The organism is Pseudomonas sp. MUP55 (assembly GCF_034043515.1).
GTDB lineage: Bacteria > Pseudomonadota > Gammaproteobacteria > Pseudomonadales > Pseudomonadaceae > Aquipseudomonas.
On the sequence record NZ_CP138214.1, the window covers coordinates 1 to 230,686 of the forward strand.

General features: G+C 59.0%; 179 protein-coding genes, 2 tRNA genes, 4 rRNA genes and 1 pseudogene (1 of these 186 cut by a window edge). 105 read left to right on the forward strand and 81 right to left on the reverse strand.

Annotated features, from left to right (window positions below; genetic code table 11):
* The first annotated feature begins 11 nt into the window (after positions 1–11).
* From dnaA to SC318_RS00050, 10 genes are all read left to right on the forward strand, one after another.
* Positions 12–1,514, forward strand: a complete 1,503-nt coding sequence (gene dnaA / locus SC318_RS00005) for a chromosomal replication initiator protein DnaA (protein WP_320429131.1) — start codon at positions 12–14, stop codon at positions 1,512–1,514.
* A 38-nt stretch (positions 1,515–1,552) separates the two neighbouring features.
* Entirely contained in the window at positions 1,553–2,656 is a 1,104-nt protein-coding gene (gene dnaN / locus SC318_RS00010; protein ID WP_306490985.1) for a DNA polymerase III subunit beta, read from the forward strand.
* Between the two features lie 20 nt (positions 2,657–2,676).
* Entirely contained in the window at positions 2,677–3,780 is a 1,104-nt protein-coding gene (recF, locus tag SC318_RS00015) for a DNA replication/repair protein RecF (protein ID WP_101265038.1), read from the forward strand.
* 4 nt (positions 3,781–3,784) lie between these two features.
* Positions 3,785–6,202 carry a DNA topoisomerase (ATP-hydrolyzing) subunit B gene (gene gyrB, locus SC318_RS00020; RefSeq protein ID WP_320429132.1) on the forward strand — a complete coding sequence of 806 codons (2,418 nt, stop codon included), beginning with the start codon at positions 3,785–3,787 and terminating at the stop codon, positions 6,200–6,202.
* A 658-nt stretch (positions 6,203–6,860) separates the two neighbouring features.
* The gene (locus SC318_RS00025) at positions 6,861–7,499 is read left to right on the forward strand and encodes a transposase (RefSeq protein WP_320429133.1); all 639 of its coding nucleotides are present in this window, start codon (positions 6,861–6,863) and stop codon (positions 7,497–7,499) included.
* Positions 7,480–9,441 (forward strand): TnsB C-terminal domain-containing protein, encoded by a 1,962-nt coding sequence (locus SC318_RS00030; RefSeq protein WP_320429134.1) that lies wholly within the window; start codon positions 7,480–7,482, stop codon positions 9,439–9,441. The genes SC318_RS00025 and SC318_RS00030 overlap by 20 nt, the downstream gene beginning before the upstream one ends.
* The gene (locus SC318_RS00035) at positions 9,438–10,373 is read left to right on the forward strand and encodes a TniB family NTP-binding protein (protein ID WP_106111383.1); all 936 of its coding nucleotides are present in this window, start codon (positions 9,438–9,440) and stop codon (positions 10,371–10,373) included. The genes SC318_RS00030 and SC318_RS00035 overlap by 4 nt, the downstream gene beginning before the upstream one ends.
* Before the next feature lie 36 nt (positions 10,374–10,409).
* Positions 10,410–11,507, forward strand: coding sequence for a TniQ family protein (locus SC318_RS00040; protein ID WP_320429136.1), 1,098 nt, complete (start codon positions 10,410–10,412; stop codon positions 11,505–11,507).
* Entirely contained in the window at positions 11,507–13,267 is a 1,761-nt protein-coding gene (locus SC318_RS00045) for a TniQ family protein (RefSeq protein WP_106111381.1), read from the forward strand. The genes SC318_RS00040 and SC318_RS00045 overlap by 1 nt, the downstream gene beginning before the upstream one ends.
* A 1,077-nt stretch (positions 13,268–14,344) precedes the next feature.
* Entirely contained in the window at positions 14,345–14,596 is a 252-nt protein-coding gene (locus tag SC318_RS00050) for a hypothetical protein (protein WP_320429137.1), read from the forward strand.
* A gap of 347 nt (positions 14,597–14,943) precedes the next feature.
* Here SC318_RS00050 and SC318_RS00055 read toward each other — a convergent pair whose 3' ends face one another.
* Positions 14,944–15,210 (reverse strand): hypothetical protein, encoded by a 267-nt coding sequence (locus SC318_RS00055; RefSeq protein WP_320429138.1) that lies wholly within the window; start codon positions 15,208–15,210, stop codon positions 14,944–14,946.
* 400 nt (positions 15,211–15,610) lie between these two features.
* Between SC318_RS00055 and SC318_RS00060 the strand changes: the two genes are divergently transcribed.
* The 10 genes from SC318_RS00060 to SC318_RS00105 all read left to right on the forward strand — a co-directional run bounded on the left by SC318_RS00060 (position 15,611) and on the right by SC318_RS00105 (position 29,269).
* A complete protein-coding gene (locus SC318_RS00060) occupies positions 15,611–16,276 on the forward strand; it encodes a hypothetical protein (RefSeq protein ID WP_320429139.1) in 666 nt (221 codons plus the stop codon).
* Between the two features lie 246 nt (positions 16,277–16,522).
* Positions 16,523–16,858 carry a hypothetical protein gene (locus SC318_RS00065; RefSeq protein ID WP_320429140.1) on the forward strand — a complete coding sequence of 112 codons (336 nt, stop codon included), beginning with the start codon at positions 16,523–16,525 and terminating at the stop codon, positions 16,856–16,858.
* A gap of 531 nt (positions 16,859–17,389) precedes the next feature.
* Positions 17,390–17,719, forward strand: coding sequence for a hypothetical protein (locus SC318_RS00070; protein WP_320429141.1), 330 nt, complete (start codon positions 17,390–17,392; stop codon positions 17,717–17,719).
* A gap of 17 nt (positions 17,720–17,736) precedes the next feature.
* Positions 17,737–18,069 (forward strand): hypothetical protein, encoded by a 333-nt coding sequence (locus SC318_RS00075; RefSeq protein ID WP_320429142.1) that lies wholly within the window; start codon positions 17,737–17,739, stop codon positions 18,067–18,069.
* A gap of 237 nt (positions 18,070–18,306) precedes the next feature.
* Positions 18,307–22,164 carry an alpha/beta fold hydrolase gene (locus tag SC318_RS00080; RefSeq protein ID WP_320429143.1) on the forward strand — a complete coding sequence of 1,286 codons (3,858 nt, stop codon included), beginning with the start codon at positions 18,307–18,309 and terminating at the stop codon, positions 22,162–22,164.
* 227 nt (positions 22,165–22,391) lie between these two features.
* Positions 22,392–23,114 carry a hypothetical protein gene (locus SC318_RS00085; protein WP_320429144.1) on the forward strand — a complete coding sequence of 241 codons (723 nt, stop codon included), beginning with the start codon at positions 22,392–22,394 and terminating at the stop codon, positions 23,112–23,114.
* A 242-nt stretch (positions 23,115–23,356) separates the two neighbouring features.
* On the forward strand, positions 23,357–23,698 hold the full coding sequence (locus SC318_RS00090; RefSeq protein WP_320429145.1) for a GapS6a family protein: 342 nt from the start codon (positions 23,357–23,359) through the stop codon (positions 23,696–23,698).
* A 16-nt stretch (positions 23,699–23,714) separates the two neighbouring features.
* The gene (locus SC318_RS00095; RefSeq protein WP_320429146.1) at positions 23,715–27,047 is read left to right on the forward strand and encodes a GapS6b family protein; all 3,333 of its coding nucleotides are present in this window, start codon (positions 23,715–23,717) and stop codon (positions 27,045–27,047) included.
* A 204-nt stretch (positions 27,048–27,251) separates the two neighbouring features.
* The gene (locus SC318_RS00100) at positions 27,252–28,187 is read left to right on the forward strand and encodes a hypothetical protein (protein WP_320429148.1); all 936 of its coding nucleotides are present in this window, start codon (positions 27,252–27,254) and stop codon (positions 28,185–28,187) included.
* Between the two features lie 140 nt (positions 28,188–28,327).
* The gene (locus SC318_RS00105) at positions 28,328–29,269 is read left to right on the forward strand and encodes a hypothetical protein (protein ID WP_320429149.1); all 942 of its coding nucleotides are present in this window, start codon (positions 28,328–28,330) and stop codon (positions 29,267–29,269) included.
* 401 nt (positions 29,270–29,670) lie between these two features.
* Here SC318_RS00105 and SC318_RS00110 read toward each other — a convergent pair whose 3' ends face one another.
* From SC318_RS00110 to SC318_RS00120, 3 genes are read right to left on the reverse strand one after another with little or no spacing between them, the layout of a single operon-like run.
* On the reverse strand, positions 29,671–30,624 hold the full coding sequence (locus SC318_RS00110; protein ID WP_320429150.1) for a plasmid partitioning protein RepB C-terminal domain-containing protein: 954 nt from the start codon (positions 30,622–30,624) through the stop codon (positions 29,671–29,673).
* Positions 30,624–31,529, reverse strand: a complete 906-nt coding sequence (locus tag SC318_RS00115) for a plasmid partitioning protein RepB C-terminal domain-containing protein (protein ID WP_320429151.1) — start codon at positions 31,527–31,529, stop codon at positions 30,624–30,626. The genes SC318_RS00110 and SC318_RS00115 overlap by 1 nt, the downstream gene beginning before the upstream one ends.
* Complete coding sequence (locus SC318_RS00120) at positions 31,526–33,082, reverse strand: recombinase family protein (RefSeq protein WP_320431302.1); 1,557 nt, start codon at positions 33,080–33,082, stop codon at positions 31,526–31,528. The genes SC318_RS00115 and SC318_RS00120 overlap by 4 nt, the downstream gene beginning before the upstream one ends.
* Before the next feature lie 468 nt (positions 33,083–33,550).
* Between SC318_RS00120 and SC318_RS00125 the strand changes: the two genes are divergently transcribed.
* The gene (locus SC318_RS00125) at positions 33,551–33,790 is read left to right on the forward strand and encodes a hypothetical protein (RefSeq protein WP_284403798.1); all 240 of its coding nucleotides are present in this window, start codon (positions 33,551–33,553) and stop codon (positions 33,788–33,790) included.
* Positions 33,791–34,717: 927 nt separating this feature from the next.
* On the opposite strand, the gene SC318_RS00130 is transcribed toward SC318_RS00125, so the two are convergent.
* From SC318_RS00130 to SC318_RS00175, 10 genes are all read right to left on the reverse strand, one after another.
* The gene (locus SC318_RS00130) at positions 34,718–35,800 is read right to left on the reverse strand and encodes a protein-glutamate methylesterase/protein-glutamine glutaminase (protein WP_320429152.1); all 1,083 of its coding nucleotides are present in this window, start codon (positions 35,798–35,800) and stop codon (positions 34,718–34,720) included.
* Positions 35,763–36,296 carry a chemoreceptor glutamine deamidase CheD gene (gene cheD, locus SC318_RS00135; RefSeq protein WP_320429153.1) on the reverse strand — a complete coding sequence of 178 codons (534 nt, stop codon included), beginning with the start codon at positions 36,294–36,296 and terminating at the stop codon, positions 35,763–35,765. The genes SC318_RS00130 and cheD overlap by 38 nt, the downstream gene beginning before the upstream one ends.
* Entirely contained in the window at positions 36,293–37,102 is an 810-nt protein-coding gene (locus tag SC318_RS00140) for a CheR family methyltransferase (protein ID WP_320429154.1), read from the reverse strand. The genes cheD and SC318_RS00140 overlap by 4 nt, the downstream gene beginning before the upstream one ends.
* Before the next feature lie 9 nt (positions 37,103–37,111).
* On the reverse strand, positions 37,112–37,651 hold the full coding sequence (locus SC318_RS00145; protein WP_320429155.1) for a chemotaxis protein CheW: 540 nt from the start codon (positions 37,649–37,651) through the stop codon (positions 37,112–37,114).
* A 37-nt stretch (positions 37,652–37,688) separates the two neighbouring features.
* Positions 37,689–39,347 carry a methyl-accepting chemotaxis protein gene (locus SC318_RS00150; RefSeq protein WP_320429156.1) on the reverse strand — a complete coding sequence of 553 codons (1,659 nt, stop codon included), beginning with the start codon at positions 39,345–39,347 and terminating at the stop codon, positions 37,689–37,691.
* A 29-nt stretch (positions 39,348–39,376) separates the two neighbouring features.
* The gene (locus SC318_RS00155) at positions 39,377–41,413 is read right to left on the reverse strand and encodes a chemotaxis protein CheA (protein ID WP_320429157.1); all 2,037 of its coding nucleotides are present in this window, start codon (positions 41,411–41,413) and stop codon (positions 39,377–39,379) included.
* A 40-nt stretch (positions 41,414–41,453) separates the two neighbouring features.
* Entirely contained in the window at positions 41,454–41,741 is a 288-nt protein-coding gene (locus tag SC318_RS00160; protein WP_320429158.1) for an STAS domain-containing protein, read from the reverse strand.
* A gap of 23 nt (positions 41,742–41,764) precedes the next feature.
* Positions 41,765–42,133, reverse strand: coding sequence for a response regulator (locus tag SC318_RS00165; RefSeq protein ID WP_320429159.1), 369 nt, complete (start codon positions 42,131–42,133; stop codon positions 41,765–41,767).
* A gap of 10 nt (positions 42,134–42,143) precedes the next feature.
* Positions 42,144–43,358 carry a methyl-accepting chemotaxis protein gene (locus SC318_RS00170; RefSeq protein WP_320429160.1) on the reverse strand — a complete coding sequence of 405 codons (1,215 nt, stop codon included), beginning with the start codon at positions 43,356–43,358 and terminating at the stop codon, positions 42,144–42,146.
* A 350-nt stretch (positions 43,359–43,708) separates the two neighbouring features.
* Positions 43,709–44,431 (reverse strand): response regulator transcription factor, encoded by a 723-nt coding sequence (locus SC318_RS00175; RefSeq protein WP_320429161.1) that lies wholly within the window; start codon positions 44,429–44,431, stop codon positions 43,709–43,711.
* A gap of 374 nt (positions 44,432–44,805) precedes the next feature.
* Between SC318_RS00175 and SC318_RS00180 the strand changes: the two genes are divergently transcribed.
* On the forward strand, positions 44,806–47,082 hold the full coding sequence (locus tag SC318_RS00180) for a CHASE2 domain-containing protein (protein ID WP_320429162.1): 2,277 nt from the start codon (positions 44,806–44,808) through the stop codon (positions 47,080–47,082).
* 180 nt (positions 47,083–47,262) lie between these two features.
* Here the strand turns inward: SC318_RS00180 and SC318_RS00185 are convergent, their stop codons facing one another.
* From SC318_RS00185 to glyQ, 4 genes are all read right to left on the reverse strand, one after another.
* Entirely contained in the window at positions 47,263–48,033 is a 771-nt protein-coding gene (locus tag SC318_RS00185) for a lysophospholipid acyltransferase family protein (protein ID WP_320429163.1), read from the reverse strand.
* 82 nt (positions 48,034–48,115) lie between these two features.
* Positions 48,116–48,655 (reverse strand): D-glycero-beta-D-manno-heptose 1,7-bisphosphate 7-phosphatase, encoded by a 540-nt coding sequence (gene gmhB, locus SC318_RS00190; protein WP_178116801.1) that lies wholly within the window; start codon positions 48,653–48,655, stop codon positions 48,116–48,118.
* Positions 48,655–50,709, reverse strand: coding sequence for a glycine--tRNA ligase subunit beta (glyS, locus tag SC318_RS00195; protein ID WP_320429164.1), 2,055 nt, complete (start codon positions 50,707–50,709; stop codon positions 48,655–48,657). Before glyS ends, gmhB begins: the two co-directional genes overlap by 1 nt.
* Positions 50,706–51,659, reverse strand: coding sequence for a glycine--tRNA ligase subunit alpha (glyQ, locus tag SC318_RS00200; protein ID WP_003187265.1), 954 nt, complete (start codon positions 51,657–51,659; stop codon positions 50,706–50,708). Before glyQ ends, glyS begins: the two co-directional genes overlap by 4 nt.
* An 81-nt stretch (positions 51,660–51,740) precedes the next feature.
* Between glyQ and SC318_RS00205 the strand changes: the two genes are divergently transcribed.
* Complete coding sequence (locus tag SC318_RS00205; RefSeq protein ID WP_320429166.1) at positions 51,741–52,298, forward strand: DNA-3-methyladenine glycosylase I; 558 nt, start codon at positions 51,741–51,743, stop codon at positions 52,296–52,298.
* 40 nt (positions 52,299–52,338) lie between these two features.
* The gene (locus SC318_RS00210; RefSeq protein ID WP_320429167.1) at positions 52,339–53,226 is read left to right on the forward strand and encodes a lysophospholipid acyltransferase; all 888 of its coding nucleotides are present in this window, start codon (positions 52,339–52,341) and stop codon (positions 53,224–53,226) included.
* A gap of 135 nt (positions 53,227–53,361) precedes the next feature.
* On the opposite strand, the gene SC318_RS00215 is transcribed toward SC318_RS00210, so the two are convergent.
* The 5 genes from SC318_RS00215 to def form a co-directional block, all read right to left on the reverse strand.
* The gene (locus SC318_RS00215) at positions 53,362–53,673 is read right to left on the reverse strand and encodes a tetratricopeptide repeat protein (protein WP_320429168.1); all 312 of its coding nucleotides are present in this window, start codon (positions 53,671–53,673) and stop codon (positions 53,362–53,364) included.
* Positions 53,674–53,688: 15 nt separating this feature from the next.
* Positions 53,689–55,062: a Trk system potassium transporter TrkA gene (gene trkA / locus SC318_RS00220; protein ID WP_320429169.1), complete on the reverse strand. Its 1,374-nt coding sequence runs from the start codon at positions 55,060–55,062 to the stop codon at positions 53,689–53,691.
* Between the two features lie 22 nt (positions 55,063–55,084).
* Entirely contained in the window at positions 55,085–56,395 is a 1,311-nt protein-coding gene (gene rsmB / locus SC318_RS00225; protein WP_320429170.1) for a 16S rRNA (cytosine(967)-C(5))-methyltransferase RsmB, read from the reverse strand.
* Positions 56,392–57,345, reverse strand: a complete 954-nt coding sequence (fmt, locus tag SC318_RS00230) for a methionyl-tRNA formyltransferase (RefSeq protein WP_320429171.1) — start codon at positions 57,343–57,345, stop codon at positions 56,392–56,394. The genes rsmB and fmt overlap by 4 nt, the downstream gene beginning before the upstream one ends.
* A 69-nt stretch (positions 57,346–57,414) precedes the next feature.
* Positions 57,415–57,921, reverse strand: a complete 507-nt coding sequence (gene def / locus SC318_RS00235) for a peptide deformylase (protein ID WP_005783383.1) — start codon at positions 57,919–57,921, stop codon at positions 57,415–57,417.
* Between the two features lie 135 nt (positions 57,922–58,056).
* Here def and SC318_RS00240 point away from each other — a divergent pair, with 135 nt between their 5' ends.
* The 3 genes from SC318_RS00240 to SC318_RS00250 all read left to right on the forward strand — a co-directional run bounded on the left by SC318_RS00240 (position 58,057) and on the right by SC318_RS00250 (position 60,623).
* Complete coding sequence (locus SC318_RS00240; RefSeq protein WP_320429172.1) at positions 58,057–58,827, forward strand: peptidoglycan-binding protein; 771 nt, start codon at positions 58,057–58,059, stop codon at positions 58,825–58,827.
* Positions 58,828–58,890: 63 nt separating this feature from the next.
* Positions 58,891–59,994: a DNA-processing protein DprA gene (dprA, locus tag SC318_RS00245; protein ID WP_320429173.1), complete on the forward strand. Its 1,104-nt coding sequence runs from the start codon at positions 58,891–58,893 to the stop codon at positions 59,992–59,994.
* A gap of 71 nt (positions 59,995–60,065) precedes the next feature.
* The gene (locus SC318_RS00250; RefSeq protein WP_320429174.1) at positions 60,066–60,623 is read left to right on the forward strand and encodes an L-threonylcarbamoyladenylate synthase type 1 TsaC; all 558 of its coding nucleotides are present in this window, start codon (positions 60,066–60,068) and stop codon (positions 60,621–60,623) included.
* A 103-nt stretch (positions 60,624–60,726) separates the two neighbouring features.
* On the opposite strand, the gene SC318_RS00255 is transcribed toward SC318_RS00250, so the two are convergent.
* Positions 60,727–61,704, reverse strand: a complete 978-nt coding sequence (locus SC318_RS00255; protein WP_320429175.1) for an NADPH:quinone reductase — start codon at positions 61,702–61,704, stop codon at positions 60,727–60,729.
* Between the two features lie 159 nt (positions 61,705–61,863).
* Between SC318_RS00255 and hemF the strand changes: the two genes are divergently transcribed.
* A complete protein-coding gene (hemF, locus tag SC318_RS00260) occupies positions 61,864–62,796 on the forward strand; it encodes an oxygen-dependent coproporphyrinogen oxidase (RefSeq protein WP_320429176.1) in 933 nt (310 codons plus the stop codon).
* The gene (gene aroE / locus SC318_RS00265) at positions 62,796–63,614 is read left to right on the forward strand and encodes a shikimate dehydrogenase (RefSeq protein WP_320429177.1); all 819 of its coding nucleotides are present in this window, start codon (positions 62,796–62,798) and stop codon (positions 63,612–63,614) included. Before hemF ends, aroE begins: the two co-directional genes overlap by 1 nt.
* A gap of 112 nt (positions 63,615–63,726) precedes the next feature.
* Here aroE and SC318_RS00270 read toward each other — a convergent pair whose 3' ends face one another.
* The 3 genes from SC318_RS00270 to betC form a co-directional block, all read right to left on the reverse strand.
* Positions 63,727–65,295 (reverse strand): SulP family inorganic anion transporter, encoded by a 1,569-nt coding sequence (locus SC318_RS00270; RefSeq protein WP_320429178.1) that lies wholly within the window; start codon positions 65,293–65,295, stop codon positions 63,727–63,729.
* A 159-nt stretch (positions 65,296–65,454) separates the two neighbouring features.
* Positions 65,455–66,369 (reverse strand): choline ABC transporter substrate-binding protein, encoded by a 915-nt coding sequence (gene choX / locus SC318_RS00275; RefSeq protein ID WP_320429179.1) that lies wholly within the window; start codon positions 66,367–66,369, stop codon positions 65,455–65,457.
* Between the two features lie 16 nt (positions 66,370–66,385).
* Complete coding sequence (gene betC, locus SC318_RS00280; protein WP_320429180.1) at positions 66,386–67,900, reverse strand: choline-sulfatase; 1,515 nt, start codon at positions 67,898–67,900, stop codon at positions 66,386–66,388.
* 103 nt (positions 67,901–68,003) lie between these two features.
* Here betC and SC318_RS00285 point away from each other — a divergent pair, with 103 nt between their 5' ends.
* The 6 genes from SC318_RS00285 (at position 68,004) to SC318_RS00310 (ending at position 73,680) form a co-directional block, all read left to right on the forward strand.
* Entirely contained in the window at positions 68,004–68,954 is a 951-nt protein-coding gene (locus tag SC318_RS00285) for a choline sulfate utilization transcriptional regulator (protein WP_320429181.1), read from the forward strand.
* A gap of 29 nt (positions 68,955–68,983) precedes the next feature.
* Positions 68,984–69,310, forward strand: coding sequence for a DOPA 4,5-dioxygenase family protein (locus SC318_RS00290; protein WP_320429182.1), 327 nt, complete (start codon positions 68,984–68,986; stop codon positions 69,308–69,310).
* A 164-nt stretch (positions 69,311–69,474) separates the two neighbouring features.
* The gene (locus SC318_RS00295; RefSeq protein WP_320429183.1) at positions 69,475–70,434 is read left to right on the forward strand and encodes a 2-dehydro-3-deoxygalactonokinase; all 960 of its coding nucleotides are present in this window, start codon (positions 69,475–69,477) and stop codon (positions 70,432–70,434) included.
* A gap of 1 nt (position 70,435) precedes the next feature.
* Positions 70,436–71,056 carry a 2-dehydro-3-deoxy-6-phosphogalactonate aldolase gene (locus tag SC318_RS00300; protein ID WP_124384455.1) on the forward strand — a complete coding sequence of 207 codons (621 nt, stop codon included), beginning with the start codon at positions 70,436–70,438 and terminating at the stop codon, positions 71,054–71,056.
* Positions 71,057–71,104: 48 nt separating this feature from the next.
* A complete protein-coding gene (gene dgoD, locus SC318_RS00305) occupies positions 71,105–72,253 on the forward strand; it encodes a galactonate dehydratase (protein ID WP_003170741.1) in 1,149 nt (382 codons plus the stop codon).
* 122 nt (positions 72,254–72,375) lie between these two features.
* Complete coding sequence (locus SC318_RS00310) at positions 72,376–73,680, forward strand: MFS transporter (RefSeq protein WP_320429184.1); 1,305 nt, start codon at positions 72,376–72,378, stop codon at positions 73,678–73,680.
* A 37-nt stretch (positions 73,681–73,717) separates the two neighbouring features.
* On the opposite strand, the gene SC318_RS00315 is transcribed toward SC318_RS00310, so the two are convergent.
* The 3 genes from SC318_RS00315 to trpB form a co-directional block, all read right to left on the reverse strand.
* Positions 73,718–75,379, reverse strand: coding sequence for an FAD-binding oxidoreductase (locus SC318_RS00315; RefSeq protein ID WP_320429185.1), 1,662 nt, complete (start codon positions 75,377–75,379; stop codon positions 73,718–73,720).
* 168 nt (positions 75,380–75,547) lie between these two features.
* Positions 75,548–76,357: a tryptophan synthase subunit alpha gene (gene trpA, locus SC318_RS00320; protein ID WP_320429186.1), complete on the reverse strand. Its 810-nt coding sequence runs from the start codon at positions 76,355–76,357 to the stop codon at positions 75,548–75,550.
* Entirely contained in the window at positions 76,357–77,583 is a 1,227-nt protein-coding gene (gene trpB / locus SC318_RS00325) for a tryptophan synthase subunit beta (RefSeq protein WP_320429187.1), read from the reverse strand. The genes trpA and trpB overlap by 1 nt, the downstream gene beginning before the upstream one ends.
* 110 nt (positions 77,584–77,693) lie before the next feature.
* Here trpB and SC318_RS00330 point away from each other — a divergent pair, with 110 nt between their 5' ends.
* Positions 77,694–78,590: a LysR family transcriptional regulator gene (locus SC318_RS00330; protein ID WP_320429188.1), complete on the forward strand. Its 897-nt coding sequence runs from the start codon at positions 77,694–77,696 to the stop codon at positions 78,588–78,590.
* Here the strand turns inward: SC318_RS00330 and SC318_RS00335 are convergent.
* A complete protein-coding gene (locus SC318_RS00335) occupies positions 78,587–78,913 on the reverse strand; it encodes an ElaB/YgaM/YqjD family protein (protein ID WP_320429189.1) in 327 nt (108 codons plus the stop codon). The two genes, SC318_RS00330 and SC318_RS00335, sit on opposite strands and share 4 nt — an antisense overlap.
* A gap of 157 nt (positions 78,914–79,070) precedes the next feature.
* Between SC318_RS00335 and SC318_RS00340 the strand changes: the two genes are divergently transcribed.
* Complete coding sequence (locus SC318_RS00340) at positions 79,071–79,286, forward strand: dodecin (RefSeq protein ID WP_005783406.1); 216 nt, start codon at positions 79,071–79,073, stop codon at positions 79,284–79,286.
* A gap of 116 nt (positions 79,287–79,402) precedes the next feature.
* Entirely contained in the window at positions 79,403–79,627 is a 225-nt protein-coding gene (locus SC318_RS00345) for a DUF1161 domain-containing protein (RefSeq protein ID WP_320429190.1), read from the forward strand.
* A gap of 149 nt (positions 79,628–79,776) precedes the next feature.
* Here the strand turns inward: SC318_RS00345 and SC318_RS00350 are convergent, their stop codons facing one another.
* Positions 79,777–80,778 carry an LLM class flavin-dependent oxidoreductase gene (locus tag SC318_RS00350; RefSeq protein ID WP_320429191.1) on the reverse strand — a complete coding sequence of 334 codons (1,002 nt, stop codon included), beginning with the start codon at positions 80,776–80,778 and terminating at the stop codon, positions 79,777–79,779.
* A 214-nt stretch (positions 80,779–80,992) separates the two neighbouring features.
* Here SC318_RS00350 and SC318_RS00355 point away from each other — a divergent pair, with 214 nt between their 5' ends.
* Both SC318_RS00355 and SC318_RS00360 read left to right on the forward strand, forming a co-directional pair.
* Entirely contained in the window at positions 80,993–81,424 is a 432-nt protein-coding gene (locus SC318_RS00355) for an OsmC family protein (protein WP_320429192.1), read from the forward strand.
* A gap of 203 nt (positions 81,425–81,627) precedes the next feature.
* Positions 81,628–81,867, forward strand: coding sequence for a DUF1161 domain-containing protein (locus SC318_RS00360; protein WP_320429193.1), 240 nt, complete (start codon positions 81,628–81,630; stop codon positions 81,865–81,867).
* On the opposite strand, the gene SC318_RS00365 is transcribed toward SC318_RS00360, so the two are convergent.
* Complete coding sequence (locus tag SC318_RS00365; protein WP_320429194.1) at positions 81,868–82,290, reverse strand: PA0061/PA0062 family lipoprotein; 423 nt, start codon at positions 82,288–82,290, stop codon at positions 81,868–81,870.
* 116 nt (positions 82,291–82,406) lie between these two features.
* On the opposite strand from SC318_RS00365, the gene SC318_RS00370 reads away from it, so the two are divergent.
* Both SC318_RS00370 and SC318_RS00375 read left to right on the forward strand, forming a co-directional pair.
* Positions 82,407–83,480, forward strand: a complete 1,074-nt coding sequence (locus SC318_RS00370) for an aminopeptidase (RefSeq protein WP_320429195.1) — start codon at positions 82,407–82,409, stop codon at positions 83,478–83,480.
* 72 nt (positions 83,481–83,552) lie between these two features.
* On the forward strand, positions 83,553–86,438 hold the full coding sequence (locus SC318_RS00375; RefSeq protein ID WP_320429196.1) for an RHS repeat domain-containing protein: 2,886 nt from the start codon (positions 83,553–83,555) through the stop codon (positions 86,436–86,438).
* A 16-nt stretch (positions 86,439–86,454) separates the two neighbouring features.
* Here SC318_RS00375 and SC318_RS00380 read toward each other — a convergent pair whose 3' ends face one another.
* Together SC318_RS00380 and SC318_RS00385 are read right to left on the reverse strand one after the other, a co-directional pair.
* Positions 86,455–87,114: an HAD family hydrolase gene (locus SC318_RS00380; protein ID WP_320429197.1), complete on the reverse strand. Its 660-nt coding sequence runs from the start codon at positions 87,112–87,114 to the stop codon at positions 86,455–86,457.
* Entirely contained in the window at positions 87,111–87,653 is a 543-nt protein-coding gene (locus SC318_RS00385; RefSeq protein WP_124384469.1) for a gamma carbonic anhydrase family protein, read from the reverse strand. The genes SC318_RS00380 and SC318_RS00385 overlap by 4 nt, the downstream gene beginning before the upstream one ends.
* A 101-nt stretch (positions 87,654–87,754) precedes the next feature.
* On the opposite strand from SC318_RS00385, the gene prlC reads away from it, so the two are divergent.
* On the forward strand, positions 87,755–89,806 hold the full coding sequence (gene prlC / locus SC318_RS00390; protein ID WP_320429198.1) for an oligopeptidase A: 2,052 nt from the start codon (positions 87,755–87,757) through the stop codon (positions 89,804–89,806).
* Positions 89,803–90,078: a YheV family putative zinc ribbon protein gene (locus SC318_RS00395; RefSeq protein WP_012721494.1), complete on the forward strand. Its 276-nt coding sequence runs from the start codon at positions 89,803–89,805 to the stop codon at positions 90,076–90,078. Before prlC ends, SC318_RS00395 begins: the two co-directional genes overlap by 4 nt.
* A 40-nt stretch (positions 90,079–90,118) precedes the next feature.
* On the opposite strand, the gene SC318_RS00400 is transcribed toward SC318_RS00395, so the two are convergent.
* The gene (locus SC318_RS00400) at positions 90,119–90,769 is read right to left on the reverse strand and encodes a dual specificity protein phosphatase family protein (RefSeq protein ID WP_320429199.1); all 651 of its coding nucleotides are present in this window, start codon (positions 90,767–90,769) and stop codon (positions 90,119–90,121) included.
* A gap of 270 nt (positions 90,770–91,039) precedes the next feature.
* Here SC318_RS00400 and SC318_RS00405 point away from each other — a divergent pair, with 270 nt between their 5' ends.
* From SC318_RS00405 to SC318_RS00430, 6 genes are all read left to right on the forward strand, one after another.
* The gene (locus SC318_RS00405; RefSeq protein WP_320429200.1) at positions 91,040–91,792 is read left to right on the forward strand and encodes a gluconate 2-dehydrogenase subunit 3 family protein; all 753 of its coding nucleotides are present in this window, start codon (positions 91,040–91,042) and stop codon (positions 91,790–91,792) included.
* Positions 91,793–91,794: 2 nt separating this feature from the next.
* Positions 91,795–93,579 carry a GMC family oxidoreductase gene (locus SC318_RS00410; protein ID WP_320429201.1) on the forward strand — a complete coding sequence of 595 codons (1,785 nt, stop codon included), beginning with the start codon at positions 91,795–91,797 and terminating at the stop codon, positions 93,577–93,579.
* Positions 93,580–93,591: 12 nt separating this feature from the next.
* Positions 93,592–94,890, forward strand: coding sequence for a c-type cytochrome (locus tag SC318_RS00415; protein WP_320429202.1), 1,299 nt, complete (start codon positions 93,592–93,594; stop codon positions 94,888–94,890).
* 70 nt (positions 94,891–94,960) lie between these two features.
* Complete coding sequence (locus SC318_RS00420) at positions 94,961–96,019, forward strand: PA0069 family radical SAM protein (RefSeq protein ID WP_320429203.1); 1,059 nt, start codon at positions 94,961–94,963, stop codon at positions 96,017–96,019.
* A gap of 229 nt (positions 96,020–96,248) precedes the next feature.
* Positions 96,249–96,980, forward strand: a complete 732-nt coding sequence (locus SC318_RS00425) for a carbonic anhydrase (RefSeq protein ID WP_065886757.1) — start codon at positions 96,249–96,251, stop codon at positions 96,978–96,980.
* 86 nt (positions 96,981–97,066) lie between these two features.
* Positions 97,067–98,611: a SulP family inorganic anion transporter gene (locus SC318_RS00430; protein ID WP_320429204.1), complete on the forward strand. Its 1,545-nt coding sequence runs from the start codon at positions 97,067–97,069 to the stop codon at positions 98,609–98,611.
* Positions 98,612–98,740: 129 nt separating this feature from the next.
* Here SC318_RS00430 and SC318_RS00435 read toward each other — a convergent pair whose 3' ends face one another.
* On the reverse strand, positions 98,741–99,388 hold the full coding sequence (locus SC318_RS00435) for a hypothetical protein (RefSeq protein ID WP_320429205.1): 648 nt from the start codon (positions 99,386–99,388) through the stop codon (positions 98,741–98,743).
* A gap of 369 nt (positions 99,389–99,757) precedes the next feature.
* Here SC318_RS00435 and coxB point away from each other — a divergent pair, with 369 nt between their 5' ends.
* The 4 genes from coxB (at position 99,758) to SC318_RS00455 (ending at position 104,152) form a co-directional block, all read left to right on the forward strand.
* Positions 99,758–100,885 carry a cytochrome c oxidase subunit II gene (gene coxB, locus SC318_RS00440; protein WP_320429206.1) on the forward strand — a complete coding sequence of 376 codons (1,128 nt, stop codon included), beginning with the start codon at positions 99,758–99,760 and terminating at the stop codon, positions 100,883–100,885.
* A 58-nt stretch (positions 100,886–100,943) separates the two neighbouring features.
* On the forward strand, positions 100,944–102,530 hold the full coding sequence (ctaD, locus tag SC318_RS00445) for a cytochrome c oxidase subunit I (protein ID WP_124384481.1): 1,587 nt from the start codon (positions 100,944–100,946) through the stop codon (positions 102,528–102,530).
* A 147-nt stretch (positions 102,531–102,677) separates the two neighbouring features.
* Entirely contained in the window at positions 102,678–103,229 is a 552-nt protein-coding gene (locus tag SC318_RS00450) for a cytochrome c oxidase assembly protein (protein WP_306491033.1), read from the forward strand.
* Between the two features lie 35 nt (positions 103,230–103,264).
* Entirely contained in the window at positions 103,265–104,152 is an 888-nt protein-coding gene (locus tag SC318_RS00455) for a cytochrome c oxidase subunit 3 (RefSeq protein ID WP_320429207.1), read from the forward strand.
* A 6-nt stretch (positions 104,153–104,158) separates the two neighbouring features.
* On the opposite strand, the gene SC318_RS00460 is transcribed toward SC318_RS00455, so the two are convergent.
* On the reverse strand, positions 104,159–104,362 hold the full coding sequence (locus SC318_RS00460; RefSeq protein WP_320429208.1) for a twin transmembrane helix small protein: 204 nt from the start codon (positions 104,360–104,362) through the stop codon (positions 104,159–104,161).
* Between the two features lie 32 nt (positions 104,363–104,394).
* On the opposite strand from SC318_RS00460, the gene SC318_RS00465 reads away from it, so the two are divergent.
* Genes SC318_RS00465 through SC318_RS00485 form a run of 5 tightly spaced genes read left to right on the forward strand, consistent with a single transcriptional unit; the run spans position 104,395 to position 108,318 of the window.
* Positions 104,395–105,159, forward strand: a complete 765-nt coding sequence (locus SC318_RS00465) for an SURF1 family protein (protein WP_320429209.1) — start codon at positions 104,395–104,397, stop codon at positions 105,157–105,159.
* Complete coding sequence (locus SC318_RS00470; RefSeq protein WP_320429210.1) at positions 105,125–105,709, forward strand: PA_0111/PP_0108 family redox-active disulfide protein; 585 nt, start codon at positions 105,125–105,127, stop codon at positions 105,707–105,709. The genes SC318_RS00465 and SC318_RS00470 overlap by 35 nt, the downstream gene beginning before the upstream one ends.
* A gap of 10 nt (positions 105,710–105,719) precedes the next feature.
* On the forward strand, positions 105,720–106,799 hold the full coding sequence (locus tag SC318_RS00475) for a COX15/CtaA family protein (protein ID WP_320429211.1): 1,080 nt from the start codon (positions 105,720–105,722) through the stop codon (positions 106,797–106,799).
* On the forward strand, positions 106,787–107,686 hold the full coding sequence (cyoE, locus tag SC318_RS00480; RefSeq protein WP_320429212.1) for a heme o synthase: 900 nt from the start codon (positions 106,787–106,789) through the stop codon (positions 107,684–107,686). Before SC318_RS00475 ends, cyoE begins: the two co-directional genes overlap by 13 nt.
* On the forward strand, positions 107,683–108,318 hold the full coding sequence (locus tag SC318_RS00485) for an SCO family protein (RefSeq protein ID WP_124384489.1): 636 nt from the start codon (positions 107,683–107,685) through the stop codon (positions 108,316–108,318). The genes cyoE and SC318_RS00485 overlap by 4 nt, the downstream gene beginning before the upstream one ends.
* Before the next feature lie 143 nt (positions 108,319–108,461).
* Here the strand turns inward: SC318_RS00485 and SC318_RS00490 are convergent, their stop codons facing one another.
* Genes SC318_RS00490 through SC318_RS00500 form a run of 3 tightly spaced genes read right to left on the reverse strand, consistent with a single transcriptional unit; the run spans position 108,462 to position 110,965 of the window.
* Positions 108,462–109,232: a MetQ/NlpA family ABC transporter substrate-binding protein gene (locus SC318_RS00490; protein ID WP_320429213.1), complete on the reverse strand. Its 771-nt coding sequence runs from the start codon at positions 109,230–109,232 to the stop codon at positions 108,462–108,464.
* 51 nt (positions 109,233–109,283) lie between these two features.
* Positions 109,284–109,958, reverse strand: a complete 675-nt coding sequence (locus SC318_RS00495) for a methionine ABC transporter permease (RefSeq protein WP_306491041.1) — start codon at positions 109,956–109,958, stop codon at positions 109,284–109,286.
* Positions 109,958–110,965 carry a methionine ABC transporter ATP-binding protein gene (locus SC318_RS00500; protein WP_320429214.1) on the reverse strand — a complete coding sequence of 336 codons (1,008 nt, stop codon included), beginning with the start codon at positions 110,963–110,965 and terminating at the stop codon, positions 109,958–109,960. The genes SC318_RS00495 and SC318_RS00500 overlap by 1 nt, the downstream gene beginning before the upstream one ends.
* Positions 110,966–111,229: 264 nt before the next feature.
* On the opposite strand from SC318_RS00500, the gene katE reads away from it, so the two are divergent.
* Positions 111,230–113,371 (forward strand): catalase HPII, encoded by a 2,142-nt coding sequence (gene katE / locus SC318_RS00505; protein WP_320429215.1) that lies wholly within the window; start codon positions 111,230–111,232, stop codon positions 113,369–113,371.
* Positions 113,372–113,470: 99 nt separating this feature from the next.
* Here katE and SC318_RS00510 read toward each other — a convergent pair whose 3' ends face one another.
* The 4 genes from SC318_RS00510 to zur are packed head-to-tail and all read right to left on the reverse strand — an operon-like array spanning position 113,471 to position 116,276.
* Positions 113,471–114,190 carry a PA5502 family lipoprotein gene (locus SC318_RS00510; protein WP_320429216.1) on the reverse strand — a complete coding sequence of 240 codons (720 nt, stop codon included), beginning with the start codon at positions 114,188–114,190 and terminating at the stop codon, positions 113,471–113,473.
* A gap of 37 nt (positions 114,191–114,227) precedes the next feature.
* The gene (gene znuB, locus SC318_RS00515) at positions 114,228–115,016 is read right to left on the reverse strand and encodes a zinc ABC transporter permease subunit ZnuB (RefSeq protein ID WP_306491045.1); all 789 of its coding nucleotides are present in this window, start codon (positions 115,014–115,016) and stop codon (positions 114,228–114,230) included.
* Entirely contained in the window at positions 115,009–115,794 is a 786-nt protein-coding gene (gene znuC / locus SC318_RS00520) for a zinc ABC transporter ATP-binding protein ZnuC (protein WP_124384496.1), read from the reverse strand. The genes znuB and znuC overlap by 8 nt, the downstream gene beginning before the upstream one ends.
* Entirely contained in the window at positions 115,794–116,276 is a 483-nt protein-coding gene (gene zur, locus SC318_RS00525; protein ID WP_306491047.1) for a zinc uptake transcriptional repressor Zur, read from the reverse strand. Before zur ends, znuC begins: the two co-directional genes overlap by 1 nt.
* A 58-nt stretch (positions 116,277–116,334) precedes the next feature.
* Here zur and SC318_RS00530 point away from each other — a divergent pair, with 58 nt between their 5' ends.
* The gene (locus SC318_RS00530) at positions 116,335–117,264 is read left to right on the forward strand and encodes a zinc ABC transporter substrate-binding protein (RefSeq protein WP_320429217.1); all 930 of its coding nucleotides are present in this window, start codon (positions 116,335–116,337) and stop codon (positions 117,262–117,264) included.
* Between the two features lie 126 nt (positions 117,265–117,390).
* Here the strand turns inward: SC318_RS00530 and SC318_RS00535 are convergent, their stop codons facing one another.
* Both SC318_RS00535 and SC318_RS00540 read right to left on the reverse strand, forming a co-directional pair.
* Positions 117,391–118,344, reverse strand: a complete 954-nt coding sequence (locus tag SC318_RS00535; RefSeq protein ID WP_320429218.1) for a homoserine kinase — start codon at positions 118,342–118,344, stop codon at positions 117,391–117,393.
* Positions 118,345–118,401: 57 nt separating this feature from the next.
* The gene (locus SC318_RS00540; protein WP_320429219.1) at positions 118,402–118,692 is read right to left on the reverse strand and encodes a DUF2782 domain-containing protein; all 291 of its coding nucleotides are present in this window, start codon (positions 118,690–118,692) and stop codon (positions 118,402–118,404) included.
* A gap of 74 nt (positions 118,693–118,766) precedes the next feature.
* On the opposite strand from SC318_RS00540, the gene polA reads away from it, so the two are divergent.
* Entirely contained in the window at positions 118,767–121,562 is a 2,796-nt protein-coding gene (polA, locus tag SC318_RS00545) for a DNA polymerase I (RefSeq protein ID WP_320429220.1), read from the forward strand.
* Between the two features lie 269 nt (positions 121,563–121,831).
* Here polA and yihA read toward each other — a convergent pair whose 3' ends face one another.
* Positions 121,832–122,473, reverse strand: coding sequence for a ribosome biogenesis GTP-binding protein YihA/YsxC (yihA, locus tag SC318_RS00550; RefSeq protein ID WP_042943980.1), 642 nt, complete (start codon positions 122,471–122,473; stop codon positions 121,832–121,834).
* Positions 122,474–122,661: 188 nt separating this feature from the next.
* Here yihA and SC318_RS00555 point away from each other — a divergent pair.
* The 6 genes and pseudogenes from SC318_RS00555 to SC318_RS00580 all read left to right on the forward strand — a co-directional run bounded on the left by SC318_RS00555 (position 122,662) and on the right by SC318_RS00580 (position 128,135).
* Positions 122,662–122,886 (forward strand): annotated as a pseudogene (locus tag SC318_RS00555) (cytochrome).
* Between the two features lie 33 nt (positions 122,887–122,919).
* Positions 122,920–123,531 (forward strand): c-type cytochrome, encoded by a 612-nt coding sequence (locus SC318_RS00560; protein WP_320429222.1) that lies wholly within the window; start codon positions 122,920–122,922, stop codon positions 123,529–123,531.
* Positions 123,532–123,698: 167 nt separating this feature from the next.
* Positions 123,699–124,334, forward strand: coding sequence for a thiol:disulfide interchange protein DsbA (gene dsbA / locus SC318_RS00565; RefSeq protein WP_320429224.1), 636 nt, complete (start codon positions 123,699–123,701; stop codon positions 124,332–124,334).
* A gap of 10 nt (positions 124,335–124,344) precedes the next feature.
* Positions 124,345–125,223, forward strand: a complete 879-nt coding sequence (locus SC318_RS00570) for an endonuclease/exonuclease/phosphatase family protein (protein WP_320429225.1) — start codon at positions 124,345–124,347, stop codon at positions 125,221–125,223.
* Positions 125,220–127,271 (forward strand): GGDEF domain-containing protein, encoded by a 2,052-nt coding sequence (locus SC318_RS00575; RefSeq protein WP_320429226.1) that lies wholly within the window; start codon positions 125,220–125,222, stop codon positions 127,269–127,271. The genes SC318_RS00570 and SC318_RS00575 overlap by 4 nt, the downstream gene beginning before the upstream one ends.
* A gap of 87 nt (positions 127,272–127,358) precedes the next feature.
* On the forward strand, positions 127,359–128,135 hold the full coding sequence (locus SC318_RS00580; RefSeq protein WP_320429227.1) for an N-acetylmuramoyl-L-alanine amidase: 777 nt from the start codon (positions 127,359–127,361) through the stop codon (positions 128,133–128,135).
* Between the two features lie 57 nt (positions 128,136–128,192).
* Here the strand turns inward: SC318_RS00580 and SC318_RS00585 are convergent, their stop codons facing one another.
* From SC318_RS00585 to SC318_RS00595, 3 genes are read right to left on the reverse strand one after another with little or no spacing between them, the layout of a single operon-like run.
* The gene (locus tag SC318_RS00585; protein ID WP_320429228.1) at positions 128,193–129,980 is read right to left on the reverse strand and encodes an ATP-binding protein; all 1,788 of its coding nucleotides are present in this window, start codon (positions 129,978–129,980) and stop codon (positions 128,193–128,195) included.
* Positions 129,981–129,990: 10 nt separating this feature from the next.
* Positions 129,991–131,337 carry a sigma-54-dependent response regulator transcription factor AlgB gene (gene algB / locus SC318_RS00590; protein ID WP_124384508.1) on the reverse strand — a complete coding sequence of 449 codons (1,347 nt, stop codon included), beginning with the start codon at positions 131,335–131,337 and terminating at the stop codon, positions 129,991–129,993.
* Positions 131,338–131,355: 18 nt separating this feature from the next.
* On the reverse strand, positions 131,356–131,706 hold the full coding sequence (locus SC318_RS00595) for a hypothetical protein (protein WP_320429229.1): 351 nt from the start codon (positions 131,704–131,706) through the stop codon (positions 131,356–131,358).
* Positions 131,707–131,738: 32 nt separating this feature from the next.
* Between SC318_RS00595 and SC318_RS00600 the strand changes: the two genes are divergently transcribed.
* The 5 genes from SC318_RS00600 (at position 131,739) to SC318_RS00620 (ending at position 136,110) form a co-directional block, all read left to right on the forward strand.
* Positions 131,739–132,023 carry a hypothetical protein gene (locus SC318_RS00600; protein ID WP_320429230.1) on the forward strand — a complete coding sequence of 95 codons (285 nt, stop codon included), beginning with the start codon at positions 131,739–131,741 and terminating at the stop codon, positions 132,021–132,023.
* A 78-nt stretch (positions 132,024–132,101) separates the two neighbouring features.
* Positions 132,102–132,266: a DUF1328 domain-containing protein gene (locus SC318_RS00605; protein WP_003170804.1), complete on the forward strand. Its 165-nt coding sequence runs from the start codon at positions 132,102–132,104 to the stop codon at positions 132,264–132,266.
* 2 nt (positions 132,267–132,268) lie between these two features.
* Entirely contained in the window at positions 132,269–132,736 is a 468-nt protein-coding gene (locus tag SC318_RS00610; protein WP_320429232.1) for an inhibitor of vertebrate lysozyme family protein, read from the forward strand.
* Positions 132,737–133,450: 714 nt separating this feature from the next.
* Positions 133,451–134,782: a glutamate/aspartate:proton symporter GltP gene (gene gltP, locus SC318_RS00615; protein ID WP_320429233.1), complete on the forward strand. Its 1,332-nt coding sequence runs from the start codon at positions 133,451–133,453 to the stop codon at positions 134,780–134,782.
* 98 nt (positions 134,783–134,880) lie between these two features.
* Positions 134,881–136,110 carry a spore maturation protein gene (locus SC318_RS00620; RefSeq protein WP_320429234.1) on the forward strand — a complete coding sequence of 410 codons (1,230 nt, stop codon included), beginning with the start codon at positions 134,881–134,883 and terminating at the stop codon, positions 136,108–136,110.
* A 95-nt stretch (positions 136,111–136,205) separates the two neighbouring features.
* On the opposite strand, the gene lptE is transcribed toward SC318_RS00620, so the two are convergent.
* The 19 genes from lptE to SC318_RS00715 form a co-directional block, all read right to left on the reverse strand.
* Positions 136,206–136,817, reverse strand: a complete 612-nt coding sequence (gene lptE / locus SC318_RS00625) for an ABC-type transport auxiliary lipoprotein family protein (protein ID WP_320429235.1) — start codon at positions 136,815–136,817, stop codon at positions 136,206–136,208.
* Positions 136,814–137,752, reverse strand: a complete 939-nt coding sequence (locus SC318_RS00630) for an MlaD family protein (protein ID WP_320429236.1) — start codon at positions 137,750–137,752, stop codon at positions 136,814–136,816. Before SC318_RS00630 ends, lptE begins: the two co-directional genes overlap by 4 nt.
* Before the next feature lies 1 nt (position 137,753).
* On the reverse strand, positions 137,754–138,557 hold the full coding sequence (locus SC318_RS00635; protein WP_413817585.1) for an ABC transporter ATP-binding protein: 804 nt from the start codon (positions 138,555–138,557) through the stop codon (positions 137,754–137,756).
* Positions 138,554–139,702, reverse strand: a complete 1,149-nt coding sequence (locus SC318_RS00640; protein WP_320429237.1) for an MlaE family ABC transporter permease — start codon at positions 139,700–139,702, stop codon at positions 138,554–138,556. The genes SC318_RS00635 and SC318_RS00640 overlap by 4 nt, the downstream gene beginning before the upstream one ends.
* Before the next feature lie 54 nt (positions 139,703–139,756).
* On the reverse strand, positions 139,757–140,788 hold the full coding sequence (locus SC318_RS00645) for a DUF5924 family protein (protein ID WP_306491063.1): 1,032 nt from the start codon (positions 140,786–140,788) through the stop codon (positions 139,757–139,759).
* A gap of 70 nt (positions 140,789–140,858) precedes the next feature.
* A complete protein-coding gene (locus SC318_RS00650; protein ID WP_320429238.1) occupies positions 140,859–142,241 on the reverse strand; it encodes a M16 family metallopeptidase in 1,383 nt (460 codons plus the stop codon).
* Between the two features lie 58 nt (positions 142,242–142,299).
* Positions 142,300–143,958: a Na/Pi cotransporter family protein gene (locus SC318_RS00655; RefSeq protein WP_306491065.1), complete on the reverse strand. Its 1,659-nt coding sequence runs from the start codon at positions 143,956–143,958 to the stop codon at positions 142,300–142,302.
* Positions 143,959–144,227: 269 nt separating this feature from the next.
* Entirely contained in the window at positions 144,228–144,977 is a 750-nt protein-coding gene (locus tag SC318_RS00660) for a TerC family protein (protein ID WP_320429240.1), read from the reverse strand.
* Positions 144,978–145,045: 68 nt separating this feature from the next.
* A complete protein-coding gene (locus tag SC318_RS00665) occupies positions 145,046–146,353 on the reverse strand; it encodes a CitMHS family transporter (protein ID WP_320429241.1) in 1,308 nt (435 codons plus the stop codon).
* 425 nt (positions 146,354–146,778) lie between these two features.
* A complete protein-coding gene (locus SC318_RS00670; RefSeq protein ID WP_320429242.1) occupies positions 146,779–148,740 on the reverse strand; it encodes a DUF7844 domain-containing protein in 1,962 nt (653 codons plus the stop codon).
* A complete protein-coding gene (locus SC318_RS00675; RefSeq protein ID WP_057701772.1) occupies positions 148,737–149,057 on the reverse strand; it encodes a DUF2388 domain-containing protein in 321 nt (106 codons plus the stop codon). Before SC318_RS00675 ends, SC318_RS00670 begins: the two co-directional genes overlap by 4 nt.
* Before the next feature lie 37 nt (positions 149,058–149,094).
* On the reverse strand, positions 149,095–149,403 hold the full coding sequence (locus tag SC318_RS00680) for a DUF2388 domain-containing protein (protein ID WP_320429243.1): 309 nt from the start codon (positions 149,401–149,403) through the stop codon (positions 149,095–149,097).
* Positions 149,404–149,495: 92 nt separating this feature from the next.
* Positions 149,496–149,816, reverse strand: a complete 321-nt coding sequence (locus SC318_RS00685) for a DUF2388 domain-containing protein (RefSeq protein WP_320429244.1) — start codon at positions 149,814–149,816, stop codon at positions 149,496–149,498.
* A 331-nt stretch (positions 149,817–150,147) separates the two neighbouring features.
* The gene (locus SC318_RS00690; protein WP_003187413.1) at positions 150,148–150,363 is read right to left on the reverse strand and encodes a DUF1127 domain-containing protein; all 216 of its coding nucleotides are present in this window, start codon (positions 150,361–150,363) and stop codon (positions 150,148–150,150) included.
* Positions 150,364–150,681: 318 nt separating this feature from the next.
* Positions 150,682–152,175 carry a succinyl-CoA:acetate CoA-transferase ScpC gene (locus SC318_RS00695; RefSeq protein ID WP_320429246.1) on the reverse strand — a complete coding sequence of 498 codons (1,494 nt, stop codon included), beginning with the start codon at positions 152,173–152,175 and terminating at the stop codon, positions 150,682–150,684.
* A 179-nt stretch (positions 152,176–152,354) separates the two neighbouring features.
* On the reverse strand, positions 152,355–153,791 hold the full coding sequence (locus SC318_RS00700) for an NAD(P)(+) transhydrogenase (Re/Si-specific) subunit beta (RefSeq protein ID WP_320429247.1): 1,437 nt from the start codon (positions 153,789–153,791) through the stop codon (positions 152,355–152,357).
* On the reverse strand, positions 153,791–154,111 hold the full coding sequence (locus SC318_RS00705) for an NAD(P) transhydrogenase subunit alpha part 2 (RefSeq protein ID WP_003187417.1): 321 nt from the start codon (positions 154,109–154,111) through the stop codon (positions 153,791–153,793). The genes SC318_RS00700 and SC318_RS00705 overlap by 1 nt, the downstream gene beginning before the upstream one ends.
* 15 nt (positions 154,112–154,126) lie before the next feature.
* A complete protein-coding gene (locus SC318_RS00710) occupies positions 154,127–155,248 on the reverse strand; it encodes a Re/Si-specific NAD(P)(+) transhydrogenase subunit alpha (RefSeq protein ID WP_320429249.1) in 1,122 nt (373 codons plus the stop codon).
* Between the two features lie 453 nt (positions 155,249–155,701).
* On the reverse strand, positions 155,702–156,601 hold the full coding sequence (locus tag SC318_RS00715; protein WP_320429250.1) for a LysR family transcriptional regulator: 900 nt from the start codon (positions 156,599–156,601) through the stop codon (positions 155,702–155,704).
* 158 nt (positions 156,602–156,759) lie between these two features.
* Here SC318_RS00715 and SC318_RS00720 point away from each other — a divergent pair, with 158 nt between their 5' ends.
* The 9 genes from SC318_RS00720 (at position 156,760) to SC318_RS00760 (ending at position 167,343) form a co-directional block, all read left to right on the forward strand.
* Positions 156,760–157,941, forward strand: coding sequence for an acyl-CoA dehydrogenase (locus SC318_RS00720; protein ID WP_122486511.1), 1,182 nt, complete (start codon positions 156,760–156,762; stop codon positions 157,939–157,941).
* 13 nt (positions 157,942–157,954) lie between these two features.
* Positions 157,955–159,175 carry a CaiB/BaiF CoA transferase family protein gene (locus tag SC318_RS00725; protein ID WP_320429251.1) on the forward strand — a complete coding sequence of 407 codons (1,221 nt, stop codon included), beginning with the start codon at positions 157,955–157,957 and terminating at the stop codon, positions 159,173–159,175.
* A gap of 563 nt (positions 159,176–159,738) precedes the next feature.
* Positions 159,739–161,275 (forward strand): 16S ribosomal RNA (locus SC318_RS00730).
* Positions 161,276–161,398: 123 nt separating this feature from the next.
* Positions 161,399–161,475, forward strand: a tRNA-Ile gene (locus tag SC318_RS00735).
* 10 nt (positions 161,476–161,485) lie between these two features.
* A tRNA-Ala gene (locus SC318_RS00740) sits at positions 161,486–161,561 on the forward strand.
* 239 nt (positions 161,562–161,800) lie between these two features.
* Positions 161,801–164,692: ribosomal RNA gene (locus tag SC318_RS00745) — 23S ribosomal RNA — on the forward strand.
* Positions 164,693–164,847: 155 nt separating this feature from the next.
* Positions 164,848–164,963 (forward strand): 5S ribosomal RNA (gene rrf / locus SC318_RS00750).
* Between the two features lie 109 nt (positions 164,964–165,072).
* Positions 165,073–165,188, forward strand: a 5S ribosomal RNA gene (gene rrf / locus SC318_RS00755).
* The 16S, 23S and 5S rRNA genes sit together here with 2 tRNA genes alongside, the layout of an rRNA operon.
* Before the next feature lie 274 nt (positions 165,189–165,462).
* Entirely contained in the window at positions 165,463–167,343 is a 1,881-nt protein-coding gene (locus SC318_RS00760) for a methyl-accepting chemotaxis protein (protein WP_320429252.1), read from the forward strand.
* A gap of 84 nt (positions 167,344–167,427) precedes the next feature.
* Here the strand turns inward: SC318_RS00760 and SC318_RS00765 are convergent, their stop codons facing one another.
* From SC318_RS00765 to SC318_RS00780, 4 genes are all read right to left on the reverse strand, one after another.
* Positions 167,428–170,805, reverse strand: a complete 3,378-nt coding sequence (locus SC318_RS00765; RefSeq protein ID WP_320429253.1) for an amino acid adenylation domain-containing protein — start codon at positions 170,803–170,805, stop codon at positions 167,428–167,430.
* Positions 170,802–171,749 carry a diiron oxygenase gene (locus tag SC318_RS00770; RefSeq protein WP_320429254.1) on the reverse strand — a complete coding sequence of 316 codons (948 nt, stop codon included), beginning with the start codon at positions 171,747–171,749 and terminating at the stop codon, positions 170,802–170,804. The genes SC318_RS00765 and SC318_RS00770 overlap by 4 nt, the downstream gene beginning before the upstream one ends.
* Entirely contained in the window at positions 171,746–172,504 is a 759-nt protein-coding gene (locus SC318_RS00775) for a DUF3050 domain-containing protein (protein ID WP_320429255.1), read from the reverse strand. The genes SC318_RS00770 and SC318_RS00775 overlap by 4 nt, the downstream gene beginning before the upstream one ends.
* Positions 172,505–172,879: 375 nt before the next feature.
* Positions 172,880–173,590 carry a GntR family transcriptional regulator gene (locus SC318_RS00780; protein ID WP_320429256.1) on the reverse strand — a complete coding sequence of 237 codons (711 nt, stop codon included), beginning with the start codon at positions 173,588–173,590 and terminating at the stop codon, positions 172,880–172,882.
* A 251-nt stretch (positions 173,591–173,841) separates the two neighbouring features.
* On the opposite strand from SC318_RS00780, the gene lapG reads away from it, so the two are divergent.
* A complete protein-coding gene (gene lapG, locus SC318_RS00785; RefSeq protein WP_413817586.1) occupies positions 173,842–174,534 on the forward strand; it encodes a cysteine protease LapG in 693 nt (230 codons plus the stop codon).
* A 14-nt stretch (positions 174,535–174,548) separates the two neighbouring features.
* Positions 174,549–176,495 (forward strand): cyclic di-GMP receptor LapD, encoded by a 1,947-nt coding sequence (lapD, locus tag SC318_RS00790; protein ID WP_320429258.1) that lies wholly within the window; start codon positions 174,549–174,551, stop codon positions 176,493–176,495.
* A 126-nt stretch (positions 176,496–176,621) separates the two neighbouring features.
* Here lapD and SC318_RS00795 read toward each other — a convergent pair whose 3' ends face one another.
* Together SC318_RS00795 and SC318_RS00800 are read right to left on the reverse strand one after the other, a co-directional pair.
* On the reverse strand, positions 176,622–176,960 hold the full coding sequence (locus tag SC318_RS00795; protein ID WP_057725300.1) for a hypothetical protein: 339 nt from the start codon (positions 176,958–176,960) through the stop codon (positions 176,622–176,624).
* A 149-nt stretch (positions 176,961–177,109) separates the two neighbouring features.
* Positions 177,110–197,506: a retention module-containing protein gene (locus tag SC318_RS00800; protein ID WP_320429259.1), complete on the reverse strand. Its 20,397-nt coding sequence runs from the start codon at positions 197,504–197,506 to the stop codon at positions 177,110–177,112.
* 339 nt (positions 197,507–197,845) lie between these two features.
* Between SC318_RS00800 and SC318_RS00805 the strand changes: the two genes are divergently transcribed.
* The 8 genes from SC318_RS00805 (at position 197,846) to SC318_RS00840 (ending at position 209,131) form a co-directional block, all read left to right on the forward strand.
* Positions 197,846–199,204 (forward strand): TolC family outer membrane protein, encoded by a 1,359-nt coding sequence (locus SC318_RS00805; RefSeq protein ID WP_320429260.1) that lies wholly within the window; start codon positions 197,846–197,848, stop codon positions 199,202–199,204.
* A 39-nt stretch (positions 199,205–199,243) separates the two neighbouring features.
* Positions 199,244–201,400, forward strand: a complete 2,157-nt coding sequence (locus tag SC318_RS00810; RefSeq protein ID WP_320429261.1) for a type I secretion system permease/ATPase — start codon at positions 199,244–199,246, stop codon at positions 201,398–201,400.
* The gene (locus SC318_RS00815) at positions 201,390–202,754 is read left to right on the forward strand and encodes an HlyD family type I secretion periplasmic adaptor subunit (RefSeq protein ID WP_320429262.1); all 1,365 of its coding nucleotides are present in this window, start codon (positions 201,390–201,392) and stop codon (positions 202,752–202,754) included. The genes SC318_RS00810 and SC318_RS00815 overlap by 11 nt, the downstream gene beginning before the upstream one ends.
* Before the next feature lie 220 nt (positions 202,755–202,974).
* A complete protein-coding gene (locus SC318_RS00820) occupies positions 202,975–203,859 on the forward strand; it encodes a TauD/TfdA dioxygenase family protein (protein WP_320429263.1) in 885 nt (294 codons plus the stop codon).
* Positions 203,860–203,919: 60 nt separating this feature from the next.
* Positions 203,920–204,843 carry a LysR family transcriptional regulator gene (locus SC318_RS00825; protein WP_320429264.1) on the forward strand — a complete coding sequence of 308 codons (924 nt, stop codon included), beginning with the start codon at positions 203,920–203,922 and terminating at the stop codon, positions 204,841–204,843.
* 236 nt (positions 204,844–205,079) lie between these two features.
* A complete protein-coding gene (locus tag SC318_RS00830) occupies positions 205,080–206,615 on the forward strand; it encodes an MFS transporter (protein WP_320429265.1) in 1,536 nt (511 codons plus the stop codon).
* A 15-nt stretch (positions 206,616–206,630) separates the two neighbouring features.
* Entirely contained in the window at positions 206,631–207,686 is a 1,056-nt protein-coding gene (locus SC318_RS00835; protein ID WP_320429266.1) for an HlyD family secretion protein, read from the forward strand.
* Positions 207,683–209,131: an efflux transporter outer membrane subunit gene (locus tag SC318_RS00840; RefSeq protein WP_320429267.1), complete on the forward strand. Its 1,449-nt coding sequence runs from the start codon at positions 207,683–207,685 to the stop codon at positions 209,129–209,131. Before SC318_RS00835 ends, SC318_RS00840 begins: the two co-directional genes overlap by 4 nt.
* A 36-nt stretch (positions 209,132–209,167) precedes the next feature.
* On the opposite strand, the gene SC318_RS00845 is transcribed toward SC318_RS00840, so the two are convergent.
* From SC318_RS00845 to SC318_RS00860, 4 genes are all read right to left on the reverse strand, one after another.
* Positions 209,168–210,391 carry a type II toxin-antitoxin system HipA family toxin gene (locus SC318_RS00845; RefSeq protein WP_320429268.1) on the reverse strand — a complete coding sequence of 408 codons (1,224 nt, stop codon included), beginning with the start codon at positions 210,389–210,391 and terminating at the stop codon, positions 209,168–209,170.
* Complete coding sequence (locus tag SC318_RS00850; protein WP_320429269.1) at positions 210,369–210,728, reverse strand: helix-turn-helix domain-containing protein; 360 nt, start codon at positions 210,726–210,728, stop codon at positions 210,369–210,371. Before SC318_RS00850 ends, SC318_RS00845 begins: the two co-directional genes overlap by 23 nt.
* A 219-nt stretch (positions 210,729–210,947) precedes the next feature.
* Positions 210,948–211,652, reverse strand: a complete 705-nt coding sequence (locus SC318_RS00855) for a DUF3142 domain-containing protein (protein WP_320429270.1) — start codon at positions 211,650–211,652, stop codon at positions 210,948–210,950.
* Positions 211,649–213,811, reverse strand: a complete 2,163-nt coding sequence (locus SC318_RS00860; protein WP_320429271.1) for a PA5441 family protein — start codon at positions 213,809–213,811, stop codon at positions 211,649–211,651. Before SC318_RS00860 ends, SC318_RS00855 begins: the two co-directional genes overlap by 4 nt.
* Positions 213,812–213,989: 178 nt before the next feature.
* Between SC318_RS00860 and SC318_RS00865 the strand changes: the two genes are divergently transcribed.
* From SC318_RS00865 to pgaD, 13 genes are all read left to right on the forward strand, one after another.
* Complete coding sequence (locus tag SC318_RS00865) at positions 213,990–215,570, forward strand: glycosyltransferase family 39 protein (RefSeq protein ID WP_320429272.1); 1,581 nt, start codon at positions 213,990–213,992, stop codon at positions 215,568–215,570.
* 32 nt (positions 215,571–215,602) lie between these two features.
* Positions 215,603–215,848, forward strand: coding sequence for a DUF2789 domain-containing protein (locus SC318_RS00870; RefSeq protein ID WP_320429273.1), 246 nt, complete (start codon positions 215,603–215,605; stop codon positions 215,846–215,848).
* 240 nt (positions 215,849–216,088) lie between these two features.
* A complete protein-coding gene (locus tag SC318_RS00875) occupies positions 216,089–216,508 on the forward strand; it encodes a MarR family winged helix-turn-helix transcriptional regulator (RefSeq protein ID WP_320431173.1) in 420 nt (139 codons plus the stop codon).
* Positions 216,505–218,583: an FUSC family protein gene (locus SC318_RS00880; RefSeq protein ID WP_320429274.1), complete on the forward strand. Its 2,079-nt coding sequence runs from the start codon at positions 216,505–216,507 to the stop codon at positions 218,581–218,583. Before SC318_RS00875 ends, SC318_RS00880 begins: the two co-directional genes overlap by 4 nt.
* Positions 218,580–218,789 (forward strand): DUF1656 domain-containing protein, encoded by a 210-nt coding sequence (locus tag SC318_RS00885; protein WP_003187469.1) that lies wholly within the window; start codon positions 218,580–218,582, stop codon positions 218,787–218,789. The genes SC318_RS00880 and SC318_RS00885 overlap by 4 nt, the downstream gene beginning before the upstream one ends.
* Complete coding sequence (locus tag SC318_RS00890) at positions 218,786–219,676, forward strand: efflux RND transporter periplasmic adaptor subunit (protein WP_124384553.1); 891 nt, start codon at positions 218,786–218,788, stop codon at positions 219,674–219,676. Before SC318_RS00885 ends, SC318_RS00890 begins: the two co-directional genes overlap by 4 nt.
* Positions 219,673–221,115, forward strand: a complete 1,443-nt coding sequence (locus SC318_RS00895) for an efflux transporter outer membrane subunit (protein ID WP_320429275.1) — start codon at positions 219,673–219,675, stop codon at positions 221,113–221,115. The genes SC318_RS00890 and SC318_RS00895 overlap by 4 nt, the downstream gene beginning before the upstream one ends.
* Before the next feature lie 82 nt (positions 221,116–221,197).
* The gene (locus SC318_RS00900) at positions 221,198–221,830 is read left to right on the forward strand and encodes an NADH:ubiquinone oxidoreductase subunit N (RefSeq protein ID WP_320429276.1); all 633 of its coding nucleotides are present in this window, start codon (positions 221,198–221,200) and stop codon (positions 221,828–221,830) included.
* A 239-nt stretch (positions 221,831–222,069) separates the two neighbouring features.
* A complete protein-coding gene (locus SC318_RS00905; protein ID WP_320429277.1) occupies positions 222,070–223,566 on the forward strand; it encodes a YdgA family protein in 1,497 nt (498 codons plus the stop codon).
* A 304-nt stretch (positions 223,567–223,870) separates the two neighbouring features.
* The gene (gene pgaA / locus SC318_RS00910) at positions 223,871–226,351 is read left to right on the forward strand and encodes a poly-beta-1,6 N-acetyl-D-glucosamine export porin PgaA (protein WP_320429278.1); all 2,481 of its coding nucleotides are present in this window, start codon (positions 223,871–223,873) and stop codon (positions 226,349–226,351) included.
* Between the two features lie 12 nt (positions 226,352–226,363).
* On the forward strand, positions 226,364–228,361 hold the full coding sequence (gene pgaB / locus SC318_RS00915) for a poly-beta-1,6-N-acetyl-D-glucosamine N-deacetylase PgaB (RefSeq protein ID WP_320429279.1): 1,998 nt from the start codon (positions 226,364–226,366) through the stop codon (positions 228,359–228,361).
* A 2-nt stretch (positions 228,362–228,363) separates the two neighbouring features.
* Positions 228,364–229,704: a poly-beta-1,6-N-acetyl-D-glucosamine synthase gene (pgaC, locus tag SC318_RS00920; protein WP_320429280.1), complete on the forward strand. Its 1,341-nt coding sequence runs from the start codon at positions 228,364–228,366 to the stop codon at positions 229,702–229,704.
* Between the two features lie 2 nt (positions 229,705–229,706).
* Positions 229,707–230,189: a poly-beta-1,6-N-acetyl-D-glucosamine biosynthesis protein PgaD gene (pgaD, locus tag SC318_RS00925; protein WP_306491101.1), complete on the forward strand. Its 483-nt coding sequence runs from the start codon at positions 229,707–229,709 to the stop codon at positions 230,187–230,189.
* 132 nt (positions 230,190–230,321) lie between these two features.
* Here pgaD and SC318_RS00930 read toward each other — a convergent pair whose 3' ends face one another.
* On the reverse strand, positions 230,322–230,686 hold the 3' portion of the coding sequence (locus tag SC318_RS00930; protein WP_320427212.1) for an IS110 family transposase. It continues 568 nt past the right edge of the window; 365 of the gene's 933 nt are visible here — the last part of the coding sequence; its start codon lies beyond the right edge, outside the window; the stop codon is at positions 230,322–230,324.

Sequence of the window (230,686 nt, forward strand, 5' to 3'; positions counted from 1 at the left end):
AGGGGATATCCGTGTCAGTGGAACTTTGGCAGCAGTGCGTGGAGCTTTTGCGCGATGAGCTGCCTGCCCAGCAATTCAACACCTGGATCCGTCCGCTACAGGTCGAAGCCGAAGGCGACGAGTTGCGTGTCTACGCGCCCAATCGTTTTGTTCTGGACTGGGTCAACGAGAAGTACCTGAGCCGCGTTCTCGAATTGCTCGACGAACATGGCAACGGCATCGCGCCCGTGCTTTCCTTATTAATAGGCAGCAAACGCAGCTCCGCGCCTCGCGCCGCTCCGAATGCGCCATTGGCTGCCGCTGCGTCGCAGGCCCAGCCAGCGCCGGTTGTCGCTGCGGCACCGACGCCCGCCAAATCCTCCGCGCAAAAAAATGCACTGGAGAACGAAGAACCGTCCCGCGACAGCTTCGACCCGATGGCCGGTGCGAGTTCTCAGCAGGCGCCCGTGCGTGCCGAACAGCGTACGGTGCAGGTCGAAGGTGCGCTCAAGCACACCAGCTACCTGAACCGCACCTTTACCTTCGAGAATTTCGTGGAAGGTAAGTCCAACCAGCTGGCCCGTGCGGCGGCCTGGCAAGTGGCCGACAACCCCAAGCACGGTTACAACCCGCTCTTCCTTTATGGCGGGGTTGGCCTGGGTAAAACTCACTTGATGCACGCTGTGGGTAACCACCTGTTAAAGAAGAACCCGAATGCCAAGGTGGTCTACCTGCACTCGGAGCGCTTCGTCGCCGACATGGTCAAGGCCCTGCAACTCAACGCGATCAACGAGTTCAAGCGGTTCTATCGCTCCGTTGATGCGTTGCTGATCGATGACATCCAATTTTTTGCGCGCAAGGAACGTTCCCAGGAAGAGTTTTTCCACACGTTCAACGCCCTGCTCGAAGGCGGCCAGCAGGTCATCTTGACCAGTGACCGTTATCCAAAGGAAATCGAAGGCCTTGAAGAGCGCTTGAAGTCGCGATTCGGCTGGGGTTTGACCGTTGCCGTCGAGCCGCCTGAGCTGGAGACCCGCGTCGCGATCCTGATGAAAAAGGCCGACCAAGCCAAGGTCGATCTGCCCCACGATGCCGCATTCTTTATCGCTCAACGTATCCGCTCCAACGTGCGTGAGCTGGAAGGCGCGCTGAAGCGAGTCATCGCCCACTCGCACTTCATGGGTCGCGACATCACCATCGAGCTGATTCGCGAATCCCTGAAAGACTTGCTGGCACTGCAGGACAAGCTGGTGAGTGTGGATAACATCCAGCGCACCGTTGCCGAGTACTACAAGATCAAGATTTCCGACCTGCTGTCCAAGCGCCGTTCGCGTTCGGTAGCGCGTCCGCGGCAAGTGGCCATGGCCCTCTCCAAGGAGTTGACCAACCACAGCCTGCCGGAAATCGGCGATGTGTTTGGTGGTCGCGACCACACCACGGTTTTGCACGCGTGCCGCAAGATCAACGAACTTAAGGAATCCGACGCGGATATTCGCGAGGACTACAAGAACCTGCTGCGTACACTGACTACGTGATGACACCAGCGCAGCTTATTAAGGCAAGGGACTAGACCATGCATTTCACCATTCAACGCGAAGCCCTGTTGAAACCCCTGCAACTGGTCGCAGGCGTCGTCGAGCGCCGACAGACCTTGCCGGTGCTTTCCAACGTATTACTGGTGGTCGAAGGCCAGCAGTTGTCTTTGACCGGTACCGACCTGGAAGTCGAGCTGGTTGGCCGCGTGCAGCTCGAAGAGCCCGCCGAACCCGGCGAGATCACCGTGCCGGCGCGCAAGCTGATGGATATCTGCAAAAGCTTGCCGAACGACGCGCTGATCGACATCAAGGTCGATGAATCGAAACTGGTGGTCAAAGCCGGTCGCAGCCGCTTCACCCTGTCCACGTTGCCAGCCAACGATTTCCCAACGGTGGAAGAAGGCCCGGGTTCGCTGACCTGCAGCCTGGAGCAAAGCAAGCTGCGTCGTTTGATCGAGCGCACCAGCTTCGCCATGGCTCAGCAGGACGTACGTTACTACCTTAACGGCATGTTGCTGGAAGTGTCCGAAGGCATCATCCGTGCTGTCGCCACCGACGGCCACCGTTTGGCGATGTGTTCGATGCGCGCCGATATAGGCCAGCCGGACCGTCACCAGGTCATCGTGCCACGTAAAGGCATCCTTGAACTGGCGCGTTTGCTTACCGAGCCGGATGGCAACGTCAGCATCGTTCTGGGCCAACACCACATCCGCGCGACGACCGGCGAATTCACCTTCACGTCCAAGCTGGTCGACGGCAAGTTCCCGGACTACGAGCGTGTGCTGCCTAAAGGCGGTGACAAGCTGGTGCTTGGCGATCGTCAGGCCCTGCGTGAAGCGTTCAGCCGTACTGCCATTCTCTCCAACGAGAAGTACCGGGGTATTCGCCTGCAACTGGCCAATGGTCAGTTGAAGATCCAGGCCAACAACCCGGAACAGGAAGAAGCGGAAGAGGAAGTGGGCGTTGACTACAACGGCGGTTCGCTGGAAATCGGCTTCAACGTGAGCTACCTGCTGGACGTGCTGGGTGTGATGACCACCGAACAGGTTCGCCTGATTCTGTCGGACTCCAACAGCAGCGCGCTGGTACAAGAATCCGATAACGACGACTCGGCTTACGTTGTTATGCCGATGCGCCTGTAATCATGCTCAGCAGAAGCTAGATGTCCCTCAGTCGCGTCTCGGTCACCGCGGTGCGCAATCTGCACCCGGTGACCTTCTCCCCTTCCCCTCGTATCAACATTCTCCATGGCGCCAATGGCAGTGGCAAAACCAGCGTGCTGGAAGCCATCCATCTGCTGGGGCTTGCCCGTTCCTTTCGCAGTGCCCGCCTGTTACCGGTAATTCAGTACGAGCAACTGGCGTGCACGGTGTTTGGCCAAGTCGAACTGGCCGAAGGTGGGCATAGCGCGCTGGGCATTTCCCGTGATCGTGGCGGAGAGTTTCAGATTCGCATTGATGGGCAGAATGCTCGCAGTGCGGCGCAGTTGGCCGAAATCCTGCCGTTGCAGTTGATCAACCCCGACAGCTTTCGCCTGTTGGAAGGCGCTCCCAAGATCCGCAGGCAATTCCTCGACTGGGGAGTGTTCCACGTGGAACCGCGTTTTATGGCCACTTGGCAGCGCCTACAGAAGGCCCTGCGGCAGCGGAACTCGTGGCTGCGGCATGGTACACTTGATGCCGCTTCACAAGCGGCTTGGGACCGGGAACTGTGCCTGGCCAGCGACGAAATAGATGAATACCGCCGTGCCTATATCAAAGCCTTGAAACCAGTCTTTGAGCAGACCTTGAGCGAGTTGTTGGACCTCGAGGGGCTGACGCTGAGTTATTACCGTGGTTGGGACAAAGAACGTGAGCTCAGTGCAGTGCTCGCGACGTCCCTGCAGCGTGATCAGCAAATTGGCCATACCCAGGCCGGACCCCAACGCGCTGATTTGCGCCTTAGATTAGGCGCTCACAATGCTGCGGATATCCTGTCCCGCGGCCAGCAGAAGTTGGTGGTGTGTGCATTGCGTATTGCGCAAGGGCACTTGGTTAGCCAAGCGCGACGCGGCCAATGTATTTATCTGGTGGATGATTTGCCGTCCGAACTCGACGAGCAACACCGCCGCGCGCTATGCCGCTTATTGGAAGACTTACGCTGCCAAGTGTTTATCACCTGTGTAGACCACGAATTATTGAGGGAAGGCTGGCAGACGGAAACGCCAGTCGCTTTGTTCCACGTGGAACAAGGCCGTATCACCCAGACCCACGACCATCGGGAGTGAAGGCATGAGCGAAGAAAACACGTACGACTCAACCAGCATTAAAGTGCTGAAAGGTTTGGATGCCGTACGCAAACGTCCCGGTATGTACATCGGCGACACCGATGATGGTAGCGGTCTGCACCACATGGTGTTCGAGGTGGTCGATAACTCCATCGACGAGGCTCTGGCCGGTCACTGCGACGACATCAGCATCATCATCCACCCGGACGAATCCATTACCGTGCGCGACAACGGCCGCGGTATTCCGGTCGATGTGCACAAAGAAGAAGGCGTTTCGGCGGCAGAGGTCATCATGACCGTGCTCCACGCCGGCGGTAAGTTCGACGATAACTCCTATAAAGTTTCCGGCGGTTTGCACGGCGTAGGTGTCTCGGTAGTGAACGCTCTGTCCGAGGAGCTGGTACTGACCGTACGCCGCAGCGGCAAAATCTGGGAACAGACTTACGTTCATGGTGTGCCACAGGAACCGATGAAGATCGTCGGTGAGAGCGAAACCACCGGTACCCAGATCCACTTCAAGCCTTCGGCTGAGACCTTCAAGAACATCCATTTCAGCTGGGACATTCTGGCCAAGCGGATTCGTGAACTGTCGTTCCTTAACTCTGGCGTCGGCATCGTCCTGAAGGATGAGCGCAGCGCCAAGGAAGAGCTGTTCAAGTACGAAGGCGGCCTGCGCGCGTTCGTTGAATACCTGAACACCAACAAGACTGCGGTCAACCAGGTGTTCCACTTCAACATTCAGCGTGAAGACGGCATCGGCGTGGAAATCGCCCTGCAGTGGAACGACAGCTTCAACGAGAACCTGTTGTGCTTCACCAACAACATCCCGCAGCGCGATGGCGGTACTCACTTGGTGGGTTTCCGTTCGGCGCTGACGCGTAACCTGAACACCTACATCGAAGCAGAAGGCCTGGCGAAGAAGCACAAGGTTGCCACCACCGGTGATGATGCCCGTGAAGGTCTGACTGCGATTATTTCGGTCAAGGTTCCGGATCCCAAGTTCAGCTCGCAGACCAAAGACAAGCTGGTGTCTTCCGAAGTGAAGACCGCGGTGGAACAGGAGATGGGCAAATACTTCTCCGACTTCCTGCTGGAGAACCCGAACGAAGCCAAGCTGGTCGTCGGCAAGATGATCGATGCCGCACGTGCCCGAGAAGCCGCGCGTAAAGCCCGTGAGATGACTCGCCGTAAAGGCGCGCTGGACATCGCAGGCTTGCCAGGCAAATTGGCTGACTGCCAGGAGAAGGACCCTGCCCTCTCCGAACTGTACCTGGTGGAAGGTGACTCTGCTGGCGGTTCCGCCAAGCAGGGTCGCAACCGTCGTACCCAGGCTATCCTGCCGTTGAAGGGCAAGATCCTCAACGTCGAGAAAGCGCGCTTCGACAAGATGATTTCCTCCCAGGAAGTCGGCACCTTGATCACAGCGTTAGGCTGCGGTATTGGCCGTGACGAGTACAACATCGACAAGCTGCGCTACCACAACATCATCATCATGACCGATGCTGACGTCGACGGTTCGCACATCCGTACCCTGCTGCTGACCTTCTTCTTCCGTCAGTTGCCTGAGCTGATCGAGCGCGGCTACATCTACATCGCCCAGCCACCGTTGTACAAAGTGAAAAAAGGCAAGCAAGAGCAATACATCAAAGACGACGACGCCATGGAAGAGTACATGACGCAGTCGGCCCTGGAAGATGCCAGCCTGCACTTGAACGACGAAGCCCCAGGTATCTCTGGGGAGGCGCTGGAGCGCTTGGTTAACGACTTCCGCATGGTCATGAAGACGCTCAAGCGTTTGTCGCGCCTGTACCCTCAGGAGCTGACCGAGCACTTCATCTACCTGCCGGCCGTGAGCCTGGAGCAATTGGGCGATCACGCCGCCATGCAGGATTGGCTGGCCCAGTACGAAGTGCGTCTGCGTACCGTCGAGAAGTCTGGCCTGGTGTACAAAGCCAGCCTGCGCGAAGACCGTGAACGTAACGTATGGCTGCCGGAGGTTGAACTGATCTCCCACGGCTTGTCGAACTACGTCACTTTCAACCGCGACTTCTTCGGTAGCAATGACTACAAGACAGTTGTCACCCTCGGCGCGCAATTGAGCACGCTGCTGGACGACGGCGCTTACATTCAGCGTGGCGAACGCAAGAAGCAGGTCAAGGAGTTCAAGGAAGCCCTGGACTGGTTGATGGCGGAAAGCACCAAGCGTCACACCATTCAGCGATACAAAGGCCTGGGCGAAATGAACCCGGATCAGCTGTGGGAAACCACGATGGACCCGTCCCAACGCCGCATGCTGCGGGTGACTATCGAAGACGCCATTGGCGCAGACCAGATCTTCAACACCCTGATGGGTGATGCGGTCGAGCCTCGTCGCGACTTCATCGAGAGCAATGCGCTGGCAGTGTCCAACCTGGACTTCTGATCTGTTGTAGGTTCTCAAAATAAATGAGAATTTTCACAAATAGTTGAACTGTGCAACACAAAAAAGCCAACGCTGTAGCGTTGGCTTTTTTGTGTCTCTTGGTTAAAAATTTCGGATAAGCGATTCGGTGTTATAAAGAATGCATATTTTTATAATAAAAATAGAGAAATAGCTTTATTGAAAACGTTATTCGCTAACTCGATGTAAATTAAATTTTATAGAAGGTTTTCACATATAACACGGAACTATAAGATTCAACTTTATTTGCTCATATGGCTATAAAGGAATTGTCAGTAGTCAATGCCTGGCTTAATATCATTAGTCCAAAATTAGCTTTGAATGCATGAGGTAGGGCTAATTTACTGTTTGACGTGATGCGCGCCAGAGCTGGCGTATGAGGATTCTAAATGCAGAAAGAGGAAGCCAGAATGTAAAAACGCGATCAACCTTGGGAGGATGACCGCGCCTAGATGAAGCAGGAATTACTAGTGTGGTGCTCGTAATTTCTGCCTTTTTTCGGCGCATGTCAACTCTCCCCAATTTTTCGACCTTATCGAGGCGTCTCGAGGGCACAGTGTTGCCTGTTGAATAGCCTCCATGAGTCCGCTGGCGCATGCATTTTTCCGCGTCAAGGACTCGTTCGACCTGGAGAAATGTCATGGCCGCAAGAAATGTTGTAACCCGCAGATCCTGCCACTTCCGGGGCTTTTTCCCCTCACTGAAAAATGGCAAATCCATTCCTTGGGAATCCCAGCTTGAGGGGTATTTTTTGAGTCTTCTTGAGCTGTCGCCTCAGGTGTTTCGATACGAAGTTCAGCCCAGCAAAGAAACCTTCGAAATGGGTGGGCACACCGCCATCTATTACCCTGACGTCCGGGCGGTGCTACACGACGGAACGGAGCAATGGTTTGAGGTTAAGCCCGCTGCAAGGCTCCTAACCCGGCATACAAGCTCGCGCATGGAGGCTATTAAAGACCATTTCAGGCAGACCAATCGGGTGTTCACGGTTGTTAGTGACGAACATCTCTTGGCTGAGCCGTTCTCCAACAATCTCCGTGATTTAATGTATTACCGGCGGAGCATGATGCTCATTGATTGCGACCCGAAAACTTCTGTTGCGCTTTTAAAGACCTATCAACCCGACACGATTAAGGAACTCTGTGAATTGTTAGGTTGTAAAAAAACATGGCAACTGCTTGGACTAGGTTACGTCGGGGTGAACCTCGAAAAGCCTATAGCACCTTTTGCTCCGATCTATATCCAAGGAGGCCACCGTCATGGAAACTTTTTCGCTTAAGCTGAAATTGGTGGTGATATTTAACGGTGCCAAGTTAACACTTGTAAAACGGCTCAAAAATCGTCAGTTGCTTTGGGTAGATGAGCTTGGCGAGCCCGCCAAAATGACGGAGGCAGAGTTTTATAAACTTTATGACACCAGAGCGTTGTTCGTGGATGAGGAGCAACCTTATCTCGGCGTGATTCCTATAGTTCGAAACGCAGCACCTGACATCACTTGCTTCCCCGAGAAGCACTCTGCCGCGGCATACCGGCGGCGATCCTATCTAACACGTCTCATTGATTGCATTAGTCATAAGCTACCCCCTAACAACGATCTGAACGGGCTGATTCAAAAAACAGCCATTGAGATGGGTGATCCGATTACACCGCCGTCAGTGTCGACAGTTAGGCGATGGATCCTTCTATTCCGAACTGGCAGTGTCGTTAAATTGGTCCCCCGTCACAGAGATAAAGGCCGATCGCGAATCATTATCGGGGAGTTAGAGGAGGTGGTGTCGGATCTAGTCGATACCGACTATCTGACTTTGGAGCGCCCGCTCCTATCTACCGTGTATGCGGAGCTGAAGGCACGTATCGACAACATAAATGCGGGACGGCTGCCCTCTCAAAGGCTAGTGGTCCCGTCTGAAATGACTTTTAGGCGATACGTTGACAGTCTAGACCCGTGTGAGGTCGACAAAGGTCGTTTGGGCAAACATGCGGCAAACCAACTCCATCGGACTGCGATAGGCAAACTGGTTGTCAGGAAAATTCTCGATCGTTGGGAAATTGATCACACTCCGCTAGACATTTTGGTGGTGGACGAAGAAACAGGGAAGCACATCGGCAGACCATTTCTGACGATAGTGCTTGATCGCCATTCTCGAATGGTCATGGCATACCTTATCCATTTTTCAGCTCCAAATACCGAAAGCGTGCTCCGGGTAATTGAGCGCGCGATTCGGCCGAAAGCGGATTGGTTGTCTCGATTTTCTGCAGTGCTTAACGAATGGAGAGCCCATGGGCTTCCTTCACGTATTGTTCCTGACAATGCGGCGGAGTTCCACGCAGGTGACCTAGTTAGCGCATTTAACGAGCTTGGCATTGAAATTATGTATCCCGCCTCCCGCGCACCTCAAAAGAAAGGCGCAGTAGAGCGTTTTTTTCGTACTTTGAATGACGGTCTGATCCATCGACTTCCAGGTACGACTTTCTCAAACACCAGAGAGCGCGGCAATTACCCGGCTGAGGCACTCGCCTGCATAACCCTTGTTGAGCTTGAATCCAAACTGGTCAAGTGGATCGTGGACGTTTATCACCAACGGCCACACCGTGGCCTCCCGTCTCAACTAAGTCCCGCACAAGCTTGGCTTGCTGGAGAGGCAGAGCGTCATATCTGCCTGCCAACTGATCTGGATGCGTTGGAATCAGTACTGGCCAAACGCAAGGACAGCCCCGTTCACCATTATGGTGTTGAAGTTGGGACACATATCTATCACTCGCCAGAGCTTGCAGAGTTAAAAATGAAGCTCGCGGAGGGTGAGAAAATACAAGTCCGATACCGCGACGAGCTCGGACATGTATGGGTTCATGACCGTTTCAGAAACCTCTTTATCCTGGTACCAGCTAAAGACAAACGGCTCATTGGTATGAGTCGGGAAACCTTTGATCTTGCACGTGCGCAGTTGCGTCAATCAGGAAAGTCGTCACCTACCTTTGACGCGATTCATCAAGCGTACCGAGCCATCATGGCTGATGTTGCAGATCTGAAACGATCTCAGAAGGCTCGTAAACGCCGTGAAGCGGCAAAAGTGAAACTTGATCGCAGCGGTGTTCAAAAGGCTCCACTCCCGGTAGGCATGCCAGACTCCGTGGACTTTCTTGACGCCGAGGTAGTCCTGGAGTCCATTTCTGCATACCCAGTTGTCTCGCGCGCTCCCTACATGAGGGGGAAAAAATGAACGCCAATACACGACAAGAGAGTGCATTTTCTCTACGCCACCATTTTATTCGTAGCCCGCAAAGTGATCACGCGATCATGCGCTTGGAAGAGGTCCACCAGGACACTGTCAGAACTCAAAATAGCAAAGGCCTTGTTATCCAAGGGCCGAGTGGTGTCGGCAAGAGCTCGCTGGTTAGGGAGTACATACGCAATGAAACAGCTGGAGATTCGGCTCAGATTCGGTCGGTTCTGGTTGTGGAAATGCCCTCCTCCCCATCAAAAAAGAACCTCGCGACGGCTGTGTTGGTCGCAATGAAGGACCCGTTTGCCACTGCTCGCGGCCATTCTGCCGAGCATAAATTCACTCGGATAGTTACGTTGCTGAAGAATCAGGGGACCGCAATGATCATCCTGGATGAAGCACAGCATCTTGTGGATTACAAAAAGGTTGGTGCTTACGAGGCAGCAGATTGGATCAAAAGTTTGATGAACGAAACCGACATCACTGTAGTGCTGGTCGGTCTGAAACGGACAGAGGGGCTGCTTTGGGCTAATGAACAGCTTCGCCGAAGGTTCTCAGCCAGCATCGATTATGGAAGGTATGAGTTCACTGAGGAAAAATGGAAGCAATTCGCATCTTTGTTGAAGGCCATTCAAGGCTTGTTGCCTGTTCAGAGCATTAACTTCCTTTCTAAAGACATGCTGCAGCGTTTCCATTTGGCGTCCTTTGGACTGATTGATTATTTGATCAAAGTTCTGGATCGCGCCGTGTGGCTGGTTCAGCACAACGACACAGAAGGTATCGATCTTGAAGTACTTTCCCAGGCGTTCAAGGATGAGGTGTGGAGTCAGGTCCCAATTGAAAGGAATCCATTCAGTACGTCTTTCGATTTCCGGCCGCTAATAGGCGGTCGCGAGCCTTTCGAGAACTTTGACCATCTTTCTGCTTGAGAGGCTGCCGGGGGTAACCCCGGCATTTATAACAATATGCAAAACGATATTTACGCCGATCTTTTAGCCTTGGAAGCATCTGTAATGGAGGCTCGTGCAGCTGAGTCGCGGATCAAAGCTAAGTCACGGATGCAGCGTGCGTTTGATCAACTGGCTGTGCCGCAGGTGGATTTACTATTGAAGAGCAATCTTCAGCCTTGGGAGGGGCTAGATAGCCTTTTGTTCCGCGTCGCAAATCTCAATCACTTACTAGGTATATCGCAACTTAAAATCGCATTGGATATGCCTAACGGTTCGTTCTATGGGCAGATAGAAAACAGAAATAGCCAGCTACAAAAGTGCACCGGCAGCACTGCCGAAGCTCTTCTTGAGTCGATGCCGGTTCAAGATGATGCTGGCATGGTGAGACTCGGAGGCCATGAATTCACAGCACGCACCGTATCGCTCAAAACTCAACGTATTTGCCCCTTGTGTATAAGGGCGTATGGATATGCACGTGTTTATTGGGCATTTGCTCCGCTAGCAGTGTGTGAAGAGCATGGCTGCTATTTGTGGGATCAGTGTCCAACATGCTATGCCTCGCTTGGCGACAACAGACCCGAGTTGGGCAGGTGTCGCTGTGGTGCTCGCTTTGACGATTTTCCATCTATGGCTGCGAGTGCCCTGGCTACCGCTCTTGCTTCCCTTATTGCCAGCTTGTATAAGCGCCACGAGAGCCTTTCAGTGCGATCTGACGGTGGGCTTGATATTGATCGCTTAGCCTCTCTCGGGCTCAATGACCTGCTGAAGTTGATTATGTTTCTGGGGGCGATTTCCAGTGATCGAAAGGGCATGACTCTGAGTTTGAATCGCCGTGTCGTTTCGATGGGACTGGTGCGTCAACAATTTGAGCGGGCAGCTACTGCATTATCTGACTGGCCAAACGGAATGTTCGCAATTCTGCGACGGGCCAGGGTTTTTACCTCATGGCAAGAGACGCCTAATTCGGTCTACGGCAGTTTGGTTCACGTGCACGACCTAGCTATGGACAAGCTGGACCATTGCTCATTCAAACTGATCTCTGAGGGATTCAGCTCATTCCTCAGTACTCCCCAGGCATGGCGCGAATATGAGTTTGAGGAGCCGCAGCGATAATGTTTGGACTGCTGGTTACTCCCAAGCCGTTAATGGATGAAAGTTTTTACGGTTATCTGTATCGATTAGCTCATGCCAATGGTTTGGCCGGCCTAGAGGTAGTCGCCATGCATCGATCTTGCATGGCGGCGGGCCAGAAAGAATGGGTAAAAATCCATTCTTCTTTGAGTTGGCTTTTATCGGTTAAGGAGCTTTTGCATCCAGCTACCGAAGCCATCAAAGCATGGTCCCCGCAGAACAGGAAATGCTGCTCACAATGCTTGGAGGAGTCGCAGCATTGGCGTGATTTATGGGACCTCACCTTGGTGACGTGTTGCCCGGTCCACAAAAACAGCCTTCAGGATCATTGCTCCGTGTGTGGAGCGCAATTCAAGTCCGGGGTCATGGCGTCGTTTGAGTGTACCGAGTGCGGCACATCGCTTTCGTTTGGTGCCAGATCCATCAGAGCAGATCCCATGGCCTTGTGGGTAACTTGCGAATTTGAACGCCGCTTAAGACACGGGCCGACAAATTCAGATCCTCTGTCACATCTGACGATTGACGAATTTCACGAGCTTGCTAAGCGTTTTGGGGTTCGTGAATCTCATTCGGTATTAGATAAACCATTGAAACTGGCTGGAGCCGGCGCTTTGGCGGTTGCCATTCCCCTGGCGACCGCTGCCGGCCAGATTCTAAAAGACTTTCCACATGGTTTCTGGGCTTTTCTGGATAAGCTCGCTATCACCCGGCAAGCAGTGCCAGCCTGGAAGCTTGGAAGTGTATTTGGGCAAACGTATAAAGATATTCACAGCGGCTTGAAGGGGGCCGCTTTTCAATTCGTCCGAGATGCGTTTGGACGCTACGTCGAACGTCGGTGGGAGGGCCCGTTGGCGCGGCGAAATCGCTATCTTTGCTTGGACACCATCACGAGTCATCGCTGGGTTTCAAGTCAGGCGGCTGCCAAAAAGGTAAATGTCCCATCCGCTTTACTACATCGCATGGTTGCCAATGGTGAACTACCTCATCGTGAAATGAAGTATCCATCCGGTCGCACCGGCTTGGTGGTGGATTATTTAGAACTTACGGTGCGTGTGGAACAGCTCAAACATGCGGTAAGCCTAGAGGAAGCTGCTAGTTGTTTAAGTATCACCAAGCCACGTGTCCGTCAGTTGCTAGGTGCGGGCTTGCTGCGACCTTTAGGCGGAAAACCATCGCCGGGGGAGCGATGGTGGATAGACGGCTCGTCGCTGAGTCACTTGGGAACGGCCATTCCTTGCCCTCCCATAAAAGATGGGCTGATCTCAATCACGCAGCTTGCTAAGCTTGAACTGCCGACCAAAGGAAGTTTCGTCGAACTTATCGCTTCTATTCAGAGAGGTGAGATTCCTGCATACATAGTAAATCCTGATGACGATATTGCGCTTGGAAAATGGCTTGTTCCTCGGTGCCGCATTACCTCGATACATCGCAGTGGCCCGAACCTCAGCGTCGTGGAGGCTGCTTTTTTGCTCGGGGTCAAACAGGAGGTCGCCTACGCCCTTATTCGCAGCGGGCTACTTACGAGTTGCCCGATTCGGACTGGTCGTAGAACAGCACATTGTGTTCCTCAAGAAGCGATTAAGGCGTTCAACCAATCGTTTGTTCTCAGTCCTGAGTTGGCGAAAATCAATAAGACATCCTTGAAATTGATCCCCTCCCTTATGCGTGAGCAAGGAGTTATGCCCGTTGCTGGTCCGGGAGTTGTGGGAGCCAACTGCCGGCAATATGTTTGGCGTAGGTAAGCTGATGCAAATGGGCCAACGTCGTCTCAGCGGCCAGACTGTCAGGCAGCGCATTGCAGGGCTGGCATTTGGAAGCAAGATTTAGAAGGGAATGTAAACTGCTTTTTTGATCTGTAAGTTAACGAAGTTAACAGAGAGAAAAAGTGGCTTACAGCAAACCGGGAATCACGCGTACGGCGTTTGTCCGCAGTGGAAAAACATTTTCACAGCCAGATATACGTTGTCACACCTGCTATCTCTTCCCTGCGTCGGGGAAGCGAACCAGTGCTGCGGCTGGTGAGCGTGGGATCTCCCTTCCCTTATCACCAATGCTTTTCGGGGGGCGGGAGACGCTGCCAATCTAGATAGTCCGGATAGCTTAATGAGCCAGCTTCAATCGTCACCTCGCAAGCCAGTGATCTCGAAGGTCGCTTCACAGGCCCCCAAAAAAAAGGTCTTGCGATCTTTATTGTTTGCAGAGGTACCTTTTTTGGAGATCTTGAGTTTTGTGACAATCTTTATTTTTTATGGAGCCAGCTTCGTAATGACTCACGGGGCCCGGACTACGCTGGGCACTGTGAAAATCTTTTTCTTAGATCACAAATTCCGCTGCTTGCACTAAATAACGGTTATCACAACGGCGACGTCCCTCCCAGCATGGCAGCCGCTGCACCGAAAATGTTTGAAAATGCATGCAGTTCGAGTGCATTCGTAAATGCGGCTCTGTATCGTAATTGGATCGCCCTCCACAACGGTAGGCGTGATCAATCAAATAGGGATATTGCAAATATGCAGAAGGCTTTTCGTTTCGCTGCGGTCTTGGCTTTCGCCGCAGTAGCTGGTTGTGCAAGTCAACACACTGCACCGAAGGACTCTGTGTTAGTGAGTGTGTCGGCATTTGGGCCTGATAATTCTGGCCAACATAAGCACGGGGTCGGGGCACGGTTCGATGTCCGTGAAGGCGGAGGTGAGACACCGCTGGCCTACCCTCCGATGGATCTCCGAGAGTGTAACTCTTCCAACACCGCGTGTGCACTCGGGTATGGGGCTATCAATGGCACTGCTGAGGTCGTCTCCACGAGTGAAACAGGCGCGGTTGTGGCGCTCAACCTCAAGTACCAAGTGGGGCGCAGCTACTCATTCAGCGCGAACGGCCAGCAGTTAAAGCGTGAGCTCTCACCAGACGTTAAGGCATTGCAGGACAGCCAGGTCATCTCGAAGCATATCGAGTTGGCTTATGGAAAGGTTGTACGTGTGCCGCTTCACTACGGTGTGGAAGTGGCTTTGTGCGCCCAAAAACTGGCTCCTGGTGAAATCCTCCCAGACCGGAGCGTCTGCCAACAGGATTAAGGCGATTTAGCCTTCTTCAAAGTTGCATCGGTAAAGCGTTCAAGACTGTCTCTGTCAGCCTCCTCGGGCATGAACGCTTTCCGTCGCAGCTTTTTGGCAGCTCAGGCTTTTGGGGGACATCCACGGCTTTGAGGATGTCTTTAGTGGTTTGGATGAACATGCTCTAGAATTAGGCATGACCAGTGGTAAGAATTCGAAGCAAAAAAGCCCTGTAAGCGATGAGCTTAACGGGCTTTTTCTACATCAGTGAGGATCGGATGGTACGCTGTCTTCCTCAAGGTCGAGCGTACCTTGCTCACCGGCCCCTTCAGGTGGCTTCGCCTTGTTGCGTGTAACGGCTACTCGACTTAAGCGCGCGCATCAAACGGTATGCCGTCTTTAGTCAGCGTGACAAACACCGGCATGCTGGACTCATTGGTGATGTCCCACACCCAAAAATGCCTACCCGGCACGGCCATGATCTGCGAGTTATCAATCACGCGGTAGCGTGATGCTTCATCAGCCGCTGATACCTCAAAACCGTACTTTGGCGTATTGGTATGCAAGTCGTACGGCCCGGCTTGCAGGCGGAACTTTGCCCCGGCATCGATCGTGACAGTTGATTTCGAACTCATAGTGACTGTGTCCTTTATAGAGCGTGGGTTGCGCAGATGATTTGTAGCGTCGGGGTGACAGCAGTCACCAAGCTAAAACCAGCGGTAGCTGGAATTTTCCAAATTCAGTTGACTGACCACGGCTGAAACTCCCAGCCCGCTTACATCAATAGCACCATCACCCAATCCAAAATCTCAACGGTTAGCTTCGTTCAACAACATCGATAAGGCGTAAATAGCGCGAGTCTGACGTGAGGTTAGGTTCCGTTTCCGAGATCAGAGCTAGCACCTTCGGTAACTCGTACGGCTGACGTGAGAGCACCTGTGGTGTAACTCTGTTCATCAAATCCAGCGTTTTTTCAAGGAATAGAACGGTAATCGGCTTTCCATCGTTCAATTCCCCAGTGAAACGGTAGAACGGGTGGTCATTTGTCTCCACCGCCACCAGGAATTTCTTTACCGCTTCATAGACGACGGGGAAGCTATACGGGATAGCTCCTGGTTTGAATCCCACTCGCCGGGCGTGATGCTTGCGGAGCACCAAGGTGATTGGGCTGTTGCAACAATGCGCGATGCCGCCCATACCATTTGGGAGGAATACGCTGCCTGTCGGTTAAGTGCGCGATTTAGCCACGGCGAGATGGCGACATTGAGTTACGCCGAAGGCTTCGAGACCTCATTATCAGGAACAGTGACTCGGGCGCATGAAAGCATCATTTCGTTCCGTACGCATGGGAACTGCTCGCAGCTTCTGATTGAAACCGCTCGTGCTATCGCCATGCCCTTGAAAATGTCGGCCTACCTGATGGGCCATCTCGATGGTCTGGATGAGGAACTGAATCTGATGGAACGCTGCCCATCAGTTAACAACAGTGGTATGGGCGATCATTTCATCACTCTACAGCGCGAATTACGGGTGGCATGGGAGACGAGAAAATCTTGGGAAGGGCTTTCTGGAGTGGACGGAATTGTAAATGTAATTCTTGCCGCGTTACTGACAGCTGGAGTAGAGGTCACTTTGAGCCAGGCTCCTCCAGGTTCGAGGGTATATGCGCCTTTCACTGTTGAAACGATGCCCAACGGATAGGCGGATATGGCAATAATTCGAATGCGCCGCATGCTGGGGTTGGATCCTGCCTAATAGGTCAAGATTGTAGGCGGACTTTGTGGTTCTGAGTTGTCGACATGCCGGCGAAGGAAGGTTACGGCTCTAGATAGGGTGTGCCATTCTGGCGGGAGGTGGTAATGAACGGCTGCTTACGTTAGTTATGTGCCACAGAAATCGTTGGATGAAGATAGTTTGTTACTGATTGCATCTGAGAGGAATAGTCGTATGAAGTATCTTTTTGAGAACCTGGCGCTCGCTCCTGAGCTGAAGGACGGAGAGATCTGGTGCAGTACCTACCTATCAAGTCACGACGATAACTTGCTCCCCCTAGGATGTGCCTTAGCCAACTCGTGCTCCAGTGGAACACATAACCAAGTCGTCGAAATAGAGGTTCATTTTGCGCTCAAGAACATCGTGACCGAGCGCATTGAAAGCTTCCAGTACGGCTGCAGCCAGCCGCCGATGATCAGTCTTAGCAATCGTCCATTGCTGGAAGCATTGCGCAAGGAGCTCACTGAGATGGTGGCGCTACTCGACTCTATCGAGTATGTCGAAGAGTGAGAGTTGTTTCTTGTGGACCCGTCGGCTTTTCGTTTACCTATCGAGCCTGTGCTTTTCCATGTGCCGTAGAACCTCGAATCTATCGCGGTGTGTCAAGGAGCACACTTGGTAATCACCCTCCCAAACAGCCGTTGCATGTTCGCCTCCAAGCCCCTGACTCCAGAATGCGGCCCATAAGCCGTTTGGAAGCTCCAGCAAAAGCCACTCAGGAAAAGGACACTCTCTCGCCAAGCTTAAAACGAATTCATCATGATGAGTTTCACTACTTTTGCCCATAAACTTTTCCTTTGTACGTTACATCTGCTGCCAATTGTGACTGGCTGAGTGTCCCCTCGTCCTATCAACGAGCGGTGGGGCAGCAATTTTCATCAACCGTTGAAGTAGAGGGAGCCAGGCTTTGTTCTTGCTAGCGGCTATGGGGTGTTCAGAGTGCAGGCATGTCGGTTCCACCCCCGTCGAGCAACCCCACCATATCAGTGGCCCCGGCTATAATAGGTTAGGTTATATACAACGCCTTTTCTGAGAAATGTTATGAATACGGAACTGATGGAAGAAGAGATGCGTCGGGCGCTATTCGGTAGATCTGAGCCACCTGCCCCTGAAACTAACACGCACACGCAAGCCGCCCCGGATGTCGTGATGCCGCAACCGAGAAAAGCAGCGGAAAAAAAGCAGGTCTCGAAAGGCTTCACTCCCAGGCTGAGAGTTACGCTGCACGTTGGAAATGAATTCGAAGGCAAGATGCATGAGATGGTACATGATGCCGATACGCTGAGCTCTCTGGTGGCGGAGCAAGAAGCTACTAAGATGGCCAGAAAGAAATTCAGGTTTGTAGAAGTGGTGTCGATCAAGTCTATGTAGGTTGGTAGGGGGTGGTGATGAAGATTACTGGTAAGGTAGAAATCGAATCCGTGATCGACGTCCTGTGCGACGTCTGCCAGCTCTCCACCCGGGTGACAAGTGGCCAGCTTCAATTCGCCACGCTGCAAGCGCATTGGGGCTATGGCTCGAAACATGATGGCGAGCGCTATGAGCTACACCTATGTGAAGGTTGCTTCTTTCAGGCAGTTGCTAATCTCAAGCAGAAACGGCGTACCCAGGCTCTCTTCAGCGATGACGGTCGTGCTGACAGAGCTTTTGTCGGCGAGGATTTTGGTCTGATCGCTAGGGATGACTTTTTTAACGACTCCTTTACGATCGAAAAGCGTTGATCGGCAAGCTGACATCTTCAACTCAGATTTCGAGTGGTCCCGCGACTGGCAGTTATCGATTGAGGCTATGTGAAAACTCAACGTCGTGTCCCGGATTTTTGACCACTACAAAAACGCCCCCCATTTTGCAAACAAGCCTTAAGCAGCGTGTGATTGCACGATCCTGTCGCTCCCATGGTGGCTGGAGCTGAATCAGCACCAAACCCGCAAGCCACTTAATGTGTCGATGAGATTGCAATGGCAGAATTAACCCGAGTACACGTGACAGAATCGTTAGACGCGGTACATGTAGTGTTCGTCCACGGCCTAGGTGGTGACGTGCGTGAGACGTGGATGTCCAATCCTCTTGATCACACGACGCTGTGGCCTAAATGGGTTGGGGAAGACGCGCTATGCAATGTATGGCTACTCAAGTACGGTGCCGCACTCTCGGGGTGGACTGCCAGTGCGATGCATCTTACGGATCTGGGCACAGCATTCATGTCCGCGTTGCTGTATGAAAAGGCACTTTCCGGACGACGCATAATCTTGGTCGGCCACAGTCTTGGTGGGTTGGTCATTAAGGCAGGACTGGTGCACGCATCTACTTTGCAAGACCAAAAATTCCTGCAAGTCCTTCAGTGTATATCAGCAATTGTTTTTGTGGGCACACCTCATCAAGGCTCCGCCTTAGCGACCGTGGCAGCAGCAGTGTCAGGTGCGCTACGTATTAACCAACAAGTGCATAACATGAGAGAGGACGATGCCTGGTTGAAGATCCTCAATGGCCAGTTCCAAAAGCTGCAGGATGATTTGAAATTTCAGGTAAAGGTTTTTTTCGAGACCCAGGGTGTTTTTCTAGGTCGAAAGTTTTGCGGTTTTGCGTTCGGCCCCCGCATCATGATCGTCGACCGTAACAGCAGTGATCCTCAAATTGCTGGCGTTACACCTATACCGCTCGACGACGACCACATCCAGATTGCCAAGCCAAGAAGCCGCGAAGCGCTCATCTACAAAGCGATGCTCGCGACAATCGAAGGTATCCCGGCGATCACCTCAACATTTCCAGCAGGTGCTCAAACATCTGATGCGCAACTCTCTGTTTTGACGACAAAGCCTGCTGCTGAGGAGCGCGAGGATCTGAGCTGCGTCGCCAAACATTCCTCGCTGGAAGAGAAAACCTCTGCCTCGCCCCCACATCTAACGCAACTGCGCCAGTTAGCACGCGAACTGCTTGATGGAGGACTGCCCCCTTCCATTACATCGCTGTTCCCGGACGCGCCAGTTGCTGCATCCCAAGCCCTGATTGCGTTGACATCGTTTGACCGCGTTGTAGTCGAAGTTAGTGATTTAGGTGAGGATTCGTTAATCAGATGGCCCATTGGGAAACTGACAACTTTGGCGGAACCCAAGCACCTTGTTGTCGCAACCCCCGGTTCTGGCAAGACTCACGCGCTTTGGCAAATGGCAGATCGACTGCTAGAACGCTCAGATGTCGTTCCTTTGTTCCTTCCACTCGGGGGGCTGACTACTTGGGATCAGGTTAAGGGAATCATCACCGATCTGTCCTCAGTCGTTTCACCGGATATGGTGTTGCGCGATCCGAGAGTCTGCATCTGCATCGACGGGTGGTCAGAGTTCGCAATAGGGGAAAACATTGGAGAAAAGTTTAAAGCACTTAGAGTGCTGCAGGGTGCACGCGTAATAGCCAATGCCCGGCATTCCGATGTCGGCGACACGGTCTTTAAAGTCTGGGCGCTTGAGCCATTCCCTTCGCAGTTGGTCGCGCAAACCGTGGCCAAGGCAAGGCCAGGTCAATCCGATATTCCTGGTGACCTACTCGACCTCTTGCGTCTACCTCTGTTGTTGTCTCTATACGTACTATCAGGGAACACAGGTTCGGCAAGTGGAGCCCTTCTTAACGATTTTCATAATCGCTTAGCCCGCAATATGCCCGAGCAATTTAGCAATGCATTGAGTCGTGCGGTAGCGGTGGTAAGCATTTCAGGCGATCGATCTTATAGCCGCTTGGTTTCACAACTTCGCATAGAAGCCACACAGCTTGGCATTGCTGAGCCCGTACGTCTTCTCGAATCGTTGGGTTCCATCACAAATCGCAGCGGGCTAGCGGTGCCAGTGCATGACCTTTATTGGAGCTGGCTCTGTGGATGCGGGCTCCTGCAAGGAATTGGAAGGTGTGAGGCCATCAATCAATTATCGACTCGGGAAAGCTACAGCCTCGCGATTCAATCGGGCCAACCTGCTGATCCGTCGCTCATCGCGCAGACAGTAGCGAACGACCTATTACTTGCAGCCGAGCTTGATGCGAGCATCGGATTGCAGCAACCACACCCGGTCTTGGTATCTGATCTGGAGCGAGCATTTTCGGATCCTCGCCTGGCGGTGAGAGGACGGGCTGCGCTTGCGAGTTTGCTAAGCCGGAGGCCTCAGTATCTGCGTCAAGCTTTGTCGACGCTAAGCGAGTTGTATAGGCAGAAAGCGGTCCTGCCAATATGGGCACACATTTTGGATACAACAGACCTTTTTGCCCAGAGAGGTATCGTCTCCGAATGGTTAGGTTCATCAGGGACGGAGTATCTACTTGACGCTCTTGCCAGGAAAGGGGGGGAGCAATGGGTTGGTTGGCTGGAGCAGATGGCGGCGGCTGGTAAAATCACTTGGGAAGAAGCGCTGGCGACCGCACTTGCCTGCAGCCCTGAAGTGCCACGATGGGGTACTGAGCGCTTGGACGAGTTGCTCAAAAATTATCCCTGGAAGCTTCGGCTAACCGCCAAACGACGTTCCAACACTGCACTGGCTATCCTGATCGCGCGAAACTATGGCCGCATAGTTGACGAAGTTATTTCTCGAGGCTCAAGCGGCTGGCTCGACATTAATCAGGTGATCTTGGATTGTGGCGATGATCGGACATTAAACGTTCTGCTGGCAGAATTTGACAATATGAGTCCGGACGCTCAAAAGCTGCTGGCGTACATGATCGTAGAGCTTGGGGACAAATGGGTCGCGGAATTCCAAAAAGTCGCCTTTGCCCTGCCCGGCAATACCCACCACCACAAATTGGAAGAAGTCGTATCGCTCGATATTGATGATGAAACAGCAAGACAATGGATCGCAGCAGGCCATCACTACATCGGTTGGCGAGTTCTCATTGCACGCCACGGGGTAACAATGTTGCCGACCTTGATCGCCGACTTACCGCCCACCTTCGACAATCTTCACGTGATTCCTGCTCTTGAGTACATGGCATTTCTAGACTGTGTGCCCGATACGATAATCCCTGAAATTTGGAGCCGTTTTAAAGGGCAGATGCAGCCTAAGGCAGTCCAAGACGCTATAGCCGCAGTCGCCAAAGCAAAACCAGGTGGAATGCGCAGCATCGTTGAGTTTTTAAGCCGCATGTCCTTTTCACTTCCACATGTTCACTTAGAGCAAGTGCTTAAGCTCTATACGTCCTGGCAAAGAGAAACACAGTCGCAAATCCAAATCGAGATCAACAGTAAGTCATTTCCTTTTGATGTTTATGTCGTGTCCTATGTTGCGTATCGAGATTGGGATAGTCATTTTTCTCCCGTTATGCTGGCAAGGATTCCTGAGCTAGCTATCCATTTCGTTCTTAACCATTGCTCAGCCGAGGAGGTTAGAAAGGAAGAGGTTTTAAGTGCCATGAAAAGCGTCAAACTCTACCACCCTGAACTTTTTGAGAAGATGCTTGCGACGCCAAAGTTAGCTGCGCTGATTCCGCGTGTGTTCAGTGATTGCTTTGAGTTTTTTCCTGAGTCGGCTTTGATCAGAGCTATATATTGCGAAGACATTAATCAAGAACAATTACTTTATCAATTGAGTAAATCGAGCAACCCGCTACACCGTCGCGCGCACGCCGTGTTGATTGAGCGAGTGCTTGAGAATGAAATGAACCTGCACCATTATCGCTATGTCGGTAACTGCCTCAGAGCGCATCCACGTTACGATTTGATCAATCTACTCAAAGGTATGGTGCAACTGAAGAATGAAAACGCCGTATGGTTCATCCGGCAGGTAGAAGCTGCGCGAGGCGAGCTATTCGTCGATGAGTCAGCGCAATTTTTTGCGTCATGAACTACCCTGCGAGGACTCGGCGGTGCCTTCATCTAGGGGGAAAGCTATTGTGATCAGGACCATCGGGTAGGTGTTTCTGTTACCTAAACTGAACAGGTAAATGTTAGTGTTTTGTTAACGTCGGAAGGTTCTTTGGTTAAGTCGGCCCGATAGAGAGTTGGCTGAAAAACCATAAACATTTTACTCGTCATCCCTATGAATTTAAATTTTTTGCGACCCAATCAGCCATGCTTAAGATCATATTAAACTGCATCATGTATCTCTGCGCTACCTATTGCATAGGTGACAAGATTCGCCGCAACCCTAAAATCGACGCGTTTCTGACCACTATTGAAGGCAGCTACACACGCATCAACGAGCACTTGGAGAACGCAACAGTACGCTCGGGGCTTGAGCTCCTGCGTAAGATTTATGGCTGGGCTTGTCTAGCTATGTTCGGCCTCTTCTTGGTTGTTATACGTCTTTTTCCGGAAAAATCGGGCGCCGTGTTATCTTTCTCGCAGTTATTCATGCTGACATTCTTGTTCTGGTTTTCGATTAAGTGGGCCGTCGATCACAAGGCTACCCTTACGCAGCACTGGAAAACCCATTCACTGATGGTATCCGGTCCCATACTCATGGGACTGCTCGACACTCTGCTTGATACGCCATTTACGCAGGCTTTGGTATTGCCCCTGAAACAGCTTCCAGGTACTTGGTACTCAACTGTGGCCTCGTTTCACCCGTTGATCATCGGCGCCCTTTATTCTTCGTTGTGTTTTGCTTCCTTTCTGGTTTACTACATGATGACTTGGATTATTACTACGCCCATGCTCATTCTTTCAGTAGTGACCATTATCATCCCTATCCAGTTCGCCCGACTGCTGGCGATTATTGATCGGGAGAATACGTTCCTTTGGCTTGCCGTATTCACTGGCGCTGTGTGCATGATCTGGCTGACGCAGCTCTAGGCGACGCGACCAGCATCACAGCGTTCCAGAAGGGTATCGGGTATGGAGGGACCATAGGAATAAAATTTCATGAGCTCAACATTATCAATGTTGTTCATAAATTCTACTTTATAGTGGTGGCCAGATGCCCCTTCCAGCTACGAAGGAAGTTCATCTCTTTTGTCAAGGGCGGCACTACCCAGTCCAAGCTCGTTTGGTGACCCCGTCCAGAACCTTTTCGCTATGCATTAGGAGTTGCCGGAATGGACTTTATTACTACCGGAGTTATCGCAAGCACCGTCTATGACGTTCTGAAGCATGGTCTGAAGCTGAGTGCAGGTGTTCTCAAAGAGCGCCTCGGCCAGTGGATCAAGGAGGATATTGTTGCCGAAGCCGTCGCTACTGAGCTAACGAAACTTGGTATCGACGACGAGTTAAGCGAGGTGGCCATCTACCGTCGTCTCGAGCAATCACCGGGCATTACCGCCCTGATTCACGACATCAATGCAAATGCCGTGGTGGTTGCGCCATCCACAATCTCTAGCGTTACGCAGACCCATAGCGGTAGCGGTGACAACATAGCTGGGAACAAAATAGTCCAGTGACCTTCAAGGATTGCGCGTGAGTACATTTGAGCAGCATCACAGCGGTACCGGGGACAATGTTGGGCGTGACAAGATCATAAATGAGATCAAATCGCTTGCCCCAGCCGATCTCATAGCTCCCATGGAAATGGTATTTGAGAGCCTGCGGCAAAAGGACAGTGTTACTGCCAAGACTCAGATGGTCATGCTCAAAGCGATCGCTCAACGAGATCCTGAAGCCGCAGCTTTGATGGAGGTAATTTCCATTTATGGTGGGCTCGTTGAAACTAAAGATCACGATGCCGCTTGGAAGACTGTGGCAAGGATCATTTCGACGGCTACGAATCCAATTGTTAGGGACGTTTGCTTGGCTGCTCTGTTGCGGCTGTCCCACAGTACCGAGCGTGAGTCGGCGGCGAAGGAGCTCTACTCGACCGAACCATCTCCTGGTGTTTATACCAAAGAAGCCTATCTGCGCTACTACGCGGATGAGGAGCAATTGCAAGCTTCTAGTAAAGGTTTTCCGGCGGAGGAGGTGCTCACTGGTGTCGTTGAAGGGGCCCTTCGACTGCAACTGATAGATCTGTCAATTCGAATGGCCGAGCAGCTTGATCTGAACTTTGGCTCATACAATTCCAGGGTGCTTTTGGCGATCGCCACTGGCGTTGCACTCAATCCTGACCTCGTCGAGCGACATTTCTGGCTAACCCAGCCGGCGGTGAAGGAGCGACTGGACGAGCTCACTGAGCGGGTAATCAAGCTACTTGCGGAGTCGGGGACTGATGTCCGCGTCCATGAATTGGGTTGCTCGATATTCAGGATTTACCATGGTTATCAATCTGCGAGATTATTCGATGCGTTAAAAAAATGCCTTCAGCATCTTGATCCAATGCGATCAGAGGAAATTTCTAGGTTTAAGGCTTTGGCAGGGGATGACGCTCATCTTCCTCAGTCGCAGAAGGATCTGAAGGAGACCTCTAGAAACCCTCAAAAGAGGCACGAATGGTGCCAGCGGTTTCTCGAAGCGGGCGCGCATCAACTTGAAGAGGTCGGTCCATTCATTGAGCTTGCCAAACCGGTTGAGCTTGAGAAGTGGCTGGCTCGTGAGCGCATTCTGACTGATGCCTCTGAAATGGAGGAAGCCTACATAAGGCTTGTCGCGGGCACCTTCCAGCATGCAGGACAGTGTGATGACCCAATGCAGCGGCAAGAACTGGGTGAACAAGTCGATCGATTCGTGGCCGAGTGGAATGCCGTGTTGCCTTCAATCACGCCAGAAGGACTGTTTGAGCTTGCGGAGAAACTTTACGCCCTGAAGCTTCCGCACAAGGCGCTCAACATTACCACTCCTCTGATACCAGAAGATGCACTATGGCCTTCTCCTTATGTTGTGACGTACTTGAAATGCTTGCTTGAAACAGGGCAATACAAATCTTTTGACGGCCTAATTTCGAGAGTCAAAGGAGCGGAACAATCCGTGATGCTTTTGAATTTTCAGTCACTGAAGGCCGAACAAGCAGGTGATATTGAATCAGCTATTAAGTTTGGCGAGTCGATGATTGAGCTCGAACCCGAGATGCCATGGGCTTGGTATCGAACCTGCTATTTGCTTGATCGCTATCGGAGCCTGGGCGAGCAGCAAGAATTTCAGCAGCGGATCCCTGGATCAGTGCTACTAAAGCCATCACGGGAAGTTAAAGGGATTCTTTACTTTCTCAGTAGAGCGGGAAATTTCAAACGTGCAGAAGCCCGCTGGGTTGAATGGTTTATTCAAGATCCGCGTGGCCATTCTGTAGATTTCGTCAATTTCCATTTTGGGCTCGGTACACAGCCCAGGCCAGAATTTGACGTTTCTCCCTCACTTGGTGACTGTATTGGAGCTGTTCAATATGAGCAGGAAGGGAACAGCCTGATTCGCCTCATCGTCAACGATGAACGGGAGCCCGGTGAGTGCACACTGAAAGCGTCTAGTCAGTTGGGACAGTTGCTACAGAGTCTGGCGGTTGGAGAAAGCGCCAATCTAAACATGACGGCCTACAAGGTCGAAGAGCGATTTCCTCCTTATGTGGCGTGCTTACGTCTCGCGCTCAGGTTACGGCAGATCCACAACGATGGCAGTGATTGCTTCACAATGATGCAGATGCCCTCCGACCCGAGTGAATTCGTCCCTTTGCTGGAAGAGAAAATGGCGCAAGGCTCCGATAGGCGTCAGCATCTCGAAACGGTGGACGGTGTTCCGTTGTATATCCGAGGTCACGCTTTATATCCGTCTGACCCTTTCAAAGGGGCCCTGAATTGTTGGACTGACGCTCAAATACCCAAATCACCACTTTGGGATGCAGGGATTGCAGAGCCGAATGCGGTTGTACTTGATGCTTACAGTATTGGCTACCTAGCGGTAACGGATCTTGCACAGCGCTTTTGGGATATTGGTATTTCGTTTGTCATACCCGCAGCGACCAAAGAGGCACTTCAGCGATTCGTTGACGAGATATCCCACGAGAAGTTCATGCTCTTGGGCGTCACTGACGGTGGCAGGCTCTTTCGAACGACAGCGGCAGATTTGCGCGAACGCGATGCTCATATCCTCAAAGCCTTAAGGCTGATCCTCGATAAGGGGACCGTAGTTCATCCAGCCGCGCATGACGTAGAACTTGAGGTCTACACCATCAAAGACGGCATCGACTTCACGGTCTACGATGCTATGCAGCTCTCCTTAGCCAACGATATTCCTTGGTTATGCCTGGATGGTGCCTTTGCCGCACTCCACAATGCGAATAAGCACCCCATCGTCAATGTGCAAGCTGTCGTGCTTCGAGCTATGGCCAGCACATCGTTTGACTTTGAGCAAATGCGCCACGGTCTTATACGATATGCGCTTGGGACCCTTCCTTTGCCGCTCACGTTCGGGGACATCATGTCTCTTGCATCAACTCCAAATACGTTGGCTGGATTCATTCTGTACAAAATCATACAGAATCATGGTCGTCAGATTTTTACGGGCGAGGGACGACCAAAGCTCCTCCTCGATACTATTCATTCACATCTTGGCAGCCGTTTTCTGTTCGGTAGGGACTTTAGTTCTGTATCGCCGAGGTATACGCCTTGTATGACTTATACGTTTCATGTTTTCAATCACGGATTGGATCTATACCTCGACTTGTCTGATAAAGGAAGTGCCGAGTCGCGACTGGCTATGGCGATGGCCCAAATGATGCTTAGGAGCGACTGGTACCAACCTTTCCTTGAATACTTGTCCCGTAATTTCGTGGACTTCGCTCGGGGGCATTTCATGGATCTCCACGTGATTACGCAAAACCTACAGACTATTTTGGATACGATGCGATTTGAGTCTGATAGAGCTGGCTAAGGAATCTGACCTACGGAATAGTGAGGGTTTTAGTACAAAAAGCAGGACATTAGGATTGGTTCAGTGCGTAGAAGGCGAGCCCGCGCAGTTCCAATTTCATTCGTATTTGGTTCAACAGTTACTCAATGCTTAGTCTAATAGGCTCCTTTAGTGCTGATGCATTGTTTTGATAGCTATCCCTCTAATTGCTTCAATGGTAAAAATATGTTCGCACACCTTCAAGCTCTGCCTGGCTCACTACTTATCCTACTTGGATCTATCTTGGGGTTGCACCGCGTTTTTGTCCTCGTTGAGGAGACGTTCTCAGAAGCTAGTCGCGCAAAGATGGGAAATCGTTTGCTGACGGGAGATTTTCGTAAGGGGACGCGTAAGGTGCTCGAGCTCTATTTGAGTCTGAACAACACCCTATTTGGGAAAAAGATTTTTTCCCTTCGTTCATTTGTCGTCAGCGTCAGCCTGACTTCGATATGGGGAGTATGCTTTACCCTGAACTACGCGTATACCTTTCCAGCGTTTAAGAATGCGCTATTCATGATGACCGATACGTCAAATCTGAGGGATCTTGCAATCATTGCGTTTTTTGTGGTTTTGATAGTTGACTACCTATCGATCAGTATGACGAGGAAAATCTACAGAACGACTGTAGCAAAAGGAAAGAGGTCATTTTTCGCTGCATTGATCTTTGATTTAATAGGTTCAATAACGTTGTATTACATAGGTATCTCACTTTTCAGATTAATCATATCGAGTGATTTTTTATTAAGTCCATTCGACTCAGTCAAGATATGGTCCAATCCGACGCAGATTTCGATGGGTATGAAAGTTGTCAGAGATTTCGACTTTTCGGCAGGGCACCAAACGAGTGCTAACACTTTTCAATTTGATCAGCCATTGGAGACTGTAGTCACATACATGTTTCCTGAAGGTGTCTTTTTTATCTCAAGCCTCATGACGTCTATTTGGTTATGGGCATACTTGTTAGCTTATGCCGCAGCATGGTTGATGGTTAGGGTAAACAAAATAAAAAGAACAGTACTGCCTCATTTGAATATCGATAAGAAACCGTTGACCGCGTTGACGGGCATTGCTACTGCTATCCTAATGCTGGGCATTATCGGAAGCGCGCTGCTAAAGCTTTAGTGATTTGTACACTTAAGTTTCGGTAAGCTTGTATATGTATGAATACGGAATTGTTCGTGGTGTGATAATTTTTTATAAGCTGTTAAGATATTATTGAGTGTGGCGTAAACTTTGACTTGTAAAAATTAAAGAGTGATCCAATGCAAAAACAAGAAATTACACAAACTGAACTGGATGCAGGAAATGGAAATTTCGATAATTATATGAAATATGTCATCCAGAGAGTGGCTGCAAAAGGCTCCGATCCAGCGGTAGCGATATTCATAGCTGCAGATATTATTTGTTCAGACGGCCATGCGTTAATTATTGGTTCTACGTGTGATTCTGCTGGTACTAACGTAATCAACTGGATAGATGGATTTTATTCTAAAAGAGCTCATATCTCATACTGCCTACCATCAATTGCTTATACTGTACATGGTGCGCCTTTTTTGTTGAGGATGCCGGCGCTACGGGAGGAAAAAATGCCGGTAACTGAAGCGGTAGTTGAGTTGTCCGATCGAGCTGCTTCTGCAATATCTTCAAGTAAGTTCTCTTTGCTAGAGAGCGAATATAATGAATTTTATGACGCTTTGGAGTTAATATGTCGTATAGATACATCTATAGTTGCTCACCTGGAGAGCGCTGCGCGATGCATTTATGATGGTGCTGCACATTATGCCATGGCGAGATGGGAGTCTTTACATTTTATCGAAAAGGCTATGAAGGAAGTGCTTTTCCCTTTAGGCGTGAAAATAGAAGGCTCGGCGGGGCATGATTTAAGAGGGGCATTACATACAGCTTGGAAAGACGCGGGGAAGCCATCTCTGCCTGCTCAGTTAATAGACGATGTAATGTGTTCGTCCTCAATGCGGTACGAGAGAACCGAGCAACCATACTCAGCAACCATTCGAGCTCATCATTCTTCGATTAGGTTGGGAGCATTAATTAGTCGTGAGCTAGCAGCGGCACCTACGATGACCGAAACGCTCTCCATTTCTCTCAAGAGCGTTTCCCGGGATCCGTTGCTTGCTATTACCCGGGTTATATCGGCTTTAGACCAGGCGCAAGTCTCATCCCAATTTGTGGAGTTGACTAGGTAGTCAGTTAAGTCCGCCCCCCGAATTATAGGTCGGATCACCGAGGTTCGTATTAGGAATACGAGTGCATATGTGTGGCTCGCCTGCTATCAAAGCACAGTCATCAGATCATTTGGCCTCAATTTTCACACGGACGGAGGAAATTTACCGATCGGCGATAATTGCGTGCAGGTAAGTGGGCAAGCCATACGGGCTCACAGGAGCAATGAGGTGCTTCTTTCAGGCAGTTGCTAATCTCAAGCAGGAGCGGCTACCCAGGCTCTCATCAACGATGATGGTCGAGTTGACAGAGCTTTTGTCGGCGTGGATTTCGGTCTGGTCACTAGGAATGACTTTTTAAACGACTGCTTTAGGAGCGAAAAGCGTTGATCGTATATCTGAAAGTTTCAACTGAACTAGCTAAATTAACCTTTTACGGCAGAGTTTGATTCATCACTTTCCCAAGGGAGCTCCTTCAGCTCGGCGATAGATTGAAATTCTTTCAGGTACTCAGGTTGATGCCTGGCCAGCCACCGAACGACCGCTGCGTTGGCGAGAAGCTTAGCTAGGTAGCCTTTGATGACCGTGAGATGAAGTACGTCAGGTCCGTAGCTCTCCTCCACTGTTTTGATTTGCATCTGTAGGGCGGCGAGCTCACGCTCTAGCCGAGCAATTGACTCTGCAGATATCTGCTGATCAGGTTGGGGGCTTCTAGGTACTACTAACAGGTCTGATGGAGTGGCAGCCAAAAGTGCTTTAGCGAGCAGGACAGAAAGATTTTTATTTCCAATCATCAATTCAGCCGCTTCGATTTGCCTCAATGGTTTCATCTGTCGCAGAAGATGGAATACGTTTGCGGGGCAGTCTGTGTCGCCCAGGAGCGAAATAGCTTCTGCGCAAATGCCATTTAACAGGCGAAATTTTTGCTTGATTGTCTCCGGTGCCAATCCAAGCGCTTTGCCAAGCCGCTCCGCAGAGACCCCACGCTCCATCGCCCGCACTATCATTTTGTTACTTTGGACGGCAGATAATCTGTTGGTGCGCTTGTTATATGAGTAGGTGTCATCGTCCGTTGCTACGAGGCAATCGACTTCCAATTCACCTAGATCCTTGAGCGCTTCAATACGCAGGTGCCCATCAACCAAAAAGTAATGTCCGGCGCGGCCAGGTACTGGTGTTACAGCGGGTGGTTCCACCAGTCCGACGTCCTGGATCGACGCGAGGATTTGCTGATATTTCAGGCTTTCTTTTACCGCGGACCGTGACATTTTAAGCGGCAGGATATTGGCTATTTTGACTCGAACGCACTCATCTAAAAAAGCATTTTTTAGAGTGTGAGTCGACTGAGGGGCCGCGGTTTCGAGCCATTTCTCAGACATCACAGTCCCCCATTGCGAAGCCGAGCCTGTATCAGCTTGGGCATCGAACTCAGTTGCTCTGTAGAAAGAAGCTTTTCGAAATCACTAACCGCCAAGAGTTCTTTAATCGCCTGAATGGAGAAAATGACCCGTTCATGGGTAAAAGCAGCCTTTTTAACCATCAGGCGCTGCCGCTCGGCTTCTCGTTCGAATAGTTTTCTCAAGTCTGCGGACGTCAGCCTTTTCTTCTTATTCTGGCTATCACGACCCAGTGGGCTTCCCCGCACCAGTTTGTCTTTCTTGGCACGTAGCTCTAAAAGGTGACGCAGCTTGGTAATCTTCTTTCCTTTTATTCCGCGCTCGTAGGCGTCAGTAAGTAGGTTTTGAATGTCGCTTTCACTGCTACGGGCGATATCGGCTGCCATGCTTAGAGGTATTAGCCCTGTCTCAACTGCTGATAGGAGTCTTTCTTCACCGCGTTCAAATAGACCAACAATCATGCTGACCCAAGAGGCCGTGCTGCCAATTATTACTGCGATCGCCTCATCGGTTTTGCCCCGTTGTTTCAGGCGCCCGACCTCGTTCATAAGGTCTATCGGACGATGCTGCCTTCGAGCTACGTTCTCCACCAGGCTCATGACCAAGCAGTCCTCTTCTGCGGCATCAATCACAAACGCAGGAATTTCTGTGGCTTCTAGCGCGAGAAATGCTTCAAGACGGCCTTGCCCACACACGAGGTCGTAGCTGATCTGCCCCAGAGGCGTTGCTCTAAGACTTACGGTAATGGGGCGCTTGAGTCCTACAGTTTTTATGTTTTCTATAAGCTCGCGGTGAACCTTCTTGTTCCTCGTGCGAGGATTGAGGATGTGGATATGTGATATCGGAATCAGTGCGACGCGATCACGCGAGGATGATGGGACAGTCATTGACGTGCCTCCTTCAGCGAGCAACGCGCAGCAAGTCCATCAAGTACGTCCAGCGTTGCAAAACGGTAACTGTCTATTAAGGGGCTGTTTTCTTCGGACATTTTTCGCGGCCACGCCCCCATATCCATACTGGGGATGAGGTAATAGTCCCGCACTTGTAGATTTTCGTGCTCCATGCGTACCGCGATGGTGATGTCGGGTGTCAGGCTGTTTTCAAACCGGAGCTTCCAGCGAAGAGTACCTGCCAGTGTGGATTGGCAGCGCGCGATGACCACAGACGCTGTCCATTCATCGTTAATTGTCAGTAGGTCACTCTGAATATTGAGCTCGACTCCGGCACCCACATGCTTGAAGTGTTTTACAACATCTTCAAGAACCTGCGGATGCAGCTGCCGCAGGGAGCGATTGACCTCCAAATACCGATAGTCTCGGTCTGGTGTGTAGCCGATAAGCGTGTAGGCACGTAAGAGGCCGCCGAAGCGATTTATATAGGTCGTGCTGGAGGGCATGTGGTCTTGGTCATCGATGAGCATCCCGGACAAAGAGCCCGCCCGCCGTAACAGGGTGCGAAGCAGTTCTAGCAGTTGTGCATCGTCCAAGCGGCGTGAGCGTTGCAAGATGATTTCGCGAACGGCTGCAAACACCTCCACTGAGACAATTCCCTGGAATGCCCCATCACATCGAACCCACTTTTCGGGTGGGTTGCGGCTGATACGTTTACGTAGTTTGGAGGATGTTTTGTTGTAGACGTTGTTACCTATGTATTTCTCGTTGGTCAGCACTTGGTGCACGCTACCTCTACTCCAGGGGCGCTCGAAATCGGTGACCAGCCCCTCGGCGTTCAGTGCATCGGCAATATCGTGCTCACTCATCCCGTTGTGGATGAACTGGTGATAGATGTGTTGAACCACCTCGATTTCGGTTTCGGGTCCCGGAATTAAGATAACCCTGTCTGTCTGGAGACTTTTCTGTTGGCCCCGCGACAGTTCTGCCTTGAATTCGCTTTTCTCATCGATCAAAGCGCGGCGCAATCCATATCCCGCCGGGCCGCCTTGATGAAAACCTTTTTCAACGAGGCGGCACTGACCAGCGAAGACTTTTTGGGAAAGCTCTCGGCTGTACTCACCAGCCATGGATCGTTTGATGCCTTTGTAAATGGTTGCTAGAGGCGAGCCGTCGTTTTCAAAAGGCTCTGCGCAATACACCACATTGATACCGGAGCTGGTGCAAAGGTATTCATAGTGGGCACTTTCGTCCGTGTTCTGAAAGCGTCCCCAACGACTGACGTCATAGACAAGAATCACCTGATACTGGGTATGTCCGGCCTGGACGTCGTCAAGCAATCTACGCAGAGCATCACGGCCGCCGATATCTAGGCCACTTTTCCCATCGTCTTGGTAAGTTTTGACGATTTTCATGCCGTGGCTCATGGCGTAAGCATGGATGGCTGCTGATTGGTTTTCCGTGGAGTAGCGTTGGTGATCAGTAGACATGCGAACGTACTCCGCAGCTGGCACCAAGCTGTCAGAGCAGTCAGTTGAATCTGTTCGCATGGACGGAGAGGGCAAGTAGGCCTCCTCTAGGCCAGAGAAGGCTGGCCCATTCGATTCAGCTTAGCGATGCGTTGTGACGAGATGGTGACGAGTCTTGGGGTCTGGCTGATGCGCGGGTATCTCTACTGGCCGTGCACCGTTTCAGTGAGCCGAGTAGGCTTTTCTCATCTATTTTGTGAGCCAACATCGACTGAAGGCTTTGGTAAAAATATTGATTTATAAAATCTATCGATATTAATAATTTAATAGCTGTTTGTATCTAGCTCTTAAGTGTTTGATTTTATTAATTACTTTAATAATAAACTAAGGTCGTATTAACTATTGCCAATATTTCGCTTGTAACCCAAAAAAAAATGGGTAAGGTTTGAAGCGTTCCCTCCGACAGCCAGCCTGCATTCCAGCAAGAACCTAGGCCGACTCTAGAGGGGAGCTACAAACCCACCCATCCTCAAACGAAGTGATCATATCATGGGCGATAATGTAACCAACCACCGAGTGCGTGAATTGGAGCGAAAGGTAGCTGGCCTGCAAACACAGGTTCAGATTCTGCACTCCCTCCGAGACACTGATAACAAAAAGCGCGATCGTCAAATTCGCGATCTGGAAATCAACGCCGCTGTTAGCCGCGGTCTTCCCAAAAAAGAAGTGGCAAAAATCTTCAAGCTTTCTCCAGGCCGAGTCAGCCAGCTGACTAGCCGTTCAGCCTAACGAAAGGCTAAGCCTGCGTCCTTAAGCGAACGGCGAGGATCCCCTCGCCGTTTCGTTTCTCAAGCGATACGTTCTACCTGCCTTCCGCTTTCTTCATGAGGCTGAGAAAGCTAGCACTGTGCCTTAGAGGAACGCCTTGAAAAAAGTCCTTGGGAAGTGACTTTAACCTAGGCATGCTTGAGTCTCATCCTCAGTATCAAATCATGAATTTCGAAAATCTTCCCTCCAACTTATCCTCACAACTTCAAAATCTCACCAGCGGTACCATTCTCCTCACTCCAGATAGGCTGAAATCCCGGCACTTCTCGATTTTAGGTTATCGAGCCGACGCTCTGTATGTCGAGACCCAGGGTGGGACTGAAATGAGGCTTCCTTTGCAGGCGTTCGTGAGGACGCTGCGTCACATGTACGAATCGGGCTCCAGTGCATATCGTCCTTCGCTCATACGCTCAAGCAATCTTGAGCCTCCGCTAGGTGGCCTCTGCGACATATCCCGAGGTGCGAATGGCGAGACGCGCTGGATCACATACATTTTACCGGTTCTCCAGCACTTGCGCTGGGTCCACGTCAATGGCGCCCAACGACCAAACACTGCATGGCTAGCATCGCCAGCCTGAGTCTTACTCGAGGGCAAAAACCACCGTTGATGAAAACCATGCTCGAAAAACTACGTCTGTTCGGAGAGCGCATTTATTCTGTGACTCCAGTAGGTTTTTCTCATCTTTTCTGTGAATCCCAGGCTCGGTGCTCACAGATAAGATGATTTTTCACCCGCGTTTACTGAGCATCACGAATCATCTATTTTGTGAACCTACATCTGTGATGTTCCCACCATAACCGGGAACATCCAGAACTAACGCATCACGTCCCACAAAAAAGCCAACGCCTTCGCGCGTTGGCTTTTTTGCATCTGGCGATAACGCGCCTTCATTTATACAAGATGGCCTGATGAATCTCCTGCAAGGCCATGATGCGCTGGGCGGCATTGAGCTTGATGGCTTCTTTTGGCATGCCGAACACCACGCACGTTGCCTCGTCCTGAGCCACAGTAGACGCGCCCGCGTCGAGCATTTCCTTGAGGCCGCGAGCGCCGTCATCGCCCATGCCGGTCATGATGATGCCGGTTGCGTTCTTGCCGGCAAACCTGGCCACTGATCGAAACAGCACATCCACCGAGGGGCGATGGCGGTTGACCAGCGGCCCATCGATGACCTGGGCATGATAGTAAGCGCCGCTGCGGGTCACCATCAGGTGCTTGCCGCCGGGTGCGATCAACGCCAGGCCCGGCAGGATACGGTCATTGTTGCGTGCTTCACGCACTTCGATCTGGCACACACTGTTCAGGCGCTCGGCGAAGGATGCGGTGAATTTTTCCGGCATGTGCTGCACGATCACCATCCCTGGACACACCCTTGGCAAGGCCGTCAGCACGGCCTCCAGCGCCTGGGTACCGCCGGTGGAAGTGCCAATGGCAACGATGCGTTCGGTGGTCTGGGCCATGGCCTGACCATTGGCTGCAGGCAGGATCGCATCTGCGCTGAGCTTGCCGGCCGGAGCCGATGGCGGGCTTGGCTTGGCGACGCGTTTACCCAGGTTTTTAACATTGGAGTTCGCTGCGGCACGGATCGCCGCCACCAGCTCGGCAGCCGACTCGATCAGGAAGTTTTTCAGCCCGGTGGTGGGTTTGGTGATGATTTCCACGGCGCCGGCCGACATTGCCTGCATCGAAGTTTCCGCGCCCTTCTGAGTCAATGAAGAACAGATCACCACAGGTGTTGGTCGCTCGCTCATGATTTTTTTCAAAAAGGTAATGCCGTCCATGCGCGGCATCTCGACATCCAGCACGATGACGTCCGGCCATTCCCGAGCAAGCTTATCCATGGCAAACAGGGGGTCGGAGGCTGCTCCCATGACGTGGATATCCGGGGTGTCATTTAGAATCGCCAGCAGTACCTGGCGCACCACGGCCGAGTCATCGACCAACAGCACGCTGATTTTTTTGGTAGGCATCTTTTTCGAGTGTTCCCATTGGTTGGTGCCGGACCCAAACGTTGCCGTTCCACAGGTCGAACAAAACAGTGCGATAGCCGGTACTGCCCATGTCCTGAGCCGTCAGGTGTAGATGATGACGCTCGGCCAAAGCCAGTGCGGCACGGATATTCAGGCTGGCAACATCCCGCGCCGGTAGTTGGCGGTGATGTTCGGGAAACATCTCGCCGCCGCCGAATAATTTGACCTGATAGTCCTGCGGCTTTGTGCCGTTGGCGCGTGCATGACGCAGCAGGAGCTCGAGCGCTTCATCACCATATTTGCCATCCAGCGGCTGATCCCCGCGATTACGCGCAGGCAGCATGAAGTGGCACATGCCGCCGATACGCCGTTGCGGATGCCAGAAGGTGATTGCCACACAGGACCCCAGCAAGGTGCGCAAGCGCGTCGGGCACGTCGCGAAGCTGACTTCCCCAGGCGCCAGCACCACTTCGGCGGCATCGGCAGGCTTTTTCATGGCTTGCGGTAAATCGACGGTGCCACCAGCTTCAGCGTGTCATTCACGCCGTTGAGGCTTTCGGAGTGGCTGATGATGAAGTAGCCGCCCGATTTAAGCTGCGGTAACAGTCGCGCGACCACTTGGCTCTTGGTCTGCTGGTCGAAATAGATCATTACATTGCGCAAGAAGATTACGTCGAATTCACCCAGGCCGGGCAAGGGTTCGTTCAGGTTAACCTGGACAAAATTGACCCGGTTGCGCAGGGTTTTGTCGATGAGGAAGGTGCCGTGCTGACGCCCTACCCCCTTGAGGCAGTATTTGACCAACAGCGGCTGGGGCAGATTGCTGGCGCGCTCCATGGGGTAATGACCGTTGCGTGCCTTGGCAAGTACCTGGGTGCTGATGTCGGAACCGATGATTTCCCAGGGCGTGGTGCCCAGGCCTTCGGCGAGCGTCATGGCCAGGCTGTAAGGTTCTTCGCCCGAGGAACTGGCCGCGCTCCACAACCGGAAGAGCTTGCCGGGTGCCGCGTTGGGCAGAACATGCTGACGCAGGAAGTCGAAGTGCTTGGGCTCGCGAAAAAAATAGGTTTCGTTGGTGGTCAACAGGTCCAACGCCACTTGCAGCTCGCCTTTGCGCTGATCGCTCATGATCAGCTTGAAGTAATCGCCGTAACTTTTGAGCTCATAGTGCTTGAGTCGTTTGGACAGCCGCCCGGCCACAAGCGCCTTCTTGGCCGGCGACAGGTTGATGCCTGCCGCACGGTATAACCAGGACTGAAACTGACCGAATTCGCGATCATCCAATGGTGAGGTATCTGGCATGATCAGGCCTCACCGCGGGTCGAGGTCGAGTGTCGGCGCTTGGCCAGCTTCGGCGAGACTGGACATCTCATCAATGGACAGCACCTTGTCCACCTCAAGCACGATGACGAATTTGCCCTCGACCTTGGCCATGCCGCTGATGAAATCCGCGCGGATCCGCGCTCCGAAGCTGGGCGGCGGCTCGATCTGTGCGGCAGGGATCTCCTGCACGGCGGACACGGTGTCGACCAGCAGCCCGATATCCTGCGGCTGACCATCTTCGCTGCTGGCTTCGATGATAATGACGCACGAGCGTCGCGTGATCTCGGAGTTCGGCCGGCCGAAACGCGCCGACAGGTCCACCACCGGCACCACCGCGCCGCGCAGGTTGATCACGCCGCGCACGAAGGCGGGCATCATCGGCACCACGGTCAGGCTGCCGTATTCGATAATCTCCTTGATCCCCAGAATGCCGATGGCGAACATTTCGCCACCGAGCATGAAGGTCAGGTACTGCGCGTCCTCGTCGACCGCGATGGCGGTCTGGCGGGTAGTCATCACTGCGCCCATCTCTCTACTCCCTGTGAGCCCGGATCAGTTCTGGCGATCAGAAACGGGTGAATTCCGATTCGTCCGGGGCACCTGCCGTGCTGTAGGCGAAAGCCTTGCGAGGGGCTTGTTGTACAGGACGTGGTGGCTGGCGGGTTGGCTTGCTGCCGGCGCCGTCCGCTGGGCTGCTTTGAATCGCGGCTTTGGTTGTTGAATCGAGTACGAAGAAGCTCATGGCCTGTTGCAGTTGCTCGGCCTGGCCGCTCATCTCTTCGGCGGTGGCGGCCAATTCTTCACTGCTCGATGCGTTCTGCTGAGTCACCTGATTGAGCTGAGTCATCGCGGTGTTGATCTGCGCGACGCCCGCGGCCTGTTCTTCGGACGCTGCACTGATTTCCTGCACCAGATCGGATGTCTTGTTGATTGAGGGCACCATTTCGTCGAGCAACTTGCCGGCTTTCTCGGCCATGTCCACGCTGCTGGAAGACAATTCACCGATTTCCTGGGCAGCCACCTGACTGCGTTCGGCCAGCTTGCGCACTTCGGCGGCGACCACGGCAAACCCCTTGCCGTGCTCACCCGCCCTGGCCGCCTCAATGGCCGCATTGAGCGCAAGCAGATTGGTCTGATAGGCGATGTCATCGATGATACTGATGCGCTGGGCGATTTTCTTCATCGCCACCACCGTTTGCTGGACCGATTCGCCACCCTCGGTGGCTTCCTTGGCGGCCTTGCTGGCCATGCCATCGGTGACCTTGGCGTTTTCGGTGTTCTGGTTGATGCTCGCGCTCATCTGCTCTACCGACGCGCTGGTTTCCTCGACGCTGGCGGCCTGTTCACTGGTCGCTTGACTCATCGATTGCGCGGTGGCGCTGACTTGCTCGGAGGCGCTGGCGAGGTTGTCTGCCGCATTGCGCACTTCGCCGATGATAGTTGCCAGCTTGCCGACCATGTTGCGCATGGCATTGAGCACCATGCCGGTTTCGTCCTTCGCGCCCTGCTCGATGCGAGCACTGAGATTGCCTTCGGCCAGTTGCTCGGCTGCCAGAGCTGCTTGTTTCAAGGGGCGGGAGATGATCCGCGCGATGAACAGCGCCAGGCCCAGACCGATCAACAAGGAGGCGACCAGCGCCACAATGATCGACAACCGTGAGCTTTCGAACAGCGCCGAGCCCTTGTCACCCGCAACTGTAGCGCCACCCTCATTGAGCTCGATCATTTTTTGCAGGCGGTCGGTCACTTCATCGAAATGCACCTTGGACTCACCTCTGAGCAACCCACGGGCTTCGCTTTCGCGGTTCTCACGGGAAAATTCGAGTAGTTGCTTGCTGGTTGCCAGGTAGGAGGACCAAGCCGTTTTGACGCTGGCCAGGAGCTGACGATCTTCCTCGTTCGAAAGCAATTGCTCGTAGGTCCCCATACGTGTTTCGAACTGCTGGCGAGCTTCGGCGGCTTCACGTTCGGCCAGCGCTTTGTCCGCGGCCACTTCAGAGGCGAGGTGGCGGTTTTCTTTCAAGCGGTAGTTCGCTGCGTAGAAACGCATGCCTGCCGCGGCACGCATCGATGGCATCCAGTTGCCCCTGATGTCTTGAGCCGCCTGATTGACCGCTCCGAGCTGAAGTACGGCGAAACCGCCCATCGCCCCACTGAGGGCCAGGACCACCAGGAATGAGCTGACCAACTTGGTGGAAATTTTAAGATCGTAAAACCATTTCATCGGGGAACCTCCATGGAACTGCAGATACTTCAGCGAACGACGACCAGTGGCGATTGAGCGGACTGAGCCGTGCGGGCTTCCATTTGTACGAGTTGGTTGAGCAAAGCCGGCACATCCAGGATCAGGGCTACCGCCCCGCTGCCCAATATGGTCGAGCCGCTGATGCCGCGCAGTGCGCCAAACAGCTTGCCCAAGGGTTTGATTACGGTCTGAAACTCACCGAGCAGGTCATCCACCACCAAGCCCGCCTTGTGCTCCGCGTAGCGAACCACTACGACGTTCTGACGGCGGGCCGCGGGACCCTCGTGGCTGAAATGGTCACGCAGGTCCACCAGCGGCAACACTTCACCGCGCAGGTCCAGGTAACCCTGTTCGCGGCTGGATTGGCGCTGAGGCTCATCCAGTTCGATGCATTCCTGCACCATGTCCAGCGGAATCACGTAAGTGGCGTGGTCGATCCCCACCAGGAAGCCATTGATGATCGCCAGTGTCAGCGGCAAGCGAATACGTACCACGGTGCCCTGCCCGGGACGGCTGTCCAGGTCGACCGTCCCGCGCAACAAGGTAATGTTGCGCTTGACCACGTCCATGCCCACGCCACGCCCGGAAAGGCTGGTAACGGCTTCGGCGGTGGAGAAGCCCGCTTCGAAGATCAGGTTGTAGATTTCCTGGTCGGTGAGCACCGCGCCGCTGGGGACGAGCCCGCGCTCTTGAGCCTTTTCAAGGATACGTTCGCGGTTCAGGCCAGCCCCATCGTCGGCGATCTCAATCACGATGCTGCCCGAGTCGTGATACGCGTTAAGGCTCAGGTGGCCCTTGGCCGATTTGCCGGCGGCACGGCGGGCGTCGGCGCTTTCGATTCCGTGGTCCATGGCGTTGCGCAGCAGGTGCATCAGCGGATCGCCGATCTTCTCGACGACGGTCTTGTCCAGCTCGGTCTCGGCGCCGCTGATGAGCAGGTCGATGTCCTTGCCCAATTCCTGGCTGACGTCGCGCACCACGCGGCGAAACCGGTTGAACGTGTCGCCAATCGGGATCATGCGCAGGTGCAGCGCACCATCAAGGATCTCTTCCACCAGCCCGGATACTGTCGAGGTGGCTTCCTGCAAGGGATCGTTTTGACAGGAACGGGCCAGTAGACTCGCGCCGGCGCTGGCGATCACCAGCTCACCCACCAGGTTGATCAACTCGTCGAGCTTGTCGGCGTTGACCCGCACATAACTGCCATCTCGTGTTTTTGGTTCGGTGGCCACCGGCAAGCGTTGCGGTGATGCGCTCAGAGTGCCCTGCTCCGGCTGCGCGGGCATTTCGGTGCGCACAGCCATAGGGCTGTCACGCATTTCGTCGATGGCACTGATGTGCACTTCGCAGTCATCGCGCACAAAGTCGAACACTTCGTTGAGGGCGGCGTGGCTGGCGGTTGAGCGCAGCTCAATTTCAAAGCCCAGATAACAGCTTTCCGGGTCCCAGCTGTCCATCGCCGGAATGCGGTCGGTCAGCGTAACTACCTGCGTGATCTGCCCCAAGGTTTCGAGATAGCGCAGGAACGATAGCGGGTCCATGCCATTGCGAAATACATCCGCGCCAAAGCGCAGGGACAGATGCCATAGCGTTTCGGTAGCCGCGTCTGTGTCGGCTGCGGTCGTTTCGATGATTTCGCTCGGCGTGTCAGGTGTTTGATAGGCACTCAGCGTCGCACGCAGTGTGGCTTCCCGCTCCAGCGCGGATGGGTCGAGTACCTCGCCCCGGTTGGCGACGACCTCGATCAGCTCGAGCATATGGTCACCGCACTTGAGCAGTACGGCGATCAGCCCCGCGTCCACAGCCACTTCGCCATCGCGAATACGGTCAAGTACATCCTCGACGATGTGCGTAAAGCTCACAATGGGCGACAGACCGAACAGGCCGGCGGAGCCTTTGATGGTATGTGCGGCGCGAAAAATCGCGCCGATGGCATCCTGGTCGCCGGGCTCGTTTTCCAGTTGCAGCAAGGATTGCTCCATGGCTTGCAACAGCTCACGCGCCTCCACGATGAATGTCTGCAGTGCCTGATCGAGATTGATCACTTGGACTTTCCTTGTCGACAATGAACGCTGGCGGCGCTGGCTAAGAGGCGGCGCTGCCACATAGTTGAAACGTTTGCATGACCGCTTGGCTCTTGCCGACCACGCTCAATGCGGTGCCGTTGATGCCTGCTTCACGCTGCAGCACTGCGAGCAGCTGCAGGCCGGCGCCGTCCATTTCCGTGACCTCTGACAGGTCCAGCTCAAGACGCGACGCCGCGCCCACTTGCGGCAACAGGGCGGCCGCCAGCTCGGCGACGGTGTAGATCGTCAGTTCGCCTTCAATGCCCACCCGGGCCGTGTCGTCGGCGGTTTCGCAGGTAATCGCCATAGAAGCCTCCTGGATGCCGAATATCAGGGCAGGATCAATTTAGAGACCGCCGACAGCATCTGCGCCGGCTGGAATGGCTTGACCACCCATGCCTTGGCGCCCGCTGCCTGGCCTTCAGCTTTCTTGGATTCCTGCGACTCGGTGGTCAGCATGATGATGGGCGTGAATTTATAGTTGGCCATTTTCTTGACCTCTTTCACGAACGTGATGCCGTCCATATTGGGCATGTTCACGTCGCTGATGATCAGGTGCACCTTCTGCCCGTTGAGCTTGCTCAGTGCATCCTTGCCGTCGCTCGCCTCGATCACGTCGTAACCGGCGCTCTTCAAGGCAATGCCCACCACTTGGCGCACGCTGCTGGAGTCGTCGACCACTAATACATTCTTCGCCATTTTGTGCTCCCTAAAAGAAGGTTATGTCCTGTGAGTCCTTTTGCGCGGCCGCTGTGCCATGGTGCGTGCGCCGCTGTTCGTCCGTGGCGTAGGTCGACTCCATGCTCGCCAGCCACTGACGGGCGTCTACGGTCACTGGCTGATCCGGCGATTGGTTGGCCTGGAGCAGGTGATCGTGCAGGGCGTTCATGTTGTCGCGCACGTGGCTTAGAATTTGGCTGACGCGGTCCTGGAATTGCAGATTCACCAGTACATCGGTCATCTCGTCACGAATGCCGTAGCTTTCCTGCTTGAGCAGATCTGCCGACTCGGCCAGACGCCCGGTGATGTTCTGAAAACGGGCGAGTACGTTCTGGATGCTCTGCTCGGACGCGCCGACGGAATGGCTGTCCTGATCCGCGCTGCTCGATGCAGCCTGTACCAATTGGGTGATCGCATTGTTGATAATGTCGACCTTGGCTGACATCTGCTGGCCGGTCTCGCTCGACTTGCTCGACAAGCTGCGTACGGCATCGGCGACCACGGCGAAGCCACGCCCTGCTTCGCCGGCGCGGGCGGCTTCGATGGCAGCATTGAGCGCCAGCAGGTTTGTTTGCGCGGCGATAGCGGCGACGTCGGCGGCCATGGTCCGCAGCTCGCCGGTGTAGGCGGTAAGGCTGCGCACTTGGGTCAGCGTCTGGTCGCGGCTGGTTTGAGTGGCCTTGAGCGAGTTGATCACTTGGCTCAGCTCGCTGTCGCTGCTCGCCAGCACCTTGAGTGCACCGTCGGCGGCTTGCCCGTCCAATTCGCCAGCAGCCTGTTGCGAGGCCTGCACAGTTTCCTGCAACCGCGCCGCGATCCCGGTGAAGCGGTTGGCCAGGCTCACGATCGCTTCTTCAGTCTGCTGGCGCGAGCTCTCAACCTGTTTGGCCCAAATCGGCATGGCGCCCAGCAATACTTCGTCCAGCTTCGCCCGCGAGGCCGTGCCGAGGTTCGCTGCGTGCGAGTCCGCCTGGTTCATCAAGGTGTCTGATACAGCGCGCATCACGGCATCCCGGTGCGAACGCGTGCTCCAGACGCATGCGCCGAGGCCGATCAGCAAGAGTGCCGCGCAGGCGGCCAGGTCAGCTTGGGACGTTGATTGCAGCAATACCCAGATGACGGCGGGTACCACAGGGATGAGAGCGAACCAACGAAAGCGCGGTTGAGCGGGATGGTGAATACGACTGGATGGGCGCGAGGTCATGAGTTCGATCCTTGAACATTGTTGCGGATATAAACAACATAGGAGTTATCTGCCTTGTGCGCCGCATCTTTAGGCCTGTACGGGCGCCTTCCGTCTGGTTTGTGACAGGCATATTTACGGGCAGATTGGATCAAGTGAGAAGAGGCAGGACTCGCGTGGTCGATGCTTCAGCCACTCGACTTCTGAAACGTCGTTCATGAGTATGGGCAAGTCGCTTTTGGCTGATTACGGCCCTATTTTGAGCTCAACCCTTCGGGACACCGACCATAAAAAAGGCCGACGCAAAGCGTGGCCTTTTTTTACTCGATGCTTGATGAGTTTTTAAATGCTCCACGTGGAACACTGTCGGTTCAACCCGTGGCGGTCGACGCGACGCTTTCCAGTCGATATCCGTACCCGTAGATCGTCAGCAGCTGCCAACCCCTGTCGGCTGTCAGCCCCAGTTTGTTGCGCAGTCGGTAGATATGCGTGTCCAACGGCCGCGATGACAGCATCTCTTCATGCGTCCAAAACCGTTCATATAGGTATTCGCGAGAAAGCGGCCGGGCCAAGTTAGCGAATAGACAGCTGGCCAGCCTGTACTCCCGCTCGGTCAGGTTGATGGGTTTGCCTGCGCGGGTGACGGTCAGCTCCGCGTCATCGAAGGTCAGGTCGTTAAAGCTCTGTAGTTCGCTGGTAGAAGATTTTTGCAGGCCATGACGCCGCAGAACCGCGCTGACACGCGCTTTGAGTTCGTTAGGACGAAAGGGTTTGCTGACGTAGTCATCCGCCCCACTGTTGAGTGCCATGACGATATCGCTCTCGGCATCGCGGCTGGTGAGCATGATCACGGCAGGCGGTGATTCCATGTGCTCACGGGTCCAGCGCAACAACGCAATTCCGGTGATATCCGGAAGTTGCCAGTCGAGGATCAACAGGTCGAAAGTTTCACGGCGCAGTTGGCGCAGCAGGTCTTCTCCGCGCTCGAAGCAATGCAGGGACCAGGGCTGATCCGGGGTGCTGGGGATTTGTCGCAGTGTCTGTTCCACCCGCCTCAATTCAGCGGGCTCGTCATCCAGTATTGCGACACGCATGAGTGGGTCCTTCCTGAAAAAAACGGCAGCTTAATCAGAGGCACACCGTGCAAGCACTAATAACAGCCTCTGAATCTGAATAATTATGCTGGGATACAACGAGGTTCGAATCTCTCGGTACGCTGATGTCAAAGGCCAGTAACCTGTCGATACTGCTCGGTCCCCTAGGGTAAAGATACCGGCTCCCGCCTATGAGGAAAAGGATCAAGGTACGGTATTGTGGACCGCTTGGACCTGCAGTAAGACCCAAATAAGCTTCACGGGTTGCAACACCTCTGATGCGTTTCATCGTGGCCACCTGGAGGGAGACCGGGGCTTATGACACTTTCATCTGACGATCATTGCGGCTATTTCAGGCCTGTGGCGGTGGCGCTGTGAAACTATGGGGCGAGGCTGAAAAGCGCCAGCCCACCCGCGCGCAGCTGCTGTTTCACGGGCTGGTACGGGAATGGCTGTTGATCGGCCTGGTTTTGTTGCCCTTCACTGCGTACTTGTCCTTGAGCCCAGGCCTGGCCCTGAATAACCCGCTCTACGACAGCCTGCGTCAGTTGGCACCGTTACCCGTAGATCCACGCATCGTGCTGGTGACTATTGACGCGCCAAGCCTGGAAGAACTCGGCCCATGGCCTTGGCCGCGCAGTGTGCATGCAGACTTGATCGAACGCCTGAGCGCCGCCCAGCCTGCTGGCATTTTGTTCGATGTGCTCTTCAGTGAGCCCGGCGACGGCGTAGGTGATCAACGCTTGGCCGATGCGGTGTGCAAGGCAGGCAATGTAGTGCTGCCCATCGTGACTGATAGCAGAGAACGGTTCAGGCAGACTGGGGAGCCATTGTCGCCCTTGCTCAGGTGCGCCAGGGGCATTGGGCATATCAACGTCGAATCGGATGACGATGGTGTCGTGCGCAGCCTCTATCTGCGTGAAGGCCCACCGGGAAGCACACTGCCGCAATTGGCCTGGCTGGCGTTCACGTTGAACGGGCAAACGTCGGGAATGCCGGGAATGCCTCAAGAGCCCCGAAGTCAGCAATGGCATCAGGAGCATGAAATTCGCGTCCCGTTCACCTCTGCGGATGAACGCTTCCCCAGCGTGTCCTACGCCAGCGTACTGCGTGGCGAGGTGTCTCCCGAATGGCTGCGCGGTCGCCTGATTCTGGTCGGCGCCACGGCCTACGGAATGGGCGAAAGTTTCGTTACGCCGCTCTCCTCTACCGGCTCGACGGCGGGTGTGGAGATCCAGGCCAATGTGCTTAATGGCCTGCTGCAGGGGCGCAGCATTGTCGACCTGCCGGGTTGGCTGGCGGCGCTGATGGCGACGTCCCTGGTGGCAGTGCTGCTGGGCCTGCTGCTGTATCGCCCGCGTTATGCGTTATGGATGACGCTTGGCGGCATGGCTGCATCGTTACTGATTTCATGGGTGCTGCTGAACCTTGGGCACTGGTGGTCACCGGCGGCGTGTCTGATTGGGCTATTGCTCAGCTATCTGATATGGAACTGGCGGCGCTTGAGTGTGATCCTCGCCTACTTCGGCTGGGAACTGGCTCGGCTGGATAACGAACCCAAAGTCTTGCCAGAGCGCCGCCGTGCACCGGCAAGCAAAGGTGATGTGCTCCAAGGGCGCATCTTCGCCCTGGAGCAAGCAGTCAGCCGCACGCGCGATACCCGGCGCTTTATGGCCGATGGCTTGGAATGCCTGCCGGTAGCGACGCTGATCACAGATCCACAGGGCAGCATCCTGTTGGCCAATCGCGTTGCACGTGACGTTTTCGGTAATGACCTGGTCAGTGAAAACCTCATCGAACAACTCGCCGACCTGGGTTATCCGCCGCTCAATGACGGCGTTCGCCCCGCCCTTTCGGAGATGGAATTAGTCGAGTTCCGTGACATACACCAGCGCAGCCTGCGGATGGAGCTGGCGCCCTTGCTGCCGGCGGAAGGTGATTTCGCGCTCGGTTGGCTGCTGAGCCTCACCGATTTGAGCAAGGAACGTGAAGCCCAGCAGCATCGCGAGACCATGCTGCGGTTCCTGTCTCATGACTTGCGTGCGCCGCACTCGGCAATCCTTGCACTGTTGGATGTGCATGGCAGCGAATCACCGGTCTTTGCTCAGATCGAGCAACAGGTCCGCCGTGCCTTGGGCCTCACCGAGTCCTTCGTGCAACTGGCCAAAGCCGAGGCTGACGGCTACCAATTCCAGCCCACCTTGTTCGCCATGCTCGTGATGGATGCTTTCGATCAAGTGGCGGTCATCGCCCAGCTCAAGGGCATCCATCTGGTTCACGACCTGGATGAGGCAGACGAAGGCATGGTCTACGCCGATCAATCGTTGCTCACCCGTGCGCTGTTCAACGTGCTGGAAAACGCGATCAAATATTCTCCGTCCCACACAACCGTCACGTTAAGCCACGGCAGTGCACAGGGTTGGTTGGAGTGCCGCATCAGCGACCAGGGGCCGGGGATTGCGCCCGCCGATTTGCCGGAGCTGTTCAACCAATATCGGCGCTTCGATTCGGCCCAAGGCAGTGACGGACTAGGGTTGGGCCTGACGATGGTGAAGGCCGTTGTGGAACGCCACGGCGGGCATATCACGTGTGAAAGCCAGCTGGCTGTGGGCTCGACATTCATCCTGCAGCTGCCACAACTGGAAGACTGACAAGCGAGCTTTTCGCTGTGCATAAAAAACCGGTCACAAGGACCGGTTTTTTAACGAAAGAAAAACTTATGCACGTTTTTCCTGATTTTATCAGCTTCAGAAATATGTAGGTAAATCAGCAATTTATAAGCGTAAAGTGCTGATTCGCCAACAAACCGCACACAGGTTATCCACAGATGATCAAACCGCTGGTGTTTCGACCACTACAGGCTCTGGCGGCAAGGAACCCATGGCCCGTTGCTGCGCTTCATTCCATGCAGCGGCGCGGTCATTCAATGCGGCAATGGCACGTGGGCCTTCGCCTTCTGCATACATCGGCTCGCCGATCACCACGGTAATGGTGCCTGCACGTTTGGCCCAGCCGGTCTTGGGCCAGAACTTGCCGGCGTTATGGGCAATCGGCAACACCGGCAGGTTGGCGTTGACCGCCAATGCAGTACCACCGCGCGAGAACTTGCCTACGGTGCCGAAAGGTACGCGGGTACCTTCCGGGAAGATCAGCACCCAAACGCCATCCTTGAGCAGCTCGTCGCCCTTCTTTGCCACATGCTTGAGCGCCGCCTTGGGGTTGTCACGGTCGATCGCAATCGGACGCAGCATAGCCATCGCCCAGCCAAAGAACGGCACGTACAGCAGCTCACGCTTGAGCACCTGGCTCAGGGGCGAGAAGTACGCCGAAAGAAAGAACGTTTCCCAGGTGCTCTGGTGGTTCGACAGAATCACACAGGGCTGGTCCGGGACGTTTTCGGCGCCCTTGATCTCGAAACGGATGTTCAGGAATACCTTGGACAGCCACAACGCGCAGCGGCACCAATACACATTGATGAAGCGATAGCGCGCCTTGAACGGCAGGAAAGGTGCAATAAAAAAGCTCAGGGTGCACCAGAGAAACGAACTGGTGCCCAGCAGCAGGTAAAAGAAAAAGGTTCTGATGGCCTGCAAGATCGACATGGCGGCATTTACCGTTGCGGGACACGGCCCGCCTGTTAAAAGCGCACTCCCGAACAATCCTTGGTCAGGAAGTCGAGGGCGGCTAGTTGTTGATAAGTTCTGCGGCAACCGCCGCCAGATCGTCAAAAATCAAAGTGCCTACCGGCAGGTTTTTCGCCTGGGTCTTTTCGCCTTTCCCGGTCTTTACCAAAACTGGCTGAGAGTCGACGGCCTTGGCCGCCTCCAGGTCACCGAGACTGTCCCCGACGAACCATATCCCAGCCAAGGGCACCTTGTAATGTTCTGCAATAGTTTTCAACATGCCGGGCTTGGGTTTGCGGCAATCGCAGCCCTCATCCGGCCCGTGGGGGCAGTAAACCACCAGCCCCACCTCGCCGCCCTGCTCCGCCACCAGCGTGCGCAAGCGCGCGTGCATGGCGTCCAGGGTAGCGATGTCGTAATAACCGCGGGCGATGCCGGACTGGTTAGTGGCAATTGCCACGGTCCAGCCGGCTTTGCTCAACTGCGCGATGGCCTCGATCGATCCGGGCAATGGAATCCATTCCGCCACCGACTTGATGTAAGCGTCGGAGTCGTAATTGATCACCCCGTCCCGATCGAGAATCAGCAGTTTCAACATGATCAGCCCAGTACGGAAATGTCAGCGATATTGATGAACAACCCACGCAGACGCGCCAGCATGGCGTAGCGGTTTTTCCGCACGCCGGCATCCTCGGCATTGATCATTACCGCTTCGAAGAACGCATCCACCGGCTCACGCAGCGACGCCAGGCGCGCCAACGCTTGCGCGTAGTCACGCTCGGCGATCAGCGGCTTAACGGCGTTTTCGGCCTTGGCGATGGCCGAGTTCAGCGAGAACTCCTTGGCGTCGGCAAACAGGCCTGGATCGACTTCGACAGTGCCGAGGTTGTCGGCCTTGCTCAGCAGGTTCGATACGCGCTTGTTCACGGCGGCCAATGCATCGGCTTCCGGCAGTTTGCGGAAGGCCTGTACGGCTTGTACGCGTTGGTCGAAATCCAGCGCCGAACCCGGTTGCAGCGCACGAACCGACAGGTAGACGGAAACGTCCACGCCTTCGTCTTCGTAACGCGCACGCAGGCGGTCGAACACGAACTCCAGCACTTGCTCGGGCAGGCCGGCTTGCTTGACCTTGCTGCCGAACTGGCCGACCGCGAACACCACGGCCTGGGTCAGGTCGAGGTCCAGCTTCTTGTCGATCAGGATGCGCAGCACGCCCAAGGCCGCACGGCGCAGGGCATACGGGTCTTTGCTGCCGGTGGGCAGCATGCCGATACCGAAGATACCTACCAGCGTGTCCAGCTTGTCGGCGATGGCGACGGCCGCACCGGTCAGGGTGCCTGGCAGTTCGGCACCGGCGCCACGTGGCATGTACTGCTCGTTCAGCGCCAGGGCCACATCGTTCGGCTCGCCGTCGTTGAGGGCGTAGTAGTAACCGGCCACGCCTTGCATCTCAGGGAACTCGCCAACCATCTCGGTGGCCAGGTCGCACTTGGACAGCAGGCCCGCACGGGCAGCCCAGGCAGCGTCGCCGCCAATGCGTGGCGCAATGTAGGCCGCCAGCTTGGAAACGCGCACGGCCTTGTCGTAGACGCTGCCGAGTTTTTCCTGGAACACCACGTTTTGCAGGCGCAGGTTGAAGTCTTCGAGCTTCTGCTTCTTGTCTTGCTTGAAGAAGAACTCGGCGTCGGTCAGGCGCGGACGCACGACTTTCTCGTTACCCGCGATGATCTGCTGCGGGTCCTTGCTTTCGATGTTGGCCACGGTGATAAAGCGCGGCAGCAGCTTGCCGTCCACGTCCAGCAGGCAGAAGTACTTCTGGTTGTCCTGCATGGTGGTGATCAGCGCTTCCTGCGGCACATCCAGGAAGCGCTCTTCGAACGAGCACACCAGCGGCACAGGCCATTCAACCAGGGCAGTCACTTCGTCAAGCAGGCTTGGCGGCACGATGGCGGTGCCTTCCTGCAGGCGGGCCAGCTCTTCGGTGCGCTTGCTGATCAGCTCGCGACGCTCATTGGCATCGGCCAGAACATAGGCGGCGCGCAGGTCATTGAGGTAGTTGGCCGGCGAGGTGATGCGCACGCTCTCTGGATGGTGGAAGCGGTGACCACGGGAATCGCGGCCGGCCTTTTGAGCGAGGATGGTGCAATCGATGACTTGGTCACCGAGCAGCATCACCAGCCATTGGGTCGGACGTACGAACTCTTCCTTGCGTGCACCCCAGCGCATGCGCTTGGGGATCGGCAGGTCGTTCAGGGAATCTTCGACGATGGTCGGCAGCAGGCTGGCCGTTGGCTTGCCGGGAATGACCTGGCTGAAACGCAGTTTCGGGCCGCTCTGGTCAATTTCGCTCAGCTCGACGCCGCACTTCTTGGCGAAGCCCAGTGCCGCTTGAGTGGGATTGCCTTCGGCGTCGAACGCGGCCTGACGCGGCGGGCCGTCGAGGTTGATGTTGCGGTCCGGCTGCTGGGTTTCCAGCGCGGTGAGCAATACCGCCAGGCGGCGCGGCGCGGCGTAGACCTTCTTCGCGGCGAACTTCAGGCCGGCGCTCTGCAGGCCTTTTTCGATACCGGCCAGGAAGGCATCGGCCAGGGTGTTCAGTGCCTTGGGTGGCAGCTCTTCGGTGCCCAGTTCAACCAGGAAATCTTGAGCACTCATTGTGCAGCCTCCAGCTTAGCCAACACTTCATCACGCAAATCCGGGGTTGCCATCGGGAAGCCCAGCTTGGCGCGAGCCAGCAGGTAGGCTTGGGCGACGGAACGCGCCAAGGTGCGTACACGCAGGATGTATTGCTGGCGCGCGGTCACCGAGATAGCACGGCGCGCATCCAGCAGGTTGAAGGTATGGGAGGCCTTCAACACCATTTCATAGCTCGGCAACGGCAGCGGCTGGTCGAGTTCGATCAGGCGCTTGGCTTCGCTTTCATAGAAGTCGAACAGTTCGAACAGCTTGTCGACGTTGGCGTGTTCGAAGTTGTAGGTCGACTGCTCCACTTCGTTCTGGTGGAACACGTCGCCGTAGGTGACTTTGCCGAACGGGCCGTCAGCCCACACCAGGTCGTAGACCGAGTCCACGCCCTGCAGGTACATGGCCAGGCGCTCCAGGCCGTAGGTGATTTCGCCGGTCACCGGGTAGCATTCGATGCCGCCCGCTTGCTGGAAGTAAGTGAACTGCGTCACTTCCATGCCATTGAGCCAGACTTCCCAGCCCAGGCCCCAGGCGCCAAGGGTCGGCGATTCCCAGTTGTCTTCGACGAAACGGATGTCGTGGACCAGCGGGTCCAGGCCGACATGTTTCAACGAGCCCAGGTACAGTTCCTGGAAGTTGTCCGGGTTGGGCTTCAATACCACCTGGAACTGGTAGTAGTGCTGCAGACGGTTCGGGTTCTCGCCGTAGCGGCCGTCAGTCGGGCGACGACTGGGCTGCACATAAGCGGCGTTCCAGGTCTCCGGGCCGATGGCCCGCAGGAATGTAGCGGTGTGGAAAGTGCCGGCGCCTACTTCCATATCGTAGGGCTGAAGTACCACACAACCTTGCTCGGCCCAGTATTGCTGGAGGGCGAGGATCAAGTCTTGGAAGGTACGCACGGCTGGCGTAGGCTGGCTCACGAAATTCACCTGTTACTTGGGCTGCGATTTAAAGAGCGGGAGTATACCCGATTCGGCCCCGCCACCACTCCCTGGAGCCTTATGCCACGCTGCTTTTGGTGTTCTGAAGATCCGCTGTACATGGCTTATCACGATCAGGAGTGGGGAACGCCGCTGCGCGATGCGCAGGGTTTGTTCGAGTTGCTTTTGCTCGAAGGGTTCCAGGCGGGCTTGTCCTGGATCACCGTTTTACGCAAACGCGAGTATTATCGAAAGGTCCTGTTCGGCTTTGATGCGCAGCGCCTGGCGAAGCTGACCGACGCTGAAATCGAAGCGCTGATGCAGGACCCAGGCATTGTGCGAAACCGCCTGAAGCTCAACGCCACACGCCGCAATGCCGCAGCCTGGCTGGCGCTGGAGGACCCTGTGGCTCTGCTCTGGTCGTTTGTCGGCGGCGTGCCCAAGGTCAATCACTTCAAGGATCGCAGCGAAGTGCCGGCGATTACCCCCGAGGCGCAGGCCATGAGCAAGGCCTTGAAAAAGGCCGGCTTCACCTTTGTCGGGCCGACCATCTGCTACGCGTTCATGCAGGCTTCGGGCATGGTCATGGACCACACTCAGGACTGCGACCGTTACGCGGACTTGGTCAACGCCGGTTAGAATGCGCGCTTTGCGCACCACACACGATCAGGAGTGACCTGTGGAAAAGTTTAAAGGCGCCTTGCTGGTAGGCGCTCTTCGGTTGTTTGCCCTGCTGCCCTGGCGCGCCGTACAAGCCGTCGGCACGGCCATCGGCTGGATCATGTGGAAAACCCCCAACCGCTCCCGTGACACGGTACGGATCAACCTTTCCAAATGCTTCCCGGACATGGACCCGACCGAGCGCGAGCGCCTGGTGGGACGCAGTCTGATGGACATCGGCAAGTCATTGACCGAAAGCGCCTGCGCGTGGATCTGGCCGGCCCAGCGCTCCATCGACCTGGTGCGTGAAGTCGAGGGCCTGGAAGTGCTGCACGAGGCCTTGGCGTCGGGCAAAGGCGTGGTGGGCATCACCAGCCATCTGGGCAACTGGGAAGTGCTGAACCACTTCTATTGCAGCCAGTGCAAACCGATCATTTTCTACCGCCCGCCCAAGCTCAAGGCGGTCGATGAATTGCTGCGCAAGCAACGCGTGCAACTGGGTAACCGCGTGGCGGCTTCCACCAAGGAAGGCATTCTCAGCGTGATCAAGGAAGTGCGCAAAGGCGGCCAGGTGGGCATCCCTGCCGACCCGGAGCCGGCTGAGTCCGCCGGGATTTTCGTGCCGTTCTTCGCCACGCAGGCACTGACCAGCAAGTTCGTGCCGAACATGCTTGCGGGCCACAAGGCAGTGGGCGTTTTCCTGCACGCCCTGCGATTGCCGGATGGCTCGGGCTACAAAGTGATCCTGGAAGCGGCCCCCGAAGACATGTACAGCACCGATACCGCCACGTCCTGCGCGGCGATGAGCAAGGTGGTGGAGCGCTATGTCGGCGCCTACCCGAGCCAGTACATGTGGAGCATGAAGCGCTTCAAGAAGCGCCCGCCGGGTGAAGAGCGCTGGTACTGATTCACACCTGACTCAAGACCACCACAAAACCAATGTGGGAGGGGGCTTGCCCCCGATGGCGGTAGCTCAGTCAACCATGCATTGACTGATCCACCGCTATCGGGAGCAAGCCCCCTCCCACATTTAAGTCCCGCATTAAGCCTGGCGATCGAGTTTCTTCAAGAACACCGTCATCTCTTTTTCGGCCTGTTTGTCGCCATGAGCCCGGGCCGCTTCAATGCCCTTTTCCCACGCCTGGCGCGCTGCTGCGGCATCTCCCAGCCCTTGCTGCGCCTTACCCAACAACTTCCAAGCCGCCGAATACTTCGGATCGAACTCGACACACTTGCGCAAATGCTCCGCCGCCCTGGCGTGGTCGTTCAGGTCCAGATAACCCTTGCCCAACCCGAAGCGCAGCAGCGAGTTGTCCACACCCTTGGCCAGCATTTTTTCCAGGGACTCCAGCATCGCGTCGCTCCTTGATCAGAAAAAGCTCAACCCCACGTGGAACAGCTTCTCCACATCGCGGATATGTTTCTTGTCCACCAGGAACAGGATCACATGGTCACCGGTGGCGATCACCGTGTCGTCGTGGGCAATGATCACTTCCTCATCGCGAATGATCGCGCCAATGGTGGTACCAGGTGGCAAGCCGATATCGCGGATGGCCTTGCCGATCACCTTGCTCGACTTCGAGTCGCCATGGGCGATCGCCTCGATGGCCTCCGCCGCGCCACGGCGCAGGGAGTGCACACTGACGATATCGCCACGGCGTACGTGTGCCAGCAACGTACCGATGGTCGCCAGTTGCGGGCTGATGGCGATGTCGATATCGCCGCCCTGGATCAAATCGACGTAGGCCGGGTTGTTGATGATGGTCATCACCTTCTTCGCCCCCAGCCGCTTGGCCAGCAGCGAGGACATGATGTTGGCCTCGTCATCGTTGGTCAGCGCCAGGAAGATGTCCGCGTCGGCGATGTTTTCTTCCATCAGCAGGTCGCGGTCCGAGGCGCTGCCCTGCAGCACCACGGTGCTGTCGAGCGTGTCTGAAAGATGCCGGCAGCGTGTGGGGCTCATCTCGATGATCTTCACCTGGTAGCGGCTTTCGATCGCCTCCGCCAGACGCTCGCCAATCTGCCCGCCGCCGGCGATGACGATGCGCTTATACGTCTCGTCGAGCCGGCGCATTTCGCTCATCACGGCACGAATATTCGCCTTGGCCGCGATGAAAAACACTTCGTCATCGGCTTCGATCACGGTGTCGCCCTGGGGCAGGATCGGCCGGTCACGCCGGAAAATCGCCGCGACGCGGGTTTCCACATTCGGCATGTGTTCGCGCAGTTGGCGCAATTGCTGGCCCACCAGCGGCCCGCCGTAGTAGGCCTTTACCGCGACCAGTTGCGCCTTGCCTTCGGCAAAGTCGATTACCTGCAAGGCACCCGGGATTTCGATCAGGCGCTTGATGTAGTGAGTGACCACCTGTTCCGGGCTGATCAGCACGTCCACCGGAATCGCGTCATTGTCGAACAGGCCGGCGCGGGTCAGGTAGGCCGCTTCGCGGACGCGGGCGATCTTGGTCGGAGTGTGGAACAGCGTGTGGGCGACCTGGCAGGCGACCATATTGGTCTCGTCGCTGTTGGTGACCGCGACGAGCATGTCGGCATCGTCGGCGCCGGCTTGACGCAGCACGGTCGGGAACGACGCACGACCTTGCACCGTGCGGATGTCCAGGCGGTCGCCCAGGTTGCGCAGGCGCTCGCTGTCGGTGTCGACCACGGTGATGTCGTTGGCTTCACTGGCCAAATGCTCGGCCAGCGTGCCACCGACCTGCCCTGCCCCGAGGATGATGATTTTCATCCGGTCACTCCCTTAAAACCATTCAGCCGCGTGCGGCGGCGATCTTGATCAGTTTGGCGTAGTAGAAGCCGTCGTGCCCGCCTTCCTGCGCGAGCAATTGGCGGCCGTGGGGCTGCTTGAGGCCGGCGGTGGTCGCAAGGTCCAGTTCCCGAGCGCCGCTGGTGCGGGCAAGGAAGGCTTCGATGACCTCGGTGTTCTCGGTGGGCAAGGTGGAACAGGTGGCGTACAGCAGCACGCCACCGACTTCCAGGGTTGGCCACAGCGCGTCGAGCAGTTCGCCTTGCAGCACGGCCAGGGCGGCGATGTCGTCGGCTTGGCGGGTCAGTTTGATATCCGGATGGCGACGGATCACGCCGGTTGCCGAGCACGGCGCGTCCAGCAGGATGCGCTGGAACGGTTTGCCGTCCCACCAAGTGGCGGTGTCACGGCCGTCGGCGGCGATCAGGTCGGCGCTCAATCCCAGGCGTGCGAGGTTTTCCCGCACGCGCACCAGGCGTTTGGCTTCCAGGTCGACGGCCACTACACCTGCCAGGTCTTTTTCGACTTCCAGGATGTGACAGGTCTTACCGCCAGGGGCGCAGCAGGCGTCCAATACGCGTTGACCGGGCGCCAGGTCGAGCAGGTCGGCGGCCAATTGCGCGGCTTCGTCCTGCACGCTGATCCAGCCGTCGGCAAAGCCCGGCAGGCTGCGCACGTCGGCGGCGGCTTCGAGCACGATGCCGTCGATGCTGTACACGCACGGCGTGGCATTGATGCCGGCCTCGCTGAGCAAGTGCAGGTAAGCGTCGCGGCTGTGATGGCGACGGTTGACCCGCAGGATCATCGGCGGATGCGCATTGTTCGCCGCGCAAATCGCTTCCCATTGCTGCGGCCAGAAGGCCTTCAGGGATTTTTGCAGCCAGCGCGGGTGGGCGGTGCGCACCACCGGGTCGTGTTCCAGTTCGGCCAACAGCGCTTCGCTTTCACGCTGGGCGCGGCGCAGCACGGCATTGAGCAAGGCCTTGGCCCAGGGTTTTTTCAGCTTGTCGGCGCAACCAACCGTCTCACCGATGGCGGCGTGAGCCGGCACACGGGTGTAGAGCAATTGATAAAGGCCGACCAGCAGCAGCGCTTCAACATCGGCATCGGCCGCCTTGAAGGGTTTTTGCAGCAGCTTGGCCGCCAGCGCCGACAACCGTGGCTGCCAACGCGCGGTGCCGAAGGCCAGGTCCTGAGTGAAACCGCGATCACGGTCCTCGACCTTATCCAGCTGGACAGGCAATGAACTGTTCAACGAAGCCTTGCCGTTGAGTACGGCAGCGAGCGCCTTGGCGGCGGCCAGACGCGGGTTCATTGAGCGGCCACTCCAAGGAGGGTGCCGGGGGTGAATTTCTCACGGCGGCTGTTGAACAGATCGCTGAAATTCAGCGCCTTGCCACCGGGCAACTGCAGGCGGGTCAGGCACAGCGCCTGTTCACCGCAGGCGACCAACAGGCCGTCCTTGCTGGCACCGATGATTTCTCCGGGCGCGCCTTTGCCATCGGCCAGGCTCGCAGCCAGCACTTTCAAGGTTTCGCCGTTGAGCGTGCTGTGGCAGATCGGCCAAGGGTTGAATGCACGCACCAGGCGCTCCAGCTCGACGGCGGGGCGGCTCCAGTCGATACGAGCTTCGTCTTTGTTCAGTTTGTGAGCGTAGGTGGCCAGGCTGTCGTCCTGCACTTCCCCTTCGAGGGTGCCGGCAGCGAGACCTGCGATGGCCTGGATGACGGCGGGCGGGCCCATTTCAGCCAGACGGTCATGCAGGCTGCCGCCAGTGTCCTGAGCGGTGATCGGGGTGGTGACTTTGAGCAGCATCGGGCCGGTGTCCAAGCCTGCTTCCATGCGCATCACGGTCACGCCGCTTTCGCTGTCGCCCGCTTCTACCGCGCGCTGGATCGGCGCCGCTCCGCGCCAGCGTGGCAAGAGCGACGCGTGGCTGTTGATGCAGCCCAGGCGTGGGATGTCGAGCACGGCCTGGGGCAGGATCAAGCCGTAGGCGACGACTACCAAAAGGTCCGGCTTCAATGCGGCCAGCTCAGCCTGGGCCTCGGCGTTGCGCAAGGTGGGCGGCTGCAGCACGGGGATAGCGTGCTCCAGCGCCAGTTGCTTGACCGGGCTTGGCATCAGTTTTTGCCCGCGCCCGGCCGGGCGATCCGGCTGGGTGTATACCGCAACGATTTCATAAGGGCTGGCAAGCAGCGCCTTGAGGTGTTCGGCGGCAAATTCGGGGGTACCGGCAAAAACAATGCGCAGTGGCTCGGTCATCGGAGTTCTCGGTTAAAAGCAGTCACAAAAGAAAAAGGCTTGCCGCAGCAAGCCTTTGGAAGGTGGGCATCAAGCTTGCTGGCGATGCTTTTTTTCCAGCTTCTTCTTGATCCGGTCACGTTTGAGCGTGGACAGGTAATCGACAAACAGCTTGCCGTTGAGGTGGTCGCACTCGTGCTGGATACACACCGCCAGCAGGCCTTCGGCAATCAGCTCGAACGGCTTGCCGTCGCGGTCCAGGGCCTTGATCTTCACGCGCAACGGGCGTTCGACGTTCTCGTAGAACTCCGGCACCGACAGGCAGCCTTCCTGGTATTCGCCCATCTCGTCGGTCAGCGGTTCGAACTCGGGGTTGATGTACACCCGTGGTTCGCTGCGATCTTCGGACAGGTCCATGACCACGACGCGCAGGTGCACGTTGACCTGGGTCGCGGCGAGGCCGATGCCCGGGGCTTCATACATTGTTTCAAACATGTCATCGACCAACTGACGAACCTTGTCGTCCACTACGGCCACCGGCTTGGCGATCGTGCGCAGGCGCGAGTCGGGAAATTCGAGGATGTTCAAAATAGCCATAAGCGTAATTGCTGCACATGTGAGGTAGAGGCAAATCGGCGGTGGGATGGACCCAGGCAGCCGGTGTGAAACGTTCGAAAGCCGCGAAGGCCTTGGCGTTTCACGCGAACGCACATAATAAAGGAGATTGACCCCATGAGGAAATCGCTACTCGTCTTGCTGCTGTGGGCCCCGTTCGCCATGGCGCTGATTCCATCGTCCGACCCACGCCTGGACGCCACCACGCAAAAGGCTATCCAGGCTTTTCTGGTGCACAACCGCATATTCGATTCGCCCAAGGATCTGGACAACGCTCCCTACATTGTCGCCGCCGATGCCGGGCGCGTGCTGGGCGCCAATGGTGAGCGCATCTATGCCAGAGGCGATCTGGACCCGACCCAGCCTAACTATGGAATTTTCCGCCGGGGCAAGGCCTACACCGACCCCGACACCCAAGAACTGCTCGGGATCAATGCCGACGACATCGGCACTGCGCGCTTCCTGCGGGCCGATGATCTCACCACCCTGGCCGTGCAAAGGGTTACGCAGGAAATTCGTCCCGGCGACCGTTTGCTTCGCGCCGAACCTGGCATCAGCCTGGCCAGCCCGACAACAGCCGCGCCCTTCGTTGAAGGGCACATCATCGACGTCCCCAGAGGCCTATCGCAGGCCGGCCTGCTGGATGCGGTGACCCTGAACAGGGGGCGCCGGGATGGACTGGTCGAGGGCCAGTTGCTCAGCGTGATCAGGGCCGGCGCTTCGGTGCGCGATGCACTGACGGGCGCTCCGACGAGCCTGCCGGATGTTCGAGCCGGCACCCTGCTGGTGTTTCGCACCTATGAAAAGCTCAGCTATGCCCTGGTTCTCAGCGCCTCACGCTCCCTGGCGGTGATGGACCGTTTCGAGACGGCCGATCAAGCGCAATAAATAGCCTGCTAAATAAGTTACCAACAGAGTTATCCACAGCTTGTTCCGGTCAAGGATGATCAGATGTTTCCGATAAACAGCAATGAAGTTTCCCCGGCAGAGCTGGAAGCCCGACTACGCTTGCACAGGCTGCCGGAACTGGGGCCCCAGCGCTTTCGCGTGTTGATCGAGGCGTTCGGCTCTGCTTCCAAAGCCATCAGTGCCCCTGCCAGTGCCTGGCGTTCTCTCGGGTTGCCGGCCGTCAGTGCCGACGCCCGGCGCAGCCCGCAGATCCGTGATGGGGCCAGTGCGGCGCTGGCCTGGCTCGACCGTCCGGCCCAGCATTTACTGATGTGGGACCAGCCTGAGTACCCGGCGCTGCTCGGCCAGATCGATGGCGCACCGCCGCTGTTATTCGTGGCTGGCGACCCGACCCTGCTGGAAAAGCCGCAGCTGGCCATGGTGGGTAGCCGTCGGGCTTCGCGCCCTGGCATGGACACCGCAGCCGCCTTTTCCCGCAGCCTGGCAAGCGCCGGTTTTGTCATCACCAGCGGCCTTGCGCTGGGTATCGATGGTGCGGCCCATCAGGCGGCATTGGATGTCGGCGGTCACACCATCGGTGTGCTCGGCACGGGCCTGCAAAATTTTTATCCACAGCGCCACAAGAAGCTCGCCGACGCGATGATCGCCCAAGGCAGCGCGGTCGTTTCCGAGTTTCCGTTGGATGCCCCGCCCCAGGCCGGCAACTTCCCACGGCGCAATCGCATCATCAGCGGTTTGTCCCTGGGGGTTCTGGTTGTGGAAGCCAGCACGGCCAGCGGTTCGCTGATCACCGCACGGCTGGCTGCCGAGCAAGGGCGTGAGGTTTATGCCATTCCAGGTTCCATTCATCACCCGGGAGCCAAAGGCTGTCATCAGTTGATCCGCGATGGCGCGGTGCTGGTGGAAACCATCGAGCACATCCTTGAAGGCTTGCGCGGTTGGCAGGCGTTGTCACGGCCTTCACCGGTGCCGGTGGTTCATCCGCTGGTGGCCTTGCTGCGCGCGGCTCCGCACACCAGCGAAGCCCTGGCGATTGCCAGCGGCCGGCCGCTGTCCCAGGTGTTGGCGACCCTGACCGAGCTGGAACTCGAAGGCCAGGTAATTTGTGAAAGCGGGCGCTGGCTAGCGCGGGGCGCACTGCTGTAGGGAGCTTTTCTAGCTGGGTTTTGTAACGAAGATCGGTAAACTGCCCAGAGCTTTAGTTCGGAGAGTAAACAATGGTCAACAGGTGGCGTGTGCTGGAAGCCGCACGAGAAATTCGCGCAGGTGCGGTGATTGCCTATCCGACCGAAGCGGTCTGGGGCCTGGGCTGCGATCCGTGGAACGAAGAAGCGGTGGACCGTCTGCTGGCGATCAAGAATCGCTCGGTGGATAAGGGCCTGATCCTGGTAGCCGATAACATTCGCCAGTTCGACTTCCTGTTCGAGGATTTCCCTGACACCTGGATCGAGCGCATGGCCAGCACCTGGCCTGGGCCGAATACCTGGCTGGTGCCCCATCAGGACCTGCTGCCGGCATGGGTCACGGGTGTGCATGACACCGTGGCGCTGCGGGTCAGTGACCACCCATTGGTGCGGGATTTGTGCGCCCAGGTCGGGCCGTTGATTTCCACCTCGGCCAACCCCCAGGGCCGCCCGGCGGCGCGTACGCGGATCCGGGTGGAGCAGTATTTCCGTGGGCAAGTGGACCTTGTGCTGGGTGGCGCCCTGGGTGGGCGCAAGAACCCGAGCCTGATTCGTGACCTGGTGACGGGAGATGTGGTGCGACCGTCTTGAGACCCGTCGCGCCCATCGGGGGCAAGCCCCCTCCTACATTTGATCGGTGTTTGTCATGACAACTCGGTCAAGGGTGGGAGGGGGCTTGCCCGCGACGACTTGCTCAAGGCAGCAGAATGGTTGAGCCGGTCGTGCGCCGCGCCGACAACTCGGTCTGCGCTTTGGCCGCGTCCGCCAGTGCATAACGCTGGTTGATGTCGATGCGCACCTTGCCGCTTTTGATCATCGAGAACAGATCATCGGCCATCACCTGCAAGTCCTTCGGATTGCTCGCGTAGGTCGCCAGCGTCGGGCGGGTGACATACAACGAACCCTTGGCCGACAGAATCCCCAGGTTCACCCCGTCCACTGCGCCGGAGGCGTTACCAAAGCTCACCACCAACCCACGCGGTGCCACGCTGTCCAGCGAGGTCAGCCAGGTGTCCTTGCCGACACCGTCATACACCACTGGCACCTTTTTGCCGTCGGTCAATTCCAGCACGCGCTGTGCGACATTTTCTTTGCTGTAGTCGATGGTTTCCCAGGCGCCCAGGGATTTGGCCAGGGCGGCTTTCTCCGGGGAGCTCACCGTACCGATCAACTTGACGCCCAACGCCTTGGCCCATTGGCAGGCCAGGGAGCCCACACCGCCGGCAGCAGCGTGGAACAGAATGGTTTCGCCGCCCTTCAACTCATAGGTCTGGCGCAACAGGTACTGCACGGTCAGGCCTTTGAGCATGGCGCCAGCAGCCTGTTCGAAGCTGATGTCGTCGGGCAGGTGCACCAGGTTGGCGGCGGGCAATACGTGCAATTGGCTGTAGGCGCCCAGCGGGCCGCTGCCATAGGCGACGCGGTCGCCGACCTTGAACTGGCTGACTTCACTGCCCACGGCGTCGACCACACCGGCGCCCTCGGCGCCCAGCCCCGATGGCAGGGCCGGTGGTGCGTAAAGACCGCTGCGAAAGTAAGTGTCGATGAAGTTCAGGCCAATGGCTTCGTTACGCACCCGAACCTGCTGTGGGCCAGGCTCCGCTGGCGTGTAGTCCACATACTCGAGCACTTCGGGGCCGCCATGGGCGCTGAACTGGATACGTTTGGCCATTTACCTTCTCCTTGGGTCGACTGTACAAAGGTCCCTATCGGACTCCTAAGCTTGATCTTCGTCAACTGCGACGGCACCGGGTGCGGTGGTATCCTGTGCGCCCATTTGCCGCCGACGCCCGATGGCCTCGCGTAGCTTTGCTCGATTCAAGGTGATGCCATGACTACCCGCACCGAGGCTGTTAAAGCCTACCTGCTTGACCTGCAAGACCGTATTTGCAGCGCCCTGGAAACCTTCGAGACGGACACGCGCTTTATCGAAGACGCCTGGACCCGGCCTGCCGGTGGCGGCGGTCGCACCCGTGTGATTGAAAACGGATCGGTCATCGAAAAAGGCGGCGTTAACTTTTCCCACGTGTTCGGCAGCGGCCTGCCACCGTCCGCCAGTGCGCACCGCCCGGAACTGGCCGGTCGCGGTTTCGAGGCGTTGGGTGTGTCCCTGGTGATCCATCCTCACAACCCCCATGTGCCGACTTCCCACGCCAATGTGCGCTTTTTCATCGCTGAAAAAGAAGGCGAAGAGCCGGTGTGGTGGTTCGGTGGCGGCTTTGACCTCACGCCGTATTACGCCAACGAAGAGGACTGCATCCACTGGCATCGCGTTGCCGAGCAGGCCTGTGCGCCGTTTGGCCCGGACGTCTACTCGCGCTACAAAGCCTGGTGCGATACCTATTTCCACATCAAGCACCGTAACGAGCCGCGTGGCATTGGCGGCCTGTTTTTCGATGATTTGAACGAGTGGGGCTTCGACACTTGCTTCGCGTTCATTCGCGCCATCGGTGATGCCTACATCGACGCCTACCTGCCGATCGTGCAACGCCGCCAGGCGATGGCCTACACCGAACAGCAGCGCCAGTTCCAGGAATTCCGCCGGGGTCGCTACGTGGAGTTCAACCTGGTCTATGACCGTGGCACCCTGTTCGGCCTGCAATCGGGCGGGCGTACCGAGTCGATCCTGATGTCGCTGCCGCCCCAGGTGCGCTGGAGCTACGACTGGAAAGCCGAAGCCGGCAGCGAGGAAGCACGCCTTACCGACTATTTTCTGCAGGACCGGGACTGGCTCGGCCTTGCTGCGCCCAAGGCGGCGGTGTGATGGATCGTTATGTTGTCTTCGGCAACCCCATCGGCCACAGCAAGTCGCCGTTGATTCACCGCATGTTCGCCGAGCAGACCGGTGAGCAACTGGACTACAGCACACTGCTCGCGCCGCTGGAGGATTTCACCGGCTGCGCCCGTGAGTTCTTTCAACACGGCCGGGGTGCGAATGTCACGGTGCCGTTCAAGGAAGACGCTTTCCGGCTGGCCGACACCCTCACCGAGCGTGCCCGGCGCGCCGGTGCGGTGAATACACTGAGCAAGCTGGCCGACGGCACGTTGCTGGGCGACAACACTGACGGTGCCGGCCTGGTGCGCGACCTGACGGTGAACGCGGGGCTGGACCTGCAGGGCAAACGCATCCTGCTGCTGGGCGCCGGTGGCGCGGTGCGCGGTGTATTGGAGCCGTTGCTGGCGCAGCAACCCTCCTCTTTGATCATCGCCAACCGTACGGTGGAAAAGGCCGAGTTGCTCGCTGAGCTGTTCGACGATCTGGGCCCGGTGTCTGCCAGTGGTTTCGATTGGCTGCGTGAGCCGGTAGACGTGATTATCAATGCCACCTCCGCCAGCCTGACGGGTGATGTACCGCCGATTGCTGCCAGCCTGATCGAGCCGGGCAAGACGGTCTGCTACGACATGATGTACGCCAAGGAACCCACCGCGTTCTGCCGCTGGGCTGAGAAACAGGGTGCTGCGGTAGCGATGGATGGCCTGGGCATGCTGGTGGAACAAGCGGCGCAAGCCTTCTTCCTGTGGCGCGGCGTGCGCCCGGATTCGGCGCCGGTACTGGCCGAACTGCGCCGTCAGTTGGTCTGATGCAAATCAAATGTGGGAGGGGGCTTGCCCCCGATTGCGGTCTGTCAGCTACCCCTATGTTGGCTGAAACACCGCTATCGGGGGCAAGCCCCCTCCCACAGTTTGATCGCGTTCAGTCTTCGAAATAGATGGGGCACTTGTCAGGCCCTTCCAGTTTCTTCAGTTCTTCAACCACTTGTGGCCTGGCCCCGCGCAACGTCAGGCTGCGCCCCGACCCCGCCAACCGTCGGGCTTCCTGGTGCAGCATCTCTACCCCGGAGTAGTCGATGAAGTTGATCTGCTGCGACTCGATCACCACCCGCTCGCCCTGCAAACGTTGCAGGCGTACTTGCAGGTAATGGCTGGCGCCAAAAAAGATTGAGCCGCCTACCCTCAATACATCCTCGTCACCGTCGCGCCAGTGCTGAACCCGTGGTTGCGAGGTGCGCTTGAGGTAGAAAAACAGCGACGCGAGTACCCCCGCATAAATCGCCGTCTGCAGTTCCAGCAATAACGTGGCGACGCACGTCAGGCCCATCACCACGAACTCGGCGCGGCTCACGCGGAATAACGCACGGATGGCTCGGTGGTCCACCAGGCCCCAGCAGATCAGCAGGATACTCGCCGCCATGCTGGGGATCGGAATGTGGGCGATCAACCCCGCGCCAAACAGCGCGAACAGCGCCACCCAGAGCGCCGAAAACACGCCGGCCAGTGGTGAGCGGGCGCCCGCTTCATAACTGAGGCCGGAGCGGGTGAAGGAACCTGCCGACAGATACCCGCAGAAAAACCCGCCGATGATGTTGGATAAACCTTGGGCGCGAACCTCCTGATTCGCGTCGAGCACTTGCTGTGACCGCGCCGACAGTGAGCGTGCAATCGACAGGCTGGTCACCAGGCCCAACATGCCCACTGCCACGGCACTGGGTAGCAAGCGCAGGATCGTCTCCAGGTCCATCGGCAGCGCGCGCAAGGGCGGCAGCTTGCCGACAAACGAGCTGACCAGCGCCACATGCCCCAATAGCGACGGCCACAGCCACGCGGCCAGGCTGCCCAGGGCCAGGGCGATCAACAAAGTCGGCCAGCGTGGCATCAGGTATTTGAGCAGCGCCCCGACAAGCAACGTGCCCAAGCCCAGGGCGAGCGAGGCATGGTCCCATTCGCCGGCATGCTCGATCAGCGCCAGCAGGCTGTCGATGGCGGTGGCCTGGCTCGGAACGTCCAGCCCCAGCAGGTTGGGCACCTGCCCGAGCGCGATTACCACGGCGGCACCGAGGGTAAAACCGAGCACCACGGAATGGGAGACAAAATTCACCAGCGCGCCGAAGCGCAGCAGGCCCAGTAACCACTGAAACACGCCAGCGAGAAAGGTCAGCAGCAGGATCAATGTGATGTAGTCCTGGGACCCCGGCACCGCCAGCGGGCTGACACTGGCATAGAGCACGATGGAGATCGCCGCGGTAGGGCCGCAGATCAGGTGCCATGACGAGCCCCACAGACAAGCGATCATTACCGGAACGATGGCAGCGTAGAGCCCGTATTCAGGTGGGAGCCCTGCGATCAGTGCGTAGGCAATCGACTGCGGCAGTGCGAGCACTGCGCCACTCAGACCCACGATGGCATCGCGGCCGACGCTGGCGCGGGTTTGGCGTGGCAGCCAGCTGAGGAAGGGCAACAGTGTGTGGCGGTTGGGCCGGGACATCGCAGGCTCGAATTTGAAGATTGGGCTAGGTTATCAGTACACACAGGCCTCTGTGGGAGGGGGCTTGCTCCCGATAGCGGTGTGCCAGTCACCAGATGTATCGACTGAAACACCGCTATCGGGAGCAAGCCCCCTCCCACATTTGGATCGTGGTGTGTCTTAGAGTTTGGCTTTTACAGCGGCCAAGGCATCCTGGCCGTCCAGGGTTTTAACGCCTTCCAGCCACTTATCCAACACCGCAGGATTGGCCTTGATCCAGGCCTTCGCGGCATCGGCATTGCTGACCTTCTTATTCGCCACTTCAGCCATGATGCTGTTCTCCATGTCTTGAGTGAAACTCAGGTTGGTCAGCAGTTTCCCCACATTCGGGCAGGCTTGCGCATAGCCCTTGCGGGTCAGGGTGTAGACGCTGCCGGTGTCGCCAAAATACTTCTCGCCGCCTTTGAGGTAATGCATGTTCAACTGCACGTTCATCGGGTGCGGCGTCCAGCCGAGGAAGGTGACGAAGCGCTGTTTCTTCACCGCCCGCGAGACTTCGGCGAGCATCGCCTGTTCACTCGACTCGATCAACTTCCACTGGCCAAGCTCGAAGTCGTTTTTCTTGATGATCTCCTGCAGAGAAATATTGGCCGGTGCGCCGGAGCCGATGCCGTAGATCTTCTTGTCGAACTTGTCGGCGAATTTATTCAGATCGGCAAAATCATGCACGCCGGCATCCCACACATAGTCCGGCACAGCGAGGGTGAACTCGGTGCCGTCGAGGTTTTTGGCCAGTTGCACCACATCGCCATTGGCCACGAACTTGTCATAAAAGCCTTGCTGCGCCGGCATCCAGTTGCCCATGAACACATCAACCTGGCCGTCCTTGAGACCGCCGAAAGTAATCGGCACCGCCAGCGTGTCGACCTTGGCCTTGTAGCCCATGCCGGTCAGCAGGAAGCCGGTGATGGCGTTGGTCGCCGCAATGTCGCTCCAGCCGGGATCGGCCATTTTCACCGTTTCACAACTGGCGTCGGCGTAGGCGTTGGCGCTGCTCAACGCCAGAATGCCCAGCACTACCGTTAACTTTTGCATGGCCTTCCCTCTGTATTTATTGGTGTTGGCAGGGTTGTGGGTAACGTGCCTTGCGCTCCAGGTCGTCGAGGTCGATATGGTTGCGCATGTACTGCTGGCTGGCGTCTACCAGCGGCTGGTGGTCCCAGCTCTTGAGCTTGCCCTGGGTCAGTGCTTCGAACACCAGGCGACGGCGGCGTTGGCTGGCGAGTGCCTGTTGGTGGATCGCCGGGATGTCCCATTTGGCCCGCGCCTCGTTCAAAAACGCCTCGAACAGTGCCCGGTGTTCCGGTGACTGGCTGAGGTTCTCCCGTTCATGCGGGTCGTTGTGCACATCGAACAGTAGACAAGGGTCGTCTTCGCTGTAGATGAATTTGTAGGCGCCGCGGCGAATCATCATCAGCGGGCTGATGGTGCCTTCGGCCATGTATTCGCCAAAGACTTCGTCGTGCCCGCCCTGGCCTTGCAAGTGCGGCAGCAGCGAACGGCCGTCCAGTGGCAGGCGCGGGTCCAGCTCGCCGCCGGCCAATTCCACCAGGGTGGGCAGCAGATCGGCGGTCGAGACGGCCTGGGTCACACGGCGCGCCGCGAATTGCCCCGGCGCGCTGATCAGCAGCGGCACGCGGGCGGCCATTTCGAACCAGTGCATTTTGTACCAGAGCCCACGTTCGCCCAGCATGTCGCCGTGGTCACCCGAGAAGATGATCAGGGTGTCATCGGCCAGCCCGGTGTCTTCCAGGGTTTGCAGCAGCTTGCCGACGTTGCTGTCGATGTAGCTGCAGGCGCCGAAATAGGCACGGCGGGCATCGCGGATCTTATCCACCGGCAGCGGTTTGCCCCACAGGTCGTAGACCTTGAGCAAACGCTGGGAATGCGGGTCGAGATCACCCTGCGCAGGCGTTTCAGGCAAGGGGATGTCGTGGTCGTCGTACAGGTCCCAGAACGGCTTGGGAATGGTGTACGGATCATGCGGATGGGTCATCGACACCGTCAGGCAGAACGGTTGGTCGCCGTCCTCGCGAATATGGTCGAACAGGTATTGCTGGGCCTTGAACACCACCTCTTCGTCAAAATCCAGCTGATTGGTACGCACGCACGGCCCGGCTTGCAGCACCGAGGACATGTTGTGATACCAGGTGGGGCGCACATCCGGTTCATCCCAGTTCACCGCCCAGCCGTAGTCGGCCGGGTAGATGTCGCTGGTCAGGCGCTCTTCATAGCCATGCAACTGGTCGGGCCCGCAGAAATGCATCTTGCCCGACAGCGCGGTGCGGTAGCCGAGGCGACGCAGGTAGTGGGCGTAGGTGGGCACATCGGCCGGGAAGTCCGCCGCGTTGTCATAAGCGCCAATCTTGCTCGGCAGCTGGCCGCTGACCAGGGTAAAGCGCGACGGCGCGCACAGTGGGCTGTTGCAATAGGCGGCGTCGAACACCACAGCGTTTTCGGCGAGGCGGCTCAGGTTCGGCAACTTGATCGGGGAAGGTCCGTAGAACGGTAGCATCGGCGCGGCCATTTGATCGGCCATGATGAAAAGAATGTTCTTGCGCTTCATGGTTTCTCGGCATTCCATAGGCGGTGTTTATGCGAACCAGCATGGAGTCCTCTGAAAACCGGGTAAAGCCCATGAATCACAATGCCTAGGATAAGCACAGCTTATGTATGAAGCGCTCGGTGACCTCTCCCTCGATCTGCTGCGTGCGTTTGAAGCGGCTGCGCGCCAGCGCAGTTTCACGGGCGCCGCGATGGAGCTGGGCACCACCCAACCGGCCATCAGCCAGCAGATCAAACGTCTGGAAGAGCAGTTGGCGATCCGCTTGTTCGACCGTATCTACCGTGGCATCGAATTGACCGATGCGGGTGCCCTGCTGTTCGAACAGGTTCAAGCCGGCCTGCAAACCATCAACCTGGGCCTGAGCACGGTCACCCAGCAGGACCAGCACGAAGTGCTGCAAGTGGCCACCGACTTTGCCTTCGCCGCCTACTGGCTGATGCCGCGCCTGCATCGCTTCCATGAGGCCAACCCGCAGGTCGACGTCAGCCTGGTGACCAGCGAGCGCAACCACGCCAGCCTGCGCAGTGACATCGACGTGGCTGTGCTGTTTGGCGATGGGCGCTTCAAGCAGGGCGACAGCCTGTGGCTGTTCAACGAAGAAGTCTTCCCGGTGTGCAGCCCGCAGTGGCTGAAGAACCAGACCGCCCCGCTGACGGTGCAAACCCTGCCGGACTATCCCTTGCTGCACCTGCGCCAGGAAAACAACAGCCAGTGGTTCGACTGGGCTGGTGTATTCCGCGAGCTGGGTATCAGCGCCGCGCCCACGCCTGGGCAATTGCGTTTCGACAATTACACCCTGCTGATCCAGGCGGCGATTGCCGGCCAGGGCGTCGCCATCGGCTGGCGCCATCTGGTGGACAATCTGCTGGAGCAGAACTGGCTGTGCAGGCCGATCAGCGACACGGTGATCTCGCGTTTCGGCTATTACGTGGTGCAACCCCAGCGCAAGCGTCGCGGGCAGTTGGTCGAACGCTTCGTCGATTGGCTGGTGGCGGAGCAGGCCAGCAGCGCGCAGTCATTGACCGGGCTGGCCCTGCCGTCGATTGCGGTCTAGGATCGGCGCACAGGGATCGGGAGTCCGTCATGCAACGTATCAAGGGCTATCACGCCCATATCTACTTCGACGCCAGTACGATCGACCAGGCGCGCACCTTGTGCGAAGACGCGGCGGCGCTCTTCCCGCTGCGCATGGGCCGCGTGCATGAGCGCCCGGTGGGCCCGCACCCGGACTGGAGCTGCCAGTTGGCGTTCGAGCCGGAATACATCGGGGTGGTGCTGCCGTGGCTGGCGCTGCATCGCAAGGGCCTGGTGGTCTTCCTGCATCCCGAGACCGGCGATGACCTGAAGGATCACACTGATTACGCGATCTGGATGGGTGCGATGCGCGAGCTGGATTTGTCTATTTTTTAACCTCTGTCTACCGACGCCATCGTCATCTTCTTAACAAGGTGTAGGATTTTGCATTGCCATATCTCAATATATGGGACTGTTATTTATATATTGAGATTTAAACAGGCATAGGTTTATATTCGCCCATCTGCTTATTTCAGCACCCACTCATTTCAGGTGAAGCGATGCAGGCGCAATTGATCGCGCTCGATTGGGGAACAAGCTCCCTTCGTGCTTACAAACTCGGCCCCGCAGGCGTGGTGCTGGAACAACGCTCACTGGCGTCGGGCATCATGCATTTGCCCAGCGAACCGCGTGACATCGCCGGTGTTCACTGCAGCAACGGTTTTGAATTGGCCTTTGATACCGCCTGTGGCGATTGGCTCGACGCCCAGCCCGAACTGCCGGTGATCGCCTGCGGCATGGTCGGCAGTGCACAGGGTTGGAGCGAAGCGGCTTATCGCAACACCCCGGTCGATGTCGCCCGCCTGGGCCAGGCGTTGCACAAGGTGCGCAGCGTGCGTGGCGTGGATGTGCATATCGTGCCGGGCGTGATCGAACAGGTCGGACTGCCCAATGTGATGCGCGGCGAAGAAACCCAGGTGCTCGGCGTGCTGCACGGGCTTGCGAGCGACGTGCTGATCGGCCTGCCGGGCAGCCATTCCAAGTGGGTCGAGGTGGTCGAGGGCTGTATCACGCACTTCGACACATTCATGACCGGTGAGCTGTTCGCAGTATTGAGCAGCCACAGCATCCTGGGGCGTACCCAGAAACCATCGGAACATTTCCAGACCGAGGCATTCGACCGGGGCGTGCATGTCGCGCTGTCGTCAGACGGCCAACGCGGCGTGCTCTCGACCCTCTTCAGCGCCCGCACCCTCGGGCTCACCGCCGAACTCACCCCAGAGCAGCAGCCCGACTACCTGTCCGGCCTGCTCATCGGCCATGAGCTCGCCGGGTTACCCGACAGCGCAAAGCACAAGCCGATCATCCTGGTCGGCGCCGCCGCGCTCTGCGCCCGCTATCAACGCGCCCTCGCCCTTTGCGGCTTTGCCCACGTCAGCCTGGCGCAGGAAGCCAGCGAGCGCGGCTTGTGGCAACTGGCCGTGGCGGCCGGGCTCACTCAACCTGTAACGGAGGCCTGACATGCTCAAGACAGCACTCGCACAAAACGGTTTGATCGCGATCCTGCGCGGTGTGCGCCCGGACGAAGCCGAAGCCGTCGGCCAGGTGTTGTACCAGGCCGGCTTTCGCGTGATCGAAGTGCCGCTGAACTCGCCCGATCCCTACACCAGCATCCGTACCCTGCGCGACAGCCTGCCCGCCGATTGCCTGATCGGTGCCGGCACGGTGCTGACGCCCGAGCAGGTCGAGCAGGTCAAGGCCGCTGGCGGGCAAGTGATTGTCATGCCCCACAGTGATGCCAAGGTCTTGCGTGCGGCCAAAGCGGCGGGCTTGTACCTGTCGCCGGGCGTCGCCACGCCGACCGAAGCGTTTGCCGCACTGGCCGAAGGGGCCGACGTATTGAAGCTGTTCCCGGCCGAGCAAATGGGCCCGGCGGTGATCAAGGCGTGGCTGGCGGTATTGCCGGCGGGCACGTTGTTGCTGCCGGTCGGCGGTATTACCCCGGACAACATGCAGGTGTTCACCGACGCCGGTGCCAAAGGCTTCGGCCTGGGCTCGGGCCTGTTCAAACCGGGCATGAGCGTGGAGCAGGTTGCGAGCCGCGCCCAGGCGTATGTCGCGGCCTGGAAAGCCCTCGGCTGATTTCAAGTTTCGCGCCTGCTGGCGCCGCATCTACAAGAGAGATAACAGATGAAAATCACCAAACTGACGACCTTCATCGTCCCGCCGCGCTGGTGCTTCCTCAAGGTCGAAACCGACCAGGGCGTCACCGGCTGGGGTGAGCCTGTGGTTGAAGGTCGCGCCCACACCGTGGCCGCTGCTGTCGAAGAATTGTCCGACTACCTGATCGGTAAAGACCCACGCAATATCGAAGACATCTGGACCGTGCTCTACCGCGGCGGTTTCTACCGTGGTGGCGCGGTGCACATGAGCGCCCTCGCCGGTATCGACCAGGCACTGTGGGACATCAAGGGCAAGGCCCTGGGCGTTTCGGTCAGTGACCTGCTGGGCGGCCAGGTGCGTGACAAGATCCGCGTGTATTCGTGGATCGGTGGCGACCGCCCGGCCGACACCGCCCGCGCCGCCAAAGAAGCCGTGGCGCGAGGTTTCACTGCGGTGAAAATGAACGGCACCGAGGAGCTGCAGTTTGTCGACAGCTTCGAAAAAGTCGACCTGGCCCTGGCCAACGTCGCTGCCGTGCGCGATGCGGTCGGGCCTAACGTGGGCATCGGCGTCGACTTCCATGGCCGGGTACACAAGCCCATGGCCAAGGTCCTGATGAAGGAGCTTGACCCGTACAAGCTGATGTTCATCGAAGAGCCGGTGCTCAGCGAGAACTACGAGGCCCTCAAGGAACTGGCACCGCTGACCAGCACCCCGATCGCCCTGGGCGAGCGCCTGTTCTCGCGCTGGGACTTCAAGCGCGTGCTCAGCGAAGGCTATGTCGACATCATCCAGCCGGATGCTTCCCACGCCGGCGGCATCACCGAGACCCGCAAGATCGCCAACATGGCCGAAGCCTACGACGTGGCGCTGGCCCTGCACTGCCCGCTGGGCCCGATTGCCCTCGCCGCCTGCCTGCAACTGGATGCCGTTTGCTACAACGCGTTCATCCAGGAGCAAAGCCTGGGCATTCACTACAACGAGAGCAACGACCTGCTCGACTACGTGCGTGACCCGGGTGTGTTCGATTATGACCAGGGCTTCGTGAAGATCCCCAACGGGCCGGGCCTGGGCATTGAGATCAATGAGGAATACGTGATCGAACGTGCGGCCATCGGCCACCGCTGGCGCAACCCGATCTGGCGCCATGCCGACGGCAGTTTCGCCGAGTGGTGATTTCCAACTGAGATAACAGGGTCAAAAGATGTGGGAGGGGGCAAGCCCCCTCCCACATTTGATTCGGTTTCTTCAGTCAGTCCTGTTCCAGACCTCAATAAACATAAAAAGAGGCACCTCCCATGCAACCTGAATCCTTCACCGGGCAGGCTTCTTTAGTCACGCCTAGCCGAAAGCGCTTTTTCATCATGGTGCTGCTGTTCATCACCGTGGTGATCAACTACCTCGACCGCAGCAACCTGTCGATTGCCGCCCCTGCGTTGACCAGCGAGCTGGGCATCGACCCGGTCCACGTCGGCCTGATTTTCTCCGCATTCGGCTGGACCTACGCGGCAATGCAGATTCCTGGCGGCTGGCTGGTGGACCGTGTTCCGCCGCGCATTCTCTACACCGCCGCTCTGCTGCTGTGGTCCATCGCCACCGTGATGCTGGGCTTTGCCGCCAGCTTCATCGCGTTGTTCGTGTTGCGCATGGCCGTCGGCGCGCTGGAAGCCCCGGCCTACCCGATCAACAGCCGGGTTGTGACCACCTGGTTCCCCGAGCGCGAGCGCGCCACCGCGATTGGCGTCTATACCTCCGGGCAGTTTGTCGGGCTGGCGTTTCTCACGCCCGTGCTGGCCTGGCTGCAGCATGCGTTCGGCTGGCATATGGTGTTCGTCGCCACCGGTGGCGTGGGCATTCTGTGGGCGGTGATCTGGTATGCGGTGTACCGCGAGCCGAAAGATTTCAAAGGCGCCAACGCCGCCGAAATCGAGCTGATCCGCGAAGGTGGCGGCCTGGTGGACATGCAGGAAAAAGCCGCCAAGGCGCCGTTCAGTTGGGTCGACCTCGGCATTGTGCTGAGCAAGCGCAAACTCTGGGGCATCTACCTGGGCCAGTTCTGCCTGAATTCCACGCTGTGGTTTTTCCTGACCTGGTTCCCCACCTACCTGGTGAAGTATCGCGGCATGGATTTCATCAAGTCCGGCCTGCTGGCCTCGCTGCCCTTCCTGGCGGCGTTCGTCGGTGTCCTGTGTTCCGGGATTTTTTCCGACTGGCTGATTCGCCGAGGCGCCTCGGTGGGCTTTGCGCGCAAGTTGCCGATCATTGGCGGGCTGCTGATTTCCACCGCGATCATTGGCGCCAACTACGTGGAGTCGACAGCCTGGGTCATTGCATTCCTGGCGGTGGCGTTCTTCGGCAATGGCCTGGCGTCAATCACCTGGTCGCTGGTGTCCACCCTTGCACCCGCACGTTTGCTGGGGCTGACCGGTGGCGTGTTCAACTTCATCGGTAACCTGTCGGCCATTGCCACGCCAATCGTGATTGGTTTTCTCGCCAGCGGTGATTCGTTTGCGCCAGCGATTACCTATATCGCGGTGCTGGCGTTGCTTGGCGCGCTTTCCTACGTGCTGCTGGTGGGCAAGGTCGAGCGGATCGAGCTGTGAAATCGGGCGACCTTGAGGTCGCCCTTTTTTTGCCTGCTTACGGCACCGACATCTCGTTACGGAACACGTTGTGCGGGTCCCAATGCCGCTTGGTGCGCCGCAGGCGGCTTTCTATCGGCGTCTCGGGGCAGAAAATCTTGTACCAAAGGGGGTTTTTAGCGTTTGCCGGGTCACCGCCGATGTGGGTCATGTCCAGATCCGGGTAGTTGATATAGCACCCTTCGAACTGGTCATTCAGGGGAACGCCCTGGTCATTGGCGAAGGCTTGGAAAAACAGCCCTTGAATCCAGCGGGCATGGGCCTGGTCCGCTGCCTCGCCAGCATCTTGCCAATAACATTGCGGTTGCCACTTCAGATAGGACGAACGCTGTGAAACCGACGACTCTTTGCGGACCGCTGGTGTGGGCTCGTTGATGCGCCCGCCGAACGACTGGATTTGTATCAGGCTCTGGGTCAAGTGTTCATCGGGGTCGTCCAAGTGCAACGTGTCCCAGATCGCCTGGAGTACCGCAGGCGTGAATTCACCCTTTTGGTACGCTGACTTGTAGCGCCCGCGCAGGTTGTCGCCCGAGCCATTCAGGGTTTGCTGGCACACCAGCCAATCCAGGCGTCGTGCGGCCGCCAACGCGTCCGGCAACGCCTGGATGCTACGTCCGCGGGCGCCGCCGCTTGGCATATGCACGACGTGAAACGGCACCAGGCATTCGGTCGCAGGCAGGCCGATGGCACCGAGCATGTTTGCGACGAAATCTTCGAAGGGTGCCTGGTCCGCCAGCCCTCCGTCCCGATCAACATAATGGATGCCCAGGGTCACATTCCCGGTGTGCTGATGGCGCATCTCCAGTTTGGTGGCCAAGCCCCAGGTGTCGGGATTGCCCTGGTTGCGGGCGAACCAGTCCTGGTACGCGACAAGCAGGTCGTCAAGCCTGGATTTTTCAGTCAGCAGCGACCAATCCCATTCCAGTGCCAGCCAGAGCACTTCCTTCGGCGCGTCGGGCAATGCCTTGAAGTAGTAACTGGTGATGATGCCGAATTGACCGCCTCCTGCGCCGCAACACGCCGCGAAGAGGTCGAGCTCGTCAGGGTCTGTGCTGTCTCGGGACACATGCACCGGTTCCAGGCCTTTGCCCTCTGCGTTCGGCACCAACATATCCACACCGTGCAGCCAATCGCACACCAGGCCGTGTTTGCGTGACAGCAGCCCATAGCCGCCCCCGCAGATGTGCCCGCCCAGGCCCACCGAATAGCACGAGCCGCCCGGCAGCGTTTTATTGGCGAGTTTGTACAGGCTGACATAGGCATCCCAATTCTGCCCTCCGGCCTCCAGGCGGAAGCTGTAGCGCTCGGGCCGTTCGTTTACCAACTGCGAAGGAATATTCCCGTCGGCATCGTAGACCACTTGGTTCAACGCACTGATATCCAGGATCGACAGCACCTCGCTGGCGTCACCGGGCATTCTGTTGGAGACAAAGCCTTCGTAGCAATGGCCGCCGCTGCGCACCGTAATGCGGCCAGAGTCGAGCGACAGCGCCTGGGCAGCCGCCGCCATGATGTCGTCCGAACTGTGGCAGATATAGATGAAGTCAGCGCCATTGGGCGAAGACTCGCCCTGCACATTGCCCAATGGCCAGCGCAGGTTGAAGCCTTTTTGCAGGGTGGAATGACGGGGGTCCGAAGACGTGATCAGATCAAATGCCATGATGTACTCCTGAGAGCCAAAGATGACTTCTGATGCAGCTAACTTAACGACCGGGAGGCAAGAACGGCGCAAGGCTTGCAGAGGCGGTTAGACGGCAATAGGCATGAAGTGCTTGTGGGTGACGAAATGTCACCCACAAGCCTAGCGCAGGAATAGAAACCGACGCGTTTACCGGCGAGCGTTACGCACGCCTTCGGCCAACGCCGCGCAATGGCTCAATACGCCATCGATGGCTTGCTGGTCATTGCTGGCGTTGGCGATGTGATCGATCAGCGCAGAACCCACCACTACACCTTCCGCCAGGCGCGCGATGGCTGCCGCTTGTTCGGGTGTACGGATACCGAAGCCGATGCTGATCGGCAGGTCGGTGTGGCGACGCAGGCGGGTCACGGCTTCTTCGACGTGTTCCAGGGTGGCGGCACCGGCACCGGTCACGCCGGCCACCGACACGTAGTACACAAAGCCAGAGCTGCCATTGAGTACCGTCGGCAGGCGGGCGTCGTCCGTGGTCGGCGTGGTCAGGCGGATAAAGTCGATGCCGGCGGCCTGGGCCGGGTCGCACAGCTCGCCGTTATGCTCGGGCGGCATGTCCACCACGATCAGGCCGTCTACGCCGGCTTCCCTGGCATCGGTGATGAACTGCGGCACGCCGTATTTGTGGATCGGGTTGAAGTAACCCATCAGCACCAGCGGCGTGTCGTTGTTGTCCTTGCGGAACTCGCGGACCATCTGCAGGGTTTTCGCCAGGTTCTGCTTGGCTTCAAGTGCACGGATGTTGGCCAGCTGGATCGCCGGGCCGTCGGCCATCGGGTCGGTGAAGGGCATGCCCAGCTCGATCACATCGGCGCCGGCGGCGGGCAGGCCCTTGAGGATGGCCAGCGAAGCGTCATAACCCGGGTCGCCGGCGGTGACGAAGGTCACCAGGGCGGCGCGGTTTTGTTCTTTCAGCTGCGCAAAGCGGGTTTGCAGGCGGCTCATCAGTGTTTCTCCTGCTGGCTGGTTTCCATATGGTGCATCACGGTCTGCATGTCTTTGTCACCACGGCCGGACAGGTTGATCACCATCAGATGATCCTTGGGCAGGGTCGGTGCACGCTTGAACACTTCGGCCAGGGCGTGGGCGCTTTCCAGGGCCGGAATAATCCCTTCCAGACGGCAGCATTTGTGGAATGCCTCCAAGGCTTCATCGTCCGTCACCGAGGTGTACTGGACGCGGCCGATGTCGTGCAACCAGGCGTGTTCGGGGCCGATGCCGGGGTAGTCCAGGCCTGCGGAAATCGAGTGGGCGTCGATGATCTGGCCATCGTCGTCCTGCAGCAGGAAGGTGCGGTTGCCGTGCAATACACCAGGCACCCCGCCGTTGAGGCTGGCGGCGTGCTTGCCGGTTTCGATGCCATGGCCGGCCGCTTCAACGCCGATGATCTCGACGCTGGTGTCATCCAGGAACGGGTGGAACAAGCCCATGGCGTTGGAGCCGCCACCGATGCACGCCACCAGGCTGTCCGGCAGGCGGCCTTCCTGGGCTTGCAGCTGGTCGCGGGTTTCCTTGCCGATCACGGCCTGGAAATCGCGCACCATGGCCGGGTACGGGTGCGGGCCGGCCACGGTGCCGATCAGGTAGAAGGTGCTGTCGACGTTGGTCACCCAGTCACGCAGGGCCTCGTTCATCGCGTCTTTGAGGGTGCCGGTGCCAGCGACCACCGGGATCACTTCGGCGCCCAGCAGCTTCATGCGAAATACGTTGGCTTGCTGGCGCTCGATGTCGGTGGTGCCCATGTAGATCACGCATTGCAGGCCAAAGCGCGCGGCGACGGTGGCGGTGGCCACGCCGTGCATGCCGGCGCCGGTCTCGGCGATGATGCGTTTCTTGCCCATGCGCCGCGCCAGCAGGATCTGGCCGATGCAATTGTTGATCTTGTGCGCGCCGGTATGGTTGAGCTCTTCGCGCTTGAGGTAGATCTTGGCGCCGCCGCAGAACTCAGTCAGGCGTTCAGCGAAGTACAGCGGGCTTGGGCGCCCGACGTAATCGCGCTGGAAGTAGGCCAATTCTTCGTTGAACGACGGATCGATTTTGGCCGCTTCGTATTCACGGGCCAGTTCAAGGATCAACGGCATCAGGGTTTCAGCGACGTAGCGGCCGCCAAACGCGCCAAACAGGCCGTTGGTGTCGGGGCCGTTGCGCAGATCGGACTGGGACTGAGTCATGGGACGCTCCAGGAAAGAATGGATGCAGAAAACAATGAGGGCCACTCTACCCCTGCCGCCCCCGGCTGAAAACCGATAAGATCGCCGCAACCTGTCAGGAAAACTCACAGATGAGTCGAGACCTTCCACCCCTCAATGCGCTGCGCGCATTTGAAGCCACCGCCCGACTTGGTAGCGTAAGCCAGGCTGCCGAGCAACTGCACGTCACCCATGGCGCCGTCAGTCGCCAGTTGAAGGTGCTGGAAGAACACTTGGGCGTCAGCCTCTTCGTCAAGGAAGGTCGCGGCCTTAAACTCACAGATGCAGGCACCAGGTTGCGCGACGCCAGTGCCGAGGCGTTTGAGCGGCTGCGGGACGTGTGCGCAGAGCTGGCCCAACACAGCGCCGACGCACCTTTTGTATTGGGTTGCTCAGGCAGTTTGCTGGCGCGCTGGTTTATTCCACGCCTGGGACGCTTGAATGCTGACCTGCCTGACTTGCGTCTGCACCTGTCGGCGGGCGAAGGCGATCTGGACCCGCGTCGCCCAGGGCTGGACGCGCTGCTGGTGTTCGCCGAACCACCGTGGCCGGCGGATATGCAGGTGTACGAGCTGGCCAGCGAGCGTATCGGCCCGGTGATGAGTCCGCGATTTGCCGGCTACGCAAGCATGCGCCACGCGCCTGCTGCTGCACTGTGTGGCGAAGCACTGTTACACACCACTTCACGCCCGCAAGCCTGGCCCAGCTGGGCGCAGCAACACGGGATCGAGCCCGACGCGCTGAAGCTCGGCCAGGGTTTTGAGCATTTGTATTATTTGCTGGAAGCGGCGGTGGCAGGGTTGGGAGTGGCCATCGCGCCTGAACCGCTGGTGGCAGAGGACCTGCGAGCGGGCCGCCTGGTGGCGCCGTGGGGCTTCAGTGAAACCCCGGCGCACCTGGCGTTGTGGCTACCCAAGCGCGCCGCGGATGGGCGCGCAGGGCAATTGGCGCAATGGCTCAAGGCTGAGCTGGCGCGCCAACCGGCTTAGTCACCGCGTTTGAACAGCAGGTAAGCGGCCAGCAGGCCCAGTGCGCCTACAGCCACGCCCGCTGTGGTCCATGGGTGCTCTTGTGCGTAGTCGCGAGTGGCAACACCGGTTTCGCGAATTTTCACTTTGCTTTCTTCATAGGCGTCGCTGATCAGGTGACGGGAGTGCTTGAGGGCATTCTCGGCATTGCTTTTCAGGGCCTTCAGCGTTTTGCGCGACTCATCGGATGCGTCGTCCTTAAGGCTCTCGAGGGACTTGAGCAGGCTCGAAATCTCGGCTTCCATGCTTTCCAGCGACGCTTTGCGTAAAGAAGTGTTGGCCATGTGGACATCTCCTGAAGTGATTGAGTGGCGTGTGTAGATACCGACTGCGGCCGTTTCAGAAAGTGCATTAAATCTGAACTTTCACAGCCAAGCGGTCGCCTCAAGCAGTACGAATATTCACTGCTAGTCTTGATTGACGACCCACAGGAGAAACGCCATGAGTGATCATCACACCTACAAGAAAGTCGAACTGGTAGGTTCATCCACCACCAGCATCGAAGATGCGATCAATAACGCCCTGGCTGAAGCCAACAAAAGCATCAAGCATCTGGAGTGGTTCGAAGTGACCGAAACCCGGGGTCACATCAAGGATGGCAAGGCCGCGCATTTCCAGGTCACGCTGAAGGTGGGATTCCGAATCGCCAGTAGTTGATCGGGCGCGTGGAACTTTGACCGCTGGCCGATTGCCATAACCTGCGCTACACACAACACGTGCCGACGTCTCAAGCGTCGGCACGCTCTTTTCAACCAGCGCAAGGAAAGTATCGGATGAAGCAGTTTCTGTTAGCGGCAGGTTTGTTGAGCATCGCAGGCACGGCCCTGGCGGCCGGCAAGCCTTGCGAAGACCTCAAAAGCGAAATTGCAGCGAAAATCGACGCCAAGGGCGCTTCGGGTTATTCGCTGGAAGTGGTGGACAAAGGCGCAGCGGCCGATGGCAAGGTAGTCGGTAGCTGTGAAGGCGACACCAAGGAAATCGTCTACAAGCGCGGATAACCCGTGCTGCAGACATTCACCGACGCACTTGTGGCGAGGGAGCTTGCTCCCGCTGGAGTGCGTAGCGCTCCCTTTTTTGGGGCCGCTGCGCAGCCCAGCGGGAGCAAGCTCCCTCGCCACAGGCGCGTCGGTGTTTTTTTATCTGGAATTTAGCCCTTCATCACCTGCGCCAGCAGTTCGTAGGAATGAATCCGGTCGGCATGTTCGTACAGGTCACAGGTAAAGATCAGCTCATCGGCGCCGGTCTGTTCAATCAGCACCTGCAGTTTGGCGCGGATTTTCTCCGGGCTGCCGACCATCGCCAAGCCGAGGAAACTGCCCACCGCCTCTTTTTCGTGGGGCAGCCACAGGCCGTCCATGGTGTTCACCGGTGGGCGCTGCACCAGGCTTTGCCCACGCATCAGCGCGAGAATGCGCTGGTACACGGAGGTGGCCAGGTAGTCGGCTTGTTCATCGGTGTCAGCGGCGACCAGCGGAATGCCGAGCATGACGTAGGGCTTGTCCAGCACGGCCGAAGGCTTGAAGTGATTGCGGTACACGCGAATCGCTTCATGCATCAGGCGCGGTGCGAAATGCGAGGCGAAGGCGTAGGGCAAGCCACGTTCGCCGGCCAGTTGCGCGCTGAACAGGCTCGAACCCAGCAGCCATACCGGTACGTTGGTGCCGGTGCCCGGTACCGCGATCACGCGTTGATCGGGCGTGCGTGGGCCGAGGTAGGCCATCAGCTCGGCCACGTCTTCGGGAAAGTCATCCGCGCTGCCGGAGCGTTCACGGCGCAGGGCGCGGGCAGTCATCTGGTCGGCGCCGGGCGCACGGCCCAGGCCCAGATCGATACGGCCGGGGTACAAGCTTTCCAGGGTGCCGAACTGCTCGGCGATCACCAGCGGCGCATGGTTGGGCAGCATCACCCCACCGGAGCCGACACGGATGGTCGAGGTGCCACCTGCCAGGTAGCCGAGCAGTACCGACGTGGCCGAGCTGGCGATACCGTCCATGTTGTGGTGTTCAGCCACCCAGAAACGGTTATAGCCGAGCCTTTCCACGTGCTGGGCAAGGTCCAGGGAATTATGCAGTGACTGGGCCGCACTGCCATTGGCGCGTACGGGCACCAGGTCGAGTGCCGAGAATTTTACGTCGGACAGTGATTTCATAGCCTGCTTCTCCAATAGGGGCGCAGGCTTCTTAGACGAACCAAAACCTGCCGCTTCATGTGCATATACCAAGCAATAAGGGCATATACCCGAGATTCAATAGCAGTCGTGAAATTTCCTACTTAATTGGTAGGTTTTTCCGACAAGTGAACTTTGCCGCTGCGTCTATCCTCAGAAGCTTACTGACGCAAAACCACCGTTCGAGGAGAAAGCTATGAGTATCGTTAAAAAGGCATCCGCGCATTGGGAAGGCGATCTGAAGACCGGCCTGGGCTCCATTTCCACCGAGACTGGCGTGCTGCGCGAAGCGCCTTACGGTTTCAAGGCCCGTTTCGAAGGCGGCAAGGGTACCAACCCTGAAGAATTGATCGGTGCGGCCCACGCCGGCTGTTTCTCCATGGCGTTTTCCATGATCCTCGGCGATGCTGGCCTCAAGGCCGACAGCATCGACACCCAGGCCGAAGTGACCCTCGACCAGGTCGAGGGCGGGTTTGCGATTACCGCGGTGCATCTGATTCTCAAAGCCAAGATCCCTGGGACCAGCCAGGCGCAGTTTGACGAACTGAGCAAAAAGGCCAAGGAAGGGTGCCCGGTGTCCAAGGTGTTGAATGCAACCATCACCCTGGATGCCACGCTGGTTAACTGACACACCTTCCATGTAGGAGGGGGCTTGCTCCCGATAGCGGTATATCAGCCCCCAAGCACTGGCTGACTACTCGTTATCGGGAGCAAGCCCCCTTCCACATTTAGTTCTGCGTTAAATCAGAACTCGTGTTTCATAGATGTGGTCCTATAGCCTATGCAGCCTTAGCCGCACATCCGTGCGAATGCATTCAGGGAGCTACACACATGAAACGTTTTGCCTTGGCAATCATCTGCGGTGTATTGGCCACTTCGGCCGTGGCCGCGCCAAAAGATTGTGAAGAGCTTAGGAAGGAAGTTGAGGTAAAGATCCAGGCCAAGGCGATCCCGTCCTACACCCTGGAAATCATCACTGCCGAAGAAGCCAAGAACCACGACAGCGCCATGATTGTCGGCTCGTGCGAAAACGGAACCAAGCGCATCCTCTACCAGAAAAACAACGACTGATCAGATGCAGTTCACACTGCGCTCTTCGGCCAGCAACTGACGCGCCGAGTCATACAGGCGGATGTTGGGCGTGAAGGCCAGTGAGCGCCCTTCCAGTACGTAGCGTTGCCCGGCCTGGAAGCGGTCGTACTGCAAGGTCATGAAGCAGGTTCGATACATCATCTGGCTGAGTCCTCCCAACCCACCGCCGGCGGGCACTTCGAAGTCGAAGCGCACCATCAGTTCGTGGGGCCCGGGTGGCATCTGGAAATAACGCCCGTCGTCGAGGTTTTTCCCGTCCAGCCGTTGCGCCATGAGCAATTTGGCGCCCGGTGTTGGCGTGGTGAAGTCGACCCAGGCCTGCTGCGGGTCGACGGCTGGGATGGGTGTCGATGTACAGGCGCTGAGGAACAGCGCGGCTACCGGAAACAGAAACTGGCGCATGGCAGGTACTCAATGCGAGAAGGTATTTTGAGTATAAACACGCCATCACGTGGAAAATTCAAATTCATTTCAAGCGCATCAGCCTGGCGGATACGCCACTTGGGAGCAGTCGCGGCATGATCAGACGTTTTCTTGCAGGGCTGACGGCTGTGCTGCTTGGCGGCTGCTCCAGCGTCAGTTATTACGGCCAATTGGCGAGTGGCCAGTGGCACCTGCTGCGGGCGCGAGAACCGGTGGCCGAGGTTGTCGCCGACCCCGCCCGTCCTCAACGGTTGCGCGAGCATCTTGCTCAATCCCAGAAAGCTCGCACGTTCGCCAGCCAACAATTGCACTTGCCAGACAATCAGAGTTACCGGCTCTACGCCGATATTGGCCGGCCCTATGTGGTGTGGAATGTCTTCGCCACGCAGGAGTTTTCTCTGTCGCCTGAAAACCATTGCTTCCCCATCGCCGGTTGCGTCGCCTACCGCGGCTATTACAGCCAGGGCGCAGCGCGCGGCGAGGCGGCGTTGCTGCGCCAACAAGGCATGGACGTGTCGATTGGCGGCGTCGAGGCCTATTCCACGTTGGGCTGGTTCAACGACCCGATCATCAGTTCGATGATGAACTGGGGCGACGAGCGCCTGGCGACATTGATCTTTCACGAACTGGCCCACCAGCGTTTCTATGTGAAAGACGATACTGAATTCAATGAATCATTCGCCTCCTTCGTCGAGCAGGAAGGTACGCGTCAATGGCGGGCGGCCCGTGGCCTGGCGCCCGTCGGTGATGCAGCGTTGCAGCAGCGTGACCAGTTTGTCCGGCTGATTCTCGATACCCGCAAGCGGTTGGAAAACCTCTACGCCCAGCCTCTGCCCGCCGCGGCAATGCGCCAGGGCAAGGCGGCAGAGTTCGAGCGTTTGCGCAACGACTACCAGCAACTGCGCGACAGCCAATGGGGCGGTGACAAGCGCTATGACGCCTGGATCAACCAGCCGATGAACAACGCACGACTGCTGCCTTTCGGACTGTATGACCAATGGGTGCCGGCGTTTGCCGCATTGTTTCGGCAGGAAGGCGCAGATTGGGTCAGGTTCTATGGGGCGGTGCAGGCGTTGGGCGCGTTGGCTGCGCCAGAGCGCAAGGCCCATCTGCGGCAGTTGATGGACGAGCACCAGGGGATCGCCGCTGAGGCGCCTGGAGACAAGTGATATTTACGTATCGCACGGCTCTGAGACGCGGTCATTAAAGTTTCCTGACCTCCACCGTCTCAGGTTTACCTCATGTCTCTGCCCCTGCATCAGAACACCCCAACGTTAACGGCGATCGATCCTCGCGGGTTGGCTGTGCGCACGGTCGCTTATTACCGACCGACTGCCCAGGTCGAGCTTGAGGCGCGTATCAGTCGTCAGGTGTTTAGCGCTTCGGGTTTCGTCGTGCAGCAGTACGGGCCACGTCAGCGGGCAGATGAGGCCAAAGGGATGAAAAAAGCCTGTCACGTGACGGTCTACAGCCTTGGCGGCCAACCAATCTCCAGCGATAGCACGGATGCAGGCTGGCGCTTGACGTTACTGGGGGGCGCGGGTCAGTGGCTGCACAGGTGGGACGCTCGCGGCGCCCACCGTCAGTGCAGTTATGACGCTTCGCTGCGGCCCGTGGCGGTGTATGAGCAAGCGGCCAATGATTCATCTGAGCGCTGCGTAGAAAGGCTGGAATATGCAGGATATTCAACGGCTGAGGCGGTGAATAATCGCTGTGGCCGGCTGGTGTTGCATGACGGCCAGTGCCTCAGAACGCGCTTTGAGGTGTATGGGCTGCAGGGTCAGGTATCAAAGCAGGGGCAGCGTTTTCTTCGGCAGAGTGCGGCGGTCAACTGGCCGTTGGAAGCCACACAGCGAGAAGCTTTATTGCAGGAAGAAGACTTCGTGACGTCTTGGTGCTTCAGTGCGCTGGGGGAAGAGCTTGAGCAGGTAGATGCGAAAAACAACCTAAAAGACAGTCGTTATGGACGCATGGGTGAGCTGCTGGAAGTGGGTATTACCCTGGCGGGTGGTGCTCGTCAGGTCATCGCGACGGGGGCCGACTACAACGCCAGTGGTCATTTGATAACGCAACGCGCTGGCAGCGGCGTGGTAAGCGAGTGGCGCTACGACGCACGCAGTCAGCGGCTGCAGCGCTTATTGACCTATCGCAGCGGGGCAAGGAAAGAGCTGCTGCAAGATTTGACCTACACCTACGACCACGTCGGCAATGCAGTCGAAATCGTCGACGCAGCCCAACCAGTCCAATGGTCGAGCAACGCCCAGGTCAGGGCTGTCAGCCGCTATGAATATGACACGTTGTATCAGCTGATCCGCGCCAGTGGACGAGAGAATGCGCACAATAGCGCCGGACCGGGTCTGCCAAGGCGGGTGACTTTCGGCGCCGCAGATGATAGCCAATGGCGCAACTACACCCGGACCTATACCTATGACGCCAATGGCAACCTGCAAAGGCTGCAGCACGTGCCTAGCAGTGGCAGCGGCTACACGCGGACGATGAAGGTTGCGACGCTCGGCAACCGAAGCCTGCCGAGTACAGGCCCCTTGATCGAGTCGCCCGGATTGGACGAGGGCTTTGACCTTAATGGCAACCAGCAGCAACTTGAGCGTGGGCAGACCCTGAACTGGGATGTCTCCAACCGATTGGCCAGTGTTGCCTTGGTGGTCCGTGAGAATGCGGCCAACGATGAAGAGCTGTACGGCTACGATGCCTTCGGTCGACGGGTGATAAAAAGTTGCTTATCCCGGGCGCGTGCCCTCACTCATCGTGCGCAGGTGTTTTATCTGCCGGGGCTGGAAGTACGGCGCGACAGTGCCAGTGGCGAATGGCTGAATGTCTTGAATATTGAAGTCGGTCGTTACAGCGTGCGGATACTTCAATGGGAAAAAGGTCGCCCTGCCGAACTTGCGAACCATTCCATTCGTTGCAACCTGTCGGATCACTTGGGCAGCAGCACCCTGGAATTGGATGAAAAGGCCCTGCTGATCAGTCAGGAAAGTTACTACCCATTTGGCGGCACCGCAGGGTGGGCAGCGAGAGGTGCCATTGAGGCAAGCTATAAAACGCGCCGTTACAGCGGCCAGGAGCTCGATGCTACTGGGCTGTATTACTACGGGTTGCGTTACTACGCCCCCTGGTTGCAGCGTTGGATCAGCCCGGATCCGGCAGGCACAATTGACGGGTTGAATCGATACCGGATGGTGCATAACAACCCGATGAACAGGGTTGATCGCCAAGGAATGATTACGTCCTTGCCCACCGACTGGAGTTCGGCAGGTCGAGGCAGGTTGCCGAGCCTTGGGCACAACGTGGCCCAGGGCGCTGCACAGGGCTTGGTACTGGGCGGGGTTGCTGCGCTAGGGGCCAAGCTGACGGGCGTCGTGGGGGCGTCGGTCGCCTTTGGCGCGGTCGTTGCGGGTGGCGTAGGTTTAGCCGCGGCACGCAACGTTTCGGATGAAATCCGTCATTCATTGTGGGTAGGGTCACCCAGTTATCAAAAGCTCGTAGCGGGTGCGGAGTCGGCTTCTGTGCTGCTGAATGCAGCGTATGCGGCGATCAATGATCCTGCTAACGCAACTGAGCTGAATCAGTTGAACGCATTGTTTTTTGGGGCGACGCAGGGCGCGAGCAATCTAAGGGAAACGATGTCTGCCGTTAGTTATTACCATGACAACTTACACCGCATAAGTGTCATGGAGCACCATGAAGGCCGGACGACGGTAGAGGCTATTTCAGCCAGAGGCACCCTGGAGTCCGGCAGGCTGACGATGCCAGGCTTGAAGCGACTGATGTATTTTCAGCGCGACTTTCTGGAACGCTCTTGCGTCGAGGCAATCGCTCATACCTTCATTCATGAAGTCACCCACAGCGCACTCGCTACCCACGATGAAGGCGGTAGTTCGGCCACCGAGGAGACGTTGTCGTCCTACTTGAGTCGACTACGCAGTGAGAGGATTTCACTGGCCACCAGTGCAGAGGCCAACACCCATTATTTTTCCTTGCTGGCCGCCTTGCACCTCAACAAAGCCGACTATCTGCGCAGAAAAAACAGGCTGACCAGTGAAATATCCGCTCACCGTGCAAGCTCACCGACGGCAAGTGCTGCGGTGCGCAGACGCAGGCCTTGAAAGACAACGTGGCCGGTTAACGGTGGCGCATGAACGCCTGGTGCAACTCGGCCACTGTTTCAAAGTGGCAGGTCGGCGCCTCGGCATGCAGCTCTTCAAAGCTGCCAAACCCATACCCTACCGCCACCGAATCCAGCCCGTTGCTGCGCGCGCCGATCAGGTCATGCTTGCGATCACCAATCATCAAGGTGCTGGACGGGTCCAGCCCTTCTTCACGCACCAAGTGGGCGATCAGCTCAACCTTGTTGGTGCGTGTGCCATCCAGCTCGCTGCCGTAAATCACCTTGAAGTGCTTGGCGAAGTCGAAATGCCGCGCGATCTCGCGGGCGAATTCCCACGGCTTGGAGGTGGCCACATACAGCTGGCGGCCCTGGCTGTTCAGTTCTTCCAGCAAGGGCATTACGCCGTTGAACACCTGGTTTTCATACAGTCCGGTGACCCTGAAGCGCTCGCGATAGAAATTCACCGCTTCCCACGCCTTGGCCTCGTCGAAGCTGTAGAACTGCATGAACGCTTGCAGCAGCGGCGGGCCGATGAAGTGTTCGAGTCTGGTCAGGTCCGGCTCATCGATGCCCAGTTTGCCCAGGGCGTACTGGATCGAACGGGTGATGCCCTCGCGCGGGTCGGTGAGGGTGCCGTCGAGGTCGAACAGGACGGTGGGGTGGTGCAAGGTCATTGGTCGAATCCTTGCGCGATGTGCAGGTCTTTGAGCTTCACGTAGTTCGCCGCGCTGTAGGTGAAAAAGGCACGCTCCTTGTCGGTGAGTGGGCGGACCTGTTTAACCGGGCTGCCAACGTACAAAAAGCCGCTGGCGAGTGTCTTGCCCGGCGGCACCAGGCTGCCGGCCCCAATGATCACGTCATCCTCCACCACGGCACCGTCCATCACGATGCTGCCCATGCCGATCAGGATGCGGCTGCCCACGGTGCAGCCGTGCAGCATGACTTTATGGGCGATGGTCACGTCGTCGCCGATCAACAGCGGGAAACCGTCCGGGTTGAACGGGCCGGCGTGGGTAATGTGCAGCACACAGCCGTCCTGCACGCTGGTGCGTGCGCCGATGCGGATGCGGTGCATGTCGCCGCGAATCACCGTCAACGGCCAGACTGAGCTGTCGGCGCCGATTTCAACATCGCCGATCACCACCGCCGAAATATCGACAAAAGCCCCGGAGCCCAGGGTGGGCGTGTGGTTCTGATAGGTGCGAAGGGTCACGATAGCCTCTCTCTCTTGTACTGATAGCTGCGGTGGGTGTTGATTGTAATTAAGATGCCCCCATCTTTGTCTCATCTGTTTCTTCAGCCAAGGTGCCAACCGTGAGCGCGAACAATCCTCTTCTGCAGCCCTACGACCTGCCGCCGTTCTCGGCGATCCGTGCCGAGCATGTCCAGCCGGCCATCGAACAGATTCTTGCCGATAACCGTGCGGCTATCGCAGACATCCTGCAAAGCCAGGGAAAAAATCCGACATGGGCGGGCCTGATTCTGGCCATGGACGAGCTGAACGACCGCCTGGGCGCCGCCTGGAGCCCGGTCAGCCACCTCAACGCCGTGTGCAACAGCGCCGAGCTGCGCGAAGCCTATGAGGCGTGCCTGCCGGCATTGAGCGCCTATTCCACCGAGATGGGGCAGAACCGTGAACTGTTCCAGGCCTTCGAAGCCCTGGCCAACAGCCCCGAGGCCGCCGGGTTCGATGTGGCGCAGAAAACCATCCTCGAACACTCGCTGCGCGACTTCCGCCTGTCGGGCATTGATTTGCCGCCAGAGCAGCAAAAGCGCTACGCCGAAGTGCAAAGCAAGCTTTCGGAGCTGGGCAGCAAATTCTCCAACCAGTTGCTGGACGCCACCCAGGCCTGGACCAAGCACGTCACCGACCAAGCCTCCCTTGCCGGCCTGACCGATTCGGCCAAGGCGCAAATGGCTGCCGCCGCCCAGGCCAAAGGCCTCGATGGCTGGCTGATCACCCTGGAATTTCCAAGCTATTACGCGGTAATGACCTACGCCCAGGACCGTGCGCTGCGTGAGGAAGTCTACGCGGCCTACTGCACGCGCGCGTCGGACCAAGGCCCGAATGCCGGCCAGAACGACAACGGCCCGGTGATGGAGCAGATCCTCGACCTGCGCCAGGAACTGGCACAGCTGCTGGGCTACGCATCGTTCGCCGAATTGAGCCTGGCCACCAAAATGGCCGAGTCCAGCGACCAAGTGCTGAGTTTCCTGCGCGACCTGGCCCAGCGCAGCAAACCGTTCGCGACCCAGGACCTGCAACAGCTCAAGGCCTACGCCGCCGAGCAAGGGTGCGCCGACCTGCAAAGCTGGGACAGCGGCTTCTACGGTGAAAAACTGCGCGAGCAGCGCTACAGCGTGTCCCAGGAAGCCCTGCGCGCCTACTTCCCGATCGACAAGGTACTGAGCGGCTTGTTCGCCATCGTCCAGCGCCTGTACGGCATCGAAATCGCCGAGCAGAAAGGCTTCGACGCCTGGCATCCGGACGTGCGCCTGTTCGAGATCAAGGAAAACGGCCAGCACGTCGGCCGCTTCTTCTTCGACCTGTACGCCCGCGCCAACAAGCGTGGCGGTGCCTGGATGGACGGCGCCCGCGACCGTCGCCGCAAGATCGACGGTGTGCTGCAGAGCCCGGTGGCTAACCTGGTGTGCAACTTCACCCCGGCCGACAGTGGCAAGCCTGCCCTGCTGACCCACGATGAAGTGACCACCCTGTTCCACGAGTTCGGCCATGGCCTGCACCACCTGCTGACCCGCGTCGAACATGCCGGCGTGTCCGGTATCAACGGCGTGGCCTGGGATGCGGTGGAGTTGCCGAGCCAGTTCATGGAGAACTGGTGCTGGGAGCCTGAAGGCCTGGCGCTGATTTCCGGCCACTACGAAACCGGTGAGCCGCTGCCGCAGGACCTGCTGGAAAAAATGCTCGCGGCGAAAAACTTCCAGTCCGGCCTGATGATGGTGCGCCAGCTGGAATTCTCGCTGTTCGACTTCGAATTGCACGCCACCCACGGCGACGGTCGCAGTGTGGCGCAGGTGCTTGAAGGCGTGCGCGATGAGGTCTCTGTGATGCGGCCACCGGCCTACAACCGCTTCCCGAACAGCTTCGCGCACATCTTCGCTGGCGGTTATGCCGCGGGTTATTACAGCTACAAGTGGGCCGAAGTGCTGTCAGCGGATGCCTTCTCCAAGTTCGAAGAAGACGGCGTGCTCAATGCCCAAACTGGTCGTGCCTTCCGTGAAGCGATCCTCGCACGGGGCGGTTCTCAGGAGCCGATGGTGTTGTTCGTCGATTTCCGCGGACGTGCACCGTCAATTGACGCACTCTTGCGCCACAGCGGCCTGAGTGAGGACGCGGCAGCATGAGTGAAGGGCCTGTGATTACCAAAAAGCAATTTATCGCCGGGGCGGTCTGCCCGGCGTGCAGCGAGCCGGACAAGCTCAAGATGTGGACCGAAGACAACGTGCCGCACCGCGAATGTGTGGCCTGTGGTTATACCGATACGCTCAACGACCAGGGGCTGTCGGTGCCCAAGGAGTTGGGCACGCGGGTCAATACGTCGGCACTGAAAGCACCGGCGGACCCGAAGGTCCAAGCGGTGCAGTTCTTCCCCAATCCCAAGCTCAAGAAAGAGTGAGTGGCAGCGGGAGCGAGTACGCTCGCTCCCGCCGTTGCAGTCACTTGCTGTCCTTGACCGTTGTAGTGATCCAGCTTTTCATCGAGCACAGCGCAAACGCGCTGGTGCTGCAGTCGCCGTTCGCCAGGGCTGCGCGCAACTTGTCGACATCGGCCCCCATCATGTAGCGAACACCGTCCTTGAAGCCGTTGCTGCTGCCAAAGCCGCCCAGGGTCATTTCGTTCAGCGCCTCTTCCTTGCTCCATCCTTGAATCACCACGCGGTACATCGCGGCCATCAACCCTGTGCGGTCAGAGCCATGCTTGCAGTGCATCAACACCGGGCCGCTGGCCTGAGCCTGTTGAATCGCCCGCAGCGCCGCCAGCACGTCGGAATCTTCGACATGGTTGGTGCGATAAGTGATCTGCACCTCTTTGATACCCGATGACTTCAGCCAGGGCGAATCAGGCTCCGGCAGAAAGTTGATCACCGTACCAATCTTCAATTTCTCCAGCACCGGCACGGCGTCACCGTCGAGCAAAGCGCTGCGGTAGAGCGTGGGCGTCATCTGGTGCAGGTTGTATTGATCGCTTACCGGCTGCGCCCACTCAGGCGAGCGAATCGAGGAGGCGCTTTGCGCGTGGGCGTCGACACTGGTCAACAGGGTCATCAATGCCAAACCAAGGGCCGGCAGCAAGCGAATCTTGAACATGGGGACGTGACCGATCAGGGCAATGTTGATGGCGCACAGAGTCGTCCCCGGGGGGTGAATGAGGTGTGAGGTGCTCGTCAAAGAATCGTGAACCCTTGGGTCTGATCCGGTGTTTTTGTCACCGAGGCCAGCCTCTCAATGCTTAGCCTGCTATCATTTGTAACTATTGTTTGCCACAGTGCCGTAACTTTGGATCCCATTGCTTGGCAAATCATCACGCTGCTCCCAGAAGCGGCTGATCAATCCGTGACCACATGATGAGGTGCACCCATGTCTGATCAAGATCAAGACAACCCCCGGCGTGACTTTCTACGCAAATCCTTGACCTTGATCCCGGTGGTCACGGTTGCCAGCACCGGCCTTGGCGGTTCGATGCTGATGGCGACACCCGAGCCTGCCCAAGCGGCGCCCGCCAAGCCCGCGGTCAGTGACAAGGCGTATGAGCCAACCTACTTCACCGCCGAGGAGTGGGCGTTCATCAACGCTGCCGTCGAGCGTTTGATCCCCGCCGATGCCCAGGGCCCAGGTGCTCTGGAAGCCGGCGCTGCGGAGTACATCGACCGTCAGATGAACACGCCGTACGCCAGTGGCGCGCTGTGGTTCATGCAAGGCCCGTTCAACGCCGATGCCGCGCCGGAAATGGGCTGGCAGAGCAAATTGGTGCCTAAAGAGATCTATCGCCTGGGTATCGCCGCGACGGATGCGTGGTCGAAGGCGTTCAACGGTAAGGCTTTTGCTGCGCAAGACAGCGCTACCCGAGACGATATGTTGCGCCGCCTGGAGGCGGGAGGCAGTGAAGTGAGCGCGCACTTCGAGGCGGTGCCGGCCAAGATGTTCTTCAACCTGTTGTTGCAGAACACCAAGGAAGGCTTCTTCTGCGACCCGATTCACGGTGGCAATAAAGGCATGGTCGGCTGGACCATGATCGGTTTCCCTGGCGCTCGCGCCGATTTCATGGACTGGGTGGAGCGCAACGAGCAATACCCCTTTCCGGCTGTTTCCATTCGCGGCGAGAGGGCATAACCGTGGCGACCATCATGAAGAAAGTAGACGCGGTGATCGTGGGCTTCGGCTGGACGGGCGCGATCATGGCCAAGGAACTGACCGAAGCCGGCCTCAACGTGGTCGCGCTCGAGCGCGGCCCGATGCAGGACACCTACCCGGACGGCAGCTATCCCCAGGTCATCGACGAATTGACCTACAGCGTGCGTAAAAAACTCTTCCAGGACATCTCCAAGGAGACGGTGACCATTCGCCACAGCGTGAATGACGTCGCCCTGCCCAACCGTCAGCTTGGCGCCTTCTTGCCGGGCAATGGTGTTGGCGGTGCCGGCCTGCACTGGTCGGGCGTGCATTTTCGCGTCGATCCCATCGAGCTGCGCATGCGCAGCCACTACGAGGAACGCTACGGGAAGCATTTCATTCCCAAGGACATGACCATCCAGGACTTCGGGGTCAGCTACGAAGAGCTGGAGCCGTTTTTCGACTACGCGGAAAAAGTCTTTGGCACGTCCGGCCAGGCCTGGACCGTCAAAGGCCAGTTGGTGGGTGAAGGTCGTGGCGGTAACCCGTATGCACCGGATCGCTCGAACCCGTTCCCTCTGGAGTCGCAGAAGAACACCGTCTCCGCACAGCTGTTTCAGAAAGCGGCGGCAGACGTAGGTTACAAACCCTACAACCTGCCGTCAGCCAACACCTCGGGGCCCTACACCAACCCTTATGGTGCGCAGATGGGGCCGTGCAACTTCTGCGGTTTTTGCAGTGGCTACGTGTGCTACATGTACTCCAAGGCGTCGCCGAACGTGAACATCCTGCCGGCGCTGCGCCAGGTGCCGAATTTCGAGTTGCGGCCCAATTCCCATGTGCTCAAGGTCAACCTCGACAGCACCCAGAAGAAAGCCACCGGTGTGACCTATGTCGACGGCCAGGGCCGCGAGTGCGAGCAGCCGGCGGACCTGGTGATCCTCGGCGCGTTCCAGTTCCACAACGTGCGCCTGATGCTGCTGTCGGGCATCGGCAAGCCTTACGACCCGATTACCAACGAAGGTGTGGTGGGCCGCAACTTTGCCTACCAGAACATGGGCACCATCAAGGTGTTTTTCGACAAGGACACCCACACCAACAACTTCATCGGCGCTGGTGGCAATGGCGTGGCCATCGATGACTTCAACGCCGACAACTTTGATCACGGCCCCCACGGCTTCGTGGGCGGTTCGCCGATGTGGGTCAACCAGGCGGGCAGCCGGCCGATTGCCGGCACTTCCAACCCGCCGGGCACGCCGGCCTGGGGCAGCGCGTGGAAGCGCGCTACCGCCGACTACTACACCCACCAGGTGTCGATGGACGCCCACGGTGCCCATCAGTCCTACCGGGGCAATTACCTCGATCTGGACCCGGTTTACCGCGATGCCCACGGCCTGCCGCTATTGCGAATGACCTTCGACTGGCAGGAAAACGACATCAAGATGAACCGCTTCATGATGGAAAAAATGGGCAAGGTCGCCCAGGCCATGAACCCCAAGGCCATTGCGGTGCTGGGCAAGAAAGTCGGTGAGCATTTCAATACCGCGGCGTACCAGACGACCCACCTCAACGGGGGCGCGATCATGGGCACCGATCCGAAAACCAGCGCGCTGAACCGTTACCTGCAGAGCTGGGATGTGCACAACGTGTTCGTCCCGGGGGCGTCCGCTTTCCCACAAGGACTGGGCTACAACCCTACCGGTCTGGTGGCGGCGCTGACCTACTGGTCGGCCCGTGCGATCCGCGAGCAATACCTGAAAAACCCCGGCCCGCTGGTTCAGGCATAAGGAGCGATGACCATGAAAGCACTCGTTATCGCCTCTCTGGCGCTGTTCAGCAGTTGCTCGGTGAGCGCGGCTGAAGCCGAGCTGATCAAGCAAGGTGAATACCTGGCCCGCGCCGGTGACTGTGTGGCCTGCCACACCGCCAAGGGCGGCAAGCCATTCGCCGGCGGCCTGCCGATGGAAACCCCCATTGGGGTGATTTATTCCACCAACATCACGCCGGACAAGACCGGCCTTGGCGACTACAGCTTCGAAGACTTCGACAAGGCCGTGCGCCATGGCGTCGCCAAGAACGGCAGTACGCTTTACCCGGCGATGCCCTACCCGTCTTACGCGCGTGTCAGCGACAGCGACATGCAGGCGTTGTATGTCTACTTCATGAAAGGCGTCGAGCCGGTGGCCCAGGAGAACAAGGACAGCGATATTGCGTGGCCGTTAAGCATGCGCTGGCCCCTGGCGGCGTGGCGCTGGATGTTTGCGCCGGCTGTTGAAGAGCATCCGGCACAAGCCGCCGCCGACCCTGTGGTCAGCCGTGGCGCTTACCTGGTGGAAGGCCTCGGCCACTGCGGTGCGTGCCACACCCCGCGCGCCCTGACCATGCAGGAAAAAGCCCTGAGCGCCACTGACGGCGAGGCATTTCTGTCCGGCAGCGCGCCGTTGGAGGGCTGGATTGCGAAAAGCCTGCGCGGCGATCACAAGGACGGCCTCGGCGGTTGGAGCGAAGAGCAGTTGGTGCAATTCCTCAAGACCGGGCGCAGTGATCGCAGTGCGGTGTTTGGCGGCATGAGCGATGTGGTGGTGCATAGCATGCAGTACATGTCCCAAGACGACCTGACCGCTATCGCCCGCTACCTCAAAAGCCTGCCGGCGGTGGACCCCAAGGATCAGCCGCACCAGTACGACAAGCAAGTGGCCCAGGCGCTGTGGAAGGGCGATGACAGCAAGCCGGGCGCCTCGGTGTACATCGACAACTGCGCGGCCTGCCACCGGACCGATGGGCAAGGTTACACGCGGGTGTTCCCGGCGCTGGCGGGCAACCCGGTGCTGCAGACGGCGGATGCCACGTCGATGATCAACATCGTGTTGAACGGCGGCACCTTGCCGGCAACCCACGCCGCGCCGTCGACCTTCACCATGCCGGCATTTGCCTGGCGCCTGTCGGACCAGGAAGTGGCGGACGTGGTCAGTTTCATCCGCGGCAGCTGGGGCAACCAGGGCGCGCCCGTGAGTGCCAGTGACGTGGCGGACCTGCGCAAGAGCGACATGCGCACCACCTCGGGTGACGACTTGGGGCAGGTCACGCAAAAGCACTGACCGCCAAACGGCACTGGTCATAAACCTCGCGCCTCGATACTGTATATAAAAACAGTATCGAGGCGCTTTCATGACCACCGCACTGCCACCCCGTGGCCGGGGCACGGCCACCAACCTGCATAACCGTTTCGCGCCTACCGTCAGCGTGGCCGAAGACGACGGCTGGTTTCAGGAAGTACCGCCCACCCAGGGCACCGAAGTGCGTATCGAAACGGCCAAGACCATCATCACCCGCAATAACTCGCCGGACCTGCCCTTCGATCGCTCGATCAACCCGTATCGTGGCTGCGAGCATGGCTGCATCTACTGCTATGCACGGCCCAGCCACGCCTATTGGGACATGTCGCCGGGGCTGGATTTCGAAACCAGGCTGATCGCCAAGAGCAACGCCGCCGACGTGCTGGAGCAACAGTTGTCCAAGCCGGGGTACGTGTGCGCGCCGATCAACCTGGGCTCCAATACCGACCCGTACCAGCCCATCGAGCGCGAATACAGGATCACCCGGCAAACCCTGGAAGTGCTGCTGCGCTATCGGCACCCGGTGACCATCATCACCAAGGGCTCCCTGATTCTGCGCGACCTGGACCTGCTCGCCGAGCTGGCCAGGCAACGCCTCGTCGCCGTGATGATCAGCCTCACCAGCCTGGACGATGAACTCAAGCGCATCCTGGAGCCGCGCACGGCGGCGCCCAAGGCGCGCTTGCGGGCGATACGGGTGATGCGCGAAGCGGGTATTCCGGTCGGCGTGCTGTGCTCACCGATGATTCCAATGATCAACGACAGCGAACTGGAAAGCCTGCTCGCCGAGGCTCATGCCGCAGGTGCGCAGAGTGCCGCGTACATGATGCTGCGTCTGCCGCTGGAGGTGGCGCCGCTGTTCGAAGAGTGGCTGGCGGCGCATTACCCGCAGCGCGCGGCCCATGTGATGAGCCTGGTACGCCAGGTGCGTGGTGGTGCGGTGTATGACAGCCGCTTCGGCGTGCGCATGCGCGGCGAAGGGCCTTTTGCCGATTTGCTCGCGCAGCGTTTCAGCAAGGCGATCAAGCGTCTGGGGCTCAATCGCCGTGAAGGCTTCGATCTGGATTGCACGGCGTTTTGTCCACCGGGCAGGCAAATGGCATTGTTGTAGACTGAACAGGATAAATGCGAAATGCCTGTAGGAATAGTCGCGTTTTGACATCACTGAAACCCGCGATCTAGAGCGGTTCATTCAGTTTGAGTTAAGTTTCGATGGGTACCTTGTTCAACGAGTGACCAATGAGTCGGCGCCCTGGCCGGTGGAGCTTTTCCAACTATTCCACTACCCAGGCGTCGAACTGACCTGAACACTTCCCCTGCATTGATCAAGAGGATGAATCATGAGTGATAAGGATAAACAGCCGTTGGCTGCGTCGGCTTCAGCCCCTCAGGTGGCGGAAACCGCCGATGCAGCGCTGCAGCACATCGTAGACGGCTTTTTGCATTTTCATCACGACGTCTTCCCCCAGCAGGAAGAGCTTTTCAAGAAACTGGCCACGGCCCAGAGCCCGCGCGCGATGTTCATCACCTGCGCCGACTCGCGCATCGTGCCTGAGCTGATCACCCAAAGCTCGCCTGGGGATCTGTTCGTGACCCGTAACGTGGGTAACGTGGTGCCACCCTATGGCCAGATGAACGGCGGTGTGTCCACGGCCATCGAGTACGCGGTACTGGCACTGGGCGTGCAGCACATCATCGTGTGCGGGCATTCCGATTGCGGCGCCATGCGTGCGGTCCTCAATCCCGACAGCCTTGAGAAGATGCCTACGGTCAAGGCCTGGTTGCGTCATGCCGAAGTGGCCAAGACCATGGTCCACGACAACTGCGACTGCGCCAGTGAAGGCGAGAGCATGAAGGTGCTGACCGAAGAGAACGTCATCGCCCAGTTGCAGCACTTGCGCACCCACCCTTCCGTGGCATCGCGCATGGCCAACGGCCAATTGTTTATCCACGGCTGGATCTACAACATCGAAACCAGCGAGATCCGAGCCTACGACGCGGACCAGTCGGCGTTCCGACCGTTGGGCGGCGAAGGTCCGATTCCATCCGCGACGCCTAAAGCGCGCTTCTAAACACACTTCCCTGCCGGGTAAAGCGGTGGCTGCCATGGACGCAGCCAGGCTTTACCGCGCCCGGCGAATGCCTCGGGAGAGTCATCATGCGTGCTGCTCAATTGAAAGCTGTTTTGCCTCGGGAGCTGCTCGCCTCCGTGGTGGTGTTTCTGGTCGCCCTGCCCTTGTGCATGGGCATCGCGATCGCGTCCGGCATGCCGCCGGCCAAGGGCTTGATCACTGGGATCATCGGCGGTCTGGTGGTGGGCTGGCTGGCGGGTTCTCCGCTGCAGGTCAGTGGCCCTGCCGCCGGGTTGGCGGTGTTGGTATTCGAGCTGGTGCGCCAGCATGGCATGCTGATGCTGGGGCCTATCCTGTTGCTGGCGGGTTTCCTGCAGTTGGTGGCCGGGCGCCTGCGCCTGGGCTGCTGGTTCCGTGTGACGGCGCCAGCGGTGGTGTACGGGATGCTGGCGGGGATCGGCGTACTGATTGTGCTGTCCCAGGTGCATGTGATGCTCGACGGTGCGCCCAAGCCTTCGGGGCTGGATAACCTGGCGGGCTTCCCGGCAGCCTTGATCGAAGCGATTCCCACCCTTGGCGGCGGGCTTGGCTGGCAGGCGGGCTTGCTCGGTTTATCCACGATGCTGGTGATGTACCTGTGGGATAAATTGCGCCCGCAAAAATTGCGCTTCGTGCCAGGGGCTTTGCTGGGCGTGGGCCTGGCGACGGTGACCAGCCTGGTGCTGGCATTGCAGGTCAAGCGTGTGCAAGTGCCGGAAAACCTGTCCGATGCCATCGATTGGCTGCGCCCCAGCGACCTGCTCAACCTGGCTGACCCGCAGTTGCTGATCGCCGCATTCGCCGTCGCGTTCATCGCCAGCGCTGAAACGCTGCTGTCCGCCGCAGCGGTTGACCGCATGCACAGCGGGCAGCGTTCGGATTTCGACAAGGAACTGTCCGCTCAAGGCGTGGGCAACATGCTCTGCGGGTTGGTGGGTGCGTTGCCGATGACCGGCGTGATTGTGCGCAGTTCGGCCAACGTCCAGGCAGGCGCTACCACGCGCTTGTCAGCGATGTTCCATGGCCTGTGGCTGCTGGGCTTCGTGCTGCTGCTGTCGAGCGTGCTGCAGAGCATTCCGGTGGCGAGCCTGGCGGGTGTGCTGGTGTATACCGGGATCAAGCTGGTGGACGTGAAGGCGTTCAAGGCCTTGGGGCGTTATGGCCGGATGCCGATGTTCACTTACGCGGCCACCGCGTTGGCGATCATCTTCACCGACCTGCTGACCGGTGTGCTGGTGGGCTTTGGGCTGACGCTGGTCAAGCTGGCGTTCAAGGCATCGCGGCTGAAAGTCAGCCTGATCGATCTGCCCCGGGACGGCGAGATGGAGTTGCGACTGATCGGTGCGGCGACCTTCCTGAAAGTGCCGGCGTTGACCCAGGTGCTGTCGACGGTGCCGGCGGGAACCACCGTGCATGTGCCGCTCAATAACCTGAGTTATATCGACCACTCCTGCCTGGAGTTACTGGAAGAATGGGGAAGGGCCAATGCGGCCAAGGGCTCGAACCTGGTGATCGAGGCGCGTGGGTTGAAGCGACGGTTGGAAGGTCGGATAAGGACCACTACGGGGATAGGCTCCGCACCCTCCACCTGACCAAACCGGATAAAAATGTGGGAAGGGGCTTGCCCCCGATAGCGGTGGATCAGTCGAAATCTCTTTGGCTGATACACCGTAATCGGGGGCAAGCCCCCTCCCACATTGGTTCTACGTTTGATTCGAGATTTAAACGGGCTGATCCAGCGCCAGTTCAACCCCAAGCTGGCGCGACAGGCACGGCCAGCGCTTCCACGCGGCTTCCGTCTGCGGGCTTTTCAGCTGTTCGCGATAGGTCTCGACCGACTCCAGGGCAAAGCTCTCCTCGTTAAGCATCTCATCCACCGCCAGGTGCACGGCCTCATCCAGTTGATTGGCAAAGTTCTCACCGATCAATTGGTGGGCAATCAGGTTGGCGACGGTGGTATCCGCCGGAATCAGCGGCTGGCCGAAATGCTTGATGTACAGGTCGTTGACCTCCTCCACCAGACGGTGGGCCAGGTAGGCCTCGTCCAACAGGCCATCCAGGCCTTCGTGGCCCGCCAGAATCGCCGGCGGTTGCAGGAAGAAATGCTCGGCAATTTTCAGCACTGGCTTGATCTGGCTTTCGATTCCGGCTTCGCGAGCCACATCGTTGGCGGCTTCGAGCAAATCGGGGACGAGGTCGATGTACGCGGTGACAAAGCGGGTCATGACAATGTTGCGATCACCCTCGGCCAGGGAAATGGCCGAATGCAGGTGCGGCAATTGTTTTTCCAGTTGCTGGGCCAGTTGGCCGGTCGTGGCTTCGTGTTGATGGGCACGGGAAATCTGCTCGCGCAATGCGGCGGTGTTCATGAAGGCTCCAGTCATGCAGGCGTAGGAAAAGGGAGAGGATAAGGTAGCTCGTTTATACGAGCGCTTAAGACGCATTTGTCATAATTATTTCATGGTTATACGGAGACGTTATATCGGATTGCCATCGTTCGTCGGATAAACGATTCCGCAACCGATTTTATTGGGCCCATCCGTCTGTTTTCACTCATTCGCCCCTACACATTGCGGGGTCGCTACGGCTGTCTATACTCGGATTTGTACGCAATTAGCTGATGACGCCCAACTGCATGAAGCAGGCAAGGCTTGGCGGTTGTAAGCAGTATGGAAGCCGCTCCCTTCGCCGCAGGTGCAAACCGGCGGGATAACAAGAAACATAAAGGGGAACCCGCAATGACGCGACATCCACACGTTTGGATGGGCTTACTGTTGTGGTCAGTATTCGGCCAGGCCCACGCGGCCTGGACAACGAATATGGCGCCAGGGGCTACTGAAGTCAGTCACGCCGTGTTTGACCTGCACATGACCATTTTCTGGATCTGTGTGGTGATCGGCATCGTGGTGTTTGGCGCGATGTTCTGGTCGATGATCCTGCATCGTCGGTCAACCGGTCAGGTAGCGGCCAAGTTCCACGAGAGCACCACAGTGGAAATTCTCTGGACCGTCGTGCCGCTGCTGATTCTGATAGCCATGGCCATTCCAGCCACCAAGACGCTGATCAACATCTACGACAGCAGTGAGTCGGATATCGATATCCAGGTCACCGGCTATCAGTGGAAGTGGCACTACAAATACCTGGGCCAGGACGTGGAGTTCTTCAGCAACCTCGCCACACCCGCCGAGCAAATCCATAACCAGGCCACCAAGGGCGAGCACTATCTGCTGGAGGTCGACCAGCCGCTGGTGCTGCCGGTGGGCGCGAAGGTGCGCTTTTTGGTGACCGCCGCTGATGTGATTCACTCCTGGTGGGTGCCGGCCTTCGCGGTCAAGCGCGACGCCATTCCCGGTTTCGTCAACGAGGCCTGGACCCGTATCGAGAAGCCCGGCATCTATCGCGGACAGTGCGCCGAGCTATGCGGCAAGGACCACGGTTTCATGCCCATCGTGGTCGAGGTCAAGTCCAGGGCCGACTACGACACCTGGCTCGGCGAGCGCAAGCAAGAGGCGGCCAAGCTCAAGGAGCTGACCTCCAAGGAATGGACGCTGGACGAACTGGTGGCCCGCGGCGACAAGGTTTACCACACCACCTGCGTGGCCTGTCACCAGGCTGAAGGCCAGGGCCTGCCGCCGATGTTTCCGGCGCTCAAGGGCTCGAAGATCGCCACCGGCCCTGCCGCTGATCACCTGAACCTGGTGTATCACGGCAAGCCGGGTACCGCGATGGCCGCGTTCGGCAAACAACTCTCGGAGGTCGACATCGCCGCTGTCGTGACCTACGAACGCAATGCCTGGGGCAACAACAAAGGCGACATGGTCACGCCCAAAGACGTGCTGGCCATCAAACAGGCAGAAAGCAAATGACAGCCATCCTTGCCTGCGTCCAGACCCGCCCCGCCCACTCGTTTGCAGGAGAACGGTCATGAGCACTGTGATCGATGACCATGGCCACGCCGACCACGCCCACGGCCCCGCGAAAGGCTTGATGCGCTGGGTGCTGACCACCAACCATAAAGACATTGGCACGATGTACCTGTGGTTTGCCTTCACCATGTTTCTGCTGGGCGGTTCGTTCGCCATGGTGATTCGCGCCGAACTGTTCCAGCCCGGCCTGCAGATTGTGCAGCCAGCGTTCTTCAACCAGATGACCACCATGCATGGCCTGATCATGGTGTTTGGCGCGGTGATGCCGGCCTTTGTCGGCCTGGCCAACTGGATGATTCCGCTGATGATCGGCGCGCCGGACATGGCCCTGCCGCGCATGAACAACTTCAGCTTCTGGCTACTGCCGGCGGCGTTCCTGCTGCTGGTCTCGACCCTGTTCACGCCGGGTGGCGGGCCGAATTTCGGCTGGACGTTCTATGCCCCGCTCTCTACCACCTATGCGCCGGAAAGCGTGACCTTCTTCATCTTTGCCATCCACCTGATGGGCATCAGTTCGATCATGGGCGCGATCAACGTGGTCGCGACCATCCTCAACTTGCGCGCACCGGGCATGACCCTGATGAAGATGCCGCTGTTCGTGTGGACCTGGCTGATCACCGCGTTCCTGCTGATTGCGGTGATGCCGGTGCTGGCCGGTTGCGTGACCATGATGCTGATGGATATCCACTTTGGCACCAGCTTTTTCAGCGCGTCGGGCGGTGGTGATCCGGTGCTGTTCCAGCACGTGTTCTGGTTCTTTGGCCACCCTGAGGTGTACATCATGATCCTGCCGGCATTCGGCGCCGTCAGCTCGATCATTCCGACCTTTTCGCGCAAGCCGTTGTTCGGCTACACCTCGATGGTCTACGCCACGGCCAGCATCGCGTTCCTGTCGTTCATCGTGTGGGCGCACCATATGTTCGTGGTCGGCATTCCGCTGGTGGGCGAACTGTTCTTCATGTACGCCACCCTGCTGATTGCGGTGCCTACCGGGGTCAAGGTGTTCAACTGGGTCAGCACCATGTGGCAAGGCTCGCTGACCTTCGAGACGCCGATGCTGTTTGCGGTGGCCTTCGTGATCCTGTTCACCATCGGCGGTTTCTCGGGGCTGATGCTGGCCATCGCGCCGGCGGACTTTCAGTACCATGACACCTATTTCGTGGTGGCGCATTTCCATTACGTACTGGTGCCCGGCGCGATCTTCGGCATCTTCGCCTCGGCCTACTACTGGCTGCCGAAATGGACCGGCCATATGTATGACGAAACCCTGGGCAAGCTGCACTTCTGGCTGTCCTTCGTGGGCATGAACATGGCGTTCTTCCCGATGCACTTCGTGGGCCTGGCCGGCATGCCGCGCCGGGTGCCGGACTACAACCTGCAGTTCGCCGACTTCAACATGGTCTCGTCCATTGGCGCCTTCATGTTCGGCGCTACCCAGATCTTCTTCCTGTTTATCGTGATCAAGTGCATCCGCGGCGGCCCGCCCGCACCGGCCAAGCCGTGGGATGGCGCCGAAGGCCTGGAGTGGAGCGTGCCCTCGCCTGCGCCGTACCACACCTTCACCACGCCGCCGGAGGTGAAATGAATACCTTTCGGCGCTGCGAATGCAGGCAATGTGGGAGGGGGCTTGCCCCCGATAGCGGTGTGTCAGCCACCGCCATCATGGGTTGTAAAACCGCCATCGGGGGCAAGCCCCCTCCCACATTGATTTCATTCACCTGGGGTGGGCGTCATGGCTGACTCCGTGCCCCTCAAGCGCCTGGTCACCCGCCTGCTGATCCTGGTGCTGGCAATGTTCGCCTTCGGTTTTGCCCTGGTGCCGATCTACGACGTGATGTGCAAGGCCTTCGGCATCAACGGCAAGACGGGTGGGCAGTACGAGGGCGAGCAGGTCGTCGACCCGTCGCGCCAGGTAAGGGTGCAGTTTCTGTCCACCAATGCCATCGATATGGTCTGGGATTTCTATGCCAAGGCTGACGAGGTGGTGGTCAACCCGGGTGCGGTGACCGAGATGCTGTTCGTCGCTTACAACCCGACCGACAAACCGATGACTGCCCAGGCGGTGCCGAGCATTTCTCCCGCTGAAGCGGCGATGTATTTCCACAAGACCGAGTGCTTTTGCTTCACCCAGCAAGTGCTGCAGCCAGGCGAACGTATCGAAATGCCGGTGCGCTTCATCGTCGATCGCGCCATGCCCAAGGATGTGAAGCATTTGACCCTGGCGTACACGCTGTTTGATATCACCGCGCGCCAGCCGCCAGGGGCGGCCCGCAGCGGCGGCTAGCTACTGTTTGCCCGCTCAATCAGGAGAGCGAATACATGTCGACTCATGATACGTATTACGTACCAGCGCAAAGCAAATGGCCGATAATTGCCACGATTGGTCTGTTGGTCACCGTGTATGGACTGGCCGTCTGGTTCAACGACCTTAAGGCCTTGCGCCCGGAATCCCACGGCCCTTGGATCTTTTTCGTCGGCGGCCTGTTGCTGGCCTACATGCTGTTCGGCTGGTTCGGTGCGGTGATCAAGGAAAGTCGCGCCGGTTTGTACAGTGCGCAAATGGACCGCTCGTTCCGCTGGGGCATGACCTGGTTCATCTTTTCCGAAGTGATGTTCTTCATCGCGTTCTTCGGCGCGCTGTTTTATGTGCGCACCTGGGCGGGGCCATGGCTGGCGGGTGAGGGCCCCAAGGGCATCGCGCACATGTTGTGGCCCAACTTCGAGTTCGCCTGGCCCTTGCTGAACAACCCGGACCCCAAGCTGTACCCGGCGCCCAAAGGCACCATCAGCCCGTGGGGCCTGCCCTTGGTGAACACCATCTTGCTGGTGAGCTCCAGCGTGACCATCACCATTGCTCACCATGCCCTGCGCAAAGGCCATCGCGGCGCGCTGAAGATCTGGCTGGCGGTCACCGTGCTATTGGGCCTGGCGTTTCTCGGCTTCCAGGCCGAGGAGTACATCCACGCCTATAAAGAGTTGGGCCTGACGCTGGGTTCGGGCGTGTACGGGGCGACGTTCTTCATGCTCACCGGGTTTCACGGCGCCCATGTGACCATCGGCACGATCATTCTGTTTGTGATGCTGATGCGCATCGTGAAGGGGCATTTCAATGCCGAGCACCAATTCGGTTTCGAGGCGGCCAGCTGGTATTGGCACTTCGTGGATGTGGTGTGGATCGGGCTGTTTTTCTTTGTGTATGTGCTGTGAGCCGTTCTACCACGGCACGTGCGAGACCAGTTGGCCACTGAAAAAGCCCCAGGCGATCAGCCCCACGGTGATGACGGCCAGTACGACACGCACGGTCAGGGCGGTGACGAGGCGGTTGGAGTGGCCCTCGTCCTTGACCAAAAAGAATAAGCCACTGAACAGGCTCGCGACGGTCGCGATCAGCATCAGGGCAATGACGGCTTTGAGCATGGTCGGGCTCCGGGCTTTAGTGGGAGGGGGCAATGAAATTCAGTATAGCCACTGCCTGGCAGCGCTTCCGGCCCGGCATCGCGCCCACGTTGGTGGTGATGATGCTGTTGCCGTTGATGATCGGCCTGGGGTTCTGGCAACTGTCGCGCGGCCAGGAAAAACAGCAATTGGTCGACACCTACGCAGAGCGGCGCGCCGCCGAGCCCATGGGCAGCGAGCAGCTTGAGGCGAGTGCCGATCCCGCGTTTCGCCGGGTGCATCTGCGCGGCAGCTTCGATGCCGACCACAGCGTGTGGCTCGACAACCGCATGCGCGACGGCAGGGCCGGTGTCGAGTTGCTGCAGCCCTTCCATGACCAGGCCAGCGGCCTGTGGTTGTTGCTCAATCGCGGTTGGCTGCCCTGGCCTGACCGCCGCACGCCCCCGGCCTTCACCACCCCGGATCAGCCGGTGAATCTGGTTGCCTGGGTGTACGTCGCCCCCGGCGAAACCTTCCAGTTGCATGTCGACCCGGCCACCGCCCAGTGGCCACGCCTGTTGACCGCGCTGCACCCCGCCGCTCTGTGGACGGAATTGGGCCGCAACGGGTTCGCCTACGAGCTGCGCGCCGAAGCGGGCCCCGGCACGTACGACACCACCTGGCCTGTGGTCGCCATGGGGCCGGAAAAACACCTGGGGTATGCGGTGCAGTGGTTTGCCATGTCATTGGCGCTGCTGGCGCTTTACCTCTACCTCGGATGGCACAACGCAAAGGAGAAGCCGCATGGGAGCCGCCATGAATCCACTCAACCTGTCTGAGGCGCCAGACCGGCGTAAAGGCCGCTGGCAGTTGATCCTGATCCTGCTGATGGTGGTCGGCCCGATGGTGCTGGCGACCTTTATGTACAAGCTGCAGTTCTGGGTGCCGGACAGCCGCAGTTATCACGGTGAAATGATCGGTAACGGCCAGACCCGCGCCGATATCGGCGTGCAGGCCGATGAGGACCGTTGGCAATTGCTGGTCACTGCGCCCGGCGCCTGCGCCGCCGAATGCCAGCAACTGGTGTACTTGGCGCGCCAGCTGCAGATCGGCCTGGGCCGCGATGCCTCCCGTGCCAGCCACGCGCTGGCCAGTGCGCAGCCGGTCGGCGCCGACTACGACGCCAAGCTCAAGGCCGAGTACCCGCAATTGCAGCGCTACTCACTGGACCTGTCGACCTTCAACCGCAATGCCGCCGCGCCTGGCGATGCGCACCTGTGGATCGTCGACCCCCACGGCAACCTGGTGCTGCGCTACGACGCCAAGACCAGCGGCAAGGATTTGCTCAACGACCTGCGTTTGCTGCTGAAACTGTCGAACATCGGATAAGGGCATCGTCATGGCCAAGCCTGGATTTCGCCTCGCGTTGTTTGCCACCTTGCTGGCGCTGATCGTCGTGTTGCTCGGCGCCTATACCCGCCTGACCCATGCTGGCCTGGGATGCCCGGACTGGCCAGGTTGCTACGGCTTTATCAGCGTGCCGCAGAGCGCTGCCCAGCTGGCCCATGCCGAGCTGCATTTTCCGGATGCCCCGGTGGAAGCCGACAAGGGCTGGGCCGAAATGACTCACCGCTACTTTGCCGGCACCCTCGCCGTGCTGATCGCGCTGCTGGCGGCGCGTGCGTGGAGCCACCGGCGTGATCCCGGCCAGCCGGTGAAATTGCCGCTGTTTGTGCTGGCGGTGGTGTGCGCCCAGGCCGCGTTTGGCATGTGGACGGTGACGCTCAAACTGTGGCCGCAAGTCGTGACGGGGCACCTGTTGGGCGGCTTTGCCACCTTGAGCCTGCTGTTTCTATTGACGCTGCGCCTGTCCGGTGTGCTGCCCGCGCTGGTGGTGCCCAAGCGCCTGCAGTACTGGGCAACGGCGGGGTTGGTGCTGGTGATCGGGCAGATTGCGCTGGGCGGCTGGGTCAGTTCCAACTATGCGGCGGTGGCCTGTGTCGATCTGCCGACGTGTCACGGTCAGTGGTGGCCGGCAGCGGACTTTGCCAATGGCTTCCACCTGACCCAGCATATCGGCCCTAATTACCTGGGCGGCCAGTTGGACAGCGATGCGCGCACGGCCATTCACCTCACCCATCGGGTGGGCGCGGTGCTGGTCACGCTGGTGCTGCTGGGCCTGGCCTGGCAATTGCGCGCCGTGGGCATGACGCGCCTGGCGGGCTTGCTGCTGATCGCTCTGACGGCGCAAATCAGCCTGGGCCTGAGCAATGTGGCCTTCGGCTTGCCGTTGCCGGTGGCGGTGGCTCACAACGCCGGGGGCGCGGCGTTATTGTTGACCCTGGTACTGGTCAACTACCACGCGCGCACCAGCCTGGTACGGGTGCGCTACCTGCAGCCAATCGCCTGGCGTTTTATTCCGCGCAAGCCGGCGGCGGGCCTGATCACCCTTAAAGGAGAAATGCCATGGCGTCCTTGATCAGCGCACGCCACGGCCAGGCCATCTGGCGTGACTATCTGGAACTGACCAAGCCGAAAGTGGTGGTGCTGATGCTGATCACCTCGCTGGTGGGCATGTTTCTCGCCACTCGCGCCGGCGTGCCGTGGGTGGTGCTGGTTTTCGGCAACCTGGGCATCGCCTTGTGTGCGGGTGCGGCGGCGGCAGTCAACCATGTGGTGGATCGGCGCATCGACGCGGTGATGGCGCGCACGCACAAACGGCCGTTGGCCGAGGGGCGTGTTTCGCCGGCTGCGGCACTGGCGTTTGCGTTGGTCCTGGCGGTGGCGGGCCTGGCGCTGTTGCTGGCCTTCACCAATCCGCTGGCGGCATGGCTGACGCTGGCATCGTTGCTTGGCTATGCAGTGATCTACACCGGTTTCCTCAAGCGTGCGACGCCGCAGAACATCGTCATCGGCGGCCTGGCCGGGGCCGCGCCGCCGCTGTTGGGTTGGGTGGCCGTGACCGGGCATGTCAGCGCCGAGCCGCTGCTGCTGGTGCTGATCATCTTCGCCTGGACGCCGCCGCACTTCTGGGCGCTGGCCATCCATCGCAAGGAGGAGTACGCCAAGGCCGATATCCCGATGCTGCCGGTCACCCACGGCGAGCACTACACCAAGGTGCATATTCTGCTCTACACCTTCGCCCTGCTGGCGGTGAGCCTGATGCCCTATGTCATCCACATGAGCGGGCTGCTGTACCTGGGCTGTGCGCTGGTATTGGGCGGACGCTTTCTGCAATGGGCCTGGGTGCTGTACCGTGGCAGCAAGCCGCACGCGGCGATCAACACCTTCAAGTACTCTATCTGGTACCTGCTGTTGCTGTTTGTCGCCCTGCTCGTAGACCACTACCTACTGTTGAACCTATGACTCGAACTCAAAAAACCGTCTTCATTCTTGTGGCCCTGGTGGCATTGATCATGGGCCTGACCGTCAACAAGGTGCTTTCAGGCAAAGGCCAGGGCGACCCGACCGCGCTGATCGACGCCGGCATTATCCTGCTGCCGCAAAGTCGCCAGTTGCCGGCGGTGAGCATGACCAACCAGGACGGCCAGCCGGTGTTGGTCAATGAGCTGAAGGACAAGTGGAGCCTGCTGTTCTTCGGCTACACCTTCTGCCCGGATATCTGCCCGACCACCCTCGCCCAACTGCGCCAGATCAAGAGCGAACTGCCCAAGGAGGCGGTGGACAAGCTGCAAGTGATCCTGGTCAGCGTCGACCCGAACCGGGACACCCCGACCCAGCTCAAGCAGTACCTGGGCTATTTCGATCCGCAGTTCCAGGGTTTGACCGGCGCCAACGTGCAGGACGTGCAAAAGGTCTCGAATGCCGTGAGCATCCCTTTCATTCCGGCCGATACCAGCAAGCCCAACTACACCGTCGATCACAGCGGCAACCTGGCGCTGATCGGGCCGGACGGTACGCAGCGCGGTTTCATCCGCGCGCCGTTGAACAACCAGAAGCTGGTGGCGCAGTTGCCGGGGCTGTTGCAGCGTAAATAAAGGCAACACAAAACAAATGTGGGAGGGGGCTTGCCCCCGATAGCGCCAGGTCAGTCAACCTCTTCATCGACTGACACTGAGCTATCGGGGGCAAGCCCCCTCCCACATTGTTTGATCTCCAGCGTTTTGGAGACCGGGTTGGATCAGAACGCCGGCTTGATCGCGCCTTTGTACTTCTCTTCGATGAATTGCTTCACTTCAGGTGTGTGCAGGGCCGCTACCAGCTTCTTCACCGCGTCCGAATCCTTGTTGTCTTCACGGGTCACCAGGATGTTCACGTAAGGCGAGTCGCTGCCTTCGATTACCAGGGCGTCCTTGGAAGGGTCCAGCTTGGCTTCCAGCGCGTAGTTGGTGTTGATCAGCGCCAGGTCGACCTGGGTCAGCACGCGCGGCAGGGTGGCGGCTTCCAGCTCACGGAACTTCAGGTGCTTGGTGTTATCGGTGATGTCCTTGATGGTCGACAGGATGTTGGTCGGGTCCTTCAGGGTAATCAGGCCGTTCTTGGCCAGCAGCAGGAGGGCGCGGCCGCCGTTGGTGGCGTCGTTCGGGATCACTACGTTGGCGCCGTCTGGCAGCTCGTCCAGCTTCTTGTACTTGCTCGAATACGCGCCCAGGGGTTCCAGGTGCACGGCGCCGACGCTCACCAGGTGAGTGCCCTTGGCCTTGTTGAATTCATCCAGGTACGGTTGGTGCTGGAAGAAGTTGGCGTCCAGGCGCTTTTCAGCCACTTGGACGTTGGGCTGCACATAGTCGGTGAAGACTTTGACCTGCAGGTCCACGCCTTCTTTAGCCAGCGCAGGCTTCACGAATTCGAGGATTTCCGCGTGCGGCACCGGCGAAGCAGCGACCTTGAGGGTCTCGGCATGGGCGGAAAACGCGGCAACGGCGGCGAAAGCAACCAGTAGTTTTTTCATCCAGCAAGCTCCTTGTTCGGACATCTGCCGGCACCAGGCCGGCCATGGCCATTATTTTCGAGAAAAATGCACCACCAGCCGGTCGCCGACGGTTTGCAGAATTTGCACCAGGATCAACAGCATCACCACGGTGACCACCATCACATCGGTCTGGAAGCGCTGGTAACCGAAACGGATCGCCAGGTCGCCCAGGCCACCGGCACCGACCACGCCGGCCATCGCCGTGTAGGACACCAGTGTAATCGCCGTCACGGTAATGGCCGCGAAGATGCCGGGACGTGCTTCGGGCAGCAGGGCGTTGGTGATGATCTGGCGCGTCGTGGCGCCCATCGACTGAGTGGCCTCGATGATGCCGCGGTCCACTTCACGCAGGGCGGTTTCCACCAGGCGCGCAAAGAATGGCGTGGCGCCGACGACCAGCGGCGGAATCGCACCGGCTACACCCAGCGAGGTGCCAGTGATGAGTACGGTGAATGGAATCATCACGATCAGCAGGATGATGAACGGCAGCGAACGCAGGATGTTCACGATCAGCGACAGCAAGGCGTACAAGCCTTTTTGCTCGAACAACTGACGTGGACTGGTCAGGAACAGCAGCACGCCCAGGGGCAGGCCCAGCACGACCGTGAAGAACAGCGAGCCGAACAGCATGATCATGGTATCGCCGGTGGCGAGCCAGATTTCGGACCAGTCGATGTTGGCGAAAAAACTCAGGAACAGGTCCATCAGCGCAGCACCTCCATATGAACGTCTGCGGCGGTGAAGCGCGCAAAGGCGGCGTCCATGTCACCGCCCGTGACTGCGAGGGTCAATTGCCCGTAGGGGATGTCTTTGATGCGGTCGATACGACCGGCCAGGATGCTGTAGTCCACCCCCGTTTCACGGGCGACGGTACCCAGCAGTGGCGCGTAGGTCGCTTCGCCCTGGAAAGTCAGACGCACGATACGACCCGGTACGTGGGCGAAGTCATCGCGCTGCTCGCCTTCATCGACCTGTTCGGCCTCCTGGACAAAGCGCTTGGTGGTCGGATGCTTGGGGTGCAGGAACACGTCGGCCACCGAGCCTTGCTCGACGATCACGCCGGCGTCCATCACGGCGACCTGGTCGCATACGCGGCGAATCACATCCATCTCGTGGGTGATCAACACGATGGTCAGCTTCAGTTCGCGGTTGATTTCGGCCAGCAGTTGCAGCACCGACGCGGTGGTTTGCGGGTCGAGGGCGCTGGTGGCTTCGTCGCACAGCAGAATCTTTGGCTTGGTTGCCAGGGCGCGGGCGATGCCGACGCGCTGCTTCTGACCGCCAGACAGTTGCGCCGGGTACTTCCTGGCGTGGTCCGACAGGCCGACGCGGGCGAGCAGCTCGGCCACGCGCAGGTCGATTTCCTTGCGTGACAATTCGCCGGCCAATGTCAGCGGCAGCGCCACGTTGTCTGCAACGGTCTTGGACGCCAGCAGATTGAAGTGCTGGAAGATCATGCCGACCTGCTGACGGAAGCGGCGCAGACCGTAGGCATTCAGCGCGGTAACTTCCTCACCGTCGACGCTGATCTGCCCGCCGCTCGGCTCTTCAAGGCGATTGATCAGGCGCAGCAGGGTGCTTTTTCCCGCACCCGAGTGGCCAATCAGGCCAAACACCTGGCCGTTCTCGACGCGCAGGCTGGTGGGGTGCAGGGCGGGAATATCCTTACCGGCGACGCGGTAGGTTTTATGGACGTTTTGAAACTCGATCACGTAGCGAACCTTGTGGGGCGCATGGAAAAGGGATCAGCGGTTAGCCGGGCGCGCATTTTAGCCTGTCCAACCAGCGTTTCTTAGCATTTATTTCGTATCCGTCCAGCGATTTGGCAATAACGAGACCGAAGGTCATAAAAAGGGAACGGCTCATAACCCTGTCAGTCACTACTTGAGCAATACGATGTCTCGGGTGCCGTGCCCGGGGCTTCATTCAAAAGAGCCGGGGACCGCCTGGCCACTTTGACTAAGGAGTTTTGACTGATGAGTACCAAGAAGCCAGGCACCCCGCCGAAGAGTGAACTCGCGGGCACCGATACCCTGGACCGAGGCAATACCAACGTCAAATTGCAGGCGTTGGAAGAATTCCGCTCCGATGCAACCGGCCAGGCCCTGCGCACCAACCAGGGCGTGAAAATCTCTGACAACCAGAACACCCTAAAGGTCGGCGCCCGTGGCCCGTCGCTGCTGGAAGACTTCATCATGCGTGAGAAGATCACGCACTTTGACCATGAGCGCATCCCGGAGCGCATCGTGCATGCCCGCGGTACCGGCGCCCATGGCTATTTCCAGAGCTACGGTGACCATTCGGCGCTGACCAAGGCAGGTTTCCTGCGCACTCCAGAACATAAAACGCCGGTGTTCGCGCGTTTTTCCACGGTGCAGGGTCCGCGTGGTTCCGGTGACACCGTGCGTGATGTGCGCGGCTTTGCCGTGAAGTTTTTCACCGACGAAGGCAACTTCGACCTGGTGGGCAACAACATGCCGGTGTTCTTCATTCAGGACGCGATCAAGTTTCCTGACTTTGTACACGCGGTAAAACCTGAGCCGCACAACGAGATTCCTACCGGCGGCTCAGCGCACGATACGTTCTGGGATTTTGTTTCGTTGCAGCCGGAATCGGCGCACATGGTGATCTGGGCCATGTCTGACCGCGCGATTCCAAAAAGCCTGCGCGCGATGCAGGGTTTTGGTGTGCACACCTTCCGCCTGATCAATACTGAGGGTAAGTCGAGCTTCGTCAAATTCCACTGGCGGCCGAAGGTCGGCACCTGCTCCCTGGTGTGGGACGAAGCGCAAAAGCTTGCCGGTAAAGATACCGATTACCACCGTCGCGACCTGTGGGAATCGATCGAAAGCGGCGACTATCCCGAGTGGGAACTGGGCGTGCAGATCGTCGCCGAAGAAGACGAACACAAGTTTGACTTCGACCTGCTCGACCCGACCAAAATCATCCCCGAAGAGCTGGTACCGATCACCCCGCTGGGCAAGATGGTGCTCAACCGCAACCCGGATAACTTCTTCGCTGAAGTCGAGCAGGTCGCGTTCTGCCCAGGCCACATTGTGCCGGGTATCGACTTCACCAATGACCCGCTGCTGCAGGGCCGTCTGTTTTCCTACACGGATACCCAGATCAGCCGACTGGGCGGGCCGAACTTTCATGAAATCCCGATCAACCGTCCGGTGGTGCCGTTCCACAACGGCCAGCGCGACGCGCAGCATCGCACTGTTATCGACAAGGGGCGCGCGGCCTACGAGCCCAACTCCATAGACGGCGGCTGGCCGAAGGAAACCCCTGCCGGCCCGACTGATGGTGGCTTTGAGTCCTACTACGAGCGCGTCGATGCCAACAAAGTGCGGGAGCGCAGTGAGTCCTTCGGCGACCATTTCTCCCAGGCCACGCTGTTTTTCAACAGCATGAGCCACCACGAGAAAGAGCACATCATCGCGGCTTACAGCTTTGAGCTGGGCAAGGTGGAGCGTGAGTTTATCCGCGCGCGTCAGGTCAACGAGATCCTGGCTAACATCGACCTCGAACTGGCCAAGCGCGTGGCGCAGAACCTGGGCCTGCCGGCGCCGACCAACGGCAGCGTGCCTGCGCGAGAAACGTCGCTGAAGGTGTCGCCGGCGTTGAGCCAGGTGAATCTGCTGTCCGGCGATATCAAGACCCGCAAAGTCGCGATTCTGGCGGCTAACGGCGTGGACGGCGCGGCGATCGATGCACTCAAGGCCGCGCTTGAGTCTGAAGGCGCACACGCCAAGTTGCTGGGGCCGACTTCGGCGCCTGTGACTACTGCCGATGGCAAGACCCTGCCGGTGGATGCGTCGATGGAAGGCATGCCGTCCATTGCGTTTGACGCGGTGTTTATCCCGGGCGGCAAGGACTCGGTGAAGGCGCTGAGCGGCGACGGCGTGGCCTTGCATTACGTGCTGGAAGCGTACAAGCACCTGAAGGCGATTGCGGTTGCCAGTGACGTGAAGCCCTTGTTGGATCTGCTGAAGCTGGAGGCGGATGCGGGGTTGATCGTGGGCGCGGATGCCAAGGCGTTCAAGGCGTTCTTTGCGGCGATTGCCCAGCATCGGGTCTGGGATCGGGAGCCTAAGGCCAAGGCGATTCCGGCTTAATTCTTGGTTGCCTGTTAGGACGCTATCGGGGGCAAGCCCCCTCCCACACTTGAATGCATTCACAATTCAAATGTGGGAGGGGGCTTGCCCCCGATGCTTTTAGTCTGCCTTGCGCGGAATCAGCACAACCTGCGCCGGAATGTGTTTCAAAATCTGCCGGTGGATTTTCAGGTCATATCCCGCATCGATGCGCTTCACCCGTTTGGTCAGCAACGTGGCCAGCCACGGGTAATCCTGGGTGCGTGGCACCTGGATGCTCACGTCGCACTGGTAATTCACCACGTCGGTGGCAATGGCGTCCAACTGATGGCGCATGTCTTCGACATCTGCCAGGTTCAACGCCACGGTGGTGCTCGGCGCCGCCGGGTCGATGACTTTGGCTGCCGGCTTGGCTTCGGCGGCTTTCAGGGCGGCTTCGGCCTGATCCAGCTCGGCTTTGCGCGCATGGCTGATGGCGCTGTTGACGCCACCGGTCAGGGCTGGTGCCTTGGGCATCAATGCACGGGCACGGCTCAAGGCTGTGGCGGCGGCGTTGACGTCACCCTTTTGCAGCACGATCTGGCTGCGCTGCAGGTAGGCTTCGGCCAACTGCCGCTGGTACGCCTCAAGCGCCGGATCGTTGGGCGATTGGGCTTGCAGCGAGGCGAGTTGGTCTTCGGCCGTGGCCAATTCGCTGCTGGCCAGGTTTTGTTCCAGCTGTGCGATGGCCGCAGCGCGCGGGTCCGACGCTTGGGGAGCGGCGGGCGGTGTGCTTTGACAAGCGCCCAGCAGCAGGGAAAATGCGGCAAGGAGCAGATAACGGAAGGTGAACGGCTTCATTCCTGCGACTCTCTATTTGCGCAAAAAGCGAGCAAGTCTACACCCCTCGACGGGGCAGGACAAAACTCAGCAGAAACAGGGCGGCCGCCGATACCACAATCGACGGCCCGGCCGGCGTGTCCTTGAACCACGACAACGCCAGGCCTCCACACACTGCCAGCATGCCCAACAGGCTGGCGCCGATTGCCATCTGCTCCGGCGAGCGAGCGTGGCGCTGAGCGGCGGCTGCGGGAATGATCAACAGCGACGTGATCAACAATACGCCGACTATCTTCATCGCGACAGCGATCACCACTGCGATCAACAGCATCAGCGCCAGGCGCAGGGCGGGCACGGGCAGGCCTTCAACCGTGGCGAGCTCTTCGTGCACGGTGATCGCCAGCAGCGGACGCCACAGGCTCACCAGCAGCACCAGCACGGCCGCGCTGCCGCCGAGGATCCACCCAAGATCGGCAGGGCTGATCGCCAGCAGGTCGCCAAACAGGTAGGCCATCAGGTCGATGCGCACTTCATGCATGAAGCTCAGCACCACCAGGCCCAGGGACAAGGTGCTCGGCGCGAGGATGCCGAGCAGCGTGTCGGAGGCCAACGGCTGGCGCTGTTGCAGCGTCACCAGCAACACCGCCAGCAGCAGGCAGCCGACGGTGACGGCGATGGTCGGGCTCACGTCCAGCAGAAAGCCCATGGCCACGCCGAGCAGCGCGGCATGGGACAAGGTATCGCCAAAGTACGCCATGCGCCGCCAGACCACGAACGAGCCCAACGGGCCCGCCACCAACGCCAGAGCCAAGCCTGCCAGCAGGGCGTAGAGCAGAAAATCAGCCATGCTTGCAGCTATCTCCATGAACATGAGGGTGGGGGGCGGCGGGGTCGTCAACCACGGCGCCATGCAAATCATGGGCGTGGTCGTGATGGTGATGGTAGATCGCCAGGCTTTGCGCGTTCTTACCGAACAGTTCGACAAACGCCGGGTCGCCGCTGACCTGTTCCGGGTGGCCGGAACAGCACACGTGACGGTTGAGGCAGACCACCTGGTCAGTGGTGCTCATCACCAGGTGCAGATCGTGGGAGACCATCAACACACCGCAGCCGTGACGGTCGCGCAGACGGGTGATCAGGCTGTACAGCTCGGCTTGGCCGGCGACGTCGACGCCTTGCACGGGCTCATCGAGCACCAGCAGTTCCGGTTCGCGCAACAGGGCGCGGGCCAGCAGCACACGCTGCATTTCGCCGCCGGAGATGCTCTGCACCGGGCTGTCGATCACTTGTTCGGCGCCGACTTCCTTGAGTGCCGCCTGCGCACGCGCACGGTCGACCCCAGGCACCAGGCGCAGGAAGCGCAAGACTGAAAGCGGAAGTGTCGGGTCCACATGCAGCTTTTGCGGCATATAGCCCACGCGCAGTTTGGGCTTGCGCCATACGCTGCCGCGGTCGGGCTTGAGCAGGCCCAGAACGGCGCGCACCAGGGTGGTCTTGCCCGCGCCATTGGGGCCGATCAGCGTAACGATCTGGCCCGGCTCCACGCTCAGGGCAATATTATCCAGCACGTTTTGCCCGGCGAACGTGACCCCGACCTGCTCCAGGCGGATTAACGCATTGCTCATCAAGCCCCCTGACAGCCCGAGCACAGGCCGACCACTTCGACCGTTTGCCCTTCGACACTGAAACCCACCTCGGCGGCGCTTTTAACGATCGCGTCACTGATGCTTTTTTGTTCAAGCTCGATGGCGGCGTGGCACTGGCGGCAAATCAGGAACTGGCCCTGATGCGCATGTTCCGGGTGGTTGCAGCCGACAAAGGCATTGAGCGAGGCGATGCGGTGCACCAGGCCGTTTTCCAGCAGGAAGTCCAGCGCACGGTAAACCGTGGGTGGCGCGGCGCGGCGGCCGTCCTGTTCGCTGAGCACACCGAGGATGTCGTAAGCGCCCAGCGGCTTGTGGCTTTGCCACACCAGCTCCAGCACGCGTCGACGCAGCGCAGTCAGGCGCAAACCCTTCTGCGCACACAGGGTGTCAGCCTCCGACAGCGCGGTGTGAACGCAGTGAGAGTGATCGTGGGGACGACTGGCAAGCGGTGTTATAGGCATGAGCGGCGACAGATATTTGATAGAGACGTTATTATGTTACCCGTTCCTACGCCATTGAGTGGTCATCGTGTCCCGACTTTTTCCCGTTTTTGTCGTATTTGTCACCAGTTTGTTCATGGCTGGCGCCGCTCAGGCCGAGGTGAAGGTGCTCACCAGCATCAAGCCGCTGCAGCTGATCGCCGCTGCTGTGCAGGACGGTGTGGCGGTTCCCGAGGTGTTGCTGCCGCCGGGAGCGTCCCCGCATAACTTCGCGTTGCGCCCATCCGACGTACGGCGGGTGCAGTCGGTAGACCTGCTCTACTGGATCGGGCCGGATATGGAAACATTCCTGCCGCGCGTGCTCAAAGGTCGTACGGCGGCAACGGTGGCCGTGCAGGACCTGCCAGGCATGAAACTGCGCCGTTTCGGCGAAGATAGCCACTCGCATGCCGACGAAGCGGACGAACATGATCACGATCATCGCCCAGGCAGTGTGGATGCGCATTTGTGGTTGTCGACGGTGAACGCACGGGTGATTGCGGCGCGCATGGCGGCTGACCTCAGTGCTGCCGACCCGGCCAACGCCGAGCGTTATCAGAGCAACGCGAAGGCCTTCGAGGGTCGCCTGGATGCCCTGGATGCGCGCCTGAAGAAACGTCTGGCGGGCGTTGAAGGCAAACCCTACTTTGTATTTCACGAAGCCTTTGATTACTTCGAAGACGCTTACGGCCTGAAGCACGCCGGCGTGTTTGCCGTTGCGGCCGAGGTGCAGCCGGGGGCGCAGCATGTGGCCGCGATGCGTGCGCGCTTGCAGGAAGTGGGTAAGACCTGTGTATTCAGCGAGCCGCCGTTGCGACCGCGCCTGGCTGAAACGCTGGTGGCTGGCTTGCCGGTGAAGCTGGCGGAACTGGACGCGCTGGGTGGCTACACCCCGGCGACTGCGCAAGGTTATGAGCAGGTGCTGGAAAAGCTGGGCAATGACCTGGCTGGATGCCTGGAATCTCTCTAACAGCCACCTCAGTTCAATGTGGGAGGGGGCTTGCCCCCGATAGCGGTGGGTCAGCCAGCAGATGTATCAGCTGATCCAAAGCCATCGGGGGCAAGCCCCCTCCCACATTTTTAACCCTGTGTATCTTTAGAGCGCGAACGGCAGGTGGACGCTGACTTGCTGACGCTGCACCAGCCGATGCTCGAACTCTGCCGGGTCATGAATCAATACATCCTGCCCGGCAAACGCCTGCGCGGCGATCAGGCGTGACAGCCAGAACCGCACGCAGGCCACTCGCAGCAGGGTCGGCCACAGCTCGGCTTCCTTCGCGGTAAACGGCCGCAGCCCCGCATAAGCGCCCAGCAACGCACGGGCGCGCTGCCCGTCAATCACGCCGTCGGCATCCGAACACCAGTCGTTCAGAGCGATGGCCACGTCGTACAGCATCGGCCCCGAGCAGGCGTTGTAGAAGTCGATCAGGCCCGTCAGGTGCGTGCCTTCGAACATCGCGTTATCGCGAAACAGGTCGCCGTGCACGTTAGCGCGTGGCAGTGCCAGGATCTGCGCCTTGTGGGCTTCGATCTCGCCCAAGGCATCCTGCAGAAGGCGCTGTTGCGCGTCGTTCAAGTGTGAAATCAGCTGCGCACCTTCACTGAGCATCCATTCCAGCCCGCGATCGGTCTTGCGCTCCAGTACCTTTTCACCCTGGGTCGCCAGGTGCAGGTGACCGAGCAGCTCACCAACCTGGGCGCAATGCTGGGCGTTGGCCTCCTTAATGTGCTTGCCGGCCAGGCGTGGCTGCAGCAGCGCCGGTTTGCCGGCCAGCGTGCGCAGGGCGATGCCGTCGGTGGTGCGCAGGGCGTAGGGCACGGGCAGGTCGGCGTCGTGGAGCACGTCGAGCAGCTCGATAAAGAACGGCATTTCAGCGACGGGGCCGCGCTCAACCAGGGTCAGGACGAACTCGCCCTGTTCCAGGCTGATGAAGAAATTGGTGTTTTCGCTACCGGCGGCAATCCCCTGGAAATCAAGCAGGCGGCCGAGCCCGTAAGGGGCAAGAAAGGTTTCCAGCTCGGGCCGAGCCAGGGGGGTGAACACAGACATGGTTAAAAACTGCCGTTACGGGCGCCGCTCAGGACGGCGCCGGTTGAAGTTAGGACATCATTTCCATTCGAAGATCTTCCATGACGGGATCAGCATATCCGGCTGGTCAGAGCGGATGAAGTTCGCGTCGGTCCCGTCCGCGCGTACCAGGAAATACGGTGGAGCACCTTTGGGCGTTACCTTGATGGCGTACAGGAAGCCGTTTTGGCGGTACTCCTGGATTGTCTTGTCGCCTTCCGTGCGAATGGTCACTTCCGGGTCCGCCGAAGGGGCATCGTCTGCCGCCATGGCAGCCATCGGAGCGAGTGCAATCAAGCCAGTGAACAGCAGGCGTTTGAATGTACGCATGATAACCTTGTCCCTTTGTTTTCATTGGTCCGGCTATTCTAGCGCCTGACCCGCCGAAAAGGTTGATCCTGCTCATGAGCCAAGCGCCCCTCGTCCTGGTGGACGGTTCTTCTTATCTGTACCGCGCCTTTCACGCGCTGCCACCGCTGACCACCTCCAAAGGCCTGCCGACCGGTGCGGTCAAGGGCGTGCTGAACATGCTCAAGAGCCTGCGCAAGCAATATCCGGACAGCCCGTTCGCCGTGGTGTTCGACGCCAAGGGCGGGACCTTTCGCGATGAGATGTTCGCCGACTACAAGGCCAATCGCCCAAGCATGCCCGACGACATGCGCCTGCAGATCGAGCCTCTGCACCAGAGCGTGATTGCCCTGGGCTTCCCGTTGCTGTGTGTCGAAGGCGTGGAGGCCGATGACGTGATCGGCACCCTGGCCCGCAGCAGCGCCGCCGCTGACCGTCCGGTGGTGATCTCCACCGGCGACAAGGACATGGCGCAGCTGGTGGACGGGCACATTACCTTGGTCAACACCATGACCGGCAGTTCGATGGACATCGAGGGCGTAAAGGAGAAATTCGGTGTCGCTCCGGAGCAGATCATCGATTATCTGGCGTTGATGGGCGATTCGTCCGACAACATCCCTGGCGTTCCAGGCATTGGCCCGAAAACCGCGTCCGGTTTGCTGGTGGGGGTGAATGGCGGCCTCAAAGAGCTGTATGAGCAGTTGGACATTGTGCCGACTCTGCCGATTCGCGGTGCCAAGACGCTGCCGGCCAAGTTGGAAGAACACAAGGAAATGGCGTTCCTGTCTTATCGGCTGGCGACGATCAAAATCGACGTGCCCCTGGATATCGGCCTGGACGACTTGCACCTGGTCGAGCCGGATCGCGAAAAGCTGCTTGAGTTGTACACGCTGCTTGAGTTCAAGAGCTGGTACGACGAGATCCAGCGCGATACCAAGCGGGTCGAACTCAAGGCGGCAAGCGAGGTTGCACCTGTCGCCGAGGCGCCCGTCGAGGCGGTGATATCGGTGCCGGTGGAAACGGTCTACACCACCATTCTTGACCAGACCACGTTCGATCTATGGCTGAAGAAGCTCAATGATGCGCCGTTGTTTGCCTTCGATACCGAAACCACCGGGATTGATGCGCACCGGGCACAATTGGTCGGGGTTTCCTTCGCGGTCCAGCCTCATGAAGCCGCGTATGTCCCGCTGGCGCATGCCTATCCCGGCGCGCCGGAGCAGTTGGACCGTGACACCGTGCTGCTGGCGTTGAAGCCGTTGCTGGAAGACCCGACCAAGCTCAAGGTCGGCCAGCACGCCAAGTTCGACATGAATATCCTGGCCAACTGCGCCATCGGTGGCGACCCTGCACAGGGCATCACCGTGCGGGGCATCGCCTTCGATACCATGCTTGAATCCTACGTGCTGAACTCCACCGCGACCCGTCATGACATGGACAGCCTGGCGAAGAAGTACCTGGATCATGACACCGTCAGCTTCCAGGACATCGCCGGCAAGGGCACCAAACAGCTGACATTCGATCAGATCGCCCTCGAACAGGCCGGCCCCTACGCGGCTGAAGATGCCGATGTGACGTTGCGCCTGCACCAGAAGCTGCATGGGCAGCTGGCGGCGATCCCGAGCCTGGCCAGTGTGCTGACGGACATCGAAATCCCGTTGGTGCCGGTGCTCGCGCGTATCGAGCGTCAGGGCGCCTTGGTGGACAAGGAACTGCTCGGCATCCAGAGCATCGAGCTGGGCAACAAGATGGTCGAGCTGGAGCGCCAGGCATTCGAGATCGCCGGTGAGGAATTCAACCTGGGTTCGCCCAAGCAGCTCGGGGCGATTCTCTACGAGAAACTCGGCATGCCGGTGTTGAAAAAGACCGGCAAGGGGCAGGCCTCCACCGCTGAGGAAGTGCTGGCCAAACTGGCCGAGGATGATTTCCCGTTGCCCAAGGTACTGATGCAGTACCGCAGCATGAGCAAGCTCAAAAGCACCTATACCGACCGCCTACCGGAACAGATCAACCCACGTACCGGGCGTATTCATACGTCTTACCACCAGGCGGTGGCGGCGACCGGGCGTCTGTCCTCCAGCGATCCGAACCTGCAGAACATCCCGGTGCGCACCGCCGAAGGGCGACGCATTCGCCAGGCGTTTGTCGCGCCCAAGGGCTACAAGCTGCTGGCAGCGGACTATTCGCAGATCGAACTGCGGATCATGGCGCACCTGTCCAAGGATGAAGGGCTGATGAACGCCTTTCGCAACGACCTGGACGTGCACACCGCCACGGCTGCCGAGGTGTTCAAGGTTGAATTGACAGAGGTCACGTCCAACCAGCGCCGTAGCGCCAAGGCGATCAACTTCGGCCTGATCTACGGCATGGGCGCCCAGAAGCTCGGTAAGGATATCGGCGTCGACACCAAGACCGCCAAGGCCTATATCGATGTGTACTTTGCCCGCTATCCCGGCGTGCGTGAGTATATGGAACGCACCCGGGCCCAGGCGGCGGATCAGGGCTACGTGGAAACCTTCTTCGGCCGGCGCCTGTACCTGCCGGATATCAACTCCAACAAGCCCCAGGACCGCGCGGCGGCCGAGCGCACCGCAATCAACGCGCCGATGCAGGGCACGGCAGCGGACATCATCAAGAAAGCCATGGTGAAGGTGGACAACTGGCTGACCGAGTCGGGCCTGGACGCCAGGGTGATCCTGCAGGTGCACGACGAACTGGTACTGGAGGTGCGCGAAGACCTGATCGCAGAGGTCAGCGAGAGGATCCGCGAGCACATGAGCGCCGCGGCTGAGCTGGACGTGCCGTTGGTGGTGGACGTGGGTGTTGGCGATAACTGGGACGAGGCCCACTGATGCTGCGGCTTCGCCATTACCGGGGGTGATGGCGAAGCGCTTTAGAACGGAAACCGCTGTCAGTTATTTCCAAGTGTTTTTTGAACCTGCCGGAACTTAACCTGTGAACCGCCACTCAGAGTTACTGAATGGGTGGTGAAGCCCTTCAATGCTCCTATGTTGTGTTAAGTGTTGGCAGATATCTGGACCCCGCCCTAGCGGTCCGGAACTTGGACCCCGAACTTCCCCTCCCCATACGAAGTCCGGGGTTTTTTTTGCCTGCGCAAAAGTTACTCGGCGATTTCCGCGCCCTTGTCGGCCAATTCCATCCAGCCGGCCAGTACCGTGTAGGCGTCTTCCAGGCCCATGCGCTTTGGCGCCGAGAACAGCTGGATAGTGATCGCATCGCCCCAGCCCTTGCGGATTTCGGACTGCACTTTGAGCAGGGTGTTCTTGGCGGCGCCGTAGGTCAGCTTGTCGGCCTTGGTCAGCAGGATATGCATCGGCATGCCGCTGGCGACTGCCCAATCGAGCATCAACAGGTCGAAATCGGTCATTGGATGACGGATGTCCATCATCAGGATCAAGCCCTTCAAACTCTCCCGGCCACCCAGGTAAGCCTCCAGGTGACGCTGCCAGTGCAGCTTCAGCGGGATAGGAACTTTTGCATAACCGTAGCCTGGCAGGTCGACCAGACGCCGATCATCGTCTAGCTTGAAGAAATTGAGCAGTTGCGTGCGACCTGGGGTTTTCGAGGTGCGTGCAAGGCTGGCGTGGGTCAGGGTGTTCAGTGCGCTGGATTTGCCAGCGTTGGAACGGCCGGCAAAGGCAACTTCAAAGCCTTCGTCATCGGGGCATTGGTCCACTTTGGCGGCGCTGAGCATGAAGGTGGACTGTTGGCACAGGCCGAGGATGGGATTCTTGAGTTGCATGAGATTTCCGATGTGGGCGGTGCCGAAAAAGGGTGCGGCAAGCGGTGTCGTTTCCGTTTCAGTAGCGCCAGTATATAATGCCGCAGATTTTGTGTGTGCTTTGTCCCAGCGAAGGATGAAGTTCACGGGAGCGAAAGACCTTCATTGCGCATTAGAACGCAAAACGCTCTCAAACCCTGAAAAGGTCGATGTATGACCGGATGGTGACTCGCTTCGGTGTCCCGATCGCACGTTAGGGCGACAAGGCTACACAGGAACCGGAAGCGCTGTACAACCGAGTTTGCGTGGTGACGCTGGTGCAACGCGTGACCCGGGGTTTCAAGGCAATGCCGCCGCGTGGTTTGTGCATGGACTGCAGTACTGAGGATTACCAGGCCATCGTTGAATTGATGGTGAGTAAACCCGGTAGATAACTCTTAAACCCTTAGCCGTAGTTGGATTAGCTGATGAACAAACTGATCGTGAGTCTGCTGTTGACCCTGGGCATCACCGGTGTTGCCCATGCTGCAGGCGACGCTACCGCAGGGCAGGCGAAAGCCGCCGTGTGTGGTGCTTGCCACGGACCGGACGGTAACAGCCCGGCGCCTAACTTTCCCAAACTGGCCGGCCAGGGTGAACGCTACCTGACCAAGCAGATGCACGACATCAAGGATGGCAAGCGCGTGGTGCTGGAAATGACCGGCTTGCTGGCCAACTCCAGCGATCAGGACATGGCTGACATTGCAGCGTATTTTGCCAGTCAGAAAGGCAGCGTGGGAGCTGCTGATCCGAAACTGGTCGCCCGTGGCGAGAAGCTGTTTCGCGGCGGCGACCTGGACAAGGGCCTGCCCGCCTGTACCGGCTGCCATTCGCCAAATGGCGCGGGCAACGCCACGGCAGGCTTCCCGCACCTGAGTGGCCAGCACGCTGCCTACATCGCCAAACAGCTGACCGACTTCCGCAAGGAAGAAGCTGGCCGGGCCAACGATGGCGACGCGATGACCATGCGCACCATCGCCCGCAAATTGAGTGACGAAGACATCGCGGCAGTTTCCAGCTACATCCAGGGCCTGCACTGACAGCCCGCGACGTTAACGCTCGATTAATCCAGCGATGCAAGCATAAAAAGGGTGGCTTAGGCCGCCCTTTTTTGTGGCCGCTGCCGTTACACTAACGAACTCATGTCCGCGTAGACCTGTCACAACTAAAGGTCGCGTGAGGCGACTTATTTGTCCAGGAGTAAAGCATGCGTAATCTGATCCTCAGCGCCGCTCTCGTCACTGCCAGTCTCTTCGGCATGACCGCACAAGCTGCCGACGTGCCGCTTGAAGCCGGTAAAACCTACGTTGAATTGGCTAACCCGGTGCCGGTTTCGGTGCCCGGCAAGATCGAAGTGGTGGAGCTGTTCTGGTACGGCTGCCCGCATTGCTACGCCTTTGAGCCAACCATCAACCCTTGGGCCGAAAAACTGCCCAAGGACGTGAACTTCAAACGTATTCCGGCCATGTTCGGCGGCCCGTGGGATGCCCACGGCCAGTTGTTCCTGACGCTGGAAGCCATGGGTGTGGAGCATAAGGTCCACAACGCGGTGTTCAACGCGATCCAGAAAGAAGGCAAGCGCCTGACCAAGCCAGAGGAAATGGCTGACTTCGTCGCCACCCAAGGCGTCGACAAGGACAAATTCCTGGCCACCTTCAATTCCTTCGCCATCCAGGGCCAGATCAAACAGGCCAAGGAACTCGCGCAGAAGTATGGTGTGCAAGGCGTGCCGACCCTGATCGTCAACGGCAAGTACCGTTTCGACCTGGGTACCACCGGTGGCCCTGAAGAGACTCTCAATGTTGCCGACCAGCTGATCGCCAAAGAGCGCGCAGCCAAGTAAGGGGCTCGCCATGCGCCGCTGGGGTACCGAACGCGTCGTAGGCCTGCATGACGCGCAGGTCAACGAACATCACCTGGAAACCACAGGCCTGCCGGCAGACAGTCGCTTGCGCCTGCTCAGCTTCAATATCCAGGTGGGTAACAGTACCGAGAAATATCGGCACTACCTCACGCGTGGCTGGCAGCACGTGCTGCCCCACAAGGGGCGCACCACAAATCTGCAGAAAATCGGCGACCTGCTCAGCGACTTCGACTTGGTCGCCCTGCAGGAAGCCGACGGCGGCAGCCTGCGCTCCGGCTACATCAATCAGGTGGAGCACCTGGCCCAGCTTGGCGCCTTCCCCTACTGGTACCAGCAACTCAATCGCAACCTCGGGCGCCTGGCGCAGCACAGCAATGGTGTACTCAGTCGCTTGAAGCCGACCGTCATCGAAGATCATCCGTTGCCAGGCCCCAAGGGGCGTGGCGCGATCCTCGTGCGGTTTGGCGAAGGTCCGGAAGCGTTAGTCGTGGTGATGATGCACCTGGCCCTTGGCGGGCGTACGCGCAACCTCCAGTTGGCCTACGTGCGCGACCTGATTGGCAACTACAGGCACCAGGTGCTGATGGGTGACATGAACACCCATGCCACTGACCTGCTGCAGAATTCCCCGCTGCGCGACCTCGGGTTATTGGCGCCACAAGTCGAAGCCACGTTTCCCAGCTGGCGTCCGCAGCGCTGTCTTGACCATATCCTGCTCAGTCCGAGCCTCACACTGGAAAGTGTGCAGGTGCTGGCGCAGCCCATTTCCGATCACCTGCCCGTCGCGGTAGAGATTCGTCTGCCGGGTTCGCTCACGGCTGATGCATTACCCGCGTTGAGCCCCGGCCCTCGCGGACCTCTTGCATGAGCGACGACACCCAGCGCTGGAAAGAAAAATACCTGCAAAGCGTCGAGCAACAAGACAAGCTCGAGCGCCGCTGGGCCGCTCGCCTCGACCTGCTGCGCCGAGGGCTGGTGCGCAGCACGCTGGCGGCTGAAGGCACTGACCGCGCTGTCGATCAATGCATGAAGGAAATGCGCGATGTCGTGCGTACAGACGACATGGACGCTGCCCTCGCCGCCCTGCTGCCGCGCCTGGAAAAGGCCGTGCTGGATTCGGAGCAGCGCCGCGAAACCCGGGTTGACCAGATCAATACCGCCCTCACCGCCCTGGTCGCGCAGTTGCAGAAACTTGCGCTGCCCCGCGAGGTGGCGCGCCCGCTGAAGGCCTTTGCCAAGCAGCTCGACGGCCGAGTCGGGCAGGCGCGGGAAATACCGCTGCTGCTCAGCGAGTTGAGCAGCCTGCAAGAGCAGGCGCTGCTTAACCTGGAGTCGGATGGCGAAACCCAGCGCGCCGGGCCTGGATTGTTGCAACGCCTGTTTGGTGCGAAAGAGGTCTCCACTGAACCTTCTGCGCCTGAGCCCGAAGTTCTCCCTGCGACAAAGCCCGTTGCGCCCCAGCCTGCACCAGAGGCTCCAGAGCCGGGCCAGTCCGAGGAGCTGACACAAGCCTTGCGGGCGTTCGCACCGTTGCCGCCAACAGCGGCCACTTCCGAACCTGAGCCCGTCGTTGCTGTTGGGCCAGCGCCAGCGAGCACAGCGTTGGAGTTCCAAGCCCCTGCCCAAACAGCGCCTGTGGTGGTACCTGACGCAACCGCAGAACCTGCCGCGCCTGAAGCGCCGGTCGGGGAAGCCGCGCCCGAAAGCGCACTGGCTGCCTTCATCGAAACGCCGCAAGCCAAAGTCGACACGCCTGAAGAGACGCTCATCGGCAGCCTTTCGCTCCCGCCGGTATTGGATACCGCAGAGCCTGATCCCGACGCTTTGGAATCGGATGGTCTGTACGCCCTGCCCGATTCGCCTGAACCTTCCTACAGCTCGGTGGCCAAGCATATTGAAGACACCTTGCTCGGCCTGCTGGAAGACCTGTCCCTTCCCGAGCGCCACCGGCCTCAGGCCGAAGCGATGCGCGAGCGTCTTGTCCATGGCTTGAACTGGTACGAATTGCTGCCGATCCTGGATGACCTGGCGGTGCTGATGCTGGCTGTCACCGACAGCGGCCAGCATGAGTTCGAGGCTTACCTCAAACAGCTCAATGATCGCCTTGAGGCATTCCAGGGCCACCTTCAGGTGGCCAGCGAGGGCCATGCCGACAGCCGTACCGCCGCGCTGGAACTGGATACGCAAATTCGCGAACAGGTAGACGGGCTGCAAAGCAGCGTGCAGGAAGCTGCGGATCTGGACAGCCTCAAGCAGGTGCTGGAAAGCCATCTCGAAGGTTTGCTCGGCACTATGGACGAGCATCGCCAGCAGCGCGATCAGCGTGAGCAGGAAGTGGCCGCACGCCTCCAGGGCCTGGCGGAGCGGGTGGCGAACATGGAGCAGGAAGCCCAGGGCTATCGCGAGCATTTGGAGATACAGCGCCAGAAGGCGTTGATCGATCCCCTCACCGGCCTGCCCAACCGTGCGGCCTGGAGTGAGCGGCTGGATCATGAGGTCAACGCCTGGCATCAGCGTGGCAACAACCTGTCACTGGCCATGCTGGACCTGGACCACTTCAAGCGCATCAACGACGGCTACGGGCACCTGGCTGGCGACCGAGTACTCAAGATCATTGCCACTGTGCTGCGCAAGCGCCTGCGGCCGACCGACTTCATCGCGCGCTTCGGCGGCGAAGAATTTGTGTTGCTGATGCCCGACTCAGCCCTGGCGGATGCCTTGGCCGTGGGTGAAGCGTTGCGCGCCGCCATCGAGGCGTGCCCATTTCACTTCAAGGGCGAGCCGGTAACCATCACGGTATCCATGGGGGTCGCGCAGTTTCAGCCGGGCGAGCGCAGTGACCTTGCGCTCAAGCGCGCCGATGAAGCACTTTACAAGGCCAAGTCGGCAGGGCGTAACCAGGTGCAGGCGGCGTAAAAGATGTTCCATTTTGTGATTTGGCCGCCCAGGATTTGACGTTACGTTACACTGTTGCATTATCGTCCCTTGCGTATGCCTTCTCTCATGAAATCTCTCTATATCGCCTTAGCACTATTTCTGCTCGCCGGCTGCTCCAGCGGCCCCCGACTGAACACCAGCCATCCTTCGATCAACCATGACAACCGCGTGCAGTTCGTCGTGGTTCATTACACCTCGGCCAACCTTGAGCGCTCCCTGGCGCTGTTGACCAAGGGGCAGGTCAGCAGCCATTACCTGATCGGCGATGACGCCTCAGGCACCATCTACAAGCTGGTGGATGAAAGCCAGCGCGCCTGGCATGCGGGTGAAAGCGAATGGATGGGTCGCACCTGGCTCAATTCCAGTTCCATCGGTATCGAGATCGTCAATCCAGGCTACAGCGACACCCCGACCGGGCGGGTGTGGTACCCCTATTCCGAAGCGCAGGTGAAGTCACTGGTGGAGTTGCTCAAGGACATCAGCAAGCGTAACGGGATCGACCCCAAGAACATTATTGGGCACAGCGATATCGCGCCGCTGCGCAAGCTGGACCCGGGTCCGCTGTTCCCTTGGAAGCGTCTGGCCGACGAAGGCGTTGGGATTTGGCCGGATGCGCAGGCGGTGGCGCGATTCCAGGCGCAGTACGCTACGCAACTGCCGAGCATTCTCTGGTTCCAGCAAGAGCTGGCTCGCCTGGGCTATCAGACACCGCAAACCGGTGAGTTGGATGTGGCCACGCGTCATGTGCTGGCCGCATTCCAGATGCGATTCCGTCCATCGTTGTTCGACGGAACGCCGGATGCGCAAAGTGCGGCGATTTTGCGAGCCTTGAATCAGCGCTGAATGACCGACAAGCCTTTGTGGCAAGGGAGCTTGTTCCCTCATCACAAAGGCTTGCGCCTAAAGAGGCAGGGCCATATAGAACTGGGTTCCCTGCCCCGGCCTTGAATACACGCCCATGCGGCCGCCGTGCAGTTGCACGATTTCCTTGCACAACGCCAAGCCCAGGCCTGCCCCGCCTTTTTTGCGGCCCACCTGCACGAAAGGTTCGAAGATGCGTCCTTGCTGGCCGTACGCAATGCCTTCGCCGTTGTCCTCGACGCTGATAATCACCCGTTCGCCATGACGTCGAGCCTGCAGGCGAATCTGCCCGCCTTCGGCAGTGTGCCGCAGGGCGTTGCCCAGCAGGTTGTCGAGTACACGCTCCAGTTGGGCCTTGTCGGCATACAGGCGTGGAAGGTCAGATTGAGCCTCCACCAGCAGTTCGATATTTTGCGCGTTTGCCGGTTCGGCGAATCGTGCCCGGGCTTGGTCGAGCAGTTCGGTGACATCGCACGGCCCGAGCGTGAGTTTCTGCAGGCCGTTCTGATAGCGCGAGAAGTTGAGCAAGTCGTTGATCAACTGCATCAACCGCTGCATTTCTTCATTCACTGTGTCCAGCAGGTCCGCTTCGCGTGATTCGGCCGGGAACTTGGCCCGTTCGCGGAACAGGCCGAAGGCCATGTGCATGCCGGTCACTGGCGTACGCAGCTCGTGGGAAGCGCGCAATACGAACTCGCTGCGCACCCGCTCAAAGGCACGCTGCTCGGTGACGTCATGCAGCACCATCACCGCGCCGAGGATATGCCCCTGGGTGTGGCTGACCGGTGTCAGGCTGTATGTCAGCAGGCGCAGCTCGCCCTCGACCTCCACTTCCAGATCCTCCGGGGCCCGCTCCAGATTCCCACCACGCAGCACCAGCTGCAGTTGTTCATCCATTTCCGGGCGGCCAAGTGCTTCGCTCAGGCCCTGGCCGAGGCGCTCTTCGTCCCAACCCAGTTGGCGCTGCGCGACTGGATTAAGGTGCTCAAGGTGGCCTTGACGGTCAATCATCAGCAGGCCGTCGTCAATGCTGTCGAGCACCGCTTGCAACCGCTGCTGACCAGCGAGCAATTCATCGACATTGGTGGCCTGATGCTGGCGCAGCGCCTGGGCCATGATGCCGAAGCGTCGGGTCAGCTGATTCATTTCCGCCGCGGACGATATCGGCAAGGTCACCTCGAAATCACCTTGCCCGATTTTGTCGGCGGCCTTGGCCAGGGCTTCAATGGGCCCGCCGAAGCGTCGGGCGATGCCGTGGGCGGTCACGAAACCGATAATCAGCACCGCGAGGCCTACCAGCCCCAGCAAGGCGGCAATCAACAGCGCACGTTCGCGGGATCTGTGCTCGCTCGTGCTGATGTTTTCCAATGCCTGTTTGTGGTGGACGATCAGCCCATTGCGCAGGGTGTTGAAGGTTTCAGTGAGCTTCTCCTTGCTGCCCGGGGCAGGTGGTTCCTGTTGGGAACGGTCAAAGGCCTCCAACAGGTTCTGGTAATCCTCGCGTGCCTGACTGAAACCGTGGGTAATGCCGTCACGTTCTTCATGGGCGACACCCTGGTCCAGCAGGTCGAGGTAGTGCTGCTTGGAAGCTTCCAGGGCCGCTGGATCAGGACGTTTCTCGAGCATCATGATCAGTTGATCGCCCAGGCTCTGGCGCAACTTGAGGCCCAGGTCCAGGGTGACGAAGTTGCTGCGAATCAACGACTCCTGGGTCTTGGCCATCTGCATGACGCTGACCAGTCCCAGGAACAGTCCCAGCAGCGCCACGGTGATCAGCGCTGATATGCTCAGGAATAACCGGGTGCGCAGTTTCATCGCGAGCTTCATGAGGTACAGCTCATAAGTTGTACTGTTTGCGTTTGCGATACAGGGTCGATGCGTCGATGCCAAGGGTGCGAGCTGCTTGGTCCAACGTGTCGCTGGTGGCAAGTACCGCGCCGATGTGCGCTTTTTCCAGTTCGTCCAGGCTCAATGCGGCACCGATGCGCGGTGCGTTATTGGTCGGTTGTTCGGCCATCCCCAGGTGGCTGATCTCGACCTTCTCCTGCGGGCAGATGATGCTTGCGCGCTCCACCACGTTACGCAGCTCACGGATATTGCCGGGCCAACGATAGTTGAGCAGTGCTTCGCGCGCCTGATCGCTGAAACCACGCGCCGGGCGGGCATACTCCTTGACGAAGCGTGCCAGGAACCGGTCGGCCAGGGTCAGAATGTCTTCACTGCGTTCGCGCAGCGGCGGCAGGTGCAGGGTGATGACGTTGAGGCGATACAGCAGGTCTTCACGGAAGCGGCCGTCACGCACCATGTCTTCCAGGTTCAGGTTGGTGGCGGCGAGGATGCGTACATCTGCGCGGCGGGTAACCGGGTCGCCCACGCGCTCATATTCCTTATCCTGAATAAAACGCAGCAACTTGGGCTGCAACGTGAGCGGAAAATCGCCGATCTCGTCAAGAAACAAGGTGCCGCCGTCCGCCTGGTTAACCCGGCCCAAGGTGCTTTCGCTGGCACCGGTAAATGCACCGCGGCTGTGGCCGAACAATTCACTTTCCATCAGTTCTGCGGTCAACGATGGGCAGTTGATGGTCACGCAGGATTTCTTCGAGCGTTTGCTCCAGCCGTGAATGGCCCGCGCCAGTTCCCCTTTACCGGTGCCCGACTCGCCGAGGATCAGGATATTGGCATCGGTGCCGGCCACCTGCCGTGCGGTTTCCAGCACCACCATCATGGCCGGGCTGTGAGAATCCAGGCCGTCCTTGGGCTGGCGCACTGCGCCTTCCAGTGCTTCCAGGCGTGCCGAGAGCTGGCGCACTTCCAATTGCTTGGCGGTGGCCAGGCGCAACTGGTCGGGGCTGCAGGGCTTGACCAGGTAATCGGCGGCGCCGGCCTGGATTGCGTCCACGGCGGTGTCCACGGCGGAGTGCGCCGTCACGATCACCACGCGCATCCATGGCGCCTGAATACGCATCTGAGCCAGCACATCCAGGCCGTTGTCTTCGCCCAGGCGCAGGTCGAGGAAGCACAGGTCGAACACTTGGCGTTGCATCAAGGCGTCGGCCTGAGCCGCGCTGTTGGCGGTGGCAACGGTGTAGCCTTCATCTTCCAGGCAATAACGGAAGGTGCGGAGGATCGCGGACTCGTCATCCACTAAAAGAATGCGGCCTTGAAGTTCCTTGGCTGATTCCATCTGTCCCGCGCTCCTTAACTATGAATGTTGGTGATTAGTCCCAGAATAATCGGGCAAGTTGCATGGTTCATTCTGCTCGATAAAAGGCAACGTCGTGCAGCTATCTGCACATCTTCCTACATCCCCCTGTAAAAGCGCCGCACTAGTGGCGTTTTCATGTCTTCTGCCCGCTTCGGCAACCGCGCTGCCGCCATCGATCCCTTGCCCCGACGATTGACCATCGTGCATTTCGCACGGCCCTGGATCGGGCATCGTGCAGGATGCTGTGCCTTGAAGAAGCGCCACATTTATAACTCTTTGATTTAAAGAGGTTTTATTTTGTAAAAAACCTGGCATGCGCTCTGCAATAGGTACTGCATAGAGCGTCATGAATGAATAATCAGAATGCGGGAGAAAGCAGCATGACTCGCCAAAGCCTCAGCCAATTGCGTATATCGCCGCTGCATCTGCAGCAAGGTCTATTCGCCAGCCTCGCGCTGATGGTCACGCTGATCGTCGGCCAGCAGATGCAGCATTGGCAGCAGAGTCCGCAACAAGTGCCGCAATTCGAACGCCCTGTGATGACGCAAACCCATTTCAGCTCCGTCGCCAGCACCATGGGCGATGTAGCCGCCCCGCAACTGAGAGTGGCGGACCAGAACTCCACCCTGAGCGAACTACCGGTTCAAGAGCGCTGGGTGTTCTAGGCAACAAGACGTCGCTCAAGCTGAGCGGCTGTACGGCATTACCGCTGTTACCTTTATGAAAGCTTAAGGAGAATCACCATGTTGAGTTGGGCAATCACGTTTCTGATCATCGCCATTGTGGCCGCAGTCCTGGGCTTCGGTGGTATCGCAGGCACCGCTACGGGTATCGCCAAGATTCTGTTCGTGGTTTTCCTGGTGATGTTCATCGCCTCGTTCTTCTTTGGTCGTCGCGGCCGAGGCTGAATATGACCCATCTGTCCCTCAAAGCCATTGCCGCCGCCGTACTCTTGTGCGGCAGCGGCCTGGTGATGGCCGCCAATGACGGCCAATCCCGGGCCAACGAATTGCTCAGCACGGATGCGCAGTACCGTAAGACCTGGCAAGGCGTGGTGAAGAAAGAAGAACGCCTGCCGGAGTGGGTGATGAACCTCTCGGGTACGGCTGAACAGATGAACGCTGTCGAAGAGGATGGCGACAAGTATCTGGTCGGTCCGCTGTGTGAAACGGCAGATACCTGCCTGAACAAGCGCCTGATCGTAGCCTTCAGCCTCGATAAGGAAGATGCCTACGCGATGTTGGTGGAAGTCCCGGCCGGCCTGCCGGCGGACAAGTCCCCGACGCGCCACGCCGATTACCGTTTCCTCGGTAAACCGGATGAAGGCATGAAGAAGCTGCTGATGGAGCAGCTCAAGAAAGATCCGAATTGGTACTAGGTTCCGTCTCACGGAGCCGGCGTCCATAGAAAGAAGCCATCTCGCTTCTTTCTGTTTGCATCGCTCGCCAAGCGCGGTGCATGACCAGGGGGCCGGGTTGCTCTGATCGATAAGGATCGGCGCGACCTACGGGTACAGGGAGTGCCTGCGCAAGGGCCGGGTCAGGTGAAAAGCTGCGACGCAAGTTCACAAGTCCTCAAGCTTGCTGAACTTGCGGCGGGCTTGTCGCTCTCATTGGCTCAGTGTCATGCCGCTCTTAGCCCGAAATTTTCGTTCTGCCACTCGGCAACCATTACCTGATATGTAGGCGCGACCATCCATCGATAAAAATTCGCTAGCGCTAGAGGCTGTTTCCGACGCCAGGTGGCGGATTTTGCAGACATTTTTATCAAACATTCGAATTCATCGAACTCTCCGCGAAAGCCTGAACTGGCAGCTTCGCGGCAGGTTCGCCCGCTTGAATGGCGTATTCGAACTGACCGTTCAGACAATTAATTTCAAAAAAAGCCATGCCGATTCGGCATAGGGTAGGCGTTTACGGCATTAGACGTCGCTCCCTTGCATGGGAATAGTTGCGCCTTTTTTCGCCTACCAGTAAGCCATTTCGGCCAAGCTGCGGTGACCTTTCATGGAGGCAGATGCACACACTTTTTCGCTTTCGAGCGGTCCAGCTGGCGCATTTGCCTTAAGTTCACTTGAAGTAAGGGTAATGACATGAAGAAGGCAAAGCTAAGCCTCGCCTGGCAGATCCTCATCGGTTTGGTGCTAGGGATCGCAATCGGTGCAGTGCTCAACCATTTCAGTGCTGAAAAGGCCTGGTGGATCAGCAACGTGCTCCAGCCAGCGGGCGATATCTTTATCCGCCTGATCAAGATGATCGTTATCCCCATCGTGATTTCCTCGCTGATCGTTGGCATTGCCGGTGTTGGCGATGCGAAAAAGCTGGGTCGCATCGGCGTCAAAACCATCCTCTACTTTGAAATCGTCACCACCATCGCCATTGTGGTCGGCCTGTTGCTGGCCAACCTGTTCCATCCGGGCGCTGGCATCGACATGAGTACCCTGGGTACCGTCGACATCTCCAAGTACCAGGCGACCGCCGCCGAAGTGCAGCATGAGCATGCGTTCATCGAGACCATCCTCAACCTGATCCCGTCGAATATCTTCGCTGCCGTCGCCCGAGGCGAGATGCTGCCGATCATCTTCTTCTCGGTGCTGTTCGGCCTGGGCTTGTCCAGCCTCAAGCCTGAACTGCGCGAGCCATTGGTGACTATGTTCCAGGGCGTGTCCGAGAGCATGTTCAAAGTCACCCACATGATCATGAAGTACGCCCCAATTGGGGTATTTGCCCTGATCGCGGTGACCGTCGCCAACTTCGGCTTCGCCTCGCTGCTGCCGTTGGCCAAGCTGGTGATCCTGGTTTACGTCGCGATTCTGTTCTTCGCGTTTGCGGTACTGGGCATGATCGCCCGCCTGTTTGGCTTCTCGATCCTCAAGCTGATCCGTATCTTCAAGGACGAGCTGGTGCTCGCCTACTCCACCGCCAGCTCCGAAACCGTGCTGCCGCGTGTGATCGAGAAGATGGAAGCCTACGGCGCGCCGAAGGCGATCTGCAGCTTCGTGGTGCCGACCGGCTATTCATTCAATCTCGACGGTTCGACCCTGTACCAGAGCATCGCGGCGATCTTTATTGCCCAGCTGTACGGTATCGACCTGTCGATCGGCCAACAGCTGATGCTGGTGCTGACCCTGATGGTCACCTCCAAAGGCATCGCCGGTGTGCCGGGTGTGTCCTTCGTGGTGCTGCTGGCTACTCTGGGCAGCGTGGGCATTCCATTGGAAGGCCTGGCGTTCATCGCGGGTGTCGACCGTGTAATGGACATGGCGCGTACCGCACTGAACGTGATCGGCAACGCTTTGGCTGTACTGGTCATCTCGCGCTGGGAAGGCATGTACGACGATGCCAAGGGCGAACGCTACTGGAATTCGCTGCCGCATTGGCGCAGCAAAGAGGCGCTGCCGACCGGCGAAATCACTCGCGGCTGATCGCTCGATTGGGCTGACACAAACCCCGGATAATTCCGGGGTTTGTCGTTTCTGCCAGCCCCGTTATCATTCGCCCCATCTTTCGGGGGATTTAACTGATGCTCAATGGCCTGTGGCTTGGCTTCTTTGTCGTGGCAATGGTGTCAGCACTGGCGCAATGGCTGGTGGGCGGAAACGCCGGGATTTTTGCGGCAATGGTGGAAAGCATTTTTGCCATGGCCAAACTGTCGGTGGAAGTCATGGTGCTGCTGTTCGGCACCTTGACCCTGTGGCTGGGCTTTCTGCGTATCGCCGAAAAAGCCGGAATCGTCGATTGGCTGGCCAAGGCCCTGGGCCCGCTGTTTCGCCGCCTGATGCCCGAAGTGCCTGCCGGCCACCCGGCCATCGGCCTGATCACCCTCAACTTCGCCGCCAACGGCCTGGGCCTGGACAACGCCGCCACCCCCATCGGCCTCAAAGCCATGAAGGCGCTGCAGGAACTCAACCCGATTCCCAACACGGCCAGCAATGCACAGATCCTGTTTCTGGTGCTCAATGCGTCGTCGCTGACGCTGCTGCCCGTGACCATCTTCATGTACCGCGCCCAGCAAGGCGCTGCCGACCCGACGCTGGTGTTCCTGCCGATTCTGCTGGCCACCAGCGCCTCGACCCTGGTGGGCCTGCTGTCGGTGGCAGTGATGCAGCGCCTGCGCTTGTGGGACCCGGTGGTGCTGGCCTACCTGATTCCGGGTGCCTTGGTGCTGGGTGGTTTCATGGCATTGCTGGCGACCCTGTCTGCCACGGCGCTGGCCGGGCTGTCTTCGATCTTGGGCAACCTCACGCTGTTTGGCTTGATCATGTTGTTCCTGGTGATCGGCGCGTTGCGCAAGGTCAAGGTGTATGAGGCCTTTGTCGAAGGCGCCAAGGAAGGCTTTGACGTTGCCAGGAACCTGTTGCCCTATTTGGTGGCGATGCTCTGTGCGGTGGGCGTGTTGCGTGCCTCCGGCGCGCTGGACTTTGGCCTGGAAGGCATTCGCCATGTAGTGGCCTGGACCGGCATGGACACGCGTTTCGTCGACGCGCTGCCGACAGCGATGGTCAAGCCATTTTCCGGCAGTGCAGCGCGGGCGATGCTGATCGAGACCATGCAGACCCAGGGTGTGGACAGTTTCCCGGCGTTGGTGGCGGCGACCATCCAGGGCAGTACCGAGACCACCTTCTATGTGTTGGCGGTGTACTTTGGTTCGGTGGGCATCCAGCGCGCACGGCATGCGGTGGGGTGTGCGTTGCTGGCGGAGTTTGCCGGGGTGGTGGCGGCCATTGGGGTGTGCTACTGGTTCTTTGGTTGACAATCAGACCGCTATCGGGGGCAAGCCCCCTCCCACATTTAGATCTGTGAACACGTTCGAAAAAGGTGGGAGGGGGCTTGCCCCCGATGAGGCCATCAGTGTTTAGCAGCACCATCGCCTTGCGCGACCACCCACTCCACCACCTGCCTGTTCAACGCATCTCCCGCCTGCCCAAACCCAGCCACCACGCCTGGCACCTGGGTATCGCTCACCGGCTGGTGCACTTCAAACCGGCGGCTGGCGATGATGCGCTGATCGCTGCCGCGCACCAGCCGAGCGTCCAGGCGAATGACCACCTCCACCGCCGTGCCACGGTACTCGCTCTGAAATGCCTGCAACTGCCCGCCCAGTTCATAGTCCGCCTGCAGATTGGTCTCGTCGGTACTCAGCAACGTCACTCGGCCATCGCGCTGGAAACCGTCCAGCAGGCGGTTGCGCAACAGCACCGGCGCCGGATCGCTCCAGCGCGAGTTCGCATAGCTGCTGATCAAGTCGCCATTGGGCACCACCGCGATGCGTGGGCTGTCGAGAAACTCGCTGGTCTGTGGCTTGGTCACGCGCAACGACCAGCTCACCGGTGCGCCTTGACTGACGGGCTGGGCGGACGCCAGGCGGTACACGTCGGATGGGTCCGGCTTGGGCAGGATCGAGCAGGCGCTCAGCAGTGCCAAGGCCACGGGGGCGATCATTCGGTAAGCACGCTTCATGGCGTGAACTCCTTGTTCTTGTCACTGCCCAGCAGGTAACCGCTGGGGTTGGCTTCCAGGCGGCGCGAGATGGCGCGCAGCGAACCGAGGGTTTCGCGCAGTTCGCGCACGGCCGGCGCCAGCTCGTTGAGGCCCTGCATGCCACTGTTCACTGAATCCTGGTTGTTGGTCAGCAAGGTGTTGATGGTGGCGGTGCTTTGCTCAAGAGACTTCATCGCCTGCTCCGCACTGCCGAACGCCTGCTTGCCCTGATCGTTGAGCAGACCATTGGCGTTGCGCATCAGCACGGTGGTCTGTTCCAACGCGCCGCCAGCCTGTTTGCTCACCTGCATCAATTGCTGCATCACCACTTTGATCTCGCCGCGCTGTTCTGCGATCGCGCCGGTGGTTTGCTGCAGATTTTCCAGAGTGGTGCTCAAGCGTTCGACGTTTTCTCGGGAGAACAGCTGGTTGGCGTTGTGCAGCAGCAGGTTGATGCTGGTCATCAGGTCGTTGCTGTTATTGAGCAGGCGCGCGATAGGCGATGGCGACGCGATGATTTCCGGCAGGTTGCCGTCCTTGCCCTTGAGTTCGGGGCTTTGCGGGGTGCCGCCGCTGAGCTGGATGATCGAGGTGCCGGTGATGCCGGTCAGTGCCAGCTTGGCCTGGGTGTCTTCCTTGATCGGTGTTTGCCCGGCCAGGCGGATGCGCGCCAGCACGCGGCGTGGGTCCTTGGGGTCCAGGCGCAGGCTGGTGACATCGCCCACCTTGATCCCGCTGTACTGCACCGAACTGCCCTGGGACAGGCCGCTGACCGCTTCGTTGAACACCACCTCGTAATCGCGAAAGGCGCTGTCGACGCTGGATTTGGCCAGCCACAGGCCGAACAGCATCGCGCCGACCACCACAATTACGCTGAACAATCCGATCATCACATGATGGGCTCGGGTTTCCATGTCATACCTCGTTGAGCGATTGAGCGGCATCCAATGCCGCGCGGCCTCGGGGGCCGTGGAAATATTCGTGAATCCAGGCGTCGTCGGTTTCCGAGACGACATCGATGGCATCGGCCACCAGCACTTTCTTTTGCGCCAGCACCGCCACGCGGTCGGTGATGGTGTACAGCGTGTCGAGGTCGTGGGTAACCAGGAACACGCTCAGGCCCAACGCATCGCGCAGGGTCAGGATCAGTTGGTCGAATTGCGCCGCGCCAATCGGGTCGAGGCCGGCGGTGGGTTCGTCGAGAAACAGGATGTCCGGGTCCAGGGCCAGCGCGCGCGCCAGGGCGGCGCGCTTGATCATGCCGCCGGACAGTGACGCCGGGTACTTGTCGGCCGCCGACAACGGCAACCCGGCCAGGGCCAGTTTGACCGCCGCCAAATGCTCGGCATCGGCGCGGCTGAGCCCGCCGTGCTCGATCAACGGCAAGGCGACGTTCTCGGTGACGGTCAGCGAGGAAAACAGCGCGCCCTTCTGGAACAGCACGCCGAAGCGGCGTTCCACCAGCGAACGTTCATGCTCGGGCAGGCTCGGCAGGTTCTTGCCGAACACCCGCACTTGCCCTTCGCTGGGGCGCCGCAAGCCGACGATGCTGCGCAGCAGCACCGACTTGCCGCTGCCGGAGCCACCGACCACCGCGAGGATTTCACCCTTGTACAAATCCAGGTCGAGGTTTTCATGCACGCTCTGGCTGCCAAAGCGGTTGCACAGCCCGCGAACCTCGATCACCGCCTCAGTGGGCGCTCGATGCAGACGACTCACCAGCCCATCTCCATGAAAAACATGGCCGCGACCGCGTCCAGCACGATCACCACGAAAATCGATTGCACCACGCTGGAGGTGGTATGCGCGCCGACTGATTCGGCACTGCCGCTGACCTTGAACCCTTCCAGGCAGCCAATCGCGGCGATCAGGAATGCGAAGATCGGCGCTTTCACCATGCCCACCAGGAAATGCTGCACGCCGATGTCCGATTGCAGCAGCGACAGGAACATCGCCGGCGAAATATCCAGGGCCACCGCACACACCACGCCGCCGCCGATAATCCCCGAGAGCATCGCCAGGAACGTCAGCATCGGCAAGGCCACCAGTAGCGCCAGCACCCGCGGCAGCACCAGCAGCTCCATCGGGTCCAGGCCCAGGGTACGGATGGCGTCGATTTCCTCGTTGGCCTTCATCGAGCCGATTTGTGCGGTAAAGGCACTGGCCGTGCGACCGGCGATCAGGATGGCGGTGAGCAACACGCCAAATTCCCGCAGGAATGAAAACGCCACCAGGTCCACGGTGAATATTGTCGCGCCGAAGCTCTTGAGCACGGTGGCGCCGAGGAAAGCCACCACGGCGCCCACCAGAAAGGTCAGCAGCGCGACGATAGGCGCTGCGTCGAGGCCGGTCTGTTCGATATGCGCGACCATCGGCGTGAGGCGCCAGCGTTTGGGCCGAAAGACGCCGCGCACGAAGGTTTCGAGGATCAGGCCAATGAAGCCCAGCAGTTTCATCCCGTCTTGCCAGACCGTGTCCACCGCGCGGCCGATGCGCGCCAACAATTGAATGCCCGCGCCTTCTTCCGGTTCCTTGAGCGGTACGCAGAAATCGTTGAGCGAACGGTAGACCGTTTTGAGCAACGCCCGGTCGGCGGCGGACAGGCTGCAATCAGTCTGCTCGGCGGACTGCTCGATACGTTCGGGCCCCAGCAGCTCCACCAGCAGCGAAGCACCGGCCGTATCCAAAGCGCCGAGGCCGTTGAGGTCGATGCGCGCGCCGGCGTCGTACTGGCCGTCGAGGGTGTTCGACAGCTTCTTCAGGTGGGCGTAATGGGCAAGCGTCCAGTCACCGGTAATCAGGAGCAACGGCGGTGTGCTGGACGTATCGAGTTGGGCCGCGCCGGCTGTCGTGCGAGAGGTCATAAGCTCCGAGCTTGTTTGGCTGTCCACAATTGCTACGTAATAGCACGATCGGGCTTACTTGGGGTTGTCCGTTTGTGCTGAGTCGGTGACGTTGAAGCGCAGCACGCCAATGACTTGCCCGTCTTCGGTCAGCACCCGCACTTGCCAGCGGCCTACCGAATCCGGCGGGAAGTTCTGCTTGTGGGTCCAGGCGCGATAGCCTTCCTTGCGGCCGCCATGGATATCCAGGGCAATGCGGTCGACTTCCTTGCCGTTGAATTTCCACACGTGATAGATCCGTTCATCCAGGCCGCGAGGGGCGTTGATGGCGGTGTAGGCGTACAGCCCGCCGCTGCGCAGTTGGGCGGCGCTGACCTGCTTGAGGTCGTCGCCCGGTGTGCGGTCCTGGAGTTGGGTGCTGATGGCCACTTCGGTCATCCACAGGGTGGCAGGCGGCACCCAGCTGCGCAGCAGCCAGCCGGCGCAGCCAATGGCTGCTGTGACTCCCAGCAACATCGCCCAGCCCTTGACGCTGCGCAGCGGCAGGCTGACGGCCAGGCTTGGGATCGACAGAGCCATGGCGACGCCCAGGGCCAGCTTGTAACTTTCGGCAGTGGTCAGGTGCAGGATGATCGGCAGAGCGGTCAGCAATGCGGCGAATAACGTCAGCGTGTGCAGGGCGAGGAACAGTGACCGCTTGGGCGCCAGCCACTTGTAGTACAGCGGGTCGATGATCGAAACCAGCGCCGCCGCACCGAGCAGGCCGGTGAACACCGATTGGCCGCTGTTCCAGGCCGTGGTGACGAAAAAGAACGGCAGCACGAAGAACAGGCTTTCCTGGTGGATCATCTGCGTGGCATAGCGCAGTAGCGGTTCCGGTATTTCGCGGTTGAAAAGCCTGGTGAAAAGCTGGGTGAAGCTGTTTTCCAGCATCAGCCACAGCCAGCTCACCAGCATGATCACGGCGATCCAGCTGGCCATGCCCTGCTGGCGGTCCACGAGGATGAAACTGCCCACCCCCGATATGAAGCCGCCGAGCGCGATCACCCCTGGGTAGCGCTTGATCAGTTCTATAACGCGCTGGATAAGGGGCGGCAAATTCGGCATGGGCGGTTCACAATAGGTGTGGGAAAAATCCTAGACAGGATAGCGTCTCAGGTCGCTGTTCGGTGCCTCATTACGCGTTGCGTTTGCGATAAAACCGCAGGGTCACCCATATCAGAGTGATCAGCCCCAGCACACCCGCGCCCAATCCGCTCAGCGCGTTATAGCTCAACAGCGGTTTTTCGATGCGCCAGTAGCCCGGCTGCGCCAGCACCTGACGCATGGCCTGGTTGGTCTGCGCCAGGCTCACGGCCTTGATGCGTTTGGCCGGGTCGCTGAAGCGGCCATCGGCATATTCGCCAGCGGCGCTCCAGTAATAATCGGCCAGCGCACTGTTACCCTGCACGGCCCAGGCCTGGCGCGCGATGGCGGCTTGCTGCAGCCGAGTGAATACCGCCGGGTCGAGGCCATCCTTGAGCAACTGTGCCTTGAGGTCTTTGAGTACCTGTTCGGCTTGCTCGAGGTTTTCCCGCTCAAGGTCAGCGTTCAGGCTCAGGAACCCGACGCCGCCAAGCACTTCGCGCTCGCTCCAGGGGCCGTAGGACAAGCCGTGCTTGAGGCGCAGTTGGCGGTACAACGCCCAGTCGAGGTAGTCCTTGAGCAGGTCGTAGGTTTCGTCATGCTGGTCGTCCAGCACCGGCTCCGGGAGGAGCCAGTGCAGCTTGGCATTGTTGCCGACCCAGCCGTGGATCAGGTCACGATGGCTGTCAGCGACGTTCTGGATTTGCGGCAATGGTCGGTGGTCGCTCGGCTCCACCGGGTCGAGTTGGCCATAGGTGCGCTCCAGGTAGGCAGGCAGCAGTTTGTCCAGGTCGCCGACGACGATCAGGGTCATGTTATTCGGCGCGTACCAGTTTTTGCGCAGTGCCTCCAACTGATCACGGGTCAGGTGGCCGACCTCGGCGCGTTCGGCGCATTTGAGGCCCAATTCGACAGCCAGCTGGTTACTGGCATTGTGGCCCAGATCCTGGCGGTCCAGCAGGCGTTGCAAGTGTGAGTAATGGCCGCCGTCCTCGCGCTCGACCACTTGCTTGGCCGCATTGATATTGGCGTCGGTCAGTTGGGTGCGGGTGATGATTGCCAGCAGCAGGTCCAGCACCTTGCGCTGGTTTTGCGCGGGCGCCTCGATCACGAACGTGGTGTCGGCGTTGCTGGTGTAGGCGTTCCACTCGCCGCCCAGGGCTTGCATGCGGTCTTCGAGCTCGCCTTCGCCACCACCGTCGATCCCGCTGAACAGCAGGTGCTCGAACAAATGCGGCAGCTCCTTTTGCTCGCAACTGAAGTCGTCCAGACCCACGCCAACCACCAGGCGGATGGCCACGTGCCCGCGCTCGGTGCCCGGTTTGAGCAGCAGTTGCAGGCCGTTGGGTAAGGTGTAGCCTTCGACTTGCAGGCGGTCAAAGGCAAAGGTGTGTGCCGAGCCCATCAGCAGGCAGGCGAGTAACAGGCGACGCATAACAAGCTTCCTGGCGAACGAGGTCCATTGCTAACTGACTTCGCTCGCTGGCTTACGTTCAGGGCGAATGGGTGATGTCGGCAATATCTTCAGCAGACAGCGCGCCGGTGTCGGACGTTTCCAACACCACGTAAGCGCTGCTGCAAAACAACGAGTTCAAGCGCTTCATGTCGGCAATCAGCTCCAGGTGCAGGGAGCTGGTTTCCAGGCTCTGTACGATTTTACGCTGCAGGCGGCTGACGTGGGCGTGGGCCAGGCGACGTTCCTGGGCGCGAAAGCGGCGTTTCTCGCGCAGTAACTGTCGGGCGCTTTCTGGATCCCCGCTGAGAAATACCGACAAGCCCAGGCGCAGGTTGGAAATCAACTGGCTGTGCAGGTCGCTGAGTTCTTCCAGGCCGACTTCGGAAAATTGCCGACGTTGCGAGGTTTTCTGCTGCTGGACTTTGCGCAGCATGCGCTCGATCAAGTCGCCCGCCAGCTTCAGGTTGATCGACAGCTCGATGATCTCTGCCCAGCGGCGATTGTCCTGTTCACTCAGGTCTTCACGGGGCATTTGCGCCAGGTAAAGTTTGATCGCGCTGTAGAGCGCCTCGACGTCATCGCTGAGGCTGCGCATTTCCTGGGTAATGGCGGTCTGTTTGCCGCGCAGCACTTCCTGCATCGAGGTGAGCATGTTGTCGATCAAGTCGCCGAGCCGCAGGGTTTCGCGGGCGGCGTTGGCCAGCGCCAGGCTTGGCGTATCCAGCGCGGCCAGGTCCAGATGGCGCGGCTTGGCTTTGCCATTGGTCTCGGGCCGCTCGGGCAGCAGCCATTCGCACAGCCGCGCCATCGGACCAATCGTCGGCAGCAGAATCAGGCAGCGGCTGACGTTGTAGAGCAGGTGAAAGGTGATGACCATGCCTTGAGTGCTGTAGTCCAGGCCGTCCATCCAGCGTACGAGTGGGTCGAGCACCGGAATGATCAACAGCAGGCCGATCAATTTGTACAACAGGCTGCCCAAGGCGACCTGCCGCCCGGCCGTGTTCTGCATGCTGGTGCTGAGAAAGGCCAATATGCCACTGCCGATGTTGGCGCCGATCACCAGGCCGATGGCCACGTGCAAACCGATCACGCCGGCACCGGCCAGTGTGGCCGTCAGCAGCACAGCGGCGAGGCTGGAGTAGGAAATCATCGCGAACAGCGCGCCGACCAGGGCGTCGAGCAAGATGTCGCCGGTCAGCGAAGCGAAGATGACTTTGACGCCCTGGGCATGAGTAATCGGCCCGGCGGCTTCGACGATCAATTGCAGTGCCAGGATGATCAGCCCGAGGCCGATCCCGACCCGGCCGAGTTGCCCTGCCCGTGTCTGTTTGCGCGACAGGAAAAAGATCACGCCGAGAAAGATCAGCAGTGGCGACAGCCAGGACAAATCAAGGGTCAGCACCCGCGCCATCAACGCGGTGCCCACGTCGGCACCGAGCATGGTGGCCAAGGCAGGGGTGAGGCTCATCAGCCCTTGGCCGACAAAGGACGTGACCAGCATCGCCGTGGCATTGCTGCTCTGCACCATGGCTGTCACCAGGATCCCGGCGACAAATGCCAGCCAGCGTTTGGACATGTTCTGCCCGATGACTTGGCGCAAGTTGGAACCGTAGACCCGCAGGATGCCGGTACGGACGATGTGCGTGCCCCAGATAAGCAGGGTCACGGCGGAAAGCAGATTGAGCAAGGTCAGCATGCTCGGCCCCCCGTGTGGGTGCGCTCCAACAGGAGCGAAGGAAAGTTACCGCGTGCCGCTCTACGTCTTGTGCTTAAGCTGTAGTTGGCGAATGGGCTCCGCGCCAGCATCGCATAGCTAAACTCGGGATTGAAACAAAACTGTCATCTGCAGGAACGAGCATGCTCGCGAAGAACGTCAATGAGAACGCGCACTGCCTGGTTTAACGCGTTGTCTTTGGGTTCTTCGCGAGCAAGCTCGCTCCTACAGGTTTATTGACCCGCAGCGTCCTAGCGCAGTTTCACCGGATCCTGCTGTTTCTTCTTTTTCGCGATGGCGGTGCGCATCTTGATGTTTATCGCTTCCACTGCCAGCGAGAACGCCATGGCGAAGTAGACATAACCTTTTGGCACGTGCACGTCGAAGGATTCGGCGATCAGCACGGTACCCACCACCAGCAGGAACGACAGCGCCAGCATCTTCAGCGACGGGTGCTTGTCGATGAACTCGCTGATCTTGCCAGCGGCCAGCATCATCACCAGTACGGCAACCACGATGGCGGCGACCATCACCGGCACGTGGGAAACCATGCCGACAGCGGTGATGACCGAGTCCAGGGAGAACACGATGTCGATGATGGCGATCTGGATGATGGTGTAGATGAACTTGCCACCGCCGCCTTTAGGCTCGTCATGGCTTTCTTCTTCACCTTCCAGGGCGTGGTACATCTCCTGGGAGCTTTTCCACAGCAGGAACAGGCCACCGAAGAACAGGATCAGATCGCGCCCGGAGATGCCCTGGCCGAAGACCACGAACAGGTCGGCGGTCAGTTGCATGACCCAGGTGATCGACAGCAGCAGCAGGATACGCGTGACCATCGCCAGGGCGAGGCCGAAGATCCGGGTGCGCGCCTGCATATGCTTGGGCATGCGGCTGACCAGGATCGAAATCATGATGATGTTATCGATGCCCAGGACGATCTCGAGGGCCGTCAGGGTGAAGAAGGCAATCCAGATCTCCGGATTGGTCAGCCATTCCATGTGTATTCCTTTGAGCAAGTGTTAGACCGCGCAAGCTGTAGCGCCGCGCGGTGAGTGAGTCGGTACGATTATAGAGTGCTGAACAGCGGAAAAATCCCCATCAGCAACGCGGCGAACATTATGCACAGGCATACCAGCACTGCCCACTTGAGGGTGAAGCGCTGATGATCGCCGAACTCGATACCCGCCAGGGCAACCAGCAAGTAGGTCGAGGGTACCAGTGGGCTGAGCAGATGCACCGGCTGACCGACGATCGACGCCCGCGCCATTTCCACCGCGGTGATGCCGTAGTGGCTGGCCGCTTCGGCCAGTACCGGCAGTACGCCATAGTAGAACGCATCGTTGGACATGAAGAAGGTAAACGGCATGCTCACCAGCGCCGTGATCACCGCCAGGTACGGGCCCAGGGCTTCAGGGATGACCGCCAGCAGGCTCTTGGACATGGCGTCGACCATGCCAGTACCCGACAGGATGCCGGTGAAGATGCCGGCGGCGAAGATCAGCCCGACGACCGCCAGTACGCTGCCGGCGTGAGCCGCGACGCGGTCTTTCTGTTGTTGCAGGCACGGGTAGTTGACGATCATCGCGATACTGAACGCCACCATGAACAGCACCGGCAGCGGCAGCAGGCCGGCGATCAGCGTGCACATCAGGGCCAGCGTGAGCGCGCCGTTGAACCAGATCAGCTTCGGACGGCGGGCGTCGGGGAATTGCGACACGCTGATTTCGCTGTGATCGATCTCGTCGCCTTGCAGGTGCAGTTCGCCCAGGCGTGCACGCTCGCGCTTGCCGTACATATAGGCAATTGCCAGGATCACCACCACGCCGGCAGCCATCGCCGGGATCATGGGGACGAAAATGTCCGATGGGTCGACATGCAGCGCACTGGCGGCGCGGGCGGTCGGGCCACCCCACGGCGTCATGTTCATCACGCCACCGGCAAGAATGATCAAGCCGGCCATGATTCGCGGGCTCATGCCGATGCGCTGGTACAGCGGCAGCATGGCGGCGACGCAGATCATGTAAGTGGTGGCGCCGTCACCGTCCAGGGACACCACCAACGCCAGCACGGCGGTGCCGACCGAGACTTTCAGCGGGTCGCCCTTGACCATCTTGAGGATCTTGCGCACGGCCGGGTCGAACAGGCCGGAGTCGATCATCAGGGCAAAATAGAGGATGGCGAACATCAGCATCACGCCGGTCGGCGCGAGCTTGGTGATGCCTTCGAGCATCATCGGGCCGATCTTCGGCGCGAAGCCGCCGAACAGCGCGAACAGGATGGGTACGATGATCAAGGCGATCAGCGCGGACAGGCGCTTGGTCATGATCAGGAACATGAACGTGATGACCATGGCAAAGCCAAGGAAAGTCAGCATAGGAATACTCCAGGCGTAGCGCGGCTAGGGAATGGCGGACCGGGTGGGGTCAGCGCAGAACGAAAGGCACGAGGCGTACGGGTGGAGTTGGGGCAAACAGGCGGGTACGGGCGGACATCGGGGATCACCATTGTTGTTGTTAACAGTCGGTCTATTGCCGACAGTGGAGGTGATCCTAGACGGGTAAGCTTTCAGCCAGCTTTCGCTGAGCAAACAGATGACACTCGGTCGTGAGGCTGATGCAAATACACATGTGGGAGCAACTGACCCTACGATCGTTCCCACGCTCCCGCGCGAGAACGATCAAAAATGTGGGAGGTGGCTTGCCCCCGATGGCGGTCTGTCAGTTAAAGAATTGCTGACAGTTACACCGCTATCGGGGGCAAGCCCCCTCCCACAATTTGGGTTATGCGTACCGCTGAATTTTAGGGCAGTTCGAGGCCGCCTGCCGCCTTGTGCAGCGCCCGCAGGTGTTCACCCATTTGCTTGAGGTTGGCTTCGCAGGCGGCAATTTCGGCGGCGCGGGAAGGATCGAGCAGCGCCCTCACCTCTTTATCCAGGTCGCCGGTCAGCGACTGCAGTTGTTTCTGGCGTTCGGCACTTTCCGATTCCAGCCGCTTGGCTTCCGACGGTTGCGGCAGGCCATAGCCGCCACTGTCGAGCAGCTCCGCCGGGCGGCTGAGGAAGCCGCTGTTGGCGAGAATTTGCTGCAAGGTGTTGTTGGCCTTTTCCATGCCGCCGTTTTCCAGCTCGCGCGCATTGAGGTAACGCTGTTTGACTTCGTCCTGGGCAAGCATCAACTGTTTGCGATAGCTGGCTTGTTCCAGCAGCAGCAAGGCGGCGCTGGTGCGCAAGTCAGCCTGGCTGAACCATTGGCGGCGTTCCTGTGCATCCAGCGACAACCAGTCTTCGACCTGGGTCTGCTTGATCGGCAGACGCTTGCGCAGTACATCGAACATCGCCTGGTAGCGCTCGCGGAACGAGTCGAAGTGATAACCCAGTCGTAACGCCTCGCGCTTGTCATTGAGTACGCTGGTGTCGGCCAGCCCACGTGCGCTGAGCACTTCCAGCAAGCCGTTGGGGGTGATGTTGTCCAGGCCGGTCAGTTGCGGGTTGGCGCTGCCGCTGCGCAACAGCTTCAAGCTTTCTACCGCGCAATTGTTGGAGATAAAGAAGTAATTGCCGTCGTAGCTCCAGTGCATCTCGGCAGCATGTTCGACCGTGTCGTTGATTTCCTGGCGGTTGAGCTTCAGCGGTACCGACGCCAGGCCACGCAGTTCGGTCTTGGTATATTCGTCGATGACTTGGGCCAGCGGCAATACGAACAGCCGTGACGGGTATTTGCCCACCAGGCCATCCCAGCTTGACAGCTGTACGTCACCGACGAAGGCGCGGTAGGACAAGACCAGGTGTTGATCCAGGTCCAGCCGGCAGTCCGGCCCGCGAGGACGGCCGGGCGCGCAGATCACCAGGCGCAGCATGCTATGGCCCCAGCGACTCACCAGGTTCTGATTGGCTTCGGCGAGCAGGTAGTCGATTTCGTACACGCGTTCCGGGTCGATCTGGCCCAGCGGCGTCTTGGCGAAGTCGTTGCCAGCATTCAAGAAAGCGTAGGTCTTGCTGCAGGTATCCTGCCCGGGCGGCGCCCAGCCGAAGTGTTCCTTGTAATAGCGCGCCAGCGCGGGACGGCGGCAGGCGTAGCTGGGGTCAAGGAGGAAGTACTCCATGTTGACCGCGACGAATTCCAGCGGGCTGGTGGTTTCGTAGATGTCCGGGCTGCGAACCACCTGGTTGTTGTGCTGTTCGCGTTCGCCGCGACGGCCGACGTATTGCGGCCAGCCGGCGAGGTCCAGCAGGCGTGGATCGTCACTCAACGTGAAACGACGGTCATTCTGGCCGCGACACTGGTCGGGCAAGCCAATCAAACCGGTGATGTTGTTCTGGCGGCTGCAGCGCTGGATCAGCGCGCGCTCGTCCTTGGACCACAGGCGCGCACGGTCATAGATGTGGGTCAGTTCATGCAGCACGGTGGCGAGCATTTCCCGGTGCACGGTGCCGTGGGGGCGATTGGTTTTCTGGGTGGCGGCGCTGCCGTCGGTCAGGCTGGCGAGCAGGTTTCGGTTGAGGTCCAGTTCGGACACCAGCGATGCCTGGCCATAAGCGTTCTCAGGCATCTTGTCGGTCCAGCCGACGTCGATACGGCGGTCCAGTTGCTCGATGAAACGCGGCGGCAAGGCCCCCAGCGCTTCATCGAGCAACGCCTGGCTGGCCTGCTGTTCGGCCGGGCTCAAACCATCGGTCTTGAGCCGCAGTTGCAGGCTGGCCTGGGCTGCGTCGGCGCACAGCAGCACTGCCCCGGCCAGGAGCCAGCCCTTGATTCGCCTCACAGAGCGAGAATAGCTTCGGCGAGCGTCTGGTCGCTGGCATCACGGGCTTCCGGCACACGGGTGCGCAGGGTGTCGAAGGCCGCTTCGAGCTGCGCACCGCGGATTTCGCCGTTGGTGGCGACGAAACTGGCGGCATCATCGTGGGCTTCGCGCACGATCTTAGAGTCGCGGATCGAGGTGGTCGTGTCCGAGGTGAAATCAATGGTGCGCGCAGATGCACGAACGATGATGTTGCTGGTGGCCTTCAGGGTTTGCGCCTGGGCGACATCAGCCAGAAACAGCAGGCCGAGGGCGGCGACGATCAACGGGCTACGCATGGGGTGACTCCAATACAAGAGGGACATACAAAGATGATTATTGGACGAGAATTGCTTGCGCCAGTTCAAGGTCGCCTGCATGAAGTTTTGGCTGGGTGCGGCGCAGATAATCCAGTGCGGACTCCAAGCGTGCGCCCCGCCATTGGCCGTCAGTGGCAATGAAAGCGGCAGCGTCATCCTTGGCAAGCCGTACCAACTTGTTGTCGAACGGCGCAGAGGTCACCTTGCTGGTGGCATACGCGCTGACAACGGTGCTCTGAATGGAGACGTCAAAGGCCGAAGCCAACGGTGCCCAGCAGGCGCAGAACATGACAGGAACAATCAACAAACGGTTTGAAAAAGCCATGGGACTCGACAATTGAAAACGAGCGCCAAGGCTAGCGCAATGACCGGGCGAGAGCCAGTGCAGTGACTGGCTCCGCCTGCTTGTGACTGGCGTTAGATCGCCAGGATCGCCTGGGCCAATTGAGCGTCGGTGGCGGTGTTCAACTGCGGCGCTTGTTGGCGGATCTGTGCCAGGGCGCTTTCCAGTTTCACACCACGGATGGCGCCTTCGCTGGCAACGAAGCTGGCGGCGTCATCACGTGCGGCTCGTACCACTTTGTTGTCGCGCAGAGAGGACGTGGCATCGGAAGTGGCATCGGAGGTGGCTTTCAGCGCGCCAACGATCGAATCGGTGGTCACGATCAGGCTGCTCGCGTTGGCGTTGGCAGCAACAGCCAACAGGACGGCAGTGCACAGCAGGTGAAGACGGGACATGGCATAACTCCTGTAGATGACGAATAAGGTGGCACAGAACGGCCACAATGAAACGGACGTTGGGCAACTGGGCATCTGACGCCCGATCTACAAGGTTCGCCACGTGGTGACTGGATATTAGGCCACCGCTTGTCCATACGGAAGTCTGTCGTTGAACTGTTATGGTGGTATTCAGGAATATTTAAACTGTATCAGTCGGAAAGAAAAGGCCGCTCCAATCTCCTTTCTCCAGAAACAGCAAAGCCCGCCTCCGGTTACCCGGGGCGGGCTTTGCTTTGACAAATCAGAGTGCTGGCAGTGGACCCGACGGTTCAGGGCCAGCGAGCGCCAATCAGCGCCAGAACGGCTTGCTCAGCTCTTCGTAGCGTTGAGCTTCGCTGATACCGGCGTCAGCCAGCAGACGCGAATCCAGGCGAGCCAATTGGTGGCGGCTGGAGATGCGGCGCTGCCACAACATCAGGTTGGCGAGAACGCGCAGAGGCAGGGAAGCCTGGGTGTTAACAGCTTTTTCTTCGAAGAACAGTTCGGAACTGAGTGTACGTTCCATGATGACATCCTTCCGCTTGTGGCGGGATTAGGTAGTGGTTTAACTGATGCCAATGATCCTCCTCGCACGCAAGACTCTCTAGATACAGTTCACCTGTATTGTGAGGGGCCAGTTAACTGTTTATAGAGGCTGTACGGTACGGAATTGGTGCAACTGTACCTGTCTGCACTTAAATAGTGCGAAATGCGGGATTTAGAGGTGATCAGTAGGATATTTCGGTAGGAAATGACCGGTACAGCAGTACAGTTTTTGATAAAGATGCAGGTGAGACAACCGGACTGATAAAACTGTATTTGCCTCAGCCCGGTTGTGTATCGGTCAAGCCTTCAGCATGTGGCCGGTTTCTTCCAGGTTAATGTGCCAGCTCAGTGCGTCGCGCAGGATGTGCGGGGTATGCCCGCCGATCGCACAGGCGGCGTCGAAGTAACTGTTGAGCGCGTCGCGATACGCCGGGTGCACACAGTTGTCGATGATCACTCGGGCGCGCTCTCTGGGTGCCAGGCCACGCAGGTCGGCCAGGCCCACTTCGGTCACCAGGATGTCTACGTCATGCTCGGTGTGGTCCACGTGACTCACCATCGGCACCACGCTGGAAATGGCGCCGCCTTTGGCAATCGACTTGGTCACAAAGATCGCCAGGTGCGCATTGCGCGCAAAGTCTCCGGAACCGCCGATACCGTTCATCATTCGCGTGCCGCAGACATGGGTGGAGTTGACGTTGCCGTAGATATCGAACTCCAGCGCGGTGTTGATACCAATAATGCCCAGGCGACGTACCACTTCAGGGTGGTTGGAAATTTCCTGCGGGCGCAGCACCAGTTTGTCCTTGTAGTGCTCAAGGTTGCCGAACACATCGGCGTTGCGCCGTTCCGAGAGGGTAATCGAGCTGCCGGAGGCGAAGCTCAGCTTGCCGGCGTCGATCAAGTCGAACGTCGAGTCCTGCAGCACTTCCGAATACATGGTCAAGTCTTCGAACGGCGAGTCGATCAAGCCGCACATCACCGCGTTAGCGATATTGCCAATGCCGGCTTGCAGCGGGCCGAGCTTGTTGGTCATGCGCCCGGCGTCTACTTCCTGTTTCAAAAAGTTGATCAGGTGGTTGGCGATGCCTTGGGTATCGGCGTCGGGTGGCGTCACGGTGGACGCGGAATCCGCCTGGTTGGTGATCACAATGGCGACGATCTTTTCGGGCGGGATCGGAATCGCCGGGCTGCCGATGCGGTCGTCGACCTTCACCAGCGGAATCGGTGTGCGTGTCGGCCGGTAGGTGGGGATATAAATGTCGTGCAGCCCTTCCAGATTCGGGTTGTGCGCGAGGTTGATCTCGATGATCACTTGCTTGGCGAAAATGGCGAAGCTGGCCGAGTTGCCCACCGAGGTGGTTGGCACGATATGCCCCAGCTCGGTGATCGCGACGGCTTCGATCACCGCAATGTCCGGTAACTTGAGCTGGTTGTTGCGCAGTTGCTCGACGGTTTCCGATAGGTGCTGGTCGATAAACATCACCTCGCCCGCATTGATCGCCTTGCGCAGCGTGCTGTCCACCTGGAAAGGCATGCGACGCGAGAGCACGCCGGCTTCGGTCAACTGTTTGTCCAGGTCGTTGCCCAGGCTGGCGCCGGTCATCAGGGTGATTTTCAGCGGAGAAGTCTTGGCGCGTTCGGCCAGGGCGTGGGGGACAGCCTTGGCTTCACCGGCACGGGTGAAGCCGCTCATGCCGACGGTCATGCCGTCCTCGATCAGTGCAGCGGCGTCTGCCGCGCTCATGACCTTGTTCAACAACGAAGGCAAGCGGATACGATCACGGTACATGAATGTTTATCTCAGGCTACGGAAGCAAGGTGGGCAGTGTAGTGATTTCAAAAAGTTTCGGCCCGCTACCATGGTCGAATGCCGAGCAGCGATTTAGAGCCTTTGGTCGGGTTTCACGTGGTAAAAAAAAAACCCAGCCTACGGGAGGCCAGGGTTTCGGGTACTGCGCTGGCGCAATGTTATTCGACGGCCTTGACCATGTCTTCGATGACCTTCTTGGCATCGCCGAAGACCATCATGGTCTTGTCCAGGTAGAACAACTCGTTATCCAGGCCCGCGTAGCCGCTGGCCATCGAGCGCTTGTTGACGATGATGGTCTTGGCCTTGAACGCCTCGAGGATCGGCATGCCGGCGATCGGTGAGTTCGGATCGTTCTTGGCGGCCGGGTTGACCACATCGTTGGCGCCCAGCACCAGTACCACGTCGGCCTGGCCGAACTCGGAGTTGATGTCTTCCATCTCGAAGACCTGGTCGTACGGCACTTCTGCCTCGGCCAGCAGTACGTTCATGTGCCCAGGCATACGGCCCGCCACCGGGTGAATCGCGTATTTCACCGTTACGCCGTGGTGAGTCAGCTTCTCTGTCAGTTCCTTGAGCGCGTGTTGCGCGCGGGCCACGGCAAGGCCGTAGCCCGGCACGATGATCACGGTGTCGGCGTTGGTCAGCAGGAAGGTGGCGTCGTCGGCCGAGCCGGACTTCACCGGGCGTGCTTCCTTGGAGCCTGTCGCTGCGCCGGCATCCGGCGCATTGCCGAAACCGCCGAGCAGTACATTAAAGAAGGAACGGTTCATCGCCTTGCACATGATGTACGAGAGGATCGCGCCGCTGGAGCCTACCAGGGAGCCTGCGATGATCAGCATCGAGTTGTTCAGCGAGAACCCAATCCCCGCCGCCGCCCAGCCGGAGTAGCTGTTGAGCATCGACACCACCACCGGCATGTCGGCGCCGCCGATCGGGATGATGATCAGCACGCCCAGCACGAAGGCAAGGGCCAGCATCACAGCGAATGCAGTGAGGTTGCCGGTGAACATGAATGTCAGGCCCAGGCCCAGCGTCAGCAATCCCAGCACCAGATTGAGCTTGTGCTGGCCACCGAACTGTACCGGCGCGCCCTGGAACAGGCGGAACTTGTACTTGCCCGAGAGCTTGCCGAAGGCGATCACGGAGCCGGAGAAGGTGATTGCACCAATCGCCGCGCCCAGGAACAGTTCCAGGCGGTTACCCGCAGGAATCGAGTCGCCCAGGTGTTTGACGATGCCCAGCGATTGCGGCTCGACGACAGCAGCAATGGCGATAAACACCGCTGCCAGGCCAATCATGCTGTGCATGAAGGCGACCAGCTCCGGCATCTTGGTCATTTCCACGCGCTTGGCCATGATCGAGCCAGCAGTGCCGCCGATCAGCAGGCCGACGATCACGTAGCCGATACCGGCGGTTGCCAGCTCAGCGCCGAGCTTATAGATGAGGCCAACGGTGGTGAGCACCGCCAGCGCCATGCCAAGCATGCCGAACAGGTTGCCGCGCCGCGAAGTGGTCGGGTGCGAGAGGCCCTTGAGGGCTTGGATGAAACAGATCGACGCGATCAGGTAAAGCGTCGTGACGAGATTCATGCTCATTACTTTGGCGCCTCTTCTTTTACTTTCGGGGCTTTTTTCTTGAACATCTCAAGCATGCGCCGTGTGACGAGAAAACCACCAAATACGTTGACTGCCGCCAGCGCCACAGCCAGGGTGCCCATCGTTTTGCCCAATGGCGTCACCGTGAGGGCAGCGGCGAGCATCGCGCCGACGATCACGATTGCGGAAATGGCGTTGGTCACTGCCATCAACGGCGTGTGCAGCGCGGGCGTCACGTTCCAGACCACGTGGTAACCGACATAAATCGCCAGCACAAAGATGATCAGGTTGTAGATACCGGGGGAGATAAGCTCTTCCATCGTCTGAATCCCTGCTTAGGCGTTTTTGCGGATGACTTGGCCGTCGCGGCACATCAGGCACGCGGCGACGATGTCGTCTTCGAGGTTGATTTCAAACTGCCCTTCCTTGGTGAACACCAGTTTGAGGAAGTCCAGCAGGTTGCGTGCGTACAAGGCCGATGCATCGGCTGCCACGGCGCCGGCCAGGTTGGTCGGGCCGCAAATGATCACGCCGTTTTCCACCACGACTTGATCGGCGACCGTCAGCGGGCAGTTGCCGCCCTGCGCTGCCGCGAGGTCAATAACCACCGAGCCAGGCTTCATCTGTGCGACGGTTTCCGCGCTGAGCAAGGTGGGTGCCTTGCGGCCAGGGATCAATGCGGTGGTGATAACGATGTCGGCTTGCCTGGCGCGCTCATGTACCGCCAGGGCCTGGCGCTGCATCCAGCTGGTGGGCATCGGGCGTGCGTAACCGCCGACGCCGACTGCGCATTCACGTTCTTCATCGGTTTCGTAAGGCACGTCGACGAACTTGGCGCCGAGGGATTCGATCTGCTCTTTTACGGCCGGGCGTACGTCAGAGGCTTCGATCACCGCACCCAGGCGTTTCGCCGTTGCGATGGCCTGCAGACCTGCGACGCCGGCGCCGAGGATCAGCACACGGGCGGCTTTCACGGTGCCTGCGGCGGTCATCAGCATCGGCATGAAGCGCGGGTAGTGATGAGCCGCCAGCAATACGGCTTTATAGCCGGCGATGTTGGCCTGTGAGGACAGCACGTCCAGGCTCTGGGCCCGCGAGGTTCGTGGCGCAGCTTCAAGAGCGAAGGCCGTGATGCCGCGTTCTGCGAGCTTGGCGATGGTTTCGTTGCTGAACGGGTTGAGCATGCCCACCAATACGGTGCCGCTTTTGATCAGCGCCAGTTCGCTGTCGCTGGGGGCGACTACCTTGAGGATCAGTTCGGCGCCAAACGCATCGTTGGCGCTGCCAATGGTTGCGCCTGCCGTTTCATAGGCACCGTCAACGATGCTGGCTTTAATGCCTGCGCCGCTTTGTACAGTGACCTTATGGCCCTGGCCGATCAGCTTCTTGATAGTTTCCGGGGTGGCAGCCACCCGCGTTTCACCGGTCTGGGTTTCGAGAGGAACACCAATGTGCACGTCAAATCTCCTGCATGATCTTTTTGCTTTTGATCTTTTTGTAAAAAGGCCAGTGCGCCATGAGTGGCGCAGCTGGGGCGGCCGATCAGCACGATCCCACTGAAAATGACAGCGGGGCGCGGCATTTTGCAGGCGAACTTTACGGCCTTCAAGGGATTATGACGGGTGACGAAAAATTAACTACAAGTCACCCTGTGACTGATTGTCGCAATGCCGGGAAATAACCCTTTTAAATACATATGTTTAAAGGGTTTACAGGTTCGGAGGGCGGATTTTCCATCTTCGCTGTGAATAGTCGGTTATTGGCCTGTAATAGTCGCTACAAGCCATGCAAATCATGGCCTTCAACCTTATTTTGGCTCAGCCGGTACAGTCTGTCTAAATGCGACATTCAATTATATCTGTAGGGCCTTTATTTATCTGACTACAAGGTCAACAAAGAGCTTTTCGCCTTTAAACGTTGGGGTTGTAGCGTTGAGATTGAGCAATCAGCCAGTCTCGGAACGCATGTAACGAAGCGGATTCGACCTTTCGCTCCGGGATCATCAGGTAATAGGCCTTGTCGCTGAGCAGGGTTTGCTTGCCTGCAATCACCAGTTGCTTGTCTTTGAGCTCCCGCTGGATCAGGAACGGTGGGATCAGCGCGATTCCCATGTCATGCATTGCCGCCTGCGACAGCATCGAGAATAGCTCGTAACGCGGGCCTGTCATGTCGCGCGCGATGCTCAGATGCTGGGCGCTGAACCATTGACGCCACGCATAAGGGCGCGTTGTCTGCTGCAGCAGGGGCAGTTCGGCTATTTCCTGAGGGGTGAAGTGCGCACGGTCGCCGAGCAATCGTGGGCTGCATACGGGAATAGGGTTTTCACCCATCAGCCTATGGCAGTGCGTGCCGGACCAGTCGGCGTCGCCGAAATAGATCGCGGCGTCGAAGTCGGTGTCGGCAAACAGGAAGGGGCGTGTGCGGTTCGTCAGGTTGACCGTTACTTCCGGGTGCTGCTGTTGAAAGTCCTTCAGGCGTGGGATCAGCCATTGGGTGCCAAACGTGGGTACCACAGCCAGTTCGATGACGTTTGCGCCCTGCTGGCCCATGACCGAAAGGGTGTCGCGCTCCACCGCGTCCAGTTGTGTTGCGACTCTGCGGCTATAGGACAGCCCCGCCTCGGTCAGCTTTACCCCGCGTCGCGAGCGCCGAAACAGCTCGACACTCAAAAACTCCTCAAGGCTGGCGATCTGTCGGCAGATCGCGCCTTGAGTAATGGAAAGCTCCAGTGCCGCCTTGGTGAAGCTCTCGTGGCGGGCCGCTGCTTCAAAGCTGATCAGCGCGGTGGTGCTGGGGATTTTTCTGCGCATGTACATAGTCCTCACAGGTAAGGCGCTTTTTCTGGCCTTATCGGGCATTACGAAGTGAGAAATTAGCACAAGCTCTTGCAGAAACCTCGTTTGCCCTCTGCACCGGCCCGGCCTAGTCTGCATGCACGACGTTTGATTCTTTTCGTGAGGACTTATTCATGGCTGGCAAGGCAAGCTTCAACTGGATCGATCCACTGCTGCTGGATCAACAACTCACTGAAGAAGAGCGCATGGTGCGTGACAGCGCCGAGCAATTTGCTCAGGACAAGTTGGCTCCCCGTGTGCTTGAAGCTTTCCGTCATGAAAAGACCGACCCTGCGATCTTCCGCGAGATGGGCGAAACCGGCTTGTTGGGTGCGATGATCCCCGAGCAATACGGTGGCAGTGGTTTGAGCTACGTCAGCTATGGGTTGATTGCCCGTGAAGTCGAACGAGTCGATTCCGGTTATCGCTCGATGATGAGTGTGCAGTCCTCGCTGGTGATGGTGCCGATCAACGAGTTTGGTACCGAAGCGCAAAAGCAGAAATACCTGCCGAAATTGGCCTCCGGTGAATGGATCGGCTGCTTCGGTCTCACCGAGCCCAATCATGGGTCGGACCCAGGCGCGATGATTACCCGTGCACGTAAAGTGGAGGGCGGCTACAGCCTGACCGGCGCCAAGATGTGGATCACTAACAGTCCGATCGCCGACGTGTTCGTGGTGTGGGGCAAGGACGATGCGGGTGACATACGCGGTTTTGTCCTGGAGAAGGGCTGGAAAGGCCTGAGTGCCCCGGCGATTCACGGCAAGGTCGGTCTGCGGGCGTCTATCACCGGCGAAATCGTGATGGATAACGTATTTGTACCCGAAGAGAACATCTTCCCGGATGTGCGTGGCTTGAAAGGTCCTTTCACTTGCCTGAATTCGGCGCGGTACGGCATCTCCTGGGGAGCGCTCGGGGCTGCGGAGTTCTGCTGGCACACCGCGCGCCAGTACACGCTGGACCGTCAGCAGTTCGGTCGGCCATTGGCCGCCACGCAGTTGATCCAGAAGAAGCTGGCCGATATGCAGACCGAGATCACGCTGGCGCTGCAAGGCTGTCTGCGTCTTGGGCGGATGAAGGATGAAGGGACTGCGGCGGTTGAGATTACTTCGATCATGAAGCGCAACTCATGTGGCAAGTCCCTGGATATCGCGCGTATGGCTCGAGACATGCTTGGTGGCAACGGTATCTCCGACGAGTTTGGGGTGGCGCGTCATTTGGTCAACCTGGAGGTGGTCAACACCTATGAAGGTACGCATGACGTGCATGCCCTGATCCTGGGGCGCGCGCAAACCGGTCTTCAGGCCTTCTATTAATAGGAGCACGGGCATGGGCGCGCTTTCGCATCTGCGGGTACTGGATTTGTCGCGAGTACTGGCGGGCCCTTGGGCCGGGCAGATCCTTGCGGACCTTGGCGCCGAGGTGATCAAGGTCGAAAGGCCGGGCAATGGTGACGACACCCGCGCCTGGGGGCCGCCGTTCCTCAAGGATGCCTATGGTGAAAATACCAGCGAGGCGGCGTACTACCTGTCCGCCAACCGAAATAAGGAATCGGTGACCATCGACTTCACCAGGCCCGAGGGGCAGAAGCTGGTGCGTGACCTGGCGGCCAAGTCGGACATTCTGATCGAGAACTTCAAGGTGGGTGGCCTGGCGGCCTATGGCTTGGATTATGAGTCGCTCAAGGAAATAAATCCGGAGCTGATCTATTGCTCTATTACAGGCTTCGGCCAGACCGGGCCTTATGCGACGCGTGCCGGCTATGACTTCATGATTCAAGGGCTGGGGGGGCTGATGAGTCTGACCGGCCGACCTGAGGGGGATGAGGGTGCGGGGCCGGTGAAGGTTGGGGTGGCCCTGACTGATATTCTCACGGGGCTTTATTCTACTGTGGCCATCCTGGCGGCGCTCGCTCACCGGGACCATGACGGCGGTGGGCAGCATATCGACATGGCACTGCTGGACGTGCAGGTGGCGTGTCTGGCGAATCAGGCGATGAATTACCTGACGACCGGAATCTCACCAAAACGGTTGGGCAATGCGCACCCGAATATCGTGCCTTATCAGGATTTTCCTACCGCTGATGGTGATTTCATCCTGACGGTGGGTAATGACAGCCAGTTTCGCAAGTTCGCCGAGGTGGCTGGGCAGCCGCAGTGGGCGGACGATCCACGTTTCTCTGCCAACAAGATGCGGGTTGCCAATCGTGCGGCGCTGATACCGCTGATTCGTCAGGCGACGGTCTTCAAGACTACGGCTGAGTGGGTGTCGCAACTGGAGAAAGTCGGTGTGCCGTGTGGGCCGATCAACGATCTGGCGCAGATGTTTGCTGATCCTCAGGTGAAGGCGCGGGGGTTGGCCATAGAGCTGCCCCATGCTTTAGCGGGGATGGTGCCTCAGGTTGCCAGCCCAATCCGGTTGTCCAAGACACCTGTGGAATATCGCAGTGCGCCACCGCTGCTGGGTGAGCACACGCTTCAGGTGCTGCAAGGTGTGCTGGGGCTGACACCACCGAATGTGGCTGCTTTAAGAGAGGCTGGCGTTATCTGAACGGCCTTTCCTATATATAGAGGGGGTGGTCGATTGTTTTTTGATCAATCCTAACTAATTGATAAGAAAACGAAATTAGAAGTTGACGGCAGATTCTGGAAGCCTATAATTCGCCCCACTTCCGGCGCAGTCGAAATGGGAAACTCCTTGGTAAACAATGAGTTAAGTGGTTTTCGGCAGCAAGTTGCTTCAGTTTATCGAAGCCAAAAGGAAGTTGAAAAAGAGGTGTTGACAGCAGCGTGTAACGCTGTAGAATTCGCCTCCCGCTTACGAGAGATCGCAAGCGCAAGTGGTTGAAGTTGTTGAAGAAATCTTCGAAAACTTCTGAAAATAACCACTTGACAGCAAATGAGGCTGCTGTAGAATTCGCGCCTCGGTTGAGACGAAAGATCTTAACCAACCGCTCTTTAACAACTGAATCAAGCAATTCGTGTGGGTGCTTGTGGAGTCAGACTGATAGTCAACAAGATTATCAGCATCACAAGTTACTCCGCGAGAAATCAAAGATGTAACCAACGATTGCTGAGCCAAGTTTAGGGTTTCTTAAAAACCCAAAGATGTTTGAACTGAAGAGTTTGATCATGGCTCAGATTGAACGCTGGCGGCAGGCCTAACACATGCAAGTCGAGCGGTAGAGAGAAGCTTGCTTCTCTTGAGAGCGGCGGACGGGTGAGTAATGCCTAGGAATCTGCCTGGTAGTGGGGGATAACGTTCGGAAACGGACGCTAATACCGCATACGTCCTACGGGAGAAAGCAGGGGACCTTCGGGCCTTGCGCTATCAGATGAGCCTAGGTCGGATTAGCTAGTTGGTGGGGTAATGGCTCACCAAGGCGACGATCCGTAACTGGTCTGAGAGGATGATCAGTCACACTGGAACTGAGACACGGTCCAGACTCCTACGGGAGGCAGCAGTGGGGAATATTGGACAATGGGCGAAAGCCTGATCCAGCCATGCCGCGTGTGTGAAGAAGGTCTTCGGATTGTAAAGCACTTTAAGTTGGGAGGAAGGGCAGTTACCTAATACGTGATTGTTTTGACGTTACCGACAGAATAAGCACCGGCTAACTCTGTGCCAGCAGCCGCGGTAATACAGAGGGTGCAAGCGTTAATCGGAATTACTGGGCGTAAAGCGCGCGTAGGTGGTTTGTTAAGTTGGATGTGAAATCCCCGGGCTCAACCTGGGAACTGCATTCAAAACTGACTGACTAGAGTATGGTAGAGGGTGGTGGAATTTCCTGTGTAGCGGTGAAATGCGTAGATATAGGAAGGAACACCAGTGGCGAAGGCGACCACCTGGACTGATACTGACACTGAGGTGCGAAAGCGTGGGGAGCAAACAGGATTAGATACCCTGGTAGTCCACGCCGTAAACGATGTCAACTAGCCGTTGGGAGCCTTGAGCTCTTAGTGGCGCAGCTAACGCATTAAGTTGACCGCCTGGGGAGTACGGCCGCAAGGTTAAAACTCAAATGAATTGACGGGGGCCCGCACAAGCGGTGGAGCATGTGGTTTAATTCGAAGCAACGCGAAGAACCTTACCAGGCCTTGACATCCAATGAACTTTCCAGAGATGGATTGGTGCCTTCGGGAACATTGAGACAGGTGCTGCATGGCTGTCGTCAGCTCGTGTCGTGAGATGTTGGGTTAAGTCCCGTAACGAGCGCAACCCTTGTCCTTAGTTACCAGCACGTTATGGTGGGCACTCTAAGGAGACTGCCGGTGACAAACCGGAGGAAGGTGGGGATGACGTCAAGTCATCATGGCCCTTACGGCCTGGGCTACACACGTGCTACAATGGTCGGTACAGAGGGTTGCCAAGCCGCGAGGTGGAGCTAATCCCACAAAACCGATCGTAGTCCGGATCGCAGTCTGCAACTCGACTGCGTGAAGTCGGAATCGCTAGTAATCGCGAATCAGAATGTCGCGGTGAATACGTTCCCGGGCCTTGTACACACCGCCCGTCACACCATGGGAGTGGGTTGCACCAGAAGTAGCTAGTCTAACCTTCGGGAGGACGGTTACCACGGTGTGATTCATGACTGGGGTGAAGTCGTAACAAGGTAGCCGTAGGGGAACCTGCGGCTGGATCACCTCCTTAATCGACGACATCAGCTGCTCCATAAGTTCCCACACGAATTGCTTGATTCATTGAAGAAGACGATAGAAGCAGCTTTAAGCTCCAAGCTGATAGCTCCAAGCTAACAGTTGCGCGCTCGAAATTGGGTCTGTAGCTCAGTTGGTTAGAGCGCACCCCTGATAAGGGTGAGGTCGGCAGTTCGAATCTGCCCAGACCCACCAATTTTGTTATGGGGCCATAGCTCAGCTGGGAGAGCGCCTGCCTTGCACGCAGGAGGTCAACGGTTCGATCCCGTTTGGCTCCACCATTTAACTGCTTCTGCTTGTTAGAGTTTAGAAACGAATATTCCGGTGTGAATATTGATTTCTAGTCTTTGATTAGATCGTTCTTTAAAAATTTGGGTATGTGATAGAAAGATAGACTGAACGTTACTTTCACTGGTAACGGATCAGGCTAAGGTAAAATTTGTGAGTTCTCTTAATCGAGAAATTCGAATTTTCGGCGAATGTTGTCTTCACAGTATAACCAGATTGCTTGGGGTTATATGGTCAAGTGAAGAAGCGCATACGGTGGATGCCTTGGCAGTCAGAGGCGATGAAAGACGTGGTAGCCTGCGAAAAGCTTCGGGGAGTCGGCAAACAGACTTTGATCCGGAGATGTCTGAATGGGGGAACCCAGCCATCATAAGATGGTTACCTTACACTGAATACATAGGTGTATGGAGCGAACCAGGGGAACTGAAACATCTAAGTACCCTGAGGAAAAGAAATCAACCGAGATTCCCTTAGTAGTGGCGAGCGAACGGGGACTAGCCCTTAAGTGGCTTTGAGATTAGCGGAACGCTCTGGAAAGTGCGGCCATAGTGGGTGATAGCCCTGTACGCGAAAATCTCTTAGTCATGAAATCGAGTAGGACGGAGCACGAGAAACTTTGTCTGAATATGGGGGGACCATCCTCCAAGGCTAAATACTACTGACTGACCGATAGTGAACTAGTACCGTGAGGGAAAGGCGAAAAGAACCCCGGAGAGGGGAGTGAAATAGATCCTGAAACCGTATGCGTACAAGCAGTGGGAGCCCACTTTGTTGGGTGACTGCGTACCTTTTGTATAATGGGTCAGCGACTTATTTTCAGTGGCGAGCTTAACCGAATAGGGGAGGCGTAGCGAAAGCGAGTCTTAATAGGGCGTCTAGTCGCTGGGAATAGACCCGAAACCGGGCGATCTATCCATGGGCAGGTTGAAGGTTGGGTAACACTAACTGGAGGACCGAACCGACTACCGTTGAAAAGTTAGCGGATGACCTGTGGATCGGAGTGAAAGGCTAATCAAGCTCGGAGATAGCTGGTTCTCCTCGAAAGCTATTTAGGTAGCGCCTCATGTATCACTGTAGGGGGTAGAGCACTGTTTCGGCTAGGGGGTCATCCCGACTTACCAAACCGATGCAAACTCCGAATACCTACAAGTGCCGAGCATGGGAGACACACGGCGGGTGCTAACGTCCGTCGTGAAAAGGGAAACAACCCAGACCGTCAGCTAAGGTCCCAAAGTTATGGTTAAGTGGGAAACGATGTGGGAAGGCTTAGACAGCTAGGAGGTTGGCTTAGAAGCAGCCACCCTTTAAAGAAAGCGTAATAGCTCACTAGTCGAGTCGGCCTGCGCGGAAGATGTAACGGGGCTCAAACCATACACCGAAGCTACGGGTATCACGTAAGTGATGCGGTAGAGGAGCGTTCTGTAAGCCTGTGAAGGTGAGTTGAGAAGCTTGCTGGAGGTATCAGAAGTGCGAATGCTGACATGAGTAACGACAATGGGTGTGAAAAACACCCACGCCGAAAGACCAAGGTTTCCTGCGCAACGTTAATCGACGCAGGGTTAGTCGGTCCCTAAGGCGAGGCTGAAAAGCGTAGTCGATGGAAAACAGGTTAATATTCCTGTACTTCTGGTTATTGCGATGGAGGGACGGAGAAGGCTAGGCCAGCTTGGCGTTGGTTGTCCAAGTTTAAGGTGGTAGGCTGGAATCTTAGGTAAATCCGGGATTCTAAGGCCGAGAGCTGATGACGAGTCGTCTTTTAGACGACGAAGTGGTTGATGCCATGCTTCCAAGAAAAGCTTCTAAGCTTCAGGTAACCAGGAACCGTACCCCAAACCGACACAGGTGGTTGGGTAGAGAATACCAAGGCGCTTGAGAGAACTCGGGTGAAGGAACTAGGCAAAATGGCACCGTAACTTCGGGAGAAGGTGCGCCGGTGAGGGTGAAGGACTTGCTCCGTAAGCTCATGCCGGTCGAAGATACCAGGCCGCTGCGACTGTTTATTAAAAACACAGCACTCTGCAAACACGAAAGTGGACGTATAGGGTGTGACGCCTGCCCGGTGCCGGAAGGTTAATTGATGGGGTTAGCTAACGCGAAGCTCTTGATCGAAGCCCCGGTAAACGGCGGCCGTAACTATAACGGTCCTAAGGTAGCGAAATTCCTTGTCGGGTAAGTTCCGACCTGCACGAATGGCGTAACGATGGCGGCGCTGTCTCCACCCGAGACTCAGTGAAATTGAAATCGCTGTGAAGATGCAGTGTATCCGCGGCTAGACGGAAAGACCCCGTGAACCTTTACTATAGCTTTGCACTGGACTTTGAATTTGCTTGTGTAGGATAGGTGGGAGGCTTTGAAGCGTGGACGCCAGTCTGCGTGGAGCCATCCTTGAAATACCACCCTGGCAACTTTGAGGTTCTAACTCAGGTCCGTTATCCGGATCGAGGACAGTGTATGGTGGGTAGTTTGACTGGGGCGGTCTCCTCCTAAAGAGTAACGGAGGAGTACGAAGGTGCGCTCAGACCGGTCGGAAATCGGTCGTAGAGTATAAAGGCAAAAGCGCGCTTGACTGCGAGACAGACACGTCGAGCAGGTACGAAAGTAGGTCTTAGTGATCCGGTGGTTCTGTATGGAAGGGCCATCGCTCAACGGATAAAAGGTACTCCGGGGATAACAGGCTGATACCGCCCAAGAGTTCATATCGACGGCGGTGTTTGGCACCTCGATGTCGGCTCATCACATCCTGGGGCTGAAGCCGGTCCCAAGGGTATGGCTGTTCGCCATTTAAAGTGGTACGCGAGCTGGGTTTAGAACGTCGTGAGACAGTTCGGTCCCTATCTGCCGTGGACGTTTGAGATTTGAGAGGGGCTGCTCCTAGTACGAGAGGACCGGAGTGGACGAACCTCTGGTGTTCCGGTTGTCACGCCAGTGGCATTGCCGGGTAGCTATGTTCGGAATAGATAACCGCTGAAAGCATCTAAGCGGGAAACTAGCCTCAAGATGAGATCTCACTGGAACCTTGAGTTCCCTGAAGGGCCGTCGAAGACTACGACGTTGATAGGTTGGGTGTGTAAGCGCTGTGAGGCGTTGAGCTAACCAATACTAATTGCCCGTGAGGCTTGACCATATAACACCCAAGCAATTTGCGACTCGAGAGAGACCAGATTGCGGTGTGTGAAGACGAGATGAACCGAAAGTTCGACGCTTGCAAAACACCAAATTCTATTACATACCCAATTTGCTGAAGCGAGGCCGTCTGGCCACGACTCAGTACCCGAATTTCTTGACGACCATAGAGCATTGGAACCACCTGATCCCATCCCGAACTCAGTAGTGAAACGATGCATCGCCGATGGTAGTGTGGGGTTTCCCCATGTGAGAGTAGGTCATCGTCAAGATTAAATTCCAGAACCCCTGTTTGCTTACGCAGACAGGGGTTTTGTTTATGTAGAAGTCCATGAATTTCACCGGCACGTTGCTAGCGCAACGATCTGGTACACAGAATTTCTTGACGACCATAGAGCATTGGAACCACCTGATCCCATCCCGAACTCAGCAGTGAAACGATGCATCGCCGATGGTAGTGTGGGGTTTCCCCATGTGAGAGTAGGTCATCGTCAAGATTGAATTCCGAGACCCCTGTCTGCTAACGCAGACAGGGGTTTTGTCGTTTGGGGCGGTCTTCGGCCAATAGCGACTGAGCACATACCGCCTGTCGGTCTTCTCCTCTAAAAGAGGAAGATTCACACAAACCTCTAAGTTTTATTGATTTCTGGCCGAAAGCCTGACGAGCCATGCGTGCACCGAATTAGAGCGGTCGCAGAGTCCGCATATCACGTTACATGGAATGTTCCACTCGGCACGCTCACCCCCCTTTGGCAAAAAGAAGTCGATGAAATGAATCTCAAGTTCAGTCATAAAATTCTGTTGGCTGCGTCAGGCGTCGTGGTTCTGGCCTTTGCGCTATTCACGCTCTATAACGATTACCTGCAGCGCAACACGATCAGGCAAAACCTCGCGTCCTCTATCCAGCAATCCGGCGAGTTAACCGCCAGCAGTGTGCAGAACTGGCTCGGTGGTCGCATCCTGGTGCTCGAAAACCTGGCACAAAACGTTGCCCATCAAGGAAGCGGCGCGGACCTTCCGGGATTGGTCGATCAACCGGCACTCACGTCCAACTTCCAGTTCACCTATGTTGGCCAAGTCAACGGTGTGTTCACCCAGCGCCCCGATGCGAAGATGCCAGAGGGCTATGACCCACGTCAGCGCCCTTGGTACAAGCAAGCCGTAGCAGCTGACAAAACCATGCTTACCCCGCCTTATATGGCGGCTGTAGGCGGTCAGATCGTGACGATCGCCATGCCCGTGAAGAAAAATGGTGAGCTGCTGGGTGTGGTGGGGGGAGACTTGAGCCTGCAAACCTTGGTGAAGATCATCAACTCGGTAGATTTTGGCGGTATTGGCCACGCATTCCTGGTCAGTGGTGATGGCCAAGTCATCGTGAGTCCCGACCAGGACCAGGTGATGAAAAACCTCAAGGATATCTACCCTGGCACCCAAGTGCGCATCGAGAAGGTTAACCAGGACGTTGTCCTCAATGGACAAGACCGCATCCTCTCGTTTACGCCAATCAGCGGGTTACCGGGGGCCGACTGGTACATCGGTCTGTCTATCGACAAAGACAAAGCTTACGCCGCACTGGGCAAATTCCGCACCTCAGCCTTGATAGCGATGCTTATTGCCGTGGTGGCGATTGCCGTACTCTTGAGTCTGTTGATCCAAGTGCTGTTGCGTCCACTGACCACCATGGGCGTCGCCATGCAGGACATCGCCCAAGGCGAAGGCGATCTGACCCGCCGCCTCGACGTCACCAGCAAAGACGAGTTCGGCGAAGTCGGTAGCGCATTCAATCAGTTCGTCGAGCGGATCCACGCCTCGATTTCCGAAGTGTCCTCGGCCACACGCCAGGTGCATGACCTGTCCCAGCGCGTGATGGCCTCGTCCAACGCATCCATCATCGGCTCTGACGAACAAAGCGCTCGTACCAACAGCGTGGCGGCCGCTATCAACGAGCTGGGCGCCGCTACCCAGGAAATCGCACGTAACGCCGCTGATGCCTCGCAGCATGCCAGCGGTGCCAGTGAGCAAGCTGACGATGGACGCAAGGTGGTTGAGCAAACCATCCAGGCGATGTCGGAACTGTCGCAGAAAATCAGCCTGTCCTGCACGCAGATCGAAACCCTCAACGCCAGTACCGACAACATCGGCCACATTCTTGATGTGATCAAGGGCATCTCCCAGCAGACCAACCTGCTCGCGCTTAACGCGGCCATCGAAGCGGCCCGTGCCGGCGAAGCTGGGCGTGGGTTTGCCGTGGTTGCTGATGAGGTGCGTAACCTGGCTCACCGTACCCAGGAGTCGGCAGAAGAGATCCACAAAATGATCACTTCCCTGCAAGTGGGCTCGCGTGAAGCCGTGACCACCATGAACGCCAGCCAGGTCTCCAGCGAAGAAAGCGTCGAAGTGGCTAACCAGGCCGGCGAGCGTCTGGTCAGCGTGACACAGCGAATCGTTGAGATCGACGGCATGAACCAATCGGTCGCCGCTGCTACCGAGGAGCAAACGGCAGTGGTTGAAACCCTCAACGTCGACATCAACCAGATCAACCTGCTGAACCAGCAAGGCGTGGCCAACCTCAACGAGACGCTCAAGGACTGCGATGCGCTCTCCCAGCAGGCCAGCCGATTGAAGCAATTGGTCGATAGCTTCAAAATCTGATCCAGGCTGTGTCGGAGCGATAGCTCGCTCCGACCCCCCAGCCGAGCAACTGATCCATTGGGCTTGTAGCAAGCCCAAGGCCACTCAGAGAAAACCAATGGCCCTTAGGTAGTCACAGCCCTTGCGCAACAGCGCAGGGCTCTTTGGCGGATAGTGTGCGCCCATCTGTTCAAGCCCCCATTGAGCATTGCTGTAATGGATCATCGAAGTATCGCCGATGTCTTCCCCCAGCCCATCAAGGTAGAAGCCCAGTACACCGAACAACGCATTCTCAACGTGCACTGTTCGCAACGCCCGTTGCCAGTGTTCAAGGCTTACCCGTTCGAAGACGTGTCCGGCCTGGCTGAACGCATCGAGGTATTGGTTCCAACTCAAGGGTTGTGGGTTGTGCAGGTTGAAAACGTTTCGCCCCGCGACGAAACGTGTGCTCTGAAACGCTATGAAGCGCGCCAGAAAGTCCACCGGCATCAGGTCGAAATTTGCCTCAATTCGAGGAGCGATCCCCAACTGCAGCGAGCCCTTGAGCATCAACATCAATCGATTTTTGTGGGGCTGGCAGACACCGTTCTCACTGTTGAAACTGATATTTCCCGGCCGATGGATATTTACCCAGGCCCCTTGCCCGACTGCACGGCCCAACAACCGCTCGGCCACCCACTTCGAGAGGTTGTAGCCATTTTTTACATAGAGCGGCAACGAGCGGCCTGCGGGTGCTTCAAGCACATACCGTTCCGCGTCGATGCTGCTGCAGGCTGACAGCGTTGAAATGAAATTGAACACCTTCTTACAGTGCGTCTCGCAAAGGCGCAGGCATTCAAACACCGGTTCGACGTTGTCCTTGGCCAGTGCTGGGTAGTCCATCACATGGTTGACGTGCGCCGCGTTGTGCACAAGCACGCCATGAGTGCGAGCGAGGTAGTCGTACGTCTCACAGGACAGGCCCAGGCGTGGTTGGCGCAGGTCGGCGGCGTACACCTGCACTCGGCTCAGGTCCAAATGTTCCAGACGGTATTCGCGCAATGCCTGGGTAAATCGGTCCGTCGCCGATTGACCGGGGAGCGCGCGAACCAGGCACGCTACTTCCTGCGCCCCCCCAGCCAGCAGTGCCTGGACGATATGCACGCCGACAAAGCTGTTTGCCCCCGTGACAATCACCTTGCACGGGTCCCCAGCGCGCCCCTCGGGCAGCACCTCAAGCTCCAGGGCTCGGGACGCGTCTTTTTCCATTTGGCTGAACGATGTATCTGGCAGCGCCATGCCCTCCATCTGCAAGGCCAGCGTACGAATCGTCGGCGCTTCAAAAAACTGGCTCAAGGAGAGGCTGCGGCCAAATTGCTCGCGCAGGCGCAGTAGCAAAGTGGACAGCAGAATCGAATGGCCGCCCAGGTTGAAAAAGCTGTCGTCGATCGATACTTCACCGGTAGACAACCCTAACAACTCCCCCCACAGATTCACCAACTGCGTCTGGACGGGCGTGTGTGCGGTGCATTGGATCATCGACCGGGCGCGGCCGTCCGACGCAGCCCGCAACGCCTTACGATCGATCTTGCCGTTGCTCGATGAGGGCAGGGTTGGCAGTTCGCTCCAGACGACGGGCTGCATGTATTCAGGCAGCCACTGCCGGGCATGATCCTTCAGGCTGGCCAGCGTGGCGCCGGGTTCGGGCTGGGCCGCAAAGCCCATGATTCGGTGAGCCTGATCAATCACCACCGCCACCTGGCGAAACAACCGACTGCTGCGCAGGCACTGCTCGATTTCCTGAGGTTCGACTCGAAAACCGCGGATCTTGACCTGATCATCCCGTCGCCCTCCCAACTCGATCCCATCCTGCGTCCATTTCGCCAGGTCGCCGCTGCGGTAAGCCTGCAGCGATTGGCCATCGGGCAACGTCAGCGTGACGAACGGGGAATTGGCCTGCGCAGGCCCGTTCATATAGCCCAGGCTTACCCCCGGGCCTGTGATATACAAATCGCCCATCACCTGCTCATCCACCGGCTCCAGATGTTCGTCGAGGATCAAGACCTGACTGTTGGCGATGGGCAAACCAATGTTGCGATTGTCATCACCGAGCCGAAACGTTCGATGGGTTGCCAATACCGTGGCTTCGGTGGGGCCGTAGAGGTTGTGCAGGTGGCATTGGCCTGCCATCCGCTCGATCACATGGGGCTCGCAGAAATCGCCGCCAGTGAGCAGATGGGACAGGCCCAATGGCTGGTCCAGCGGCAAGATGCTGAGCAGCGCTGGGGGCAGGAAAGCATGGGTGATGCGCTGCAGGCGGATCAGCTCGATCAATTGCTGAGGATCGAAACGGTGGTCTGCACTGGGGACGATCAACTCTGCGCCTGCCATCAAGGCGGGAAAAATATCGATCAGCGACGAGTCAAAGCTCAGCGGCGAAAACTGCAGGACGCGACTCTGGTCGTCCAGCGCTACACAGTGACTGAGCCAGGCGGTGAAATGCGCCAGATTATGTTGGCTGAGCAGCACGCTCTTGGGCTGCCCCGTGGTGCCAGAGGTGAAAAGCACCATGCACGGCGCGTCGGCGTGAGGACGATGGCGCATCAGCGCTTGAGTGGGATCGATGCCGTGTGAGGTGAGCGTGGCCACATCGAGTGAAGTAAATCGATCGCGCAACGGATGCAGGCCATTTTCCAGAAGTACACAGGCGCCCGCGCTTGTCAGCATGCTGTGCTGGCGTTTTATCGGATGATCCGCAGACAGTGGCAAATACACCGCGCCGCACCCCATTACCGCCAGAATGCTTGCGTAGAGCTCGGTAGATTTTTCCAGGCACACGCCCACCACGGCGGGTGTTTCGATGCCTTCCAGCAGAGGCAGCAGGCGTTGTTGAATCGCCACGGCTTTTTCCTGGAGTTGGCGATAAGTCACCCTGCGACCCGCGATATTCAGGGCCGTACGATGGGCGAAGGTACCAAGGCTGGCCTGCAACCGTTCGATGATGGGCACCTGTGCCGCCTGCAGCAGTGCCGGGTCGGCTGTACGGTTGAACCGATGCATGAACGCCAGCCCTTCGAGCCCTTGCAAACTGTGTTCGGGCGAGGTGTTCGGGTTGGCCGTCGAACAGAAATAGCCGGGGTCTCTTGATAACCCACTCACCAACGACGCTGCCCATTCCACCAAGGCGTGCGTGGCACGTGCACGCAGTCGCTGGCCATTGCCGCTGGGCTCTTCTGCCACATCGTGCACGGCCAGCAGGCGCCGCTCACGGTCGTAGCAGCGAAACTGAAGTTCGGGTAGCCCATTCTCGGACACTGGGCCGATGCCCAAGCGCAGGCTCATCCATGGCGCGTCGGTGGATAAGGCTGACGATGCCTTGCTACCGTCTTCAATCACCAAGTCGACCGACCCCGTCCCGGCGCAATGCCCGTATTGTTCCAGCACATGCTTGAGGGCCTCCAGCGCTTCGCTGGCAATGCCCCATTCAATTATCAATCGCCTCATGCCGGCCTCCCCGAAGCGGGCAAGTAGTTGTCCAGAGCCCGTGCCACGCAAGGGGTGTGCAGCATGCCGCTGTGCTGCAGGAAACTCATGATGTTGCCAATCAAGGGATGTTGGCGGGTGATGGGAAAGTCCATCGCAGCGATTTCATTACGTAGCGCCAAACGAATGTCGGCACTGATATCCAGGTGTTCAATCAGTTGCAGGTCGAAGTTCTTCTGTATTTCGTTGGTCAGGTAATGGGTCAGGAACGTCGGTAGCACGCCTGCAATGCTGTTGCGGTCTTGCGCGCTTGCCGACTGCCAGTAGATGCGCACCAGTTGTGTCCAGAACTGTGCGTGGCGCCCTTCATCAAACAGGTGGTCGGCCATCAAGCCGCGCACGGACGATTTCACACTGTCGTCCTTGGAAAAGGCCGCCACGTCATGGGTGATGGTGTTTTCGGCGATGGCCACGACAATCAATTCAACGGCATCGTGCAGGTGCTCCGGTGCCCGCGCCTGCGCTGCCGGCAAGGCATGGCTCAGTTCGATCTGACCGGACAGGTCGAGCGGCTGGATGCCGGTTAACGCCACGGCTTGCTGCAGGAAGTCCATGGCCACCAATGCGTGATAATCCTCATCCACCACGACGGTCATCGCGTCGTAGCGGCAGGCGAGGGGCAGAGGCAGCGAAAAGCGATTCTTGGCAATACTGCGAGCCGTCTTGTCGACGATCTCGGTTTCGAAAATCACGATGTCATGGATGAACCGGTAAAAGCTTTGCGTCAGTACAAAATCGCGCCATTGCGGGCAGTGCTCAAGGAAAGTCGCACTCAGTACCAGAGGCTGGCGGAACAGGGGATAGATCAGTTTTTCGTCGTTTTCCAACAGCCGGCGCGGGCGTGTGCGGATGGTTGCCCGACGCTCCCAGTCTTCGGCGAAGGAGCGGTAGTCGGTGATGCTCATGAACGCACCTCTTGCATGGAGGCCTGCACGTCATCCCAAAAAGTAATTCGGCTTTGCAGTGCATCGAGGGCGGCATTATCGGCTTGCTGCCGGCGGGTCGGGTCTGCGCCGATCAAGCCCTGGAGCACCTGTTCTGCCGCTGGCCCATGCTCCTGGCTATCGAGCTCGATGTGGCGGTTGAGGTAGTGGCACAGGGTCGGTGCCTGGCGAGCAATGACGGGGCTGCGGCGCAAAAGGCGCTCGAACATTGATGCAATGACCCCCTCGCGACCATGCAGGAACGCCGCCGCCACGCAGTGAGTGGGAGCGCTGAGTGCGATCTGCCATGTGCTGTCGACAAAGCGAGGCACACCGGGGGGCGCCCCGATCATTTGCAGCGCTGCGCTTATCTCCACTCCCTCATGTTGCAGGTCAATGAAACGTGCGATGACGCGCGTGTTGGCGCCTACCTGCGCCATGGCGTCCAGGTACAACTCAAAGTGGCTGCAATGGCCCCGCGTCGGGTGTTCATCCGACTCTTCACCCAACACGATTTCATTGATCAGGCGTGCGGCCTGCGGGTTGGAGGGCGGAAGCCAAGGGATCTGGGTACAGGTGAGATCCTGTTGCAGGCGTTTAGTCAGGGTCATGAAGTCCCAGACCGCAAATACATGACTTTCCATAAAGTGCTGTAATTTGCCAAGCGAAGTTATTTCTGCAAATAGCGGATGGCTGCACAAGTGCAGTTTCTTCTGTTCAAGTAAATGATGGTGCATGGTTGACGCCTATAAAGTTCTTGCGACTGCTCTAGTTGCAGTGATGGGATGTTGTAGTTGTTAGATGAACGATTAAGTCGAGGCGCGCCCACGCGTTGGGCATTGGCTCAATACGCAGGGAGCTGCTTGGAAAAGTTTATTGGGTTGGCAAGCGATATTAAGCTGATTAAACGTTTGGATAAACTTGTAAATGTATGAGATCGTTTTGCGGAAAACGAATGTTGAGGAAAGTAGTTATTACGCTGTGAGAGATTTCCTTTAGAGGGCGGCGATTACGTTAAGGTTTGCTGTTTATTTAATGTGTTATCAATGCGGGACACTTCCAGTAAGGGAAGTTACCCGCGATGCAAAAGTGTATTCAGAGTTGCGAACGCCTTAAGACGTACCTTTTCTGTCCCCGGTTTCCAGGCTCTTGAGGTAGGTATTGATGACCTCCATGCCTCGCATCAAGTGATTACGCAGCGTCAGGATGCTTTCGTCGATTTTCTTCTGCACCACCAGGCTGAGCAGCTCGCGGTGATCCTCCTGTGACGTCTCGCCCAACCCCATCGCCTCAAGATTGAAGCGCAGAAACCGCTCCTCTTCATTCAGCCCATGCTCCACCAGTTTGAGCAGACGATGGTTGGGCGCCTTGCCGTACAAGACCATGTGAAACAGGCGGTTGAGGCGGCCAATCTCGCTGTAGTCTTTTTCGGACTCCAGCGCATTGATACAGGCCTCTGCCTCGGCGATATCAGACTCGGTGAGCAACGGGATCGACAAGCGCAAGGCCTCGGATTCCAACAGCATGCGCAGCGCATAGGTCTCGGCCGAGTTGTCCTCGATCAAGGGGGCAACCACAGCACCCTTATGGGTTACCACATGCAGCAGGGATTGGGCTTCCAGCTGGCGCAACGCTTCGCGCACCGGCATGCGGCTGACGCCGAACAGGCTGGCCAGTTCCTGCTGGCGCATAGCGGTGCCACAGGGCAGTCGTCCATCGAGAATGGCGTTGCGCAATGTTTCTTCAATAACAGCGCGGGCAGCATGAGCGGGAATAGGCCCGCTGATCTTGATACTGCTCAAAGGGTTCGGCTTCGGCGTCACGGTTACGCTGCCCTCCTTTCTTGAATAATAAAGTTCGTTTATTGGATCCAAATCACACTAGAGATGGCCCAAGCAGTTGTCAAACAACCAAAGTTTCTGTTTGTAAGGGCCTACACGGGTATTTTGTTCCGCTCACAGGAGGCGGTTATAAACTCGTTCCAGCGATGAATGATCTCACTATGCCATTGTTTTTTGTGAGACGAAGCTTCACCATCCCCTGAAATTCCGTCTCTTTTCATGGACTGAACCCCTTGGCGGTAAGTTTTATTCCCTATCGAGCTTTTTGCTGGCTTTTATCAGCAATCCTACTGGCCGGCCTGATGCTTGGCGGGCTGCATGCCGATTGGGATTTCTCGCAGATCAGCCGCAAGGCTACCGCCTTGTACGGGCCGTTGGGTGACGGCCAGCAGCGTATCGACGCCTGGCAGCGGCTGCTGACCACCGAAAAACAGGTCAGCGAGCCAGACCAGCTCAAGGTTGTTAACCTGTTCTTCAACAAACAAATGACCTACGTGGAAGACATCGATCTCTGGCACGCGGTCGACTATTGGGAGACGCCCATTGAGGCACTCTGGAAGGGCGCCGGTGACTGTGAAGACTACGCCATCGCCAAGTATTTCAGTTTGCGTCACCTGGGCGTGTCCAGCGACAAATTACGCATTACCTACGTCAAGGCCTTGCGTCAGAATCGCGCGCATATGGTCTTGACCTACTATTCGACGCCCGACGCAATCCCGCTGGTGCTCGACAGCCTGATGGATGAAATCCTGCCGGCGACCCGCCGTACCGATTTGATCCCGGTGTATTCATTCAACGCCGAGGGGCTGTACTTGCCCGGCGCCAAGGGCAACAAGAAGGTCGGCGATACCAAACGCTTGTCGCGCTGGCAGGATGTGTTGAGAAAAATGCGTGCCGAAGGCTTCCCAGCCGAGCCTGCCAACTAGGAGTAACTGATCGGATGTCTCTGTTCAAACAGCTGTTGATCGCAATCTGTCTGTTCCTGGTGGTCGCCTTCAGCGGCAGCTTCATGGTCAGCCTGGAAAGCTCGCGCACCCAATACGTCAACCAGTTGCGCTCCCATGCGCAGGACGCCGCCACGGCGCTGGCGCTGTCGCTCACACCCAATATCGATGACCCGGCCATGGTCGAGTTGCTGGTCAGCTCGATCTTCGACAGCGGCTACTACGCAAGCATCCGTGTGGTGGACCTGGCCACCGACAAGACCATCGTCGAGCGCAGCGGTATACCCGACAACAATGGTGTGCCCAACTGGTTTGTAAAATTGATCGGCCTGGAGCCGGCCGGTGGTGATGCGCTGGTGAGCCGCGGGTGGGAGCAGGCGGCGCGCGTCGAGGTGGTCAGCCATCCGATGTTCGCCCTGGCCAAACTCTGGCAGAGCGCCCTGGGCAGCCTTGGCTGGTTACTGCTGTGCGGTGCGGTCAGCGTGGTGCTGGGTGGGTTGCTGCTGCGCCGGCAACTCAAGCCGTTGGACTACATGGTCAAACAGTCCCACGCGATCGCCCGGCGGGAATTCCTCAGCCTGCCCGATCTGCCACGCACGCCTGAGTTGCGCCGGGTGGTGCAGGCGATGAACCAAATGGTGGAAAAGCTCAAGGCACTGTTCCAGGAGCAGGCCGAGCGCAGTGAAAAACTGCGCACCGAATCCTATCAGGACAACCTCACCGGCCTTGCCAACCGCCGCTATTTCGAGATGCAGCTCAACGCCCGCGTCAGCAACCCCGAAGAAACCAGCTCCGGCTACCTGCTGGTGTTGCGCGTCAAAGACCTGGCCGGCCTGAACCAGCGCCTGGGGGGCCAGCGTACCGACCACTTGCTGCAAGCGGTCGGCGAACAACTGCTGCGCCAGTGCGAGCCTTACCCGGAAACCCATAACCTCGTTACCCGTATCCGAGGCGGCGAATTCGCTGTGCTGGCGCCTGGGCTCACGCGTGAAGAAGCGCTGCAACTGGCGCAGAACCTTGAAAGCACGCTGTCCAGCCTGCAGGCCACCGGCGCCAGCGACGTATCGCCCGTGGCCTATATCGGCCTGGCACAATTCAACCATGGTGATGCGCCGCAGGCCTTGTTGACGCTCGCCGACCAGGCCCTGTCGCAAGCCGAAGGGCAGGGTGACAGCACGTGGGCGTGCCTCGATCACAGCGCTGCCGCCAGCGTCGGGGACGATCACCATGCCTGGCACACGCTGCTGGATAAGGCGCTGACCCAGCAGCGTTTCGAGCTGTACTTCCAGCCGGTCGTGGCCAGCCAGGATCCGCAACTGGTGTTGCATTACAAAGTACTGTCGCGCCTGCAAGATGCTGACGGCCACACCATACCCGCCGGGCGTTTCCTGCCGTGGCTCGAGCGTTTCGGCTGGTCTGCCCGCCTGGACCGCATGATGCTGGAGCAAGTACTCAAACAGATGACCAGTCACAGCCATAACCTGGCCTTGAACCTGTCAGCCGCCACCTTGCAGGACCCTCAGGCCCTGCATCGCATTTATGACCTGCTGCGTCAGCACAGCAACCTGGGCCCGCGCCTCACCCTGGAGATCGGCGAAGAGCAACTGCCGGAACAGCTCGTGCTGGAACAGATGACCCAACGCCTGCGCGAGCTGGGCTTTTCGCTGAGCCTTCAGCGTTTCGGTGGGCGATTCAGCATGATCGGCAACCTGGCACGCCTGGGCCTGGCGTACTTGAAAATCGACGGCAGCTACATCCGCGCCATCGACCAGGAAAGCGACAAGCGCCTGTTCATCGAAGCCATCCAGCGCGCGGCCCACAGCATCGACCTGCCGTTGATTGCCGAACGTGTGGAGACCGAGGGTGAGCTGAAGGTGATTCGCGAGATGGGGATTTTTGGCGTGCAGGGGCAACTGTTCGGCGAGCCTGCGCCCTGGAAATAACGCAGAACCCATGTGGGAGGGGGCTTGCTCCCGATAGCGGTGCACCAGTCACTGAAGATATTGACTGATTGACCGCTATCGGGAGCAAGCCCCCTCCCACATTTCGATCCGGTTTGGCTTCAGGAATTAAATAAGCCCTTTCTCATCGTCATTGATCAACTGGCTCAATCCACCCAACGCTTCCCGCGCCTGGTTGCGGTCCATCAATTTGGCCTGGGCCGCGGGCGGCAGGTCGGTCACGCTGATGACGCCCTTGCGGGTAAGCACCTGGATCAAGTCGTCCAGTACCCGGATCATCTCAAGGTCACTCTGCTTGAGTTGGGCCAGGCTGGTTTCTACCACTTCGTTGGCATACCAGGCCTGGATCTCGTGGTGATCGGCCGGCAGCGTTTCGGTGGATTCGGCAAAGGCCGCGGCCTCTACGCGACTTAATGCGCCCTGTGCATCACGTTGCACGTAAAACATAAGAATCCCTCGAATATGAGCCACACACCTCAAGCCGCATAGCTGGCCGTGTGTTGATAGCGCGAGTATGCGATGCAATCGGCCGGCAGGGCCAGCAACGTATCGCCCAAATAAATCGGCCGCCTCAGGGGCGGCCGATAAACCGAAGCTTAGGCGGTGTGATCGATCTTGATGGTCGGGTCGGCACCGCTGATCAGCGAGTTGATGCTGGTGTGGGACCAATCGTTGCCTTCCAGCTTGATGGTCACATCCGCATTGGCCAGCCCACCCGCGGCGTTCAGCTTGCCTTCACTGCTCACTTGCAGGGTCGACACGCCTTCTACCGTGGTGATCTTCAGGTAGTTGTCGATGGTGCTGTCGGTCTCGCCCTTCAACAGGTCACGCAGGTCGATCCGGTCACCTTCCGACGCCTTGAAGTCCTTGATCACGTCGTTACCGACATCACCTGCCTTCCACACAAAGGCGTCGGCACCCGACCCGCCGATCAGGATGTCGTTGCCCTGGCCGCCGATCAAGGTGTCATTGCCGGTACCGCCCAGCAGGATGTCGTTGCCCTTGCCACCGTCCAGAACGTCGTTGCCGCCCTGGCCGAACAGAATGTCATCGCCAGAGCCACCGAGCAGCGTGTCGTTGCCGTCCTTGGCGCCGGACACGTCAAAGTCCGCGTAATGCTCGGTGACGTACTGGTGCACGTTCGACGTGGTGACCGACGCAACCGCCACGCCGGTTTTCTGTGCCACGAAAGCCTGCAGGGCGTTGTAACCCTCGCCCGTCACGCCGCTGAAACTCACCAGGTCGCCGAAGAGGATGTCGTTGCCATCGCCGCCGCTGACGGTGTCCGCACCTGGCAGGGTCGCCTCAGTGTGGCCGAGGATGGCGTTGGCCAAATCCTTCGGATCGATGTTGGCCTGTGGCTTGCCATCGCTGTCGTAAGGCTTCAGGTCGCTGAGGCTGATGTCGCTGTTGATGCCGATCGCCTCCACTTGCGACAGCCCGCCCAGCAGCGCAAAGGCGCTCTTGGAATTGGCCAGCGTGGCCGCGTCGGTGCTGCTGCCTCGACCGTCCAGATTGGACAGCTCAAAAGTGCCGTCGCCCTGAGCGCGGACCAGGCCCAGATTGTTGGACGTCCACCAGTAGCCATTCCAGGTCTGCAGTTGAGCGGCACCCGAGGCGTCGATGCTGAAATAATGAGTGTTATCCAGGTACTTGCCGACCGAGGTACCTGGTGTGTAGTTGGCGGTTGTCACCACGTCATCGAACTTGACGTTGCCGTACAGCGTCAGGTTGGTCTGCTCGCCGCTCTGGTAGAACGTCGGCTGGCCGTCGGTGATGAAGTACGTCAGGTTGGTCGCACCGGTGTTTTTGGTCGCCAGGTCACTCTGGAAGAAGTTAGCGGTGGTCTTGAACACGTCTTCATAGTTGGTGCCGCCTTCAGACACCATCGAGTCCAGCACTGCTTTGAGCTGGGCCAGCGCATTGGGGGCGTTAAGGTTGATCGCGACCGACTTGTTCACCTGGCTGTCGAAGTCGGCCAGGAAGATATTCACCGTGCCCGACGTGTTGGTACCCAGGCTGTCTTTGAGCGAATTGAACACCGAGGTCAACGAAGCTTTTGCCGCATTGATCGAGGCGGTGCTCATGCTGCCGGAACTGTCCACCATGAATGCGATGTTGTAGTTCTTGCCCTGCACCACGTTCAGGCCACCGATATCCGCCACGACGATGTCGTTGCCATCGCTGCCGACGATCGAGTCGCTGCCCGACGTGCCGGTTACCGAGTTATAGGTCGCCGGGTACACCGTCACAGGCAATTGCGCGGTGGTGGTCGCCGAACCGCCGATGCTTTCGGTAGAGGTCGAGGTGACCGTCAGGTTGAACTGGCCGCTGTAGTAAGTCGGCGGCTTGATGGTCAGGGTGCCCAGGTCCCAGCCAGTGACGTTGACTTCGCCCACGGTTTTGCTGGCGGTGAAGGTGTGTCCCGAAGCATCGGTAAGCACCGAGCCTGCCGGAATGCCGCTGATCTTCAAGGCCAGGCTTTCCGAGCCATCGGTATCGGTGAGCGCGGTGCTGATCTTGGACAGCTTCACGCTGCCGTTTTCCTGGCCTTCGTTGAGTTTGTAACCCACGTAGTAACCGTCACCGTTGCTGCCATGCAGGTCGGACACGGTTACGCCGGCGTTGGTCAGGTCGGTAATACCGGTGTACAGCGGCACGTTGCTGGTGCTCAAGTTCTGGACCGCGCCGCCGTTGACCGACAGGTTGACGTCATAGCTGCCGGGGCCTGCCTGGTTGGCTTGATAGATCTCGATGCTGTAGTAACCGCTGACCGCCGGCGTGAACGTGCCGCTGAACTTGCCGCTGTTGGTGCCCCACAAGCCGCTGGCCACGTCCTTGCCGCCGACGTTGATCAACAGGCTGTCATCGGCGACGCCGCTGAAGGTGTAGTTCTTGCCCGCTTCCATGTACATCAAGCCGGAAATTTTCCCGCCTGAACCTGGAGCGACGTCGGTGGTGGACTCGACATTGGTCACCACCGCGGTGCTGTTCGGCGTGCCGGCGCCGTCGATGGCTTTTTTCAGCACATCCGGTGCGGCACCGTTGCCGGAGTTGCCCAGCCCGGAAATGCTGCTCCAGGTCTGTTTGATCAGGCCAACCGAGTTAACGTTGTTGTCGGCCACACTCAGGGTGGGTGCGTCGGCCACCGGGGTGATATCCACTTTTACCGTGGCACTGGTGCCCAGGTCCTTGCCATCGGTTGGCTGGAACTTGAACTGCGCGTAATCGGCCTGCTTGTTACCAATACCGGTGCCGCCATACCCGTCGACACCGGATTCGTTGGTGTTCGGCATAAAGCGCAACTGGCCGCCATCGATCTGGGCTTTGGTGAAGGTCTGGCCGCTGGTCACGTTGGTCCAGGTCGTGCCGTCGGCTGCCAGGTATTGCAGCTTGCCGGCAACAGGCAAGTCGGTGATTTTCACGCCGAGGCTGGTTGATGGCGAGTCCACGTCGGTCACGCCGAAGTTCGCCCAGGTCAAGGCCAGCGCAGTGTCTTCGGTGCCGGTCACAGCCCCGCCCGTTGCCACGGGTGCATCGTTGACCGCCACCACGTTGACCGTGGTGGTGGCGACGTTGGAGTAGTTGCCGCCGTCGGTCACCGTCACGGTAATGGTGCGCGGCGTGGTGCTCGGGTCGTGGCTGTCGTTGGTGAACGTGATGTTCTGGATACGCTGCATGTAATCAGCCAGCGTCGCGCTGCCCGACAACGTCAGGGTGATCGTGCCCGTCTGGTTGTTGGTGCTGACAACAATGCCATTCACGCTGTTGCCCAGGTTCAAGGCGTCACCGGCTTGCGCGTTGGTCAGCGTGACCGTTGCGCCGGAGAGCATCGTGCTGTCCGGGTCGGTGATCTTGATATCGGTGTCGGCAATCGACACACCTGGTCCGGCGGTGCCTTCGGTGAAGGTGGTCTTGTAATCATTGCCGATGGCGCCGCTGGAATTGTTGGCGTCCAGGTCGATCACCGGTGGCGCATCGTTGTCGAGGATGTCCGTGCTGACCGTGCCCTTGTCGATCACCAGGTTCTCGAAGTTGCCCCCGGTGGCCTTGTCGATGGTGATAACGATTTTTTCCGTCGGCTCGGTGATTTTGTCGTCAAGCGTGCGGATATCAAACGGCACGCTGCTGGCGCCGGCCGGGATCTTCACGGTGTACACGCCGTTGAAGTCCGAACCGTCGGTGGCCGTACCGCTGTACTTGAGCGTAACGGTCACATCGGTTTGCGCCGGGTTGCTCAAGTTCAGGGTGTAATGCGCCGTACCGCCCTCGGTCACCGAAGCGTCGCCGCCGATGCTGAGGGTGGTGTTGGTAACCACGTCCGTGACTTTGGTGACCACAGTGCTGCCATCGACAATCAAGTGCTCGTATTTGTCACCGCCGCTGACGACGGCGTTGATTTTGGCCGTGACGTCATTGGCGCCGATATACGCATCGTTCGCGGCGGTGGTCGTGATGAAGCTGCTGGACTTGCCGTTGCCGATGGTAATGGTCGAGCCGTTATCCAGCTTCACCACCAGGTCGGAACCGACGTTGTTCACTGCCGCGCCATTCTTGTCGACCAGCGACGCGGTGTAGACGATCTGCCCGCCCTCGCTGACCGAACCGCTGGCTTTGAGCATTACGGTCACGTCGTCGATCGTGTCGTTGATCGTAGTGGTCGCGCCGCCTGGAGTGACGGTCACGCCCTCGAAGTTACCGCCGCTGGTACCCGTGATCTTGACGGTCTGGGTGCTCTTGTCGATGAACACGTCATCCGTTGGAGCAGGCACCGTCACCGTACCTACGGTTGCACCTTGCTTGATGGTGATGCTCGAGCCGTTGTCCAACTGCACCACCATGTCGCTGCCGGCCTTGTTGCTCAAGGTGGCGGTGTAGGTGATCTGGCCACCTTCGTTGACGGCACTTGGCGCAGTCAGGGTGACGCTGGTGAGATCGGTACTGCCTGGGGTGTCGGTGACGGTGGTGTTCACCGCTGTAGTACCCGGCACCAGGTTCTCGAAATGCTCGCCACCGGTGACGCCTTTGATGGCGGTGGTGACGGTTTGATCGCCTTTGTAGACGTCGTTTGGTGCCACGGCGGTGACCGTGCCGCTGGATTGGTTCACACCGATGGTGATGGTTTTGCCGTTGTCCAGAGTGACGGTCAGCGGATTGGTGATGTTGCTCACCGGCGTGCCGTTTTTATCCACAAGGGTAGCGGTGTAGACGATGTTGCCGCCTTCGCCGACGGTAGGAGTGGCGGTCAGGACGATGTCGACCTTGTCGATGGTGTCGTTGATCGTGGTGGTTGCGCCATTGCCTGCAACTTCCAGTTTTTCGAAGTTGCCGCCGGAAGCGTCGGTGATCTTGACGGTTTGAGTGCTCTTGTCGATGAACACGTCATCAGTCGGGGCAGGCACGGTCACAGTGCCGACGGTGTCGCCAGACTTGATAGTGATCGAAGAGCCGTTATCGAGTTTCAGCGTGACGTCACTGCCAGCTTTATTAGAAAGCGTAGCGGTGTATGTGATCTGCCCACCTTCGTTAACTGCAGTTGGTGCAGTCAAAGTGACAGTGGTGGTGTTGTCGGTACCCGGAGTATCAGTAACGGTGGTGTTAACTGACGTAGTGCCTGGCACCAGGTTTTCAAAGTGCTCCCCACCGGTCACGCTTTTGATAGCGGTGGTGACGGTCTGATCGCCTTTGTAGACGTCGTTTGGCGCCACTGTGGTGACCGTACCGCTGGACTGGTTTACACCGATGGTGATGGTTTTGCCGTTGTCCAAAGTGACAGTCAGCGGATTAGTGATGTTGCTCACCGGCGTGCCGTTTTTATCCACAAGGATAGCGGTGTAGACGATGTTGCCGCCTTCGCCGACGGTCTTGGTGGCGGTCAGGACGACGTCGACCTTGTCGATGGTGTCGTTGATCGTGGTGGTTGCGCCATTGCCTGCAACTTCCAGTTTTTCGAAGTTGCCGCCGGAAGCGTCGGTGATCTTGACGGTTTGAGTGCTCTTGTCGATGAACACGTCATCGGTAGGCGCAGGCACGGTCACGGTGCCGACGGTTTCGCCAGCCTTAATGGTGATGTTCGAGCCGTTATCGAGTTTCAGCGTGACATCAGTACCGGCCTTGTTGCTCAAGGTCGCGGTGTAGGTGATCTGACCACCTTCGTTGATGGCACTTGGCGCGGTCAGCGTAACGGTGGTGGCATCAGCTGTGCCCGGTGTATCCGTGACGGTGGTATTCACCGCCGTGGTGCCCGGCACCAGGTTTTCGAAATGCTCGCCACCGGTCACGGCTTTGATAGCGGTGGTGACGGTTTGGTCGCCTTTGTACACATCATCCGGAGCTATAACCGAAACGCTACCGCTCGATTGGTTTACACCAATGGTGATGCTCTGGCCGTTATCCAAGGTGACGGTCAACGGGTTGGTGATGTTGGTCACCGCCACGCCGTTTTTATCCACAAGGCTGGCGGTGTAGACGATATCGCCACCTTCGCCGACGGTCTTGGTGGCGGTCAGCACCACGTCGACCTTATCGATGGTGTCGTTGATCGTGGTGGTTGCGCCGTTGCCTGCAACTTCCAGCTTCTCGAAGTTGCCGCCGGAAGCGTCGGTGATCTTGACTGTTTGAGTGCTCTTGTCGATGAACACGTCATCGCTTGGCGCAGGCACGGTCACGGTGCCGACGGTTTCGCCGGCCTTAATGGTGATGTTCGAGCCGTTGTCGAGTTTCAGTGTTACGTCAGTACCCGCCTTGTTGCTCAATGTCGCGGTGTACGTAATCTGACCACCTTCGCTAACCACGCTTGGCGCAGTCAGGGTGACGGTGGTGGCATCCGCTGTAGCTGGTGTGTCGGTAACAGTGGTGTTCACCGCTGTAGTACCTGGCACCAGGTTTTCGAAATGCTCGCCACCGGTGACGCCTTTGATGGCGGTGGTGACGGTTTGGTCGCCTTTGTAGACGTCGTTTGGTGCTACGGCGGTGACTGAACCGCTGGATTGGTTCACACCGATGGTGATGGTTTTGCCGTTATCCAAGTTGACAGTCAGCGGATTGGTGATGTTGTTCACCAGCGTGCCGTTTTTATCCACAAGGCTGGCGGTGTAGACGATGTTGCCGCCTTCGCCAACGGTAGGAGTGGCGGTCAGAACGACGTCAACTTTGTCGATGGTGTCGTTGATCGTGGTGGTTGCGCCATTGCCAGCAACTTCCAGTTTTTCGAAGTTGCCGCCAGTGGTCTCGGTGATCTGAACAGTCTGAGTGCTCTTATCGATAAACACGTCATCGGTAGGCGCAGGCACGGTCACGGTGCCGACGGTTTCGCCAGCCTTAATAATGATGTTCGAGCCGTTATCCAACTTCAGTGTGACGTCGCTGCCAGCTTTATTAGAAAGCGTGGCTGTGTAGGTGATCTGGCCACCTTCGTTGACGGCACTTGGCGCGGTCAGCGTAACGGTGGTGGCATTGTCGGTACCCGGTGTGTCGGTAACGGTGGTGTTAACCGGAGTAGTGCCCGGTACCAAGTTCTCGAAATGCTCGCCGCCAGCGACGCCTTTAATAGCGGTGGTGACGGTTTGATCGCCTTTGTACACATCATCCGGCGCAGCAATCGAAACGCTGCCGCTCGACTGATTGACGCCAATAGTGATGCTTTGGCCGTTATCCAAGGTGACGGTCAACGGGTTGGTGATGTTGCTCACCGCCACGCCGTTTTTATCCACAAGGCTGGCGGTGTAGACGATATCGCCGCCTTCGCCAACGGTCTTGGTGGCAGTCAGAACCACGTCGACCTTGTCGATGGTGTCGTTGACCGTGGTCGTTGCACCGTTGCCAGCAACTTCCAGTTTTTCGAAGTTGCCGCCAGTGGTGTCGGTGATCTGAACGCTCTGAGTGCTCTTATCGATGAACACGTCATCGCTTGGCGCAGGAACAGTCACGGTGCCGACGGTATCGCCAGCCTTGATAGTGATCGACGAGCCGTTATCCAGTTTCAGCGTGACGTCACTGCCTGCTTTATTGGAAAGCGTGGCGGTGTAGGTGATCTGGCCACCTTCGTTGACGGCACTTGGCGCGGTCAGCGTAACGGTGGTGGCATCAGCTGTGCCCGGGGTATCCGTGACGGTGGTATTCACCGCCGTGGTGCCTGGCACCAGATTCTCAAAATGCTCGCCACCGGTCACACCTTTGATAGCGGTGGTGACGGTTTGGTCGCCTTTGTAAACGTCGTTTGGCGCCAAGGTGGTGACCGTGCCGCTGGACTGGTTCACACCGATGGTGATGCTCTGGCCGTTATCCAGAGTGACGGTCAGCGGGTTGGTGATGTTAGTAACCGCATTCCCTGACTTATCGACGAGCGACGCGGTGTAGACAATGTTGCCGCCTTCGCCGACGGTCTTGGTGGCGGTCAGAACCACATCGACCTTATCGATGGTGTCGTTGATCGTGGTCGTTGCGCCGTTGCCTGCAACTTCCAGCTTCTCGAAGTTGCCGCCGGACGCGTCGGTGATCTTGACTGTTTGAGTGCTCTTATCGATAAACACGTCATCAGTCGGAGCAGGCACGGTCACTGTACCGACGGTTTCGCCGGCCTTGATAGTAATGCTCGAACCGTTATCCAACTTCAGGGTGACGTCGCTGCCTGCTTTGTTGGAGAGCGTAGCGGTATAGGTGACCTGGCCACCTTCATTGACGGCGCTTGGTGCAGTCAGCGTTACAGTGGTGGTGTTGTCGGTACCCGGAGTATCAGTAACGGTGGTGTTAACCGGCGTAATACCCGGAACCAGATTTTCAAAGTGCTCGCCACCGGTCACGCCTTTGATAGCGGTGGTGACAGTCTGGTTGCCTTTGTACACATCATCCGGCGCAGCAATCGAAACGCTGCTGCTCGACTGATTGACGCCAATGGTGATGCTCTGGCCGTTATCCAGAGTGACGGTCAGCGGGTTGGTGATGTTGGTCACCGCCACGCCGTTTTTATCCACAAGGCTGGCGGTGTAGACGATGTTGCCGCCTTCGCCGACGGTCTTGGTGGCGGTCAGAACCACGTCGACCTTATCGATGGTGTCGTTGATCGTGGTAGTTGCACCGTTGCCAGCAACTTCCAGTTTTTCGAAGTTGCCGCCAGTAGTGTCGGTGATCTGAACAGTCTGAGTGCTCTTATCGATAAACACGTCATCGGTAGGCGCAGGAACAGTCACGGTGCCGACGGTTTCGCCAGCCTTAATAGTGATGTTCGAGCCGTTATCCAACTTCAGTGTGACGTCACTGCCTGCTTTATTGGAAAGCGTGGCGGTGTAGGTGATCTGGCCACCTTCGTTGACTGCGGTTGGCGCGGTCAGTGTGACGGTGGTGGCGTTGTCAGTACCCGGTGTGTCGGTAACGGTGGTATTCACCGCCGTGGTGCCCGGTACCAGGTTCTCGAAGTGCTCGCCGCCAGTGACGCCTTTGATAACAGTGGTGACGGTCTGGTCGCCTTTGTACACATCATCCGGTGCAGCAATCGAAACGCTGCCGCTCGACTGATTGACGCCAATAGTGATGCTTTGGCCGTTATCCAAAGTGATGGTCAGCGGGTTGGTGATGTTGCTCACCGCCACGCCGTTTTTATCCACAAGGCTGGCGGTGTAGACGATATCGCCGCCTTCGCCAACGGTCTTGGTGGCAGTCAGAACCACGTCGACCTTGTCGATGGTGTCGTTGACCGTTGTGGTCGCGCCGTTGCCTACAACTTCCAGCCTCTCGAAGTTGCCGCCGGAAGCGTCGGTGATCTTGACGGTTTGAGTGCTCTTGTCGATGAACACATCATCAGTAGGCGCAGGAACAGTCACGGTGCCGACCATGTCACCCGCTTTGATAGTGATCGAAGAGCCGTTATCCAACTTCAGGGTGACGTCACTGCCAGCTTTGTTGGAGAGCGTAGCGGTATAGGTGAGCTGGCCACCTTCATTGACGGCGCTTGGTGCAGTCAGCGTTACAGTGGTGGTGTTGTCGGTACCCGGAGTGTCAGTAACGGTGGTGTTAACCGGCGTAGTACCCGGAACCAGGTTTTCAAAGTGCTCGCCACCGGTCACGCCCTTGATGGCGGTGGTGACGGTTTGATCGCCTTTGTAAACGTCGTTTGGTGCCACGGCGGTGACCGTGCCGCTGGACTGGTTCACACCGATGGTGATGCTCTGGCCGTTATCCAGAGTGACGGTCAGCGGGTTGGTGATGTTAGTAACCGCATTACCTGACTTATCCACAAGGGTAGCGGTGTAGACGATGTTGCCGCCTTCGCCGACGGTAGGAGTGGCCGTCAGGACGACGTCGACCTTGTCGATGGTGTCGTTGATCGTGGTGGTTGCGCCATTGCCTGCAACTTCCAGTTTTTCGAAGTTGCCACCCGTTGCGTCGGTGATCTTGACAGTCTGAGTGCTCTTATCGATGAACACGTCATCGGTAGGCGCGGGAACAGTCACAGTGCCGACGGTATCGCCAGACTTGATAGTGATGCTCGAACCGTTATCCAACTTCAGTGTGACGTCACTGCCAGCTTTATTAGAAAGCGTGGCTGTGTAGGTGATCTGCCCACCTTCGTTGACTGCGGTTGGCGCGGTCAGTGTGACGGTGGTGGTGTTGTCAGTACCCGGTGTGTCGGTAACAGTGGTGTTAACCGCTGTGGTACCCGGCACCAAGTTTTCAAAGTGTTCGCCACCGGTCACGCCCTTGATAGCGGTGGTGACGGTTTGATCGCCTTTGTAAACGTCGTTTGGTGCCACGGCGGTGACTGAACCGCTGGACTGGTTCACACCAATGGTGATGCTCTGGCCATTATCCAGGGTGACGGTCAGCGGATTGGTGATGTTGCTCACCGGCATGCCGTTTTTATCCACAAGGCTGGCGGTGTAGACGATATCGCCGCCTTCGCCAACGGTCTTGGTGGCAGTCAGAACCACGTCAACTTTGTCGATGGTGTCGTTGATTGTGGTGGTTGCGCCGTTGCCTGCGACTTCCAGTTTTTCGAAGTTGCCGCCAGTCGCGTCGGTGATTTTGACGGTCTGTGTGCTCTTGTCGATGAACACATCATCAGTAGGCGCAGGCACAGTCACAGTACCGACGGTTTCGCCGGCCTTAATGGTGATGTTCGAGCCGTTGTCGAGTTTCAGTGTTACGTCAGTACCCGCCTTGTTGCTCAATGTCGCGGTGTACGTAATCTGACCACCTTCGCTAACCACGCTTGGCGCAGTCAGGGTGACGGTGGTGGCATCCGCTGTAGCTGGTGTGTCGGTAACAGTGGTGTTCACCGCTGTAGTACCTGGCACCAGGTTTTCGAAATGCTCGCCACCGGTGACGCCTTTGATGGCGGTGGTGACGGTTTGGTCGCCTTTGTACACGTCATCCGGAGCTATAACCGAAACGCTACCGCTCGATTGGTTTACACCAATGGTGATGCTCTGGCCGTTATCCAAGGTGACGGTCAACGGGTTGGTGATGTTGGTCACCGCCACGCCGTTTTTATCCACAAGGCTGGCGGTGTAGACGATATCGCCGCCTTCGCCCACGGTCTTGGTGGCGGTCAGAACGACGTCAACTTTGTCGATGGTGTCGTTGATCGTGGTGGTCGCACCGTTGCCTGCGACTTCAAGTTTCTCGAAGTTGCCGCCAGCCGTCTCAGTGATCTGAACAGTCTGAGTGCTCTTGTCGACAAACACGTCATCGCTTGGCGCAGGCACAGTCACGGTGCCGACCGTGTCACCCGCTTTGATAGTGATCGACGAGCCATTATCCAGCTTCAGGGTGACGTCGCTGCCTGCTTTATTGGAAAGCGTGGCGGTGTAGGTGATCTGGCCGCCTTCGTTGACGGCACTTGGCGCGGTCAGCGTTACAGTGGTGGTGTTGTCGGTACCCGGTGTGTCGGTAACGGTGGTGTTAACCGGCGTAGTACCCGGAACCAGGTTTTCAAAGTGCTCGCCACCGGTCACGCCCTTGATGGCGGTGGTGACGGTTTGATCGCCTTTGTACACATCATCCGGCGCAGCAATCGAAACGCTACCGCTCGATTGGTTTACACCAATGGTGATGCTCTGGCCGTTATCCAAGGTGACGGTCAACGGGTTGGTGATGTTGGTCACCGCCACGCCGTTTTTATCCACAAGGCTGGCGGTGTAGACGATATCGCCGCCTTCGCCCACGGTCTTGGTGGCGGTCAGAACCACGTCGACCTTGTCGATGGTGTCGTTGATTGTGGTAGTTGCGCCGTTGCCAGCGACTTCCAGTTTTTCGAAGTTGCCGCCAGTCGCGTCGGTGATCTTGACGGTTTGAGTGCTCTTATCGATGAACACGTCATCGGTAGGCGCAGGAACAGTCACGGTGCCGACCGTGTCACCCGCTTTGATAGTGATCGACGAGCCATTATCCAGCTTCAGGGTGACGTCGCTGCCTGCTTTATTGGAAAGCGTGGCGGTGTAGGTGATCTGGCCACCTTCGTTGACGGCACTTGGCGCGGTCAGCGTGACAGTGGTGGTGTTGTCGGTACCCGGTGTGTCGGTAACGGTGGTGTTAACCGGCGTAGTACCCGGAACCAGGTTTTCAAAGTGCTCTCCACCGGTGACGCCTTTGATGGCGGTGGTGACGGTTTGATCGCCTTTGTACACATCATCCGGCGCAGCAATCGAAACGCTACCGCTCGATTGGTTTACACCAATGGTGATGCTCTGGCCGTTATCCAAGGTGACGGTCAACGGGTTGGTGATGTTGGTCACCGCCACGCCGTTTTTATCCACAAGGCTGGCGGTGTAGACGATATCGCCGCCTTCGCCGACGGTCTTGGTGGCGGTCAGAACCACGTCGACCTTGTCGATGGTGTCGTTGATCGCGGTAGTTGCACCGTTGCCTGCGACTTCCAGTTTTTCGAAGTTGCCGCCAGTGGTCTCAGTGATCTGAACAGTCTGAGTGCTCTTGTCGATGAACACGTCATCGCTAGGCGCAGGCACGGTCACTGTACCGACGGTTTCGCCGGCTTTGATAGTGATGTTCGAGCCGTTATCCAACTTCAGTGTGACGTCGCTGCCTGCTTTATTGGAAAGCGTGGCGGTGTAGGTGATCTGACCACCTTCGTTGACGGCACTTGGCGCGGTCAACGTTACGGTGGTGGCATCAGCTGTGCCCGGGGTATCCGTGACGGTGGTATTCACCACCGTAGTGCCCGGCACCAGGTTCTCGAAATGCTCTCCACCGGTGACGCCTTTGATGGCGGTGGTGACGGTTTGATCGCCTTTGTAGACGTCGTTTGGCGCCAAGGTGGTGACCGTGCCGCTGGATTGGTTTACACCGATGGTGATGCTCTGGCCGTTATCCAACGTGACGGTCAATGGGTTGGTGATGTTGGTCACCAGCGTGCCGTTTTTATCCACAAGGGTAGCGGTGTAGACGATGTTGCCGCCTTCGCCGACGGTAGGAGTGGCGGTCAGAACGAGGTCAACCTTGTCGATGGTGTCGTTGATCGCGGTAGTTGCACCGTTGCCTGCGACTTCCAGTTTTTCGAAGTTGCCGCCGGAAGCGTCGGTGATCTTGACGGTCTGAGTGCTCTTATCGATAAACACGTCATCGGTCGGAGCAGGCACGGTCACTGTACCGACGGTGTCGCCGGCCTTAATAGTGATGTTCGAGCCGTTATCCAACTTCAGTGTGACGTCGCTGCCTGCTTTGTTTGAAAGCGTGGCGGTATACGTAATCTGGCCACCTTCGTTGACGGCACTTGGCGCGGTCAGTGTGACGGTGGTGGTGTTGTCGGTACCCGGTGTGTCGGTAACAGTGGTGTTAACCGGCGCGGTACCTGGCACTAGATTTTCGAAGTGCTCGCCACCGGTCACGCCTTTGATAGCGGTGGTGACGGTTTGATCGCCTTTGTAGACATCATCCGGCGCAGCAATCGAAACGCTGCCGCTCGACTGATTGACGCCAATAGTGATGCTTTGGCCGTTATCCAAGGTGACGGTCAGCGGGTTGGTGATGTTGCTCACCGCTACGCCGTTTTTATCCACAAGGCTGGCGGTGTAGACGATATCGCCGCCTTCGCCGACGGTCTTGGTGGCGGTCAGCACCACGTCGACCTTGTCGATGGTGTCGTTGATCGCGGTAGTTGCACCGTTGCCAGCAACTTCCAGTTTTTCGAAGTTGCCGCCAGTAGTGTCGGTGATCTGAACAGTCTGAGTGCTCTTATCGATAAACACGTCATCGGTAGGCGCAGGAACAGTCACGGTGCCGACGGTTTCGCCAGCCTTAATAGTGATGTTCGAACCGTTATCCAGCTTCAGTGTGACGTCACTGCCAGCTTTATTAGAAAGCGTGGCGGTGTAGGTGATCTGACCACCTTCGTTGACGGCACTTGGCGCGGTCAGCGTGACAGTGGTGGCATTGTCGGTACCCGGTGTGTCGGTAACAGTGGTGTTAACCGGAGTAGTACCAGGCACCAGGTTTTCGAAGTGCTCGCCACCGGTCACGCTTTTGATAGCGGTGGTGACGGTTTGATCGCCTTTGTACACATCATCCGGAGCTATAACCGAAACGCTACCGCTCGATTGGTTTACACCAATGGTGATGCTCTGGCCGTTATCCAAGGTAACGGTCAGCGGGTTAGTGATGTTAGTAACCGCATTACCTGACTTGTCGACGAGCGACGCGGTGTAGACGATGTCGCCGCCTTCGCCGACGGTCTTGGTGGCGGTCAGAACCACGTCGACCTTGTCGATGGTATCGTTGATCGTGGTGGTCGCACCGTTGCCTGCGACTTCAAGTTTCTCGAAGTTGCCGCCAGTGGTCTCGGTGATCTGAACGGTCTGTGTGCTCTTGTCGATGAACACGTCATCGCTAGGCGCAGGCACGGTCACTGTACCGACGGTTTCGCCGGCTTTAATAGTGATGTTCGAGCCGTTATCCAACTTCAGTGTGACGTCGCTGCCTGCTTTATTGGAAAGCGTGGCGGTGTAGGTGATCTGGCCACCTTCGTTGACCGCACTTGGCGCAGTCAGGGTCACGGTAGTGGTATCAGCTGTGCGCGGGGTATCCGTGACGGTGGTATTCACCGCCGTGGTGCCCGGCACCAGGTTTTCGAAATGCTCGCCACCGGTCACGCCTTTGATAGCGGTGGTGACGGTTTGATCGCCTTTATAAACGTCGTTTGGCGCCAAGGTGGTGACCGTGCCGCTGGACTGGTTCACACCGATGGTGATGCTCTGGCCGTTATCCAGAGTGACGGTCAGCGGGTTGGTGATGTTAGTAACCGCATTCCCTGACTTATCGACGAGCGACGCGGTGTAGACAATGTTGCCGCCTTCGCCCACGGTCTTGGTGGCGGTCAGAACCACGTCGACCTTGTCGATAGTGTCGTTGATCGTGGTGGTCGCACCGCTGCCCGCGACGTCCAGCTTCTCGAAGTTACCGCCAGTGGTCTCGGTGATCTTGACTGTTTGAGTGCTCTTGTCGATGAACACGTCATCAGTAGGCGCAGGCACAGTCACAGTACCGACGTTGTCGCCAGCCTTGATAGTAATGCTCGAGCCGTTATCGAGTTTCAGCGTGACGTCACTGCCAGCTTTATTAGAGAGCGTAGCGGTATACGTAATCTGTCCACCTTCGTTGACGGCGGTTGGCGCGGTCAGCGTGACGGTGGTGGCGTTGTCGGTACCCGGTGTGTCGGTAACGGTGGTGTTAACCGGAGTAGTGCCCGGTACCAGGTTTTCAAAATGCTCGCCTCCGGTGACGCCTTTGATAGCGGTCGTGACGGTCTGGTCGCCCGTGTACACATCATCCGGAGCCACAACCGAAACAGAACCACTCGACTGGTTTACACCAATGGTGATGCTCTGGCCGTTATCCAACGTGACGGTCAACGGGTTGGTGATGTTGCTCACCGGCGTGCCGTTTTTATCCACAAGGCTGGCGGTGTAGACGATGTTGCCGCCTTCGCCGACGGTAGGAGTGGCGGTCAGAACGACGTCAACTTTGTCGATGGTGTCGTTGATCGTGGTGGTCGCACCGTTGCCTGCGACTTCAAGTTTCTCGAAGTTGCCGCCAGCCGTCTCAGTGATCTGAACAGTCTGAGTGCTCTTGTCGACAAACACGTCATCGCTTGGCGCAGGCACAGTCACAGTGCCGACGGTATCGCCAGCCTTGATAGTGATCGACGAGCCGTTATCCAGTTTCAGCGTTACATCTGTGTCCGCCTTATTGGAAAGCGTCGCCGTGTACGTAATCTGCCCACCTTCGCTCGCCACGGCCGGTGCCGTCAGGGTGACGGTCGTGGTGTCGATGGAGTCGGTAATGGTGGTGACCGCAGGCGTCGTGCTCGGCACCAGATTTTCAAAGTTGCCGCCGGTTGCACCGGTGATGGTGGTGCTGACAGTCGACCCATTAACGTAGACGTCGTTAGCCGGTGTATCGACGGTCACTGTGCCGACCGACTCCCCAGCCTTGATGGTGATCACCGAGCCATTGCTCAGGGTCACGCTCACCGGCGTCTGCGCCGGGTTGGTCAAGGTCGCGGTGTAGGTGATCTGCCCGCCTTCGGTGACGTTCGAACCCGCCGTCAGCGTGACGGTGGTGGTATCAACCGAATCAGTAATCGTAGTCACGGCAGGTGTCGTGCTCGGCACCAGATTTTCAAAGTTGCCGCCGGTTGCACCGGTGATAGTGGTGCTGACAGTCGAACCATTAACGTAGACGTCGTTAGCCGGTGTATCGACGGTCACTGTGCCGACCGATTCCCCAGCCTTGATGGTAATCACCGAGCCGTTGCTCAAGGTGACGTTCACCGGCGTCTGCGCCGGGTTGGTCAAGGTCGCGGTGTAGGTGATCTGCCCGCCTTCGGTGACGTTCGAACCCGCCGTCAGCGTGACGGTGGTGGTATCAACCGAATCAGTAATCGTAGTCACGGCAGGCGTGGTGCTCGGCACCAGATTTTCAAAGTTGCCGCCGGTTGCACCGGTGATAGTGTTGCTGACAGTCGACCCATTAACGTAGACGTCGTTAGCCGGTGTATCGACGGTCACTGTGCCGACCGATTCCCCAGCCTTGATGGTAATCACCGAGCCATTGCTCAAGGTGACGTTCACCGGTGTCTGCGCCGGATTGGTCAAGGTCGCGGTGTAGGTGATCTGACCGCCTTCGGTCACATTCGAACCCGCCGTCAGCGTGACGGTGGTGGTATCAACCGAATCAGTAATCGTAGTAACGGCAGGCGTGGTGCTCGGCACCAGATTTTCAAAGTTGCCGCCGGTTGCACCGGTAATAATGGTGCTGACAGTCGATCCATTAGCGTAGACGTCGTTAGCCGGTGTATCGACGGTTACTGTACCGACCGATTCCCCAGCCTTGATGGTGATCACGGAGCCATTGCTCAAAGTGACAGTCACCGGCGTCTGCGCAGGGTTGGTCAAGGTCGCGGTGTAGGTGATCTGCCCGCCTTCGGTCACAGTCGAACCCGCCGTCAGCGTAACGGTGGTGGTATCAACAGAATCAGTAATCGTAGTAACGGCGGGCGTCGTGCTCGGCACCAGGCTTTCAAAGTTGCCGCCGGTTGCGCCCGTGATGGTGGTGCTGACAGTCGACCCATTAACGTAGACGTCGTTAGCCGGTGTATCGACGGTCACTGTGCCGACCGATTCCCCAGCCTTGATGGTAATCACCGAGCCATTGCTCAAAGTGACGTTCACCGGTGTCTGCGCCGGGTTGGTCAAGGTCGCGGTGTAGGTGATCTGCCCGCCTTCGGTGACGTTCGAACCCGCCGTCAGCGTGACGGTGGTGGTATCAACCGAATCAGTAATCGTAGTCACGGCAGGCGTGGTGCTCGGCACCAGATTTTCAAAGTTGCCGCCGGTTGCGCCCGTGATGATGGTGCTGACAGTCGACCCATTAACGTAGACGTCGTTAGCCGGTGTATCGACGGTCACTGTGCCGACCGATTCTCCAGCCTTGATGGTAATCACCGAGCCATTGCTCAAAGTGACGTTGACCGGTGTCTGCGCCGGGTTGGTCAAGGTCGCGGTGTAGGTGATCTGCCCGCCTTCGGTGACGTTCGAACCCGCCGTCAGCGTGACGGTGGTGGTATCAACCGAATCAGTAATCGTAGTCACGGCAGGCGTGGTGCTTGGCACCAGGCTTTCAAAGTTGCCGCCGGTTGCACCGGTGATGGTGGTGCTGACAGTCGACCCATTAACGTAGACGTCGTTAGCCGGTGTATCGACGGTCACTGTGCCGACCGATTCCCCAGCCTTGATGGTAATCACCGAGCCATTGCTCAAGGTGACGTTCACCGGCGTCTGCGCCGGGTTGGTCAAGGTCGCGGTGTAGGTGATCTGCCCGCCTTCGGTGACGTTCGAACCCGCCGTCAGCGTGACGGTGGTGGTATCAACCGAATCAGTAATCGTAGTAACGGCAGGCGTCGTGCTCGGCACCAGATTTTCAAAGTTGCCGCCGGTTGCGCCCGTGATGATGGTGCTGACAGTCGACCCATTAACGTAGACGTCGTTAGCCGGTGTATCGACGGTCACTGTGCCGACCGATTCCCCAGCCTTGATGGTAATCACCGAGCCATTGCTCAAGGTGACGTTCACCGGCGTCTGCGCCGGGTTGGTCAAGGTCGCGGTGTAGGTGATCTGCCCGCCTTCGGTGACGTTTGAACCCGCCGTCAGCGTGACGGTGGTGGTATCAACCGAATCAGTAATCGTAGTCACGGCAGGCGTGGTGCTCGGCACCAGGCTTTCAAAGTTGCCGCCGGTTGCACCGGTGATGGTGGTGCTGACAGTCGACCCATTAACGTAGACGTCGTTAGCCGGTGTATCGACGGTCACTGTGCCGACCGATTCCCCAGCCTTGATGGTAATCACCGAGCCATTGCTCAAGGTGACGTTCACCGGCGTCTGCGCCGGGTTGGTCAAGGTCGCGGTGTAGGTGATCTGCCCGCCTTCGGTGACGTTCGAACCCGCCGTCAGCGTGACGGTGGTGGTATCAACCGAATCAGTAATCGTAGTCACGGCAGGCGTGGTGCTTGGCACCAGATTTTCAAAGTTGCCGCCGGTTGCACCGGTGATGGTGGTGCTGACAGTCGAACCATTAACGTAGACGTCATTGGCCGGCGTATCGACCACGACCGTCCCCGTCGACTCCCCAGCCTTGATGGTAATCACCGAGCCATTGCTCAAGGTGACGTTCACCGGCGTCTGGGCCGGGTTGGTCAGGGTCGCGGTGTAAGTGATCTGACCGCCTTCGGTCACAGTCGAACCCGCCGTCAGCGTGACCGTGGTGGTATCAACCGAATCAGTAATCGTAGTCACGGCAGGCGTGGTGCTTGGCACCAGATTTTCAAAGTTGCCGCCGGTTGCACCGGTGATGGTGGTGCTGACAGTCGAACCATTAACGTAGACGTCATTGGCCGGCGTATCGACCACGACCGTCCCCGTCGACTCCCCAGCCTTGATGGTAATCACCGAGCCATTGCTCAAAGTGACGTTCACCGGCGTCTGCGCAGGATTGTTCAAGGTCGCGGTGTAAGTAATCTGACCGCCTTCGGTGACATTCGAACCCGCCGTCAGCGTGACGGTGGTGGTATCAACCGAATCAGTAATCGTAGTCACGGCAGGCGTGGTGCTCGGCACCAGGCTTTCAAAATTGCCGCCGGTTGCACCGATGATGGTGGTGCTGACAGTCGACCCATTAACGTAGACGTCGTTAGCCGGTGTATCGACGGTCACTGTGCCGACCGATTCCCCAGCCTTGATGGTAATCACCGAGCCGTTGCTCAAGGTGACGTTCACCGGCGTCTGCGCAGGGTTGGTCAAGGTCGCGGTGTAAGTGATCTGACCGCCTTCGGTCACAGTCGAACCCGCCGTCAGCGTGACGGTGGTGGTATCAACCGAATCAGTAATCGTGGTGACCGCAGGCGTCGTGCTCGGCACGAGGCTTTCAAAGTTGCCGCCAGTTGCGCCCGTGATGGTGGTGCTGACAGTCGACCCATTAACGTAGACGTCATTGGCAGGCGTATCGACCACGACCGTCCCCGTCGACTCACCCGCTTTGATAGTAATCACCGAGCCATTGCTCAGGGTCACGCTCACCGGCGTCTGGGCCGGGTTGGTCAGGGTCGCGGTGTAGGTGATCTGCCCGCCTTCGGTGACGTTCGAACCCGCCGTCAGCGTAACGGTGGTGGTATCAACGGTGTCGGTAATCTGCGTCACGGCCGGGTTAGGGTCGAGGGTCAGTACCAGGTTGTTGCCGCCGGTGGTGCCGGTGACGGTGACGCTGATCTGGCTGGCGTCGATGTACGGGCTGTCGTTGGGCGCCAGGGGCACGTTGACGGTGCCGGTCAGTTGGCCGGACGGGATGGTAATCACCGCGCCGTTGGACAGAGTAACGTTCAAGTCGCTGGTGGAGGCCTGGGTCACGGTGGCTGTGTAGGTCAGCACACCACCGGCTTCGGTGATCGTCGGGGTCGCGCTCAGGGACAGCGTCGAAGGCTGCTGCAGTTGGGTGCCCGCATCACTGGAGCCTTGGGCGCCAGTAAGGGTGTTAAGTGCAGAGGTACCCTGGCCCAGCGGGCCGGTTGGGAAACCAATGGTCGGGTCGACACGGCCGGCGGTCGCGTCCAGCACGACAAAGCTGTGACCCCCGCCCGCAGCTCCATTACCGGCAGCGGTGGCACCGGCGGCAGTGGCTTCCAGCTCGGTGGTCGGGTCGGCGCCCGCGGCGATGGCTTGCTGCAGTTCGGCAACCGAAGGCGCGGCCTGTTCGGTGGCCGCGGCCAGGTCGGCGGTGGAGTCCGGCATGTCGGCGCTCCACTGGGTTTCGCGACCCAAGTCCAATGTGCGCCCATCCGCCAGCTCCAGGCTCACCGCACCCGACAGGCCGGTGTCTACCTGGTCGCCCGCGAACAGGCGATCACCCTCAACCAGAACGCGGCGCGTCCCTTCCGGAGAAATAACGAACACTTGACCAACAATGCTTTTGACGATGGCAACAACATTGCTCATTAAATATTTCTCCGGCGATCCGTTTCTGATGATTTCCATGTGGCCGCTCAGGAAGAGGGCCAAACTGGAGGGGGGCGTAGTCTAAAGAGTTACTGACGTCAAATTATTGGCTAGATTTTTTAGTTATCTTGTTTATGCCAAACTATTGACCTTATGGTCGCCATCCTAAACAATCGCCTCCGTAATGTCACATTGATATTTATGCGGCGAACCGTCCTACATGAGTGAAGCAGTTCCGCTTTTCGAACTTTCCGACGTACGGTCATAACGGTAGCCATTATCCGACGCGGCGGCGCTAATCGCTGTGATTTGAGACAAGAAAGTCCTGGGGAATTTTTAATGCGTCTGCACCTGCTCAAGGCAATACCGTTCGTCCTCGCCGCCAGTTTCGTAAACGCCCAGACATTGCCCCAAGCCATGCAGCAGGCGCTGGATGTGCACCCTGAAATTCAGGCCGGTGTGAACAGCCGTATCGCCGCCGATTACCAACTGCGTGCAGCCCAAGGCGGTTACCTGCCTCGCGTCGACCTGAATGCCGGTTATGGCCGCGAAGGCACCGACAACGCCACCACTCGCGCCAACAGTGGCGCCAGCGGCAACCACTGGGACACGCTGAACCGCGGCGAATCCAGCCTGCGTCTGCAGCAGATGATTTTTGACGGTTTCGCCACCTCCAGCGAAGTCGGGCGTCAACAAGCCAACGTCAACTCCCGTGCCTACTCCCTGCTCGGTACGTCCGAGCGCACCGCGCTGACCGTCGCCCAGGTCTACCTGGAAGTGTTGACGCGCCGCGAGTTCGTGCGCCTGGCCGAAGACAACCTGCGCAACCACGAACGCATCTACGACCAGATCAAGTTGCGCACCCAGCGCGGCGTCGGTAACGGCGCCGACCAGGACCAGGCCGAAGCGCGTCTGGCCCAGGCTCGCAACAACCTGATCACCGAGCAGACCAACCTGGCCGATGCGCAAACCAACTACCTCAGCGCCGTCGGCCAGATGCCCGACCAGCTCGAGCGCCCTGCGCCATTTATGGCCATGCTCCCGGCCGACCTGAATGAAGCGCGTCGCCAGATGCTCGACAACAGCCCGGTGCTGCGCTCGGCCGAGTCGGACATCTCCGCCGCCGAGAAGCAATACGATGCCGCCAAGTCCAGCTTCTACCCTCGCTTTGACGCTGAGCTTGGCACCAACGCCGACAACAACGTCTCAGGTGATGCCAACCACAGCAATGGCTGGGAAGCCATGGTGCGTATGCGCTTCAACCTGTTTGCCGGTGGCAGCAACAAGGCTGACCTGCAGTCGAAGTCGTACCAGGCCAACCAGGCCCTGGACATCCGCAACAACGCCTTGCGCCAGCTCAATGAAGAATTGGGCCTGGCCTGGAACGCTCTGAACAATGCCAATGCGCAGTTGCCGGTGGCCCAGCAATATGTGGACCACAGCACCCGCGTGCGCACCTCCTACCAGCAACAGTTCAGCCTGGGTCAACGTACCCTGTTGGACTTGCTCGACAGCGAGAACGAATTGTTCACCGCTTCGCGTCGCCTGGAAGAGATCAAGAACATTCAGTTATTTACTCAATACCGAATCAAGGCGACCATGGGCGAATTGCTCAAAAGCCAAGGCGTAGTCGCTCCAATGGCCTCCATCGTGCAAAACGATGTGAAGCCCAAAGTCCAGCTGCCTGGGATGAACTGAGTCACCCATAGCCCCATCTGTTAGTCGAGAGTGCACCGCGTGGAATCCGAAGTCAGTCGAGTTCATCTCAGTCACGATCCACGCACGCTGCACGACGACCCGTTACTTGACGGGTTATTGGCACTCTGCGCCCTGCATCAGAAACCGGCCAGCGCGGCCATGCTCACCACCGGCCTGCCGCTGCCGTCGCAGCGCCTGAGTGCCGAGTTGCTGTCACGTGCCGCCGCGCGTGCCGGGCTGCAAGGCCGGCTGCTGCAACGCAAGCTTGAACAGATCCCGGCCATCGCGTTGCCGGCGCTGCTGTTGCTCAAGGACGGGCGCAGTACCGTGCTGGTCGGTTGGGAAGGCGAGGATCAGGCGCGCGTGCTGCTCAGCGAAAGCGATGGCGGTGAAGTGCTGATCAAGCGCGAGCTGCTGGCCGACGACTACATCGGCAAAGTCTTCTTCGCCCAGCCGCAGCACAAATTCGACGTCAACCACGGCACCCTGATTCCTCGGGCGCGGTCCTGGTTTCGTGACACCCTCAAGCGTTCACGCTGGCTGTATACCGACGCCATCGCTGCCAGTTTCCTGATCAACATCATCGCCATGGCCGCGCCGCTGTTCGTGATGAACGTGTACGACCGCGTGGTACCGAACCAGGCCACCGCCACCCTGTGGGTGCTGGCCGTGGGTATCTGCGGCGCGTACCTGTTCGACCTGGTGCTCAAAAGCCTGCGCAGCCTGTGCCTTGACCTGGCCGGTAAAAAAACCGACCTGATCATCTCTGCCACGCTGTTCGAGCGAATCGTCGGCATGTCGATGAAGTACCGCCCGGCCCGGGTGGGCAGCTTTGCGCAGAACATCCATGAGTTTCAGAGCCTGCGCGACTTTCTCGCGTCGCTTACCCTCACCAGCCTGATCGACCTGCCGTTCACGCTGCTGATCTTTCTGGTGATCGCCATCCTCGGTGGTCATCTGGTGTGGATTCCGGTGCTGGCGTTCCCGATTGCCCTGGGCATCGGCTACGCCTTGCAGAAACCCCTGGTGGCCACCATGGAGCGCACCATGGCCCTGGCCGCCGAGCGCCAGTCCAGCCTGATCGAAACCCTCGCCGGGCTGGATGCGGTCAAGGTCAACAATGCCGAGAGTGAGCGCCAGTACGGCTGGGAGCAGACCATCGGCACCTTGAGCCGGCTCGAGCTGCGGGTGAAGTTGCTGTCGGGCCTGTCGATGAACATGACCCTGCTGATCCAGCAACTGGCCGGCGTGATCATGATCGTGTTCGGCGTGTACCAGATCATCGACGGCAACCTGAGCATGGGTGGCCTGATCGCCTGCTACATGCTCAGTGGCCGCGCATTGAGCCCGCTGGCCTCGTTGTCGGGCCTGCTCACGCGCTATCAGCAAGCCAAGGTCACCATGACCTCGGTGGACCAGATGATGGAACTGCCCCAGGAGCGCAACTTCGACGAGCGCCCCATGAGCCGCCGCACCCTGCAGGGAGCCATCGAGTGCCGGGGCCTGAACTTCACGTACCCGAATCAACAGAACGCTGCGCTGAAGAACATCAACCTGGTGATCAAGCCAGGGGAAAAAATCGGCATCATCGGCCGCAGTGGTTCGGGCAAAAGCTCCCTGGCCAAACTGATCGTCGGCCTTTACCAGCCCGACTCCGGCGCGTTGCTGGTGGACGGTGTGGACGTGCGCCAGATCGATGTCAGCGAACTGCGCCACAACATCGGCTACGTCGCCCAGGATATCCAGCTGCTGGCCGGCACCCTGCGCGACAACCTGGTCAGCGGCGCGCGCTACGTCGAGGACGAAATGGTCCTGCAAGCGGCGGAACTGGCCGGCGTGCACGAATTCGCGCGCCTGCATCCGCAAGGCTATGAGCTGCAAGTCGGCGAGCGCGGGCAGAACCTGTCCGGCGGCCAGCGCCAGAACGTTGCCCTGGCCCGTGCCTTGTTGCTCAACCCGCCCATCCTGCTGCTGGACGAACCCACCAGCGCCATGGACAACACCGGTGAAGAACGCTTGAAACAACGCCTGCAAGCCGTGGTGCAAAACAAGACGGTGGTACTGGTGACGCACCGTGCCTCGCTGCTCTCCCTGGTGGACCGCCTGCTGGTGGTCGACCGTGGGCAGATCCTCGCGGACGGCCCGAAAGCCGTGGTCATGGAAGCGTTGAAGAAGGGGCAGATCAGTGTTGCTTAAGTCCATCAAGAGCGCGGTCGGCCGCTACTTCAAAGGTTCCGACTCGCTGCAGGGCCAGCCGCTGCCCGAGGTCAACAAAGCGCTGATCGAAGATGCGCCGCGGGTCATCCGCCTGACCATCTGGGCCATCATCGCCTTCTTCCTGTTCCTGGTGACTTGGGCGGGCTTTTCCAGTATCGACGAAGTGACCCGTGGCGACGGCAAGGCGATTCCGTCGTCCAAGCTGCAGAAAATCCAGAACCTGGAAGGCGGTATCGTCGCTGAGCTGTATGTAAAAGAAGGCCAGATCGTCGAGGCCGGCGCGCCATTGATTCGCCTGGATGACACGCGGTTCGTGTCCAACGCCGGAGAAACCGAGGCCCTGCGTCTGGCCATGCAATTGCGCGTCGAGCGCCTGAGTGCGCAAGTGGATGATCGCCCGCTGAACATTCCCGACGAGGTGCTCAAGGCAGCGCCCAGCCAGGCCGCCAACGAGCGCTCCTTGTATGAAAGCCGCCGTCAGCAGTTGAAAGACGAAGTGGGCGGCTTGCAGGAGCAACTGGTGCAGCGCCAGCAGGAACTGCGCGAGTTCACCTCCAAGCAAGGCCAGTACCGCAGCCAGTTGTCCCTGCAACGCCAGGAAATCAACATGTCCGAGCCACTGGTGGCCCAGGGCGCGGTGTCGCCGGTGGAAGTGCTGCGCCTCAAGCGCGCTGAAATGGAAACCCGCGGCCAGCTGGACGCCACCACCCTGGCAATTCCCCGCGCCGAATCGGCGATCAAGGAAGTGCAGCGCAAGATCGACGAAACCCGTGGCAAATTCCGCAGCGAAGCCCTGACCCAACTCAACGAGGCCCGCACCGAGCTGAACAAGGCTGAGTCCACCGGCCGCGCCCTGGAAGACCGTGTCAGCCGTACCCTGGTCACCTCGCCGGTGCGCGGTATTGTCAAGCAGTTGCTGGTCAACACCGTCGGCGGCGTGATCCAGCCGGGCAGCGACATGGTGGAAATCGTGCCGCTGAACGACACCCTGCTGGTGGAAGCCAAGATCCGTCCGCAAGACATCGCCTTCCTGCACCCGGGGCAAGAAGCGGTGGTCAAGTTCACCGCCTATGACTACACCATCTATGGCGGCCTGAAGGCCAAGCTCGAACGCATCGGCGCCGACACCATCACCGATGAAGACAAGAAAACCACCTACTACATGATCACCCTGCGCACCGACCGCAGCCACCTGGGCACCGACGAGAAGCCCCTGCTGATCATCCCTGGCATGGTCGCCTCGGTGGACATCATCACCGGCAAGAAAAGCATCCTCAGCTACCTGCTCAAGCCGATCATCAAGGCGCGGGCTGAAGCGTTGCACGAGCGTTAATCTCGGCCGGTCTTGCAGGCCTCATCGGGGGCAAGCCCCCTCCCACATTTGAATGCGTTCACAAATCAAGTGTGGGAGGGGGCTTGCCCCCGATGAGGCCCCAAGCATCACCCCATTTCTCAAGCCCCCCACAAACCGCCATATCGATATGCCCTAACAGTATTTAAACTTCCTTTTTCACACCTATAGATTCACTCCCCTGACCGCCGGGAGTGAAACCATGTCCGCCACCGCTATTGCCCCACCAACCCCTCAAACCTTCGACATCCGCCCCTTCCCCGGCAGTGTCGGCGCCGAGATCATCGGCCTCGACTTGTCCCAGCCGGTCAACGACCAGGACTTCGCCCGCATCCATCGCGCGCACCTGGACCACCACGTCATCGTATTCCGCGACCAACGCATCACCCCCGAACAGCAGATCGCCTTCAGCCGCCGCTTTGGCGTGCTGCAAATCCACGTGCTCAAACAGTTCCTGCTGGCCAACCACCCGGAGATTTTGATCGTCTCCAACATCATCGAAAACGGCCAATCCATCGGCCTGGGCGATGCCGGCAAGTTCTGGCATTCGGACCTGTCGTACAAGGAACTGCCAAGCCTGGGTTCGATGCTGCATGCCCAGGAACTGCCATCCGAAGGTGGCGACACGCTGTTTGCCGATATGCACAAAGCCTGGGAGCAGCTGCCCGAGCACCTGCGCAAAGCCGTCGAAGGGCGCAGCGCCGCGCATTCCTACACCGCGCGTTACAGCGAAACCAAATTCGAAGGCAACTGGCGCCCCACGCTGACCCCGGAACAGCTCGCCCAAGTGGCCGAAGTGGTGCACCCCATCGTGCGCACCCACCCGGAAAACGGGCGCAAGGCGCTGTTTGTCAGCGAAGGCTTCACCACCCGCATCGTCGGCCTGCCGGAAGACGAAAGCCGCGACCTGCTGGCCCAGCTCTACGCCCACAGCGTGCTGCCGGAAAACATCTACCGCCACCCATGGCAGCCCCATGACCTGGTGTTCTGGGACAACCGCTCGCTGATCCACCTGGCCGCCGGCTGCCCAAGTCACCTGCGACGCAAGCTGTTTCGCACCACCATCCAGGGCGATGCGCCATTCTGAACCGGTAAAGCCTGCTAGCATTGCGTCCAGTTCACTCCCAATCGAACACGAGTGCTTGGTATGCAACTACCGGACATGAACCTGCTGGTCGCCCTCGACGCCTTGCTCGATGAAGGCAGCGTGGTGGGCGCCGCGCGGCGGATGAACCTGAGCCCGGCGGCCATGAGCCGCACCCTCACGCGGATCCGCGAGGCGGTGGGCGATCCGATCCTGGTGCGTGCGGGTCGCGGTCTGGTGCCGACACCCAAGGCACTGGAGCTGCAAGGCCAGGTGCGCAACGTGGTGGAGCAGGCCGCGTTGTTGTTTCGCTCGGCCGACCAGGTCGATTTGAGCACCCTGCGCCGCCGCTTCAGCGTGCGCGCCAATGACTTCTTCATCGGCGTGTATGGCGGGCGACTGTTCGACACCATGCAACGTGTAGCGCCGCTGTGCGAACTGCGCTTCGTGCCCGAAGGCGACACCGACGACGAAGCGCTGCGCGAAGGGCGGTTGGACCTGCGGGTGAGCAATACCCTGCCGGCCGGCCCTGAAGTGAAAGTGCAAAACCTGTTCTCGACCACATTCGTTGGCCTGGCCCGGGAGGATCACCCGCTGTTCGATGAAGAGATCACCGCCGCACGCTTTGCCAGCTATTCTCACATCAGCATCTCGCGGCGCGGCATTGCTCGCGGCCCCATCGACACCGCCCTGAACGCCCAGGGCCTGGAGCGCCATGTGGCAATGATCGCCCCCGGTTTTCACGGCGCGATGTTCATGCTGCCCGATTCCGACCTGCTGCTGCCGGTGCCCAAGGAAGCCCTCCTGAGCGCCCGGCGCCTGAAACTGCCGCTGCGCGCCTTCGCCTTGCCGATTTCCCTGCCCACTCTGGTGTTGGCGCAATCCTGGCACCCGCGCTTCGATAAAGACCCTGCCCACAAATGGCTGCGCGAAACCATGCGCGAAAGCTGCCACGCCACCTGGCTCGAAGCCCAGCCCAGCGGATAGCTCAAGCCGAGCACGATCAAAATGTGGGAGGGGGCTTGCCCCCGATAGCGGTGTTTCAGTTTCACATCAGGTGCCTGTCAGACCGCAATCGGGGGCAAGCCCCCTCCCACATTAAAAACCCATGCAGTACTGGATGAATTGCGCCTGACGCACTTATAACCTGCCAACAAGTAACTTTTTGTCATGCCAGAGCCTGATTAAACTGCTCGGGTATTCCCATTCCGAGTTACCTGTCCATGACGTCCCTCGCTGCCCCTGCCCTCGAGGCCGCAGCCAAGCCCACTGCGCTCAGCCCACCGGTGTTCGGCCCGCGCATCATCATCGGTCTGGTCGGCGTGTTGCTGGCGGTGCTGGTGTCCGGTCTCAACGAGATGGTCACCAAGGTCGCCCTCGCCGATATCCGTGGTGCGCTGTACATCGGTTTTGATGAAGGCACCTGGCTGGTCGCGGCCTACACCGCCACTTCCGTCGCTGCGATGGCGTTCGCGCCGTGGTGCGCGGTCACGCTGTCGCTGCGGCGCTTCACCCTGGGCGCGATTGGCCTGTTCACGCTGCTCGGGATCCTGTGCCCGTTCGCCCCGAACTACGAAAGCCTGCTGTTGCTGCGCACCGTGCAAGGCCTGGCCGGCGGCGCGTTGCCGCCAATGCTGATGACCGTGGCGCTGCGTTTCCTGCCGGCCAACGTCAAGTTGTACGGCCTTGCCGGTTACGCACTCACGGCCACCTTCGGCCCGAGCCTGGGCACGCCGCTGGCGGCGCTTTGGACCGAATACGTCGGCTGGCAATGGGCGTTCTGGCAGATCGTCGGGCCATGTCTGGTGGCGATGGCTGCCGTCGCCTACGGCTTGCCGCAGGATCCGCTGCGCCTGGAACGCTTCAAGCAGTTCAACTGGCGTGGCCTGCTGCTGGGCTTCCCGGCGATCTGCATGCTGGTGATCGGTTTGCTGCAAGGCAATCGTCTGGACTGGTTCGAGTCGGGTCTAATCACCTTTCTGCTCAGCGGCGGCACGGTGTTGATGGTGCTGTTCATGCTTAACGAATGGTCGCAGCCGCTGCCGTTCTTCAAGCTGCAGATGCTCGGCCTGCGCAACCTGGCGTTCGCGTTGATCGTGCTGGCCGGCGTGCTGATGGTGCTGACCTCGGTGATCATCATTCCCTCGAGTTTTCTTACTCAGGTCCAGGGCTACCGGCCGCTGCAAACCGCGCCGGTGATGCTGCTGATGGCGCTGCCGCAGTTGATCGCGCTGCCGTTGGTGGCGGCGCTGTGCAATCTGCGCTGGGTCGATTGCCGCTGGGTGCTGGGCGTTGGCCTGGGCATGCTGGTGGTGTGCTGTCTCGGCAGTTCGCACCTGACCTCGGCATGGATTCGCGATGATTTTTACGGTTGGTACCTGCTGCAGATCTTCGGTCAGCCGATGGCCGTTCTGCCGCTGCTGATGCTGTCCACCGGCAGCATTCAGCCCATCGAAGGGCCGTTCGCCTCGGCGTGGTTCAACACCGTCAAGGGCTTGTCCGCCGTGATCGCCACCGCGGTGCTGGACACGCTGACCACCCAGCGCGGGCATTACCACTCGACCATGCTGGTGGACCGCCTGGGCAACTCGCCGCTCGCCGACGCTGACGCGCCAGGCCTGGCGCACCGCCTGCACGAGCAGGTCGTGGTGCTCACGTCTTCGGACCTGTACGTCGTCATGGCGGGCGTCGCGGTGGCGTTGATCCTGCTGATTTTCTGGATGCCCACGCGGATTTTTCCGCCTCGCGCACCGACCTGACCCCAAGGACTTCTCATGAAACGCAAAGACAAAATTGCCGTCTCCGTCATCGCTGTATTTGCCGTGGGCGTGCTGGTGTACCTGGTTGCGCCGGGCATCTTCGGCAGCCGGCGCCAGACCACCAACGACGCCTTCGTCGCCGCCGATTTCACCCTGGTCGCCCCTCGTGTCGCGGGCTTCATCAAGGAAGTGCGGGTGGAAGACAACCAGCGCGTCAAGGCCGGCCAGTTACTGGCGCTGATCGACGATCGCGATTTTCGCGCCGCCGCCCAGGCCGCTGACGCCGACACCCTGGTCGCCCAGGCCCAGCTGAAAAACGCCACCGCGACCCTGGAGCGCCAAAGCTCGGTGATCGCCCAGGCCCAGGCCACCGTGGCGGCGGATCGCGCCGAAGTGGCGTTTGCCGAACACGAACTGAACCGCTACAACCACCTCGCCGGCGTCGGCGCGGGCACTGTGCAGAACGCCCAACAAGCCAAGACCCGTATCGACCAGGCCACCGCGCGCCTGGCCAAATCCACGGCGGTGCTGGCAGCCGAACGCAAGCAAGTGGAAATCCTCACGGCCCAGCGTGACGCCGCTGAAGGGGGTCTCAAGCGCGCCCAAGCTGCGCTGGAAATGGCCAGTTATCAGCTGTCCTACACACGCATCGTCGCGCCGGTGGACGGCATGGTCGGTGAGCGTGCCGTGCGGGTTGGCGCCTATGTCACGCCGGGCAGCAAGATCCTCGCCGTGGTGCCGCTGGCCGAAGCCTATGTGGTGGCCAACTTCCAGGAGACGCAACTGTCCCACATGCAGGCCGGCCAAGCCGTGCAGGTGCGGGTCGACAGCCTCGATGGCGAGGTGCTTAACGGCCATCTGGAAAGTCTGGCGCCGGCCACCGGAGTGACCTTTGCCTCGGTCAAGCCGGACAACGCCACCGGCAACTTCACCAAGGTGGTGCAGCGTATACCGGTGAAGATTGTGCTTGAGCCGAACCAGCCGCTCACCGAACGCCTGCGGGTCGGTATGTCGGTAGAAGCCAGCGTCGACACCCACGCAGCGCAACAAACTGAGGTGGCCCAACAATGAGACACCTCGCCTGGCTCACCCTGAGCCTGATCAGCTTGAGCGCCTGCACCGTCGGCCCGGATTTTCCACGACCACAAGGCCCCCATGTGGCCCAATGGAGTGAGCCGCAGGGGCGTCAGGCGGCCAGCCGGGCCAACAGCGACCCGTTGCAGGAGCGCTGGTGGGACGTGTTCCACGACGAGCAGTTGTCGGCCCTCACACGCCGTGCTCTGAGCGATAACCTCGACCTGAAACTGGCCAGCAGCCGCCTGCAACAAAGCCGTGCCGTACGCCAGGTGACCACCGCCGAGCGCTATCCCAGCCTCGATGCCGGCGGCGCCTACCAGCGTAAGCGCAACAGTGGCAAAGGCTTGAGCGACCCCTCCGGCGAGAACGGCCGCGCAGCGTTCAACCAATGGGACATGGGCTTTTCCGCCGCCTGGGAGCTGGATTTCTGGGGCCGGGTCAAGCGCGAGACCGAAGCCGCCGACGCCACCCTGGAAGTCGCGGAGAACGACCGCCGCGCCGTGTTGCTGTCGGTGCTGGCCGAGACCGCCCAGGATTACATCCAACTGCGTGGCGTACAGAACACCCGCGCCGTCACCGAGCAAAACCTCGATGTGGCCCGCCACAGCCTCAAGCTCTCGCAGCTGCGCCTGGCCGACGGCGTGGCGACGGACCTGGACGTGGCCGAAGCCGCCGCCCAGGTCGCCGCCATTGAGGCGCGCCTGCCGGACTTGCAGCAGCGCCAGGACCAGTTGATCAACGCCCTCAGCCTGTTGATGGGCGAGCCACCGCAGGCCCTGCACGCGCAACTGTCCAAGGACGCCGCCGTGCCGCAGACCCAGCGCCAGGTCGCTATCGGTCTGCCGTCGGAGCTGGCCGAGCGCCGCCCGGACATCCGCCAGGCCGAAGCCCGCCTGCACGCCGCCACCGCCAGCATCGGCGTGGCCAAGGGTGATTTCTACCCACGCATTACCCTGTCCGGCAGCCTCGGCTCCCAGGCCATGCAACTCTCGGATTTCGGCTCCTGGGGCTCGCGCGCCTTGGCCTTCGGCCCGCAATTGAGCCTGCCGCTGTTCAACGGCGGGCGCCTGCAAGGCATGGTGGATCTGCGCGAAGCCCAGCAGCAGGAAGCGGCGCTGGCCTACCAGCAAACCGTGCTGCGTGCCTGGCATGAAATCGACGATCAGTTGACCCGCTACAACGCCAGCCAACTGCGCCGCGACAGCCTCGCCGAAGCCGTGCGCCAGAACCAGATCGCCCTGACCACCGCGCAGCACCAGTACGTCGAAGGCGTGGCGGATTTCGTCAACGTGCTTACCGTACAAAGTGCGCTGCTGGCGACCCAGGAGCAGTGGGTGGAAAGTTCTACGGGAGTGTCGTTGGCGATGGTGGGCTTGTACAAAGCCTTGGGTGGTGGCTGGGAGTCGGTGTACCCGCTGGCGCGTTCAGATGCGCAATAGGACGGACGTGACGTCGTCTTCGGCTGCGCACCCAGGTCATGCGATCAGCTGCGTTTCAAACCGGGTGCATACCGTGGAAAGCATGCTGGCATCGGCACCGCTGCAGCCTGCCGCCTCAAAAAAACCGGAGGCTTTTCGCACGACGGCATAGACGTCAGTGACGATGGATCGTGCTTCATCCATCCCCAACCCAAAACGCTCGGGTGTACTCAGCAAATTGCTGATAGACGATACCCTTCCCTCATTCCCGATGATGAGCGCCTGCAAGCCTAGCTGCGTGGGGTGGGGCAGCACGTCGAATACTGGCGCAAGCGAGTAGCCCGACGAGCGGGTCAAAAGCAGTCCGGTTTGTTTCAGGTGGTCGTCGCTATTGCCGATGAGCACATTGAACGCCATACGCCGGTAGAGCTCACGCATGTCGCGCGTTGCGTCGTCGCTGACCTTCTTCAAAACGTCTGCGATTCTGGAGTAGGAAACGTCACTATCAACCGCGCCAACGCGCATTCTCGGCTTCTCGGCGCTTACCAAAGAGTTGCAACTGACATAGTGCTCGCGGCCGGCCCCTTCATGCCGATCAAAACGCTCGACCATCAAAACCGCTTTGCCTGCGACCTCTACCAACTTGTGTCCCGCTGCTGGCAGGCCCGCAGCTTGCGCCATTTGCAGGCTGGCAAATTCAGCACGTGGCTGGTCGAAAACATCATCGCTGCGGCCGAACTTGGCAATCCATTCCTTACCTTCATGAAGCACGGTGACCTTCGGTCTGGCGCCGCCCATGGAGCTTCCAAACTCGAATAGCCGGGCGATTTCCAAAGGCAGGTCTACATCACCTTTATCGACTTGATCGAGGCCCACCATGATTTTTTCAAGATCTTCGAATTGCGGAGGTTGGTGCAGGCTTGGCAACAGATGTCGTGAAGCGCTGAACAACAGGCAACCAACCCCTGCACCTCGCGAGGCAAGCAGCCATTCGATGTCGTTCTGTGGATGCTGTTTGTGCGTAGCCAGCAGAACACGCCGACCCCAATTGTCAGGAGTGGCGTCGTCCAGCGCTCCAAACATGCGAGTGGAGGAATACTGGTTGTGGGTCAGCGGCAGATTCAGCGGGTCAATCGCAAAGGCGTTGGGTCTCGCGAGCCAGCTATTGGCGTAGCGAAAAATGAACCCACCCCCGTGCATGGCCACTTCACCGACAGGGACCGGATCACCGATTGAGTGAGCCGAAAAAACAAATGCATTACCAATCGGCTTCCAGGACATGAGGGTCTCCTTCTGTGCGAATTCGGTCAGGCTCACGGGCGAGGCTCAGGGTAATCCCCACCTGGTCAAGGTCTGGCGATGCGATACTCGCCATCCCTTCCTCCAGGTCCATTGCGCTGAGCACATTCATCAGTACACCGAGGGATACGCCGGCTTCGCCCTGTCTCAGCCGCTGATACGTCTGCCGGGTGATGCCCGCGCGACTGCATATGGTGGAAATCTTCAGCCGACGACGTATACGGGCTATTTCGATACCGTTTCCGATGCCTTTTATCAACTCATCGCTTCGCTCTGAGATGTACCCTTTGTGAGGGTTCGGCTTGCCCGTCGTTTGCATGATATATCACCCTTTAATTCGCTAAAGGTAACTTATATCATTCATATTGTTTAATCCAGTTTGAGAAATATCCAGCTCAATGCGAATGCCAGTCCCTGTAGGAGCGAGCTTGCTCGCGAAAGCCTTCCAGACAACACATTCATTCTGGATAAACGCGCAGGCCCTGATTTTTTCGCGAGCAAGCTCGCTCCTACAGAGAAGCATTCGGCTCAATGCGATCTAAGGATTCTGCAAAAACACCACATACCCCCGAAACCACTCATTCCCCTGCAAATACCCCGGCGCTTGCCACTCCCCGCCCTGAATCAGGCCAACCTTGAACGGCACGCCCAGCCGGTTCATCCGGGGCAGATACGCGGCGTAGTCGGGAATGCTGTGGCGCCCTTGATAGGTCTGCACCACCACTTCATCCACCACGCCTTTGAGTTGGGCGATGGCGGCGGGGTCGGCGTTGCTGCTCCAGTCCATCAGGCCGGTGATGCTCAAGCGCAGGTCAGCCGGCAGGCGGTGGCGCAGATCGCGCAGGAAGGCGGCGTATTCGTGCAGGTATTGGGTGCGGGCGTCGAAGTCGATCTGGATGCCGACCACCGGGTTGCCCGCCTCACGCCAGCGTTGTACCTGGCCGAGCAGTTGGGTGTAGACCTGTTCCGGCCATCGCAGGGTGTGGGCGCGGTACACCACCCAGACGTCGCCCTGGGTGATACGCGGCACGCTCATGCCCTGGGCGATCAGGCGCACACCGCGTTGCGGTGCGCGGCGGGTGGAGTTGATCTGGCCCTGGAGGATATATAAGGTCTTGGCCTGCTTGATCACCGGCTGGGGCGCAACGCCGCTCCACAGCCAGAAGGCGTCGTAGTCGCGGGCGTCAACGGCGCCAAAGGCTGGGCTTGCCAGCAACAGCAGGCCCAGCCACAGGGTTTTCACCAGTAGTACTGCAGCGACTTGCCCCACTGGCTATCGGCGAAACCGGTCTTGAGCTGACGGAACCAGCCCTTGCGCACGGCGGGCGTCACGTCTTCGCCGCCGCAGCTGTTGTAGCCGGCCGGCGCGTAGCAATTGATCGCACGGAACAGTGCGTAAGCCTTGTCGGTTTTCGCGGCCTTGGGGTTGGCGATCACCTGCTTGTAACCCTCCAGGCGCGAGAAGGTTTCACCTTTGAACTCCGAAGCGGTGCCGCCAAGGCTGCCGGTGGCGCGGGCTTGCTCCAGCGGCATGCCGTCCAGGCCATTGCGCAGGATGAATTCACCCAGGCAGTTGAGGGCTTGCGGGTTTTTCGCCTCGCTCTGCAAGGCGGCAGCGGTTTGCGCGATGCTGGGGCAGGCGTAGCCGGATTCGGCTTTATCACCGTTCCACTGGAACAGCGTCAGGCTTTGCCCGCTGCTGTAGGTGTAACCCAGGCTGGTGCCAAGTTTGTCTTCAGACAGCGAGGCTTGCTTGAGATCGTCGGCGAACGTGGCGAACTGGCCGTGCAGCAGGTCCTTGTAGAGCAGCACGAATTGCGCGGTCTGGCGTTCAGCCGGGTCGCTGGCCTTGGCGATCTGCTGGCGCAGCAGGTCGGGCCCGGCGACGTTGCGCAGCAGGATGTAGCGCACCTGCCTGGCACTGATCGGCGAGTCGGCGGCGAACACCTTGGCCAGCTGGCCGCTGCGCTCGTAGTTCATCGCCAGCGCCAGCTCCAGTTGGTCGCGTTGCAACGGTTGCTTGGCCAGCGGCAGCAGTTGCAGCCACAGCGCTTCGGCGCCTTTCCAGTCTTGCTTGGCTTCCATGGCCAGGGCGCGCATCGTCTGCTGGCTGAAGGCAAAGTAATCCAGGTTCGACGGCACGTCCGCCGGCAGGTGCTTGAGCGCCGCGTCGGGTTTATGCTCCACGTACAGCGCATACGCCGCTTGCAGGTAGTCGAACAGGGCCGGCTCGTTGGCAAAGGTGCTCTTTTGTTTATCGAGGTCTTCGCGGCTCAACAGCGGCGGGGTGTGAGCGCGCATGGCCATCAGGTCGTTGACCAGTTGCAGCATCGGGCTGTTCGCCGCCGGGTTGCGGGCCATCAGCAATTTGAGGTCGGCTTCTTCCACCAACGCGTCCAGGCTGACATTGCGCTGGGCCTCGGTGGCCTCGGTGAACTGCCAGGTGAAGTCTTCGGCGAGTTTGGTCTGGTCGTTCGCCAGCCAATGCACGCGGCGCAGCAGGCCACGGGCGGACGCCACGTAAGCGCCTTGTGGGTAAGTTTTCAGGTAACCGAGAAAGCCTTCTTCGGCGTCGCTCAACGCGGACTTATCCACCTGCTCGCGCTGGGGCATGCCGTATTCGTCGAACGCTTCGGCCTGGGCTTGGTTCAGTGAGGTGCGCGCGGTCATGTACAGCGCAGTTTCCTTCAGCCAGGGCACATCGCTGGTGGAGGCGGCGGCGAAACCGCGTTCGGCGTTACCGAAGCGACCGCCGTAGAAATCAGCGGCGGCCTGCAGATACGTGCGAAACAGCTGGGCATTGGCCGACGGGGTCAACTGCGCGTCCACCACCTGCGCGTCGCCGTCACAGGTGGTCAGCAGCTGTAAACGGGCTCTGACCAGCACGTCGCGCTCGGCGGGCGGCATGTCGGCTTTGATCACCTGGCTGATAAACGCTGTGGCGCTGTCGTCATCATTGCTGCGGCAGCGGCTGCCTTCGCCACTGAGGAAAGCCTGGCCTGCGGTGGTGTAGTCCTCACGCTTGATGCCCAGCGGCTGAAGCAGGGTGTCGAGTTCGGCGGTACGGGAATCGTCGGCTTGGTTATCCGGTTCATCCTCGCCGGCCGGAATCGGCACCAGGCGGTACACCGGGAACGGCACCGGGCCGAAACCCTGGGCCAGGTCGTCTTCGCCCAAGGCATTGGGCGCCAGTGGCGCGGTTTTCTTGTCGGCCAGCAACAGGCGCAGGTTGACCCGGCTGTCGTTGCCTGGGCTGAGGAAGGGCTGGTTGCTGCAGGGTTCGAGACTGTCACGCGACACCCGCCAATCGGGGTAGCACGAGTCGTCGGAACTGGCCTGGGCTGCCAGGGGAATACCGGCCAGCAGGGCCAGAGCCAGAGGTGACAGCAAACCGATGCGCATAACGTTTCCTTGATCCTGGGTCCTTGGAGGACGGCAATCATAGCCTGATCCGACAAGCGCTTCGGTGAAGGCCTACGCAAATTGCTGATTTGTCCGATTCCAGCAGCCAATCCAGGGCTTTTGGCCTAGAGTGGCGCTGGTGTGCGTAGGCAATCAGAGCAATGCCAGGGGAATTGAGGTGCGTCGGTCTGTGGTAGAGCAAAACGAAAATATCCGGGCCGTGCCTGCTTTGAATCGCCTGACCTGGGACGGTGCGGGTTGGCTCAGCCGCCTTTGGTGGGTGCCGATCCTGGCACTGGCTGTTGCCCTGCGGTTTTACCACCTGACCTCGGCGGCCATCTGGGGTGACGAAGGCTCAAGCCTGTTGCTCAGCGAATATGCGGCGACTGACCTGTGGTTTCACGCCGCCCACGATGTGCACCCGCCGCTGTATTTTCTGCTGCTGCGCGGCTGGATCGAGGTGTTTGGCGACAGCATCGGGTCGATCAGAAGCATGAGCGCGATCCCCGGTGCCGTTGTGGTGGGCCTGGGTATCTGGCTGACGCAGCAACTGTCTACCCGTCGCGCCGCAGTGCTGGCCGGCCTCCTGCTGGCGCTGCTGCCCACCGCGGTGCGCTACAGCCAGGAAGTGCGCATGTATTCGCTGCTCGGCGTCTGGCTGCTGGGCGCTACGCTGGCGCTGGTGTACTGGATGCGCCAGCCCGAACGCACGCGTTATCTGGCCGCTTATGTGGTGCTGATGAGCGCAGGTTTCTACACCCATTACTTCACCGCGCTGTGCGTGCTGGTGCATTGGGCGTACCTGGGGTTGCAGCCGCCTGGCCAACGTTTGATTACGCGTAAGGTATGGTGGCTGGCCAACGTCACGATTGTGCTGTTGTACCTGCCCTGGCTACCCAACCTTTTGAACCTGGTGCAGCACGTCGACCAGCTCAAGGTGGGCGGCGACATTGGCTGGGAAGAGCCGGTCAATCTGCTGTCCCTGCCGTCGATGATCTGGCAGTTCCTGTTGCAGGATGAAGCGGTTGAAGTCTGGCCGCCGCTGTTCTGGCTCTTTCCGCTGCTGTTGGTTGCGGTGGTTGTGATGACGGCCTGGCACTTTCGGCCGGCGCGCCTGCTGGCGCTGTTTTTCCTGTTGCCGCTGCTGCTGGTGTATGGGGTTTCGTTTATATCGCCGGTGTTTATCGAGCGTTATCTCACGGTGTACGCCTTGGGCTTGCCGATCCTCATCGCGCTTGCCATCGACCGCCTGCCGTCACGCCTGGCATGGCTGGGTGCGGCACTGTTTGTGCTGGTTGCCGGCGTGGAGTTGCTGGGGTTGAAGAATACGTTCACGGTGGATGAACAGGACCAGTTCAACGTGCCGGTGGAGTTCATCAATCGCAATTACCAGGAAGACGATCGCATCGTGCTCAGCGACATGCTGTGGTACCTGAGCTACGTGTATTACGACCAGACCGATGCGCAGTTGCAGCTGTTCACACCGCCCAAGCCCGACGGAACCTCGACCCGGCCGAATGCCTATGGTTTCGGCACCCTGGTGGACCAGGACGGCGGGCGCATCTACCTTGATCATTTGTCGGCACTGCCCGCCGACACGCGCCGGGTGTGGCTGGTGAGCAGCAACGAAGCGCCCGATGAATTCGCGCCGCTGCCAGACGGCTGGCGCGAACTCAGCCGCCAGGAGGGCGGCGGGGCGAGGGCAAGGTTGTTCGTGCTGTGCAACGCACCCGCGCCGCAACCTGAAGGCTGCCGCTAGACTTTCCCCAACCTGCTTATGAGGAGTCCACCATGGAATCGCCTGTACACAGCCTGCCAGCCTTGTTCAAACAGCTGGGCCTGCCGGATGACCCGGTCAGTATCGAGCAATTTGTGGCGGTTCATTCACCGCTCAAGCCCGAGTTGAAACTGGCGGATGCGTTTTTCTGGAGCGACAGCCAGAAGGCGTTTTTGCGCGAGGAAATTCTGGAGGATGCGGATTGGGCGGTGGTGGTGGATGAGTTGAATGTGATGTTGCGAGGCGGGCGAGGGGGTTAAAAGATGACCGTCCCCCGCTATGTGGGAGGGGGCTTGCCCCCGATAGCGGTGGGTCAGTCAGCAGGTTATCGACTGTTTCACCGCAATCGGGGGCAAGCCCCCTCCCACATTTTTGACCGTTCCATTCATCCGCGAAAGTGTTTCAAAACTTGACGATCCTACCGTCATCCACCATATTGATAGTTAGCAAACTAACTGTATGCGAACTATCCTGTGTCTCATTCCCTCGAACAACTCCAGATGAACCTCAGCAGCAGCATGGTGGTGGGCGCCCGTAACTGGCGCAAAATCTGCCAGGCCACGCTGGTGAGCTATGGCATCTCCGAAGCCTGCGCCGTGCCGCTGTTGATGATCGGCCGTCTGGGCGACGGCGTGCACCAGGTCAAGGTGGCCCAGGCGTCCGGCATGGAGAGCCCATCGCTGGTGCGCTTGCTCGACCGGCTGTGCAATGACGGCTATGTGTGCCGCACCGAAGACCTCCAAGACCGTCGCGCCAAGGCCCTGAGCCTCACCGAGCGCGGCCGTGAGCTGGTGCAGGCGGTGGAAACGCAACTGGTGCGCCTGCGCAAGGAAGTCCTGGTGGATATCGCCGCCACGGACCTGGAAGCCGCACTGCGCGTGCTGCGGGCCTTCGAAGCGGCCGAGGCGGTTGCGCCTTGAACGGATTCTTCACTGGCTTTCCGCCCGCTCGCGACTGGTTCTACGGGGTGCGCACGTTCGCCGCCTCGATGATCGCGCTGTACATCGCCATGCTTATGCAAATGCCGCGTCCCTATTGGGCGATGGCCACGGTGTATATCGTCTCCAGCCCCTTTGTCGGCCCCACCAGTTCCAAAGCGTTGTACCGCGCCATCGGCACTTTGATGGGCGCGGCGGCGGCGGTGTTCTTTGTGCCGATGTTCGTGCAGTCGCCCTACATCCTGGTGGTGGTGATCGCGCTATGGACGGGCACCTTGCTGTTCCTCTCCCTGCACCTGCGCACCGCCAATAACTACGCGCTGATGCTGGCCGGCTACACCTTGCCGCTGATCGCCCTGCCGGTGGTGGATAACCCGCTGGCGGTGTGGGATGTGGCGGAGGCGCGTACCGAAGAAATCTTCCTCGGCATCGCCGTGGCTGCCGTGGTGGGCGCGATGTTCTGGCCGCGTCGCCTGATGCCGGTGTTCGATGGCTCGGTGGCCAAGTGGTTTAGCGACGCCCAGGTCTACAGCCAGCGCTTTCTCACCCGTGATGTGGACCCGGAAGCCGTCAGCAGCCTGCGCGGCGGCATGGTCGCCACCTTCAATACCCTCGAATTGATGATCGGCCAGTTGCCCCACGAAGGCGCGCGGCCGCAGACAGTGCGCAACACCAAGGAACTGCGCGGGCGCATGATTCACCTGTTGCCGGTGATCGATGCTCTGGACGACGCGGTGTACGCCATCGAACACCGCGCCCCGGAGTTTCTCGATCAGCTCACACCGCTGCTCAAAGAAGCCAACGCCTGGCTCGACAGCACCACCCAGGCCGCTCCCCTTGAACGCTGGCGCGAGCTGCGCGACAAGATCGACGCCGCGCAACCCCAGGGCGACGCGCTGGACGACCGCCACACGCTGCTGTTCTCCAACGCCCTGTACCGCCTCGGCGAATGGGTCGATCTGTGGCAAGACTGCCGCAGCCTGCAAGCCGCCATCGGGTGCGAAAGCCAGGACACCTGGCGCGCCGTTTACCGCCACTGGCGCCTGGGCCGGCTCACGCCCTTCCTCGACCGTGGCCTGATGTTCTACTCGGCATTTTCCACCGTCACCGCGATCATCGTCGCCTCGGTGCTGTGGATCCTGCTGGGCTGGACCGACGGCGGCAGCGCGGTGATCCTGGCCGCCGTCGCGTGCAGCTTTTTCGCCTCGATGGACGACCCCGCGCCGCAGATCTACCGGTTCTTTTTCTGGACCGCCATGTCGGTGCTGCTGGCCAGCCTGTACCTGTTCCTGGTGCTGCCCAACCTGCACGATTTCCCCATGCTGGTGCTGGCGTTCGCCGTGCCGTTCATCTGCATCGGCACCCTCACCGTGCAGCCACGGTTTTACCTGGGCATGCTGCTGACGCTGGTCAACACCTCCTCGTTCATCAGCATCCAGGGCGCCTATGACGCCGATTTTCTCAACTTCGCCAACGTCAACCTGGCCGGCCCGGTAGGCCTGCTGTTCGCCTTTATCTGGACCCTGATCGCACGGCCCTTCGGTGCGGAACTGGCGGCCAAGCGCCTGACCCGTTTCAGCTGGCGCGACATCGTCAGCCTTACCGAACCTGCGACCCTGGCCGAACACCGACACATGGCCGCGCAAATGCTCGACCGCCTGATGCAGCACCTGCCGCGCCTGGCCCTCACCGGGCAGGACACCGGCACCGCCCTGCGCGACCTGCGCGTGGCGCTGAACCTGCTCGATCTGCTCGCCTACTCACCACGCATCCTCGGCGTGCCCCGCGTGCTGCTCAACCAGGTGGTCGAAGGCGTGGGCGGTTATTTCAAAGCCTGCCTCAAGGCCGGTGAACGCTTGCCGGCGCCCAGCGGTCTGCTGATGACCCTGGACCGCACGCGCCGCGCCCTCAACGGCCAAGGCCTGCAAGACGCCGATGACACACGCCTGCACCTGCTGCATGCACTGGCCGGCCTGCGCCTGGCGCTGCTGCCTGGGGTGGAATTCATTGGCGGTACAGAGATGCAAGCGCCGTTACCGGATGGAGCGCCTTTATGATCGGTGACCTGGATATCAGCGGTGTCTTCCTGCCCACGCTGCTGGTGCTGATGGGCATTACGTATGTGTTGTTTCTGGTGGTGCACGGGTTGTTGACGCGCATGCACTTCTATCGCCTGGTCTGGCACCGGGCATTGTTCAATGTGGGGCTCTACGCGCTGTTGCTGGGCGCGGTGGACTCACTCAGTCGATACCTGATGACATGAAAAAACCTTTTTTGACCATCGGCCGTGTAGTCCTGACGTTGCTGATCGTGAGTTTCGCGGTCGTCGTTGTGTGGCGCATGGTCATGTACTACATGTTCGCCCCCTGGACCCGCGACGGGCACATCCGCGCCGACATCGTGCAGATCGCCCCGGACGTGTCCGGGCTGATCCAGCGGGTGGACGTGCGCGACAACCAGTTGGTGACCAAGGGCCAGGTGCTGTTCGCCGTCGACCAGGACCGCTTCAAGCTGGCCCTGCGTCAGGCCCAGGCCGCCGTGGCCGATCGCCAGGAAACCCTGGCCCAGGCCCAGCGTGAGTACAAGCGTAACCGTGGCCTGGGCAACCTGGTGCCCAGCGAGCAACTGGAAGAAAGCCAGTCCCGCGTGGCCCGTGCCCAGTCAGCCCTGGCCGAGGCGCAAGTGACAGTGGACTCGGCGCAGCTCAACCTCGACCGCTCAGTGATCCGCAGCCCGGTGGACGGCTACGTCAACGACCGCGCGCCGCGCACCCAGGAATTCGTCACCGCCGGGCGCCCGGTGCTGTCGGTGGTGGACAGCAATTCCTTCCATATCGACGGCTACTTCGAAGAAACCAAGCTCGACGGCATCCGCGTCGGCATGGGCGTGGACATCCGCGTGATCGGCGACAACGCCCGTCTGCATGGGCATGTGCAAAGCATCGTCGCCGGTATCGAAGACCGCGACCGCAGCAGCGGCTCCAACCTGCTGCCCAACGTCAACCCGGCGTTCAGCTGGGTGCGCCTGGCCCAGCGGATTCCCGTGCGTATCGCCTTTGACGATGTGCCGGCGGACTTTCGCATGATCGCCGGGCGGACGGCGACGGTGTCGATCATCGACGACAAGGCCAATGACGGAGCCCAGCCATGAAGCAACTGCTGGCCACCGCTGCGCTGGGGGTATTGCTGTCGGCCTGCCAGGCGGTAGGCCCGGACTACTCGCTGCCCGACACGGCGGCCGTGAACCGGGGCGACCTGCAAGGCGCCATCGCGGGGCAGGGTAATAATGTAGTGTCGGCGCCCGTGCCGACAGACTGGTGGAAGCTCTACAACGACCCGCGCCTGGATGAGCTGGTGCGTCAGGCCATGGCCTCCAACACCGACCTGCGCGTGGCCGCCGCCAACCTGCAACGTGCGCGCTACCAGACCCAGCAGGCCGAATCCGCAGGCGGCTGGAGCGCCGGCGCCAAGGCCGAAGCGCAGCGCCTGCAGGAGTCCGGCGAGGCCTTCTTGCTGGCCGACAAAGTGCCGGTGGGCAATATCGGCAGCGTGGGCATCACCACCTCGTACCAATTCGACCTGTTCGGCACTTTGCAGCGCGGCATCGAAAGCGCCCAGGCCAGCGCCGATGCGGCCCAGGCGGCCGCCGACATCGCGCGCATTACCCTGGTGGCCGATGTGGTGCGCTCCTACACCCAGGTCTGCGCGGCCAACGAAGAGCTGGCAATCGCCAACGAATCTCTCGACCTGCAAGCCCAAAGCACCAAGCTTACCCAGCGCCTGCGCGACGCCGGGCGTGGCGATGAAACCCAGGTGACGCGCTCGCAAACCCAGTACAAATCCCTGCGCGCCGACATGCCGCGCTACGAAGCGGCGCGCCAGGCGGGGCTGTTCCGTTTGTCGATGCTGCTGGCCAAACCGCTTGATCAACTGCCGGCCGGTACCGGCAGTTGCGCCGAGCTGCCGCACATCGCTCAACTGTTGCCGGTGGGCGACGGAGCGGCGCTGCTCAAGCGCCGCCCGGATGTGCGCCAGGCCGAACGCCAACTGGCCGCTGCCACCGCGCGCATCGGCGTGGCCACCGGCGCCTTGTATCCGGACATCGCCATCGGCGCCACGGTGGGCACGGTGGGCCTGCTCGACAACCTCGGCCAGCCGGCGACCAATCGCTGGGGCTTTGGCCCGATGATCAGCTGGACGGTGCCGACCAACGGCGCCCGCGCGCGCATCCATGAAGCCGAAGCCGCCACCCAGGGCGCTCTGGCGCATTTCGACGGGGTGGTGCTCAACGCCATCCGCGAAACCCAAACGGGCCTCGCGCAGTACACCGCCATGTTGCAGCGCCGTGAGGCGCTGGCCGACGCCGAACGTTCGGCGCATGAAGCGGCGGACCAGACCCACCGCTTCTTCCAGGCCGGGCGCGAGTCGTTCCTCGCCGACCTGCAAGCCACCCGCACCTACACCGCCATGCGTGCGCAATTGGCGCAGGCCAACACCCAGGTTGCGATGAGCCAGATCGATCTGTTCCTGGCGTTGGGCGGTGGTTGGGAAAGCGGACGAACGCACGGTGTAAAACCCGGCAAACCATGAGGTGATTGCTATGCTTTGTCAGGTGAGGCGCCGTGAAGCCTCGCTTGACACTGCTCGCGTTTGCTCATGGGGATTGCATGCAATGAAAAACCCTTATGCTCCCGCTTTCTGGTGCGTGCTCTTCGCACTGGTGCTGTTATCGGCCGCGTATTTCTACGGGGTCATGCTCGCCCACCAACTCGACAAGGCCATGGTGTTTCTCGACAGCGCCTGCCTGGTCATCGGCACCTTGTCCATCGGCGTGGTGGCCTGGGCGTCCTACCAAAACCACCGCGTGAAGCGCAAATTGCTGGAGCAGGGCAAGACCCGCGTCGCGATCTGGGACACCAAGGTTGCCCTGCGCCGTGTCGAAACCGTGTTCGACCGCTATTTCTGGGGCAGCTACTGGCAACCCGGTCGCACCTTCCAGGAAGTGATGGGCGACCTCACCGGCACGCCCCTGGAAAAAAGCCTCGAAGTGCTGAAAAAGCAGTGCGTGGTGCTCGACCGGCAGGTGGCGGAGGGCAGGCATTGGCTTGATAACGCGCGGGAATTGTCCGATGTCGCCACGCAAATGGCCCGTGAGCGCTACCAGCTGGACTTCTGCGACCCCAAGGCCGATACCCCCGGCAATGCCGTGATACACCGCGAGTTTGAGGTGTTGGTCTACACCTGGACGGCGCGTCTGAAGAGTTTCGATCACCAGTTGGATGAAATCGAACTGGAGTACTCCTGAACTCCTGCTGAACTGATCCCTCTGAAAGGCTGGGCCGTTTACGCCCGCCAGTGCTAATCTTCCCCCGCCTTTCGGCCATACGGGCCAGTATTGTAGGAGCGAGCTTGCTCGCGAAAAACTCATCGACACCGCGGTTATTCAGAATGCACGCGTTATCGTTGACGTTCTTCGCGAGCAAGCTCGCTCCTACAGTTCAAGGAAGACAGCCCTCTTCTCACAGGATTTGATCAGGTCACTTCATGAATAAGCCAGCAGTCGTTCTTTTGGGTTTCGTTGTCGCCGTTGGCGTCGTCAGTGCAGGCGGCGCCTGGTACACCGGCAAACAGCTGGAGCCGGTTCTGCAAACCGCGATCCAGAACGCCAACAAGGAACTGCAGACCTCCATGGCCGGTGTCGACGGCACCGTGTCCCTGGAGTTGGTGTCCCTGGACCGTGGCGTGTTCAGCAGCACCGCCCACTACCGCCTCAAGGGCCAGGGCAGTGTGTTCGGTGAGCAAAACCCGAACCCCGAGCTGCTGTTCGTCGACCATATCGAACACGGCCCGCTGCCGTTCTCGCGCCTGGTCACCCTGAAGTGGCTGCCGGTCATGGCCACCAGTCACTATGAGCTGGAAAAGAACGCCACCACCGAGCAATGGTTCGCCGCCAGCAAAGACGTGTCGCCGCTCAAAGGCGTGGCCAATATCGGCTACAGCCGTTCGGTCAACGGCAATGTCGAACTGCTGCCCCTGGAGTTCAAGGACGACAAGTCTTCGGTGAGCTTCTCCGGCGCCAACGTTGAGTTCGACAGCAGCGCCGAAGGCCAGAAGGTCAAGGCTGACGGCTACATGAACAGCCTCAAGATCGCGGCCGTTGATGCCAATGGCGATTCGTTCGAAGCCGAACTGGCCGGCCTGACCGTTGCCAGCAACCTGGCCAAGTCCACGTTCGGTTTCTACACCGGCCAGAACACCGTCGAGCTGACCGACACCAAGGTCACCTTCGGTCCGCAGAAAACCGTGCTGACCCTCAAGGGCTTCGAGCAGAAAGATTCCAGCGAGACCAAGGACAACAACCTGGCCGGCCGCGTCGACTACAAGATCGACGAAATCGGTTACCAGGGTAAGCCTGTCGGCTCGGCCGCCATGGCCGTCAGCATGAAGAACGTCGATATCCCGGCGATGCTGGTGCTGACCAAGCTTTACCAGGACAAGATGCAGCCGGTGCAAGCCGCCGCCGCTGCCGGCCAACCCGCGCCGGAGCTGCAACTGACCGAAGCCGAGCAGACCCTGGCCGAAGCCAACGTCAACCAGATGCTGGCCGCCAAGCCGCAACTGGCGGTGGAAAACCTGTCGCTGAAAACCATCCACGGCGAAAGCAAGTTCAATTTCGTGCTGGACCTGGTCAAGCCGGCCTCCATGGAACTGCCGCCGGTTGAGCTGGGCAAGCAGATGATCTCGCTGCTGGACGCCAACCTCACCCTGTCCAAGCCGATGATCGGCGACGTGGCCGCGCTGCAGGCGCAGGTCGGCGGCGTGACCGACCCGAAAGCCATCGAACAGCAATCGCAGATGGCGGCCGAGATGGTCAGCGGTGTGGCGGTGGGTACTCAACTGGCAACCCTGGAAGGCACCGATGTGGTGTCCAAGCTGCACTACGCCAACAACGAAGTGACCCTCAATGGCCAGAAGATGACTGTCGAGCAGTTCATCAGCTTCGTGATGTCCAAAGCTGGCGCCATGGGCGGCGGCCAGTAAGCCAGCCTGAAATGCGGTAAAAAATGTGGGAGGGGGCTTGCCCCCGATGGCGGAGTGTCAGTCAGGATATTCATGACTGGCCACCGCTATCGGGGGCAAGCCCCCTCCCACATTTGTTTCTGTGCCTAGCAAAAATACCTTTCGGCCAATTCTGAACAATTGTTCTGAATTGCCCTTGCCACTGGCTGGCTAAGAGATAGTTCCTCACAGGAAAGCTAGGTCGGGTCCCGAGACGCCGACACCCTGATGCCTCTCGCTCAGGATCACCCATCGTTGCGGCTTTCCTTGTAAGGAAGCCGACGACATGTTGCCAATCCATTCTCTCAGCGCTTCAGGCCGGTTGCGGTTGCTCATTGCAGCAGCCCTGTGCAGCCAATTGCTCATGCCTGGCTATGCCATGGCAGACCCCGCCTATGACGCCCTGATCATCCAGGCCCGCAACGGTCACTTCACGCCGGCCCTGACGCAACTGCGCCAACTCTCCGCCGAACGCCAAACCCCAGGGCAGGTCAGCGATCACCTGGTGATTGCCGGTTGGGCCGGGCAGGACGCCGAAGTGCTGCAGGTGTACGAAGCCCAGGGCAAACATCGCAACCTCACCAGCCAGGCGCTGGCCACGGTGGCGCGCACCTATCGCAACCAAAAGCAGTGGGCCCAGGCCGAGGCGGTCTATCGCCAGGCGCTGTTGCGTGAACCGAACAATATCGACCTGCAACTGGGCCTGGCACTCACCCAGGCCGATGGCGGCAAAGCCAGCGAGGCGGTGCAGCGCTTGCGCGCGCTGGTGGCGGCGCAACCGAACGATCCTAACCGTCGCATGGCCCTGGGCTATGCGCTGAGCCGCGCCGGCTTGAACTACGACGCGCTGTTCGAATTCGACCAGGCGTTTATCCGCGCCGGCGACAAGCCCGACGTGGCGCGTGAATACATCGTCGCCCTGCAAAAGGCCCGCTTGCCGGAAGCCGCGCTGCGCTTGTCGGCCAAGCGCCCGGGCCTGGTGGACGCGGTGACCCAGCGGCGCCTGGAAGGTGACCTGGCCGCCGAGCGCGTGCGCATCGCCGAGTTCGCCACGCGCACGGAAAAAGAACGCTACGTGGTGGCCGACCGCGCCATCAACGACTACGACCGACTGATCGCCCGCTGGACCCCGGACGCCAGCGCCCATGACGACGTGGTGCGCTGGCGCATCGACCGCCTGGGGGCGCTCAAGGCACGGGCACGCACCGCGCAGGTGATTCGCGAGTCCCAGACCCTCAGCAGCGAAGGCGTGCAGTTGCCCACTTACGCGGTGCGTTGGGTCGCCGCGTCGTACCTCGACCAGCGCCAGCCGGAAAAAGCCGAACCGCTGTATCGCCAGGTGTTGAACGCCCCGGATGCCGACGCCAGTTACCGCGTCGACGACAGCACTGCGTTGTTCTATGCGTTGCTTGAAAGCGACAAGGTCAAGGACGCCCGGCAGGTCGCCGACACCCTGGCCAAAGAGCAGAAACCCCGCGTCGAACTCAAGGGCTTGCCGATCGGCAACCCCAATGACAACTGGATGGACGCGCAACAGCTGTCCGCCCAGGCCGGCACCTTCGGCGGCGACCTGCCGGGCAGCGAAGCCAGCCTCGAAGCCCTGGTGGCCAAAGCGCCGGGCAACGTCGGCCTGCGCCTGGCCCAGGCCGACATGTACCGCGCCCGCGACTGGCCGCGCCGCGCCGAAGGCACCCTCAAGGAAACCGAAGCCCAGGCCCCGCGCGACATCGGCCTGGAAGTTTCCCAGGCCTACACCGCCATGGACCTGCAGGAGTGGCGCCAGATGGACGCCCTCACCGACGATGTGGTGGCGCGCAACCCGGACAACCGCCAGGTGCAACGCCTGAGCCGCCTGCGCGATGTGCACGACATGGCCGAACTGCGCGTGGAGGCCTACACCGGCAAAAGCTACGGCGGCGGCAATAACAACGACGCCGGTGCCGTGGCCGGTAGCCGTGACTGGGGCATCGAAAGCGTGATCTACACGCCGCCCATCGACGAAGACTGGCGCCTGTTCGCCGGTGCCGGCTACGCCACCGCCGACTTCAGCGAAGGCACCGGTCAGCACCGTTGGCAGCGCGTCGGCGTGGAGCGGCGCACCCGCGACATGACCCTCGAGGCTGAAGTGTCCAACCATTCCTACGGCGACGGTTCCAAGCAAGGCGCGAGCGTGTCGATTGCCCGCGACATCAACGACCACTGGCAGTACGGAGGCAGCCTCGGCTACCTGCTCAGCACCACACCATTGCGCGCCTTGAACGACGGCGTGACGGCCAACGGCGGCAGTGGTTTTATCCGCTGGCGCGCCAATGAAAGCCGCGAATGGAAACTGACCCTCAGCCCGTCGCACTTCAGCGACGGCAACGACCGCTTCGAAGCGCTGCTCAGCGGCCGCGAGGGCCTTTACAGCTCGCCCCATGTGCAAGTCGACCTCGGCCTTGAAATCGGCGCCAGCCGCAACAGCAAGGAAGACACCGCCTACTTCAACCCGAAGTCGGACTTCACGGTGTTGCCGGTGATCAACATCAATCACGTGCTCTATCACCGCTACGAGACCCAGTGGAGCCAACAGTTCCAGATCGGCGCGGGTACCTACAGCCAGCGTGACTACTCCACCGGCGGCATCGGCCTTATCGGTTACGGCCAACGCTTTCGCTGGAACGACGTACTGGAAATGGGCGCCAACCTCAGCCTGATCAGCCGACCTTATGACGGTGATCGCGAACGCGATCTGCGCCTGCTCGTCGACCTCACTTACCGTTTCTAGAAGAGCCTGACCATGACCGTCCTCAGCCGTTGCTTGTTGGTCCTGGGTGTAATGCTGGCCGCCGCCTGCGCCCAGCAACCCGCGCCCTATACCCCACCCGCACAGCGGCCAACCGCGCCGAACGAAGCGCCGTGGCCGAAAAACCATTTCCTGGGCATTGCCTACCACGACGTCAATGATCGCGACCCTGATCAGGCGGTGGTGGCGGTGCGCACCGAGCGCTTGATCGAACAACTGGCCTGGCTGCGCGAGAACGGCTACCAGGCGGTCAGCGTCGACCAGATCCTGAAGGCGCGCAGCGGCGGCCCGGAGTTGCCGCCCAAGGCGGTGATGCTCAGCTTCGATGACGGTTATGCGAGCTTCTACACCCGCGTGATGCCGATCCTGCGTGCCTACCAGTGGCCGGCCCTGCTGGCGCCGGTCGGCTACTGGATCGACACGCCGCTGAACAAACCGGTGGACTTCGCCGGCTCACCGCGGCCGCGTGGAGAATTCCTCACCTGGCAGCAGATCCGCGAAGTGTCCCAATCGGGCCTGGTGGAAATCGCCGCGCACACCGACGACAACCACAAGGGCATCCTGGCCAACCCCCAGGGCAACCTGGAGCCGGCGGCGACCTCGCTGCGCTTTGATCCAGCCACTGGCCGCTATGAAAGCCAGACGCAGTTCGATGCACGGATGCGTGCCGATGTGGCGGCCATCTCCAACAAGATCCAGACCGTCACCGGCAAGAAACCACGGGTGTGGGTGTGGCCGTACGGCGCAGCCAAGGGCACTTCGCTGGCGATCGTCAGCGCGCAGGGCTACCAGATGGCCCTCACCCTGGAAGACGGCCTCGACAGCCTCGGCAACCTGATGAACAGCCCGCGCTTTCTGGTGGCCTCCGACCCGGACGGCGAGCACTTCGCCAACAGCATCGTCGCGGCGCAAACCCCGGCGCCGCTGCGCGTGTTGCACGTGGACCTGGATAACGTCTACGACCCCGACCCGGCCCAGCAAGCGCGCAACCTCGACCAACTGGTCCAGCGCGTCGTCGACATGGGCGCCGGCACGGTATTCCTGCAAGCCTTCGCCGACCCGAAAGGTGACGGCCTGGTGCATTCGCTGTACTTCCCCAACCGTCATTTGCCGGTGCGCGCCGACTTGTTCAACCGCGTCTCCTGGCAGTTGCACACCCGCGCCCATGCTGCGGTGTATGCGTGGATGCCGGTGCTCAGTTTCGCCCTCGACCCCAAGCTGCCCCGCGTAAGCCGTTGGGACCCGCAAACCGGCAAGCTGGGCGCCGACCCCGATCAGTACAAACGCCTGTCGCCGTTCGACCCGCAAGTGCGCAAGATCATCGGCGAACTCTACGAAGACCTCGCCCGCAACAGCGCCATCGACGGTGTGCTGTACCACGACGACGCCGTGCTCTCGGACTTCGAAGACGCCAGCCCCGCCGCGCTCAAGGCGTACGCCGCCAATGGCCTGCCGGGCAGCATCGCCGCCTTGCGCGCAGACCCGGAAACCCTGCAGCGCTGGACCCGCTTCAAGAGCCGCTACCTGATCGACTTCACCCAGGAGCTGACCACCAAGGTCCGCGCCATCGCCGGGCCGCAGGTGCAGACCGCGCGCAATATCTTCGCCGAACCGATGCTCAACCCGGCCAGCGAAGCCTGGTTCGCGCAGAACCTCGATGACTTCCTGCAGGCCTACGACTGGACCGCGCCGATGGCCATGCCGCTGATGGAAGGCCAGTCCCTGGAAAACTCCAACGCCTGGCTGGAAAAACTCGTCGCCACCGTCAAGGCCCGCCCCGGCGCGCTGGAGCGGACCGTGTTCGAACTGCAAGCCAAGGACTGGCGCACCCAGGCCGCCCCCGATATCGAGGCTGCGCAAATGACCGAATGGATGGGTGTGCTCAAACGCCAGGGGGTCAAGAGCTTTGGCTACTACCCGGACAACTTCCTGGAAAACTCCCCGGACTTGAAGACCGTGCGTCCGGCCCTTTCCAACCAGTGGAATCCTTGATCATGTTCGACAGAATCCTGGCTTTATTCGTGTTGGCGTTGGTACTGGGCGTGCCCCTGGGCCTGATCTTCCTGGTTACCGGGCAGTTCCTGATGGACTTCGTGTTCTTCTACCCGTTGTTCATGTCCGCGCTGTGGATCGCCGGCGGCCTGTACTTCTGGCTGCACTGGGAACGCCACTGGCCGTGGAAGGAAGACACCCCGGCGCCGACCCTGGCCGGCGAGCCGCTGATCTCGATCATCATCCCTTGCTACAACGAGGGGGATAACGTCGCCGACACCATGGCGGCCGCTTTGGCCCAGGTGTATCCGAACATCGAAGTGATCGCGGTCAACGACGGCTCCAGCGACAACACCGCCGCCGTACTCGACGCGCTGGCGCTGCAACACCCACGCCTGCGCGTGCTGCACCTGGCGCAGAACCAGGGCAAGGCCGTGGCCCTGCGCATGGGGGCGGTGGCCGCGCGCAGCGAATACCTGGTGTGCATCGATGGCGATGCGTTGCTCGACAAGAACGCGGCGGCCTACATGGTCGCGCCGATGCTCGACAACCCGCGCCTGGGCGCCGTGACCGGCAACCCGCGCGTGCGCACACGCTCCACCCTGATCGGCCGGGTGCAGGTCGGCGAGTTCTCCTCGATCATCGGCCTGATCAAACGCACCCAGCGCGTGTTCGGGCGGATCTTCACCGTGTCGGGCGTGGTGGTGGCGTTCCGTAAAAAGGCGCTGGACCGCATCGATTACTGGAGCACCGACATGATCACCGAGGACATCGATGTCAGTTGGAAGCTGCAGCTCGACCACTGGGCGATCTTCTACGAGCCGCGCGCGCTGTGCTGGATCCTCATGCCTGAAACCGTCGGTGGCCTGTGGAAACAGCGCCTGCGCTGGGCCCAGGGCGGCGCGGAAGTGCTGTTCAAGAATATCCGCGGCATCTGGCAATGGCGCCATCGCTACCTGTGGCCGCTGCTGTTCGAATACTGCCTGTCCACCGGCTGGGCCTTCACCTTTCTGCTCTCGGTGGTGTTCTGGGGCCTGGGTAAATTCGTGGTGTTGCCCCAGGCGATTACCGTCGATTCCCTGGTGCCGCCGGCGTTTACCGGGCTGGTGCTGGCGATGGTGTGCCTGCTGCAGTTCGCGGTGAGCATCCTGATCGACCGCCGTTATGAAAAGGACCTGTGGAAAACCCTGTTCTGGACCGTCTGGTACCCGATGGTGTTCTGGCTGGTGAGCCTGTTCACCACGCTGGTCAGCTTTCCCAAGGTGTTGTTCAACCAGCACCAGAAACGCGCACGCTGGGTCAGCCCGGACCGTGGTATCAAACCTGCCCAAGAGGAGGCGTGACGATGAAACTGGTCAGAACCCGCCAGAACCTGGTGATGTGGATCATCGATGTGCTGCTCACCCTGCTGGCCTGGGGCGGCCTGGTCTGGCTGTTGGCCCGGGGCATGAGCGCCATGCTCGAAACCCACGGTGGCCCACGCCTGGAAGCGCCGATCTTCGCCGCGCTCAACACCTTGCAGACTTACCTGTGGATCGCGCTGTTCAACGCCGTGATCCTGATCGCCTGGGCGCGCTACCAGCAACGCAAAGGGCGCAAGTTCGCCCAGCGTCGCGCCGAAGCGAATGCCCTCAGCGACCAGCACCTGAGCAAAAGCTTCAACCTCGGCGAGGGCGACCTCGAACAACTGCGCCGCCCCGGCGTGCTGGTGATCCACAATGATGAAGAGGGCGGCGTGGAAGGCGTGAAGTCCCACGTGTCCCGGGACGTCGAACGCCCCGGCCTGGCCCTGGTGCCCGGCGCTGAAAAAGACAAAGGCATTGGCTAGGCTCTTTAATGCTGTGAATAACCAATGTGGGAGCAACTGTCTTATTGGATTCAATTCAGAAGTCATTTTCATAGGCAGCAAAGCTCCCACAGCTTAGGCCGTGCAATGCTGAAGGAAATTGCTGCTACCGAGCTAATCGGTGCGCTCTTTCCATTCAGTGCGGTCACGCAGCATCGCGTTCAGACGTACCAACAAAACGCGCATACAGGCGATCAACGCGACTTTGGCGCATTTCCCTTTATCACGTAGCGCCTTATATCGAGTCCCGAATTCTGGCTGGTCACGGATAACCACCCAACAGGCCATGTAAAGTGAGCGACGGGCTGAAAACCTTCCGCCACTAATATGGCGTGCACCTTTATGCCTTCCGCTGTCGTTGTTGTACGGAGCGAGGCCCGCTAGTGCCGCGATAGGGCGTCCTCCAATCTCTCCCAGCTCAGGCAGGTAAGCCATAAGACTGGTGGCAGTAACCAGCCCGATTCCTTTGACTGAACACA

Coding starts and splice junctions, on each gene's coding strand:
- recF (WP_101265038.1), top strand. CDS start 2,677: ATGTCCCTCAGTCGCGTCTCGGTCACCGCGGTGCGCAATCTGCACCCG.
- SC318_RS00105 (WP_320429149.1), top strand. CDS start 28,328: ATGCAAAAACAAGAAATTACACAAACTGAACTGGATGCAGGAAATGGA.
- SC318_RS00370 (WP_320429195.1), top strand. CDS start 82,407: ATGATCAGACGTTTTCTTGCAGGGCTGACGGCTGTGCTGCTTGGCGGC.
- SC318_RS00240 (WP_320429172.1), top strand. CDS start 58,057: ATGAGGAAATCGCTACTCGTCTTGCTGCTGTGGGCCCCGTTCGCCATG.
- SC318_RS00350 (WP_320429191.1), bottom strand. CDS start 80,778: ATGAAATCACTGTCCGACGTAAAATTCTCGGCACTCGACCTGGTGCCC.
- SC318_RS00510 (WP_320429216.1), bottom strand. CDS start 114,190: ATGAAGCCGTTCACCTTCCGTTATCTGCTCCTTGCCGCATTTTCCCTG.
- SC318_RS00355 (WP_320429192.1), top strand. CDS start 80,993: ATGAGTATCGTTAAAAAGGCATCCGCGCATTGGGAAGGCGATCTGAAG.
- SC318_RS00690 (WP_003187413.1), bottom strand. CDS start 150,363: ATGGAACGTACACTCAGTTCCGAACTGTTCTTCGAAGAAAAAGCTGTT.
- SC318_RS00605 (WP_003170804.1), top strand. CDS start 132,102: ATGTTGAGTTGGGCAATCACGTTTCTGATCATCGCCATTGTGGCCGCA.
- SC318_RS00540 (WP_320429219.1), bottom strand. CDS start 118,692: ATGCGTACATTCAAACGCCTGCTGTTCACTGGCTTGATTGCACTCGCT.
- def (WP_005783383.1), bottom strand. CDS start 57,921: ATGGCTATTTTGAACATCCTCGAATTTCCCGACTCGCGCCTGCGCACG.
- SC318_RS00090 (WP_320429145.1), top strand. CDS start 23,357: ATGGACTTTATTACTACCGGAGTTATCGCAAGCACCGTCTATGACGTT.
- yihA (WP_042943980.1), bottom strand. CDS start 122,473: ATGCAACTCAAGAATCCCATCCTCGGCCTGTGCCAACAGTCCACCTTC.
- SC318_RS00035 (WP_106111383.1), top strand. CDS start 9,438: ATGAACGCCAATACACGACAAGAGAGTGCATTTTCTCTACGCCACCAT.
- SC318_RS00900 (WP_320429276.1), top strand. CDS start 221,198: ATGAAAAACCCTTATGCTCCCGCTTTCTGGTGCGTGCTCTTCGCACTG.
- SC318_RS00295 (WP_320429183.1), top strand. CDS start 69,475: ATGCAGGCGCAATTGATCGCGCTCGATTGGGGAACAAGCTCCCTTCGT.
- ctaD (WP_124384481.1), top strand. CDS start 100,944: ATGAGCACTGTGATCGATGACCATGGCCACGCCGACCACGCCCACGGC.
- katE (WP_320429215.1), top strand. CDS start 111,230: ATGAGTACCAAGAAGCCAGGCACCCCGCCGAAGAGTGAACTCGCGGGC.
- SC318_RS00100 (WP_320429148.1), top strand. CDS start 27,252: ATGTTCGCACACCTTCAAGCTCTGCCTGGCTCACTACTTATCCTACTT.
- polA (WP_320429220.1), top strand. CDS start 118,767: ATGAGCCAAGCGCCCCTCGTCCTGGTGGACGGTTCTTCTTATCTGTAC.
- SC318_RS00425 (WP_065886757.1), top strand. CDS start 96,249: ATGAGTGATAAGGATAAACAGCCGTTGGCTGCGTCGGCTTCAGCCCCT.
- pgaD (WP_306491101.1), top strand. CDS start 229,707: ATGAAACTGGTCAGAACCCGCCAGAACCTGGTGATGTGGATCATCGAT.
- pgaA (WP_320429278.1), top strand. CDS start 223,871: ATGTTGCCAATCCATTCTCTCAGCGCTTCAGGCCGGTTGCGGTTGCTC.
- gyrB (WP_320429132.1), top strand. CDS start 3,785: ATGAGCGAAGAAAACACGTACGACTCAACCAGCATTAAAGTGCTGAAA.
- SC318_RS00185 (WP_320429163.1), bottom strand. CDS start 48,033: ATGTCGATCTTGCAGGCCATCAGAACCTTTTTCTTTTACCTGCTGCTG.
- SC318_RS00475 (WP_320429211.1), top strand. CDS start 105,720: ATGGCCAAGCCTGGATTTCGCCTCGCGTTGTTTGCCACCTTGCTGGCG.
- SC318_RS00560 (WP_320429222.1), top strand. CDS start 122,920: ATGAACAAACTGATCGTGAGTCTGCTGTTGACCCTGGGCATCACCGGT.
- pgaB (WP_320429279.1), top strand. CDS start 226,364: ATGACCGTCCTCAGCCGTTGCTTGTTGGTCCTGGGTGTAATGCTGGCC.
- SC318_RS00870 (WP_320429273.1), top strand. CDS start 215,603: ATGGAATCGCCTGTACACAGCCTGCCAGCCTTGTTCAAACAGCTGGGC.
- SC318_RS00415 (WP_320429202.1), top strand. CDS start 93,592: ATGAAAGCACTCGTTATCGCCTCTCTGGCGCTGTTCAGCAGTTGCTCG.
- SC318_RS00575 (WP_320429226.1), top strand. CDS start 125,220: ATGAGCGACGACACCCAGCGCTGGAAAGAAAAATACCTGCAAAGCGTC.
- SC318_RS00160 (WP_320429158.1), bottom strand. CDS start 41,741: ATGGCGATTACCTGCGAAACCGCCGACGACACGGCCCGGGTGGGCATT.
- SC318_RS00300 (WP_124384455.1), top strand. CDS start 70,436: ATGCTCAAGACAGCACTCGCACAAAACGGTTTGATCGCGATCCTGCGC.
- SC318_RS00630 (WP_320429236.1), bottom strand. CDS start 137,752: ATGGAAACCCGAGCCCATCATGTGATGATCGGATTGTTCAGCGTAATT.
- betC (WP_320429180.1), bottom strand. CDS start 67,900: ATGAAGCGCAAGAACATTCTTTTCATCATGGCCGATCAAATGGCCGCG.
- SC318_RS00455 (WP_320429207.1), top strand. CDS start 103,265: ATGTCGACTCATGATACGTATTACGTACCAGCGCAAAGCAAATGGCCG.
- SC318_RS00250 (WP_320429174.1), top strand. CDS start 60,066: ATGGTCAACAGGTGGCGTGTGCTGGAAGCCGCACGAGAAATTCGCGCA.
- SC318_RS00080 (WP_320429143.1), top strand. CDS start 18,307: ATGGCAGAATTAACCCGAGTACACGTGACAGAATCGTTAGACGCGGTA.
- SC318_RS00470 (WP_320429210.1), top strand. CDS start 105,125: ATGGGAGCCGCCATGAATCCACTCAACCTGTCTGAGGCGCCAGACCGG.
- SC318_RS00380 (WP_320429197.1), bottom strand. CDS start 87,114: ATGACCTTGCACCACCCCACCGTCCTGTTCGACCTCGACGGCACCCTC.
- rsmB (WP_320429170.1), bottom strand. CDS start 56,395: ATGAACCCGCGTCTGGCCGCCGCCAAGGCGCTCGCTGCCGTACTCAAC.
- znuB (WP_306491045.1), bottom strand. CDS start 115,016: ATGGCTGATTTTCTGCTCTACGCCCTGCTGGCAGGCTTGGCTCTGGCG.
- fmt (WP_320429171.1), bottom strand. CDS start 57,345: ATGACCGAGCCACTGCGCATTGTTTTTGCCGGTACCCCCGAATTTGCC.
- SC318_RS00720 (WP_122486511.1), top strand. CDS start 156,760: ATGGCTGGCAAGGCAAGCTTCAACTGGATCGATCCACTGCTGCTGGAT.
- SC318_RS00795 (WP_057725300.1), bottom strand. CDS start 176,960: ATGTTTTACGTGCAACGTGATGCACAGGGCGCATTAAGTCGCGTAGAG.
- SC318_RS00130 (WP_320429152.1), bottom strand. CDS start 35,800: ATGCCTACCAAAAAAATCAGCGTGCTGTTGGTCGATGACTCGGCCGTG.
- SC318_RS00675 (WP_057701772.1), bottom strand. CDS start 149,057: ATGCGTAGCCCGTTGATCGTCGCCGCCCTCGGCCTGCTGTTTCTGGCT.
- dprA (WP_320429173.1), top strand. CDS start 58,891: ATGTTTCCGATAAACAGCAATGAAGTTTCCCCGGCAGAGCTGGAAGCC.
- SC318_RS00775 (WP_320429255.1), bottom strand. CDS start 172,504: ATGCACCATCATTTACTTGAACAGAAGAAACTGCACTTGTGCAGCCAT.
- SC318_RS00270 (WP_320429178.1), bottom strand. CDS start 65,295: ATGTCCCGGCCCAACCGCCACACACTGTTGCCCTTCCTCAGCTGGCTG.
- trkA (WP_320429169.1), bottom strand. CDS start 55,062: ATGAAAATCATCATCCTCGGGGCAGGGCAGGTCGGTGGCACGCTGGCC.
- algB (WP_124384508.1), bottom strand. CDS start 131,337: ATGGAATCAGCCAAGGAACTTCAAGGCCGCATTCTTTTAGTGGATGAC.
- SC318_RS00715 (WP_320429250.1), bottom strand. CDS start 156,601: ATGCGCAGAAAAATCCCCAGCACCACCGCGCTGATCAGCTTTGAAGCA.
- SC318_RS00885 (WP_003187469.1), top strand. CDS start 218,580: ATGATCGGTGACCTGGATATCAGCGGTGTCTTCCTGCCCACGCTGCTG.
- SC318_RS00585 (WP_320429228.1), bottom strand. CDS start 129,980: ATGAAGCTCGCGATGAAACTGCGCACCCGGTTATTCCTGAGCATATCA.
- SC318_RS00645 (WP_306491063.1), bottom strand. CDS start 140,788: ATGCCGAATTTGCCGCCCCTTATCCAGCGCGTTATAGAACTGATCAAG.
- SC318_RS00255 (WP_320429175.1), bottom strand. CDS start 61,704: ATGGCCAAACGTATCCAGTTCAGCGCCCATGGCGGCCCCGAAGTGCTC.
- SC318_RS00460 (WP_320429208.1), bottom strand. CDS start 104,362: ATGCTCAAAGCCGTCATTGCCCTGATGCTGATCGCGACCGTCGCGAGC.
- glyS (WP_320429164.1), bottom strand. CDS start 50,709: ATGAGTGCTCAAGATTTCCTGGTTGAACTGGGCACCGAAGAGCTGCCA.
- SC318_RS00905 (WP_320429277.1), top strand. CDS start 222,070: ATGAATAAGCCAGCAGTCGTTCTTTTGGGTTTCGTTGTCGCCGTTGGC.
- SC318_RS00800 (WP_320429259.1), bottom strand. CDS start 197,506: ATGAGCAATGTTGTTGCCATCGTCAAAAGCATTGTTGGTCAAGTGTTC.
- SC318_RS00125 (WP_284403798.1), top strand. CDS start 33,551: ATGGGCGATAATGTAACCAACCACCGAGTGCGTGAATTGGAGCGAAAG.
- SC318_RS00115 (WP_320429151.1), bottom strand. CDS start 31,529: ATGACTGTCCCATCATCCTCGCGTGATCGCGTCGCACTGATTCCGATA.
- SC318_RS00835 (WP_320429266.1), top strand. CDS start 206,631: ATGAAACGCAAAGACAAAATTGCCGTCTCCGTCATCGCTGTATTTGCC.
- SC318_RS00150 (WP_320429156.1), bottom strand. CDS start 39,347: ATGAAATGGTTTTACGATCTTAAAATTTCCACCAAGTTGGTCAGCTCA.
- trpA (WP_320429186.1), bottom strand. CDS start 76,357: ATGAGCCGCCTGCAAACCCGCTTTGCGCAGCTGAAAGAACAAAACCGC.
- SC318_RS00680 (WP_320429243.1), bottom strand. CDS start 149,403: ATGGCTTTTTCAAACCGTTTGTTGATTGTTCCTGTCATGTTCTGCGCC.
- SC318_RS00395 (WP_012721494.1), top strand. CDS start 89,803: ATGAGTGAAGGGCCTGTGATTACCAAAAAGCAATTTATCGCCGGGGCG.
- SC318_RS00400 (WP_320429199.1), bottom strand. CDS start 90,769: ATGTTCAAGATTCGCTTGCTGCCGGCCCTTGGTTTGGCATTGATGACC.
- SC318_RS00600 (WP_320429230.1), top strand. CDS start 131,739: ATGACTCGCCAAAGCCTCAGCCAATTGCGTATATCGCCGCTGCATCTG.
- SC318_RS00825 (WP_320429264.1), top strand. CDS start 203,920: ATGCAACTACCGGACATGAACCTGCTGGTCGCCCTCGACGCCTTGCTC.
- lptE (WP_320429235.1), bottom strand. CDS start 136,817: ATGAAGCGTGCTTACCGAATGATCGCCCCCGTGGCCTTGGCACTGCTG.
- SC318_RS00570 (WP_320429225.1), top strand. CDS start 124,345: ATGCGCCGCTGGGGTACCGAACGCGTCGTAGGCCTGCATGACGCGCAG.
- SC318_RS00640 (WP_320429237.1), bottom strand. CDS start 139,702: ATGACCTCTCGCACGACAGCCGGCGCGGCCCAACTCGATACGTCCAGC.
- SC318_RS00285 (WP_320429181.1), top strand. CDS start 68,004: ATGTATGAAGCGCTCGGTGACCTCTCCCTCGATCTGCTGCGTGCGTTT.
- SC318_RS00420 (WP_320429203.1), top strand. CDS start 94,961: ATGACCACCGCACTGCCACCCCGTGGCCGGGGCACGGCCACCAACCTG.
- SC318_RS00895 (WP_320429275.1), top strand. CDS start 219,673: ATGAAGCAACTGCTGGCCACCGCTGCGCTGGGGGTATTGCTGTCGGCC.
- SC318_RS00085 (WP_320429144.1), top strand. CDS start 22,392: ATGCTTAAGATCATATTAAACTGCATCATGTATCTCTGCGCTACCTAT.
- coxB (WP_320429206.1), top strand. CDS start 99,758: ATGACGCGACATCCACACGTTTGGATGGGCTTACTGTTGTGGTCAGTA.
- SC318_RS00430 (WP_320429204.1), top strand. CDS start 97,067: ATGCGTGCTGCTCAATTGAAAGCTGTTTTGCCTCGGGAGCTGCTCGCC.
- pgaC (WP_320429280.1), top strand. CDS start 228,364: ATGTTCGACAGAATCCTGGCTTTATTCGTGTTGGCGTTGGTACTGGGC.
- SC318_RS00845 (WP_320429268.1), bottom strand. CDS start 210,391: ATGTCCTGGAAGCCGATTGGTAATGCATTTGTTTTTTCGGCTCACTCA.
- SC318_RS00875 (WP_320431173.1), top strand. CDS start 216,089: ATGAACCTCAGCAGCAGCATGGTGGTGGGCGCCCGTAACTGGCGCAAA.
- SC318_RS00140 (WP_320429154.1), bottom strand. CDS start 37,102: ATGCCAGATACCTCACCATTGGATGATCGCGAATTCGGTCAGTTTCAG.
- SC318_RS00580 (WP_320429227.1), top strand. CDS start 127,359: ATGAAATCTCTCTATATCGCCTTAGCACTATTTCTGCTCGCCGGCTGC.
- SC318_RS00170 (WP_320429160.1), bottom strand. CDS start 43,358: ATGACCTCGCGCCCATCCAGTCGTATTCACCATCCCGCTCAACCGCGC.
- SC318_RS00765 (WP_320429253.1), bottom strand. CDS start 170,805: ATGAGGCGATTGATAATTGAATGGGGCATTGCCAGCGAAGCGCTGGAG.
- SC318_RS00375 (WP_320429196.1), top strand. CDS start 83,553: ATGTCTCTGCCCCTGCATCAGAACACCCCAACGTTAACGGCGATCGAT.
- SC318_RS00435 (WP_320429205.1), bottom strand. CDS start 99,388: ATGAACACCGCCGCATTGCGCGAGCAGATTTCCCGTGCCCATCAACAC.
- SC318_RS00070 (WP_320429141.1), top strand. CDS start 17,390: ATGAATACGGAACTGATGGAAGAAGAGATGCGTCGGGCGCTATTCGGT.
- SC318_RS00290 (WP_320429182.1), top strand. CDS start 68,984: ATGCAACGTATCAAGGGCTATCACGCCCATATCTACTTCGACGCCAGT.
- SC318_RS00365 (WP_320429194.1), bottom strand. CDS start 82,290: ATGCGCCAGTTTCTGTTTCCGGTAGCCGCGCTGTTCCTCAGCGCCTGT.
- SC318_RS00360 (WP_320429193.1), top strand. CDS start 81,628: ATGAAACGTTTTGCCTTGGCAATCATCTGCGGTGTATTGGCCACTTCG.
- SC318_RS00205 (WP_320429166.1), top strand. CDS start 51,741: ATGCCACGCTGCTTTTGGTGTTCTGAAGATCCGCTGTACATGGCTTAT.
- SC318_RS00610 (WP_320429232.1), top strand. CDS start 132,269: ATGACCCATCTGTCCCTCAAAGCCATTGCCGCCGCCGTACTCTTGTGC.
- SC318_RS00030 (WP_320429134.1), top strand. CDS start 7,480: ATGGAAACTTTTTCGCTTAAGCTGAAATTGGTGGTGATATTTAACGGT.
- dsbA (WP_320429224.1), top strand. CDS start 123,699: ATGCGTAATCTGATCCTCAGCGCCGCTCTCGTCACTGCCAGTCTCTTC.
- SC318_RS00110 (WP_320429150.1), bottom strand. CDS start 30,624: ATGTCTGAGAAATGGCTCGAAACCGCGGCCCCTCAGTCGACTCACACT.
- SC318_RS00820 (WP_320429263.1), top strand. CDS start 202,975: ATGTCCGCCACCGCTATTGCCCCACCAACCCCTCAAACCTTCGACATC.
- SC318_RS00655 (WP_306491065.1), bottom strand. CDS start 143,958: ATGCTGACCTTGCTCAATCTGCTTTCCGCCGTGACCCTGCTTATCTGG.
- SC318_RS00345 (WP_320429190.1), top strand. CDS start 79,403: ATGAAGCAGTTTCTGTTAGCGGCAGGTTTGTTGAGCATCGCAGGCACG.
- cheD (WP_320429153.1), bottom strand. CDS start 36,296: ATGAAAAAGCCTGCCGATGCCGCCGAAGTGGTGCTGGCGCCTGGGGAA.
- SC318_RS00830 (WP_320429265.1), top strand. CDS start 205,080: ATGACGTCCCTCGCTGCCCCTGCCCTCGAGGCCGCAGCCAAGCCCACT.
- SC318_RS00695 (WP_320429246.1), bottom strand. CDS start 152,175: ATGTACCGTGATCGTATCCGCTTGCCTTCGTTGTTGAACAAGGTCATG.
- SC318_RS00485 (WP_124384489.1), top strand. CDS start 107,683: ATGACTCGAACTCAAAAAACCGTCTTCATTCTTGTGGCCCTGGTGGCA.
- SC318_RS00330 (WP_320429188.1), top strand. CDS start 77,694: ATGAGTCGAGACCTTCCACCCCTCAATGCGCTGCGCGCATTTGAAGCC.
- SC318_RS00805 (WP_320429260.1), top strand. CDS start 197,846: ATGCGTCTGCACCTGCTCAAGGCAATACCGTTCGTCCTCGCCGCCAGT.
- SC318_RS00650 (WP_320429238.1), bottom strand. CDS start 142,241: ATGCGTCGCCTGTTACTCGCCTGCCTGCTGATGGGCTCGGCACACACC.
- SC318_RS00665 (WP_320429241.1), bottom strand. CDS start 146,353: ATGCTGACTTTCCTTGGCTTTGCCATGGTCATCACGTTCATGTTCCTG.
- hemF (WP_320429176.1), top strand. CDS start 61,864: ATGACTACCCGCACCGAGGCTGTTAAAGCCTACCTGCTTGACCTGCAA.
- SC318_RS00340 (WP_005783406.1), top strand. CDS start 79,071: ATGAGTGATCATCACACCTACAAGAAAGTCGAACTGGTAGGTTCATCC.
- aroE (WP_320429177.1), top strand. CDS start 62,796: ATGGATCGTTATGTTGTCTTCGGCAACCCCATCGGCCACAGCAAGTCG.
- SC318_RS00165 (WP_320429159.1), bottom strand. CDS start 42,133: ATGGCGAAGAATGTATTAGTGGTCGACGACTCCAGCAGCGTGCGCCAA.
- SC318_RS00850 (WP_320429269.1), bottom strand. CDS start 210,728: ATGCAAACGACGGGCAAGCCGAACCCTCACAAAGGGTACATCTCAGAG.
- SC318_RS00315 (WP_320429185.1), bottom strand. CDS start 75,379: ATGGCATTTGATCTGATCACGTCTTCGGACCCCCGTCATTCCACCCTG.
- SC318_RS00405 (WP_320429200.1), top strand. CDS start 91,040: ATGTCTGATCAAGATCAAGACAACCCCCGGCGTGACTTTCTACGCAAA.
- zur (WP_306491047.1), bottom strand. CDS start 116,276: ATGCCTATAACACCGCTTGCCAGTCGTCCCCACGATCACTCTCACTGC.
- SC318_RS00860 (WP_320429271.1), bottom strand. CDS start 213,811: ATGCGCATCGGTTTGCTGTCACCTCTGGCTCTGGCCCTGCTGGCCGGT.
- cyoE (WP_320429212.1), top strand. CDS start 106,787: ATGGCGTCCTTGATCAGCGCACGCCACGGCCAGGCCATCTGGCGTGAC.
- SC318_RS00175 (WP_320429161.1), bottom strand. CDS start 44,431: ATGCGTGTCGCAATACTGGATGACGAGCCCGCTGAATTGAGGCGGGTG.
- dgoD (WP_003170741.1), top strand. CDS start 71,105: ATGAAAATCACCAAACTGACGACCTTCATCGTCCCGCCGCGCTGGTGC.
- SC318_RS00685 (WP_320429244.1), bottom strand. CDS start 149,816: ATGTCCCGTCTTCACCTGCTGTGCACTGCCGTCCTGTTGGCTGTTGCT.
- choX (WP_320429179.1), bottom strand. CDS start 66,369: ATGCAAAAGTTAACGGTAGTGCTGGGCATTCTGGCGTTGAGCAGCGCC.
- SC318_RS00725 (WP_320429251.1), top strand. CDS start 157,955: ATGGGCGCGCTTTCGCATCTGCGGGTACTGGATTTGTCGCGAGTACTG.
- SC318_RS00620 (WP_320429234.1), top strand. CDS start 134,881: ATGCTCAATGGCCTGTGGCTTGGCTTCTTTGTCGTGGCAATGGTGTCA.
- SC318_RS00215 (WP_320429168.1), bottom strand. CDS start 53,673: ATGCTGGAGTCCCTGGAAAAAATGCTGGCCAAGGGTGTGGACAACTCG.
- SC318_RS00465 (WP_320429209.1), top strand. CDS start 104,395: ATGAAATTCAGTATAGCCACTGCCTGGCAGCGCTTCCGGCCCGGCATC.
- SC318_RS00535 (WP_320429218.1), bottom strand. CDS start 118,344: ATGTCTGTGTTCACCCCCCTGGCTCGGCCCGAGCTGGAAACCTTTCTT.
- trpB (WP_320429187.1), bottom strand. CDS start 77,583: ATGACTCAGTCCCAGTCCGATCTGCGCAACGGCCCCGACACCAACGGC.
- SC318_RS00120 (WP_320431302.1), bottom strand. CDS start 33,082: ATGCGAACAGATTCAACTGACTGCTCTGACAGCTTGGTGCCAGCTGCG.
- SC318_RS00660 (WP_320429240.1), bottom strand. CDS start 144,977: ATGGAATGGCTGACCAATCCGGAGATCTGGATTGCCTTCTTCACCCTG.
- SC318_RS00840 (WP_320429267.1), top strand. CDS start 207,683: ATGAGACACCTCGCCTGGCTCACCCTGAGCCTGATCAGCTTGAGCGCC.
- SC318_RS00760 (WP_320429252.1), top strand. CDS start 165,463: ATGAATCTCAAGTTCAGTCATAAAATTCTGTTGGCTGCGTCAGGCGTC.
- SC318_RS00450 (WP_306491033.1), top strand. CDS start 102,678: ATGGCTGACTCCGTGCCCCTCAAGCGCCTGGTCACCCGCCTGCTGATC.
- SC318_RS00040 (WP_320429136.1), top strand. CDS start 10,410: ATGCAAAACGATATTTACGCCGATCTTTTAGCCTTGGAAGCATCTGTA.
- SC318_RS00310 (WP_320429184.1), top strand. CDS start 72,376: ATGCAACCTGAATCCTTCACCGGGCAGGCTTCTTTAGTCACGCCTAGC.
- SC318_RS00770 (WP_320429254.1), bottom strand. CDS start 171,749: ATGAGCATCACCGACTACCGCTCCTTCGCCGAAGACTGGGAGCGTCGG.
- SC318_RS00055 (WP_320429138.1), bottom strand. CDS start 15,210: ATGAGTTCGAAATCAACTGTCACGATCGATGCCGGGGCAAAGTTCCGC.
- SC318_RS00065 (WP_320429140.1), top strand. CDS start 16,523: ATGAAGTATCTTTTTGAGAACCTGGCGCTCGCTCCTGAGCTGAAGGAC.
- lapD (WP_320429258.1), top strand. CDS start 174,549: ATGTCTCTGTTCAAACAGCTGTTGATCGCAATCTGTCTGTTCCTGGTG.
- SC318_RS00890 (WP_124384553.1), top strand. CDS start 218,786: ATGAAAAAACCTTTTTTGACCATCGGCCGTGTAGTCCTGACGTTGCTG.
- znuC (WP_124384496.1), bottom strand. CDS start 115,794: ATGAGCAATGCGTTAATCCGCCTGGAGCAGGTCGGGGTCACGTTCGCC.
- SC318_RS00335 (WP_320429189.1), bottom strand. CDS start 78,913: ATGGCCAACACTTCTTTACGCAAAGCGTCGCTGGAAAGCATGGAAGCC.
- SC318_RS00700 (WP_320429247.1), bottom strand. CDS start 153,791: ATGAGCATGAATCTCGTCACGACGCTTTACCTGATCGCGTCGATCTGT.
- SC318_RS00075 (WP_320429142.1), top strand. CDS start 17,737: ATGAAGATTACTGGTAAGGTAGAAATCGAATCCGTGATCGACGTCCTG.
- SC318_RS00495 (WP_306491041.1), bottom strand. CDS start 109,958: ATGGACCTGTTCCTGAGTTTTTTCGCCAACATCGACTGGTCCGAAATC.
- SC318_RS00490 (WP_320429213.1), bottom strand. CDS start 109,232: ATGAAAAAACTACTGGTTGCTTTCGCCGCCGTTGCCGCGTTTTCCGCC.
- gltP (WP_320429233.1), top strand. CDS start 133,451: ATGAAGAAGGCAAAGCTAAGCCTCGCCTGGCAGATCCTCATCGGTTTG.
- SC318_RS00145 (WP_320429155.1), bottom strand. CDS start 37,651: ATGGGCGCAGTGATGACTACCCGCCAGACCGCCATCGCGGTCGACGAG.
- SC318_RS00025 (WP_320429133.1), top strand. CDS start 6,861: ATGGCCGCAAGAAATGTTGTAACCCGCAGATCCTGCCACTTCCGGGGC.
- dnaN (WP_306490985.1), top strand. CDS start 1,553: ATGCATTTCACCATTCAACGCGAAGCCCTGTTGAAACCCCTGCAACTG.
- SC318_RS00045 (WP_106111381.1), top strand. CDS start 11,507: ATGTTTGGACTGCTGGTTACTCCCAAGCCGTTAATGGATGAAAGTTTT.
- SC318_RS00595 (WP_320429229.1), bottom strand. CDS start 131,706: ATGACGCTCTATGCAGTACCTATTGCAGAGCGCATGCCAGGTTTTTTA.
- SC318_RS00705 (WP_003187417.1), bottom strand. CDS start 154,111: ATGGAAGAGCTTATCTCCCCCGGTATCTACAACCTGATCATCTTTGTG.